This is a genomic window from Pseudomonas bijieensis (genome assembly GCF_013347965.1).
GTDB classification, from domain to species: domain Bacteria; phylum Pseudomonadota; class Gammaproteobacteria; order Pseudomonadales; family Pseudomonadaceae; genus Aquipseudomonas; species Aquipseudomonas bijieensis.
On record NZ_CP048810.1, the window covers coordinates 1,326,446 to 1,557,131 of the forward strand.

Here is a 230,686-nt window from a genome sequence, read left to right on the forward strand (position 1 = left end):
GTGAATGTAAAACCGCTATCGCGAGCAGGCTCGCTCCCACAGTTTGATCGGCGTCGACCCGCAAATTTATGTACGCGTTGCCCCCCGGGCGCTGGCCGCGAATTGATCCGCCGGCAGCACATGCTTGCGCTCCAGCAACCGATACACCACGCCGGTCAACACCAGGCCAAAGACCATCACACCCGACAGGAAATACAGCCCCGAAGCCAGGTTGCCGGTGTACTCCTTCAACGCGCCGATCACGAACGGCCCGATGTAACCACCCAGGTTGCCCACCGAGTTGATCAGCGCGATACCCGCCGCCGCACTGGCGCCGGCAAAGAATCGCCCGGGCAAGGTCCAGAACACCGCCGTGCAGGAAAACAGCGCGAACGCCACCAGGCACAGCGCCGCCAATTGCAACACCGGCACCGACAACCAGGCGCTGAGGAACAGGCCGATGGCGCCCAGCACGTACAACACGGCCAGGTGACCGTAGCGATCGTTCAGGCGGTCGGAACTGCGGGGAATGATCAGCAGGCCGACGATGCCGAAGATGTACGGCACCGACGACACGAAGCCGGTCACCAAATCACTGCCGCCGAACTGTTTGATCAGCGTTGGCAGCCACAAGCCCAGGCCGTAAATGCTCAAGGTCACCGGCAGATAGAACAGTGCCAGCAGCAAGACACGCTTGTCTTTCAAGGCGTGCAGCGGGTTGCCATGGCGAGTCTGACCATATTCCTGTAAGTCTTTTTTCAGCTCACCGGTCAGCCAGTCCTTCTCGGCCTGGTCCATCCATTTCACTTGTTGCGGGCCATCCGGCAGGTAACGCAGCACCGGCCAGGTCAACAGCACCGCTGGCAGGCCGATGACGATGAACAGCCACTGCCAGCCGTGCAGGCCAAGGATGCCGTCCATGCCCAGCAAGCCACCGGACACCGGGCCGGTGATCATCATCGCGATGGGTTGGGAAAGAATGAACAGGCCCAGGATCTTGCCGCGATGGCGCACCGGAAACCATTGGGTGATGTAGTACAGCACGCCCGGGAAGAACCCGGCTTCGGCCGCGCCCAGCAAAAAGCGCATCACATAGAAGCTATGCGGGCCTTGGACGAACGCCATGCCGATGGTGATGGCGCCCCAGGTGATCATGATCCGGGCGAACCAGCGCCGGGCTCCGAAGCGTTCGAGCATCAGGTTGCTGGGGATCTCCAGCAGGAAATACCCGATGAAAAACAGCCCTGCGCCCAGGCCGTAGGCGGCATCGCCAATACCGATGTCAGCGCCCATGTGCAGCTTGGCAAAGCCCACGGCGGAGCGGTCTACATAGGCGATCAGGTACAGCAGGATCAGGAAGGGAATCAGTTTCAGCGTGATGCGACGAATAAGCCGCAATTCCTGGCTCATGGGACCGGTCTCCGATTGTTGTTGTTATGGAACCTCGGGGGATTTCTCTCGCGAATGACCGCCAGGACAATCCCTCCGTTGAATCGGACTATATAGTAATACTATTTACCCAACAACACTTCCAAACCGCGTAAATTGCGCTTATGTTACGCTTCAGCTCGAACTATATAGTCATACAATAAGAGAATCGATCATGTCTGATAAGAAACCCTCCCTGCGCTCGGCCCAATGGTTTGGCACCGCCGACAAAAACGGCTTCATGTACCGCAGCTGGATGAAAAATCAGGGCATCGCCGACCATCAGTTCCATGGCAAGCCAATCATCGGCATCTGTAACACCTGGTCGGAGCTGACGCCGTGCAACGCGCACTTCCGGCAGATCGCCGAGCACGTCAAGCGCGGCGTGATCGAGGCCGGGGGCTTCCCGGTGGAATTTCCGGTGTTCTCCAACGGCGAATCGAACCTGCGCCCCACTGCCATGCTGACCCGCAACCTGGCGAGCATGGACGTGGAAGAGGCGATTCGCGGCAACCCGATTGACGGCGTGGTGTTGCTCACCGGTTGCGACAAGACCACTCCAGCCCTGCTGATGGGCGCCGCCAGTTGCGACGTACCGGCTATCGTCGTCACCGGCGGGCCAATGCTCAATGGCAAGCACAAGGGCCAGGACATCGGTTCGGGCACGGTGGTCTGGCAACTGAGCGAGCAGGTCAAGGCCGGCACCATCACCATCGACGATTTCCTCGCGGCCGAGGGCGGCATGTCTCGCTCGGCCGGCACCTGTAACACCATGGGTACCGCCTCGACCATGGCCTGCATGGCCGAAGCCCTCGGTACGTCCCTGCCCCACAACGCGGCCATTCCAGCCGTGGACGCGCGCCGTTACGTGCTGGCGCACATGTCCGGCATGCGCGCTGTAGAAATGGTCCGTGAAGACTTGAAGCTGTCGAAGATCCTGACCAAGGAAGCCTTCGAGAATGCCATCCGCGTCAACGCCGCCATCGGTGGCTCGACCAACGCGGTGATCCACCTCAAAGCCATTGCCGGGCGCATCGGCGTGCAACTGGACCTGGACGACTGGACCCGCATCGGTCGTGGCATGCCGACCATCGTCGACCTGCAGCCGTCCGGACGCTTCCTGATGGAAGAGTTCTACTATGCCGGCGGTCTGCCCGCCGTGCTGCGCCGTCTCGGTGAAGCAAACCTGATCCCCCATCCGAACGCCCTGACCGTCAACGGCAAGAGCCTCGGCGAGAACACCAAGGACGCACCGATCTACGGCCAGGACGAAGTCATCCGCACCCTGGACAACCCGATCCGCGCCGACGGCGGCATCTGCGTGCTGCGCGGCAACCTGGCGCCGCTGGGTGCGGTGCTCAAGCCGTCCGCCGCGACGCCGGAGCTGATGCAACATCGCGGTCGCGCAGTGGTGTTCGAGAACTTCGACGAGTACAAGGCCCGCATCAACGACCCGGAACTGGACGTGGACGCCAACTCGATCCTGGTGATGAAAAACTGTGGGCCGAAGGGTTATCCGGGCATGGCCGAAGTCGGCAACATGGGCCTGCCGGCCAAGCTGCTGGCCCAGGGCGTGACCGACATGGTACGGATTTCCGACGCACGCATGAGCGGCACTGCCTACGGCACCGTGGTGCTGCACGTGGCACCGGAAGCCGCTGCTGGCGGACCTCTGGCCGCGGTGAAGGAAGGTGACTGGATCGAGCTCGATTGCGCCAGCGGCCGCCTGCACCTGGACATCCCGGACGCCGAACTTGCCGCGCGCCTGGCCGACCTGCCGCCACCGCAGAACCTGTTGGTGGGCGGCTACCGCCAGCTGTACATCGACCATGTGCTGCAAGCGGACCAGGGTTGTGACTTCGACTTCCTGGTGGGCTGCCGTGGCGCCGAGGTGCCTCGCCACTCCCACTGACTCCATCCATCCCCTTGTGGCATCCCCCTGTGGGATGCAAGCTTTTGTGGGAGCTGAGCTTGCTCGCGATTGCGGTGTGCCAGACAACAGAGATATTGACTGGAAGGGCCTCATCGCGAGCAAGCTCAGCCCCCACATAAGCTCCCACAATGGGGTCTGCATCCACCTCAAAAAATCGCACTAGCGACCCGCCCTCACCGCGCCTGCTATCATGCGCAGCACCCCCTTCGCACAGGATCGCGCCATCCCCCATGGATTACCGTAAACCCTCCGACCGCAAAAGCATGCACGCGCGCATCGTCCAGGAACTGGGTATGCAGATCGTCTCCGGGCGTTTCAAACCGGATGACAAACTGCCCGCCGAAGCCTTGTTGTGCGAAGAGTATGCGGTCAGCCGCCCGGTGCTGCGCGAAGCCACACGGGTGCTCGTCGCCAAGGGCCTGGTGTATTCGCGCCCGCGCGTGGGCACGGTGGTCAAGGCCCGCCGGGAATGGCACATGCTCGACCCTGACGTGCTGCACTGGCTGATGCAGAGCAGCCCGCAAAACGAATTCTTCGGTTTGCTGACCAGCGTGCGCAGTATCATCGAGCCGGCCGCTGCCGCCCTCGCTGCGCAATTCGCGACCGACAGCGACATCGCCGCCATCCGCGAAGCCTACCAGCGCATGGAAGCGGCACCGACCCCCGAGGCCGTGCTGCAACCGGACCTGGACTTCCACAGCCGCATCGCCGACGCCACCCACAACGATCTACTCGCCAACCTGTGCAACATGTTGTCGGTGGCCATCGCCGAAGCGCTCAAGCACTCCAACCAGCGGCCCAACCTGCACGAGTTGGCGATGCCGCGGCACAAGGCGATCCTCACCGCCATCGAAAACCGCGATGCCCTCGGCGCCCGCCATGCCACCCTAGTGCAGTTGGACGACGCCCGTAGCGCGCTGAATGTGGTGCTGGGCGCCGATCCTTCCTGATACCCCCCTGGCAACCACCCGACGTGGCACACCTCAGATTGGCTGGAATGATCAGTCTGTGGGTCACTAGAAAACCTGTGGGAGCGAGCTTGCTCGCGATGGCGGACGGACATTCAACACCTTCATTGACTGTCACACCGCTATCGCGAGCACGCTCGCTCCCACATGGGTTCGCCACTAGGGCTGTACTGGACAGGTTCGCCCTCGATCAATGTGCAAACAACGAATTACCCTTCTGCCCCGCCAGCTTCTCCGGCTTGATCAGGAACCGTGCCAGCGCCGGCAGCAGCCACAGCGCACCGAACATGTTCCACAGCAACATGAACGTCAGCATCAAGCCCATGTCGGCCTGGAACTTGATGGCCGAGAAGATCCAGGTGCACACGCCGATGGCCAGGCACAGGCCGGTGAACAATACGGCTTTACCGGTGGACTTCAGGGTCTGGTAGTAGGCCTCCTGCAACGGCAATCCGGCGCGCAGGAAGCTCTCCAGGCGGCTGTAGATGTAGATCCCGTAGTCCACGCCAATCCCCACGCCGAGGGCGACCACCGGCAAGGTCGCGACCTTCACGCCAATGCCCATGAAGGCCATCAGGGCGTTGCCCAGTACAGAGGTCAGTACCAGCGGCAGCACGATGCACAGCGTCGCCGCCCAGGAGCGGAAGGTGATCATGCACATGGTCGCCACGCAGATGTACACCAGGATCAGGATGGTCAGTTCCGATTCCTTGATCACTTCGTTGGTGGCCGCTTCGATGCCGGCGTTACCGGCGGCGAGGATGAACTCCAACCCGTCACGGTTGTTTTCCTTGGCGAAGTCCTGCACGGCCTTCACCGCGCGATCCAGGGTCTCGGCCTTGTGGTCGTTGAGGAACACCAGCACCGGCGCCAACGAACAGCTGTTGTTGTACAGGCCATCGGCCCGGGCGATGGAGTTGTTCAGCACGTCAGGGTTGCGCGACAGGGTTTCCCATTTCAGGTTGCCCTCGTTCATGCCCTTGATCATCTGCTTGGACACGGTCACCAGGGAAATCGCCGACTGCACGCCCTCGGTGTTCTGCATCTTCCACATCAGCTCGTCGATGGGCGCCATGGCTTCATAACGCGAGCAGCCTTCGGCCTTGGTCTTGACCATCACCACCAGTACATCGGAACTGGTGGAATAGTTGCTGATGATGAAGTTGTTGTCCTGGTTGTAGCGCGAGTCTGGACGCAGTTCCGGCGCGCCCTGGTCGAGGTCGCCGATCTTCAGGTTCTGGCTGTACCAGAGGCCACCGCCAAAGGCGATCACCGCCAGGGCAATGGACACTGGCGCGACCTTGGCGCTGGCGAAGTTCGACAGCATGCGCCAGAACGGATGTTCGCGGGTCGCGTCTTTCTTGCTGCGCTCGACCGCGCGCTTGCTGATGCCAGCGTAGGAGATCGCCACCGGCAGCAGGATCAGGTTGGTGAACACAATCACCGCCACACCGATGGAGGCGCCAATGGCCAGTTCGCGGATCACACCGATGTCGATGATCAGCAAGGTGATGAAGCCCACGGCGTCCGCCAGGATCGCAATCATCCCCGGCAGGAACAACTGCCGGAAAGTGCGCCGCGCCGCGGTCAGGGCGTTGTCCGCCTCGCTGGACTGCAAGGCGATACCGTTGATTTTCTGCACGCCGTGGGAAATGCCGATGGCAAAGATGAGGAACGGCACCAGCATCGAGTACGGATCCAGGCCGAAACCGGCGGCGTGCATCAGCCCCAATTGCCAGACCACCGCCACCAGGGTAGTGGTCAATACCGCAATGGTGCTGCGCATGCAGTTGGTGAACCAGTACAGCAGGATCAGGGTGATGACGAACGCCACGCCGAAGAACAGCACCACCATGACCAGGCCGTCGATCAGGTCGCCGACTTTCTTGGCGAAGCCGACGATATGGATCTGCACATTCGGGTTCTGGGCCTCGAACTTGTTGCGGATCTTGTCTTCAAGCTCGTGGGAAAATTTCCGGTAGTCGAGGGCGAGCAATTTGCCCTGGTCCTGCGGATCCGGATAGGACTCCAGCAGCGGGATGTCGATAATGCTCGACTTGAAATCGTTGGCCACCAGGCGCCCGACCTGGCCGGACTTGAGCACGTTGTTGCGCAGCAGATCGAGGCTGTCGGCCGAGCCGTTATAGCTCTGGGGGATCACCTCGCCACCGGCGAAGCCCTCCTCCGTCACTTCGGTCCAGCGCACGCTCGGGCTCCACAATGACTTGAGCCCGGAACGGTCGACGCCGGAGATGTAGAAGACCTCGTCGTGGATCTGGCGCAGGGTCTCCATGTATTCCTTGGAGAAAATGTCGCCATTGGTGGCTTCCACGGAGATGCGCACCGTATTGCCCAGGTTCGCCAGGTCGTTGCGGTGTTCGAGCATCTTCTGGATGAAGGGGTGCTCGAGGGGGATCATTTTTTCGAAGCTGGTCGATGGCCGGATCAGCGTGGCCTGCCAGAACAGGAAAATGCTGACCAACAGGCAAATGACGATCACTGCCGGGCGGTTGTTGAAAATCAGGCGCTCGAGGAACGTCGCCTTGTCTTGGTGATGACTGCTCATGGGTTCCGCCTTCTTGTTTTTATGCCCTTCTTGCAGGCCTGACTCATTTGCTCAGTTCGGCGCCGGTGGACGTGGTGGCACGCACGCCGCCTTGCCCCGCCAGGATCAGGTTGCCGTTGCCTGCCGCCGTAACGGCTGCCACGGAAATCCGGTCCGGACGGTTGAACACGCTGAAGGTCACGCCGTCGTCGGTGCTGCGCACCACGCTGCCGCCGTTGCCGACAATCACGATGGAACCGTCCGCCAACAGCGTGGCGCCTGACAGACCAAACTCCAGGGCGCCCCGAGCGGCCTTGAGCTCGACCTGTTCCCAGGTACCGCCAAAGTCCGTGGAGCGATAAAGGTTGCCGCGCAAGCCGTAGGCCAGCAGCGTCGAGGGTTGGGCGGTGCCGATGACCCCGAACAGCGAGCCTTCGTAAGGGCCTTCGACCTTTTCCCAGGTCTGCCCCCAGTCGGCGGAGCGGAACATGCTGCCGGCCTCGCCGACAATGAACAGTCCGGCATCTTTCACAGCGGCGATGGCATTGAGGTGGAACTGGTCTTCGTTATCGAGGCGGTCGCTGACACTTTCCCAGTGCTGGCCGCCGTCGGTGGTTTCCAGCAGCGCACCGTAGGCACCCACGGCGAAACCGTTACTGGCATCCTTGAACCAGACATCCAGTAGCGGCGCTTCACGGGTCAGGTCTTCGAATTGCTTGGTCCAGGTGCTGCCACCGTCATCGCTGGCGAGGATCTGCGCGTCGTGCCCCACGGCCCAGCCGTGTTTGTCATCGACGAAAAATACCGCGGTAAGCAATTGGCGAGTCGGCACCTTGGCCTGGGTCCAGGACTTGCCCTGGTCGTCCGAATAGACAATGTGGCCCCGATCACCGACCGCCACCAGGCGCTGGCCGGCGTGGACCACATCGAGCATCAGGGTTTTGCTGGCCTTGGCCGATTCGACGGAATAGATGACATCGGATGTCGACGCCGCAACAGCCATCACCGGTGCCGATAACACGGCAGAGCCCAGCAGCGAGAGCGCCGAAGCCAGCAACGCGACCCTGCGCAGCATCGGCGGCCGGCTGCGGCCCACAGCCATGACAGGCTCATTCATAGACCTTTCCCCCATTATTATTGTTATGGCTTGGTACGTTGCCAGTCTTGGAGCATAGTCCTGAAACCTGCAATCTAGAGCCACTTCGGAAGCTGACCTATCCTATCGGGCTTTCGAAAGGTCTGACAATCGACGCCACGTTATCTTTTGTTAACCAGGAGGATATCGCCAAGGGTGAATCGGAAGACATTCGTGAGACTGATGAATGTGGCGAGGGAGCTTGCTCCCGCTGGAGGCCGAAGGACTCCCTGATCTTGGTCCACCCGCTATTTGCAGCGAAAGTGAATCAGGATCAGGCCTGCTTCGCAGGCCAGCGGGAGCAAGCTCCCTCGCCACACAGGTAACGCAGTGCCTGTTTATGCCAGGCTCTTGCTCACCACCTCGAACACATCGGCGGAGAGCGCGCCGGACGCCAGGATACGTTCCAGCTCGGCTTTCATCAGCGCCTGGCGGGCACTGTCGTATTTGCGCCAGCGGGTCAGCGGCGCCAGTTGCCGCGAGGCGATCTGCGGGTTGAAACCGTTGAGCTGGATCACCAGGTCCGCCAGGAAGCGATAGCCCGAACCGTCGGCGGCGTGGAAGTTGATCAGGTTCTGTCCGGCGAATGCACCAATCAGCGCCCGCACCTTGTTCGGGTTCTTGATGTTGAACGCCGAGTGCTCCATCAATGCCTTGACCCGCGCCAGGCCACCCGGCAGCGGGCTGCCGGCCTGGACGCTGAACCATTGGTCCATGACCAGCGGGTTGCCCTTGAAGTTTTCCGCGAACACTTCCAGAGCCTTGGCCTTCTCGGCTTCGAACGGCGAATTGACCAGCACTGCCAGCGCGGTCAGACGCTCGGTCATGTTATCGGCGGTATCGAACTGCTCCAGGGTCGCGCTCAGCACCTCGGGCTTGTCGGTAAGCATCAGGTACGACAATGCGATGTTCTGCAATGCGCGACGGGCGAAATGCTCGGCCTCGGCCACGTATGGCGTGCGTTTCGACAGGTCGCGGTTGGCTTCATAGCGCAGCCACAGGGCTTCGAACAGGTTATCGGCCAATTGCTGGCGGGCGAACTCGCGAGCGGCATGGATCGCCTCGACGTCGGCCACTTCGCTGATTTCCGTCAGATAGGCTTCACTCGGCAGCGAGAGCATTTCCGCGACCATGGCCTGATCCAGGGATTCGTCCGACAGCACCGTGCGCAAGGCGCTGACCAGACGCGGATCCAACGACAGGCTGGTGCCCTGCTGATGCTGGGCGATCAGTTCCTGCAACACCTGCACCGACAATTGCTGGCCGGCATCCCAGCGGTTGAAACCGTCGCTGTCGTGCTGCATCAGGAACATCAGTTGGTCGCGGTTGTACGGGAAGCTCAGTTTCACCGGTGCCGAGAAACCACGCAGCAACGATGGCAAAGGTTGTTCGGCGATGTCGACAAAGGTGAAGGTCTGCTCGGCTTCGGTCACCGAGATCACCCGGGACGTGCCGCTCGCCGCGGCTTCACCGGCCAGGCGCAACGGGATTTCGGCGCCCTTGCTGTCGAGCAGGCCCAGTTCGACGGGAATCACGAACGGCAGCTTTTCCTGCTTGTCCGGGGTCGGCGGGCAGCTCTGGCTGAAGGTCAGGCTGTAAGTCTTGGCCGTAGCGTCGTAGGACTCGCTCACCGCCAGCCGTGGCGTACCGGCCTGGCTGTACCAGCGCTTGAACTGAGTCAAGTCGACGCCATTGGCATCTTCCATGGCCTTGATGAAATCATCGCAGGTCACGGCCTGGCCATCATGGCGTTCGAAATACAGATCACTGCCCTTGCGGAAACCCTCAGGCCCTAGCAGGGTGTGGATCATGCCGACCACTTCCGAGCCCTTTTCGTACACGGTCAGGGTGTAGAAGTTGGAGATCTCGATGAAGCTGTCTGGACGCACCGGGTGGGCCATGGGGCCGGCGTCCTCGGCGAACTGGTGGGTGCGCAGGTAGGCCACGTCCTGGATACGCTTGACGGTGGCGGAGTTCATGTCGGCCGAGAACCCGGCATCGCGGAACACCGTGAAACCTTCCTTGAGCGACAGCTGGAACCAGTCGCGGCAGGTCACACGGTTGCCCGACCAGTTGTGGAAGTATTCGTGGGCGACGATCGCCTCGACCCGCTGGTGCGCGGCATCGGTGGCGGTTTCGGCGCGGGCCAGCACAGCGCTGGAGTTGAAGATATTGAGGCCCTTGTTCTCCATGGCGCCCATGTTGAAATCGTTGACCGCAACGATCATGAAGATGTCCAGGTCGTATTCACGCCCGTACACTTCCTCGTCCCAGCGTATCGACTTCTTCAGGCTGGTCATGGCGTGCTGGCATTTGTCGATGTTTTCCGGCTCGACATAAATGCGCAGGGCCACGGTGCGCTCGCTCATGGTGGTGAAGGTGTCTTCGACGCACCACAAGTCACCGGCCACCAGGGCAAACAGGTAGGCAGGCTTCTTGAACGGGTCTTCCCAGGTCGCCCAATGGCGGCCGTCTTCGCCAGGACCGCTGGCAATCGGGTTGCCGTTGGACAGCAGCACCGGATAACTGTGCTGCTCGGCCACCACGGTGGTGGTGAACTTGCTCATCACGTCCGGGCGGTCGAGGTAATAGGTGATCTTGCGGAAACCTTCGGCCTCGCACTGGGTGCAGAACATGCTGCCGGATTTGTACAGGCCTTCCAGGGCGGTGTTGGTTTCCGGGTGGATCCTGACGGTAGTATCGACCGTGAAGGCCTGGGCCTTGGGCTGCAGGGTCAGGTGACTGTCGTCCAACTGGTAGTCGCCCTGCCCCAGGTCGGCGTCATCGAGCTTGAGCGAAACCAGTTCCAGGTGCTGGCCATCGAGCACCAGCGGTGGCAGCCCGGCCCCGCGCTCGGGGTTGCGGCGCATCACCAGTTGCGCATGGACCAGGCTGTGGTCCTCGAACAACTCGAAGGTCAGGTGCGTCTCGTCGATCAGGTATTCGGGGGCCTGATAGTCCTTCAGGTAGATCATCTTCGGTTGTTCGGTGCGCATGGGTCGAGTCCTTCTACTGATGCACGGCGAGCTGGTAGGCCGTGTATTTACGAATATTGATCACGCCGGTGTCGAAAATCAGGTACTGGCCCTTGATCCCCAGCAGCGTGCCTTCAGCAATCGGGTTCTTGTCCAGGTTGAAACTGACGATCTTGGCCGGGTATTGCTCCACCGGATAACGGATCTCGATAGGCTCGACGTCCGCTATGGTCTGGATCGCCTGTAAGCCAAAACGTTCCTGCAAACCCTGCAATCCCTGGGCGCAGCTTTCGAACAGCGAGTCACGGATCGCCGGCAGGTCCACCGCCACGGCGTCGCCCTTGAGCAATGCGCGCCAGTTGGTCTTGTCCGCCACCTGGCTGCGGAACAGGTCTTCGACAAACCCCGATTGCTGACGCGTGGCGACCCGCAGGATCGGCAGCGCCTGGCTGGCGCCCTGGTCCAGCCAGCGGGTCGGCAATTGCGTGGCACGGGTAATGCCGACCTTCACGCCCGAGGAGTTCGCCAGGTAGACCACATGATCGGTCATGCAGAACTGCTCGCCCCAGGCCGGCTCACGGCAGGTGCCCGCCTCGAAATGGCAGCGTTCGGGGCTCATGATGCACAGGTCGCACTGGGCCAGCTTGGTCATGCAAGGGTAGCAATAACCCTGGCTGAAGCTGGTCTTGGTCCGGCGCCCGCAATGGGTGCAGTGGATCGCACCGAGAAACTCCAGGCGCACCGTGCTGCCAATCAACGGGTTGACCGGCACCTCGGCATCGCCCAGGCGAAAGGCGTATTGAACAGTCGGCCCGTCAAGGCGCGCCGACATCTTGCTGATTGCACCGCGGCCAATCTCGATCAATGGATGGCGTCCGACTTGAACAGGATATTCGGGACGGTGGTCGACTTCGACTGGCACTCCTGCGGGCCCATGTAGCCGGTGCGCTCGTCTTCGGGCAGGTTCTGGATCTCCCAGGCGATCATCGCTTGCAGCGACAACTCGCGCTGCTCGGCGGTGAGCTTGTTGCCATCGGCCCATTTACCGATTTCCACCGCCAGTTTCAGGCTTTGGTAGATGTCAGGGGTGATGTTCTCGATCATTTCTGCAAAAGACGACATGTTAAGCAATCTCCAATAATGTCGCGGGTTCCAAGGCAAAGCACGACTGACCGCCGTGTGGGCACTCGCTGTTTAGAATTCCCTGGACAGCTTGACCTGGGCCAGCTCTTTTTCCAGGGAGTGCCTGAATATCTGTGGCGCGGCAAAGGTGTACGCGGCAAACCCCAGCCATAGCCAATCAATCACCTGGGCCACCTGCGGGTAGCCCTGGGCCGTCAGGGTGATGACCACCACCCGATAGACCACGAACATGAGCAACAACACCACGATGGCGCGACTGGCGCTGCGCTCGCTCATCCAACTGTTGAATCGCCACCATGTTCCCAGAAACAGACTGCTGCGAGCCTTGACGGCAGTCAGCAAGTGCAGCGCGGCCCGGTCATTGGCGTTTTCCTGCAAGGCCCAGATCGCGTGCTCGCGCGCGCCCTCGACGTCACCTTCGCGCAATAGCAAGTGCCCGAGTACCACCACGGCCCCGGTATGCCCTGGCTCGACCTGCAAGGCCTGGCGGGCGAACTGATGCGCTTGCCCCCACTGGCCGCTGGCACGATAAAACTGGGCCATGGCCACCAGGTTGGACGCATCGTCGGGGGCCAGTTCCAGGGCTTTTTCCAATGGTTCGCGGCTTTGTTCCAGGCGGCCGGTCAACTGGTAAAGGTCGGCCAGCGTGCGGTAGTTGACCGGATTGAGCGGTTCCATATCCAGCAACTGGGTCAAGTGTTCCTGGGCCAGCTTGAACTTGCGCAAGGCAATGGCAACCTGGGCGGCAGCGTAATGGGCGAGCGGCAACTGTGCATCGGCCAGCAGCGCCAACTGCACCTCGCGCCTGGCGGCATGCACGCGGCGCAGATTGATCAGGCACACCGCCAGCAACGCATGGGCTTCGGCCGAGTCCGGATCGCTCGCCAGCAATTGGCGCAGCGCGTCGATGGCACCGTCGTAATGGTCGGCCTGCAAGCGTTGATACGCCAGTTGCAGCAGATAATCGGTATTCATCAGCTCACCACCAGATACCAGAGAGTGGCAGGCACCCACTTGATGACCATGCCCTTGAGCACGAACGCGCCAATCAACACCACTGGCAAACCGAAGCGGTTCAGCACGCCACCGTAGTATTGGTAGATCTCGATGGTCGCGTTCTGCTGCATGAACAGCAGATAGCCGATGGCAAGCTTCCACACCACCAAGGTCAACAAGGCGTACTGAATCTGCGCCTGGCTCTGGATGTACCCCGCCTCTACCAATTGCAGCAATCCCAAACCGATGAGCAGGCTGCCCACCAGGCAAAGGCCGGCCAGCAACCATTCACGCACCCGGGTCGGGCTGCCCACCGCGATGGCGTTGAAGACAAACCACGGCAAGCCGAGCCAGGCGCCCCCCAACATCAGCCCCAGCAGCGGCCAGAAAGGCGAGACGGCCCACTTGGCCAGGGCGCCCGGACGTGGCTCGTCCTCAATGCGATAACCACCGTACTGCGCCATCAGCGACCCTTCCCGTGTTTGTCGAGGAAGGCCAGCACTTCGTCGTACTGGTTGCCTTCATTGGCATAGCGCGCGTAGTTGCGCGCCGTGGTCAGCCATTCCAGGGTGGTTGCCCGCACTTCCTTGAGCGCCTGCTTGAAATGCCGGTCGCAGATCGGTTGCTCGCTCGCGCCGCTGATGGACTCTTCGATCGCTTCGTCAGCGGCGGTTTCCACCAACTCACCCAGGTCCGCACCGGAAAAGCCCGAGGTGTTTTTCGCCAGGAAGGCAAAGTCGATGTCCTCGGCCGTCGGACGACCTTCCATCATCAGCTTGAGCATGGCTTCCCTGGCTGGCCGGTCGGGTGGCGGCACGAACAACACCCGGTCAAAACGCCCCGGGCGCCTGAAGGCCGAGTCCACCGACCAAGGCACGTTGGTCGCGGCGAGGATCAGTACGCCGTGGTTGTCCTTGGTAAAACCGTCCATCTCGGACAGGAACTGGCTGACCAGCTTCGAAGAGGTCGAGTCCCGGGTGTTGGAACGCTTGCCACCCAAGGCCTCGACTTCATCGAAAAACATTACCGCCGGAGCCTGGGCACGGGCCTGTTCGAACAGCGCGTGCAACTTGCGCTCGGATTCGCCGATGTACATGTCCAGGACATCGGAAATGGCCACGTTGAAGAACGTCGCCTTGCACTCCCCGGCGGTGGCCCGCGCCAGCATGGTCTTGCCACATCCCGGAGGCCCATAGAGCAACACGCCCCCGCCGACCCGCTTGCGAAAGCGCTGGAACAGGCCGGGCTTCTGGTAAGGCAGGATGATTTTCTTGTGAATGGTTTTCTTCAGCTCGTCCAGGCCACCGATATCATCGAAGGACAGGGCTTCCTTTTCCGGCACCAACAGGCGCCGGACCTCGGTCTGGTCGGTGTTGTCATTGGAGATCACGCGCAAGCGCGGACGCCCTTGCGCAGCGGAAAAGTCGGTCACGGATACGTTCAAGCGACGCCATAGCGCCATGTCTTCCAGGGCCGGGTTGGCGTCTACCGCGGCACGGTATTCCACCTGGGCTTCCTTCATCTGCTCAAGGGCTGCGAAGGCGCGCGCCCTGAGCATCCGCGCGGCAGGCTCGTTGCCTTCAATCAGGCCGAGGGCCCGTTGCGCCTGGCTCGCGGCGATACATAACCTGGCCGCGGCCATTTTCAAGGCCTGGGCATCGCTCCATTGCTCAAGATCGGCAGGCAACAACCCAAGCCCGCGCTCGTACTCGCTGCGCTCGACACTGGCGTCGAGCAACAGTGTCAGCAGCGCGACGTTACCGGGGGCAGCCAGGAGCGCGGCCTCCAGTTGGTCGAACGTCGAATCATCCATGGCACTTCCTCAAAAAATGCGTTCGCGTGACAGACAGTCTCACTGCACCACCTCCGGCCGCTCGACATCGACCCAGACAAACTTGTGCGGGTCCAGACGGGTTTCCTGGTCCAGGCGATAAGCAACCAGTTTGCCGTAGAGCACCGCACTGTAATCCAGGCAGGCCAGGTTCGGGCGAATCGGCGCGGGTTTACCGCTGCGCCAATAGTGGCCGACGAACAGCAAGGGTTCATGGGCGCCATAGCGCAACAGGTTGTTTTTTTCATCCGGCGACAGCGGCGTACGGGCCACCGGCTCCGGCAAGGCGTCGGGCTGGAACACGATGTCGCCGTAGGTCTGCGGGTTGTCTTCCCAGAACTTGGTGCGGAAAAACGAACGGGTCAGGCCATCGCCACCGGTCAGCGTCAGGCCATGGGGCAGGCGCATATCGGTGCCGCGCAGCAAACGATCGAACACCGTGCAGGCAAAACTGCCCGGTTGCGCCGAGGCCTGGAGGAAATGCTCGTCGACACAACCGTCCGGGAACAGCCCACGCAACGGTTCGATCAGGCCCGCATCCCAACAGGCATGCACCACCCGGAACCGACCGGCATCGACAAACAGCGGCAGGTCATAGAACCATTCGAGGAAGTCGTGCCAATCACCGGGATGCTGCTCGAACTGGGTCAGGGTCTCGTGGAGCAAGCGGGCGTGACGCGGTGTGTGTTCACGCACGTAGCGCTGGCCGCTGCCGGGCAAGGCCGGTGTGCTCCAGCCCAGGGCATTGAACTCGTGGTTACCCATGATGCACAGCGCCTGACCGGCCACGACCATGTCATGGACGATATGCAGCGCCTCACGAATCCGCGGGCCACGGTCGATGATGTCCCCCAGGAACACGGCCATGCGCGACGGATGCCGCCAGACCCCGCCCTGCTTGTGGTAACCGAGTCGGTCCAGCAGGTGTTCCAGGGTCAGGGCGCATCCGTGCACGTCACCGATCAAATCGTAACTGCGCGCAGGATCGAGCATCAGTCGCCTCCACCCCCCAACCGACTGCCCCAGCCGAGCTTGGTCCGGCAGACTTCGTAGTAATTGTGATCCAGCGGATGGATCAGGCGCAGCTTCTGCGCTTTCTTGCTGACGGTGATGGTGTCACCCGGCGCGCAGGTGAAATGGTTCTGACCGTCACAGGACACTTGCGGGTAGATCTGCATATCCTTGGACACAACGATTTTCAGCTCACTGTTGCCATCGACCACAATCGGTCGCCCAGACAAGGTATGGGGGTACATGGGCACGATCACAATAGCGTCGAGCTTGGGGTGCATGATCGGCCCGCCGGCTGAAAGCGCGTAAGCCGTGGAACCGGTCGGGGTCGCGACGATCAGGCCGTCGGCCTTCTGGCTGCAGACGAACTGACCGTCGATGTACAGTTCGAATTCGATCATGCGCGTGGATTTGCCGGGGTGCAGCACCACGTCATTGAGGGCATCGCCCTGGCCGATGGCCTCGGCGTGACGGCGGACCTCGGCTTGCAGCAGGAAGCGGTTTTCCACCAGGTAATGGCCGTCCAGCACCTCGGCGACCTTGGTCTCCAGCTCGTCAGGGCGGATATCGGTGAGGAACCCCAGGCTGCCGCGGTTGATCCCCAGCACCGGGATATTGTGCCGCGCCAGGGCCCGGGCGGCCCCCAGCAGGCTGCCGTCGCCGCCAACCACGATCACCATGTCGCAGACTTCGCCGAGCATCTTGCGCGACGAGGTCTGCAGGCCATGGCCCGGCAACACTTCGGCGATGGTATCTTCGAGGATCACATGCAGGTGCCGCTCCAGGAGGAAACGTTTGAGACGGCGAACGGTGTCCAACACCTGCGAACTGCCCAGGCGACCGATGATGCCGATATTGCGAAATTGCTCCATGAGGCTCCTGCGAGGGTCTGCGGCGGGCGAAAACCACGATTATGGGCGAAAGCGCTCCATAGACAAAATTCTTTAAGCCTTGCCACAGGCTATGCTCGCAAAATGATCCTGTTCCCTGAATTGCTGGACTTGCCCCGCCGCCTACGCCATCCCGAAGTGCGCGACCTCGCGTGGGCGATCATCGCCCCGCCGATGCTCATCGACACGCCCTGGCCCCAGCGCCATCCCCTGGCCGGCAGTGACTGGGTGCAGGATCCCCATCGACTGGAACACTGGCTGCGGCAATTGGACCGCGACAGCTACCCATTGCTGCACTGCCTGTCCCAAGGGCGGACACGACGCCTGGGCCTGTATTACGAAAGGCTCTGGCAGTTTGCCGTGCAGCATGCCCCGGGCATCGAATTGATCGCCGCGAATCTGCCGATCCGGCGCGAAGGCCATACGCTGGGCGAACTGGACCTGCTGCTGCGCGATCGCGACGGCATCCACCACCTGGAGCTGGCCATCAAGTTGTACCTCGGGCCGCAGGACGGCAATGGCCGGGACGCCGCGCAGTGGCTCGGGCCGGGCTGTCACGACCGGCTCGACCGTAAACTGGCGCATCTGCGCGAACACCAATTGCCGATCTCGGCCCGCCCGGAAAGCCGTGAGGCCTTGGCGACCTTGGGCATTGAACCGGCCGGCCTCGAGTCGTTTCGCTCCGAGCTCTGGCTCGGCGGCTACCTGCTTTATCCCTGGCCGGGCCGGGCCGACCCGCCAACCGGTGCGCACCCTCGGCATTTACGGGGCAGTTGGCTGCATCAGCGTGATTGGCCAGCATTCGTCGACCAACGTCCACCAGGGCGCTGGCAACCCCTGCCCCGCGCCGCCTGGCTGGCCCCGGCCCACTATCCGGCGGAGCAGACCTGGGACACCTCGCAACTGGAGGCCTGGCGAATGGCCCTAGAGCCCATGGCGCCGGCGCAGTTGATGGTGCGCCTGACTGAAAATGCCGAGGGCGAGTGGGAGGAAGCCGAGCGGGTATTCCTGGTGGCCGATCTTTGGCCGGATGTGCCGGGTACCGGATGAGTTTTGTGGCGCCTTTCAGGGCTTCATCGCGAGCAGGCTCGCTCCTACAGGGTTATGTGCAGATCATCGAAGCTGTAAACAACACAATCCACTGTGGGAGCGAGCCTGCTCGCGATGCAGCCAACTCGGTTCAGATGGACAACCGCAAAGCCAACGCCGCCAACGTCACCAGCAACACCGGCACCGTAAGCACGATCCCGACCTTGAAGTAATACCCCCAGCCGATCCGGATATTCTTGCGCTCCAGCACATGCAGCCACAGCAACGTCGCCAGGCTGCCAATCGGTGTGATTTTCGGGCCCAGGTCGCTGCCGATGACGTTGGCGTAGATCATCGCCTCCTTCACCACCCCGGTGGCCTGGCTGGCATCGATGGACAAGGCACCGATCAGCACCGTCGGCAAATTGTTCATCACCGACGAGAGCAACGCCGTCAGCACGCCGGTGCCCATCGCCGCACCCCACACGCCATATTCGGCGAAACCGTCGAGCCAGTGGGCCAGGTAGCCGGTCAGCCCGGCGTTGCGCAGGCCATAGACCACCAGGTACATACCGAGGGAGAAAATCACGATCTGCCAGGGCGCTTCCTTCATCGCCTTGCGGGTGGAAATCTTGTGACCGCGGGCCGCGACTGCCAGCAGCAACGCCGCACAGACCGCGGAGATCGCACTGATGGGAATCCCCAGCGGCTCCAGGGCAAAGCAGCCCAACAACAGGATCACCAACACCACCCAACCGGCATAAAACGTCGCCTTGTCGTGGATCGCCGTCGCCGGATCGTCCAGTTGATGCGGATCGTAGTCACGCGGGATGTCGCGACGAAACAGCCACAGCAGTATCGCCAGGCTCGCCGCCACACTGACCAGGTTCACCGGCACCATGACCGCCGCGTAGCGGTTGAAACCGATGCCGAAGAAATCCGCCGAGACAATGTTCACCAGGTTCGACACCACCAAGGGCAGGCTCGCGGTGTCGGCAATGAAACCAGCCCCCATCACGAACGCCAGGGTCGCCGCCGGGGAAAAACGCAACGCCAGCAACATCGAAATCACGATGGGTGTCAGAATCAGCGCCGCTCCGTCATTGGCAAACAGCGCCGACACCAGCGCCCCCAGCAGCACCATGAACGCAAACAGCTTGCGCCCACTGCCCTTCCCCCAACGGGCCACATGCAAGGCCGCCCAGGCGAAGAAGCCGGCCTCGTCCAGCAGCAGGCTGATGATGATCAGCGCGACAAAGGTCCCGGTGGCGTTCCAGATAATCTGCCAGACCAGCGCAATGTCACCGACCTGCACCACCCCGCTCAACAGGGCCAGCAACGCGCCGAGCGTCGCGCTCCAGCCAACGCCAAGCCCCCTGGGCTGCCAGATCACCAGCGTAATGGTCAGCAGGAAAATCAACGACGCGATGAGCATGCGCAACAGCCTTGAAAGAAGGTTTGAAAAGAGGAAATCAGCAGCAACGCGCCACCGGACGATCAACCATGGCAACCAAACGCTCGACATCGGCCATCAGCCATGCCGTGTTGGCGGCCAACGCCTGCTCCAGCAAGGTGCTGACCCAGGACGGCAACTGCGGATGCAGACGGTAGTAGACCCATTGCCCTTGGCGCCGATCGCTGAGCAGGCCAGCGCTGCGCAGCTGCGCCAGGTGCCGGGAGATCTTCGGCTGGCTCAGGCCCAGCGCGGCGGTGAGCTCGCAGACACATAACTCGCCTTCGCGGGCCAACAGCAGCGCAATGCGTGTACGAGTGTCATCGGCCAGGGCCTTGAAGACATCGACGGGGTTGTGGGAATCGGACATGGCGACGGAAAGCCTGGATGAGCGAAGGGCGAATATATGGAGATTCGAATATTCAGTAAAGCGCGGATTGAAGGGGGGCGCACTTGTGGCGAGGGAGCTTGCTCCCGCTGGACTGCGAAGCAGGCCCTGGAGCGGTTGCTGCGCAACCGAGCGGGAGCAAGCTCCCTCGCCACAAGCCAGCTCCCTCGCCACAGGGTTTACCTGAAATCTCGGGGCATCAAACCTTCTTGTGTTGCTCGACCCACTTGCCATAGGCATTGATGAACGTTTGCAGGAAAGGCCGTACCGACTCCGACAGCTTGCCCGCCTCGTCAAACGCCGTCCCGGCACCGCTCAGGTAGGCTTCCGGCTGCTGCATGCAGGGAACGTCGAGGAATACCAGCGACTGGCGCAAATGATGGTTGGCACCGAAACCGCCGATGGCACCCGGCGAAGCACTGATCACCGCACCCGGCTTGCCACTCAGGCAACTCTGGCCGTAGGGACGCGAACCGACGTCGATGGCATTTTTCAACGGTGCCGGCACCGAGCGGTTGTACTCAGGCGTAACGAACAACAAAGCATCAGCCGCGCCCACCTGTTGACGGAATGTGGTGTAGGCTGCCGGCGGCGTTACGTCAATGTCTTCGTTATAAAGCGGCAACTCGCCGATTTCAACGATGTTCAGTTTCAGATTGGCCGGTGCCAGCTCCGCCAGCGCCAGTGCTACCTTGCGGTTGATCGATGCCTTGCGCAGGCTGCCCACTAAAACGGCCACTGTGTAGACATTACTCATGAGAGGCTTCTCGACTGTCGGCTCAAAGGAGCCTGTAGTTATAGATGATCGGCATCACAATTGGACCAGTGGAGAGACGAAAACCCGCCGGCTGGACTATTTTTTTCATGTAGGAAAACTTACCGCGCTTGACCGGGGTCTACAGAACCGCAAATCGAGTGATCTATTTCCAGAGGTTCTAAGCAATGGCAGCAGTACTTGTCGGACAATTTCATGCGCGGGACGCCGAAGGTCGCGTCTATTCGGTGCATGAGTTCCAGGAATCGACCCCGTCGCCCGACGGAAATGGCAAGGAGCCTGTCACTACCTATAAGTTGGCGATCGGTGATCGCGTCAACAAACTCGACGACGGAAAATTCGTGCTGGTGCAGTCGCAAATCGAACTGACGCGCGAGCCGGAAACGCCGCTGCAAGCTCAAACGCCCACTGAAACGCAAATCGCCTTATAAACGGTTGTTATGAGCAGAAGTCATGCCCGGACTTGGGTTAGGATTCAGCCATTCAATGGCTCACCCGCCGAACATGGACTTCTTGCATGCGTTTACGCCACATCGAAGTGATCCAGGCGCTGCTGCAGACCGGTCACCTCGGCACGGCGGCCGAATGGCTGCAACTGCCGGTGACGGAGGTCGAGGCGATCCTGCGCGACGCCGAGGCCCAACTGGGCTTCATGCTGTTTGCCAGCGTGCGCGGGCGCTTGCAGGCCACCCGGGAAACCCTTGAGCTGCGTGACAGCATCACGCGGGTGTACGACACCCTCGAGCCGGTGCTGCGGCTGGCCAGCAGCCTGAAGCACTATCAGGCACCCCCTCTGCGTATCATCTGCACCCCGCCGCTGGCCCAACAATTATTACCCCAGAGCATCGCCGCCCTGCGTCGACGTCATCCGGATGCGCCTTGCACCCTGCTCAGCCAACCGACCCGCGACATCGTCCACAGCTTGCTATTGCGTGAAGCCGACCTTGGACTGAGCCTGCACGACCCTGAACACCCCGACATCCATTGCCAGATGATCGCCCAGGGCAAACTGCAATTGCTGGCGCCCCACGGCTGGCTGCAACCGCGGCAGAAATACGTTTCGCTACAGGATCTGGCAGGCCAGTCGTTGGTGGGGCTCGATGGCCATGACCCGCTAAGCCCGGCGTTCGAGCATAAACTGGCGGCGCTACGCCCGGCACCGGTGATCCAGATCCGCGTACAGACCCATCAGATGATGCGCGCCATGGTCGAGGCCGGCGAAGGCCTGGCCATCGTCGACCCTTTCACCGCCTCGGGCGCCAAGGACGGCGGCCTGGACGTCTGCCCGGTGTCGCCCGCTATCCCGATTGGTCTCTATGCCCTGAGCCTGAACGGCACGACGCCCTCGCCCGCCGTTCAATCGCTGCTGGAACGGGTTACGGAACAAGCCGAGGCGTTGCTGGGCCACTGATCGACATGCCCAACGGATCGTCGAACAGCCGATACCAGAACAACGCCACTTCAGCGGTATGTCGGTCAATGCCGCGATAGCGCAAGTGATCGATGCCGCCGAGCACATAACCGCAGCGCTCATAGAGCCGGCAGGCCCCCAGGTTGTTGTTCTGGGTTTCCAGCATGATCCCCGGCAGTTTTTTCTTGCGGCTCCAGAAGTGCGCGACATCGAGCAGCGCCTTGGCCACCCCGTGGCGACGGGCCGGAGCATGCACCGCCAGTTCGTCGATGTGGGCGAAACCGTTCCAGTTGGTACTGACCACCAGATGCCCCACCGGTTGATCGTCGAGATAGGCCATGAAGATCTCGCTGTCCGGGGCATCGCGAAAGCTGCTGAACTCTTCGGGATCGATGCCGTAGCACTTGCGATAGGGAACGATGGGCGTCACCGGCCACTGGCTCACGGGCCGACCTATCTGCGCCGTACCGTAGTCGCTGACTTCGAAACTGAAATCACTGCCCCATATATAGGCGGCGAAGCCATCATCGACAACGCGCACCGACAACCCCGGGTGCTTGGGATTCATGACCGGTTGCATACTGGGGAAGGTCCTCATTCCTTGAGGCAACCAACGGCGTATTGCCATCCATTGCCCTTGCCTTTCAAGTCTTCACACATCAAGCGGGATCCATAGCCTGCCCGTTACCTCAGGTTAGAAGGTCGTGGCGATTGTGGCGAGAAATGAACAATTGGTTGGTGGCATCCTTTAGTAGGAGCGGGCTTGCTCACGAAAGCGGTGGGTCAGCTTGCATGTGTGCTGAGCGTACCGACACCTTCGCGAGCAAGCCCGCTCCCACAGGGGTTCATCAGTTCGCCGCGGCCTGCGCCTCGGCCAACTGCGTCCACAATGCCGGAGCACCTGCGGACTTGGCGATGGCTTCCAGACGCGCGGCATGTTCGGCCAGGTCGCTTTCGCTGGCACGGATGATCCGCGCTGGCTGACGGTCAGCGGGCAAACGGCGGATTTCCGTGGCCTGGTTGCCGGAGCCTTCGCCGGTACCATTGCCGTCCGAGGCGTTGCCGGCCAGGGACAGGCTGGTCTGGCCACCGGTCATGGTCAGGTAGACGTCGGCCAGGATCTCGGAGTCGAGCAAGGCGCCGTGCAGTTCACGGCCGGAGTTGTCGACACCGTAGCGCTTGCACAAGGCATCGAGGCTGTTGCGCTGCCCCGGGTGACGCTCCCGGGCCATCATCAGGGTATCGAGGATGGTGCAGTGCTGGGTAATGTCAGCCCGGTCGTGCTGGCCCATCAGGGCAAATTCGTTGTTGATGAACCCAACGTCGAACGCCGCGTTGTGGATGATCAACTGCGCGCCCTGGATGAATTCGAAGAACTCATCGGCCACTTCGGCGAAACGCGGCTTGCCCACCAGGAATTCGTTGGTAATGCCGTGCACGCCAATGGCGCCCTCGTCACTTTCACGATCCGGTTGCAGGTAAACGTGGAAATGGCGACCGGTCAGGCGCCGACCGATCAGCTCGACACAACCGATTTCAATAATCCGGTGACCATCGGTCACCGGCATGCCGGTGGTTTCGGTATCCAGTACTACAGATCTGTTGGCCATCAGTGTTCAGCTCTCAACGGGCAGTCTTGCAAAAGCGCGGATCTTAACACGCTCTTGTCGCAAGGGGATTTACCTGGGAGCCAGGCTCCTGGAAGCAAGTGATGAACGAGAGCAAACACTGTGGGAGCAAAGCTTGCTCGCGATAAAGATCATGCGGTCTTTCAGGAAAACCAGGGCGCCTGTGTCGCGAGCAAGCTTTGCTCCCACACAAGTGCCCGGGCCACAGGGGCGCAACCGAGAATCAAGCCTGCTTGTAACCCCGCACCTCATCCACCCCACGATTGGCCAACTGATCAGCCCGTTCATTGCCGTGGTGGCCGATGTGGCCGCGCACCCATTTCCAGGTGACGTTGTGGCGATTGACCTGCTCATCCAGCAATTTCCACAGGTCGGCGTTTTTCACCGGCTCCTTCGCCGCCGTCTTCCAGCCGCGTTTCTTCCAGTTGGCCATCCACTCGTTGATGCCTTTCATGACGTACTGCGAGTCGGTCACCAGCAGCACATCGCAAGGCCGCTTGAGTTCTTCCAGGCCACGGATCGCGCCCATCAGTTCCATGCGATTGTTGGTGGTATTGGCTTCGCCGCCCCAGAGCTCCTTCTCCACGCCCTTGCACACCAGCAACGCGCCCCAGCCACCCGGACCGGGGTTGCCCTTGCAGGCGCCATCAGTGAAGAGTTCTACGCTATCGCTCATGCCAATCTATCCAGAAAAAAATGCGAAGACCCGCCGATCGGGCCCGACAACACCCGCAGCCCAATGCCGGCAAGAACCATCGAAAAGGTTACGGCTCGATGTGGCGACGATTGACCTTGGCCATCGGCAAGGGAATCAGCTTGCCCATCGGCTCGCGTCGCGCCTGGCGTACCGGGCGCAGCCCGACCGCAATCTTGCGCGCCACCAATAGATAGAAACCGCCGCCGGACAGTTGCCAGTCACCAGCCTTGCGCTCCCACCCAGCCAGGCGCGCCTGCCACTTGGGCGAGGCAAGCGGCGGACGATAGCACCCGAAGCGGCGTTTCTCCAGCGCGAAGCCCAGCAGGTTGAGCCAATCGCCGACCCTTGAGGCCGAGATGCAGCGGGCCTGGCGCAAGGCGTCGTGGGCGAACACGTGACGCAACCCCCAACTGCTCCAGGGATTGATACCGACGATCAACAGATGGCCACCAGGACGCACGCTGCTGGCGGCTTCACGCAGCAAGCCATGGGGCGACAGGCAGAAGTCCAGGCCGTGCTGCAAGACCACGACGTCGGCGGCATGTTCGCTCAAGGGCCAGGCCTGCTCCTCGCAGACGATCTCCACCCCGGGCAACGGCGCGCCCAGGCGCACGTTACGCTGGACCTGCGGTGCCGACGGCGGGGTCTGGGCCGAAGGCCCGTAATGCACCAGGTAGCCGCCGAAGAACCGACCCAACTCGTCTTCGAGCATGCGCCGTTCTTCTTCCAGCAAAAATTGCCCGACAGGGCCGGACAGCCATTCACGGGCGGCGCTGATCAACGCCAGCCAGTCAGGATCAGCCTGAGCGAACGCTTCATCGGTCATTGCATTCTCCAACGCGTCAGGAAGTTCTAAGATGCGCCTTTGTTTTCCGCTTGGCGAATTCCACGATGATACAGATCAGTGCCCTGCCCGCATTCACCGATAACTACATCTGGTTGTTACAGGATCATGCCACCCAGCGCTGCGCCGTGGTCGACCCGGGTGACGCCGCGCCAGTGCAGGCCTGGCTCGAAGCCCATCCGGGCTGGGTCCTGAGCGACATCCTGGTCACCCACCATCACCATGACCATGTCGGCGGCGTCCAGACGCTGAAAAATGCGACGAACGCCACCGTCCATGGCCCGGCCAGCGAAAACATCCCGGCGCGGGACCAGGCCCTCAATGACAACGACACGGTCAGCGTGCTCGGCTGGGACTTCGATGTCTACGCCGTGCCCGGCCATACGCTGGGGCACATCGCCTACTACCACCATGGCCTGCTGTTCTGTGGCGACACCCTGTTCGCCGCCGGTTGCGGCCGACTCTTCGAAGGTACGCCGACGCAAATGCACCACTCGCTCAGTCGCCTCGCCGCCCTGCCTGAAGATACGCTGGTCTACTGCACCCATGAATATACCCTCGGCAACCTGAAATTCGCCGCCGCGGTGGAGCCAGGCAACCCGGACATCGCCGCCCGCCTGGAAAAAGTCAGCCGGCAACGCAGCGAAGGCATCATGACGCTGCCCTCGACCCTGGCCTTGGAAAAGCTCACCAATCCGTTCCTGCGCACGACTGAAACATCCGTTAAACAAAAAGCAGACGAACGGAGCGGCCAGCGAAACCAGACGCCGAGTGAGGTTTTTGCGGCCTTGAGGGCTTGGAAAGATACGTTCTAAGGCAGCTATCGATTGATACAAAAATTCTGAAAGGTTGACCTGTTGGGGTGCGCTTCCTAGAATCGGCCGACATTTTTGCCCGGAACTTACTTCCAGCCAATGTCGTCATCTATACGCAGGTCCGTCCAGTCAGACACATTGACCCGCTTGGCTCAAGCCATCGCGGTGGCTGTGTCCGCCACCTTGGCGGGCTGCCAGAGCACGAGCCAGCTGCCGCAGACCGACGCGGCCCACACGCCGAATATCGCCGCCCGCGCCAAACAGAAGCCGGTATGGCTCACTGAAAAACCCAGCCCCCAAGTACCCCAGGACATCTGGGAGCGCATGCGCCAGGGCTTCCAGTTGCAGGAAACCGCCGGGGTCAATCCACGTATCGAGCAACAGCGCCTGTGGTTCGCCAGCAACCCCTCCTTCCTGGAAAACGCCGGTGAGCGCGGCAGCCTGTACATCCATTACATCGTCGAACGCCTCGAAGAGCGCAACATGCCGCTGGAGCTGGCGCTGCTGCCGGTGATCGAGAGTGCCTACAACCCCATGGCCTATTCCCGGGCCAACGCAGTGGGCCTATGGCAATTCATCCCATCCACGGGGCGTTACTTCAACCTGCGCCAGACCCGCTTCTATGACGGGCGTCGCGATATCACCGCTTCTACCACGGCCGCCATGGACTACCTGACGCGCCTGCATGACATGTTCAACGGCGACTGGTTGCTGGCGCTGGCGGCCTACAACGCCGGCGAAGGCACGGTCAGCCGCGCCATCGAGCGCAACGAGAAGCTCGGCCTGCCCACCGACTACTGGAACCTGCCGCTACCCAGCGAGACCCAGGCCTATGTGCCGAAGCTGTTGGCGCTGTCCCAGGTGGTGCTGTCGCCCGATGCCTATGGCGTGAACCTCAACCCGATCGCCAACGAACCGTATTTCCAGGTCGTCGAGATCAACCAGCGCATGGACCTTTCCAAGGTCGCGGCAGTGGCCAATATCGACGAAGACGAGCTGTTCCAGCTCAACCCGGCCTTCAAGCAGCGCACCACCATCGACGGCCCGCAGCACCTGCTGGTGCCAACATCCAAGGCTCAGTTGCTGACCGCCAGCCTCTCGACCATGCGCCCGGAAGAGCTGATCAGCCAGCGCTCGCTCAAACCAGTCTTTGAAAATGTCGACGACAGCGAAGTGGAAGGCGCAAGACGTACCTACCGCGTCAAGCGCGGCGAGAACCTGGCCCAGATTGCCAAGGCCAACAACGTCCAGACCAAAGACCTGCAACGCTGGAACAAACTCAGCGGCAACAAGCTCAAGGTCGGCCAGACCCTGGTGATGCAGGACGCCAAGCCGACCAAGGCCACCGGCAAGCGCATCAGCACCGTGGTAGCCGCCAATACCAAGGACCAGAAGAAGCAGACCCAGTACAAGGTCAAGCAAGGCGACTCGCTGTATGTGGTAGCCAAGCGCTTCAACGTGGAAATGCAGCACCTCAAGCGCTGGAACCCGCGGATGGGCAAGGCACTCAAGCCTGGGCAGATGTTGACGGTCTACTCCCCGCACTAAGGTGACCGGGGAGCTTTGTGTGGTGAGGGGTTCATCTGTGGGAGCAAGGCTTGCCCGCGATGGCCACACTGCGGTTTAACAGTTGAACCGCGATATCGTTCATCGCGGGCAAGCCTTGCTCCCACAGGTCAAAGCTCCCACAAAGAGGATAAATCCCCTCACCAAAGGTTCTGCGCTCGGCCGGTATCCGCTTAGCCGACTGGCACCCCCCTCTAAACCCCGCCTTTTTCCTGCCGATACAAGCTGTTACTGTACAGGTCATAAAAGCCCAAGCCGCCTGGTTCGGATCTCAGATTTGACACGTCCCCTCCTCCTGCTCCTGCTCCTGCTCCTGATCAGCCTGGCCTTGAGCTTCCCCGCCAGCGCAACCATCAGCGAAAGCCATGGCTATGCGCAGTTCGGCACGCTCAAGTATCCGGCCAGGTTCACCCACTTCGACTGGGTCAACCCGCAAGCGCCCAAGGGCGGAGTCTTGCGGGTCATGGCATTCGGCACCTTCGATACGCTCAACCCCTATACATTCAAGGGCAGCAGCCCGGTTTCCACGCCCAATTTCCTGCAATACGGCATCAATGAGCTGAACGAACCGTTGATGGTCGGCACCGGCCAATACGCCCCGTCCGGCGATGAGCCGACGTCCAGCTATGGCCTGATCGCCCAATCGGTGGAATACAGCGAAGACCGCAGTTGGGTGGTGTTCAACCTGCGACCCGAAGCACGGTTTCACGATGGCGTGCCGATCACCGCCTATGACGTGGCGTTCTCCTACAGGACGCTGCTCAAGGAAGGCCATCCGCAATACCGCACCAACCTGCAGGAAGTGCTGCGGGTCGACATTCTCAACCCGCTGAAAATCCGCTTTGTCTTCAAGCGTGCGGGCAATCCGTTGCTGATCCTGCGCCTGGGCGAACTGCCGGTGTTGCCCCAGCACTACTGGAAAGACCGCGACTTCAAGGCGACGACCTTCGACCCGCCCCTGGGCAGCGGACCTTATCGCATCACCAAAGTACAGCCAGGCCGCCAACTGGTGTTCGAACGGGTCAAGGATTACTGGGGGAAGGACCTGCCAGTCAATCGCGGCAAATACAACGTCGACCGCATGGACGTGGAGTTCTATCGCGACAGCGAAGTGGCCTTCGAAGCCTTCAAGGCTGGCGAGTTCGATATCTACATCGAACACCAGGCCAAAAACTGGGCCAACGGCTATGACTTCCCGGCGATCAAGCGTGGCGACGTGATCAAGGCGCAGATTCCCCACCAGATCCCGACCCAGACCCAGGGCCTGTTCATGAACACTCGGCGCGCTACGTTTGCCGAGGTCAAGGTGCGTGAAGCCCTGGGGCTGATGTTCGATTTCGAGTGGACCAACCGCACCCTGTTCAGCGGCGCCTACAAGCGCACCCTCAGTTACTACCCCAACAGCGAATTCTCCGCTACCGGCCTACCGGTGGGCCATGAATGGCTGTTGCTCAAGCCCTACCGGGAACAACTGCCGGCCAAACTGCTCACCGAACCCTTCAGCTTGCCCAGGACCGATGGGCGCGGCATTCCCCGGGAAACCCTGCGCAAAGCCTTGGGGTTATTGAAGGAAGCCGGCTGGACCCTCAACGGCCAACGCCTGCTGAACGCCGACAGCCAGCCCCTGAGCTTCGAAATCCTGCTGGTGAACCCGAACCTGGAGCGCATCCTGCAACCCTACGTCGAGAACCTCGCCAGTATCGGCATCCAGGCCCGGCTGCGCACGGTGGACCGCGCCCAGTACAAGCAGCGCCTGGACCAGTTCGACTTCGACATGATCCTGCTGACCTTGAACCAGACCCTCAGCCCGGGCCTTGAGCAATGGCAGTACTTCCACTCCAGCCAGGTCGGGGTCAAGGGCAGCAAGAATTACGCCGGGATCGCCAACCCGGTGGTCGACCATCTGCTGGAAAAGCTGCTCGCCGCCCAGACCCGCGACGAACAGGTCGCCGCCGGCAAGGCCCTGGATCGCGTGCTGCTGTGGCAGCATTACTGCATCCCCAACTGGTATCTCAATTATCATCGCCTGGCGTACCGCAACCGGTTCGCCTTCGTCACCACGCCGCCCTACACCCTGGGCCTGAGCGCATGGTGGCTGAAATCTTCGGAGAAAGATCAATGAAGCCTTTGCGCGCCCTGCTCCTGCAGGCCAGCAGCCTGTTATTCGCCGGGCTGGCCTGTGCCGCGCCACAGCATGCCGTGACCTTGTACAACGAGCCACCGAAATACCCGGCCGACTTCAAGCATTTCGACTACGTCAACCCGGACGCACCCAAGGGCGGCGTGTTTCGCCAGGGCGGCTTCGGTGGCTTCGACAGCCTCAACCCGTTCATCAGCAAAGGCGTGCCCGCCGATGACATTGGCCTGATCTACGACACCCTGGCCAAGCAGGGCCTGGACGAACCGTTCACCGAATATGGCCTGATCGCCGAAAAAATCGAGAAAGCCCCGGACAATGGCTGGGTGCGCTTCTACCTGCGCCCCGAAGCTCGCTTCAACGACGGCCATCCGGTGCGCGCCGAAGACGTGGTCTTCAGCTTCCAGACCCTGACCAAGGACGGCGCACCGATGTTTCGCGGCTATTACAACGACGTCGCCGAAGTCATCGCCGAAGAACCGCTCAAGGTGCTGTTCAAATTCAAGCACACCAATAACCGCGAACTGCCGCTGATCCTCGGCCAACTGCCGGTATTGCCGAAACACTGGTGGGCCGAGCGCGACTTCAGCAAGGGCAACCTGGAGATCCCCCTGGGCAGCGGTCCCTACAAGGTCACCGAAGTGAAGGCCGGTCGCTCGATCCGCTATGAACGGGTGAAGGACTATTGGGGCAAGGACTTGCCGGTCAATCGCGGCTTCTACAATTTCGACGTGCTGGTCACCGACTACTATCGTGACAACACCGTCGCGGTCGAGGCCTTGAAAGCCGGGCAATTCGATTTCTGGCTGGAAATGACCGCCAAGAACTGGGCCAATGCCTACAACATCCCGGCCGTGACCGAAGGCCGGTTGATCAAGGAACAGATTCCCAACGGCAACCCCACTGGCATGCAGGGCTTCGTCTACAACCTGCGCCGTCCGATCTTCCAGGATGTGCGGGTGCGCAAGGCCTTGAGCCTGTTGCTGGATTTCGAGTGGACCAACAAGCAACTGTTCAACGGCGCCTATGCCCGTACCCGCAGCTACTTCGAGAATTCGGAAATGGCCGCCACCGGCCTGCCCGGCGAAGACGAGTTGAAAATTCTCGACCCCCTGCGCGGCAAGATTCCCGAGCAGGTCTTCACCGAAGCCTTCCAGCCTTCGGTGTGCGACGGCAGCGGCATGCTCCGCGACCAGCAGCGCAAGGCTTACCAATTGCTGCAAGAAGCCGGCTGGCGCATCGTTAACGACAAAATGGTCGATGCCCAAGGCAAACCGGTGGTGCTGGAATTCCTGCTGGCCCAGACCGAGTTCGAGCGGGTGCTGCTGCCGTTCAAGCGCAACCTGAGCGACCTGGGCATCGAACTGGTCATCCGTCGGGTAGACGTGTCCCAGTACATCAACCGCGTACGCTCCAGGGATTTCGACCTGGTGGTGGGCAGCTTCCCGCAATCCAGCTCGCCGGGGAATGAACAACGCGAATTCTGGATGTCCGCCGCCGCGGACAAACCCGGCAGTCGCAACACCATGGGCCTGAAGGACCCGGCCGTGGACCAACTGGTGGAACAACTGATCAACGCCGATTCGCGCAAGAGCCTGGTGGCCCACGCCCGGGCACTGGACCGGGTTCTGCAATGGGGCTACTACGTGATCCCCAACTGGCACATCAAGACCTGGCGCGTGGCCTACTGGAATCACATCGGTCACCCGAAAATCACGCCGACCTATGACATCGGCACCACGACCTGGTGGGTCAAGCCGGACACCAAGCCTGCCATCGAAGTAGAGAAACAAGTCATGGAACAACAGATCAACGCTGCCCCCGCGAGCGTGGAGTAACCCGATGCTGGCTTATATCTTCCGGCGACTGCTGCTGATCATCCCGACGCTGTTCGGCATCCTGTTGATCAACTTCGTCATCATCCAGGCCGCGCCCGGCGGGCCGGTGGAACAGATGATCGCCAAGCTCGAAGGCTTCGAAGGCGCCACCAGCCGCATTGCCGGCGGCGGCGCCGAAGTTTCGGTGGCGGGTTCCTCCTATCGCGGCGCCCAAGGCCTGGACCCGGGACTGGTCAAGGAAATCGAGCGCATGTACGGCTTTGACAAGTCGGCGCCCGAACGCCTGTGGATCATGATCAAGAACTACGCCCACCTGGACTTCGGCGACAGTTTCTTCCGCGATGCCAAGGTCATCGACCTGATCAAGGAAAAGATGCCAGTGTCCATCTCCCTCGGGTTGTGGAGCACGCTAATCATGTACCTGGTGTCGATCCCGCTGGGGATCGCCAAGGCTACGCGACACGGTAGCCATTTCGACGTGTGGACCAGTTCGGCGATCATCGTCGGTTACGCGATCCCTTCGTTCCTGTTCGCCATCCTGCTGATCGTGGTGTTTGCCGGCGGCAGTTATTTCGACTGGTTCCCGTTGCGCGGGCTGACCTCCAACAACTTCGACGAATTGAGCATGGGCGGCAAGATCCTCGACTACTTCTGGCACCTGGCCCTGCCCGTGACCGCCCTGGTGATCGGTAACTTCGCCACCATGACCCTGCTGACCAAGAACAGCTTCCTCGACGAAATCAACAAGCAATATGTAATCACCGCCAAGGCCAAGGGCCTGACTCGCCATCGGGTGCTCTACGGCCACGTCTTCCGCAACGCCATGCTGCTGGTGATTGCCGGCTTTCCTTCGGCGTTCATCGGGATCTTCTTTACCGGTTCGCTGCTGGTGGAAGTGATCTTCTCCCTCGACGGCCTGGGCCTGATGAGTTTCGAAGCGGCGATCAACCGCGACTACCCGGTGGTATTCGGCACCCTGTTCATCTTCACCCTGCTGGGGCTGGTGGTGAAACTGATCGGCGACTTGACCTACACCTTTGTCGATCCGCGCATCGACTTCGAAAGCCGGGAGCATTGAGATGAACCTGTCTCCTCTCAATCGCCGCCGTTTCGAACTGTTCAAGGCCAACAAGCGAGGCTGGTGGTCGCTGTGGCTGTTTTTGATCCTGTTCGGGCTGAGCCTGGGCGCCGAGTTGATCGCCAACGACAAGCCACTGGTGGTGCATTACGACGACGGCTGGTACTTCCCGGCCCTCAAGCGTTACCCGGAAACCACGTTCGGCGGCGAATTCCCCCTGGAAGCCAACTACAAGAGCCCGTATATCCGTGAACTGCTGGCCGCCAAGGACGCCTGGGTAGTGTGGGCGCCGATTCCGTTCAGCTACCAGAGCATCAACTACGACCTGAAGGTCCCGGCCCCGGCACCACCCTCCTCCGTAAACTGGCTGGGCACCGACGACCAGGGGCGCGATGTCCTGGCCCGGGTCATCTATGGCTTCCGCATCTCGGTGCTGTTCGCCCTGACCCTGACACTGCTCAGCTCGATCATCGGCGTGATCGCCGGTGCCTTGCAGGGCTTCTATGGCGGCTGGGTCGACTTGGCCGGCCAGCGCTTCCTGGAGATCTGGTCCGGGCTGCCGGTGCTGTACCTGCTGATCATCCTGGCCAGTTTCGTCCAGCCGAATTTCTGGTGGCTGCTGGGCATCATGCTGCTGTTCTCGTGGATGAGCCTGGTGGACGTGGTCCGCGCCGAGTTCCTGCGCGGGCGCAACCTGGAGTACGTGCGCGCCGCGCGGGCGTTGGGCATGCAGAACGGCGCCATCATGTTCCGTCACATCCTGCCCAATGCCATGGTCTCGACCATGACCTTCATGCCGTTCATCCTCACCGGTGCCATTGGCACCCTCACCGCCCTGGATTTCCTCGGTTTCGGCCTGCCGCCGGGCGCGCCGTCCCTGGGCGAGCTGGTGGCCCAGGGCAAATCCAACCTCCAGGCGCCGTGGCTGGGCATCAGCGCGTTCGCCGTGCTGGCCCTGATGCTGAGCCTGCTGGTGTTCATCGGCGAGTCCGCTCGCGATGCCTTCGATCCGAGGAAGTGATATGAACCAGGACAATCTGATCGAAGTGCGCGACCTGGCGGTGGAGTTCATTGTCGGCGAACGCCGCCAGCGAGTGGTCGAGGCGGTCAGCTTCGATATCAAGCGCGGCGAAACCCTGGCCCTGGTGGGCGAAAGCGGCTCGGGCAAATCGGTCACCGCCCACTCGATCCTGCGTTTGCTGCCCTACCCGCTGGCCCATCACCCGACCGGGACCATCCAGTACGCCGGCCAGGATTTGCTGGGCCTGAAAGAAAAGACCATTCGCCACATCCGTGGCAACCGGATTGCGATGATCTTCCAGGAGCCGATGACCTCCCTCAATCCGCTGCACTCCATTGAAAAGCAGATCAATGAAGTGCTCGGCATCCACAAGGGTTTGAGCGGCAAGGTCGCGACCCGCCGAACCCTTGAGTTGCTGGAGCTGGTTGGCATTCCCGAACCGCACAAGCGCCTGAAGGCCCTGCCCCATGAATTGTCCGGTGGCCAGCGCCAGCGGGTGATGATCGCCATGGCCCTGGCCAACGAGCCGGAATTGCTGATCGCCGACGAGCCGACTACCGCCCTGGACGTCACCGTCCAGCTGAAAATCCTCCAATTGCTCAAGGAACTGCAGGCACGACTAGGCATGTCGCTGCTACTGATCAGCCACGATTTGAACCTGGTGCGCAGAATTGCCCATCGCGTATGTGTCATGCAGCGCGGTTGCATCGTCGAACAGGCGTCGTGCGAAGAGTTGTTCCGCGCGCCGCAGCATCCGTACACTCGGGAACTGCTAGGCGCCGAACCCAGCGGCACCCCGGCAACCAATGTGGTCGGCCAGCCGCTGTTGCAGGTCGAGGACTTGAAAGTCTGGTTCCCGATCAAGAAAGGTCTGTTCAAACGCACGGTAGACTACATCAAGGCCGTGGACGGGATCCGTTTCAGCCTGCCCCAGGGCCAGACCCTGGGCATCGTCGGCGAAAGCGGCTCCGGCAAGTCCACCCTGGGCCTGGCGATCTTGCGGTTGATCGGCAGCCAGGGCGGGATCCGCTTTGAAGGCAAACAGCTCGATAGCCTGACGCAGCAACAGGTCCGGCCGCTGCGGCGGGAGATGCAAGTGGTGTTTCAGGACCCGTTCGGTAGCCTGAGCCCACGGATGTGTGTAAGCCAGATCGTCGGCGAAGGCCTGCGGATCCACAAGATCGGCACCGCAGCCGAACAGGAACAAGCGATAATCGCGGCATTGAAGGAGGTAGGCCTGGACCCGGAGACCCGGAACCGCTACCCCCATGAATTTTCCGGAGGGCAGCGCCAGCGTATCGCCATTGCCCGGGCCCTGGTGCTCAAGCCGGCGTTGATTTTGCTGGATGAGCCGACGTCGGCCCTGGACCGTACCGTGCAACGCCAGGTGGTGGAGCTGTTACGGTCGCTGCAAACCAAGTACAACCTGACGTACCTGTTTATCAGCCATGACCTGGCTGTCGTCAAAGCGCTGAGCCACCAACTGATGGTGGTCAAGCATGGCCAAGTGGTCGAACAAGGTGATGCCCGCAGCATATTCGCCGCGCCGCAACACCCCTATACACAGCAGTTGCTGGAGGCCGCCTTCCTGGCCCCAACGACTGCCGAATAACCTGAAAGAGGAGCAACACATGGGTTTTCTCGCCGGTAAGCGCGTACTGATCGTCGGTGTCGCCAGCAAGCTGTCCATCGCATCCGGCATCGCCGCCGCCATGCATCGCGAGGGCGCTGAGCTTGCCTTCACTTATCAGAACGACAAACTGAAAGGTCGTGTCGAAGAGTTCGCGCAAGGCTGGGGTTCAAGCCCTGAGCTGTGCTTCCCGTGCGACGTGGCCAGCGATGAAGAAATCGCCAAGGTCTTCGAAGAACTGAGCAAGAAGTGGGACGGCCTGGACTGCATCGTGCACTCCGTGGGCTTCGCCCCGGGCGACCAACTGGACGGCGACTTCACCGAAGCCACCACCCGCGAAGGTTTCCGCATTGCCCACGACATCAGCGCCTACAGCTTCGTCGCCCTGGCCAAGGCCGGTCGCGAAATGATGAAGGGCCGCAACGGCAGCCTGCTGACCCTGTCGTACCTGGGCGCCGAGCGCACCATGCCGAACTACAACGTCATGGGCATGGCCAAGGCTTCCCTGGAAGCCGGCGTGCGTTACCTGGCCGGTTCCCTGGGCCCGGAAGGCACCCGCGTCAACGCCGTATCGGCCGGCCCGATCCGCACCCTCGCCGCTTCCGGCATCAAGAACTTCCGCAAGATGCTGGCCGCCAACGAAGCGCAAACCCCGCTGCGTCGCAACGTCACCATCGAAGAAGTCGGCAACGCCGGCGCCTTCCTGTGCTCGGACCTGGCATCGGGCATCAGCGGTGAAATCATGTACGTGGACGGCGGCTTCAACACCACCGCCATGGGCAACATCGAAGAGTAATCTTCACGGGGCGTCCCGGCAGCAATGCAAGCCCGGTTTTGACAAAAAGAAGCGCCGCCTACCTGGTAAAAGGCAAGCGGCGTTTTTATTTCGACCTTTCGGGAGCGCCTAACAGCACCAAAGCAAAGGAAAGCGAAAACAACAGCGCCGCGACTACCCCAGAGACGGTGTCATAAGTGTAAATCACCGAGATTAACGCACCCATGAGTGACGTTAAAGAAAGAGGAGTATTCGTAAGTACATACAACCCCATGCGCAAACTGAAAGGTTGATGGTTCAGAAACACCTGGATAACACTGCCCAATCCTGTTAGCGCCACTGACGTAGCCGTCAGTATGATTAATATGACAAGGTACATCGCAACAGATGAAATACCTTGGGTATCGTTGAGATCTTCAGGATTCTCCACTGCACCGTCTGTGGCAAAGAAGAATAACATTGCACACGCCACTAATACGCAAACAACAGCGACTCCCAATCCTTGCGCACTGCGTTTCATACCCTGATCACCTTGAAAAATTAATGGGTAGCTCACCCGTAATTCGAATTTCATAATCCTGCGCTCTGGCAACTCTTCCTACTTCACGCAGGGCAGTCGTCGCTCCCTCGTCAAACGCTGCACGATGGCTGCTGGCATTCGCGTCATATCGATCTGAGTAGGCCTTGACGGTACCGGCGAATTTGAGATTACCAGAGGTATACCGAATGACTTCACCCTTAATCTGAAGCGTAATGTTTCCAAGGTAAATTCTTGCGACGTTCGAATCCTGGGCCGTCGAGTAAGGGACCTTCAGATTGATGGTAGTTACCCCCACTCCCGCAGTATTGATAATCGCCATCAAATCGGGAATTTTGTTCGGTGTTGGGCTGATACCTACTCTGTCGAGCCGAACGCTGGCAGGCTTGCCCTTGCCAAGTAACCAATGGCCAAAAGCCCTGAACGGAGTAAAGACGCCGCCGGAGAACTCCTGCTCAATTGCCATGTCTTGTGTGTTGGTGATTTTGGCTCCCTCCTTTATCCCGAGCCTCCAAGCATCCGCAGTGTTGAGGTTTGGATTCTTCAGCATTAATAGATCAGCACCATGTGCAACCTTTAAATCGCCAATAATAAAGCCGTCAAGTCCGTACCGAACAGGTCGATTGTTACGCATTTCTTGTAAATGACGTTGTAGCATTTGAGGCCAGTGACCCCGCTCGTAAGCCACGTTCCGCTCTTGGATCATTTGTCCAACCATTGCCATTGAGAAAGGAGCTGGCGCACCTCCTCTTCCACGCGAAGTGCCATATTCATCGGGATAAACAAATGTCGGGGGCAGTTCAATATTCATATGAGTACCAGTCAAGTCTAGTCATTCATAACGCTGTAGTTATGAGCCTGCATCAAATGATGCAAAGTCTCATTCTGCGTACATTCCGCCCCCTCGTGCGGTACATATATATAGCGTTACGCTGGTCCACCTATGTCATTGTTTACGAAACCTGTACCTATACCTCCAAGAATAGAAAAAGCCATGCTTGAGTACCAAGCAGTCCTACTCCCGTAGCGCCTGCTTGTGCACATACATCGCCGCATCGGCGTCAGCCAGCAGGTTGTCGATTGACCGATGGCGCTGGGCGTCGTACTCGATCTGGCCGACGCTGAACCGAATGTCGTATCCACGCTGCAACATCGCATTGCGCTCATCGAGGATTTCCTTGAGCCGCGCCATGATTGCCGCGGTCTCGACATGGGAAGAACCGGTGAGCAACGCCACGAACTCATCACCGCCCAGGCGACCGATCACATCACTCTCGCGAAACGCGATACGCAGCACATCGGCGAAGGTTTTCAGCGCGCTGTCACCCTCCGCATGCCCATAACGGTCATTGATCGGCTTGAAGTCGTTGAGGTCGAAGTACAGCAGCGTCGCCGGGCGCAACAAGCGATCACACACATTCAACGCATGCTGGGCCAACGTCCTGAAGCCGCGCCGATTGGACAGCAGCGTCAGTTCGTCCATGCTCGCCATCTGCACCGCGACCATTTCCTGCTCGGCCATGCGCGCCAGGTCGCGCAATAGTTCGCGTTCCTCATCATTGAGCTTGCGCGGCCGGGTGTCGAGCAGGCACAACGTGCCGAGCTTGCTGCCATCCTCCAGCTCGAGCGGATGCCCGGCGTAGAAACGAATGCCAGGCGCGTCCGTGACCAGTGGGTTGTCGTGGAAGCGCTCGTCCTGCTCCGCATCGCAGATCTCCAGGATCCGATCCTGCAGAATCGCATGCCCACAGAAGGAAATCTCCCGTGGGGTCTCGCTGATGTCCAAGCCGGCGCTGGATTTGAACCACTGCCGGTTGGCGTCTATCAGTGACACCAGCGCGATAGGCACGTCAAACAGACGGCGGGCAAGGCGGGTCAGGCGGTCAAACCGTTCTTCGGGTGCGGTATCAAGCAGTTTGAGCGAGTGCAGATTCTTGAGGCGAGCGGCTTCGTCGTCCGGTTTGCGTGGCGCAAGCATCGGGAACTCCATTGGCGGGACTTCATGAAGTCTAGTCCAGGACCCCTGCCGTTCAAATCGAACGGCTAAATCCAACGGGCATTTGTCGGCCAGGGCTAATACACTGCCACCCAGGTTCAAGACGAGGACGCCGACCGATGAAGCACGCCCCCCACGACGCCGCCCCTCGCTTCTGGCGCGACGCGGCCCTGCCCTTCATCGAAGCCCGGGCCATCGACGACGGGCGCAAGGTCTGCTATTCGCGCCATTCCCATGACCATTTTTCCATCGGCGCGATCACCGCCGGGCGCAGCACATACATTCACGAACAGTCGAATTTCCAGGTGGAGAGCGGCACGGTGGTGCTGATGAACCCCGGCGACGTCCATGCGTGCAATCCGATCGACGATCAGCCATGGTCCTACCTGATGCTGTACGTCGACACCCAGTGGCTTCGGGACCTGCAGCGTCGTATCGGCTTTGACGAAAACCTGGATTTCCAGGGCTTCGCCACCACCCACAGTCGCGATGTGGAGCTGTTTGCCGCCTTGGGACGGCTGTATGAGCAATTGGTGGACGAGCAGCTCGACGCGACCAGCAAGCACGCCGCCGCCGAGGCGTTTTTCATTGACCTGCAACTACGGCTCAACCCTGCCGGCCGCCCAGACCGGGGCAGCCATCCCGGCCTGATGCGTGCGGCACAGTTTATCCACGACCACTGCAGCGAAGCCTTGAAACTCGAGGACATCTGCATTGCCGCGCAACTGTCGCCGTCTTACCTGAGCCGAGCCTTCAAGCGCCATTACGGGATGACGCCCCACGCCTTCCTGGTCAACCGCCGGATCCAGTTCGCCCGACGCCAGTTGCGTGAAGGCAAGCTGATCGCTGACGTGGCGCTGGACAGCGGGTTTGCCGACCAGGCGCATTTCCAGCGCGCCTTCAAGCAACACCTGGCGGCTACGCCCGGCCAGTATCGCGGCTGAATCACACTTGCGTTCGGCCCCACTCAAGGCAACAACAGATACACCGCACTGGCCACCAACAACACCGCCATCGCCCGGTTGAACAGACGCATGGTCGCCGGGTTACCCAGCCAGGTGCGCAGAAAACTCCCGGCGTAGGCCCAGCAGCCCACCGAGACGTAGCAGATCACCAGGTAGATCGCCGCAAACTGCCACACCAGCCGCGCCTCGCCATCGGCCACGAATGCCCCCATCCCCGCCACGCAGGCCAGCCACGCCTTGGGGTTGAGCCATTGCATCAGCGCGCCATAGAACATCGAAGGCGCCCGCCCATCCTCTTCGTCGCCCAGGTGCCCGTTATCCATCGCCAGTTTCCAGGCCATGAACAATAGAAACCCCACGCCGCCCAGTTGCACCACCCGCGTGAGCCCAGGCCAGCGTTGCAGCACTTCATGCAACCCCAGCCCCATCAGTACCAGCAGCAAGACAAAGCCCAGGGTCGCACCGCCCACATGGCGCAAGGTGGCGCGAAACCCGTACCGCGCCCCGGAGCTGAGGGCCACGATGTTGACCGGTCCCGGCGTGATGGAGGCGACCAGGGCAAACGCCGCCATGGAAAATATCAGACTCATCGCATACCTTCTTTCATGTCTGTGAGGTGGCGATCAGGGTAAGTGGCCCGTTACGGCGGGTATTGAAGAAAACTGCCTAATGAGGAAAAAGCAAAACCCTCGCCCACAAAAAAGCCGCGACACCTCGATCAGGCATCGCGGCTTGTTCAGGCGATCAGCGATCGTTCTTGGTCGAAGAGCTGGTCGCGTTGGTCAGGCCCTTGGTGTTATGGGTCCCCGGCGTCGCGGTGGAAATCGCCGAAGCCTTGGTCAGGCCGCGCGTATCACGGTCCTTGGCGATGCTCGAAGTCAGCGAAGCCTTGCTGGTACGGTCAGTGCGGGTGGTGCCTGTGTGTTTGCCGCTCAGGCCATGATCGCGGGTGCGAGTGCCGGCGTGGTCGCTGGCCAATCCTTTGCCAAGGCCGCTGGAGTCGCCGGACTTGTCGTGGCCCTGGCCACCACCGATACCGCCGCCAATGCCACCGCCGTGGCCACCGCCATTGCCGCCACCGTTTCCTCCACCATTACCGCCACCATTACCGCCACCACCACCGTTACCACCGCCTGCGGCGTAGCTCGAACCGATAGGCGACAGGTCGGCAGGCAGCAAGGCCGAGGCACCCAGCGCCAAGGCACAGACAGCAACGGCAATGAGGGATTTCTTATGTTTGGACATGATGTCTCCGAAAGACAAAAACAACGGTTGAACCCTTAAGACTCAGAGGTTCAATTTTTGTTCGTGAGCATCCGACCAAGTGCGCGGGGAATTCACTGTCGATTTTTCGGTGGAGTCATGGCGGGCACGGTTCTATGCTCGGCCCATGAACCTACAAGACTCGCTGCTCCCGCCCCATGCCGAGATGGTCCGCGCCATGCTCGAACGCGACACCGCCTACGAGGGGGTGTTCTTCACCGCGGTCAAGACCACCGGCATTTTCTGTCGCCCCAGTTGCACGGCGCGCAAGCCGAAACCGGAGAACGTCGAGTTCTTCGCCCATGCCGATGAAGCCCTGTCGGCCGGCTACCGGGCCTGCCTGCGTTGCAAGCCACTGGACGCCGCGGCCATCGCGCCGGACTGGATCCAGGCCCTGCTCAAGGCTGTAGACGCCGAGCCAGACCTGCGCTGGACCGACGCCCTGCTGCTGGAGCAAGGCATTGAACCGCTGAAATTGCGCCGCTGGTTCAAGCAACATTTCGGCATGACCTTCCACGCCTACCTGCGCACCCGCCGCCTGGGCATTGCCCTGGGCGGCATCAAGGAAGGCACCTCCATCGACAATGCCGCGTTCGATTCCGGTTATGAGTCATTGAGCGGTTTTCGTGACGCCTTCGTGAAATCCTTTCATATCACACCGGGTCGCGCGGCCCTCAGCGAACCCTTGCTGTTCACCCGCCTGACCACACCGTTAGGCCCCATGCTGGCCATGGCCGAACGACGGGGCCTGGTGCTGCTGGAATTCCTCGACCGCCCGGCCCTGACCAAGGAGTTGGAAGAGCTGCAACAACGCTACGGCTACACCGTTGCGCCGGGCCACAACGCGCATTTGCAACAGATCGAAACCGAACTGGCCGAGTATTTCGCCGGCAAGCTCACGGTATTCAAGGTCCCGTTGCACATGCCCGGCAGCGCCTTCGCCGTACGGGTCTGGGCTGAACTGCAAAAGATTCCCTACGGCGAAACCCGCAGCTATGGCGCTATCGCCACAGCCCTGGGCAGCCCTGGCGCCAGCCGCGCCGTGGGTCTGGCCAACGGGCAGAATCGCCTGGCCATCGTCATCCCCTGCCATCGGGTGATCGGGGCGGATGGCTCGTTGACCGGCTACGGTGGCGGACAACCGCGCAAGGCGTTTCTGCTGCGGCTGGAAAAAGCCGCCGTGCAGGTTTCGCTGCCCCTGGCATTTTGAGCGCTCCGGAGTAAGAACACCTGATGCCTGTGCCCTACCACGACGCCAGTATCTTCCTGGCAGGCCTCGACGAAGACTGGTGCCGTCATGTCGAGGCGATCGGCCCTTGTCTGCTGCTGCCCAAGCCAGCCCGCGAACCCTATGAAGCCCTGGTGCGGGCGATTGCCTACCAGCAGTTGCACGCCAAGGCCGGCGATGCGATTCTGCGGCGGTTGCTGGCGTTGTTCCCGGCGCAGACCTTCCCCAGGCCCGGGCAGATCCTGGCGACAGACGTTATGCAGTTGCGCAGCTGTGGTTTTTCCGCCAGCAAGATCGCGACCATCCAGGGCATCGCCCAAGCGGCCCTGGACGGGGTGGTGCCGGATTACGCCACCGCACGGGCGATGGAAGACGAAGCGTTGATCGAGCGCCTGGTCAGCTTGCGCGGCGTCGGGCGCTGGACCGTGGAAATGCTACTGATCTACAGCCTGGAACGACCCGACATCCTGCCGGCCGATGACTTCGGCGTACGCGAAGGTTATCGCCGACTAAAAGGGTTGGAGCAACAGCCCAGCCGCAAGCAAATGATTGAGATCGGGCGGGCATGGAGCCCTTATCGGACGGCAGCGGCGTGGTATTTGTGGCGGGTGCCCAGGTAATGTTGGCTGTACCGACGCCTTCGCGAGCAAGCCCGCTCCCACACTGACCGAGAGCGGGCAGAACATTTGCGACCGACACAAACTCCCTGTGGGAGCGGGCTTGCTCGCGAAGGCGGTCGCAGGGTCACTCTCAATTCAACGATCAAGACACCGACCGTCTAGGCTGTCCTGAGTCATTCCAATCCCCAATTGGAGGTTCCCATGCAGCTAGAAGGTTCCTGTCACTGCGGCGCGGTGTCGTTCACCCTCGACAGCGCTCATCCCTACCCCTACCAGCGCTGCTACTGCTCGATCTGTCGCAAGACCCAGGGTGGCGGCGGTTTTGCGATCAATCTGGGGGGCGATGCCCGAAGCCTGAAGGTGCGCGGGCGCAAGCACATCTCGATCTATCATGCGCGGCTCAAGGACGACGGCGATAAACGCGCCCACCGCAGCAGTGCCGAACGGCATTTCTGTGCCCTGTGCGGTTCGGGGCTCTGGCTATTCAGCCCTGAATGGCCGGAACTGGTTCACCCCTTTGCCTCAGCCATCGACACGCCATTGCCGGTGCCGCCGGAGCACACCCACCTGATGCTCGGCTCCAAGGCGCCATGGGTGGAAGTCGAGGCGCATCCTGGCGATCAGCGGTTCGAGGTCTACCCCAAGGAGTCGATTGCCCACTGGCATGAGCGCCTGGGACTGACCGGTTAAGAGGCAGAGCTGCAAACGGCCCTATCGCGAGCAGGCTCGCTCCCACATTTGATCTTCAGTGCTCACAAATAGCGTGTACACAGAAAATCCCTTGTGGGAGCGAGCCTGCTCGCGATGGCGTCAGCCCAGGTAACCCGGCACTACAAAGTCGGCACACCACTGTGGAACCGAAACTCCACATCCGGTGACTCGATCAACTCCCGCTCGGCGTCGCGGACCTTGTCGATCACTTGGGCAATGTCCTTGGCGTCGCCATACTGGTAAGCCAGTTTCAGATAACCCTGGAAATGCCGGGCTTCACTTTTCAGCAAGCCGAAATAGAACTTGCCCAGTTCCTCGTCCAGGTGCGGCACCAAGGCCTCGAAACGCTCGCAGCTACGGGCCTCGATGAAGGCGCCAACCACCAGGGTGTCCACCAGCTTGACCGGTTCGTGGCTGCGTACCACCTTGCGCAGCCCCGAGGCGTAACGCCCGGCGGAGAGCTGGCGCAAGCCAATCTTGCGCTTTTTCATCAGGCGCATGACCTGCTCGTGGTGCACCAGCTCTTCCCGGGCCAGGCGCGACATCAGGTTGATCAGGTCGACATGGGAGTGGTACTTGGCGATCAGGCTCAGGGCGGTACTGGCGGCCTTGAACTCGCAGTTCTTGTGGTCGATCAGCAACGTTTCCTGGTCGGCCAGCGCGGCCTGGACCCAGGCATCGGGGGTGCGGCAGCCGAGGAATTCGTGAATTTCGGGAAGATTCATGGGGCTCACGGGAAAAGGTAGTCGAGCGAAGGGCGCCGATTATACCGGCCTGCCCCCAGACCACCAGCCACCGCCGTTGATATGCGTCAAGTCGACGACTCACCCAGAGCAACTAGACTGTTCAACAATAACTACAGTTGAGCAACGCCAGCCTTTTCATTGCAGGAGAACGCCGATCATGCAAGCCATTCGCAGCATCCTGGTGGTCATTGAGCCCGAACATTCGGAAAGCCTGGCGCTCAAGCGCGCCAAACTGATCGCCGGAGTGACCCAGGCCCACCTGCACCTGCTGGTGTGTGACAAAAAGCATGACCATGCCGGCATGCTTAGCGTGCTGAAGGCCGCGCTATTGGCGGACGGCTACAGTGTCACCACCGAACAGGCCTGGAACGAAAGTCTCTACGAGACCATCATCGACGTGCAGCAGGCCGAAGGTTGCGGGCTGGTGATCAAGCAGCACTTCCCCGACAGCCCGCTGAAAAAAGCCCTGCTGACCCCGGCAGACTGGAAGCTGCTGCGCCACTGCCCGACCCCGGTGCTACTGGTGAAAACCGCCGGTTCCTGGAAAGACAAGGTGATCCTGGCGGCCGTCGATGTCGGCAATGCCGATGGCGAGCACCGCCATTTGCATAACACCATCATCGATCACGGCTATGACATTGCCCTGCTGGCCAAGGCGCACCTGCATGTGATCAGTGCCCACCCGACGCCGATGCTTTCGTCCGCCGACCCGACGTTCCAACTCAAGGAAACCATCGAGGCCAAGTACCGCGAACAATGCCGCGCGTTCCAGGCTGAGTTCGACATCGACGACCAGCATTTGCACATCGAAGAAGGCCCGGCGGACGTCTTGATTCCCTACATGGCGCGCAAGCTGCAGGCGGCGGTGACGGTGATAGGCACCGTGGCCCGCTCGGGGTTGTCCGGGGTCCTGATTGGCAACACCGCCGAAGCCGTGCTCGATACGCTGGAAAGCGATGTGCTGGTGCTCAAGCCCCAGGAAGTCGAGGATCATCTGGTGGAGTTGGCGACCAAGGATTGAGGTTTTGTATCCTCAAGATCGCCATCGCGAGCAAGCTCGCTCCCACACTGGCCCCAGGAAACCCACAAATCCCCTGTGGGAGCGAGCTTGCTCGCGATGCCTTTAAAGCTCAGCCGCCGATCGCATCCTTCAGGAACCCCGGTGCGATATAACGCTGGTAATGGGCTTCGGACAGGAGGAAGAATTCCCGATCAATGGCATCGCGCAGGTCCGGCAGTTCCCAGTCGCGGAACTCCGGCATCAGCACCATGCCATAGGCCTCCAGGTTGTTGATCACCCGCGCGCCCCGGGCGATCAACTGATAGGCCCAGCAATACTCCGACTGATGCGGCACGAAGCGGATCTTGCGCGATTCCAGTTGCTGGCGCAGCAATCCTGGGTCGAAAACCTCCAACTTGGCCACCATCACCTGCACCAGCAGTTGCTCCAGGCGCATCCACACCGCGCGTTTCTCCTCCTCGTTGTAGCCGTTCCAGTGAATCACTTCATGGTGGAACCGCTTGCAGCCACGGCACACCAGGTCACCGTAGACAGTGGAGCAAAGGCCGACGCAGGGGGTCTTGATGAGCTGGTTGGGCATAAGGAAAAGCACACGCAAAAGCAGGACAGGCCGGCATGTTAGCCCTTTGTCTAAGATTGATCACCCCTCAAACTTCCAGGCCCAACTTACCTTTAATTTTTTTTTCCCGTAGAATCAGCCAGCCTTTTAAGGCGCCAATGTCCGTTAGAAGCTGTTTTCAAAGCGTCACGAGCACAGTCGTTCCTTCAGAGCGGTGTTGGCGAAGGGTCTTTCCAGCGGGGAAAGCCCAACGCCAACCCTCATCAGCTCCCCGTTCTGCAGGCGTAAAACTTTGAAAGCAGCTTCTGTGAGGAACTTACGGAAACTCTGGCGTGGTGGCTCAAAAAGCCTCCGACGCGCATGAGTACCGTGGGTTTCTGGATGAGCGTCCCGGACACCCATTTGGGACCACTGATGAGGGTAATAACTGTGCTTGAAGCCTACCGCAAACATATCGAAGAGCGTGCAGCCCTGGGTATCGTTCCCCAGCCGCTCAACGCCGAACAAACCGCAGGCCTGATCGAGCTGCTGAAAAATCCTCCGGCTGGCGAAGAAGCTTTCCTCGTTGACCTGATCACCAATCGCGTTCCGCCTGGAGTCGACGAGGCTGCCTACGTCAAGGCCGGCTTCCTGTCCGCCCTGGCCAAGGGCCAGGCCCAATCCCCTCTGCTGGACAAGAAACGTGCCGTTGAACTGCTCGGCACCATGCAGGGCGGCTACAACATCGTGACCCTGGTGGAGCTGCTGGACGACGCCGAGCTGGCGCCGGTAGCCGCCGAAGAACTCAAGCACACCCTGCTGATGTTCGATGCCTTCCACGACGTGGCTGAAAAAGCCAAGAACGGCAACGTTCACGCCAAGGCCGTGCTGCAATCCTGGGCCGAAGGCGAGTGGTTCAAGAAGCGCCCGGTGCTGGCCGACAAGATCAGCCTGCGCGTATTCAAGGTGACCGGCGAAACCAACACCGACGACCTGTCCCCTGCTCCAGACGCCTGGTCGCGTCCTGACATCCCGCTGCACGCCCTGGCCATGCTGAAAATGGCCCGTGACGGCATCGTTCCGGACGAGCAAGGCAAGACCGGCCCGATGAAGCAAATCGAAGAAATGCGCGGCCAAGGCTTCCCGATCGCCTACGTCGGCGACGTGGTTGGTACCGGCTCCTCGCGTAAATCGGCGACCAACTCGGTGCTGTGGTTCTTCGGCGACGACATTCCTTATGTGCCGAACAAGCGCGCTGGCGGTTTCTGCTTCGGCAGCAAAATCGCTCCGATCTTCTACAACACCATGGAAGATGCCGGCGCACTGCCTATCGAGTTCGACGTTTCGAACATGAACATGGGCGACGTGATCGACCTGTACCCGCATGCCGGCAAAGTCTGCAAGCACGGTACCGACGAAGTCATCACCACCTTCGAAATGAAGACTCCAGTGCTGCTGGACGAAGTCCGTGCCGGCGGTCGTATTCCGCTGATCATTGGCCGTGGCCTGACCGAGAAGGCTCGCGCCGAGCTGGGCCTGCCACCTTTCGATCTGTTCAAGAAGCCTGAAGCTCCCGCTCAAAGCACCAAGGGTTTCACCCTGGCGCAGAAGATGGTCGGCAAGGCTTGCGGTCTGGCAGAAGGCAAAGGCGTACGTCCTGGCACCTACTGCGAACCGAAAATGACCACCGTGGGGTCCCAGGACACCACCGGTCCAATGACCCGCGACGAACTGAAAGACCTGGCGTGCCTGGGCTTCTCGGCTGACCTGGTGATGCAGTCCTTCTGCCACACCGCGGCTTATCCAAAGCCGATCGACGTGACCACCCACCACACCCTGCCTGACTTCATCATGACCCGCGGCGGTGTTTCCCTGCGTCCGGGCGACGGCATCATCCACTCGTGGCTGAACCGCATGCTGCTGCCAGACACCGTGGGTACCGGTGGTGACTCGCACACCCGTTTCCCGATGGGCATCTCGTTCCCGGCCGGCTCCGGCCTGGTCGCGTTCGCCGCTGCCACCGGCGTCATGCCGCTGGACATGCCGGAATCGATCCTGGTGCGCTTCAAAGGCAAAATGAAACCTGGCATCACCCTGCGTGACCTGGTTCATGCCATTCCGTACTTCGCCATCCAGAAGGGCCTGTTGACCGTCGAGAAGAAAGGCAAGAAAAACGCCTTCTCCGGCCGCATCCTGGAGATCGAAGGCCTGGAAGGCTTGACCCTGGAACAGGCTTTCGAATTGTCCGACGCCTCGGCCGAACGTTCGGCTGCCGGTTGCACCATCAAGCTGTCGAAAGAGTCGATCACCGAGTACCTGCAATCGAACATCACCCTGCTGCGCTGGATGATCGGCGAAGGCTACGGTGACGCACGTACCCTGGAGCGTCGCGCCCAAGCGATGGAAGCCTGGATCGCCAACCCGCAACTGATGGAAGCCGATGCCGACGCCGAATACGCCGAAGTCATCGAAATCGATCTGGCCGACATCAGCGAGCCTGTGCTCTGTGCGCCGAACGACCCGGACGACGCCCGCCTGCTGTCCAGCGTTGCTGGCGAGAAGATCGACGAAGTGTTCATCGGTTCGTGCATGACCAACATCGGTCACTTCCGCGCTGCCGGTAAGCTGCTGGATCAGGTCAAGGGTCAGCTGCCAACCCGTCTGTGGCTGTCGCCGCCGACCAAGATGGACGCTCACCAACTGACCGAAGAAGGCTACTACGGCATCTACGGCAAGGCCGGCGCACGGATGGAAATGCCAGGCTGCTCGCTGTGCATGGGTAACCAGGCACGCGTCGAGCCGAACTCCACCGTGGTGTCGACTTCGACCCGTAACTTCCCGAACCGTCTGGGTGACGGCGCGAACGTCTACCTGGCTTCGGCCGAACTGGCGTCCGTTGCGTCCATCCTGGGTCGCCTGCCGACCGTCGAGGAGTACATGGAATACGCCGGCAAGATCGACAGCATGGCAGCGGACGTATACCGCTACCTGAGCTTCGACCAGATCGCCGAGTTCCGTGAAGCCGCTGCAAACGCCAACATCCCGGTCGTTCAAGCCTAACGCTTCAACGCCCGACTAAAAACGCCGCCCTTCTTGCGAGGGGCGGCGTTTTTTTATGCTTGGGATTCCGATGCTAGCCGGCTACCGCTATCGCGAGCAGGCTCGCTCCCACAGGGGATATGTGGTGAATATATGAACACCCGCAACCCCATGTGGGAGCGAGCCTGCTCGCGATGACGGCAGCACATCCAACATCAATGCAAGCCGCCCCACCACTTTCGCGAGCAAGCCCGCTCCCACAAGGGTCCGGTCAGGCCAAGAGGGAGTAGACCAGCGCAGTAATCGCCACCAGGCCCACCAGCACCACGAAGACATTCGACGCCTGGCCACGATAGCGGGCCATGGCCGGAACTTTACGGATGGCATACATCGGCATCAGGAACAGGATGGCCGCGATGACCGGGCCGCCCAGGGTTTCGATCATGCCCAGGATGCTCGGGTTGAGCGTGGCGACGATCCAGCACACCACCAGCATGAACGCAGCGGTAAGGCGGTCCAGGGTCTTGGGCGCCGGGCGACGACCGCTTTTGACGATCAGGCCCTTGAGGCCTTCGCTGGCGCCGATGTAGTGCCCCAGGAACGATTTGGAAATGGCGACAAACGCAATCAACGGCGCGGCAAAAGCGATGGTCGGGTTGCTGAAATGGTTGGCCAGGTACGACAGGATCGACAGATTCTGCGCCTTGGCCTCAGCCAGTTGTGCCGGGGACAAGGTCAACACGCAACTGAACACGAAAAACAGCACCATCACCACCATCAGCACATGGGCGCGCGACAGGATCTGCGAGCTGCGCTCCTCAGCGTTGGCACCATAGCGACGCTTCTGGTCCACCGCAAACGCCGAGATGATGGGTGAGTGGTTGAACGAGAACACCATCACCGGGATCGCCAGCCACAAGGTATGCAGCAACGCCGAAGCTTCAGGCGGCGTGGACGCCGTGGTCAGGATGCCGCCGCTCCAGTGGGGAATCAGGAACACCGCCAGGAACAACAGCGCAACGATGAACGGGTAGACCATCAGGCTCATGGCCTTGACGATCGCCTGCTCGCCGCAGCGCACCACCGCCAGCAGGCCCAGGATCAGCACCAACGACAGCACAGCCCGAGGGGGCGCCTGGATATGCAACTGATGCTCCAGGAAACTGCCCACCGTGTTGGTCAACGCCACGCTGTAGATCAGCAGGATCGGGAAAATGGCAAAGAAGTACAAAAGCGTGATCAACGCACCGGCCTTGAGGCCGAAATGTTCTTCCACCACATCGGTGATGTCCGCACCGTCGCGACCGGACAACACAAATCGGGTCAGGCCCCGGTGGGCATAGAACGTCATGGGGAACGCCAGCAACGCCAGGATCAGCAGCGGCCAAAAGCCGCCCAGGCCCGCATTGATCGGTAAAAAAAGCGTACCTGCACCAATCGCGGTGCCAAACAGACCCAGCATCCACGTGGTGTCCTGACGACTCCATTGGCTGAGGGTGGCTGGGACAGTCGTTTCAAAGCGCTCTTCGACGCTATTGGCCTGATCATTCATCCGGGCGGATCTCCGTATTCCGGTCACATGCACCCGGTCGGGACGAGTCAGAAAAACCCGACAGGCAGCGCCCCGACCGAAACAGGGGCGCGATTGTCCGGGATTAGCGAGCAGAAGCAAAGACTTAGCTGAGGAGCGGTTATGCGGATCAGATTACTGTCATAAAAGATGCCCCCGCATTCCCTGTGAGAGCGAGCGTACTCGCGAAAGCGAAGGATCAATCGACATTCATGTTGGATGTACCGTCGCGCTCCCACAGTTGGATTGCAGTACGACCGCCAGAGCCAGGTCGGCTGTCAGGCCGCCACAGCGAGCAATCCCTCGCAAGAACGACACCAAAACCGAAATGCACATAAAAAGCCGCAACCCCCTGCCCTCTGCTCCTACAATCAGGTTGAATACTTGCAATCACCCCAGCACCCACAGGAGCCCAGCATGACTGCAACCGTTCTGGTACTGGTTGAAACCGTCAATGAGTACCTGCCGATTCTTGAGCGGCAGGGGTATCACCTGGAATTGGCGCCCACGCCTGCCGAACGCAAGACAGCGATTTTCGAACACGGTGAACGCTTCAGCGCGGTGCTGACCCGCGGCCCCCTGGGTTTGACGGCGGAAGAAATCACCGCCCTGCCCATTTTGCAGATCATTTGCGTGATCGGCGCCGGTTACGAACAAGTGGACCTGCAGGCCGCGCGCAATCGGGGCATCGTGGTAACCAACGGCGCCGGGGTCAACGCCTCGTCGGTGGCCGACCATGCCATGGCGCTGCTGCTGGCGCTGGTACGCGACATTCCCCGGGCCGACGCATGCGTGCGCCGTGGCGAATGGCCCAAGGTCATGCGCCCTTCCCTGGCCGGCAAGCGCCTGGGCGTGCTGGGCCTGGGCGCGGTGGGCATGGCGATCGCCAAGCGGGCCGCCCTCGGGTTCGACATGAGCGTCAGCTACCACAATCGCCAGATGCGCAACGACGTACCCTACACCTACTGCGCCACGCCCACGGAACTGGCCCGCGTCTCGGATTTCCTGATCGTCGCCACGCCCGGCGGCCTGGACACCCGGCAGTTGATCAACAAACAGGCCCTCGATGCCTTGGGACCCAATGGTTTCCTGGTGAACATCGCCCGTGCCAGCGTAGTCGCCACCGCCGACCTGATCAGCGCCCTGGAGCAACGGCGAATCGCTGGCGCGGCCCTGGATGTGTTCGATCACGAGCCCGAAGTGCCCGACGCGCTGAAACATCTGCCCAACGTCGTGCTGACGCCCCATGTGGCCGGCCTGTCGCCGGAAGCAACGCGTGGCACGGTGGAGCTGGTGGGCCAGAACCTGAACGCGTTTTTTTCCGGCAAGCCGGTGTTGACGCCAGTACCGTTACCCGACGCGCAGCCTTAAAGCACCCCCAGCAATGTCCATAACCGCCGGGATTCGGCATCGGCACTGATCAGTTCCCCCAGCAACTCGCTCAACGGCTTGTTGCCCCACTCCACGCCGCGCCGGATCAGATAGGGCACCGGGCTGTGGGGTTCTGTACGGGCCAGGTAACCGGCGATGACCAGTAGCTGTCGATAGGCCTCCTCACGATTGGCCGGCTCCTGGAAAACCTGGGCAGGTGCCACGTTCGCCTGCGCCCGGTCAGGTTCAAGCGTAACCGTGGGTGAAGTTTGCACCGGCAAGACAGTGGGTTGCTGTGGATTCATCGCGATGAACTCCTCTACCAGGGCCAGCAAGGCCTGAATCACATCCCGCAGGGATTTGTAGCCTGGGGCCAGGTTGCCCAAGTAAGCGTCGCTCCAGGCTTCGAGCCGTTGCAGGTGTTGCAGGCTCAACATCAGGCTGCCCTGGCGATGCAACCAGAATGACAAGGGTGTGCTGCGAATCAGTTCACTGAGTTTCTTCTGATCATTGCGCGCCGCTTCCGCCGACGCCTTGGCGTTCTTGCTGTCGTTGCCCAACACTTGCTGGCGCTGCAAGCGTTGCCAGTCGTCCAGACAGAAACCGGAGAACTCCTGGTCCCGGCCATCGAGCAATGGCACGCGCGTCAGCAACACCTCACTGTAGCGACGGGCCAGCCATTCCAGCGGGATCACCCGCCACGACTGGTCGCCTTCATCGGCCTGGGGGTGCAACTGCTCCGGGTAGCGCTCACACAGCCCCGCCACCAGCGCCAGGCTACCCGGCAACCCCTCCAGCCCGGCCATATGCAACCAGGCCTCCCCCAGCCAGGCGCTGATCATCAGGTCCTTGCTGCGCTCCAGCAGCAACATGGTTGCCAGTCGTTCCAGGTCTGGCCATAGGGCGCGCTTGATCGAAGACTGCCACACGCCCGTGGGCAGGCTGGTGTCGTCCTCCCGGCGCAATTCGCGCAACTGATCATATTCCGGTTCGTAGCGCAGGTCCTGGCCACAAGGCGATTCAGCGCTGATCGGCTCGAGCAATTGGCTGACCAGTTCAGGTAAAGGCGATATCGGCAAGCTCACAAGCCTTCCTCACGAGTGGCGATGGCGGGACTCGATGAGGTCGCCATGAAAGGTGAACGGGGCGCCCGCGTCGGCAGCGGTGGGATCGACAAGGGCAGCTTGGAGCCCTGGCTCATCAACGACAGGCGCACGAACATCAACGTTTGCTGCGCCGTGCGGGCCTGGGTCTGGGCGGTCACCGGCAATTGCAGGGCCAGGGGAAAATCGGTGTAGTCGACATTCGGCTGGCGCTGGCTCGTCACCAACGAGCGCATCAGGCGCAGTAATGACCATGGCCCCTGGTATTCCCAACCGGCCTCCAGGTCGCGCACCACCAGGTTCGGTTGCAACGGGTCGTTGGCCGGACGCTGGTAACCGTTGCGGGCCCAACGCAAAGTCAGGCGCACGGGCTGGCCGACCATCCAGCGCAGGTTCTGCTGGCCGCCGCCGGGGTAGCTGATCTGCTGGTTGCCGGCGTCCAGGCTCCAGGCGATCACCTGGTCGGCGCCGCGCTCTTCATCGCGATCGGTACGCCAGCGCACGTCCATTTCCACACCCAGGATGCCACTCTTGTCGCGCACGAACAGCGGCCCGAGCCAGGCCCCGGCCTGTTTCAAACGGTTGAGAAAATCCTCGGCCGCCAATCGCTCCGGCACCTGGCTCAACGTCAGCCCGGCCTGGGCCAGGGGCAGGCGTGTATCGATCAGCTCGAGCAAATGCTGGACCCGCGCCGGGTCGGCATCGCTGGCCCGCACATCCTGGGAAAACGGAAAGCGTCCGGCCAGGTATTGATTGAAATAGTTGGCCAGGTCATTCCAGGCAGTCGCGGCCTGGTTCTGTTGCAGGTACAGGCAACGTTGCAGGGCGCCCTGCTGCAACGCGACGGTGCGCAGGGCCAGGTCACCGCGCCCGCCGGGCAAACTGGAGGTCTGCAGGATCTGCGCGCAGGAGGTGGTGTCCATGGCGATAAAGTCCCGGCTCACCAATTGTTCCAGTTGGGCCGCCGAGCTGGCCGGGTTCTGGTTCTTGTACTTGAGCAATTCATCGTTGAGGGCCATGAAGCGAGCCACCTGGTCGTGCTCCAGGGCCGACAGATTGTCCTGCTGGACGATCAGCCATTCCAGCGCGGGCATTCGCTGCTCGGCGATCTGCAGCATCGCGCCGAATTGCTGGTTCAGGTTCAGCTTCAGGTCTTGTGGATCGCTGGCTCCGTAGAGCAGCAGGCCGAAGTTTTTCGAGCCGTCCCAACGCTGGATATCGGCCCGTTGACTGAACAGCGGCTGGGCATCGATCTCGTCCAGGCCACTCTTGATCTGTGCCAATGCCCGGCGATTGAGCAGACGCTGGAAACGTATCGCCAGGTCGCCACGGTGCACGTCCATGAAAGCTTTTTGCAGCGTAACCGCCTGGGCCGTTTGCACATTGAAGCCCATACCGGGCAACGACTCGTCGCTTTCGTCCAGGCTCAACCACATAGCCCGGGCCGCGGCGCCTTCAGCGGCCTGCATCAGCGCGTCACGGTAATCCGGCGGGATGCGCGGCAGCTCCTCGTTGGCGTAACTCTTGTAGCTGGCGAAGTAGTTCAGGGCAACACTGAAATCATCGCTGCCGTCGCCCTGGCCCATCGAATCGGCATTACTGCCCGAGGGATCCTTCTGCAACGCCAACGCCACGAAATCACGCTTGAACAAGGCTTGTACCGCACCGTCCAGCGCCGTGACATGGTCTTGCAGCACCAGCAGGCCACTGCCCTGTTGCACCAGCAGATTGTCCCGGGAACCGGTCTGGACGATCCACTGGTCACGAAAGCTCTGCTGCAACTTCGCCGCCTGGCTCTCCAGGTCCTGTTCGATATCCGGGCCAAGCAAGGTGCTGTGGCTGACCTTGTCCATCATCTGGGTGTAACCGGGCACCAAATCCTGGCCCTTGCCCCGGCCCCAGGCCGAATTGGTCAGGCTGACCAGCGTCTGCAAGTCATCGATCAACGCCATCAGGTCTTCGAGCTCATTCAAGGAGTTACCACTCCCCGCCTCCAACCGTTGCAGATGCAGCTTGAGGTAGCCGGCCTGGCGCACGAAGTTATCCGCCAGGAAATAATGATCGAGCCAGCGCTGCATCAGGCCGGTGAAATTATCGGAAATCGCCGGACGCACGGCGTTCAGGTCCAGCCCTTTCAAGTCGGTGTTTTGCGCATCGAACAGCACCCGGTTGTAGAACCGCGCCCGGCTCAAGGTTCCCGTGTTGAGGTTCAATGACAGGGCGTTGTTGCTCAGTTGCACCAGCTCATCCAGCGGCGCCTTGGGGTTGTTTATCGCCTGGCTGAACAGCTGATTGTGTTGCTCCAGGCGCACAGCCCGCTCCACCAGATCCTTGGCCTTCACGTAGCTTTGCCATTGCGCCGGGTCTTCACTTTCCACGTTGCCCCGGCGCTCGGTGTTGCGGATGGACTTGAGTTGTTCCAGGTCCCAGTTCAGCAGGTCACGCAACGGCAATACCCAATGGTGCCGGGCGGTCAGGCGCAAGCCCTGCTCCAATTGCGTGTCCACCGAGGAGAACCACGAAGTGGGAAAGACCACCGAGACGAAGCGCCAGCGCGGGGCTTTTTCCAAGACGTTCCAGTAGTTCTGTACGTTGTGCCGGGTCGGTTCCAGTTGTGGCTCGTCCGAGTCGACCACCAGATGGTTCTTATGGGCACTGAGGATCAACCGCGAGAGCTCCTCGGCCTCCTCCACCGAATCGTGCCAGACCCACAACATGCCCCCCAGCCAGACCAGGCCGACCACCAACGCGACCGCGCCGGCCAGTCGATGCCAGCGCTGGCGCAAACGCAGCAGACGCGGTACGGGTTGGGCCAGGCCACGCTCGGCCACCAAGCGACGTGACCACAGTTGCCGAGCGAAAACCGTCTGCCGCAGAACGTTGTCAGTGGCCGCAAACCCATCTCCTGTAACCGCCGGCGCTTGGCTGGCGGTGAAATAGACACCCCGAAAACGCGGTGCTTCGCCCTGGGTGTTACCTTGGAAAACCGGCTCCAGCAGAATCTGCAGGGTCCGCCGCAAACCTTCGAAACGCTCGGGCAACCCGTAAAGATCGGCGCTCAGTTGTCCCGACAACGCACCGATCTCAATGATCGATTGCGACAGCGCAGCGTTGACCTGATCCAACGCCTGGTCACTCCACTGCGATTGCCAGGCCGCATCCGGCAAGTAGGGCGAAGACCAGCCCAACGTCGATTCCCGGGCCTCGGCAGGCAACGCGCTGACCAGTTCCTGGAATCCGGGCAACTGCTCCATCCCAGTCACCACCACGTACACCGGCAGGCTGAGACCGAAGCGTTGCAGAAGGTCGATAAAACCGCGCCGGGCCTTGAGGCTCAACTCAGTGGCATGTTCGATGTCATCGAGCTTGCCGAACGGGACCGTCCAGATCACCGCGTCCAGAGGCCGTCTGCTGCGCAGTCGCAGAATCAATCCCAGCAAGCGCCACCAATTGCCCCGTTGCCGGTTCATGCCTTCATCGGGCAAGAACAACGCCTGGGGCACCACCAGCACCGCGCCTTCGGTATCCGACCACCAGCGCCCGAACCATGCGACCTTGTCGGTGGGTTGCAAACGCCACTGGGCACACAGCTGCGCGCCGTCCGCTTCGTTGCCCAGCATCATCAGCCAGGGCATCTGATAACGATCCCGGGTGCCCTGCTCCTGCTCCATGTGGCGCACCGCCCCATAGAAACTGCGGATCGCCGCTCCACCCTGGGTACGCAGCCACCAGATCCCGGCCACGACCAACAGCACCAGGACGATGGCGAGCAAGACCAGGGCGAAGACGCTCAGGGGACTCATGAATCCTGCTCCTGGACCGCCGACTCGTTCAGTTGCAGGACCGGTTCGAGGGCCGAACCAATATCGCGCCAGAACACCTGTCCCAGCCCGGTCAGCAGCAGCACCATTGCCAGGATCGCCAGCCCCAGGCGAACCCCGTCCGGCAGTGACTGTTGCCCCGGCATACGCATCGGCGCTGCCGCCGAAGGCAGCGCCAGGCGCTGGCTGACATCGACATAATCGGGGTCGTGCTGCCAGGCAAAGGTGAACAACGCCAGGCGCCATTTTTCATGCTGGACCTGACCGGGCTCACCGCGCAGCCGCCCCTGAAAGCCGAGGATCAGGCATTGCAGATAGACATTCGCCAGGTCCCGGGTACCGGGCATCTGCTCGTCGAGCAGTTTCTTGATCGCCGCAGGCAAGCGCTCGCCAGCCTGGCGACTGGCATACATACGCGATTCGAGCGGGTGCTGCTGCCAAGCCAGTTGTCCCGGCCAGGGGGTGAACAGCAAGGTTTCGTCCACCAGCGCCACGAACGCATAGACCAGCGCCTTGACCTGCTCGGTGGCGGCATCGCCGACGGTGGCGAAGGCCACCCGCCACAGACGCTGGGCGCTGCGTCCGGAAAACTCCACCACCCGATTGACCAATACCGCAGGGTCGCTGTCCTTGGGCAAGTCCTGCCACTCCTGGGACCACTTCAGCCAAGCCTGACGAAAAGCGCTGCTCAGCGGCGCCTCATGCAGACTCCGAACCGCCCCGCCACTTCCGTCAGGCATACGACTCCCCTTTTGCGATCAGGCACCTTCACCGGCTTGCGCCACGAACAACACCACTTGCCACGGGCTGCTGGCCTGGGCCGACGCCGGCGCCACGATGTGCAACGGCAACTGCCCGTCGAACCATTGCCCGCTGGCGGCCACCACGAACAACCGGGTGTCATCGCCCACGCTGTAGGCCACCTGTTCGTTGCGACTCATGGCCTGATGGGGCAAGCCACTCATGCGCTGGCGGCTCAACAACGGCACGTGCGGCGCGGACGCGATGATCGCCCCACGCAGCCACTCGGCTGCGGCCTGCTCACTGGCCCCGTTGGGCATGCGCAAACCGATCACCAGGCGTTGGTTCGGCTGATCGTCGGGCAACTGGATCGAGAACACCTGCTCATTGCGCTCGAAGGCCAGGCTGCGATAGCCGGCGCGAACCAGCTCCAGGGTATCTTCCAACCAGTCGAGCAGCGGCTCGTAGCCGCGCTGCAACTCCAGAAAATCCAGGGGTGCGAAGGCCGGCACGCCCGCCAGTGGATCGAGGGCCGACCAAGCACCGGCCAACCCCAGCAGCAAGCCATAGAGCGATTGCGGGGTCGCCACCCGGGTGTTCAGTGCGCCTTCGATTTCCGGCAACCGCGCCCACAACGCGGTCAATTGCCGGCGGATTTCCATGGCATCGTCCTGGTTCCCGGCGGCCTGGGCCTGACGCAGCCGACCGGCGAGAAACAGGCACTTTTCCCGGGCCCGGGCACACAGCCCGGCGACGCGCCGACCGAGTTCCGACTCTGGCAGCAGCACGGGCGTGGGCGGCGTATAGGGCACCCGCAAAAAGCCACCACCCTCCTTGCGAATACGCAACAGCGGCAGGCAGATCGAATCGGCTTTGCTCAGTTGCGTGCACAGCCGTGGGTTCGGACGCCAGACAGTGATCGATTCAGGAAATTCGCCACTGGTGAGATCCGGCAACGCCTCGCCGACCACCGATTGCAACCGGCCCTTGAGCGGCAGCAATTGCCCGGCACGCCAGAGCGGGCTGATGGCCAGGTAGACGGTCACGGTGGCGTCGTCGGTCTTGTTGACCGCCTCGCCGATGTCCAGCTCCAGGGTCGGCCCGACGCCGGCCTGCAGGTTGACCGGCAAGCCATCCGGCAAGGTGCCTTGCAGTTGCAACAGTCGTACCTGGCCGGCGCTGAGAGCCGAAGGGTCGACTTCCAATTGGCTGACACCCCAGAACCAGGGATTGCAGGCTCCGGCGAAATGCGCGGCCAAGGCCTCGGCACGCAGCCCTTGTAATTGAAAATGCTGGGGCAGTAACTGCATGCCCTCATGCCAACACACCGCGTCAGGTAACAGACTCATACGACTCCCTTCGACATCCCAATGTCGCCGCCCGTGGCGGCCCGCGGTTTACTCAAGGCTGACTGTCACCCTGCTGGCCGTCATTCACGAGGGTCATCTCGCGACTGTCGAACTTCAGCCAGGCCTTGTGCTGATCGTCCAGCCGAAGCCGGTGGGCTCCGGGAGTGTTATAGCTGGCGAAGACCAAAAGTCCAGCGGCGCGCCGGCCCTCCAGCGGGAAGGGTTGGCGATCGATGAATTGCCCTGGAACCAGCTCCAGCCCCCATACCGACATGAGTTGACGATAGTCGCGCTGGAACTGTTCGCGCTCGGCGAACCACTGGCTGGCGGTGATACCCGATAGCTGCTTGAGCAGGTCCGGGTCGTTCACGGCGATGAAATCCACCGCGATCGGCGTGTCGTCATTGGCACGGGGCGCGACGTCCAGGGTCAGGCTGTCCAGGTCGACACTGGGGGCAAAAAGCGAGCACCCGGTGAGCGCCAGGCTCAAAAAAAATCCGCAAAAAAAACCACGCAAAATGAATCTTCCTTTTCTCGGCGGTCAAAAATTGTTTTTGCTTGCTTTTTTATAGACCTGTTCTAGCGTCTTGGATAGTTCGACCCACAGGGTTGAATGGACCAGGTTCGTCAAGGGAATGACAGGTTTTCTGCCGCCCATTTGCAACCTGCGGATCAGCAAGGGAATGCGATGAGCGGGCCTCCCGATGCATTGCTCCCCCACATGCATCGGAGTCGGCCGCCATGGCAGAAAGTACCCAGCACAAGCTCGACAGAGTCCGTCCTCCCCGCGTCCAGATCACCTATGACGTGGAAATCGGCAACGCCATTGAGAAAAAAGAATTGCCACTGGTGGTCGGCATTCTGGCCGACCTTTCGGGCAAGCCACTGGAGCCGCTGCCCAAGCTCAACGAGCGGCGCTTCACGGAAATCGATCGGGATAATTTCAACGAGGTACTCGCTTCCATCTCCCCCCGCGCCACGCTCCAGGTGAACAACACCCTCAGCGGCGACGACAGCAAGCTCAACATCGAACTCAACTTCCGTCACATCGATGACTTCGACCCGGTCAAGGTCGTGGAGCAGGTCACGCCGCTGCGCCGGCTGTTCGAAGCTCGTCAACGCCTGCGGGACCTGTTGACCAAGCTCGATGGCAACGACGACCTCGACAAGCTGCTGCGCGACGTGATCGCCAACACCGAAGGCCTGCAAGAGATCAAGTCGGCGCGGCCCCAGGATGCAGCGCAAGAGCTGCCGACGGTGGCCGCCAACGATGACCCGGCCCCGACCGAACCACAGGCCTGATCGTGCTCATCATTCAAGGGAGATAAAGCCATGCCTGCTTCATCCAGCGCTCAAACCAGCGAGAGCACGACCCAGACCCTGTCCCTGCTCGACAAGATCATCGCCGAAGGCCGCATGGCCCACGACGACAGCCAGCAGGACTACGCCCGCGACATGCTCGCTGAATTTGCTACCCAGGTCCTCGACGAAGGCATGGCCATCGACAAGGACACCGTGGCGATGATCAACGACCGCATCAGCCAGATCGATCAGTTGATCAGCGCCCAGCTCAACGAAGTGCTGCACCACCCCGACCTGCAAAAACTCGAGGCCTCCTGGCGCGGCCTGCACCTGCTGGTGCAGAACACCGAAACCAGCACCCGGCTCAAATTGCGCCTGCTCAACGTCACCCAGAAAGAACTGCAGAACGACCTGGAAAAAGCCGTCGAATTCGACCAGAGCGCGCTGTTCAAGAAAATCTACGAGGAAGAATACGGCACCTTCGGCGGACATCCGTTCAGCCTGCTGGTGGGCGACTACACCTTTGGCCGCCACCCCCAGGACATCGGCCTGCTGGAAAAACTGTCGAACGTCGCCGCGGCGGCGCACGCACCGTTCATTGCCGCCGCCAGCCCGCGCTTGTTCGACATGACCAGCTTCACCGAACTGGCGATACCCAGAGACCTGTCGAAGATTTTCGAGAGTCAGGAACTGATCAAATGGCGCGCCTTCCGTGAAAGCGAAGACTCGCGCTACGTATCCCTGGTGCTGCCACATTTCCTGCTGCGCCTGCCCTATGGTCCGGACACCTTGCCGGTGGAGGGCATCAACTACGTCGAAGACGTCAACGGTACCGACCACAGCAAATACCTGTGGGGCAACGCCGCTTGGGCGCTATCGCAACGCATCACCGAAGCCTTCGCCAAATATGGCTGGTGCGCGGCGATTCGCGGGGCCGAGGGCGGCGGCGCGGTCGAAGGCCTGCCCGCCCATACCTTCCGTACCAGTTCCGGGGACCTGTCGCTCAAGTGCCCGACCGAAGTGGCGATCACCGACCGCCGCGAAAAAGAACTCAACGACCTGGGCTTCATCGCCCTGTGCCACAAGAAAAACAGCGATGTGGCGGTGTTCTTCGGCGGCCAGACCACCAACAAGGCCAAGCTCTACAACACCAACGAGGCCAACGCCAACGCGCGGATCTCGGCAATGTTGCCGTATGTCCTCGCGGCCTCGCGTTTCGCCCATTACCTGAAGGTGATCATGCGCGACAAGGTCGGCAGCTTCATGACCCGCGATAACGTGCAGACCTACCTCAACAACTGGATCGCCGACTACGTGCTGATCAACGACAACGCGCCGCAAGAGATCAAGGCGCAATACCCGTTGCGCGAAGCGCGAGTGGACGTGACGGAAGTGGCAGGCAAACCGGGGGCCTACAAGGCCACGGTATTCCTGCGGCCGCACTTCCAGCTTGAGGAACTGACCGCCTCGATCCGCCTGGTGGCGACCCTGCCGCCACCAGTGGCTGCCTGATCACGGTGTGGCTGTGTGGCTGGAGCTTTTTGTGGCGAGGGAGCTTGCTCCCGCTGGACTGCCCGGCAGTCCCAAAAAACAGGGCCGCTTCGCGCCCCAGCGGGAGCAAGCTCCCTCGCCACAAAAGCTCCTTCGCCACAAAAAGCTCTAGCCACAGCAGTTCCCTGGCCACAGGTTAATTCATCGGTATCGGGCACTACCTCATTCGTCTTCTTCAGGAGTTCCACACAATGGATGCAATCATTCTCGACCTCGGCGGCGACATCAAGGGCGACAGCCTGCTGGAGGGTTTCACGGACAAGATCGAGGTCATGTCCTACAGCCACAACGTGGCGATGCAGGTCACCAATGACGTCAGCAACTCGGAGCGCACCTCCGGCCGGCCCCACATCGGCGAGTTCACCCTGACCAAATTCATCGACAGCTCCACCCCTTCCCTCAACGAGTATTGCTGCGCCGGCAAGCCGATCCCACAAGCTGTCATCACCATTGGCCGCAACGCCGCCGAGGGCAGCGGCAAACTCATGCCGTTCATCATCTACACCCTGACCAACGTGGTGCTGTCCAACGTCAGCGTCAGCGGCGGCACCGGCGGTAAACCGGTGGAAACCCTGTCGCTGAACTTCACCAAGATCAAATGGGAGCTCACCGCGCAGAAAGACGACGGCACCAAGGAAGGCACGGCGGGCACGACCTGGGACCTGGCCGCCAACAAAATGACCAAGTAAGGAAGCGCCGCCCATGGCTGGCTTCGGGCTACGCCCGCCCCTGTTCGAACGCCTGGCCAGCCAGGCGGATGATACCCCTCGGGCGTTCGACCGACAGGCGTTGCAAGACTCGGTTCATGCCGAATTGTCGCGCCTGTTCAACACCCGGCGCGGCCCGCGGGCGCTGACCGAACCACCGAGCATCCTCGACTACGGCATCGCCGACTGGACTGCGCTGCAACAGCAGCGCAGCGATGACAGGCGTCAACTGACCCGGGAAATCCGCCAGGCCATCAGCCATTTCGAACCTCGCCTGCGCCTGGGCGAGGTCGAGGTCTGCCCGGTGCCGGGCCATCCGCAGCAATTGTGCATACGGCTATCGGGCGAGCTGCGCGGCGACCTGCACGCCTGGCCCGTGGCATTTGTCATCGAGCACGCCGGCGACGGCCTTGAGGTACGACATGAGCGACTCGATTGACCCGCAACTGCTGGACTATTACCAGCGCGAACTGACCTGGTTGCGGCATGCCGGGAGCCTGTTCGCCGAGCGTTACCCAAAAGTCGCCCGGCGCCTGGAACTGTCTCCTGGCGAATGCCCCGACCCGCACGTGGAGCGCCTGCTGGAAGGTTTTGCGCTACTGGCCGCGCGCTTGCAACGCCGGCTCGATGACGACTACGCCGAATTCAGCGACGCCCTGCTCGAACAACTGTACCCATTGGCCATGCGCCCCTTGCCGTCGTGCGCCATCGTGCAGTTCGAACCCGACCCGAGCAAAGGCAATTTGAACGAGGGCTACCCGCTGCCCCGCGACACACCGTTGTTCGTCACCACGGACAAGGGCCAGAGCATTCATTTTCGCACCACCGCCGCCGTGCATTTGTGGCCGGTGGAAGTCAGCGAGGCGTTGTTGCTGGGCAGCGACGAGGCCCAGGCGCTGACTGGGGTGGTCCAGGCCCGCTCGGCCTTGCGCCTGGAGCTGCGGTGCCTGGGCGAAAGCCAGTGGTCGACGCTGGGAATCGACTCGCTGCGGGTGCACCTGGCGGCATCACCGATCATCAACGCCGTCCTGTACGACCTGCTTGGCGCCCATGCCATCAAAGTCCTGGCCGGCGCTCCGGGTAGCGTGCCGGAACCACTGGCCGGCTTGCCGCAGATCGTCGGCTTCGCCAGCGACCAGGTCTTGCTGCCGGACGAGGATGGCGTACATCCAGGCATGCGCCTGTTGGCCGAGTATTTTGCCTTCCCGGATAAATTCGGTTTCTTCGACCTGCCACTGGCCGGCGCCATCAGCGACAGCCCGTCCCTGTACCTGTACATCGTTTTCGACCGACCTCCCCCCAGCCGCTTGCCAATCCAGGCCAGCGACATCGCCCTGGGCTGCACGCCGGTGATCAATCTGTTTCCCCGGACTTCCGAGCCACTGCGCCCGGATGGCACCCGCAGCGAGTACCGGCTGGTGGCCGACAGTCATCGGGAAAACAGCGTCGAGATCCACAGCATCCGTAGCATGCGCGCCATGTCCAGCCAGGGCGTGCGCAAGGTACCGGCCTACTATGGTAGCCAGCATGGCAGCGACCAGTCCCTTTACTGGCATGCGCGCCGGGTCAGCGGCATGAGCCCGAACCGACTGGGCAGCGACTTGATGGTGAGCCTGGTGGACACCCAGTTCGACCCGCAAGCCGACACACGCGACTACAGCCTCACCGCCGAACTGCTGTGCACCAACCGTCACCTGGCCCAAAGCCTTCCGGCTGGCACGCCGCTGGGTTTCGAGCGACCGGGGCCGGTGGCCTGGGCCCGCTTGCGCAACCCACCCAGCCCACAGAGCCTGCCACGCCTGGACGGTGAGTCGCGCTGGCGGCTGGTGTCGCAATTGACCCTCAACCATTTGTCACTGGTCGAAGGCCCTCAAGCACTGGATGCACTGCGCGAGATTCTGCAATTGCACAACCTGCGGGATGAAGCCAGCGCCCATCGTCAGATCGAAGGGGTATTGGGTTTGGGCTGCGACCGGGTCATCGCCCATGTCGGCGAAGACGCCTGGCGCGGCTGGCGCAATGGGCTGGAGGTGCGCCTGCAGTTGGATCCGCAACACTTTGTCGGCAGCAGCGCCGTACTGTTCTCCGGGGTACTGGCGCAGTTCTTTTCCCTTTACGCCACCGCCAATCGCTTTGTGCGCACCGTGCTGGTCCAGTCCGACAAGGAGGTGAAGACATGGCAACCCCAAGCCGGCAAGCCCCTGGTGCTCTGAACCTGAGCCAGCGCCTGCGGCGTGACCCGCAACGCTTCGAATGGCTCCAGGCCTTGCTGTTGCTCGAACGTGAACATCCCCAGGCCGAACCCCTGGGCAGCGGCACCGCGCCCCATGCCGAGGCGTTGCGTCTGCGCGGGCCATTGACGCCGTTGTTCGCCGCCAGTGAAGTACAAAGCCTGGGCCAGGAACAGGGCCTGCCGCCAACCCTGACCACGCCGATCTTCGGCCTCGGTGGCCCGGACGGCCCGCTGCCCTACGCCTACCAGGAATGGCTGCAACAACGGGCACGGGCGAAAGATCATGCCCCGGCGGAATTCCTCGACCTGTTCCAGCATCGACTGCTCAGCCTGCTTTACAAGGTGATGCGCAAGCATCGCATCGCCCTGGGTTTCACGGCCCCCGGCGCATCCGCCGTACACGCGCAACTACGGGCGTTGACCGGCCTGCTGCCCAAGGCCTTGCAGGAGCGCCAGGCCGCACCCGACTCGGCGGTACTGGCCTGCACCGCGCTGTATGCCGATGGCCGGCGCTCACTGGCCGGGTTCGCGGCGATTGTCCGTGAGCAGTTCGCGCTACCGGTGGAACTGAGCGCCTACGAAGGTGGCTGGCGTGAAATCCCCCCGGCCAGTCGCAGCCGCTTGCAGCCAGGCGGTCGCAACCTGTGTCTGGGCCGCAACGCGGTGGCCGGCACCCGCGTCTGGGACGAGCATGCCGGCGTGCGTCTGACCCTTGGCCCGCTGAGCACGACCCAGGCCAGCGGATTGCTGCCCAACGGCGAGACTCATCCGCTACTCGCCAGCCTTTACGCCCTGTATTTCGGCCCCGACCTGGATTGCACCCTGGTGCTGCTGATCCGTGGCGCCGGCCCCCTGCAACTGGAGCGCCAGGCAGCGCCACGGCTGAACTGGAACGGTGGCCTGCAGCGCCAACCGAGCCTGGCCGTGCAACGGATCGAAACCCGCCTTCGTCAGCCGGAGATCGCCTGAAATGGAACTGGCCAGCCTGATCGGACGGCTCAACCCGGACAACCGTCGCGCCCTGGAACGGGCCGCGCAACGTTGCATGCAACGCAGCCATCATTACGTGGAAATCGAACACCTGCTGCTGGAGTTACTCGACATCGAGGGTGGCGACTTCGCCTGTCTGCTGCCGCGCTTCGGCCTGGAGCGTGATGCGGTGGCGGCGGAAACCAACAAGGCCCTGGACCTGTTCAAATCCGGCAGCACCCGTACACCCGCCCTGTCGGCACAAACCATTGGCCTGCTGGAAGACGCCGTGGTCGAGGCCAGCGTACTGGGCCTGGACAGCATCCGCTCCGGGCTGTTGCTGCTGGCGCTGCTGGACCGCGATGAGCGTCGCAGCCTGCTGCTCAACAGCGCCTCGTCGCTACTGCGTATTCCTCGGGACGCCCTGCGCGCCCATCTATTGGAATGGACCGAAAGCTCCCGCGAGCACGTCGGTGGCGTGCGCCCGGCCAAACCCGGCGAGGCACCACAGAAACAGGACCCGGTCCTCGACCAGTACACCCAGGACCTGACCGCCGACGCCCGGGCCGGACGCATCGACCCCATCGTCGGCCGCGACGGCGAGATCCGCCAGTGCATCGATATACTGCTGCGCCGTCGGCAAAACAACCCGATCCTGGTGGGCGCGCCGGGCGTGGGCAAGACCGCCGTGGTGGAAGGCCTGGCCCTGCGCATCGCCGCCGGGGATGTGCCGCCGTCGTTGCAGGAGGTCACCCTGCGCGTACTGGACCTGGGCCTGTTGCAGGCCGGCGCGGGTGTCAAAGGCGAGTTCGAACAACGCCTCAAAGGCGTGATCGACGCAGTCCGCAGCGCCGAAAAACCCATCATCCTGTTCATCGACGAAGCCCACACCCTGATCGGTGCCGGTGGTGCGGAAGGCGGCAGCGACGCGGCCAACCTGCTCAAACCGGCCCTGGCCCGGGGCGAACTGCGCACCCTGGCCGCCACTACGTGGCTGGAGTACAAAAAATACTTCGAGAAAGACCCGGCCCTCGCGCGCCGCTTCCAACTGGTGCAAGTCGAGGAACCGGACGAGCTCACCGCAGTGGAAATGCTCCGTGGCGTGGCGAGCAAACTGGAACAGCACCACGGCGTGCAGGTGCTGGACGCGGCCATCCACGAGGCGGTGAAACTGTCCCACCGCTACATCTCCGGGCGCCAGTTGCCGGACAAAGCCATCAGCGTGCTCGACACCGCCTGCGCCCGGGTCGCCCTCGGCCAGCACGACGTGCCGCCGCCCCTGGAAAGCCTGCGCCACCGGCAGAACAGCCTCAAGGATGAAGTCGAACGCCTGCGCCGGGAACAGGCCACCGGGCTGGATCATCGCGAACGCATCACGCTGCTCGAAGGTGAATCGACCAGCAATGTGCAAGCCATCCGCGAGCTGGAAACCCGTTGGGGCGAAGAGCGTGAAGCGGTGCGCGAACTGCTCGACACTCGGCGCGAATTGCTCGCCCTGAGCGAACGCGCCGACAGCGAAAACCCCGACACCGAGATCGATAATCGCATCGATCACCTGGCCGCCGAGCTGCTGCGCCTGGAAGCCGGCCTCGATGCCATTCGCCAGGACGATCCGTTGGTGCCGGAACAGGTGGACAGCAAGACAGTCGCCGCCGTGATCGCCGGTTGGACCGGCATTCCGGTGGGCAAGATGCTCGCCGACGAAGCCCACGCCGTGCGCACCCTCGGCCAGCGCATGGGCCAGCGGGTCATGGGCCAGGGCACCGCGCTGAACACCATCGCCCAACGCCTGCAAGCCTACCGCGCTGGCCTCACCGACCCGCAGAAACCGGTCGGCGTGTTCCTGCTGGTGGGCCCCACTGGCGTGGGCAAGACCGAAACCGCCTATGCCCTGGCCGACGCTTTGTATGGCGGCGAACGCAACCTGATCAGCATCAACCTCTCGGAATATCAGGAAGCCCACACCGTCAGCCAACTCAAGGGCGCCCCGCCCGGCTACGTCGGCTATGGCAGCGGTGGCGTACTCACCGAAGCGGTGCGGCGCAAACCCTATTCGGTGGTGCTGCTGGATGAAATCGAAAAGGCCCACCCGGACGTGCTCGAAGCGTTCTACAACGTCTTCGACAAAGGCCTGATGGAAGACGGCACTGGCCTGGTGGTGGACTTCAAGAACACCGTGATGCTCGCCACCAGCAACGTCGGCGCCGAACTGCTGCTGGACACACCGGCCGCGCAACTGGGCACCGACGCCTTCAATGAAGCCTTGCACAAGGTCCTGCTGCAAGCGTTTCGCCCAGCGTTCCTGGCGCGCATGACGGTGGTGGCGTATCGACCGCTGGATGAAGCGACGCTGGAGGGGATTGTCCTGGCGAAGCTGGAAAAACTGCGTGGGCGCTACAAGGCTGCGACCGGTAAGCAATTCGAGTTCGATGCCGGAATCGTCAAGGCGGTACTGGCCAAGTGCAGCGCGGCGGGCGCCAGGGATGTCGAGAATGTGCTGATGACGCAGGTAACGGGAAAGTTGGCGGAGTGGGTGTTGGAATGATGCTGCATGCCAAAAATTAACAGAGGCGACGGGAGCAGAGCGTGGGTAAATTCCTTTTTGGTGGTTCATCGGGTCGGACAAAAAAGCTGGAGCCGCGCTGGACAGACAATACCGTTCATAATGAAGTAAAAAAACTGGTTACCAACGGAGAATTTGTCGAGACGGAAGATCTCAGCACGTTTGCTTCCGACGATGGCTGGAGGACAACGGTCATGATTGATCTGGTTTCGCGACTCAATCCAATATCAGGTGGAAAATACTATCCGGGACATGCGGGCTTGATACTTTGGCATACCTCAGGGCCTATTCCACAGTTTTACTCAGTCGGAATTTTGATGGAGGGCGAACTGGATCCTGAGGGCGTATTGACGACAGAGCTAAGCACATCGAAAACGCTGGACTTGTGGTTCTTCACAAAAAAAGTCAGCAAAACAAATATCGATAAAATGATCAACAGGATCACGACTCTTTCTTCAAAGAAACTGAAATATAAAGAGTTTGATGGAAATCGCTATAACAACTCTTACAACTGCCACACCATAGTCGACGACATCTTGAATGCGGGAGGCCTGTCAGGCTGGACCGGACGACCTTGGAGCTGGCTTACGCCTTGGGCGTACAGCTTATCCTTCGGCGTCACCGGTTGGCATTCGAGTGTCATGTTCAACACAAAAAACCTTTGAATCATCAGCCCCCGCGGCTGGGGGTGCGCTTGGCCTCGGATCTCTGAAAGGGCTGTTCGAAAGGAGATTTTCATGACGGAAGTGCATAAAGTGGGTCGTTACTCTGGCGGCAATATTGCAATGACTGGGGCAAACCCTTTATATGCCTCATGGCTGGCGGCCAATCAGGCTACTAACGGCGGCACCATTCCCGACTTGGCCAGTATCTGTCACGAATCCTCCTCCAATCGCCGGGCCCTGGCTGGTTCGGGAGCATCCCATGGAACCTGCTTCGCGCTAATCGAACATTTCGATGCCGCTCGAGGTCTGCTGATGTACAAGTTCGGCGATAGCGCGTTGAAACTGGACTTGCTTGGAAACTACACCACGACAACCAAAAAAGTAGTCACGACACTGCGCGGGCACGCGGAAATCAGCGCGTTGGTCCAGGCGATAAATAGCGTCACGCTTCCCGACGGTGATTACAGTAATTTCGTTACCCGCATTTATATCGAACTGAGTCCCTGTCAGCTCTGTGGTCCGCAATTGGCGCCCTATATCGGAAATTCGGTGTTGATGTACAGCTACACCTATGGAAACGATAGCGAGATGGGCGGATGGGTCAGTGATAACCAGGCAGCGATCCATTCAAAAGGTGGAACATTCAAATGGTAAGCGTGACCTCAACTTTTATCTGAGGATATTCGATGCCCCGCTCTACCGACAGCAACACCACTCTCTCCCTCACCGCCACATCCCTGTCGGCGTTGTACCCGGATTCACTGTCCGGCGAAGAACGCCTCAACGCCCTGGGTTCGCACATCCTCAACGGCATCAACGACGGCACCTCGCTGGACCTCACCACGGCCGTCGCCAGCCACGTGACCACCACGCTGCACAAGGACGCCTTGCTGCGTCCGCTGGATTGGCTGGTGGCTGAAATCCGCCAGCTCCCCGCCGACGCCACCGCCGAACGCTACCAACTAATGCTCCGTCCGTGGCTCTGGTGGCTGAGCCTTGCCAGCAACAACCGCGTGTTCCAGAACCTCGCCACCTCGGACATCGTCACCACGATTTTCAAGGCCCATGGTTTCACCGACTTCCAGCTCAAACTCACCGGTAGCTACACCCCACGCGAATATTGCGTGCAATACGGCGAAACTGATCTGGCCTTCGTCTCGCGCCTGATGGAAGAGGACGGGATCTTCTGGTTCTTCACCCATGAAGACGGCACACACACGCTGGTGCTGGCCGACAGCAACGACGCTTTCGCGCCCATTCCCAATGGACCGACGGTGAATTATCTCGGGCAGAAACTGGGTGAGCGGGAACTGCATGGCATCCGCAGCGGGCAAGTGTGCCTGCAAGCGGTGAGCGGGGTTTACCAGGCCACCGATTACGAATTCACTACGCCGACGACATCGCTATACAGCCAGGCCGAAGCCGTGGCCGGACCAAGCTCGATGTACGAACATCCGGGCGGCTATACCGCCAAGGCCCAGGGCGATGCCCTGACCAAGTTGCGGGTGGACGGCCTGCGCAGCCAGGAGAAGCGTTTTGTCGGCGAAAGCGACTGCCGCTGGCTGGTGCCGGGATATTGGTTCACCCTCGCCGGCCACGAAGACACGACGCTGAATATCGATTGGGTGGTGACCTCGGTCAGCCACGAAGCCAGCCACGACAGCTATCGCAATCGCTTCGAAGCGATCCCCAAGGCCACGGTTTATCGACCGGCCCGCATCACGCCAAAACCACGCATGCACACCCAGACGGCACTGGTGGTGGGCAAGGCCGGCGAAGAGATCTGGACCGATGAATACGGCCGGATCAAGTTGCAGTTCCCCTGGGACCGCACCGGCAAGAACGACGAAACCTCATCCTGCTGGGTACGGGTGGTGTTGCCCTGGAGCGGCAAGGGCTTCGGCATGCAGTTCGTACCGCGGATCGGCCAGGAGGTCATCGTCACGTTCATCGACGGCGATCCCGACCGTCCGCTGGTGACCGGTTGCGTCTACAACGGCGACAACGCCCTGCCCTATGCGTTGCCGGCGAACCAGACCCAGTCCGGGATCAAGACCAATTCGTCCAAGGGCGGCGGTGGTTTCAACGAGTTGCGTTTCGAAGACAAGAAGGACGCCGAGGAGGTGTTTCTCCAGGCCCAGAAAGACTTCAACATCAACGTGCTCAACGACACCACCGCCACGGTCGGCCATGACGAAACCCTCACGGTGCAGAACGCCCGCACCCGCACGGTCAAGGACGGCGACGAAACCGTTACCCTGGAAAAAGGCAAACGTAGCGTGACCATCCAGACCGGCAGCGACAGCCTCGACGTGAAAGACACCCGCACCGTCACCGTCGGCTCGGACCAGAACCACAGCACCGGCGGCAACTACACGCACAAGGTCACCGGCAACTACGACCTGACGGTGGACGGCAACCTGACCATCAAGGTCAGCGGCACCCTGACCCTGCAAAGCGGCGGCAGTTTCGCGATCAAGAGCGGCGCCGACCTGGCGGCCCAGGCCAGCACCTCCATCAGCCAGAAGGCTGGCACGGCCCTGAGCAACCAGGCCGGCACGTCGTTGGAAAACAAGGCCGGCACCACCCTGACCAACGACGCTGGTATCAGCCTGGTGAACAAGGCCGCCGCCGAACAGACCGTGGATGGCGGCGGCATGCTGACGATCAAGGGTGGCTTGGTGAAGGTCAACTGACAGGAGCGCTCCAATGGCCTCGAAAAAACTCGACGTGGAGCGTGGCGACAGCCAACTGAGCGGGCAGTTGGTCGACGGCCGGCTCGACGGCTCGCTGCAGATTGAAGAGGCTCAGCGCCCCCAGGCAAAACTTAACTACAGCCAGGGTGAACTGCACGGTACCAGTACCCTGTATCACCCGAATGGAAGGGTCTCGGCGGTATTGCCGTTCGTGAAAGGTAAATTGCAGGGTGTAGCGAGCTTTTACGCCGCCGAAGGCGGGTTGCAGCGCCAGGCCACGTATCGCAATGGGTTACTGCACGGCGAGGCCAACAACTACTTCCCCGACGGGCAACTGGCCGAGGCCGAATTCTATCGCGACGGCGTACGCGACGGCCGCTATCGGCGCCTGCATCCCAACGGCAACCCGGCGGTCGAGGCCCGCTACCTCAACGGCCAACTGCTGGAACCGGCCCACGCCTACGCCGAAGACGGCCGACCGCTGGATGCCGAGGGCAAACCGATCTCCCGGGTGCGCTGGTGGTTCAGGCGTTGGAATGACCCGGCGCAGGCATAACTATTGTCTTCCCCTTTCCCCCTGTGGGAGCGAGCCTGCTCGCGATGACGGCTTCACAGTCAATATCACCACCAACTGACCCACCGCAATCGCGAGCAGGCTCGCTCCCACAGGGGGATCGTCCATACCTTTTGGGGGTCGCACCCATCAGGGAATAAGCATCTGCACCTGCCCCGGCACGACGATCTTGATCACCCCGGCCCAGGTGCACATCAGGGTACTGTTGGCGTCGATGGCCGGCATGTTACCCAACAACAAGGTCGGTGCGCCGCCGGGGATCCATGGGGTCGCCGTGGCGGGAATGCACGGCATGGGGGTCAGCACACCCAATGCCGCAGCGGTCGCGGCAGCCACGGTCGGGTTGGCCAGGCTCTGGCACATGCCGAACGTGGTGATGTTCACCAGCGGGATGTGATCCATGATGTTCGCCGCCGGCATCCCGCCGGTCAGCAGGCGATTGACCGGCAGTACATTGAGCACCGCCGGGGCGACGCCGAAGCTGCATTGCAAGGTTGCGGTGCCACACACTTGCGGGCATCCCATCGCGATTGCTCCCTGAAAGCGACAGACCCCGTAAACCATAGCTCGCCCATCGCCCGCGTGCATCAGGCCCGCTGATTATCCTGCAACACGCTAACCTATAAGACCCTGGCGTGCTTGTGACGCCTCCCACGCGCCATTAGATTAGCCAATGATCGATGGCCTCCAAAATAAGCAGAAGGGATAAGCATGGCGTTTACTGATCAGTCCACCCGCGTGCGCGACGGTGAAGAACTCGATGCCAACCTGATCGACCCGTACCTCAAGGCCCACATTCCAGGCCTTACCGGCATGCCGCGGATCAGCCAGTTTCCCGGTGGCGCGTCGAACCTGACCTACCTGCTGGAATACCCCGGACAGGAATTCGTCCTGCGCCGGCCACCGTTCGGCCACAAGGCCAAGTCCGCCCACGACATGGGCCGTGAGTTTCGCATCCTCAATCAATTGCGCGAAGGCTTCCCGTACTGCCCCAAAGCCTACGTGCACTGCACCGACGAGTCGGTGATAGGCGCCGAGTTCTATGTAATGGAACGGGTCAAGGGCATCATCCTGCGCTCCGACCTGCCGCCGGAACTGGGTTTCGACGCCGCCCGCACCGAAGCGCTGTGCAAGAGCTTCATCGACCGACTCGTCGAACTGCACCGGGTCGACTACAACGCCTGCGGCCTGGCTGACCTGGGCAAGCCCGAAGGTTATGTGGCCCGGCAGATCCGTGGCTGGAGCGACCGCTACGAAAAAGCCCTGACCCCCGATGCGCCAAAGTGGGAAGCGGTCAAGACCTGGCTCAACGACAAGATGCCCGCCGACCATCCGACGTCGAGCATCGTCCACAACGACTATCGCTTCGACAACGTCATCCTCGACCCGGAAAACCCGATGCAGATCATTGGCGTGCTGGACTGGGAACTGACCACCATTGGCGATCCGTTGATGGACTTGGGCAACAGCCTCGCCTACTGGATCGAAGCCGACGACCCGGCGCCGGTGCAGTTGATGCGTCGCCAGCCCAGCCACGCCCCGGGCATGCTGACCCGCCGCGAGTTCGTCGATTACTACGCCGAGCGCGCCGGGATTCGCATCGACAACTTCGACTTCTACTACACCTACGGCCTGTTCCGCCTGGCCGGGATCGTCCAGCAGATCTACTACCGCTTCTTCCACGGCCAGACCCAGGACAAACGTTTCGCGCAGTTCGTTCAGATGAACAAGCTGCTGGAGCAGATGAGCCTGCAGGTCATCGGCAAATCCACGCTTTGAGCGCACCTTAACAAGGAAACAGCATGTCCAAGACTCAGTTGTTCGACCTCGACGGTAAAATCGCTTTCGTTTCCGGCGCCAGCCGTGGCATCGGCGAAGCCATCGCCAAACTGCTGGCCCAGCAAGGCGCCCACGTGATCGTGTCCAGCCGCAAGCTCGACGGTTGCCAGCATGTCGCCGACGCGATCATCGCCGCCGGCGGCAAGGCCACCGCCATCGCCTGCCACATCGGGGAAATGGAGCAAATCAGCCAGGTGTTCGCTGGCATCCGCGAGCAGTTCGGGCGTCTGGACATCCTGGTCAACAACGCCGCCACCAACCCGCAATTCTGCAATGTGCTGGACACCGATCTGGGGGCGTTCCAGAAAACCGTCGACGTGAACATTCGCGGCTATTTCTTCATGTCGGTGGAAGCCGGCAAGCTGATGCGCGAGAACGGTGGCGGCAGCATCATCAACGTGGCCTCGATCAACGGCATCTCGCCAGGGATTTTCCAGGGCATCTATTCAGTGACCAAGGCCGCCGTGATCAACATGACCAAGGTCTTCGCCAAGGAATGCGCGCAGTTCGGCATCCGCTGCAACGCCCTGCTGCCAGGCCTGACCGACACCAAGTTCGCCTCGGCGCTGGTGAAGAACGATGCGATCCTGAAAACCGCCCTGGCTCAAATCCCCCCTCAAGCGCGTGGCCGACCCGAGCGAAATGGCCGGCGCAGTGTTGTACCTGGCCAGTGATGCGTCGAGCTACACCACGGGTGTGGCGTTGAATGTGGATGGGGGTTTCCTCTCCTGATATCGACATTCATCCTGTGGGAGCGGGCTTGCTCGCGAATGCGCCGGATCAGTTAATACAGTTATGACTGACTCATCGCATTCGCGAGCAAGCCCGCTCCCACAGAGGATCTTCAGTGATTGCAGAAATGAATATTTATTCCAATATTTGCAATTAGCGAATATTTATTCCATAAATAGCCCTCCTGAAAACAACAATTCAAAGGGCTCTTTCTCATGCGTGAACTCGGCATCGGTCTGATTGGCACCGGCTTCATGGGCCGTGCCCATGCCTTGGCTTTCCACAATGCCAAGGCGGTCTTTAACCTCCCCCTGAACCTGACACTGGCGGCCCTGGCCGACGCCGACCCGCAGCGCGCCCGGCAATGCGCCCAAAGCTGGGGGGTTTGCGACGGCCCACAGTGACTGGCAGCAACTGATCGACGACCCGAAGGTCAACCTGATCGCCATCACCACACCCAACCACCTGCACTTCCCCATGGCCATGGCGGCGCTGGCAGCGGGCAAGCCGGTCTATTGTGAGAAGCCCCTGGCAGTGTCCCTGGAGCAGGCCGAGCAGATGCAGCAGGCGGCCAAGGCCGCCGGCGTAGTGACGCGGGTCGGCTACAACTATCAGCACAACCCGATCATCCAACTGGCGCGAGACATGATCCAGCGCGGGGAACTGGGGCAGATCATCAGTTTCCAGGGCGAATTCAGCGAAGACTTCATGGCCGACCCGACCTCGCCATGGTCATGGCGCTGCGAAGCCGCCCACGCCGGTGGCGCACTGGCCGACCTGGGCAGTCACTTGCTGGCCATGGCCCGGTACCTGTTGGGCGATGTCGAAGCGGTGTGCGCCGACAGCCAGACCGTGCACAACCAGCGCCCGGCCAGCGCCAGCAATGCCGAACAACGCGCCATCGCGGTGGACGACCAAGTCCACGCCCTGCTGCGTTTCACCAACGGCGCCCGAGGCACGGTGAGCAGCAGTTGGCTCAAGCATGGCTACAAGAACCACCTGAGCTTCGAGATCAGCGGCACCCTCGGCACGCTGGCGTTCGATCAGGAACGGCTCAATGAACTGCGCCTGTGCCACGTCGGTCAGGCAGGTTTCCAGCGGCTGCTGGCTGGTCCGGATTTACCGGGGTATGCCGTGTTCAGTCCGGCGGCCGGGCATCAGTTGGGGTACAACGAATTGAAGACGCTGGAGGTGCAGGAACTGGTCATGGCCCTCGCAGACCAGGGTGGCAGCGGGACCGACTTTGCAGAAGCCTGGGAAGTGGAGCGGCTGGCGGCGGCGATTCGTGTGGCGGCGCGGGAGCAGCGGTGGGTGAAAATCAGCGAGCTGTGACCGCTCTTTTGCCGCACCTTGTAACCCTCGCCACAGGAGAGCTGTTCAGTTTCGATGTTGGGTTTGCAATTCAGCCAAGCGCGCGGCCAGCGCCTTGGCCTGGCTCGCCACGTCGGTCACCGCGGTGCTTTCCCACCACATCCCGCGCAACGGCGGCCCCATGGCGAACAGGCGCTCGGCGGGCTCGCCTTGGGCGTCCAGCACCGTCCCGTCAGGCCGGGCGGCGATACCCAGGGCCAATGGGCCCGGCTGGATCAGGCCCCGGGCCAACAACTGCTGCGGCAACGGTCGCGCCACCCGGCGCCAGTCATATTCGATACCACTGGAATTGATCAGCGCCGCGCCCTGCACCACCGTCAGCCCAACCTCACCCCGCCGACGGATGTGAATAGCCAGCGCCCCCTCGGCAGTGGAAGCCAAGCCCTTGAACGACGCCGCGTGGATCCGCAACCGCCCTTCTTCGTGCAGACGGGCCACCAGCTCCGCGCTCAACGGTGGCGAACGATGGTGATGGCTCTCCCACCAGGGCCGTACATGCCGGACGAACTGCCGGCGCTGCACATCGCTGGCCTGGTTCCACAATCGCCCGATGTGCGCGCGCACCGTATCCAGCGGCGCCTGCCAATCGATGCCTTGGGCCCGGGCTTGACGGCATTGCTCGCGCAGTGCCCGCATCAGTTGGCGTGGCGAACGCAGGCTGTGATCCTCGGCGAGGAAATCCACCCAGGCCGGCGGTTGGCGGCGTACATGGGGCAGCAGGCCGTGGCGGGAAAACACTTCGATCGGGCCACGATGGCCGGCCTGTTCCAGCGACACGACGGCATCGACCATGGTCAGCCCCGAGCCGATGATCAGCACTGTGGACTGCGGATCAAGCTGACGCATCGCCGTCACATCCCAAGGGTCCAGGGCCGCGGCGTTCAAGCCGCTGGATTGGGTTTGCGGGGTCCGCGCCGCGGGGAACATGCCGGTGGCCAGCACGGCGAAACGGCCACGCAGGACCTGGCCGTCACCCAGCGTCAGCACCACGGCATCGTCGACAAGCCGCAGGTCAACAGCCTCCCCGCGCACATGTTCAGCCGTCGAACCATTTTGCGCACCCAACGCACGGGCCTCGGCCAGACGTTGCTGCACGTAGAGGCCAAACATCCCCCGGGGTGGGAACAAGTCGCTGATCGGCACGTGCTGCTGATCCGACTCGAGCCAGCCGCCGGCCTCGATGAATGCGGTGAGCCATTGGGTCAGGTCATCGGCGTTGTCCGGATCGACGCTCATCCGCGCCGCGTTGCCGTTCAGGGTGTGGCCAAGTTCCACCGCGCTGTAGGCCTCGCCCCGGCCCAGTTCGCTGCGCGGTTCGACAATCAGCACCTCGCGCCGGCCCGGCAGGCGCAGCAACTGCGCGGCCAGCATGGCGCCGCTCAAGCCGCCGCCGATGATCAGGATATCGGCTTCGCGGATGAGCCCGCTGCCCTGTCGCTCCAGCGCTGTGTCCATACCGCCCTCCCCAGGCATCAAATCACCACGTTGCGTACGAATCTCGCCGCCACCGGGCCATCGTTGCGATAGGCATGGGGCTGGTTGCTGGCGAACATGAAAAACTCACCGGCGCCAATCCGGCGCTCGTCGCTGCCCAGCAGCAAGGTCAGGCAGCCCTCGAAGACATAGAGCTGTTCGCTCCAGCCGTCGGCGTCGGGTTCGGAAGAGTAATGCTCGCCGGGCTCCAGGCGCCATTCCCAGAGTTCGACCTCACGGCTGGCGGTGGCCTTGGCGAGCAATACGGCTTTGCTGCCAGCGATGGTACCGGCCCAGGCCAATTCGTTGATGCGACTCGGGTCGCGCGCATCGGGGGCCTGGATCAAGTCGCTGAAGGCCACGTCGAGGGCTTCGGCGACACGGTCAAGGGTGGTCAGGCTGACATTCTTTTCGCCGGCCTCAATAGCCACCAGCATGCGCCGGCTGACCCCGGACAATTCCGCCAGCGCGGTCTGGCTGAGCTGTGCGGCGTGCCGCAGGCGGCGGACGTTCTGGCTGACGTGTTGCAGGACGGATGCCCGCTGAGCGTTTTCTTTGTGCACTATATTGCTCATCTGCTGGGGTTGCGCATTATACTGCCCACCTTCTTCGGGCGCATTGTGCGTCCGCCTCAAGTGGCGCGCAAGGTCATGGCATCGGTGAACTCTCCTCAAGCTTCCTCCCGTTTCTCAAGGTTCAGCAAGGCCGAATGCGTGCTGGTGCTGATCACCATGATCTGGGGCGGGACGTTCCTGTTGGTGCAGCATGCCATGACCGTCAGCGGACCGATGTTTTTCGTCGGCCTGCGCTTTGCCGCCGCAGCCGCATTCGTTGCGCTGTTCTCCTGGCGCCACCTGCGCGACTTGACCCTGTTCGAACTCAAGGCCGGCTGTTTCATCGGCGTGGCGATCATGCTCGGCTACGGTTTGCAGACCGTCGGCCTACAGACCATTCCCAGCAGCCAATCGGCCTTCATCACCGCGCTGTACGTGCCATTCGTGCCTTTGTTGCAATGGCTGGTGCTGGGCCGTCGCCCTGGCCTGATGCCCAGCATCGGCATCATGCTGGCGTTCACCGGGCTGATGCTGGTGTCAGGTCCGGCGGGCGCGTCGCTGAATTTCAGCGCTGGCGAAATCGCCACGCTGATCAGCGCCATCGCGATTGCCGCCGAGATCATCCTGATCAGCGCCTATGCCGGCCAGGTCGATGTGCGCCGGGTGACCGTGGTGCAACTGGCAAGCACGGCGGTGCTGGCATTCCTGATGGTGGTGCCGACCCAGGAAACCATCCCGGATTTCTCCTGGCTGCTGTTGGTCAGTGCCGTGGGCCTGGGGGCCGCCAGCGCAGCGATCCAGGTGGCGATGAACTGGGCGCAGAAAAGTGTCTCGCCCACCCGCGCCACGCTGATCTATGCCGGCGAGCCGGTGTGGGCCGGCATTGCCGGGCGCCTGGCCGGTGAGCGGCTGCCAGCGATCGCGTTGTTCGGCGCGGCGCTGATCGTGGCGGCGGTGATTGTCAGTGAGTTAAAGACTCGGAGCAAAGATGTCGTCGAGGTGGATGAAGCACTCGAACGCGAGCAGTGAGGCCGGTCACCTGCAATGGTGATTGACCCTGTGGCGAGGGAGCTTGCTCCCGCTGGAGCGCGCAGCGGTCCTAAATCAGTTGACTCGATCTTCCTGGCACACCGAGTCGGCTGGTTTGGGGGGCTGCTGCGCAGCCCAGCGGGAGCAAGCTCCCTCGCCACGGGTGATGCGCATGGCGCGCTATTGCGTTACCTCCAACCATCGGCCCAGCGGCCCCAGTACCGTGGTGGATTCTGACGCTGCCTCCCTTCCCCAAACAACGCAAAGTCCGAAAACTCAACCAACCTTGTAGGATTCTGCGACACCCTCGCGGTTGGTGATCCGCAATACGCCACGTATGATCCCTCACAACCTCCCGCCGAATAGAAGCCTATGTCACTGATAGTTCTATTGCTTTTGCCCTTCATCGGCAGCTGTGTCGCGGCACTGCTGCCGCATAACGCCCGTAACGCCGAATCACTGCTGGCCGGCCTCGTGGCCCTGGCCGGCACTGTCCAGGTGGCCTTGCTGTACCCGCAGATCGCCGACGGCGGCGTGATCCGTGAGCAATATTCCTGGTTGCCCAGCCTCGGCCTGGATTTCGTGCTGCGCCTGGACGGTTTTGCCTGGCTGTTTTCCTTGTTGGTGCTGGGCATCGGCACGCTGGTGTCGCTGTACGCCCGCTACTACATGTCGCCGGACGATCCGGTGCCGCGCTTCTTCGCCTTTTTCCTGGCGTTCATGGGTGCCATGCTCGGGTTGGTGATCTCCGGCAACCTGATCCAAATAGTGTTTTTCTGGGAACTGACCAGCCTGTTCTCGTTCCTGCTGATCGGCTACTGGCACCACCGCACCGACGCCAGGCGCGGCGCCTACATGGCATTGATGGTGACCGGGGCCGGCGGTCTGTGCCTGTTGGCCGGGGTGATATTGCTCGGCCATGTGGTGGGCAGCTATGACCTGGACAAGGTCCTGGCCGCCGGCGACTTGATCCGTGCCCATGCCCTCTACCCCATCCTGCTGCCGCTGATCCTGATCGGCGCCCTGAGCAAAAGCGCGCAATTCCCTTTCCATTTCTGGCTGCCCCATGCCATGGCCGCCCCTACGCCGGTGTCGGCGTATCTGCACTCGGCGACCATGGTCAAGGCCGGGGTGTTCCTGCTGGCGCGGTTATGGCCGTCGCTGTCGGGCAGTGAAGAATGGTTCTACATCGTCGGCGGCGCGGGAGCCTGTACGTTACTGCTGGGCGCCTACTGCGCGATGTTCCAGAACGACCTCAAGGGTCTGCTGGCCTACTCCACCATCAGCCACCTCGGGCTGATCACCTTGCTGCTGGGCCTGAACAGCCCGCTCGCGGCAGTGGCGGCAGTGTTCCACATCCTCAACCACGCAACCTTCAAGGCCTCGCTGTTCATGGCCGCAGGGATCATCGACCACGAAAGCGGCACCCGTGACATTCGCAAGCTCAGCGGCCTGGTGCGGCTGATTCCGTTCACCGCGACCCTGGCCATGGTCGCCAGCGCAGCGATGGCCGGGGTGCCGTTGCTCAATGGTTTCCTGTCCAAGGAAATGTTCTTCGCCGAGACGGTGTTTATCTCCGCCACGGCCTGGGTCGAGCTGGCGCTGCCGATCATCGCCACCATCGCCGGGACCTTCAGCGTCGCCTACTCCCTGCGCTTTACCGTGGATGTGTTCTTCGGCCCCACCGCCACCGACCTGCCCCATACCCCCCACGAACCACCGCGCTGGATGCGCGCCCCGGTGGAGTTGCTGGTGTTCACCTGCCTGTTGGTGGGGATCTTCCCGGCCCAGGTGGTCGGCTCGTTGCTCGCTGCCGCCGCGTTGCCGGTGGTGGGCGGCACGCTGCCTGAATACAGCCTGGCAATCTGGCACGGCCTCAACGCGCCGATGATCATGAGCCTGGTGGCGATGTCCGGCGGCATCGTCCTGTACCTGCTGTTGCGTAATCAATTCAGGCAAGGGCACATCAAGCACCCGCCATTCATTGGCCGACTCAACGGCAAGCGGCTGTTCGAACGCTGCCTGGTGCTGATGATGCGCCACAGCCGGCGCCTGGAACGACGGATCAGCACCCGTCGCCTGCAGGCCCAGTTGTTCTGGCTGGTATTGGCCGCGGTGTTCGCCGGGCTGATCCCGATGCTGCACAGCACGCTGGTCTGGGGCGACCGGCCGAAAATCCCCGGCTCCATCGTGTTCGTCACCCTGTGGCTGCTGGCGATCGCCTGTGCCCTGGGGGCGGCCTGGCAGGCCAAGTATCACCGACTCGCGGCCCTGACCATGGTCAGCGTCTGCGGCCTGATGACCTGTGTGACCTTCGTCTGGTTCTCAGCGCCGGACCTGGCCTTGACGCAACTGGTGGTGGAAGTGGTGACCACAGTGCTGATCCTGTTGGGCCTGCGTTGGTTGCCTCGACGGATCGAGGATGCTTCGCCCCTGCCCAACAGCGAGCGGCGCGCACGCATCCGCCGCCTGCGGGACTTGCTGTTGTCCATCGCCGTGGGTGGCGGCATGGCGCTGCTGTCCTACGCGATGCTGACACGGCAGACGCCCAACGACATTTCGTCGTTCTACTTGAGCCGCGCCCTGCCCGAGGGCGGCGGCAGCAATGTGGTGAACGTGATGCTGGTGGATTTCCGTGGCTTCGACACCCTGGGGGAAATCACCGTGCTGGTGGCGGTGGCCCTGGCGGTGTTCGCCCTGCTGCGACGCTTCCGCCCGCCGAAGGAAAGCATGCAGCTACCGGCGCAACAGCGCCTGCTGGCACCGGATGTGGTCACCGACCTGGTCAACCCGCGCCATGCCAGCGACACCGCCCTGGGTTTCATGATGGTGCCGTCGGTGCTGGTGCGCCTGCTGCTGCCTATCGCCCTGGTGGTGTCGTTCTACCTGTTCATGCGCGGGCACAACCAACCCGGCGGCGGCTTCGTCGCCGGGCTGGTGATGTCGGTGGCGTTCATCCTGCAATACATGGTCGCCGGCACGCAGTGGGTCGAGGCGCAAATGAGCCTGCGGCCGCTGCGCTGGATGGGCACCGGGCTGTTGTTCGCCACGGTCACGGGCCTGGGGGCGATGGCCGTGGGGTATCCGTTCCTGACCACCCACACCTGGCATTTCGACTTACCACTGCTGGGTGATATCCATGTGGCCAGCGCGCTGTTCTTCGACATCGGCGTGTACGCCGTGGTGGTCGGCTCCACCCTGTTGATCCTTACCGCCCTGGCTCACCAGTCGGTACGAGCCCATAAACCGGGCCTGCAAGCCAAACCCATCGCCCCCGTCAAAGGAGCCACCGCCTGATGGAAGAAGTCATCGCAATCGCAATCGGCGTACTGGCCGCCTCCGGTGTCTGGCTGGTGCTGCGGCCACGGACCTTCCAGGTGGTCATGGGCCTGTGCCTGTTGTCCTATGGCGTCAACCTGTTCATCTTCAGCATGGGCAGTTTGTTCATCGGCAAGGAACCGATCATCAAGGACGGCGTGCCCCAGGATCTGCTGCACTACACCGACCCACTGCCCCAGGCCCTGGTGCTGACCGCCATCGTGATCAGCTTCGCCATGACCGCGCTGTTCCTGGTGGTGCTGCTCGCCTCCCGGGGCCTGACCGGGACTGACCATGTGGACGGTCGGGAGCCCAAGGAATGATGTTGACGCCCCACTTGATCGCCGCGCCCATTCTGCTGCCGCTGCTGACCGCCGCGTTGATGCTGATGCTGGGCGAGAAGCACCGTCCGCTCAAGGCCCGGATCAATCTGTTTTCCAGCCTGCTGGGCCTGGGCATCGCCGCACTGTTGCTGTACTGGACCCAGGACCAGGCGCTGCCCGCGTCCATTGGCGTGTACTTGCCCGGCAATTGGCAGGCGCCGTTCGGCATCGTCCTGGTGGTCGATCGCCTGTCGGCGTTGATGCTGGTGCTGACCGGCATCATCGGCGTCAGCGCCCTGCTGTTCGCCACCGCCCGTTGGGACCGTGCCGGCGCCAGTTTCCATGCGCTGTTCCAGATCCAGTTGATGGGCCTCTACGGTGCCTTCCTGACGGCGGACCTGTTCAACCTATTCGTGTTCTTCGAGGTGCTGCTGGCGGCCTCCTACGGCCTGATGTTGCATGGCTCGGGCCGGGCGCGGGTGTCGTCGGGCCTGCATTACATATCCATCAACCTGCTGGCTTCGTCACTGTTCCTGATCGGCGCCGCGCTGATCTATGGCGTCACCGGCACGTTGAACATGGCCGACCTGGCCCTGAAGATCCCGCTGGTGCCGGAAGCCGACCGCGGCCTACTGCACGCCGGGGCAGGTATCCTCGCGGTGGCGTTCCTGGCCAAGGCCGGCATGTGGCCGCTGAACTTCTGGCTGGTGCCGGCCTATAGCGCCGCCAGCGCACCGGTGGCGGCGCTGTTTGCGATCATGACCAAGGTCGGCGTCTACACGATCCTGCGCCTGTGGACGCTGCTGTTCTCCGGCCAGGCCGGCGCCTCGGCTTATTTCGGTGCCGACTGGCTGGTCTACGGCGGCATGGCGACCATCGTCTGCGCCGCCATCGCCATTCTGGCGGCGCAACGCCTGGAGCGCATGGCGAGCTTGAGCATCCTGGTCTCGGCCGGGATCCTGTTGTCGGCCATCGGCTTCGCCCAACCCAACCTGGTGGGTGCGGCGCTGTTTTACCTGGTGAGTTCGACCTTGGCGCTCTGCGCGCTGTTCTTGCTGGCGGAGTTGATCGAACGTTCGCGCTCGGCCAATGAATTGTCCCTGGACGACGACTTCGACACCTTGCCGCGACCGCTGGAATCCCTGCAACCGCCCAAGGGCATCAACCTCGATGACGAGCAGAAAGCCGTGGTCGGGCAAGTGATTCCCTGGACCATGGCCTTCCTTGGCTTGAGCTTTATTTTCTGTGCACTGTTGATCATCGGCATGCCGCCGCTGTCGGGGTTCATCGGCAAGCTGAGCCTGCTGAGCGCCTTGCTCAATCCTCAAGGGCTCGGAGCCAGCGCCGAGGCGTCGGTCTCGAATCAGGCGTGGGGCTTGTTGGCGTTGCTGATCCTCTCGGGGCTGGCCTCGCTGATTGCATTTTCACGCCTGGGCATCCAACGTTTCTGGACGCCCCAGGAACGCCCGTCACCGTTGCTGCGGCCGTTCGAATGCCTGCCGATCATCGTGCTGCTGGGCCTGGGCATCGCCCTGACCTTCAAGGCCGAACCGTTGCTGCGCTATACCCAAACCGCTGCCGATGCGCTGAACAACCCGGAACATTACGTGATGTCGGTACTCGCCACCCGCCCCGTGCCCAACCCCGAAGCCCGTGCGGCGTTGCGGGAGGTGCAGCCATGAAGCGCCTGTTCCCCGCTCCGTGGTTGTCCCTGGCGCTGTGCGTGCTGTGGCTGGTGTTGAACGTGTCCCTCAGCGCCGGCCATCTGCTGCTGGGCGCCACGCTAGGGTTTCTGGCCCCGCTGATGATGCGCCCGCTGCGACCGCGGCCCATCCGTATCCGTCGGCCGTGGGTGGTGTTGCGCTTGTTCCTGCTGGTGGGCCGCGACGTGCTGGTGTCCAACCTGGCGGTGGCCTGGGGTGTGCTGAACGCCGGGCGCCGCCCACCTCGCTCGCGCTTCATCAAAGTGCCGCTGGACCTGCGCGATGCCAACGGCCTGGCCGCACTGTCGATGATCACCACGGTGATTCCCGGGACCGTCTGGTCGGAACTGGCCCTGGACCGCAGCATCTTGCTGATGCACGTGTTCGATCTGGCAGACGAGGCGTCATTCATCGCCCATTTCAAGGCCACCTATGAACGCCCGCTGATGGAGATCTTCGAATGAGCCCATTGCTGTCCAATGCGATCCTGTTGAGCCTGTTCCTGTTCTCCCTGGCGATGGTGTTGACCCTGTGGCGGCTGTTCAAAGGCCCGTCGGCCCAGGATCGGGTACTGGCCCTGGACTACCTGTACATCGTGGCGATGCTGATGATGCTGGTGCTGGGCATCCGTTATGCCAGCGACACCTATTTCGAGGCGGCCCTGCTGATCGCCCTGTTCGGCTTTGTCGGCTCGTTTGCCCTGGCCAAGTTCCTGTTGCGTGGCGAGGTGATCGAATGACCGGCGAACTGTCGATGTGGGTGGAAATCCCGGTGGCGATCCTGCTGGTGCTCAGCAGCCTGTTCGCCCTGGTCGGGGCCATCGGCCTGGTGCGGCTCAAGGATTATTTCCAGCGTATGCACCCACCGGCCCTGGCGTCTACCCTGGGGGCCTGGTGCGTGGCGCTGGCCTCGATCGTGTATTTTTCGGCGCTCAAGTCCGGGCCAGTACTGCATGCCTGGCTGATACCGATCCTGCTGTCCATCACTGTCCCGGTGACCACCCTGCTGCTGGCCCGGGCGGCGTTGTTCCGCAAGCGCATGGCCGGGGATGATGTGCCGGCGGAAGTGAGCAGCCGCCGAAACGACTGACAATCTCGAGCCGAACACTATTGTGGCGAGGGGATTTATCCCCGTTGGGCTGCGCAGCAGCCCCAAAAGGCAGAGCACAACAAGTCAGACACACTGAGGTGAAGCTCTTAGGGCTGCTGCGCAGCCCAACGGGGATAAATCCCCTCGCCACAGTTGCATTCGCCGTTAGAGACTCAGGCCCAGGCCACCGCCAGCAACCCAGCCCCGAGCACCACGCACAAGGGCGAATAGACCCAGGTGTCGAGCTTGGCGAACGTCGAGCCCTTGACCTCCTTGAAGAAGCCCACCAGCTCCGACTCGCCAATGGCCCGGGCGAACATCAGCAAAGCGATCGCGCTGATCAGCCACTGCAATGCCCGATGGGTGACCGGCTGCGCCAGCAGGCCGACTCGTAGGCACACCAGCAGCGCAATCAGCAGCAGCGCCAGAGCCACCAACAAGGTCAGCCAGCCCGAGGGGTCGAACGCCGGTCGCAACGCCCCCCCTTGCTTCACCGGCACCTGAGGCACCACCGCCAGGGCCGCCCATCGCCCCCCCAGGGCCCAATACAAATGAATCAAGCTGATGGTCGCAAACACTGCGACCAGCGACCGAGCCAATAAAAGCGTCATTCGCCAGCCTCCTGAAAAAGGTTGAACAATCATCCTAGCTCGAATTTGGCATTTCGCTGGACGGGCGCAGGTTGCCAGTTTCCAGTGAATGACTCATTGCCCAGGATCAAGAGTTCAACCCGCTGGCACGCAAGCGGTCCTACAGGGCTGCGGACACCTTGTCTGCCACCTCCTTGGGCAGCCAGGCCTGCCAGACCTGTGGATGGGCCTTGAGGAACGCTTCGGCCGCTTCACGGGGTGGCGTGCGCTTCTCGCTCATGTCGGCCAGGGCCTTGTTCAACGGTTCGATGGGCAAGTCAACCTTGCTGAAGAACTCGGCAATGTCCGGGTATTGCTTCTGGAACGGCGCGGAAACGCCAATCGACAGTTTCGAGGCCAGTGAGCGGGTCGGCTTCGGGTTGGGGTTATCGGCGTCGGTCAGGGTTTTCCAGGCCTCGGCATCGAACGGCGGCTCTTGCAACTGCACCAGCTTGAAGCGCCCGAGCAGTGGCGTGGGCGACCAGTAATAAAACAGGATCGGCTTGCCCCGGCGGATCGTCGAGCTGATTTCCGCATCCAGCGCCGCCCCCGAACCGCTGCGAAAATTCACATAGCTGTCAGACAGGCCATAGGCCTTGAGCTTCTGTTTGTTGACCACCTCGGATGTCCAGCCGATGGGGCTGTTAAGGAAGCGGCCCTTGTCGGGGCTCTCCGGGTCCTTGAACACATGTTTATAGCGCACCAGGTCTTCGACGCTGCGCAAATCCGGCGCCAGGGGCTTGATGCCCTTGGCCGGGTCGCCCTTGATGACGTACTCGGGCACCCACCAGCCTTCCGTCGCGCCCTTGACCGTATCGCCCAGGGCGATCACCTTGCCTTCGGCCTCGGCCTTGACCCACACCGGACTACGCCCAGCCCACTCTTCACCGATCACCTGAATGTCGTTATTGGCCAGGGCGGTTTCCAGGGTAATGGTGGTGCCGGGCAGTGTATCGGTCTGCAATCCATAGCCCTTTTCGACGATGACTCGCAGGATATCGGTGATCAGACTGCCGCTTTCCCAGTTCAGATCGGCGAAGTGGATCGGCGCTGAAGCGGCCGACGCCGGAAGTGGCGAAACCAACACAGCGAAGGTGGCCCAGGCAGCCAGCCACTGTCGAACTCGTTTCATGCTTTGCACCTCATGCAGATACAGCAATAGCTGAACGGCCCTGCGTAACCAAACGCAAGCCCTGAATAGTTCAGTCAATTGACTGTAGCCGAGGTTCCAGCGAGATCTTGCGAAAACTGCCAGCGGTTTGGGCGCAAAGCCCTTGCCAGCCCGATGCCTACACGCTTTTCACCGGCCCTGAAATGGTCACTCGCTGGCCTTGAAAGTCACCAGTTCGCCCTTGCGCCACTTCGCCGCCTTGGCGGTGACCGCTTTCAGGGTCTTGGTCAAGCCTTCCTGCAACTGTTCGTTTGCCGCAAACACGGTCACCACGCTGTGGCCTTCCTTGAACAGGATGGCATGACCAGCGGGGGTCGTGACGAAGGCGTAATCGCCAAGGCCATAGACCGTCAGCTTGATTTCGCGAAAGCGGATTTCAAACTTGCCGCCTTCGCGGCTGGGCAATACCGCTGCGCGAAAATGATCACCGACCTTGAGCTCGAGCCTGGGCTTGTCATCGACCACCAACGCCGACTCGGTGTCGATTTCGGCGACATAAATACCTTCGGCGTTCTGCTCGGTGATGTAGACGAAACGTGACTGGAATTGTTTGACCAGTTTTGCCCGCAGGTCACCAAGTACGAATAACGCATGCATGTCGAGATTACTTACTGCCAAGGAAACATCCCCATTTTTGAAAAAGGCCCGCCCTGCACAAAGGACGGACCACGAGAACCCGTACCGACTGTATTGTCGTAATGGACCTGTAACTGAAATTCGAATTGAACGGCGCGCCCTGTCCCGGGCCGAGAGCAGACTAAAGGTTGCCGCTCTCGCCGTCTTTCCCGGGGGGTCGCCAGAGGCTGAAGGAAAAAGCCACTCTGAGCATCGGAAAAGATGGGACTACTAACTTTAGGGAAATTTCTCACTTAAAAAAGCATTTTTCTGACATCGAGCCCAAAAAAAATTGCTTTAGATAGGCGCAACCGTCCACACGACACTGCCGATTCTAGAGCAGCCGAAGGCGTGGAGACTACTCGAAGTACTCGACAATTCGTCGGTAAACCATAGAAAAGGAATTCGCATGGCCGCTTTCACACCCCTGCCCCACACCGTATCCCCTTGCATCGTGGACACAGATGACACCTTTGACGCGGCCGACGGCCCGTCCATTTCGTTGATTCAACCGCGTTATCGGGTCGTTCTGGCCGGCAAGTGCTTTTTTCACATAGAAGAAACATCGACTGGACTTGTAAGAGGATTCCGAACTGACCATAACGAGGCCTGCCACCTGGCCAGGCGTCTAGAAGGCAGCGCCTGAGCTCATAATGTGCCCGTCCATGACTTAACTCAGCCACCGACGGGCAACTGCTGCCATACTGCTCGCCCAGCGAAGAGCGTCGTTCATCGGCGATCGCGCATCCATGATATGAGCTTGAGGAGAAGGCGCGACGTGACGGAATTTGATATCGGCGAATTTTTTATCCGGGGCGAAGCCAGAGAAGTCGAAGGCGAGTTCCAGGCCGTCATCCTGATGCGCGCCAAGCCACCCTTGACCACCGTCAGTTGCCACCAGGTGGAGAAGGATCGCTGGTTCAAGACCGCGGAGATCGCTGCCGAGGCGGCCAGGGAAGCGGCCAAGGCGTTGAAGGCCGCAGTGGATGAAGGGGCCTTGAAAGCCTGAACGTGATCGAACTCCTGGCGAGCGCTTGCCTCAGATAAAGGGAAGCAGTCGGGGCGCCATGACGGCGCCCGCCCAAAGGAGCCCCCCATGGAACAACCATCCTACGAACTCAATACCCTATTCGCCCAACTCGGCCTGCCCTCGGACGACAAAGCCATCGACGACTTCATCATGGCGCACCCGCTGGCACCGGAGATCAAGCTGGTGGAAGCCGATTTCTGGTCGGACCAGCAGAAAGACCTGCTTCAGGAATGGCTGCTCGCCGACGGCGAAGAAGCTTTGTTGGTAGACGAACTGAATGTGCGCCTGCACGACGGTAAGTAGCGCCAAGAACCATGAGTCCCCTGTGGCTAGGGGATTGGTGGGAGCAAGGCTTGCGCGCGATACAGGCGCATCGATCCCTCATGTGACCGCGTCGCCTTCATCGCGGGCAAGCCTTGCTCCCACAGATATTTCCTCGCCACAAAGCGCCGTTGCCAATCAGTGGCGTTGAGGCCTAGCGCGGTTTCTCGGGTTTGTAGCCCAAGCGCAAGCCACCCCAATGCCGCCCCTTGAGCATGATCGGTACGGAAAGGTCGTGCATCAACTCACCCGTGTCGCGGGTATAGGTCTGGAGCAGCACCGGCTGTTGGTGGCTACCGCAGCGGATCCCGGTGCGATCGGAAAATTTGCGCTTGGTGCGGTTGTTCAGCGTGTCCACCTGCGGGTCGCCGGTCAGCGGCTGGCTGAAGACCTTGTTGTGAGTCGGCACATAACCCTGCTGGGTGCAGGCAATCGCAAACACCAGGCCTTCGTGGCGGGCAAGCAATGGCTCCTGGATCGCCGGCAGCACCTGGTCGGTGTAACGGTCGAAACGGGTCTGGAATTTGGCGGGTTGGGTATTGGGAATCGGCTGGTAGTTACGGTCGAACAGATCCTCCAGGCTGACACGGCCCTGATCGATATCGGCCTCGAACTGCGCGGCAATCTGACTCGCGCCTTCCCGTGCCAGGTCGTAGACCCGTTGGTGATAATCGTCGAGGCCCACCTCGGCCAAACGTTCACTGATGGTTTCGGCCTGACCTTCCATTTGCACCGCCGCATCGGCCAGGCGCTGGGTCTGCTGGTCGCTGACGGACAGGTCGCTGCGCATCTGCTCGATAGAGTGGAACAGGCTGTCGAGCTGTTCGCGATTGGTGTCGGTGCCTTGGGCAATGGCACTGACCTGGGTTTCGACGCCTTCTGCAAGCCGGGCGATGTTTTCCAGATGCTGGCCGGTGTGCTCGACCTGCTGCACGCCGCTGTCCAGGTCAGCGGCCAATTGCCGGATCTGCTCCACCACCTGGGCGGTGCGTTGCTGGATATCCGCCACCATCACCCCGACTTCACCGGTCGCCGCAGCCGTACGCCCGGCCAGACCACGGACCTCATCGGCCACGACCGCAAAACCACGGCCATGCTCACCGGCCCGTGCCGCCTCGATGGCCGCGTTCAGCGCCAGCAGGTTGGTCTGGCTGGCGATCGATTGGATCACCAGGCTGACCCGCTGGATTTCATCGCTGCGTACGCTCAAGGCTTCGATCAACTCACGGCTGTCGTTTGCCCGTTGGCTGAGCTGGTGCATGCGGCTGATGGATTCCACCAGCTCGCCGCGCCCGGCCACGCTACTGCGATGGGCTTCACTGGCGGCGCCCAGGGCTTGCTGGCTGAGTTGCGAGGTGGCTTGTTCGGTGGCGATCATCGATTCGGCGTTGCTGACGATCTGCGCCGCCGCGTCGAGTTGGGACTGAACCCTGCCGGCCAGTTGCTTGACCGAATAGGCGACACCGGCCGCTGATAGCGCGTTATGACTGGTGGTGTAGGACAGGTCGCGGGTCAATTCGGCCAGGCTGTCGGTCGTGGGAGCAGGCGCAGTGGCCAGGCGCGAACGCAGGCGCGGCAACCAGACGATGAGCATGACCAGCGGCAAGCCCAGGTACAGCGACCAGCCGCCCAGGGCCATGCCACACAGCAGCAATGCCAGGGCGAGACTCTGCAAGGTCGGCGTCAGCCAGCGCGCCGTGCTTTTTGTCTCAGGTACCGAGGCCGGCACCGCACCCGCCAGCGTTCCGTCTGTCGCCATGTTCGTCACCCACACTCTCGTTGTTATGACTGCATTAAACGCCACTACAGAGCCATTATCCATGGTCCATTAGTCGTGTTCTTGCAGCAGATCAACGGGAGTAGACGAACGAGCACGGGCGAAAGCAAAAGATCGCGGCCTTCGTCAAAAGGTCGCGATCTTTTTGCGCAAAACGCGAATCAGGCCTGACGCTGGTGCTTGTCGATCTGTTCGTGACGTTCCTGGGCTTCGATGCAGTACTTGGTGGTCGGGCTGATCAGCAGGCGCTTGAGGCCGATCGGCTCGCCGCTGTCGTCGCACCAGCCGAAGCTGTCGTCGTTGATGCGGTCCAGGGCCTGCTCCAGTTGAGGCAGCATGCGCTGGTCGCGATCGATGGCGTTGACCAGCCAGGTACGCTCTTCTTCTACGGAAGCAGCGTCCGCCGGGTCGGCCGGGGTGTCCAGGCTCTCAATGGCGATTCGGTTCTGTTCGATGCGCTCGTGGGTTTCGACCTTCATGTTCTGCAACAGCTTGGTGAAGAAAGCCAGCTGCTCGGCATTCATGTAGTCATCCGCCGGCATGGCCAGCAACTTTTCCTTTGTCATTGATTTCTCTATAAAAAAACGTGCATTAAGGCGAATTATGGAGCGTCCCGCAGCGCAGCTGCCACGCTCATCGGGAAGGCGCCGTCTATTCCAAGCGCCACCCGGCACTCAATTTACGAGGGGCGGCAGTCTAAGGCCGAGTCGAGGCCTCAGCAACTGAAAACATAGGGAAAATGTCCGACAACCCCTTCAAATGTTCTCTGACAGGCTTTTGGCAGTCATCGGAGTGCGTTTATAACAAGAAATTCGGTGCAATAGCTGTATTAAGAAGACAAATGGCAACGCCACGCGGGTCAGGCGTGGCGCTTTGTCGCAACCTTCGAGGAATCAGCGCTTGAGTTTGCGCTTGTTGCGGTACTGGTCGATGACCACCGCCACCACGATGATCAACCCCTTGATGATGTCCTGGATGTAGGCATCGACACCGACAAAGGTAAAGCCGCTGGCCATCACCCCGAGGATCAGCGCCCCAATCACGGTCCCGGTGATGCGCCCCACCCCGCCCGCCAGGCTGGTGCCGCCGATCACCGCCGCGGCAATCGCGTCCAGCTCATAGGACATGCCCATGCCCGCCTGGCCGGTCGCAGCCCGCGCCGAGGCCACCACGCCGGCCAACCCCGCCAACAACCCGGCAATGCTGTAGACGATCACCAGGTGGCGCTTGACGTTGATGCCCGAGGTCCGCGCCGCCTGCATGTTGCCGCCGATGGCGTAGGTGTACTTGCCATACTTGGTGTAGCGCAGGGCGATGTGGAAGATCACCGCCACCACCAGGAAGATGATCACCGGCATCGCCCCATGGCCGATGGCGGTATAGGAATCGGACAACATGCTCACCGGCTGGCCTTCGGTGTAGTAGCGCGCCAGGCCCCGGGCCGAGACCATCATGCCAAGGGTGGCAATGAACGGCGGGATACCGGTAATGGCGATGATGCTGCCGTTGATCGCCCCAGCCAGCAGCCCGACGCCGAGCCCCGCCACCACCGGTATCCACACCGGCAAGTCCGTCAACGAGGGAAACACCGCCCGGGAGAAGTCCGAGGTCTGGGCCAGGCTGGCGGCAATCATGGCCGACAGCGCCAGCACCGAGCCGGACGACAGGTCGATACCGGTGGTGATGATCACCTGGGTCACACCGATGGCCAGCAGGCCGATGATCGACACTTGCAGGATCATCAGCACCAGGCGCTGGGAGTTCATCAGGAAACTCTGGTCGCGCATGATCCAGCCGAACATCTCGAAGACCAGGCCGATGCCGATCAGCACCAGGAAGATACTCAGTTCCGTCGGCAGCCGCCGGCGCGTCCTGGCCGGTGCCGCAGCGGGTTTGTTTTCCAGTATCGCGTTCATAACCATTCACCTTTTTTATCTGGACTGACGGGCATCAGGACAAGCCCGATGCCAGTTGCATCACTCGTTCCTGGGTCGCTTCGCTGCGGTCGAGGGTGCCCATCAGGTCGCCTTCGTGCATCACCATGACCCGGTCGCTCATGCCCAATACTTCCGGCAGTTCCGAGGAAATCATGATCACCGCCATGCCCTCGCTGGCGAGGTAGGCAATCAGCCGGTAGATCTCGGCCTTGGCGCCAACATCGATGCCGCGGGTCGGTTCGTCGAGGATCAGGATGCGCGGATTGGTCATTAGCCAGCGGGCCAGCAGCGCCTTCTGCTGGTTACCGCCGGACAAGGTGTCGATGCACTGTTCCAGCGACGGGGTCTTGACCCGCAGCTTCTTGCACATGTCCTCACACAAGGCGCGCAAGGCTTTCTGCTGGATGAAGCCGTTGCCGACGTAATGGGGCAGCACGGCCATCTCCATGTTTTCCAGTACCGACAGGCACGGGAACAGGCCGCTGAGCTTGCGGTCCTCGGTCAACAGCGCGAAGCCCTTCTCGATGGCCATGTGCGGGTCGCTGATGCGCACCGGTTGGCCGTCCAGCAGGATTTCGCCGCCGGTGCTCGGGGTTACGCCGAAAATCGCCTCGGCCACGTTGGTCCGGCCCGAGCCCATCAACCCGGCGATACCGAGGATCTCCCCGGCATGCAGGTCGAAGGACACGCCTTTGAAGATGCCGTCCAGGCTCAGGTCGCGCACCGACAGCACCAGCTCGCCGATGGGTTTTTCCCGAACCGGGAACAACTGGCTCAATTCGCGCCCGACCATCATCGAAATCAGGCTGTCGCCGTCCATGCTGTCGGCCCGTTGCAGGCCGATGTAGGCACCATCGCGAAACACCGCCACTTCATCGGCGATGGCGAACACTTCGTTCATTTTGTGGGTGATGTAAATGATGCCCTTACCCTGGGCCTTGAGGTCACCGATGATCGAGAACAGGTGGGCGACTTCCGTCTCGGTGATGGCCGAGGTTGGTTCGTCCATGATCAGGATGTCGGAGTCGTAGGACACGGCCTTGGCAATCTCCACCATCTGCCGCTCGGCAATGCTCAGGTTGCCCACCTGCTCCTCGGGGTCGAGGTTGATGCGCAGGCGCTCCAGCAGCCGGGCGGTGCAGCGATGCATTTCACCGTGATCGACCATGTGCAGGCCGTTGAGCTGCTCGCGACCGATCCAGATGTTTTCGGCGATGCTCATGTGGGGCATCAGGTTCAGTTCCTGATGGATCATCGCGATCCCGGCCTGCAAGGCTGCCAGGGGTGTGTCGAATTTCACCGGCTTGCCGCGCAGGCGCAGTTCGCCGGCGTCCGGCTGGTAGATGCCGGCGACGATCTTCATCAAGGTGGATTTGCCCGCACCGTTTTCGCCCATCAGGGCCAGCACGGAACCGGGGCGTACCCGCAATTGAACATCGGACAGGGCCACCACGCCGGGAAAGCCCTTGCTGACATTGACGACTTCCAGCAGGTACGGCTCATCAAGTAATACGTCCGGCTGGAAAGTCATCGCCGGGGCGCTCGAAGCAGTCGCTGAAGCGAACATGATCAGGTACTCCCTCGGCAAGGTCGGCGTGGCAACCTTGCCTGCTTATTGTTGTGATGGGACCGGGTTGAACGTCACTTGAACTGATCGACGTTTTCCGGCGTGATCAGGCGGTACGGCACCCAGACGGCCTGCTCGACCGGCTGCTTCTTGACCATTTTCACCGCCGTGTCGATCGAACCATCGGCCTGGCCCTTGGCGTCCTGGAACACCGAGACCGCCATTTCGCCTTTCTTGATGGCATTCAAGCCGTCCGGCGTGCCGTCGACCCCGGCAATCAATACGCTGCCCTTCTTGGTGCCCGCTTGCTTGAGGGCCATGGCGGCACCGATGGCCATCTCGTCGTTGTTGGACACCACGGCCTGGAAGTCGCGGCCCTGGGTCAGCCAGTCGTTGACCAGAGTCATACCCTTGTCGCGAGACCAGGTGCCGGTCTGCTCCTGTTCGATCTTGATGTTCGGGTACTTGGCCAGTACTTCCTTGACCCCCTTGGTGCGGTTGGTGGTGGAGTTGTTGGCCAGGTCGCCCAGCAAAATCACGATGTCGCCCTTGCCGCCCATCTTGTCGGCCAGGTATTGCATCTGCATGCGCCCGGCTTCGAGGTCATCGGAGGCCACGGTGACCACCCCTTCCGGCAACTTCGGATCGTCCGGGCGGCGGTTGACGTAGACCAGGGGGATGCCGGCAGCCACGGCGGCCTTGGTGATGCGCTGGGTCGCGGCGGTGTCCACCGGGTTGACGATGAGCGCATCGACCTTCTGGCTGATGAAGCTTTCCACCTGGCTCAGTTGCTTGACCACATCACTGCGCGCGTCTTCGAACTGCAAGGTGACGCCATCCGGGAAGGACTTGGCTTTCTTGTCCATGGATTCGCGCAGGTAGGTCAGCCAGGTGTCATCGAACTGGGACATGCTGACGCCGATCTTCAGGTCCGCCAGGGCTGCGCCGCTGGTGAGCATCAACGACAGGGCCAGCGAGGCGATACGGGTCTTGGTCTTCATGAACGGTCTTTCTCCACTTTTTTGTTGGTCTTATGGATAAGGCGTAGCGGATCAGGAACGGGGCAAGGGCACGATGGGCGCGCCGGGCATGCAACACACCACGGCGCCCTTGCGCTGGATACACAGGGATTCGAACAGGGGAAGGACTGCGGACAGGCGCAGCAGATGTGGCAGGTGAAACGCAGAGCGGCTGAAGGTTTTCATCGACGGTACCTAGCTGTGTTTCTTGTTTTTGTTTCGTCCTTCATCCATTCAAGGCTGGGCCTGGCAGGAGGTGGACAGGATTGTCGGTAACCTGGAATCGACTTTATTGGAAAATATTTTCCATATCAACTCATTTTAGAATTTTATTCGTTTTTTGTTCCATGACCGATAGGCGTGGACAAACACACCACTTCGCCCTGCTCGGCACTCTGCCTGGCCGCGTCCAGCACGCGCGTGGTCGCCAGTGCATCACGGGCCTCCACCGGCAGCGGGCCAGCGCCCTGCAACGCGGTTTGCAGGCGTTGATAGAACGCCAGCCAACAGCCGCGCTCCGAGGTCACCCGCTCGCGCTCGGTGCCGTGTTCGAACCAGCCCCAACGCCGATGCTCTTCAGCGCCCCAGCGTTCGCCCTCGGTCGCCGGGCTCAATCCCGCCAGCGCCTGGGCTTCTTGGCCATCCAGGCCTTCGACGGTATAGCAGCCCTGGGTGCCATTGACCCGAAAGCGCGGACGCGGGGCGTTTTGCACGCAATTGCCACTCAAGTGGGAAATCACACCGCTGGCATGGGTCAAGGAGATAAAGAAGCCGTTGTCGAACACCTGGCCTGGTTGTCGGTAGTCCAACTCGGCGTAAACCCGCGTCACCGGCCCGAACAGTTGCAACGCCTGGTCTACCAGATGGCTGCCCAGGTCGCGCAGGAATCCGCCGCCACTGCCCTTGCCCACCGAGGTCGGCGAATAGCGTTCGACGCTGGATTCAAAACGAATGACCTGCCCCAGGGCACCGGAGGCCAGCAGCTTGCGCAGGGTGAGGAAATCCGAATCCCAGCGACGGTTCTGGTACACGCTCAAGGGCACGTTGCGTCGTTCGGCGGCCAGCACCATCGCCTCGGCCTGGGCGGCATCAGGGGCAAATGGCTTGTCGCTGACCACCGCCACACCGAGTTCGATGGCTTGCATCACAATGGCCGGACGACCGTCCAAAGGCGTGGACACCACCACCGCATCGACGCCGGCCGCCACCAGTTGTTCAAGGGTGTCGAAGGCCTGGGCATCCGGGTGATCGCTGGCCAGTTGCTGGCGGCGCTCGGCGGACCGGGTCACTACACCGACGAACGTAGCCCCGGGCAGACTGCTGATCAGCGGCGCATGAAAAAAAGCGCCCACCCTTGCCGTAGCCGACTAGTCCGATTCGCATGAAAGCTCCTTATTGATCACTGAATGAATGCAACCCCTGTGGGGAGCGAGCCTGCTCGCGATGGCGGTGGGTCCTCCAGCATTAATGTCGACTGACCCAACGCTATCGCGAGCAGGCTCGCTCCCACAGTTGGATCGCATACCTGCGAGAGTACGCGGTCGACTCTGGGATGTATTTAGCCGTAGAAACGCGGCCGCTCAGGCAGTTCGACCCTGACGATCTGCCCACTCTGCTGCGCTTGGACACAGGCATCCGCCGCCACCGCCGCAGCGAAGCCATCCCAGGCCGACGGCCCGCCCACCTGCCCGGCACGCACGCCGTCGATGAAGGCCTGCAATTCGACGTCGTAGGCCGCGATGAAGCGGTCCTTCCAGTCCATCAGAATCGCGTTGGACAGCTTGGCGCCACTGCGCAGTTGCACCTGGGACGGTTCCGGGAGTTTGGCGATGCCGGTCTCCCCCACCACTTCGCACTGGATGTCGTAGCCATACTGGCAGTTGACGAACACTTCCACGTCGATGCGCGTGCCTCGGGCGGTTTCCAGCAGGACGATCTGCGGGTCTTTCAAATGGGCGTGGGCCTTGCTGGTCTTGCGCGGAAACACCACCTGCACCGAAACATAGTCATCGGCCAGCAACCAACGCAGCACATCCAGTTCATGGATCAAGGTGTCGGTGATGGCCATGTCGGTCTTGTAGTTTTCGCCGACACTCGGGTTGCGGTGGGCGCAGTGCAGCATCAGTGGTTCACCGATCTGGCCGCTGTCGATCACCGCCTTGAGCGCCCGATAACCTTCATCGTACGGGCGCATGAAACCGACCTGCACCAGGCGCTTGCCGTGGGCAACTTCGGCCTCGACGATCTTGCGGCAGCCTTCGGCCGTGACGGCCAGGGGCTTTTCACAGAACACCGGTTTGCCCGCCGCAATCGCCGCCAGCACGAATTCTTCGTGGCTCGGGCCCCAGGAGGTGACGAGGATCGCCTCCACATCCGGCGCCTTGATCAACGCATGACCGTCGGGGTAGACCTCGGCGGTCAACTTGAGATCGGCAACGACCTTGGCCGCTTGTTGCAGGTTGATGTCGGTGACCGCCACCACCTGGCTGTTGAGCAAGGTCTGGCTGCAACGACGGATATGGTCCTGGCCGATGGCCCCGGTGCCGATGACGCCCAGCTTCAAAGACATGGAAAAACTCCTTTCGTAGGGTTGGGGCAATTAGTACTGACGGGCCTGGGCCAGTCGTTCATTGAGGGTTTTGGCCACCGCATCGGTGCGGGCACTGGTAGAGACTTGCGCCACGCCGACCCGCCACCACGACAGGTATTTGTGGATCATGGTCTTGGGCAGCACCTTGATGTCGATCAGCGTCGAGACGGTCTGCAACCGCGCATCGGCCAGGGCCGCGCGCAACTCGTCGAGGGTCTTGACCTTGTAGGTCTTGCAGCCATAGGCCGCGGCACTCATGGCGAAGTCCACGGGCACAAACCCACCGTCGAGCTTGCCAGTGTCCGGGTTACGGAAGCGGAACTCGGTACCGAAGCTGTCCATGCCGTGTTCCATTTGCAGGTTGTTGATACAACCGAAGGTCATGTTGTCCAGCAGCACCACATTGATCTTGCGGCGCTCCTGGATCGAGGTCGCCAACTCCGAGTGCAGCATCATGTAGGAGCCATCGCCCACCAACGCGTAGACCTCCTTGTCGGGCTCGGCGAGTTTCACCCCGAGCGCCGCATTCACCTCGTAACCCATGCACGAATAACCGTACTCGAGGTGATAGGTGTTCACGCCCTTGCTGCGCCAACTGCGCTGCAAGTCGCCGGGCAAGCTGCCAGCGGCGGCGACGATGATGGCGTCATCCGCCAGGGTTTCATTGAGCGTACCCAACACGCGGCTCTGGGTCAGGCAGGAACCGGTGAGCTCGATGAATTCCCGAAACACCGCCGGGTCCATATGGTCGTTGATTTCCGGGACGAAATCCTCGGCCTGGAAGTCGGCCTGATAGATCCGATCCACTTCGGCGTCCAGCTGGGCCTTGGCATCGGCGACCTGCCCGCCCCATTCGGCGCGATAGTCGCCCATCGCCGCCGAGAGTGCCTCCAGGCCCGAACGCGCGTCGGCCAGCAGTTGCACGCCGTCGAGTTTCAGGGCATCGCACGGACTGATGTTGAGATTGAGAAATTGCACGTCCGGATGCTGGAACAGCCATTTCGACGCCGTGGTGAAATCGCTGTAGCGAGTGCCGATACCGATGATCAGGTCGGCCTTCTTGGCCAACAGATTCGCCGCCAGGCAACCGGTTTCACCGACGCCACCGACGTTCAGCGGATGGCTGGACACCACCGCGCTCTTGCCGGCCTGGCTCTCGGCGAAAGGAATATCGAAGCGTTCGGCGAAGGCCTGCAACGCGGCATTCGCTCCGGAATACCGCACGCCGCCTCCGCAGATAATCAACGGCTGGCGCTTGCCCTTGAGCAGCGCCAGGGCATCGCCGAGCATCGCCTCGGTGGCCGGGCGACGGTCGATGCGATGGACACGCTTTTGCAGGAAATAGTCCGGGTAATCGTAGGCTTCGGCCTGTACGTCCTGGGGCAGCGCCAGGGTCACCGCACCGGTTTCGGCCGGGTCGGTCAACACGCGCATTGCATGGATCGCGGCGGTCATCAATTGCTCGGGGCGGTTGATGCGGTCCCAGTATTTGCTCACGGCCTTGAAGGCATCGTTGGTGCTGATGCTCAGGTCGTGGAACTGCTCGATCTGTTGCAGCACCGGGTCCGGTTGACGGCTGGCGTAGACATCACCGGGCAACAGCAGCAATGGAATGCGATTGGCCGTCGCCGTGGCGGCGGCGGTCAGCATGTTCGCCGCCCCCGGGCCGACCGACGAGCTGCAGGCGTAGATCTTGCGCCGCAGATGCTGCTTGGCAAAGCCGATGGCGGCATGGGCCATGCCCTGTTCGTTGCGGCCCTGATGGACCACCAGGTCGCCGCTGTCCTGCTCCAGCGCCTGGCCCAGGCCCAGCACGTTGCCGTGGCCGAAAATGGTAAAGACCCCGGCGACGAACTTGCTCTGGACGCCATCGACCTCGATGTACTGGTTATCGAGGAATTTCACCAGGGCCTGGGCCATGGTCAGTCGTGTTGTGGTCATGCTTGCACCTTGTCTGGAATGCAAAATTTGCAGCTGACTTAGCCCTTGTGGGAGCGAGCCTGCTCGCGATAGCGGTGTGTCAGGCGCCTATGTGTTGAATGTGCTACCGCTATCGCGAGCAGGCTCGCTCCCACAGGGGGACTTCATCATTCTGATGACTGTGTCAGGCCTGTTGGTTCTGCAGGTGATTCATGCTCGCCCCCAACGCCTGGCGGATGTCGGCCAGTTCATGGACGCTCTCGGCAAACGGCTCAAAGGACAGGTAGCCCTCGTAACCACCGGCCCGCAACGCCTCGATCTGCGCGGCATTGCCGAGGATGTCGGCCTCGCCCACCAGCACCCGATGACCATCACGGATCGTCGCCAACGGCGCCTGGGCATCCTCGACCCCGGAGATGTGCACCAGCCCGGTCAGTTCGGGGAAGAATTCCTGCTCGCCCGCCAGATGATGGTGGAAGGTGTCATGCACCAGGCGAAACACATCGAGCCCACCGATGCTCTTGATCGCTTCCACCGCCGTGCGCTTGCGCCGCAGCGAGCACTCCTCGAAACCCAGGGGTTCGATGAAACCGTAGATACCGAAGGCGCGCAGGATCGGCGCCAGTTCACTAAGAGCCGTGCGCAGCCCCGCCGCGCGTTCAGCTTCGCTGCGTGGGTCGGCGCGGTCGTTGAGTGGGCACATCACCAGCCCCTCGGCGCCGCATTCACGGGCGTAATCGGCCAACCGCACGGCCTGGGCGCGACGTTCTTCGCTCCACACATCGAAGGGGTACAGAGCGTTGATCGACAGCACCTTGATGCCGCGCTCCTCGCACAACTCACGTACGCGAGCCGGCGGCATGCCATCTTCGATCTCGACCCCCTTGAGGTCGTTGCGGATCTCGATGGCGTCGGTTTTCAACGCCAGGGCCAAGTCGATGAAAGCGGGCAGTGACAGGCGTGGGGCAACCATTCGATTCAGGGCAAAACGCAGGGGCTTGTTCATTGTTGTTCTCCCTCCGGCAGTCATTCAAAAAAATGAGTTATTGGGCAGTTGGCATGCTGAATTCAGGACCCTTGGCGATGCTGTCGGGCCAGCGTTGCATCACGCTTTTGTAGCGGCTGTAGAAGCGCAGGCCTTCCTCGCCATAGGCATGGTGGTCGCCGAACAGCGAACGCTTCCAGCCGCCAAAGGAATGCCAGGCCATGGGCACCGGAATCGGTACGTTGATGCCAACCATGCCGACCTTGATGCTGCGGGCGAACGCCCGGGCGATGCCGCCGTCACGGGTGAAGCAGGACACGCCGTTGCCGAATTCATGGGCGTTGATCAGCGCCACCGCCGTGGCGAAATCCGGCACGCGAACGATCCCCAGCACCGGGCCGAAAATCTCTTGCTGGTAGATGCTCATTTCGGTGGTGACCTGGTCGAACAGCGTCGCCCCGACAAAGAACCCCTGCTCGGCCCCGGGCACCTTGAAACCACGGCCATCGACGATCAGGCGAGCGCCCTCGGCCACGCCGGCGTCGATGAAACCTTCCACCTTGGCCTTGTGCTCGGCAGTGACCAGCGGCCCCATGTCGGTGCCGGGCTGCTGGCCGTTGCCGATCTTCAACTGATCGATGCGTGGCAGCAGTCTGGCGATCAGTTCATCGCCCACATCCCCCACCGCCACGGCAATGGAAATCGCCATGCAGCGTTCGCCGGCCGAGCCGTAGGCCGCACCGATCAATGCATCAGCCGCCTGGTCGAGGTCGGCGTCGGGCATGACGATCATGTGATTCTTGGCGCCACCCAGGGCCTGCACGCGCTTGCCGTTCGCCGTGCCCTGCTGGTGGATGTATTCGGCAATCGGTGTGGAGCCGACAAAGGAAATCGCTTCGATGTCCGGGTGCTGCAACAGCGCATCCACTGCCACTTTGTCGCCCTGGACCACATTGAACACCCCGTCAGGCAAGCCGGCTTCCGTCAGAAGGCGGGCCATCAGCAAACTGGCGGACGGATCGCGCTCCGAAGGCTTGAGGATGAAGCAGTTGCCAGTGACCAGCGCCAGGGGAATCATCCACAGCGGCACCATCACCGGGAAATTGAACGGCGTGATACCCGCGCACACGCCCAGGGGCTGGCGCAGGTTCCAGTTGTCGATGCCGCCACCGATGTTGTCGCTGAAATCGGTCTTGAGCAGGTTCGGCGCACCACAGGCGTACTCGACGATCTCGATGCCCCGGGTGACTTCGCCGTGGGCATCGGACAGCACCTTGCCGTGCTCGCGACTGATGATCTGCGCCAGTTCGTCGTGATGCCGATCGAGCAGTTCCTTGAACTTGAACATCACCCGCGAACGGCGCAGGGACGATTGCTCGGACCAGGCTGGAAATGCCGCCAGCGCCGAGGCCACTGCCGCATCGACGGTGCCCGGCTCGGCCAGGTCCACCCGGGCCTGCACCGCGCCGGTGGCCGGGTTGAAGACCTGGCTGAACCGCGCGCCGTCGCTGTGTTGCACGTGGCCGTTGATGTAATGGCCTACTACCGGGGCGTCACTCATTGTTCTTGTTCTCCGTGCAAAGGGTGGAATTCAGAGGTCGAGCAGCCAACTGTGCTGCGGGTCGTTATGGAACTGCCAGACCCGCTTCGGGCCGGCCATGACGTTCAGGTAATACGACTCGTACCCATAGGGCACGCTGACCGGGTGGTAGCCTTTGGGAACCACCACCAGGTCGCTGTTCTCCACGGCCATGGCCTGGTCGATGCTGCGATCGTCGGTGTAGACGCGCTGGAACACGAAGCCCTGGGACGGATTGACCTGGTGGTAATAGGTTTCTTCGAGAAAGCTCTGGTGTGGCAGGTCGTCGGTGTCGTGCTTGTGCGGCGGATAGCTCGACGAATGCCCCGACGGCGTGCGCACCTCCACCACCAGCAGCGAATGGGCCGGTTCGCTGTCCGGCAGGATGTCGCAGACATAGCGGGTGTTGGCGCCCTTGCCGCGCACACTGCGCTTCATGCTGTCCGGGCGGATCAGCCGTGGGCCGTAACCGTTTTGCGCAGAACCCGGCGCGGCACACACAGCTATCTGTACATCGCTCAGGGCGGTGACCTGGGCCTGGCTGCCGGGCGGCAAGTAAGCTGCGTAAGGCGACTTGTCCTCGAACACCGACTGGCGATCACCGAGGTTGTCCCAATCGAAGGCGCCCTGCCCCGGCGCTTCGCCCTTGAGGCCAATGCGACCACTGAGCAGCACCAGGCACAATTCCTTGTCGCCGGCAGCGACCGGCAGGGTTTCGCCGAGGCTCAGGCGATAGGCGGCGAACCCGACGTATTCCAACTCACCCGCTGGCAATTGGACCATGGTCCGGCCGCTGGACTGACTTTTGATCAACAGGCTCATGACGGACTCCTTTCTTGCAGCAAGGCGCGCAGGGTGTCGTAGCCCTTCTTGGCGTAGACATAACTCGGCGCTACGGCGGGGTCCTGCTCGGCTTCCACCACCAGCCAGCCTTGGTAATCAGCGGCCAGCAACACATCGAGCAACGCGGCGAAGTCGATGTCACCGTCCCCCGGCACGGTGAAGGTGCCGTTGATGATGCAGTCGGGGAAACTCCAGAGGTTGTTGCGCGCCAGTTGCACCACCGGTTTGCGCACGTCCTTGAAGTGCACGTGGCAAACGCGCTCGATGTGTTTGCGCAGCACCTGCAACGGTTCGCCACCGCCCATGTAGCAGTGACCCGAGTCGAACAGCAGACCCACTTCACTGCCGGTCAGGGCCATCAGCTTGTCGATGTCCGCGGGCGATTCGACGTAAGCGCCCATGTGGTGGTGATAGGCCAGGCGCACACCTTGGGACAAGGTGAAGCGCGCCAGTTCGGTGAGTTTGTCGGCGTAGGCCTGCCAGGCTTCATCGGTGTAAAAGCGCGGCCGTTCGACCAGCGAGATCCGCTGGCCCTGGATCGAATCGGCAACTTCGCCATACACCAGCACCGTCGCGCCGTTCTGCGCTAACAGTTCCACGTGGCTGGCGATGGCGTCGATTTCCTCGGCCGCCGAGCGCCGGGCCAGGCGACTGGAATACCAGCCGGAGACCAGCGCCAGGTCATAAGGCCGCAGCACATCGCCAACGCCCTTGGCGTCCTTGGGGAACTTGCCGTTGAGTTCGAAGCCTTCGTAGCCGATGGCCTTGCCTTCGCTCAGCGCAGTGCTCAACGGCGTCTCGCCGCCCAGGGACGGCAAGTCATCGTTGCTCCAGGAAATCGGGTTGATGCCAATTCGAATAGCGGGCATGGCTGCACCTTTTATTGTTGTCTCTAATGTTCAACCGATCACCTGTGGCGAGGGGAGCTTGCTCCCGCTCGGCTGCGAAGCAGTCGCAAACCTATGGATGCGGTTTGCCTGTCGAATCGGGGTGGCTGACGTTGGGACTGCTTCGCAGTCCAGCGGGAGCAAGCTCCCTCGCCACAAAAGCCCTGTCCATCAAGCACGGGCACTGCGCCACGCCTCGATCAATTCCACAAACGTCCCCTGCACCTGCCGGATCAGCGTTTCATCATCGATTTCCCCCGGCCAGCCAGGCCCGGCTCGGTTCCTGGAAGATCGTGCGACCCACGGCAAATCCGCGGCAGGTGCTGCTCTGGCTGGCCTGGCGGAAACCTTCGGCCAGTGCGGCGGCCGGGGCGTTGAGACCCAGCAGCACCACGCCCCGGCAATACGGATCGCGCTGTTGGATCAGCTCATCGAGTTGTTTCCACTCATCCGCGCTCTGGGCTTCGATCTTCCACCATGCCGGGAAAATACCCAGGTTGTAGAGGCGCTTGAGGGCACGATAGAGCACGTCCGGGTGCGGCGATGGATGATCCTTGGGCGGAATGACCTCCAGCAGCAATTCATGACCGCTGACCTGGGAGGCCTTGTACAGCCCCATCAATTGCGCTTCCTGCTCCAGCCGCAGCAGCGGTTCGTCATCGGGGTGAAATTGCACCAGGCACTTGATGATCTGTTCCCGGGGCCAGGCGATCAGGTTGCTGCCAATGGAGCGCCCGTGTTCGAACGCCAGCGGCCGCGAGTTCTGCACCTCCACCGGCCGCGCCACCCACCAGCCACGCCCGGTCGCGGCGTTCAGCGAGTCCTGGCCGAAACGCTGATCGGCGAGCAGGCCGACGTCAGCCTCGACGCCCTGACGCCGCAAGTCGGTTTCGACCCGCTCCACCGCCTGGATGAACAGTTGCTTGAGTTGACCAATGCAACTGAGGTCACGACCGCCCTTCTGGGCCAGTTCCACCAGTTGCCAGCGATGGTCGAAAGCAAAGATGAACAGCTGTTTCCAGGCCTTGCGGGGGACGCTGACCTGATGCAGTCGTTGCAGCACGGCGTCCTGGTCCGGCCGGGTAATCGGCACCGGGCTCTTGAATAGATAGTCGAGTTCGGCCCGGGTCGGCATCGCTGGAGCACAGGCATGGCGCGACACCACCAGGCCACCGCAGGCATTGGCCAATTGGCAGCAGCGTTCATCGCTGGCGTCCTCCAGCCAACCCGCGAGAAAGCCCGACATGAACGCATCACCGGCGCCCAATACATTCAGCACCTCGACCCGCACACCCGGGTAAATCGCGCCGTCTTCAAGTCGAGTCGGGATAGCGCCGTGGATCACCGTGCAACCCTGCGGGCCGAGCTTGACCACCAGGGTCGCCGCCGTCAGCGAGCGCACAGTACGCAACGCACTCAGCAGGTCTTCGCTGCCGCCGGCGATCAGGAATTCTTCTTCGGTGCCAACGATCAGGTCGAAACGCGGCAGGATGCTTTGCACGTGCTGGCTGACCTTCTGGTCGGCGACAAAGCGGGTTTCCCCGTCAGCCTTGCCCGCCAGGCCCCAGAGCACAGGACGATAGTCGATGTCCAAGACGCGCTTGACGTTGTGTCTCTGGGCGTAATCCAGCGCCTGGGTGCTGGCCTTGTAGACGCTTTCGGTAGAGAAGTGAGTACCGGTGATCAGCAGCGCCTTGCTGGAGGCAATGAAGGTTTCGTCGATGTCTTCGGCGCGCAGCGCCATGTCGGCGCAATTTTCCCGGTAGAACACCAGGGGAAAGGTTTCCCGGTCCTTGATACCCAGCAGGACCAAGGCCGTCAGGCGTTCGGGGTCGACCTTGATGCCACTGACATCGCAGCCTTCGCGCGCCAGGGACTCCACCAGGAAGCGACCCATGTGGTCGTCGCCTACCCGGCTCAGCATCGCTGACTTGAGCCCCAATCGCGCCGTGCCGAAGGCGATGTTGGCCGACGAACCACCCAGATACTTGGCGAAGCTCGAAACATCTTCCAGACGCGCGCCGACTTGCTGCGCGTAAAGGTCGACACCCAGGCGTCCCAGGCAGATCACATCCAATTGACGCCCACTGGCAAAACGAGTCTGGCCCATGCTGGCTCCTGTTATTTTTATCAGCCTGCGCTTGTCGCCCGAACCGGCGACAACGCTGTTGGTGAATGCAGACTAAAACGAGCAGCAGGCAATAATCAATAATTATTCTATAAATTTTTTACGTGGAATATTTTTTCCAATACGCTATGAGCGAAGCCACCCAGGCGCAGTGCATCGTTTCAGCACCTGCTGCAACATTTGTCCGCCCATGATTTTCCCTGCGCCTACGCTGTAGACTGCGACCAGCCAACCTATTGTCGAGGGCCGGCCTGTTTTCGGGCCGCCCTATAAGAACAAGCCAGAAGGATTTTCTATGACCCGCCCCGATGATCTGCCGGCGCCGTCCGAGAGCGCGTCCGAACCCGCCCTCTCCAGCCCACCGATCAATGCCGAGCGCCTGCTGCAACTGATCACCGATGAATACGAAAGCCTGCCGCGCCAACTCAAACGCATCGCCAGCTACATGAGCCAGCAGAGCGACCGGATCATGGTCGACCGCATCAGCGACATCGCCCGCGAATGCGAAGTGCACCCCTCGGCCATCGTCAGGTTTTCCCAGCGCTTCGGCTTCAGCGGGTTCAGCGAAATGCAGGCGTTGTTCCGCGAGGCCTACACCCACAAGACCACGCCGGTGCAGAACTACCAGCAGCGCATCCGCAGCATGATCGCCAACAAGTCGCAGAAAGCCAGCGGCGGCGACCTGGCTCGCGAGTGCATCAATGCCACCCTGTCAGGCATCGAGCGCCTGGGGTTGGAGCTGGACGACCAGGCGTTCGAAAAAGCCGTGGACCTGGTAGTCAATGCCGACAATATTTATGTGGTGGGCGTGCGCCGTTCGTTCGCGGTGGCCGATTACCTGGTCTACAACCTGCAACACACCAATAAACGCATTCACCTGGTATCCGGCCTGGGTGGCAGCTACCGCGAGCAGATGCGTAGCGTGCGGGCCAACGACCTGGTGATCGCCATCAGCTTCACGCCGTACGGCAAGGAAACCCAGCACTGCCTGCGCATCGCCCAGCACCACCAGGCCAAGACCCTGATCATCACCGACAGCAACCTCTCGCCCCTGGCTAAACGAGCCAACGCGGTGTTGCTGGTCAACGAAGGCAGTTCGTTCGCCTTCCGCTCGTTGAGTGCCACATTGTGCCTGTGCCAGGCGTTGTTCATCGCCGTGGCTTACCGACTGGAACTCAAGGTCGATGAAATCCATGAACAGGTCGGGTTCGAGGATTAACGCCCCGGCCCATGAATCGCTGAAGGAGAAGCCATGAAACTGATCGGTATGCTGGACTCACCCTACGTACGCCGCGTCGCCATTTCCGCCAAATGCCTGGGCATTGCCCTGGAGCACGAGTCGGTTTCGGTGTTCAGGCATTTCGAACAATTCCAACGCATCAACCCGACGGTCAAAGCCCCTTCCCTGGTGCTGGACGACGGCACCGTGCTGATGGACTCCACGTTGATCATTGACTACCTGGAGGCCTTGGCCGCGCCTGGGAAAAGCTTGATGCCGGCCGACATTGGGCAACGAGTGCACTCACTGCGCCTGCTCGGCCTGGCCTTGGCGGCGTGCGAGAAATCGGTGCAGATTTACTATGAGCGCAACCTGCGGCCGGCGGAAATTCAGCACGCACCTTGGGTTGAACGCGTGGAAGGCCAACTGGCGGCGGCCTATGGAATGCTGGAGCAGGAACTGGAGAAACAGCCGTTGAGCACCGATGGCTCGATTGATCAGGCTGGCATCACGGTGGCAGTGGCGTGGAGTTTCACCAACCTCGTGGTGCCGGATCAGGTGCAGGGCAAGGCTTTCCCGTTGATCAGCGCGTTTACGGCCTATGCCGAAGGGCTGGAGGCGTTTGTCAGCACGCCGATGGAATAGCGGACGAGCGCGACTTGTGTGGGAGCGGGCTTGCTCGCGAAGGCGGTAGCACATTCAACATCACCGTCTCAGATGGACCGCTTTCGCGAGCAAGCCCGCTCCCACAGGAGATTTGGGGTGAAAGCCAGATTTGTGAACATCCAGAACAGTGTGGGAGCTGAGCTTGCTCGCGATAGCGGTGGGTCAGCTTGCATGGATGCTGAATGTGCCGCCGTCATCGCGAGCAAGCTCGGCTCCCACAGGGTTCACTACAAATCTCTGTAGGTAGAGAAGGCTTATTCTCAGGCCAGTTCCACTTCCTTTGTTTCAACGGCCTTCGGCGCCACTTCGAAGCGATCCTCCAGGAACGGCGTGATGTCCAGCGGCAACGGCTCGTTGTTCACCAGCTTGTCCAGCAGTACCCCGGTGATGGCCGAGGTGAGGATGCCGGTGCGGAAATGCCCGCAGGCATTGAGATAGCCCTCCACGCCGCGCATCGGCCCCAGGATCGGCAATTCATCAGGCGAACCCGGGCGCAGGCCGGCCCAGGTTCGTTTCAGGTTGATGTCGGCCAACTGCGGGATGCACCGTACCGCGCCTTGCACCAGCCCTTCGATCTCCGGATAGGTCGTGGTCACGTCGAAGCCTTTGTCTTCGGTGGTGCTGCCAATGAGGATTTCACCGTTGTCTTTCTGCGCCACATAGCAGTCGCTGGTGGTCAGGCAGCCGTTGAGGATTTTCGGCATGCGCTCGGTCAGCAGGATCTGCCCCTTGACCGGCTTGACCGGAATCCGTACGCCAGTGGCCTGTTCGCTCAGGTCCGCCGCCCAGGCACCGGCCGCGTTGATCAGGGTCCGGCAGATGAAGGTCCCGGCCTCGGCGGTTTTCACCCCGGTGACCCGCGAACCACTGCGCAGGACTTCAGTCACGCTGGTGTTGAAGAACATATCGACGCCATTCTGCCGGGCGCCTTCGGTGTAGGCGTCGGCCAGACGGAAAGGGCTGACCTGGTGATCGCAGAGAAACTCCAGCGCCCCCAGGGCTTCATGGCTGACATTCGGCTCCGCCTCTCGCAAGGCCGCCTGGTCAAGCCAGCGCACCTGGTCGGCCAGGTGCGGAATGCAGGCGACGATGTGCTCGGCGTACAAACGGTCTTCGTCGTCGTAGATCACGAACTTGAGCCCGGTCTCCTCGAACTTGAAATCCATGCCATGGTTGTCGATCAACTCGCGGTGCAACTGCGGATACATCGCATTGGACTGCAAGGCGAAATCGAAGAACGACTGGGGCAGGATATGCGGCGTGCTGGCATCCACCGCCACAGCGGCGCCCTGGGTCTGGCGCTTGCGGTTGGCCGACATCATGCGAAAGAAGATCACTCCGCACCCCAGGCCCACCGACTCACCGATGGCCCACAGCCCACCCGCCGACGCGCGGGTCGCATTGCCGGGGCGCTTGCTGTCGATCAGGGCGATCTTCAAGTGTTTGCGCTTGGACAATTGATAGGCACAAGAGGCGCCGATCACACCGCCACCGGCGATGACCACGTCATAGTCCTTAATCATGGGAAACGGCCTCCGTGCCGACGTTCTGGAACGCTGAAAAGGGAATCGGATCGATGGGGAAACGCGGCCGCAGCCAGCCCACATCGGCCCGCCCGGTGGCTTCGCGCAGGCGATCGCTGCAATAGCCGACGCACATCCGCCCCTGGCAATCGCCCATGCTCACGCGGGTGCGCATCTTCAGGCTGGCCATGTCTTGGACGCCTTGTTCCAGCGCCCGGTCGATGTCGGCGCGGGTGGCGTGCTCGCAGCGGCAGATCACCGTATCGGCCGCCGGCAATGTGGTTTGCCCGGCGCCACGCTGGGTATAGCGATCCACGGCGGCGCGAAAGCGGATGATCCGCTCCAGTTGCCCCTGGTAGCGTTCGCGCTGTGCCAGGGCCGTGGACGGGTCCAGCACATTGCGCTGCATCAGGATCGACAGCGCCGCGATGCGTCCGCTCAGCATCGCGGCTTCACCACCGCGAATCCCGCCCATGTCGCCGGCCAGGTGAATGTGCGCTTCGCTGCTTTGTTGCCAGGCATCGGACACCGCCCGCAAATAGCCGTCCTCGCTGAAACCGTGCTCCAGGCCCATCTGCTGGCTCAATTGAGTGCGCGGGATGAACCCGTAGCCGACCGCCAGCGTCTGGGCCGGTATCTGTTCGGAGCGTTTCAGGTCCGGCTCCCAGGTACTGGAATACGGCGCGACGGTGACATGGCTCAACTCACCCTCGCCGTCCGCCTGGACCACGCCCCAGCCGTAGCGCACGGGAATGCGATTGAGCTTGAGATAGGCGAGCATGCTCAGGCCATCGAGAAACAGCTGTGGCTTGTTCAGCAGGGCCAGGCTTTCCTTGGCGATCCGACCGAACGCACAGGCTTCATAGACACCCGCCACCGCCACGCCCGAAGCGTGCAGCTGGCAGGCCACCAGCGGCAGCAACGGCCCCGTGCCGGCGATCACCACTGGGCTCGGCGGCCTGACCACGCCGCTCTTGATCTGCAATTGCAGGCCACCGAGCATCATCACCCCCGGCAGGGTCCAGCCAGGAAATGGCACGCTGCGTTCGTGACAGCCGGCCGCCAGGATCAGGTGCGAATAGGCCACCTCGCGCAAGCGTTCGTCAGCGTCCAGCATCATCAGCGCCCGGAAGCCTTCGGCGCCAATGACCCGGCTGCTCAATCGCACGTCGATCAGCCCGGCGTGTTGCTGGAATTCACCATGGAGTTTCTCCAGGGCTTCGCTGTAGCGCGGGCCGAGGTAATCCAGGCGCACGCCATCGCGCAACGGTCCGCGATACACCACGCCACCCAGGCGCGGCGCTTCTTCGAGCAAGGTGCAGCGCACCCCGTGCGAGGCCAATTCGATGGCCGCCGCCATACCTGCCGGCCCACCGCCGACAATCACCGGATCGAGGCTCATGGTGCCTCCGTTTCGGTGATGCGATTGGCCCGGGTTTCGATCTGCATGCCAGGGCGTACCAGGGTCTGGCAGGCGCGGCGCTTGTGGCGACCGTCGATCTTGACCAGGCAGCACTGGCACACGCCCATGCCGCAGTAGGCACCGCTGACCTGGTCGTGATCGTTGCGGGCCACCTGACGTTGGCCCAGGGATTGAATGATAGTGAGGACGGTTTCACCCTGGGCGGCACTGACAGCCTGCCCGTCCAGGCGCACGGTCATGTCGGCCCGGGCCAACGGCTGGATATCGAATTTTCGGCGTAGAGAGTCTTGAGGTTGCATCATACTGCTCTTCCTTGAAGGTTCTTTGAGGTCTAGGCTCCTGGCGGCACACCCTCACCGTTTACATCGATACCCTATAGCAACGGTGCGCCAAAGCGGGGCATGAAGATGCAACAGGATAGTGCGCGCGAAATTTATGTTAGGGATTATTTGTGACCAAGTGTTGATCCAGGCCAGCGAATCGGCTCGCCGGCTCATGAACTTTTTTTCAGAAAGCCGACAGGTATTCTTTGGCAAAATGCTGCGCAATCGCTCCAATTTCCCCACACGGTACCGCCCATGAACCGCATCCTGACCATCGAAGACGACGCCGTGACCGCCCGTGAAATCGTTGCCGAGCTGACCCGCAACGGCCTGGACGTCGACTGGGTCGACAACGGCCGCGAAGGCCTGGAACGAGCGGTCAGCGGCGACTACGACCTGATCACCCTCGACCGCATGCTGCCCGAGCTCGACGGCCTGGTGATCGTCACCACCCTGCGTACCATGGGCGTGGCCACGCCGATCCTGATGATCAGCGCCCTCTCGGACGTGGATGAGCGGGTTCGCGGCCTGCGAGCCGGCGGCGACGATTACCTGACCAAGCCGTTCGCCACCGACGAAATGGCTGCCCGGGTCGAAGTGCTGCTGCGGCGCAACAACGGCGCCCGCGAGCCGGAGACCGTGCTGCGGGTGGCCGACCTGGAGCTGAACCTGATCAGCCGCGAAGCCAGCCGCAACGGCCAATTGCTCAGCCTGCTGCCCACCGAATACAAGCTGCTGGAATTCCTGATGCGCAATAGCGGGCAGATCCTCTCGCGCATGATGATTTTCGAAGAAGTCTGGGGCTATCACTTCGACCCCGGCACCAACCTGATCGACGTCCACATCGGCCGCCTGCGCAAGAAAATCGACCCGCCGGGCCTGGAACCGCTGATTCGCACGGTACGGGGTTCCGGCTATGTCATTGCTGAACCCCGCTAAGGGCTGGCGCTCCTCCAGCAGCCGCCTGCTGGCGCTGTACAGTTCGCTGTTCGTGATCTGGAGCGCGATCCTGATGGGGGTGATGTACTACGAAGTATTCGGCTACCTCGACAGCCTGGCCAAGCACTCCCTGATGCAGCGCCAGCATCTGTTCGCCCGGATCCATGGCGATCAACTGGAAGACGCGCTCATGGCCAGCCTGACGCTGGACGAGCGCGGCGTCGATGCCTACGGCCTGTTCGATCCGCAACTGCGGCATTTGGGCGGGCCGATCCAACGAATCCCCACCGACCTGCCGCTGGATGGCAAGATCCACATGCTCGGCGGCTGCGTCGATTCCGACGACCCGAGCGTACCTTCCGACAGTTGTGACGCGGTGGCGACCCGCACCCAGGACGGCCGCTGGCTGGTCCTGGCCCGGGACAACGGCTCACTGTTCGCTGTGACCCGCATCATCTTGCATGCGCTGTTCTGGGGGGTATCGCTGACGATCCTGCCGGGCATCGCTGGCTGGCATCTGTTGCGCCGCCGACCGCTGCGGCGGATTCGCAAACTGCAGGCCAGCGCCGAAGCCATCGTCGCCGGCGACCTGACCCATCGCCTGCCGCTGTCGAGCCGGCGTGATGAACTGGACATGCTGGCGGCGATCGTCAATGCCATGCTCGACCGCATCGAACGCTTGATGAACGAGGTCAAGGGCGTGTGCGACAACATCGCCCATGACCTGCGCACCCCGCTGACCCGCTTGCGCGCCCAGTTGTATCGCATCCAGCAAGAGGCCCCGGACGGCTCGCCCGAGGCCTTGCAGATGGACCAGGTGATCGCCGAGACAGACACCCTGATGGCTCGGTTTCGAGGGCTGTTGCGGATTTCCGAACTGGAAGACCAGCAGCGCCGCTCGGGGTTCGTGCGCCTCGATCCGTTGCAGTTATTGCAGGAACTGCACGACTTTTACCTGCCGCTGGCCGAAGAAGGCGAACTGACGTTCACCCTGGAAGTGCCCGACGCCCTGCCCCTGCTCAACGGCGACCGGGCGTTGCTGTTCGAGGCAGTGTCGAACCTGCTGAGCAATTCCATCAAGTTCACCCCGCCGGGGGGCAAGGTGACCCTGCGTGGGGTCGATCAGGGCGACAGCACCCGCATCGAAGTGCTCGACTCCGGCCCCGGCATCCCCGAAGCGGAGCGCAAGGCCGTGTTTCGCCGCTTCTACCGCGCCGAGGGCAGCAGCCAGCAAAGTGGGTTTGGCCTGGGTCTGTCGATCGTCGCGGCGATCGTCAATCTGCATGGGTTCACGTTGGAGGTGGGTAGCAGCGAACACGGCGGCGCGCGGCTGGTGCTCGATTGCCGGGGGACGTTGTTGTAGTCATAGGGCTGGAGCAGCATCTGTGGCGAGGGAGCTTGCTCCCGCTCGGCTGCGAAGCAGTCGCAAAACCGGTGGACATGGTTTGGTTGGCATGCGCGTCCGGCAGGTTTTGGGGTCGCTACGCGACCCAGCGGGAGCAAGCTCCCTCGCCACGGTGTGGTGTGCTTGATCTTTATCTATCAGGCGTCACTGCGATGCAGCGGGGTGTTATGCAGCTCATAGCGCAGCTCATCGATCAACTTGGCGATGCTTTCTTCCGAGCGGACGCTGTCGACGCTCATACCGCTCACCACCAGGTCCACCTCTCCACTTTCGCGGTGATACAGGCGCACGGTGAGGGTGCCGTCACCATTGAGGCTGCATTCGCAGGCCAACGGCGTAAAACTTTCTTCGAGGCGGGCGCGCAAGGGGGCCAGATGGGTCATGTGATGCACCTCAGCCCCGGGGGCGCAAATGAACGGTGGACAGCTCCGACCTCCTGGTCCGCGTAGACGTCCTGTCGCTCTGATACTGGGTTCGTTCGCTGTACATTGTGGCGTATTCCTTACGTGTTTCGTGGGGACGCGACATCATGGACGATGTCGCACCCTGACAGCCTAAGGAACCGCCCCTTCCTGCAAAACCCGAATTTGCACCAGCACGCCAGGTGCATTTGCACTGGCTATCATGGTGCCTTCATCCGCCATTCGTTAGCGAACAACCCCCGCTCCCGGGCCCAGACAATTGCCTCGCTACGGCTATGGACGTCCAGTTTCGAATACAGGGTCGCCACGTGATTGCGCACGGTGTTGGGCGCGAGCTTGAGGCGCGCGGCGATTTCCTTGTCGGCCAGGCCTTCGCAAATCAGCCCCAGCACATCTCGCTCCCGGGCTGTCAGCTCGGTGAATGACACGCTGGGCACCTGGGCGTTGATACTCTTCACGTTAGCCAGTTTTTCAATCAGGGTCCGACTGAACCAGGAAGCGTCTTTCATCACCTCCTCGATAGCCGCCACCAACTCCAGCTCCGAGCGTTTGCGCTCGGTGATGTTCATCAGCACCAGCAGATAGCAAGGCTTGTCCTGGATGAGCACGGTATCGGCGGCGACCTCACAGTCGATGAGTTCACCGCCCTTCTTGTGCACCTTGACGTCGATACGTGAGACCGCGGCGGCCTTTTCCAGCCGGGCGAACAGCGCGGCACTGGCGTCCTTGTCGAGAAAGCCGATCTCTTCCACGGTTTTACCCAGCAACTCTTCGCTGGCGTAACCGGTGGTCTGGAGGAACGCTTCGTTGATTTCCAACAACTGTTGCTCGGCGCTGCACACCAGGGTGGGCACGGGTGACAGGCGGAACGACTTGGCAAAGCGCTCCTCGCTCTGGCGCAGCGCCGTTTCGGCCTTGCGGCGCGGCTCCATGTCCATGAAGGAAAACAGCATGCAGTCTTCGTCGTGCAGATCCAGCGGCTGGCCGGCGACGATCACCTGCTTGCTGGTGCCGTCGGGCAACTTCAACTCGGCCTGCATTTGTGGAATGGTCGCGCCCTGCCCCAGGCGCTCGATGGCCAGGTCGCGTTTCTCGGCGGCTTCGAGCACATCCAGTTCATACACCGAACGCCCGATCACCTGCTCACGACTGTAGCCGGTCATTTCCAGGAACCCCGGATTGACCTTGATATAACGCAGGTCACTGAGGCGGCAGATCACCGCCGGCGCCGGGTTGGCACCGAAGGTTTTCTCGAAGCGCTGCTCGGCGCTGGCCCATTCGGTAGCATCGCTGAGGATCAACACGAGCAGTTCCGGCTCGCCGTTGCGGTCAGCCAGCACCATGCTGCGGATCCGATGCACCCAGGTGCGATCGGGATCGGCCTGAGGCGTGACTTCCACCAGCACATCGCTGAACTCATCGCCACGGGCAACCCGGGCGATGGGGTAGTTGTCTTCGGTCAGTGGATGATTGTTGCGGTAACGCAGATTGAAGCGCCGGGCATATTGCCGGGCCGTGGTGCCCAGCTCACTGAGGTCCTTGACCCCGTGCATCGTCAAGGCCGCTGCGTTGGCCCAGGCGATGGTCTGGTCGACCTCGATCAACATCACCCCGTCGGACAGTCCGGCAATGATCTGCAGCAATTGGCGACGGTTGGTATCGGTGGTCGGGACTTGCTGATTCATTGGGTCTCCATGTGGTCAGTAGGGTTCAAGCATGGATGCGTTGAAAGTTACGACCACATGGGTTTGCAATAGTGCATCGGCCCTTCACGCCGCCATGCGCCCCTCGGCAATCGCCTGTGAAGCGGCCAGCATCGCCCGCAGCAGCACCGCACAGCCGGCGGCGAGGTCGTCTGGGGCGGCGTTTTCGATTTCGTTGTGGCTGATGCCGCCTTCGCAGGGCACGAAGATCATCCCGGCCGGGCCCAGTTCGGCGAGGAAGATCGCGTCATGACCGGCACCGCTGACGATGTCCAGGTGGGACAGGCCCAACCCTTGGGCGGCACCGCGGACGGCGTCGACGCAGCCCTGGTCGAAATACAGCGGCGGGAAATCGGCGGTGGGTTTCAAGTCGAAGGTCAGGCCGTGCTGGCGGCAGGTGTCTTCGATCACTTGCTTGACCTCGGCGATCATCGAATCCAGGCGTGCCGGTTCCAGGTGACGGAAATCCAGGGTCATGCGCACTTCACCGGGGATGACATTGCGCGAGCCCGGATAGGCTTGCAGGCAACCGACCGTGCCGCAGGCATGGGGTTGATGGCCGAGGGCGGCGCGGTTGACGGCGCCGACAATGATCGAGGCGCCCACCAGGGCGTCCTTGCGCAGGTGCATCGGGGTCGGGCCGGCGTGAGCTTCCACACCGCGCAGTGTCAAGTCGAACCATTTCTGCCCCAGGGCGCCCATGACCACGCCGATGGTCTTGCCCTTGTCTTCCAGGATCGGTCCCTGTTCGATGTGCGCCTCGAAATATGCGCCCACCGGGTGCCCGCTGACCTGGCGCGTGCCGGCATAGCCGATGGCATTCAACGCCTGGCCGACGGTGATGCCTTCGGCGTCGACCTTGGCCAGGGTTTCTTCGAGGGTGAATTTTTCCGCGAACACCCCGGAGCCCATCATGCACGGGGCGAAGCGCGAGCCTTCTTCGTTGGTCCACACCACTACTTCCAGGGGGGCCTCGGTTTCGATGTTCAGATCATTGAGGGTACGTAGCACTTCCAGCCCGGACAGTACGCCAAAGCAGCCATCGAACTTGCCGCCGGTGGGCTGGGTATCGATGTGGCTGCCAGTCATCACCGGTGGCAGGTTCGGATTGCGCCCCGGGCGCCGGGCGAAAATATTGCCCACCGCATCGATGCTGACGGTGCAGCCCGCCGCCTGGGTCCATTGCACGAACAGGTCGCGAGCCTGGCGGTCCAGATCCGTCAAGGCCAGCCGACACACACCGCCCTTGACCGTGGCACCGAGCTGGGCCAGGTCCATGAGCGATTGCCACAGGCGGTCGCGGTTGATGTGCTGGTGGGTGGATTGCAGGACGTCGATGGCGGCGTTCATGGGGATCTCCATTTTTTCAGGCATTTTGTTGGTGTCTTGAGGCTGCTATCGCGAGCGGGCTCGCTCCCACACTGGATTGGGGTGGATGCAAAATCTGTGTGCACAGCAAATCCCCCTGTGGGAGCGAGCCTGCTCGCGATGAGGCCCGCCTTCACACCGCAGTTTTAGCGACGGACGGGCTCGCTCGCATACCGCACAACCCGTAATAAATCACCCCGCCCAACGCCGAGCCGGTGAACCAGCCATAGCTGTAGAACCAACTGAACGCATCGCTGCCCAGGGACAGCAATGTCAGCACCACCGGCACGCCAAAGGCGATGAAACCGTTCCAGTTCCACGCCGGGTAAACGTCGTCGCGATACAGGCCGGCGAGGTCCAGTTGCTGTTTCTTGATCAGGAAATAATCCACCACCATGATCCCGGCAATCGGCCCCAGCAGACTCGAATAGCCCAGCAGCCAGTTGGAATAGACCGATTCCAGACTGACCTCGGAAACGATCAGGCCAAGCTTTTTCAGCAGTTCATGGGCCATCAGCGCCAACCCCACCAGGCCGGTGAGCATCACGGCCTTGGTCCGGCCGATCAGTTTCGGCGCCAGGTTCTGGAAGTCGTTGGTGGGCGAGACGATGTTGGCGGCGGTGTTGGTCGAGAGCGTGGCGACGATGATCAGCACCATGGCCAGCGCCACCCACACCGGGCTCTGGATGTGCCCGATCAAGGTCACCGGGTCGGAGACGGTCACCCCCACCAGTTTTTCCGAAGCGGCGGTCATGACCACGCCGAGGGAGGCGAACAGGAACATGGTCAGCGGCAGGCCGATGATCTGCCCTACGACCTGGTCTTTCTGACTCTTGGCGTAGCGGCTGAAATCTGGAATGTTCAACGACAGCGTGGCCCAGAAACCGACCATGGCGGTCAGCCCGGCAAGAAAGTAACCGATCACGCTGGCACCCTCTGGGCGTTTGGCCGGGACCGCCATCAATTCAGTCAACGAGACATTCGGCAACGCCCACACCAACAGGCCGGCACCTACCAGCACCAGCAGCGGCGCGGACAGGGTTTCCAACCATTTGATCGACTCGGCACCGCGCAACACCACCCACAGGTTCATGACCCAGAACACCATGAAGCCGATCACCTCGCCGGTTCCGCCGAGGCTCTTCCAGCCGTCGAACACCGAGCCGAGAAACAGGTGGATCGCCAGGCCGCCGAACATCGTCTGGATGCCGAACCAGCCGCACGCCACCAGTGCGCGGATCAGGCACGGGACGTTGGAGCCGATGACGCCAAAGGACGAGCGCAACAGCACCGGAAACGGAATGCCGTACTTGGTTCCGGCGAAGGCGTTCAGGGTCAAGGGAATCAGCACAATGATGTTGGCAAACAGGATCGCCAGCAACGCCTCGCCCACCGTCAGGCCAAAGTAGGCGGTGAGCACGCCACCGAGGGTGTAGGTCGGCACGCAGATCGCCATGCCGACCCACAGGGCGGTGATGTGCCATTTGTTCCAGGTTCGCTCGTGCACCTTGGTCGGCGCGATGTCGTGGTTGTAACGGGGGCTGTCGAGGACGTCGCTGCCGGCTTCAAGCTCGAACAATCCGTCGCGCTCAGTCACTGTTGATCTGGTCATGTCCGCTCCACTGTTTTCATTATTTTTGCTCATCGACTGGCGATGGCCGGAGTACTTGCACGCGTGCTACCGACCACCCCGCCAGACCCACGACGGCACTCAATAACCGTGCCGGATAATGCGTCGAGCTGACCGGATGATCGATATAACCCTTTCAACCTTTTGATGTTTAACGTTTTAAAGCCACGTGATTGCCTTGTTTCAATCCCTGCTTGTCGCCCTTGAGGCTAGATGACCTTCACGCCCTGTCGAGTGAGAGATTCAAAGTGGTGCACCCCGGATCAACGCGAGGCGTCTAGACCGCACTTCCAGCACTTTCAAGCCGCTGATTTACCATGACAAATCTCGCTCAAATAACGATCCTGTCAAGTGCGTCAAAATGGTGAGCAGGCTCACCATTTTGGTGATTTAATAATTTATTTCTTTAATTTCAATAAGTTAATTAACGAATAAGCTTATAAAAAATAATCTTGCTCATTTCAATAACTCCAGCTAGCTTCTAATCCTGACAGTAGTGACAAGAATATAAACCGGCACGACTTTACCTACCGTGATCGATAAAACATAAAGAACCGGCAACAGTCGGTCATGCCTGCGAGGAACTCGGAATGTCTCTGTTGATCCGTGGCGCCACCGTTATTACCCATGATGAAAGTTATCGCGCCGATGTGTTTTGCGCCGACGGCGTGATCAAGGCCATTGGTGACAACCTGGATGTTCCCGCCGACGTCGAAGTGCTCGATGGCAGTGGTCAATACCTGATGCCCGGCGGCATCGACCCCCATACGCACATGCAGTTGCCGTTCATGGGCACGGTCGCCAGTGAAGACTTCTTCAGCGGCACGGCAGCGGGCTTGGCCGGGGGCACTACATCGATCATCGACTTCGTGATTCCCAACCCCCAGCAGTCGCTGATGGAAGCCTTTCATCAATGGCGCGGCTGGGCCGAGAAAAGCGCCAGCGACTACGGTTTCCACGTGGCGATCACCTGGTGGAGCGAACAGGTCCGCGAAGAAATGGCCGAGCTGGTCAGCCACCACGGGGTGAACAGCTTCAAGCATTTCATGGCCTACAAGAATGCGATCATGGCCGCCGACGACACCTTGGTCGCGAGCTTCGAGCGCTGCCTGGAATTGGGCGCGGTGCCCACCGTGCACGCCGAGAACGGCGAGCTGGTCTACCACCTGCAACGCAAGCTGCTGGCCCAGGGCATCACTGGGCCGGAAGCCCATCCGCTGTCGCGGCCCTCGCAAGTGGAAGGCGAAGCCGCGAGCCGGGCCATTCGCATTGCCGAGACCCTGGGCACGCCGTTGTACCTGGTGCACGTGTCCACCAAGGAAGCCCTGGACGAAATCACCTACGCCCGCAGCAAGGGCCAACCGGTCTACGGTGAAGTGCTGGCCGGGCATCTGCTGCTGGACGACAGCGTCTATCGCCACCCGGACTGGCAGACTGCCGCCGGCTACGTGATGAGTCCGCCCTTCCGCCCACGCGGGCATCAGGAAGCACTCTGGCACGGCTTGCAGTCGGGCAACCTGCACACCACCGCCACCGACCACTGCTGCTTCTGCGCCGAGCAAAAAGCCGCCGGCCGCGACGACTTCAGCAAGATCCCCAACGGCACCGCCGGGATCGAAGACCGCATGGCCGTGCTCTGGGACGAAGGGGTCAACAGCGGCAAATTGTCGATGCAGGACTTCGTCGCCCTCACCTCCACCAACACCGCGAAGATCTTCAACCTCTACCCACGCAAGGGCGCGATCCGCGTCGGCGCCGATGCCGACCTGGTGCTCTGGGACCCGCAGGGCAGCCGCACGATTTCCGCCAAGACCCACCATCAGCAGGTGGACTTCAACATCTTCGAAGGCAAGACCGTACGCGGCGTACCCAGCCACACCATCAGCCAGGGTCGGCTGGTCTGGGCCGATGGCGACCTGCGTGCCGAACGCGGTGCCGGGCGCTACATCGAACGGCCGGCGTACCCGGCGGTGTTCGATTTGCTGAGTAAGCGGGCGGAGTTGCACAGGCCGGTTGCCGTGGAACGCTGAGAGCGGCCTCCGGCCTATCGCGAGCAGGCTCGCTCCCACAGGGTCTGCTGTGCACACAGATTTCGCGCTCACCCGAAATCCAGTGTGGGAGCGAGCCTGCTCGCGATGAGGCCAGTCCAGACACCGAAAAAAACCACTGCCCACCAGAGGCAGCACCTCAAACACCGTGAGGCCCATTCCATGATCCAGCCCTTGAGTCACCTCCCCCATTCCCAGGAAGACCCGGCCACCCTCGCCGCCCGCTTCAGCGACCTGGCGCCGCCACTCAATGCGCGCCAGGCCCACCTGGAAGCGTCCCGTTGCCTGTATTGCTACGACGCGCCCTGCGTGAACGCCTGTCCGAGCGAGATCGACATTCCTTCGTTCATTCGCAACATCCACCAGGACAACGTCCAAGGCGCGGCGCAGAAAATCCTCTCGGCCAACATCCTCGGCGGCAGTTGCGCGCGCGTCTGCCCCACCGAGGTCCTGTGCCAGCAGGCCTGCGTGCGTAACAACGCCCATGAATGCGCACCGGTGTTGATCGGCTCATTGCAGCGCTACGCGGTGGACAACGCCCACTTCAGCGGCCACCCGTTCCAACGGGCCGCCGCCACCGGCAAGCGCATCGCCGTGGTCGGCGCCGGGCCGGCGGGGTTGTCGTGTGCGCACCGCAGCGCGATGCATGGCCATGACGTGGTGATTTTCGAAGCCCGTGACAAGGCCGGTGGCCTCAACGAATACGGCATCGCCAAGTACAAACTGGTGGACGATTACGCCCAGCGCGAACTGGACTTTCTGCTGGACATCGGCGGCATCGAAATCCGCCATGGCCAGAAACTTGGCGAGAACCTGAGCCTGAGCGACCTGCATCAGCAGTTCGACGCGGTGTTCCTCGGCCTCGGCCTGGCCGCCAGCAAACAACTGGGCCTGAGTGACGAACAGGCACCGGGGCTGCTACCCGCCACCGAGTACATCCGCGAACTGCGCCAGGCCGACGACCTCAGCCAGTTGCCGCTGGCCGACCGTTGCATCGTCCTCGGCGCCGGCAACACCGCCATCGACATGGCCGTGCAGATGGCCCGCCTCGGCGCCCGGGACGTCAACCTGGTCTACCGTCGCGGCCTCGAGGACATGGGCGCGACCTTGCACGAGCAAGACATCGCCAAGGCCAATCAGGTGCGCTTGCTGACCTGGGCTCAACCGCAGCAGGTGTTGCTCGATGACGCCGGCCGTGTGCGCGGCATGCGCTTTTCCCGTACCCATCTGGAAAACGGGCGGCTGGTCACCAGCGCCGAAACCTTCGATCTGCCTGCCGACGCCATCTTCAAAGCCATCGGCCAAGCCTTCGACGACAACGCGCTGGTGGACCCTCTGGCCCGGGAACTCAAGCGCCAGGACGGGCGGATCCTGGTGGACGAACACCTGCGCACCAGCGTTCCCGGCGTCTACGCCGGCGGCGATTGCACCAGCCTGGACCAGGACCTCACCGTGCAGGCCGTGCAGCACGGCAAACTCGCCGCCGAGGCGATCAACGCCCAACTGATGCTCAACGTGGAGGCTGCGTAAATGGCCGATCTGTCGATTGTCTTCGCTGGCATCAAAGCCCCTAATCCGTTCTGGCTGGCCTCCGCCCCACCCACCGACAAGGCCTACAACGTGGTCCGCGCCTTCGAGGCCGGCTGGGGTGGCGTGGTCTGGAAAACCCTCGGGGAAGACCCGGCGGCGGTGAACGTGTCGTCGCGCTACTCGGCCCACTACGGCGCCAATCGCGAGGTGCTGGGCATCAATAACATCGAGCTGATCACCGACCGTTCCCTGGAGATCAACCTGCGGGAAATCACCCAGGTGAAAAAGGACTGGCCGGACCGGGCGTTGATCGTGTCGTTGATGGTGCCCTGCGTCGAAGAATCGTGGAAACGCATCCTGCCCCTGGTGGAAGCCACCGGCGCCGACGGTATCGAATTGAACTTCGGCTGCCCCCACGGCATGCCGGAACGGGGCATGGGCGCGGCGGTCGGCCAGGTGCCGGAGTATGTCGAGCAAGTGACCCGCTGGTGCAAGACCTATTGCTCGCTGCCGGTGATCGTCAAGCTCACACCGAACATCACCGACATCCGCGTCGCCGCCCGCGCGGCCCATCGCGGTGGAGCGGACGCGGTGTCGTTGATCAACACCATCAACTCCATCACCAGCGTCGACCTGGACCGCATGGTCGCCCTGCCCAGCGTCGGCAGCCAGAGCACCCACGGCGGCTACTGCGGTTCGGCAGTCAAACCCATCGCCCTGAACATGGTCGCCGAAATCGCCCGCGATCCGCAGACCCAGGGCTTGCCGATCTGCGGCATCGGCGGCATCGGCAGCTGGCGCGACGCCGCCGAATTCATCGCCCTGGGCAGCGGCGCGGTGCAAGTGTGTACCGCAGCGATGCTGCATGGTTTTCGCATCGTCGAAGACATGAAGGACGGCCTGTCACGCTGGATGGACGATCACGGCCACGCCAACCTCCAGGCCTTCTCCGGGCGCGCGGTGAGCAACACCACCGATTGGAAGTACCTGGACATCAACTACCAGGTCATCGCCAAGATCGACCAGGACGCCTGCATCGGATGCGGCCGCTGCCACATCGCCTGCGAAGACACCTCGCACCAGGCCATCGCCAGCCTCAAGCAGGCGGACGGCACGCGTAAATATGAAGTGATCGATGAAGAATGCGTGGGCTGCAACCTGTGCCAGATCACCTGCCCGGTGCAGGACTGCATCGAGATGGTGACGGTGGACACCGGCAAGCCGTTTCTGGATTGGAACCATGATCCGCGTAATCCCTACCACGTAACGGTCTGAAATTTGCGGTGTCCGGGCTGCCGTCATCGCGAGCAGGCTCGCTCCCACATTGGATTTGTGGTGAACACAGATCATCTGTTCACAACCGGTCCTCTGTGGGAGCGAGCCTGCTCGCGATAGGGCCATCAGTTGCGTCAAATTTTCAAGGCTCCAACCCAATCCCCCGCAATATCACACTGGTCACGGTCTGCACCGCCTTTTCGAACTGCATGTCCGACAGCGGCTGATGATCATTGAGAATGTTGATCTGATGGTCGAAGTCGGCGTAGTGCTGGGTCGAGGCCCAGATCATGTAGAGCAGGCTTGACGGCTCCACCGGCAGAATGCGTTTGTCATCCACCCACTGGCGGATTTTCGCTTCCTTCATCTTGGCCCAGTCATACAGGCTGGCATCCAGCGCCTGGCCCAGCGTCGGGGCGCCGTGGATGATTTCGTTGGCCCAGACCTTCGAGCCGTAGGGCCGGCTGCGGGAGTGGTTCATCTTGGCGCGGATGTAACTGCTGAGCACCACCCTTGGGTCGTCGAACATTTCGAAGCACAAGGCGTCCTGTTTCCAGACTTCCAGCAGGTCGAACAGCACGGCGCTGTACAGTTCGCTCTTGGTGCTGAAGTAGTAATGCAGGTTGGAACGCGGCAATTGCACTTCGGCGGCGATGTCAGCCATGGCGGTGCTGCCGAAGCCTTTCTCGGCAAAGACCTTCTCGGCGGCCAGCAGGATTTTCTCGACGTTACTGCGACGAATCTCGATCTTGTGATTGCCCATGAGGGCTCCCTGGCAACAGCGTTGATCAAGACTAGCATTCACCCACTTCTGAAAACACTGGGGATCCCTGTGGGAGCGAGCAAGCTCGCTTGTATGTTTAGACTTGAAGGGGTGGGCGGGACTAAAAGCTCGATTCCGACTCTAGCCAGTACGGACCGTGGGAGACTTCTCGTTCCGCCCTTTCTACCTAAAGCGCCGATAAGGAATTCATCGGTAAAACCGACGATAGAGGCAAGCCAGCGCAAAGGTAGACCCCGACAAGCACCTAAACCCTAGCTCCGAGGATTCGTCATGACAATCCTTAACTCACCAACGGTTATTGGTATCGATGTAGCGAAGGCCGAAATCGTCGTTTACCGCGAAGACCTGAAAATCACTCAAGCCATCGCCAACCACCGCGAAGCTCTTGGCCGGTGGCTCAAAACGCTACCAGCCCAAAGCTCGATTGCGCTGGAAGCCACCAGCTTTTATCACCTGGACACAGCTGAGCTGGCCCATGGAATGGGGTTTCATGTTTACGTTGTGGATCCTTATCGGGTGGCCCATTACCGTGAAAGTATTGGGCTGCGGGCTAAAACTGATCCTTGTGATGCGCGTTTGCTGGCTCGGTATCTAACGAACGAGCAAGCAAGGCTGCGTATCTGGAGCCCACCTCCAGAAGCCTACAAAGTGTTAAAAAACCTGCTTAGAAAACGTGCGGCACTCATCAAGGCCCGCGTCAGTATCGTGCTGAGTTTTTCGAACGAACCGTGTCTGAAGGACATCTTGGCCCGGCAGTTGGAGGTCTTCAAAGAGTCCGATCAGGCCATTCAGAAACTAATGCGTGAGGCCAGCCAAGCGGCAGGGATCACTGAAAACATCAACCGCTGCAAAGCCATCGAAGGGATTGGTGAACTGACGGCCATTGGCTTGGCGACCGCATTCATGCGCGGTCACTTTGTCAGTGGCGATGCATTCATTGCTTTCTTGGGGATGGATTTGCGTCCAAAAGATTCAGGGGAAGAAGCACAGTCCTCGTCACTTGAGCAAAAAAGGGGACGGGGAGCTACGACGCCTGGCGCACAACGCCGCGATGGCGGCCTGTCGGTCTCCTGCCTGGAAACCTTACTATGAGGCCTTCTTGGCACGAGGCCTGGCCAGAACTCAGGCCTTGGTTATCCTCGCCCGCAAGTTGTGTCGGGTAGCATTCGCCCTGATGAAAAATCAGAGCGAATACCAACCAAATTCACGGTTGCAGGGTTCCCCTGCAACATAGAATCTCCCACAATGTGACGGTGGTTCTGTTCAGATAAATGTGTACGCAGGGGACTCTCGTGGCGAGGGAGCTTGCTCCCGCTCGGCTGCGCAGCAGTCGTAAAACTGGCTGATGCGATCTGCCTGAAAGACCGCGTCAGCCCATTTGGGGCTGCTGCGCAGCCCAGCGGGAGCAAGCTCCCTCGCCACAGGTGTTGCCCCCCTGCGTTATCTCGGCTGGCGTGCTTCGACGTTATCCAGCGCGCGGTTCGCCAGCAGTCCGCTCAGTTCGATCAGTTGCAGGATGCCCAAGGCAATGTGGCGCCTGGGACCTTCCAGGTCGAAGGCCAGGTCATTGACCATGGCATTGGCCGAGGCCAGGTTTTCGCTGAGGTTGGCGAGCAGGGTTTCGGTGTCGACGCCATGGGCGACGGTGAAGAGTTGGCCGGGATCGGCCTCGGGCTTGCTGGGTTTGGGCTTGAGGTAGTGGTCGAGGATGCGGTCGGCGGCTTTGTCGAAGGCTTTTGAGTTGGCTGGATCGGTGTCCGGCGGGTTGGGTGTGGGTTTGAACATAGATGAATCTCCAAATCGAAAAAAGGAGACCATCACCCTCGCTACCAAACGAAGGGTGGCGGCCATACGCGGGTTGGTAGACCGGTGACTTGGAGAACCGGCGCGTCCGAAGACGCCCTGCGCATGACCGCCATAAAAAACAGATACCAAAGGCCTCTGCTACAAGGGCTATGCGACAAGTCAAAAGCCGGGCTACCAAACCCGATCGCTGATTCGTCAGCGACCCGGAAACGATAGAGCCCCGGCCCCCAGGCGCACAAGCCGGCGGATTCTGGCGCAGTTGTAGGGAATGGCGCAAGACAACGTAGCCCGAACCCGAACGATCCTACATCTGGATAAACACAGTCCCCTGGTTGGACTGGGGACCTGGGTTAACAACATCTCTGTGGCGAGGGAGCTTGCTCCCGCTGGGTGGCGAAGCCGCCCCAAGAAATTCTGCGTTGAAACAAAAAACGGGGGCCTGCTTCGCAGTCCAGCGGGAGCAAGCTCCCTCGCCACAAGAGCCCCGCTTAAGCCTTCCGATCGCCGACATGCGACTAATGTCTTAGACCAGTCATCGCACAACCAGACACCCCACCGCTATTCTCAAACCTCGCATCTGCCCGGCGCCACGGCCTGCGGTCTTGACCTCGGCCAGCGACAGCCATTGAAACGCCTCACTTTGAGGCACACCCGAGTTGGATAATTCCAATAATGGCCAGTTGACAATGAGCGGTCGCTTCCAAATAATCCCCCCTCCATGTTGTACGACGACGTATAACAAATAAAAACAACAATAAAAGTAGGGAGCGTCATAGTGAGCACACGTGTCCGTTTTTCGCCCGTCCACCGTCCAAACCGCCGTACTCTTCTCAACGCCAGCCCCACGCTGCTTCTGCTCGGTTGCAGCAGCCTCGCCACCTTTCTACCAACGACCGCCAGCGCCGAAGGTTTCGTCGATGATGCCAAGGCCACGCTGACCCTGCGTAACGCCTACTTCAACCGCAACTTCACCAACCCGAACAATGCCCAGGGCAAAGCCGAGGAGTGGACCCAGAACTTCATCCTCGACGCCAAGTCCGGTTTCACCCAGGGCGTGGTCGGTTTTGGTGTGGATGTGCTGGGCACGTACTCGCTCAAGCTCGACGGCGGCCGTGGCACGGCGGGCACCCAGTTGCTGCCGGTGCACGATGACGGCCGTCCTGCCGACGACTTCGGTCGCCTGGGCGTGGCTCTCAAGGCCAAGGTGTCGAAGACCGAACTGAAGGTCGGCGAATGGATGCCAGTGCTGCCAATCCTGCGCTCCGACGATGGTCGCTCCCTGCCGCAAACCTTCCGTGGCGGCCAGGTGACCTCTACCGAGATCAGCGGTTTGACCCTCTACGGCGGCCAGTTCCGCGCCAACAGCCCGCGCAACGACGCGAGCATGGAAGACATGTCCATGAACGGTCGCGGCGCCTTCACCTCCGACCGTTTCAACTTCGGTGGCGGTGAATACGCCTTCAACGAAAAACGCACCCAGGTCGGCGTCTGGTACGCGGAACTGTCTGACATCTACCAGCAGCAATATTTCAACCTGACCCACAGCCAGCCCATCGGCGACTGGACCCTGGGTGCCAACCTTGGCTACTTCACCGGCAAGGAAAACGGCAGCGCGCTGGCCGGCGACCTGGACAACAAGACCGCGTTCGCCATGCTCTCGGCCAAATACGGTGGCAACACGTTCTACGTCGGCCTGCAGAAAGTCGGCGGCGATGACGCCTGGATGCGCGTCAACGGCACCAGCGGCGGCACCCTGGCCAACGACAGCTACAACTCCAGTTACGACAACGCCAAGGAAAAATCCTGGCAGTTGCGCCACGACTTCAACTTCGCCGCCGTCGGCGTGCCGGGCCTGACCCTGATGAACCGCTACATCAGCGGCGACAACGTGCACACCGCTACGGTCGATGACGGTAAGGAATGGGGCCGTGAAACCGAACTGGCCTACACCGTGCAGAGCGGCGCGCTCAAGAGCCTCAACGTGAAATGGCGTAACGCCTCGATTCGTCGCGACTACAGCACCAACGAGTTCGACGAGAACCGTATTTTCATCAGCTATCCGATCTCGCTTCTGTAACAACAGGACCCATAGCCATGAGCGCATCCCATGGCAACCTGCGGCAAGGACGCCGATCCAGAGCGGTTCGTCGATCAAACGTTGACAAGGTAGCGGAAGGATAAGGATATTCCCTCTCGGTCGTACGACAACTTATAACAACTACACATCTCATTGTTTGCTCAGGTAATGCCATGACCACGACACAGATTCGCCACCCCTTCAATCGCCTGCTATTGACCGGCGCTGCCGGCGGCCTTGGCAAGGTCTTGCGCGAACGCCTCAAGCCTTACGCCCGCCACATTCGCCTGTCGGACATCGCCAACATGGCCCCGGCCATCGACGAAAGCGAAGAAGTGGTGCCCTGCGACCTGTCGGACAAACAGGCCGTGCACCAGTTGGTGGGAGGCGTCGACGCCATCCTGCATTTCGGTGGTGTCTCGGTGGAGCGCCCGTTCGAAGAGATCCTCGGCGCCAACATCAGTGGCGTGTTCCACATCTATGAAGCCGCGCGTAAACACGGCGTCAAGCGGGTGATCTTCGCCAGTTCCAACCACGTCATCGGCTTCTACAAGCAGGACGAGGCCCTCGACGCCCTCTCCCCTCGCCGCCCGGATGGCTACTACGGCCTGTCCAAGTCCTACGGCGAAGACGTCGCCAGTTTCTACTTCGATCGCTACGGCATCGAGACCGTGAGCATCCGCATCGGCTCGTCGTTCCCCGAACCGCAGAACCGCCGAATGATGAGCACCTGGCTGAGCTACGACGACCTCACGCAATTGATCGAGTGCTCGCTCTACACCCCGAACGTGGGACACACCGTGGTCTACGGCATGTCCGCCAACCGCGACGTCTGGTGGGACAACAGCCAGGCCGCGCACCTGGGCTACCAGCCCAAGGACACTTCCGAGATTTTCCGCGCCAAGGTCGAAGCGCAGCCAATGCCGGCCGCCGATGACCCGGCCAGGATCTACCAGGGCGGGGCCTTTGTAGCGGCCGGCCCGTTCGACGACTGATTCGCCTGTTTTTCATGGGATACGAACGCACAAGGGAATCACCATGCAAGCCGAATTGATTGTCGATGCACGCAACGCCGTCGGGGAAAGCCCAGTGTGGGTGCCCGAGGAAAACGCCCTGTACTGGGTGAATATTCCCAGTGGCGGCCTGCAGTGCTGGAACGCCGGGACCGGCCAACTCAAGGGCTGGGAAGCCCCGGAAATGCTCGCCTGCCTGGCCCGTCACCAGGACGGTGGCTGGATCGCCGGCATGGAGAGCGGCTTCTTTCGCCTGTACCCCCATGACGACGGCAGCCTGGACAGTGAACTCTGTGCCAGCGTCGAACACAGCCGCACCGACATGCGCCTCAACGATGGCCGTTGCGACCGCCAGGGCCGCTTCTGGGCCGGCAGCATGGTGCTGAACATGGGGGCCAACGCCGACGAAGGCCGGATGTACCGTTATGAGGCCGGGCAACGCAGCCCGGTCGAGGCGCAACTGAGCGGCTTCATCGTGCCCAATGGCCTGGGCTTCAGCCCGGACGGCCGGACGATGTACCTCTCCGACTCACACCCGCTGGTGCAACAGATCTGGGCCTTCGACTACGACATCGACAGCGGCACGCCGTCCAACCGGCGGCTGTTCGTCGACATGCTGCCGTTGGCCGGTCGCCCGGACGGCGCGGCAGTGGACGCCGAGGGTTGCTACTGGATCTGCGCCAACGATGCCGGCCTCATCCATCGTTTCACTCCGGATGGCCGGCTGGATCGCTCCCTGTCGGTGCCGGTTAAAAAACCGACGATGTGCGCCTTTGGCGGCAGTCGCCTGGACACCCTGTTCGTCACTTCGATCCGCCCCGGTGACGACACCGACCCGCAATCCCTGGCCGGCGGCGTGTTCGCCCTAAACCCCGGCGTCAAGGGCCTGGCTGAACCCGCGTTTGGAGGACTGAAACACTCCGCGAACTGATCTGCACTGCCGCTTCACTGGATGAGCACATAAAAAAAACAACAAGACTGGAGATTGACCATGAACTTCAAACGCACGCTTCTGATCGCAGCCCTGCCCCTGGCCTTCCTGGCCCAGGCAGCGCACGCCCTTGAACTCAAGTTCGCCGACATCCACCCCGCCGGCTACCCCACCGTGGTTGCCGAGGAAAACATGGGCAAGACCCTGACCCAGGAGACCAATGGCGAGCTGAAGTTCAAATACTTCCCGGGCGGTGTCCTGGGTTCTGAAAAGGAAGTCATCGAGCAGATGCAGGTCGGCGCGGTACAGCTCTCGCGCGTAAGCCTGGGTATCGTCGGGCCCGTGGTACCGGACGTGAACGTCTTCAACATGCCGTTCATCTTCCGTGACCATCAGCACATGCGCAACGTCATCGACGGTCCGGTGGGCGATGAGATCCTCGACAAAATCACCAATTCCGAATTCGGCCTGGTGGCCCTGGCCTGGATGGACGGCGGCACGCGCAACATCTACACCAAGAAGCCGGTACGCAAGCTCGAAGACCTCAAGGGCATGAAAATCCGCGTCCAGGGCAACCCGATGTTCATCGACATGATGAACGCCATGGGCGGTAACGGCATCGCGATGGACACCGGCGAAATCTTCAGCGCCCTGCAGACCGGCGTGATCGACGGCGCTGAGAACAACCCGCCGACCCTGCTCGAACACAACCACTTCCAGAACGCCAAGTTCTACAGCCTGACCGGTCACCTGATCCTGCCAGAGCCGATCGTGATGTCGAAAATCACCTGGGAAAAACTGACCCCGGACCAACAGACGCTGGTCAAGAAAGCCGCGAAGGCCGCCCAGGCCGAAGAGCGTGTGTTGTGGGACAAGAAGTCCGCTGCCAGCGAAGAAAAACTCAAGGCCGCCGGCGTCGAGTTCATCACGGTCGACAAGAAACCCTTCTACGACGCCACCGCACCGGTGCGCGAAAAGTACGGCGCGAAATATGCCGACCTGATCAAGAAAATCGAAGCCGTTCAGTAATCCTCCCGCTCTGTACCCATGAAAAGGCCCGGCGCGCCTGATGTTCGAGGCGCGCCCGGTTACGGTGGAACCCGATGAAGAATTTGCTGCTGCGTATCAACGATAAGATCTACATGACGTGCATCTGGGTCGCCGGCCTTTCCGTCCTGGCGATTTCCCTGATGATTCCCTGGGGCGTATTCGCCCGCTACGTGCTGGGCACCGGTTCGAGCTGGCCCGAGCCCACCGCGATCCTGCTGATGATGGTGTTCACCTTCATCGGTGCCGCCGCCAGTTACCGCGCCGGTGCGCACATGGCCGTGGCCATGCTCACCGACCGCATGCCGCCGCACCTGAGATCCGCGGCGTCGATTTTTTCCCAGTTGCTCATGGGCCTGATCTGCATCTTCATGACCATTTGGGGCTTCAAGCTGTGCATGTCCACCTGGAACCAGTTCATGGCCGCCCTGCCCGATCTGCGGGTTGGCGTGACCTATCTGCCCATTCCCGTGGGCGGCTTGCTGACGCTGATTTTTGTCCTGGAAAAACTCTTGCTCGGTGACCAGAGCAAACGTCGGGTCGTGCAGTTCGACCTGGTCGAAGAAAGTGAAGGTGCCGCTTAATGGACGCTCTGATACTGCTGGGCAGTTTTATCGCATTGATCCTGATCGGCATGCCGGTCGCCTACGCGTTGGGCGCCGCCGCCCTGATCGGTGCGTGGTGGATCGACATCCCGTTCCAGGCCGTGATGATCCAAGTGGCATCCGGGGTGAACAAGTTCTCCTTGCTGGCCATCCCGTTCTTCGTCCTGGCTGGCGCGATCATGGCCGAGGGCGGCATGTCCCGCCGGCTCGTGGCGTGCGCCGGGGTGCTGGTGGGTTTTGTGCGCGGTGGCCTGTCGCTGGTCAACATCGTCGCCTCGACCTTCTTCGGCGCGATCTCCGGTTCGTCGGTGGCCGACACCGCCTCGGTGGGTTCGGTGCTGATTCCGGAAATGGAACGCAAGGGCTATCCACGGGACTTCTCCACCGCCGTGACCGTCAGCGGTTCGGTGCAAGCCCTGCTGACCCCGCCTAGCCATAACTCGGTGCTCTACTCCCTGGCCGCTGGCGGCACGGTTTCGATTGCCTCGCTGTTCATGGCGGGCATCGTGCCGGGCTTGCTGATGAGCGCGTGCCTGATGGTGCTGTGCCTGATCTTCGCGAAAAAGCGCAACTACCCCAAGGGCGAAGTGATCCCGATGCGCCAGGCGCTGAAAATCGTCGGCGAAGCCCTCTGGGGCCTGATGGCGATGGTGATCATCCTCGGCGGCATCCTGTCGGGCATCTTCACCGCCACCGAATCGGCGGCCATCGCCGTGCTGTGGTCGTTCTTCGTGACCATGTTCATCTACCGCGACTACAAGTGGCGTGAACTGCCGAAGCTGATGCACCGCACGGTGCGCACCATCTCCATCGTGATGATCCTGATCGGCTTCGCCGCCAGCTTCGGCTACATCATGACGCTGATGCAGATCCCGGCGAAGATCACCACGATGTTCCTGACCCTGTCGGACAACCGCTACGTGATCCTGATGTGCATCAACGTGATGTTGCTGCTGTTGGGCACGGTGATGGACATGGCGCCGCTGATCCTGATCCTGACGCCGATCCTGATGCCGGTGATCCTGGGCATCGGTGTAGACCCGGTGCAGTTCGGCATGATCATGCTGGTGAACCTGGGCATCGGGCTGATAACGCCGCCTGTGGGCGCGGTGCTGTTCGTCGGTTCGGCGGTGGGCAAGGTCAGTATCGAAAGCACCGTCAAGGCTTTGCTGCCGTTCTATGCCGTGCTGTTCCTGGTGCTGATGCTGGTGACTTATGTGCCGGCTCTGTCGCTGTGGTTGCCGCACCTGGTGTTGTAACCCCAAGGACGAGCAAGCCCCTTGTGGCGAGGGAGCTTGCTCCCGCTGGACTGCGCAGCAGGCCCATCCGGTTTGGACTCGGGCGTCTGCTGCGCAGCCGAGCGGGAGCAAGCTCCCTCGCCACAAAAGCGATCTACCCCCCTCCCGAACAGAAGCGACTACCATGACGCAGCCTCTCCTGTACCTCGAAGACGAACTGACCCGCCTCACCCCTGGCCCCGCACCTGGGCGCCAGTCTCGTAGAATGGACCTTGCGCAGCACCGGTGCTCCCCTGCTACGCCCTCCCGCGCCGCAAGCGCTGGAAAATGGCTTGCCGGGTAAACTTGGCTGCTTCCCGTTGATCCCATGGTCAAACCGGATCGCCCAAGGCGGTTTCGACTGCCCCGGCGGCTGGCTGGCACTGGACGCCAACAGCCCCAACGACCCGTTCCCGATCCATGGCAGTGCCTGGCAACAACCGTGGAAAGTGACCGAGCAGAGTGCCCAGGAAGCCTTGCTGCAACTCGACAGCCAATACCCGTTCGCCTACTGCGCCAGCCTGCGGATCCGCTTGAGTGGCGGCCAGCTGCAGATCGCAATGCTCGTCACCCACACGGCCAGACAACCCGCATGGCATGGGCTGGGCTTGCATCCGTATTTTCCACGTACCGCCCGCACGCGCCTGCAAACCCGCGCGACCGACGTCTGGAAATGCGATGCCAGTAAACTGCCGACAGAGCTGAGCGCCCTTCCTGCCGAATGGGATTTCCAGCAAGCGCGGGCGCTGCCCGACACGCTGGTGGACAATGGCTTCGGTGGCTGGGACGGCGATTGCCTGATCCAGCAACCGGACCTGGGGTATGAACTGCAATGCCGCGCCAGCGGTAGCAAATACTTCCTGCTGTACTGCCCCGTGGGCCTGGATTTCTTCTGCATCGAACCGGTCAGCCATCCGGTCAATGCCCATCACCTGCCTGGACGGCCAGGATTGCGCCTGCTGGAGCAAGGGCAATCGGTGGCGCTGGGGTTTTCGATGCAGTGTCGGGAACTGTAAGCGGCACGCTATACCGTGGCGAGGGGAGCTTGCTCCCGCTGGCCTGCGCAGCAGGCCCATACGGTCTTGGCCCAGGGCGTCTGCTGCGCAGCCGAGCGGGAGCAAGCTCCCTCGCCACAAAGGCAAGTGTAATCCTGATTCGTCGTAGCTACGCCCGCAGCAGCATGAACACCGCCACCCCCAGGCACACCCCGGCGAACCCCACTTGCAATGCCCGGGGCCGGGACCTTGGCCGACACTCGCCGCCCGAGCACCATCCCGATGATGCTCGCCGCAATGAACGCCGCCCCAACCCGGTCGATGCTCACCCCGGCATGAAACGCGCCCAACACGCCAATCAACGAAATCAGGCTGATGACCATCAAGGATGTCGCGACGATCCCGCGCATCTGCACGTCGGTCAGTTGCTTGAACGCCGGCACGATCAGGAAGCCGCCACCCACCCCAAGCAAGCCCGAGACCATACCCGTCACCGCACCCAATGCCGACAGCGTGGCAGTGCAGCGAGCGGTCCAGGCCAGGCGCCCGGTCTCGCGGTCGAGCATGCAATTCTTCTGGCCCCAACTGGCGGCGCCGTGATCGCTGGGCCCCGCTTGCGGCGTTTCCCGGCGCAACATGCGCGCCGCCACCAGCACCATCAACAGGCTGAACAGCATCATCAGGATTTTTTCCGAAAGCTGATGGGCGAAGTAGATGCCCAGCGGCGAAAACACCGCGCCCAGCAGCGCAATCAGCAGTGCCGCGCGGTAGCGCACCAGGCCATGGCGCAGCCCATCGATGGCACCCACCGCCGCCGCGCTGCCCACCGCGAACAACGCCACCGGCGCGGCCTGAGTCATGCTCCAGCCCAGGCCCAACACCAACGCCGGCACCGCCAGGATGCCACCGCCCGCCCCCGTCAGGCCAAGAACCAGGCCCATGACCACGCCAAACAAACTTGCCAGTAACATTCAGGATCTCTCAAGCCGCGCACACCTGTTGGCAGGTGCGATCGCATTTGCAGGACGCCTTGGCCCTCACTAAGCTGCGGACCATATGTTGTAAACCTCGAGCGTTGCAACCGCTTCTTCCCGTATAGGTTCGCTGTCATGCCCGCGCAGATCCAGAGCTTTCTCGACCCCGCCTCAAAGACTTACACCTACGTTGTTTTTGAACACGATGGCGGGCAATGCGCGGTGGTCGACCCGGTGCTCGACTACGACCCGGCCTCGGGACGCAGCGCCACCACCCAGGCTGACCGGGTGATCGCCTTCGTACGCGAACACCAGTTGACGGTGCAATGGCTGCTGGAAACCCACGCCCACGCCGATCACCTGTCCGCCGCGCCGTACCTGCGCCGGGAACTGGGCGGCAAGATCGCCATCGGCCAAGCCATCGGGCAGGTCCAGAGCGTCTTCAAGACCCTGTTCAACCTCGAAGCGCCATTTGCCGTGGATGGCTCGCAGTTCGATCACCTGTTCGCCGCCGACGAGTCCTTTCTGATCGGCAACCTCAAGGCCACGGCGCTGCACGTGCCCGGCCACACCCCGGCAGACATGGCGTACCTGATTGACGGCGACGTGATCCTGGTGGGCGATACGCTGTTCATGCCCGACGTGGGCACCGCCCGCTGCGACTTCCCCGGCGGCAACGCCCATCAGCTCTACGCCTCGATCCGCAAGCTGCTGGCCTTCCCCGCCGGGGTGCGGCTCTACGTGTGCCACGACTATCCACCGGATGCACGCGAGCCCCAATGCATGAGCACCGTGGGCGAGCAGCGCCAGCACAATATCCATGTCCACGACGGCATCGATGAAGCCACGTTCGTCGCCATGCGTACCCAGCGCGACAAGACACTGGGCATGCCGACGCTGCTGTTGCCGGCGATCCAGGTGAATGTGCGGGCGGGCCACCTGCCGCCGGCGGAGGACAATGGCGTGACGTATCTGAAGATTCCGATCAACCAGCTCTAGATGCTTGGGGGCTGCTGCGCAGCCCAGCGGGAGCAAGCTCCCTCGCCACAGCGGAGGGTCTGCTTGCAGCGATATTGAATGTGCCGCCGCCATCGCGGGCAAGCCTTGCTCCCACAAGAATCGGCGGCGGTCGCAGTACCCGGCAACACCACAAATCCCTGTGGGAGCTGAGCTTGCTCGCGATGGCGGTGGGTCTGCTTGCATCATTGTTGAATGACAGCTAGCTCCCTCAGGGACTGGTCTTTTGATCAGGTACCCAAGGTCAGCCCATTGGCCGGCAACGGCAACGCTGTCTTGTAGCGCACCTGCTTGAGCGCAAAGCTGGAACGGATATTCGCCACACCCGGGACCTTGGTCAAAAAGTCCATCATGAACCGCTCCAGCGACTGGATGGTTGGCACCAGCACGCGGATCAGGTAATCCGGATCGCCGGCCATCAGGTAGCACTCCATCACTTCCGGTCGATCGGAAATCGCCTCTTCGAAGTGCTGCAACGCCTCTTCCACCTGCTTCTCCAGGCTGACATGGATGAACACGTTGACGTGCAACCCCAGCAGGTCGGCGTCCAGCAGCGTGACCTGCTCGCGGATCACCCCCAGTTCCTCCATGGCCCGGACGCGGTTGAAGCACGGGGTCGGAGAAAGGTTGACCGAACGGGCAAGCTCGGCGTTGGTGATGCGGGCATTTTCCTGAAGGCTGTTCAGAATCCCGATGTCGGTGCGATCCAATTTACGCATGAGACAAATAATCCTGTTTTTTATCGTTGTGCAGATTTTTTATCTGCAAATGATCTGAACAGCAAGCCAACAGAGAAAAATATTCTTCTGCGTCGAGCCTATGATTGTTGTAGGACAATTTCCCGTACCCGGGGAAATTCGTCAGCTAGCGCGCCCACTACAAGAAATTCACAAGATCGAGCGTAGAAAGCCATGAACCCAGCGTACGAACCGCTACGCCTGCACGTCCCCGAACCCTCGGGCCGTCCCGGCTGCAAGACCGACTTCTCCTACCTGCATCTGTCCGATGCCGGCACAGTGCGTAAACCTTCCATCGACGTCGAACCGTCCGACACCGCCGACCTGGCCCGCAGTCTGATCCGCGTGCTCGATGACCAGGGCAATGCCCACGGCCCATGGGCCGAAGACGTGCCACTCGAAATCCTGCGCAAAGGCATGCGTGCCATGCTCAAGACGCGCATCTACGACAACCGCATGGTGGTCGCCCAGCGCCAGAAAAAAATGTCGTTCTACATGCAGAGCCTCGGCGAGGAAGCCATCGGCAGCGGCCAGGCCCTGGCGCTGAACATCGATGACATGTGCTTCCCCACCTATCGCCAGCAAAGCATCCTGATGGCCCGCGAGGTGCCGTTGGTGGGCATGATCTGCCAGCTGCTGTCCAACGAGCGCGATCCGCTCAAGGGCCGGCAGTTGCCGATCATGTACTCGGTCAAGGACGCCGGTTTCTTCACCATCTCCGGTAACCTCGCCACGCAATTCATCCAGGGCGTGGGCTGGGGCATGGCCTCGGCGATCAAGGGCGATACCAAGATCGCCTCGGCCTGGATCGGTGACGGCGCCACCGCCGAATCGGATTTCCACACCGCCCTGACCTTCGCCCACGTCTACCGCGCGCCGGTGATCCTCAACGTGGTCAACAACCAGTGGGCGATCTCGACGTTCCAGGCCATCGCCGGCGGTGAAGCCACGACCTTCGCCGGACGCGGCGTCGGTTGCGGCATCGCCTCCCTGCGTGTGGATGGCAACGATTTCATGGCGGTCTACGCCGCCTCGCGCTGGGCCGCCGAACGCGCCCGCCGCAACCTCGGCCCGGCGCTGATCGAATGGGTCACTTATCGCGCTGGCCCACACTCCACGTCCGACGATCCCTCGAAGTACCGTCCCGCCGACGACTGGAGCCACTTCCCGCTGGGCGATCCGATTGCGCGCCTCAAGCAGCACATGGTGAAGATCGGCCAGTGGTCCGAAGAGGAACATGCCGCCGTCACTGCCGAACTCGAAGCCGAGGTAATCGCCGCGCAAAAAGAAGCCGAGCAGTACGGCACCCTCGCCGGCGGACAGATTCCAAGCGCCGCGACCATGTTCGAAGACGTCTACAAAGAGATGCCGGAGCACTTGAAGCGCCAGCGTCAGCAGTTGGGGATCTGACATGAACGATCACAACAACAATATTGCGCTGGACACCGCCATGACCACTACCACCATGACCATGATCCAGGCCCTGCGCTCGGCCATGGACGTCATGCTCGAGCGAGACGACAACGTCGTGGTGTTCGGCCAGGACGTGGGTTACTTCGGCGGCGTGTTCCGCTGCACCGAAGGCCTGCAGAACAAGTACGGCACCTCGCGGGTATTCGATGCACCGATCTCTGAGAGCGGCATCGTCGGTGTGGCCGTGGGCATGGGCGCCTACGGACTGCGGCCGGTGGCCGAGATCCAGTTCGCCGACTACGTCTACCCGGCCTCGGACCAGATCATTTCCGAAGCCGCGCGCCTGCGCTATCGCTCGGCCGGCGAGTTCACCGCGCCGATGACCCTGCGCATGCCCTGCGGCGGCGGTATCTACGGCGGCCAGACCCACAGCCAGAGCATCGAGGCGATGTTCACCCAGGTCTGTGGCTTGCGCACCGTCATGCCTTCGAACCCTTACGATGCCAAGGGCCTGCTGATCGCCTCCATCGAAAACGATGACCCGGTGATCTTCCTCGAACCCAAGCGCCTGTATAACGGCCCGTTCGACGGCCACCACGATCGTCCCGTGACACCGTGGTCGAAACACCCCTCGGCACAGGTGCCAGACGGTTACTACACCGTGCCGCTGGACGTGGCCGCCATCACCCGCCCGGGCAAGGACGTGACGGTTCTCACCTACGGCACCACGGTCTACGTCTCCCAAGTGGCGGCCGAAGAAACCGGCATAGACGCCGAAGTCATCGACCTGCGCAGCCTCTGGCCGCTGGACCTTGAGACCATCGTCAAATCCGTAAAAAAAACCGGCCGTTGCGTGGTCGTCCACGAAGCCACCCGCACCTGCGGCTTCGGCGCCGAGCTGGTGTCGTTGGTACAAGAACATTGCTTCCACCACCTGGAAGCGCCCATCGAGCGTGTCACCGGTTGGGACACCCCCTACCCGCATGCGCAGGAGTGGGCGTATTTCCCAGGGCCGTCCCGTGTGGGCGCGGCGTTGAAACGGGTCATGGAGGTCTGAATGGGCACGCACGTTATCAAGATGCCGGACATTGGCGAAGGCATCGCCGAAGTTGAACTGTCGGTGTGGCACGTCAAGGTCGGCGACATGGTGGTCGAGGACCAGGTACTGGCTGATGTCATGACTGACAAGGCCATGGTCGACATTCCCTCGCCGGTGCATGGCCGGGTCATCGCCCTGGGTGGCGAGCCGGGCGAAGTCATGGCGGTGGGCAGTGAACTGATCCGCATCGAAGTCGAAGGTGCGGGTAACCTGAAAGAATCGGCACAACCGGCGCCAGCTGCGGCGACGCAGGCGGCTCCACAGACGCCAAAGCCGACGCCGGTGGCAACACCTGAACCCGTGGTGGAAAAGACCACTGCGCCACGCTGCGCCCCGCAAGCGCCGGTGGCCCGCGATCCCGAAGAACGCCCACTGGCCTCGCCGGCCGTGCGCAAGCACGCGCTGGACCTGGGCATTCAATTGCGCCTGGTCCAGGGCAGCGGTCCCGCCGGGCGTATCCTGCATGAAGACCTCGAGGCTTATCTGGCTCAGGGTCCATCGACCCAGGCCAAGGGCGGTTCGGGCTATGCCGAACGCCACGACGAGCAGCAGATCCCAGTGATCGGCATGCGTCGCAAGATCGCCCAGCGCATGCAGGAAGCAACCCAACGCGCCGCTCATTTCAGCTACGTCGAGGAAATCGACGTCACGGCCCTGGAAGAACTGCGGGTACACCTGAATGAAAAACACGGCGCCAGTCGCGGCAAGCTGACCTTGTTGCCGTTCCTGGTCCGCGCGTTAGTCGTGGCCCTGCGGGATTTCCCGCAGATGAACGCCCGCTACGACGACGAAGCCCAGGTCATCCATCGTTCGGGCGCCGTGCATGTTGGCGTCGCGACCCAGAGCGATGTGGGCCTGATGGTGCCGGTGGTGCGTCACGCCGAGGCCCGCAGCCTGTGGGACAGCGCGGCGGAGATCTCGCGCCTGGCCACCGCAGCGCGCAATGGCAAGGCCAGTCGTGATGAGCTATCCGGCTCGACCATCACCTTGACCAGCCTCGGTGCGTTGGGCGGCATCGTCAGCACCCCGGTGCTGAACCTGCCGGAAGTGGCGATTGTCGGCGTGAACAAAATCGTCGAACGGCCCATGGTGATCAAGGGCCAGATCGTGATCCGCAAGATGATGAACCTCTCCAGTTCCTTCGATCACCGAGTGGTCGACGGCATGGACGCGGCGCAATTCATCCAGGCCTTGCGTGGCCTGCTCGAACAACCCGCCACCCTGTTTGTGGAGTAAGCGATGCAGACTTTGAACACCACACTGCTGATCATCGGCGGCGGCCCCGGCGGCTATGTGGCGGCGATCCGCGCCGGCCAGTTGGGCATCCCGACCATTCTGGTGGAAGGCCAGGCGTTGGGCGGGACCTGCCTGAACATCGGCTGCATTCCGTCCAAGGCCTTGATTCACGTGGCCGAGCAGTTCCACCAGACGCAACACCACAGCCAAGGCTCGGCCTTGGGCATCACGGTGTCGGCGCCAAGCCTGGACATCGGCAAGAGCGTGGAATGGAAGGACGGCATCGTCGATCGCCTGACCACCGGCGTCGCGGCGCTGTTGAAAAAGCACAAGGTCCAGGTCATTCACGGCTGGACCAAGATGGTCGATGGCAAGACCGTTGACGTCGGCGACACCCGCATCCAGTGCGAACACCTGCTGCTGGCCACCGGTTCGAAAAGCGTCGACCTGCCGATGCTGCCGATTGGCGGGCCGATCATTTCCTCCACCGAAGCCCTCGCCCCGACCTCGGTGCCCAAGCACCTGGTGGTGGTCGGCGGTGGCTACATCGGCCTGGAACTGGGCATCGCCTACCGCAAGCTCGGCGCCGAAGTCAGCGTGGTCGAGGCCCAGGAACGGATCCTGCCAGCCTACGACGGCGAACTGACCCAACCGGTGCACGAAGCGCTCAAGCAATTGGGCGTGAAGCTGTACCTCAAGCACAGCGTCGAAGGCTTCGATGCCCAGGCCAGCACCTTGCAAGTGCGTGATCCCAATGGCGAGACGCTGAACCTGGACACCGACCGGGTGCTGGTGGCCGTTGGTCGCAAACCCAACACCCAGGGCTGGAATCTCGAAGCGTTGGACTTGGCGATGAACGGTTCGGCCGTGAAAATCGACAACCGTTGCCAGACCAGCATGCGCAATGTCTGGGCCATCGGCGACCTGAGCGGCGAACCGATGCTCGCCCACCGGGCCATGGCCCAGGGCGAAATGGTCGCCGAGCTGATCGCCGGCCAGCACCGGGAATTCAACCCGACCGCCATCGCGGCGGTGTGCTTCACCGACCCGGAACTGGTGGTGGTCGGCAAGACGCCGGACGACGCCAAGGCCGCCGGACTGGATTGCATCGTGTCGAGCTTCCCGTTCGCCGCCAATGGCCGGGCCATGACCCTGGAATCGAAAAGCGGTTTCGTACGGGTCGTGGCGCGCCGGGACAATCACTTGATCGTCGGTTGGCAAGCCGTCGGCGTCGGCGTCTCGGAGCTGTCCACCGCGTTCGGCCAGTCCCTGGGAAATGGGCGCACGCCTGGAGGACATCGCCGGCACCATCCACGCCCACCCGACGCTGGGCGAGGCAGTGCAGGAAGCGGCGTTGCGGGCGTTGGGGCATGCGTTGCATCTATAGACGTGCAGCGCATCTGTAGGCGTGAGTTTCACTGTGGCGAGGGAGCTTGCTCCCGCTGGGCTACGAAGCGGCCCCAATCCGGGCACCAGGATCGTTCAGCCACACCGCGTTGAGCGGGTTACGACTGCTTCGCAGCCGAGCGGGAGCAAGCTCCCTCGCCACGGGGAAGTCGGCAGAAAATCTGCCTGTCACCTATCGAGCGGGCTGCGAAACACCCCCGGAATGAAGTATTGTTGTCCCCATCCAAAAAACGTCAGAAGCCTTGAACCGTTTCGACGGTTGTTAAGAAATAGAGGGTGTCATGGGTAACGAGAGCATCAATTGGGACAAACTGGGCTTTGACTACATCAAGACCGACAAGCGCTACCTGTCGCACTGGCGCGATGGCGCGTGGGACGCCGGCACCCCTGACCGACGACAACGTGCTGCACATCAGCGAGGGCTCCACTGCGCTGCACTACGGTCAGCAGTGCTTCGAAGGCCTGAAGGCCTATCGCTGCAAGGACGGTTCGATCAACCTGTTCCGCCCGGACCAGAACGCCGCCCGCATGCAACGCAGCTGCGCGCGCCTGCTGATGCCGCACGTCGAAACCGAGCAGTTCGTCGAAGCCTGCAAGCAAGTGGTCCGCGCCAACGAGCGCTTCATCCCGCCTTATGGCACCGGCGGCGCGCTGTACCTGCGTCCGTTCGTGATCGGCGTGGGTGACAACATCGGCGTGCGCACCGCACCCGAGTTCATCTTCTCGATCTTCTGCATCCCGGTCGGCGCCTACTTCAAGGGTGGCCTGACCCCGCACAACTTCCTGATCTCCAGCTACGACCGTGCCGCCCCACAAGGCACTGGCGCGGCCAAGGTCGGTGGCAACTACGCCGCCAGCCTGATGCCCGGCTCCCAGGCCAAGAAGGCCAGTTTCGCCGACTGCATCTACCTGGACCCGATGACCCATTCGAAAATCGAGGAAGTCGGCTCGGCCAACTTCTTCGGCATCACCCACGACAACAAATTCGTCACCCCCAACTCCCCTTCGGTCCTGCCGGGCATCACCCGCCTGTCACTGATCGAACTGGCCAAATCGCGCCTGGGCCTGGAAGTGATCGAAGGCGACGTGTTCATCGACAAGCTGTCGGATTTCAAGGAAGCCGGCGCCTGCGGTACCGCCGCGGTCATCACCCCGATCGGCGGCATCAGCTACAAGGACAAGCTGCACGTGTTCCACAGCGAAACCGAAGTCGGCCCGATCACCCAGAAGCTCTACAAAGAGCTGACTGGCGTGCAGACCGGCGACATCGAAGCGCCAGCGGGTTGGATCGTCAAGGTTTGAGCCAGGCCCATCCGTAGCACTTAGGCGCTTCTTTGTAGCGAGGGGGTAATCCCCTCGCTACAAAGTGCTTCAGGATTCAAAAAAGGAGAGCGCCTCTGCCGTCACCTGTCGGCTCTGGGCCGATCCGCCCTGCGCTCGAAAATCGCCCCCTCGATACCCAGCACTTCACGCGTGTCGGCATAGATCCCGACGCCCTTTTCCCAGACATGCTTGATCGACTGATCGGCACAACGAATCCGGTAATTGAGTTCGAACGGTTCCTGCCGCGACAAGGCATATTGCACCTCGCGCCAGACGTAATCGGCATCCTGCGCCAGGATCAGGCTGTTGTAGGTGAACTCATGGTTGTCCACCAGCCGCTCCGGTGGATATCCGGTCAGTTGCAGGCAACCGGCACTGACGAATTCCATGGTCCAGTCACGGTTGTTGCGACCGCGATAGATCAGCCCCGGCATGCTGTCGAGCAGGCTCATGCTGCTGCGCTGGCTCGCCTGTAAGGCAATCTCGCGCCGCTTGTGCGCAGTGACGTCGCCGGCCACCAGATAGAAACCCTCGGGCCCGCGCTTCAGGCTGACCTCGAACCAGCGTAGCTCTCCCGAAGGGTGAACAAAACGCAGCCGCTGGTTGAAGGAGGTTTCGGGGCGTCGACGCAGTTCATGCAGGGCCTGACGCCACAACGACCGGTCTTCGTGGTGCACATAGTCGATGAGGTTGCGTTCCGTGCCTGGCAGGTCCATCAGCTCGACCCAGGCCAGGTTGAAGTGGGCAATCTGACCGCTGTCGCCCAGTTCAAGCAACGCCGCCGGAAAGCGATCCATCAGGTGCACGGGCAGTGTCTGCACAAATGCCTCTGGTCGTTCCATCATCTAATGACGCTCCTCGTGTCTCACTGACGCGCCGTTGTGCACCCATGCCGCCAGTTCCAGGCGAGAGTGCAGGCTGAACTTCTGCAACAGATTCCTCACATAGATCTTGACCGTACCATCGCTGATCCCCAGTTCCCGGCCGATCTGTTTATTGCTCATGCCGGCGCCGATCAGGGCCAGGGTCTGCCCCTCGCGCTCAGTCAGGTTGCCTGTGTCTGGCAGGTCCAGATCGTGAGTGGTCCGGCTCACCGACCCGCCCTGATCGGCCAGCAGGGCCACCAGAGTTGAATCCAGGACGATCGCGCCCTTGTGGCAATTGCGCATGTAGCTCAACAACGCATCGGGTTCGGTTTCCTTGAGCACGTAGCCACTGGCCCCCAGGCGCAAGGCCGTCAACAGCTCGGCGCGATCCATCGAGGCGGTGAGCACCACCACCTGGCAGTCGAGGCGCAACTGACGCAGTTCGTCGAGTACCTGCAAACCGCTCAAACCGGGCATGTGCAGATCGAGCAAGACCTGCTGCGGCGCCAGGCTCACGGCCAGGTTGATGCCTTCGCGACCGCTGGCCGCCTGCCCCACCACTTCGAAGTCGTCACTGGCGTCGAACAGCTGCGCCAGGCCTTTGCGAAACAATGGGTGATCATCGATCAGTAATAAGGTCGTGCAGTCCATCGAAACTCCCCTCTGGCAGGTCTTGGTGGCGGCGAAGGCCAAGGTGTACGCGGACCCCATGCGGGCGGATCGCTTCAATTGTCAGCCGGGCGCCAATGCTCGCGGCGCGCTCGCGGATAATCGCCAGGCCAAAGTGGTTTTCCTCCCCTGACGCCGGGCTCAGGCCGATGCCGTCATCCTCCACCGAAATAGAGGCATCACCGTCCTGGTTTTGCCGCAACTCGATGCGTACATGCCGCGCATGGGAATGGCGCACCGCGTTGGCCAGTGCTTCGCGAATGATCTGCAAAACCTGTAGCTCGGTGCCGGGGCTCAAGGCATCGTCAGCCAGGCGATTGTCCAGTTCGAAAACAATGATGCAGCGTCGCGAAAACTCCGCGATGGAGTCGGCCAGGGCCTGGCGCAGCGAGCGCCCGTCCATGGTCAGGCGAGCGTTAGTGATCAGCTCGCGCACCTGGCGCTGCAACTGGCTCAAGCCGACGCACAGTTCCTGCAACCCGGCGCTGGCCTGCACCGGCTCGCCCAACTGCGATTGCAGTAAACGCGCCTGGAACGACAGGTAACCCAACTGCTGAGCCACCGAATCGTGCAGCTCACGGGCCAACGCGCCGTGCCGGGACGTGGCCTGTTTGCGCTGTTGCTCGCGGGTGTAGCAGCGCAAGCGCACGGTGACGCCGACCGCCTGCGCCGCCTCCTCCAGCAACAGGCGCCAACTGGCGTGGACCGGTTGTGGGGTATCGAGCAACAACAGCCCTTTGCCCGAGTCGTCACTTGGCGGCAAGGCACACAGCAGGCGATGTACACCCCGTTGCCGGCAAGCGCCACAGACCTGCGCCGCCTCAGTCAGCGTCGAGTCACGCCAAGGGCAACGCGCTACGCCCTGACAGCTTTCGAGCAATCCGCGCCGCGCCGGCCCCAGGTCTTCGCCGCCCAGGATCAGATTGAGTTTGCAACTGGGTAGCAGTGCTTCGAAACGGTCCAGGAAACCCGACAAAGCACCGTCAGCGTGCGCCTGACACAAGGGCAATCCTGTCAGTAGTTTTCGCACGCTGCGCGCTTGGTCGGGGCGGATACGCCCCAACCAGAGCGGCCACCACTGCGGTCGTAGTCGCACTATGGATAACTCCCCGTCCGGTTGCTCAGCCCTGGGCAAAGACCAGCAACTTCCATGCCCCGATCAGGCGGGCGCACAAGGCTTATCTCCAAAGGCATAGCCCTTTTTCCGGATTGAGAAGATTTTCCCCATAGGAAAGTATCTTCCCCAACAGGAAACATTTTTCCAGTCAAACACGCCCTTTCCCGCCCTTCGACAGGCGCGGATCAGCCAGGAAAGCCCACATGACGGATAGACACTGCGCCGCCCCGGACCGACTTCACAGCCTCCCGTGCTATCGCCAGCCGCTGCCGCGTGAAAGCGCCACCCGGCACATCGTGGTCATGCAATCGGCGGCCGCCTGTTCCCCCATTGTCGGCACACTGGAACAGCCCCTGGTACTGAACGGCGAGAACGCCGACTTTGCCCGGCGCTTGCACCAGGTGCTGGTCAACGCCACCGTCGGCAGCCATCTCTACATCATGGGCGACGAGGCCTTTATCTGGCGCATCCACGGCGAGGCCCGCAGCGCCGGACTGGAAAATGCCGAGATCGACATCACCCGCACGCTGGCCGGCTCGCGCCGGGTGTATTGCGTGCATTGTGGCCTGACCCAGACTGCCGGGCCGGAATCGCTGCTGAGCTGCATCGGTTGCGATGTCGGGCTGGAAGTGCGCGAACACTTTTCCCAACGCCTGGGGGCGTACCTCGGCGTCTGCAGCAACCCCGACCAGCCTTGCAGCGGAGTAAGGCCATGAGCGTCGCGCTTGAGGTGCGGGTCAGCGCGGCAAGAATGCTCACCCCGGTGGTGCGAGAATTCACCCTTCAATCCTGCACCGGGCCATTGCCAGGATTCTCCCCCGGCAGCCACGTGCAGGTTCACCTGCCGCTGACCGAAGGCAAGGTGCGCAATGCCTATTCGCTGACCAGCGACCCTGCGGACAATCGGCATTACCGCATCGCCGTACGCCTGCAGGAAGCCTCTCGCGGCGGCTCGCACTACCTGCATCGGCACGTCCAGATCGGCGATACGCTGCAGATTTCGCCGCCGGCCAATCTGTTCGCGCCGCACTCGACCGCCGGCCTGCACATCCTGATCGCCGGAGGCATCGGCATCACGCCGTTCATGGCCTACATCGCGGCCCTGGAACAAAGCCAAGCCCCCTTCGAATTGCACTACGTCTATCGCCCGGGCCTGAGCGATGCCTATGTCGAGGAGTTGCAACAGCGGCTGGGATCGCGACTGCACACCTACACCTGCCGTCCGGAGCTGAAGCACGTCCTGAGGGATCGGCCGCTGGGCAGCCACGTTTACACCTGTGGTCCGCAACCGTTGCTCGATGCGGTTCGGCAACAGGCCAGTGTCCTTGGCTGGCCGCCCGGCCGGGTGCACTGGGAAGCCTTCAGTGCCGCAAAGCCAGGCCAGCCCTTTGACCTGGAACTGCTGCGCAGTGGCCGACGCCTGCGGGTCGGCGGCGAACAAAGCCTGCTCGAAGCCCTGGAATCCGCTGGACTGCAAATCCCCAACCTGTGCCGCGGCGGCGTCTGTGGCCAATGCATGACCCGCCACGTGGGCGGAAAAATCGAACACCGCGACAGCTTTCTGAGCCCCGCCGAGCAGGCTGAATTTCTCATGCCCTGTGTTTCCCGCGGCTGCGGCCCTTGCGTTTCGCTGGACCTTTAGGAGTCGACCATGACCATTCAATCAAGCCCCGTGCAGAGTTACCGAGACGACTTCAGTTTTCGCAACAGCCCCGCGGCCATCCGCCGTTTTCCCTTTCCCTTCACTGAGGACAGCTACCTGTACTCGGTGAACATCGAACCGGCGACTTCCCGGGATCCGGGCTCGGTTTACCAGCACGGCTTCGATATCGATGAACACTACCGTTCGGAAATGGCCGAACGCGCCCTGGTGCTGGACAAGGATCCGCGCCGCTATCTGGTGATGCCGCACATGCAAGTGGCCGCCTGGGATGCGCTGCAGATGCTCATGGAACACCTCGCCGCCGACTATCCGCAGTGGTTCCAGCTGGCGCGTGACGGTGATCACTGGCATTGGCACAACACGCTGCTCAATATCGATCAGCACTTTGTCTTCGGTGACGCCACCAGCTTGCCCTGCGAGCCGCTGGAATTCATCGGCCGCCAGGTGCAGGGCGATTTTGCCCTGCTCGATCAGCGCGACGGCGATCTGTACATGGACGCCGGCCTGGTCACCAGCCCGGCCGACTGGTCCCTGGCCTTCGACGCCGGCATGAGCTTCAAGCAGTGGCATTCACCGGTGCCCATGGCCCATCAGATGGGCGTGTTCGACCGTGCGCTGAAGTACCTGCTCAACCTGCAAGTGGGCCAACCGGTGCGGCGCCTGAACTGGACGCTGACGATCAACCCGCGCCTGGACTCCTCGCCCGAAACTTTCCATGAATGGGGCGCCGATCGCGGCCGCATCAGCGCTGAAAACGTCGGGCAACAGGTGCATCTGCGCGTCGAACTGCAAGTGATGGCCCGTCTGCCGCGCAGTCACGCGGTGATGTTCAGCATTCGCACCTACCTGATCAGCATGGACGAACTGGTCACTCAACCCGGCTGGGGTTGTCGCCTGCACCGCGTGCTGCGCGATCTGCCCGAGCCGATTGCCGACTACAAAGGCATGAGCCGCTACCGACAGACCCTGGTCCAGTGGCTGAGCCGCTTCGACCAGGCCTGAACCCTGACCCACTTTCACCGACAAGGATCCTCACATGGCTCATTCATGGCGTATTTCTGCACTGGCCGAACGGCACCGCGCACTCGGCTCGAACCTGGAAGACTGGAACGGCATGGGCACTGCCTGGACCTATGCCAGCGACCTGGCCGATCACCATCAAGCGATCCGCACCCGCGCCGGGCTGATGGACGTTTCCGGGCTGAAGAAAGTCCACTACGTCGGCCCCCATGCCGAAAGCCTGCTGCAATGGGCCACGACCCGCGACATCGCCAAGCTCTACCCCGGCAAATCGGTGTATGCCTCGATGCTCGACGCGGAAGGCAAGTTCGTCGATGACTGCATCGTCTACCGCACCGGGCCTAACGCGTTCATGGTGGTCCACGGCGCCGGTAGCGGTCACGAAATGCTGGTGCGTTCATCCCAGGGCCGGCAAGTGGCGGTGCTGTTCGACGACGACCTGCACGACCTGTCGCTGCAAGGGCCGTTGGCGGTGGACTTTCTCGCCGAGCACGTCCCCGGGATTCGCCAGTTGCCCTATTTCCATCACCTGCAAACCCGCCTGTTCGATCGCCCGGTGATGATCTCTCGCACCGGCTACACCGGCGAACGCGGCTACGAGATCTTCTGCAAGGCAGCCGATGCTCCGGCGCTGTGGGACAAGATCCTCGAACAGGGCGCGGGCCTGGGCATCATCCCCTGCGCCTTTACCGCCCTGGACTGGTTGCGGGTGGAAAGCTCGCTGATGTTTTTCCCCTACGACAACTCGCAGATGTACCCCTTCGCCGACCAGAAGGCCGGCGACACCCTGTGGGAAATGGGCCTGGATTTCACCGTTTCTCCAGACAAACGCGAATTCCGTGGCGCCGAGGAGCACTTCCGGTTGCGCGGCCAGGAGCGCTTCAAGATCACCGGCGTGTTGCTCGACGGTGTGCGCGCCGCCGAGGCTGGCGACACCCTGTGGCAGGGCAACCAGCAAGTCGGGGTGATCACCTGCGGCATGTATTCGCGCCTGAGCAAACGCTCCATGGCCATCGCCCGCATGAACGTCACCTGCTCGGTTCCCGGGATTGCCTTGCAGGTGCGTGGCAGCCAGGAAAGCGCCGCGGTGACCCACGCCCTTCCCTTCGACGACCCGGAAAAAACCAAGCGCACGGCCAAGGGCTGAGCCTCTACCACCTTGCACAGGGAGCCCTCGATGGACACCTCCAGCGAACACTACATTCTCAAGATCAACTGCCCGGCGGCGTCCGGCATCGTCGCCGCGATCAGTACCTGCCTGGCCCGGCAACAGTGCTACATCAGTGAGCTCGCGCAATTCGACGATGAGTTCACCGGGCAGTTTTTCATGCGCGCGGTCTTTCGTTTCAACACCGGTGTGACCGGCGATATCGGCGCCCTGCGTGAAGACCTGGGCGACCTGGCCGGCGGCTTCGACATGCAGTGGCAACTGTTCTGCTCAAGCCAGCCAACCCGGGTGCTGCTGATGGTCAGCAAGTTCGATCATTGCCTGACCGACCTGCTGTACCGCCACCGCAAGGGCGAGATGGACATGCACATCACTGCCGTGGTCTCCAATCACCTGGACCTGCGGGCCATGGCCGAACGTGAAGGCATTCGCTTCATCTACCTGCCGGTCACCAAGGACAGCAAGGCCAGCCAGGAAGTCGAGCTGATGCGCATTGTCGAGGACACCCAGACCGACCTGGTGGTGCTCGCCCGCTACATGCAGATTCTCTCCGACGGCCTGTGCCAGCAACTGTCCGGTCGGGCCATCAACATCCATCACTCGTTCCTGCCCGGTTTCAAGGGCGCCAAACCCTATCACCAGGCGTATGACCGGGGCGTGAAGCTGATCGGCGCGACCGCCCATTACGTCACCAGCGACCTCGACGAGGGGCCGATCATCGAGCAGGAAATCCAGCGCGTCGACCACACGCACCTGCCCGATTCGCTGGTTGCCATCGGCCGTGACACCGAAACCGTCGCCCTTTCCAAAGCCCTGAAATACCACCTGGAACACCGGGTGTTCATCAATCAGGACAAGACAGTGATCTTTCGCTGAAACCCTTCAGGAGGCACGCTCATGACACTACGCGTAGCAATCATCGGCGCCGGCCCGTGCGGCCTGGCTCAACTTCGCGCCTTCCAGTCAGCCCGCGACCAGGGCACCGCCATTCCCGAACTGGTGTGCTTTGAAAAACAGCAGGATTGGGGCGGCATGTGGAACTACACCTGGCGCACCGGTCTGGACGAGAACGGCGAACCGGTGCATGGCAGCATGTACCGCTACCTGTGGTCGAACGGCCCGAAGGAATGCCTGGAGTTCGCCGACTACACCTTCGAAGAGCATTTTGGCCGCCCCATCGGCTCTTACCCGCCGCGGGAAGTGCTCTGGGATTACATCAAGGGCCGGGTCGAAAAAGCCGGGGTACGGGATTTCATCCGGTTCAACAACGTGGTGCGCCAGGTCACCTTTGACCAAGCGACTCGCCGCTTCACGGTGGTTGCCCACGACCACGGCAGCGATACCCAGACCTCGGAGCAGTTCGATTACGTGATCAACGCCTGCGGGCACTTTTCGACGCCGAAGATGCCGTACTTCCCCGGATTCGAGCAGTTCGGCGGGCGCATCCTCCACGCCCATGATTTCCGCGATGCACTGGAGTTCAAGGGCAAGGATCTGCTCATCGTCGGCAGCAGCTATTCTGCCGAAGACATCGGTTCCCAGTGCTACAAATACGGCGCCCGCAGCATCACCAGTTGCTACCGCACCGCGCCGATGGGCTATGACTGGCCCGCCAACTGGGAAGAAAAACCGTTGTTGCAGCGCCTGGAAAAAAACCGCGCGTACTTTATCGACGGCACCCACAAGCACGTCGATGCGGTGATCCTCTGCACCGGCTACAAACATCACTTCCCCTTCCTGCCGGACGAACTGTGCCTCAAGACCGATAACCGGCTATGGCCGATGAATCTGTACAAAGGCATTTTCTGGGAGCCCAACCCGCAACTGATCTACCTCGGCATGCAGGATCAGTGGTACTCGTTCAACATGTTCGACGCCCAAGCCTGGTACGCCCGCGATGTCATCCTGGGGCGCATTCAACTGCCCGGCCAGGCCGAAATGATCGCCGACAGCCGGCAATGGCACGAACAGGAACAGACACTGGAAACCAACCAGCAAATGTTCGAATACCAGGGCGCCTACATCCAGCACCTGGTGGACGCCACCGACTACCCGAACTTCGACATCGCCGCCGTCAATGAAACCTTCCTGCACTGGAAGCACGACAAAGCGGAGAACATCATGGGTTATCGCGACAAGTCCTATCGCTCGTTGATGACCGGAACCCAGTCACCGCCGCACCACACCCCTTGGTTGCATGCGCTGGACGACTCGATGGCGGCGTACCTCGCTGAGCCGCCGATGTCCGTCAAGTCGATCGGTTGACCCGGGAGCCCCACCATGAACGCACCTCGTGTTTCCCATCCGCGCGAGCCCGGACTCTTTGCCCGGGCCCCGGCCCTGGAGCGCTATCGGGTGGCGGCCGGCGGCCTGACGCTGGTGGCCTTGCAGCCCGGCGACAGCCTGCAAGTGATCGACCTTGAAGGTCAGCAATCCTGTGAACTGCTGGCCGTGGACACCCACGGTCACAGCGCGCTGGCGGCCTGGGCGTTGAGCGGTTCGGCGGCCTGCGAATTCATCGGCGCACGGCTCGCCGAACCGACCTTGCAAGCTCGACGTATCCACCAGGCGTTGCGCCGACGCGGCGTTGATCCCTACCACCTGCCCAATGCCGCTTCACTCTGGGACGAGGACAGCCCTGCCGACTTCAGCCGCCAGTTTGTCGCCAGCGATGAACTGTTGGTGATTGTCGCCGCGCCCGCCGGTCCCACGTCCGTCGATCGGCAATACCGGCCCAGCGAGCTGCGGTTGTGGGTGACTCGGGCCAATCCCTCGTCGCTGCTGCTCCCGGCATTACCCGAACCGTTGGGCGAGTTGCTCGACGAATTCACTCTTCACGCCGGCACCGCCCACAGCTACACGGTCGGCAAAGGGCAATACGTGCAGGTGCTCGACGTCGCCGGCCGCCAATGCTCGGACTTCGTCGCCCTCGATCGGCGGGCGTTGGATCGCGGCCAGGAACTGGACCTGGACCAGACCGTTACCCGCACCTTGAACGGCAGCGCCTACCCGGCACCGGGACTGTTCTCGAAGTTTTTTGACCGGCAGATGCAACCGATGCTGGAAGTGGTGCGTGACACCGTCGGCCGCCACGACTCCTTCGCCCTGGCCTGTGCCGCGCGTTACTACGAGAGCCATGGCTACTTCGGGCACGACAACTGCAGCGACAACCTGAGCCGGGCCTTGGCGCCTCACGGGGTCGAGGCTCGCAGCGGTTGGCCGGCGATCAATTTGTTCTTCAACACCGGGATCGACGCCCACCAGCAGATGACATTGGACGAGCCGTGGTCGCGTCCCGGCGATTACGTGCTGCTGCGAGCCATGACCGATCTGCTGTGTGGCAGCACCTCATGCCCGGATGACATCGACCCGGCCAACGGCTGGAACCCGACCGATATCCATGTCCGCCTCTACAGCGAAAAGGAGCGTTTTTCCATCGCCATGAGCACTCGTACCACGGCCGATGCCGACCCGATCCTCACCCGTGAGTCCGCGTTCCACTCACGCACCAGCGCCTTGACTGGCAGCTTTACCGACTACCGAAACTGGTGGCTGCCGCTGCGCTACGACGGCTATGGCGCCATCGAGGAATACCTCGGTTGCCGCGAACGCGTCGCGGTGATGGACCTGACCGCCCTGCGCAAATTCGAAATCCTCGGCCCCGACGCCGAAGCCTTGTTGCAGTACTGCCTGACTCGGGATGTGCGGCGCCTGGCGGTGGGTCAAGTGGTGTACTCGGCGATGTGCCACGAGCATGGCGGCATGCTCGACGATGGCACCCTGCTGCGCCTGGGCCCGGATAATTTCCGCTGGATCTGCGGTGAGGATTACGCCGGAGTTTGGCTGCGCGAACAGGCGCAAAGGCTCGGCATGAAGGTCTGGGTCAAATCCGCCAGCGAGCAGATTCACAACCTGGCCGTCCAGGGCCCGATGAGTCGTGAACTGCTAAAGCAGATGGTCTGGACCCCAGCGACCCAACCGAGCCTGGAAACCCTCGGCTGGTTCCGCTTCCTGGTGGGCCGCCTGGATGGTTACGACGGCTGCCCGCTGATGATCTCGCGCACCGGTTACACCGGCGAACTGGGCTACGAAGTCTGGTGCCAGCCCGAAGATGCCGAGCGGGTCTGGGACCGGATCTGGCAACTGGGCCAACCGCTGGGCCTGGTACCGCTGGGCCTGGAAGCACTGGACATGCTGCGCATCGAAGCCGGACTGATTTTCGCCGGCTACGAGTTCAGCGACCAGACCGATCCTTTCGAGGCAGGTATCGGTTTTTCTGTGCCTATGAACAGCAAAACCGACGACTTCATCGGCCGCGATGCGCTGTTGCGGCGCAGTGCCCATCCCGCCCAGAAGCTGGTGGGCCTGCAACTGAGTGGCAACGAAGCCGCCCACCACGGTGACCCGGTGTATCGCGGCCGGGCCCAGGTCGGGGTCATCACCAGTGCCTGCCGCTCGCCGCTGCTGGCCAGCAACATCGCGCTGTGCCGGGTCGACGTGGCCTGCGCCGACGTCGGCACGACGCTTGAGATCGGCAAAGTCGATGGCCTGCAGAAGCGCATCAGCGCCGAGGTCACCGCAGCGATTTTCTACGACCCGCAAAAGAGCCGGGTGCGCAGTTGATCGACCAGACGGACCTGGGCGCCACCCTGACTTTGACTGCCCCCACTACTCCGCTACTCAGACATGGGAATACGAAGATGGAAGCGACTACGTTCGAGACCGTACCGCAGGCCGCCAGCACCGTTGGCAGCCTGCACCGCAAGATCGATTGGCGCGGGGCTTTCTGGGTTGCCAGTGGCGTGCCCGCGCTGGTGCTGTTTTCAATCGGCGCGATTGCCGCCACAGTGGGCAAACCGGCCTGGATCGTCTGGATCGTGTCGATCCTGTTCGGGTTTATCCAAGCCTTCACCTATGCCGAAATCGCCGGACTGTTCCCGCACAAATCCGGCGGCGCCTCGGTCTATGGCGCGGTCGCCTGGGTACGCTACAGCAAGCTGATCGCACCGGTTTCGGTGTGGTGCAACTGGCTGGCCTGGTCGCCGGTGCTGTCGATCGGTTCAGGGCTGGCAGCCGGCTACATACTCACCGCACTGTTTCCCGCCGATGCGCTGATCAATACCTGGCAATTGACCCTGCTCGATCTGGGTTGGATCAAGAGCGGCCTGTCACTGCGGATCAATGCGACATTCGCCATCGGTCTGTTGATCCTGCTGACGGTGTTCGCCGTGCAGCATGGCGGTATTCTGCGCTCGGCGCGCCTGACCCTGGTGCTCGGCGTGACGTCGCTGATCCCCTTGCTGCTGGTGGGCGTGGTGCCGTTGCTCACCGGCGATGCGGCCCAGGCCAATTTCCTGCCGTTGTACCCCCTGGCCCATGATGCCGCCGGGCAAGTGATCGATGGGCCCTGGGATCTGTCCGGCTGGACACTGATGGCCGGCGGTCTGTTCATGGCCGCGTGGTCCACCTACGGCTTCGAAACGGCGGTGTGCTACACACGGGAATTCAAAGACCCCAAGCGCGACACGTTCAAGGCGATTTTCTATGCGGGTCTGCTGTGCATTCTGGTGTTCACCCTGGTGCCGCTGGCGTTTCAAGGCAGCCTGGGACTCGGCCAACTGGTGACACCGGCCGTGCTGGACGCCAGCGGTGCAGTGGTTTCGCCGGCAGTCTACAGCGGCCTGCTGTCGCCCGCGATCTACAGCGGCATGGGCGTCGGCCAGGTGATGGCGGACAGTATCGGCGGCGGTAAACTGGTCGCCAACATCATGCTGATCATGCTGGTCCTGGCCACCCTGCTGGCGATCATGACGTCGATGTCCGGCTCATCGCGCACCTTGTACCAGGCGTCGGTGGATGGCTGGCTGCCGAAGTACCTGGGCCGCACCAATGAACACGGCGCGCCCACCGCCGCGATGTGGACCGACCTGTGTTTCAACCTGCTGCTGTTGCTGATGTCCGACTATGTCTTCGTGCTCGCGGCGTCCAACGTCAGCTACATCATCTTCAACTTCCTCAATCTCAACGCAGGCTGGATCCATCGTCTGGATCGTCCCGACTGGATACGCCCGTACAAAGCCCCTACCGTGCTCCTGGCGGCCGGTGGTGTGCTGAGCTTCGTCAACCTGGCCTGCATGGGGCTGGGCGCCGATATCTGGGGCGCGGGAACCCTGACGACCGGCCTGCTGCTGGCGCTGTTGATCCTGCCGGTGTTCTGCTACCGCCACTATGTGCAGGACAACGGGCACTTCCCCGAAGCCATGCTTAACGATCTCTACGTCCAGGCTGATACGGGTCAAAAACGCGCGGGCTGGTTGCCTTACCTCACGCTGGTCGCAGGTGTTCTAGTGGTGTACGGCAGCCATCAATTGGTAGTCTGAACACCCTTTGCTTGCAGATCCCTGATGAATCATCGAGGCGCAACGACGCCTCGGTGATTATTTCGCCCCTCTATCATCCAAGACAACGGTGACTCTTTTGATCGGCACCACCCCCGCACTTGCTCGCGATATCGACGGCAAGGCCATCTCCGCCCTGGTTCTCGACGAGGTTCGAGAAGAGGTTCTGGCCCTCGCGCACCGGCACATCTACCCCGCCCTGGCTGTATTGTTGGTGGGCGAAGATCCGGCCAGCGAGGTTTACGTGCGCAACAAATTGCTGCGGGCCAAGGAAGTCGGCATTCGCTCCCTGGAGTACCGTCTGCCAGCCAATGCCAGCCAGCACCAGGTACTGGAACTGATTGCCCAACTGAACGCCGATGTCACGGTGAACGGCATTCTGGTGCAGTTGCCGTTGCCGGGACATATCGACGAAGCGGCAGTCATCCAGGCCATCGACCCGGTCAAGGACGTGGACGGTTTTCATCGCGAGAACGTCGGCGGCCTGGTGCAAGGCATGGAAGTGCTGACACCCTGCACGCCCAGCGGCTGCATGCGTCTACTGCACGAAACCTGCGGCGATGTGAGCGGCTTGCACGCCGTGGTCGTCGGGCGCTCGAACATCGTCGGCAAGCCCATGGCGACCTTGTTGTTGCAGGCTCACTGTTCGGTCAGCGTGGTGCACTCACGCAGCGTCGATGCCCCGGCGTTGTGTCGACTGGCCGATATCGTCGTCGCGGCGGTAGGCCGTCCCGGGCTGATCGATGCCAGTTGGCTCAAGCCTGGCGCCGTGGTGATCGATGTCGGGATCAATCGTATTACGGACGAATCCGGCAGCCATCTGGTGGGTGATGTCGACTACGCCAGCGCGCGCACCGTCGCCAGCGCAATCACGCCAGTACCCGGTGGCGTCGGGCCGATGACCATTGCCTATCTGCTGAAGAACACCCTGATCGCCAGCCAGTTGCAGCATGCGGCCCAGGCCCGCGGGCAGACATCTGCCAGCCATCTGGTGGTGAGTTGAGCACAATGCGTACGACCCGTTCGAGGGTGTAATGCTGTTTACTTGATCGTTCCCGGAGATTCTGATCTTCCGTTCCTAGCGTGTTTTTTGGGTGGGATTGGTGTGTATATCCGTTACCGCAAAAACGGATATGCACACCAAACCATATAAATATCGGGCCTTCTCAAATAAAGCCAAAAACAACCGTAACTATCAGTGGTTGTAAGCACGCTCGTTGTGTTCAGCCAGGTCCAGCCCCATCTCCTCCACCGACTCATCGGCGCGCAAACCGATCACCGCGTTGATCACCTTGAGAATGACCCAACTGATGACAAAACAGTAAACCGTCGTCAGCAGTACGCCTTTGATTTGCGCCACGACCTGAGCCCCCATGGTCACGCCTTCGACCAATCCCCCCACCGACGGCACACAGAACACCCCGGTCAACACCGCGCCGATCATCCCGCCAATGCCGTGCAAGCCGAACACGTCGAGGCTGTCGTCATAACCGAAGCGCCGCTTGAGCACGGTGACACTCAGGTAGCAGAACACTCCACACAACAAACCGATGGCCAACGCACCGCCGACGCCGACATACGCGCACGCCGGCGTGATGCCCACCAGACCCGCCAAGGCACCACTGGCCAAGCCCAAAGCACTCGGTTTGCCAACCTTGAACCACTCGGTGAACATCCAGCCGAGAATACCGGCGCACGCCCCCAATTGGGTGTTGAGCATGACGATGCCAGAAGTGCCGTTGAGGCCACCGCCGGAACCGATGTTGAAACCGAACCAGCCCACCCAGAGCATCGCCGCACCGGCCATGGTCAGGCTCAGGTTGTGGGCGGGCATCGGCGTGTTCTGGTAGCCCTTGCGCTTGCCGAGAATCAGGCACGCGGCCAAAGCGGCGACACCGGCATTGATGTGCACGGCGGTGCCACCGGCGAAATCGAGTACGCCCCAGTTGTGCATCAAAGCGCCCGCGCCTCCCCAGACCATATGCGCCACCGGGGCGTACACCAGGGTGAACCACAACGCCATGAACCACAGCGCCGCCGAAAACTTCATGCGTTCGGCGAATGCACCGGCAATCAGCGCCGGGGTGATGATCGCGAAGGTCATCTGGAAGGTCACGAATACACCTTCCGGAATATCCCCAACCAGGCTCTCCGGGGTCATGCCCGCCAGAAAGGCCCGGCTCAAACCACCGACGAAACTGTTGAACGTCACCTGCCCCTCGATCATGCCGGTGCTGTCGACCACCATGCTGTAGCCATAGATTACCCACAGCACGCCGACCAGGCCGGCGATGCCGAAGCATTGGGTGAACAGCGAAAGCATGTTCTTTGCCCGGACCAAGCCACCGTAAAACAATGCCAGTCCCGGTAGACACATGAACAGCACCAGCACCGCGGCAGTGACCATCCAGGCGGTGCTGCCGGTGTTCAAGGCGGGTGCATCGGCGGCCTGGGCCAAGGGCGCAAATGCACCGGCCGCCAATAAACCGAGAAGGGATTTGCCGAGAAGACGATTGACCATGTTCAAAGCTCCTGCAAAGAAAGGTGAGTGTCGGGCAGCGAGCAATAAAGAATGAGAGACGGGCCTTTTCGGCCTCTCGAATATAAATGCCATGAACAGGACTTGTGGGAGCGGGCTTGCTCGCGAAAGCGGTGGGTCAGCTTGCAGCAGTTTTGACTGTGCCACCGTCATCGCGAGCAAGCTCGTTCCCACAGGTTTTTCCGGGGCGTTCACAGGCATCGCGCACGCCACAGATCCCTTGTGGGAGCGAGCCTGCTCGCGATAGCGGTGGGTCAGCTTGCAGCAGTTTTGACGGTGCCACCGTCATCGCGAGCAAGCTCGCTCCCACAGGTTTTTCCGGGGCGTTCACAGGCATCGCGCACGCCACAGATCCCTTGTGGGAGCGAGCCTGCTCGCGATAGCGGCGGGTCAGCTTGCAGCAGTTTTGACGGTGCCGCCGTCATCGCGAGCAGGCTCGCTCCCCCAGGTTTTTGTCAATAACCGGTACCAGAGCCTGGAACCCAGTTGGTCCCCGCCAACGGCACCCGGGCCATGGCCGCCGACTCCACCGTCAACGCCACCAGATCCTCGGGGTCGAGGTTGTGCAGGTGCGACTTGCCGCAAGCCCGGGCCATGGTCTGGGCTTCCAGCACCAGGACGCGCAGGTAGTTGGCCAAGCGGCGGCCCCCCTCCACCGGATCCAGTCGCTTGGACAGCTCCGGGTCCTGCGTGGTGATCCCGGCCGGGTCGCGACCGTTCTGCCAGTCATCATAAAAGCCGGCCGCCGAGCCGATCTTCTTCAGCTCTTCATCCAGGCGCGGGTGGTTGTCGCCCAGCGCGATCAGTGCTGCGGTGCCGATGGCCACCGCATCCGCGCCCAGTGCCATGGCCTTGGCCACATCGGCACCGTTGCGAATTCCGCCAGAAACGATCAGCTGGACCTTGCGATGCATGCCCATCTCCTGCAAAGCCTGTACCGCTTGCGGGATGGCCGACAAAATCGGAATTCCCACGTGCTCGATAAAGACCTCCTGGGTCGCCGCTGTCCCGCCTTGCATGCCATCGAGCACGATCACATCCGCTCCGGCCTTCACGGCCAGCTTGACGTCGTAGTACGGCCGGCTGGCACCGATTTTCACGTAGATCGGTTTTTCCCAATCAGTGATTTCGCGGATCTCGGCAATCTTGATCGCCAGGTCATCCGGGCCGGTCCAATCGGGGTGACGACAGGCACTGCGCTGATCGACACCAATCGGCAAGGTGCGCATGCCGGCGACGCGCTCGGTGACTTTCATCCCCAGCAACATACCGCCGCCACCGGGTTTGGCGCCTTGCCCCAGGACGATTTCGATCGCGTCAGCCTTGCGCAGATCGTCCGGGTTCATGCCGTAGCGCGACGGCAAGTACTGATAGACCAAATGCTGCGACTGGCCGCGCTCCTCCGGGGTCATGCCGCCGTCACCGGTGGTGGTGCTGGTGCCCGCGATGGTCGCGCCACGGCCCAGGGCTTCCTTGGCATTGGCCGACAACGCACCAAAACTCATGCCGGCGATGGTCACCGGAATCTTCAAGTGGATCGGCTTCTTGGCAAAGCGGTTGCCGAGGATCACATCGGTGCCGCATTTCTCCCGATAGCCTTCCAACGGGTAACGCGAAACACTGGCGCCAAGCAGCAGCAAGTCATCGAAGTGCGGCAGCTTGCGCTTGGTGCCGCCGCCGCGAATATCGTAGATGCCGGTCTCGGCGGCACGCTGGATTTCCTGGATGGTCAGACGATCGAAGGTGGCTGACTCGCGCAGTACGGGTGCCGCTTTTTGGCTGGTGAGGTCGCTCATATCTGTTCTCCTCGCGCGGATCAGTACGCGGACGCGTTATCGACTTTGAAGTTGTACAGCTGACGGGCCGAACCGTAGCGCTTGAAGTCAGCCGCCTTGTGCGCGAAACCGGCACGGTTCAACAGGTCCTGGAGTTCTTGGAGGTGTTCGGCACGCATCTCTTTCTCGATGCAATCGGAGCCCAGGGACTCCACATTGCCCTTCACGTAGATGTGGGTCTCGTACAAGGAATCACCCAGCGCATCGCCGGCATCACCGCAGACCACCAATCGCCCGGCCTGGCCCATGAAGCAGCTCATGTGGCCGATGCTGCCGCCTACGACAATGTCGATGCCCTTCATGGAAATTCCGCAACGCGCGCCGGCATCCCCTTCAATCACCAGCAGCCCGCCATGGGCCGTGGCACCGGCCGCCTGGGAGGCGCTGCCTTTGACGCGGACGTAGCCGGACATCATGTTCTCGGCGCAACCGACACCGACGTTGCCGTGGACGGTGATCGAGGCTTTCTGATTCATACCCGCGCAGTAGTAGCCGGCGTGACCCTGGATATCGATGGACAGCACTTCGTTCACCCCGACCGCGAGGTTGTGCTTGCCGTCCGAATGCGTCACCACCCATTCGCGGTCTTCAACGTTGCTGACCTGGTCGTGCAACGCCTGATTGAGTTCACGCACAGTGGCAGTGGAAAGATCGATGGTTTTCATGTGTGCGCCCCTTAAGCTGACTCGCGTTCCCAGATGTACATAGTGGCCGGTACCGGCTCCCAGACCTTGGCATGCTCGATACCCGGCAGGCTCGACAGGGCCTGATACTCGGAGGCCATGGCGACGTAATCGTCGGTCTCGGCGAGGATCGCCGGCTTGCAGGCAATCGGGTCGCGGATTACGGCAAAACCGTTGCGGGTGCCGATGGCGAAGGTGAAGAAACCGTCCAGATCCTCCAGCGAATGATCCAGCGCTTCTTTCAATGAGTCGCCCTGCTGCAGGCGCCAGGTCAGGTAGCCGGCGGCCACTTCGGTGTCGTTGTCGGTCTCGAAGTGAATGCCTTCGCGCTTGAGTTCCTGACGCAGGCGGAAGTGATTGGACAGCGAGCCGTTGTGCACCAGGCACAGGTCAGCGCCAGTAGAGAACGGGTGACTGCCTTCCATGGTCACCGCGCTTTCAGTGGCCATGCGGGTGTGGCCGATGATGTGGCTGCCCTTCATGCCGGCCAGGCCGAAGCGTTGGGAAATTTCCTGGGGCAAGCCCATTCCCTTGAGGATTTCGATGCTCTGGCCAGCGCTCATGATGCGCACGTTTGGCGCCAGTTCGGCGAGGGCCAGACGTACCGCCGTCTCTTCGGCATTGACCTTGAGCACGGCAGCGCTGGCGTTCTGGAACCAGTCCAGCGAGCAGCCAAGGCGCCCTTCCAGCTCACCCATCAGGGTTTTCCAGTCGAAACCGTCGGTGGTCGCCTGCAGGGTCAGCTTGATCCAGCCGTCGGCCACCTCATCGCCATAAATGGCGAAGCCGGCACTGTCCGGACCACGATCGGTCATGGCCTGCAACATTGGTTCGAAGAGCTTGCCGAGCTGGGACTCCAGCTGCGGATTTTTCAGGTAAAGACCTACGATCCCACACATATCAAGTCTCCTTCGGAGGCAGTGAACACTCGACGCCGTGCCGGGTGCCCGAATGGTTGTCAAAACACTGGGTCAGAAAAATTCGGTGTAGCGCTGGATCTCCCAGTCGGAGACATGGCGGCTGTATTCCACCCATTCCATGCGCTTGAGCTTGATGAACTCACCTACGATCTGCGGGCCCAGCACCTCAGCGAACAGCAGGTCGGCTTCCAGGGCGTCACAGGCTTCCTTGAGCGATTGCGGCAGGGTCTTGATGCCTCGCGCGGCGATCTGTTCCAGGCTCAGGCTGTAGAGGTTCTCATTGCAGACATGGTCGATTTCCAACTGGCGATCGATGCCATCCAGGCCGGCGGCGATGATCGCGGCGCTGACCAGGTAGGGATTGCAGCCGGCGTCCGGCAGGCGGAACTCCAGGCGGCCGTAAGGCACCCGTACCATGGCCGAACGGTTGTTGGCGCCGAAGGCGATAAAGGCCGGCGCCCAGGTCGCGCCGGACAACGAATTACCGACCACCAGACGCTTGTAGGAGTTGACCGTCGGCGCGGCGAAGGCACACAGCGCCGGGCCATGGGCCAGCAGGCCGGCGGCAAAGTGATAAGCCATTTTCGACAGGCCCATGCCGCTGGGGTCGCTGGCATCATGGAACAGGTTCTTGTTCTCGGCGCTGCTGATCGACAGGTGAAAATGCATGCCATTGCCGGCGCGTTTCGGGTCGGGCTTGGGCATGAACGAGCAGATCATGCCCAGGTCATTGGCGATTTCGCCGGCAGCCATGCGAAAAAACGTGAAGCGATCCGCCGAGGTCATGGCGTCGCTGTAGGTGTAGTTGATCTCGAACTGGCCGTTGGCGTCTTCGTGGTCAATTTGATAGACCTCGAAATCCACTGCCTGCAAGGCTTCGGTCAGCCGCTCCAGGAAAACACGGGAGCGCGACAGGCCTTTGTAGTCATAACAAGGCTTGTCCAGGTTGTCGCTGGGGTCCACCAGTTGCAGTTTGCCCTGTGCGTCGCGGCGCATCAGGTTGAACTCGGGCTCCAGGCCGGTGTTGAGCGTCCAACCCTTTTCTGCCAGGCGCTGCACTTGTTGCTGCAACACATAACGGCTGTCATACGGATGCGGCTTACCGTCGACATGACCGATGCACACCACTCGCCCGTAACCCGGCTGCCAGGGCACCGGGGTCAGGGTGGACAAATCACCGCGGGCCATGAAGTCCGGCCCGTGGGGCTCCATGCCCATGCCGCTGATCGCGAATCCGGCAAAACCCGCCCCCTCTTCAGCCACGGCCTTGAGCCCACAGATAGGCACCGACTTGGTTTTGGCCGCCCCGTGGATATCCACAAATTGCGCAAGCACGTACTTGATTGCGTGCTTGTCGATGATGCGCTGGGTTTCTGCTGGCAACATTGCTCGTCACTCCTCGCGAAAGGCAAAACAGTGTGGATGGCCTTGACTGACTTTTTATTCCTAAAAAGAAAGTTAGTTTCCCAATAGGAATGCAAGGCCCTTGCCAGATTCGCGAGTGAAGCGCCGTCGCTCCCAGAAAAGCGTTTTTGTGCTGTATATATGGGAAAATTCTTTTCCCAGTGGGAATATCGCTCGACAGACGCGAGCCGAACGCCGCCATTTGCACTTTCTCAGTGCGAAACTAATATTACTGAACGGAAAGTGTGCAGGATTTGATGACTATGCCGACCGAAACCGCCCCGCGCCTCAAGCTTGAGCAATACCTGGGCTTGCAGATCAAGCGCCAGCGCCAGGCCCAGGATCTGAAATTGTCTGACGTGGCCAAGATTGCCGATATCAGCCAAGGCATGTTGAGCAAGATCGAAAACGCCCAGGTGTCCACCAGCCTCGACACCCTGAGCCGTCTGTGCGACGTGCTCGGCCTGCCTCTGTCCAAGTTGTTCAGCGAATACGACCAGCAAGATGGCAGTGCGCTTCTGGTCAAGGCTGACCAGGGCATGGAAGTGGTGCGCCGTGGCACCGAGAAAGGCCATACGTACCATCTGCTCAACCATACCCGCGGGCCGAAGAAAAGCTTCGAGGCCTATATGGTCAGCATGGATGACGCGAGTGAGGAGTTTCCGACCTTCTCTCACCCCGGCACCGAATTCCTTCACTTGCTCGAAGGCGAACTGATCTATCGTCACGGCAATCAGCTTTACCGCATGGAAGCCGGCGACAGCCTGACGTTCGAAGGCGAAATCCCCCACGGCCCCGAGCAACTGGTGCAGGTGCCTATCCGCCTTTTGTCGATCATGAACTACGGCAACGACAAAGAGTAACGCCTCCCTCCCGATGCATGAAGATCAACCTGTGGGAGCGGGCTTGCTCGCGAATGCGATGTGTCAGTTGTCATCTATATCAACTGACAGAGCGCATTCGCGAGCAGCCCGCTCCCACATTTTTGACCGCGTTCGACCGACGGAAACGAGTCGCCTTCCCTCGCAAAAAAATTCCCCTCAGTTAAAAAACTTTCCCAAACCTCTAGACGTCCAGCCTCCACTCCCCTATAAAGCCATTTCAGGAATATTTTATTCCCAACAAGAAAATAAGCTCATGAATGAGCCTGCCGCCCGTTGATGATTTTTTTCGCTATGCGATGAGCTGCCGCCATCATCCCGAGGACGTGTCATGCAACACGAAAAAAACCATTTCATCATCAAGATCACCTGTCCTGCGGTGTCCGGCATCGTCGCTGCCGTCACCACCTATCTGGCGGACAACCGTTGCTACATCGGGGAGATGGCGCAATTCGACGACGACTTCAGCGGTCGTTTTTTCATGCGTGCGGTGTTTCGCTTCAACGACGGCCACTCAGGCGACCTGCAACAGATCAAGGACGGTTTCGCCCAGGTCGCCCAAGCCTTCGACATGACCTGGGAATTGCATGACACCCGCGAGCCGATGCGCGTGTTGCTGATGGTCAGCAAGTTCGACCACTGCCTGACCGACCTGCTCTACCGCTACCACAAGGGCGAGATGGACATGACCATCACTGCCATCGTCTCCAACCACCTCGACCTGCGCCCGATGGCCGAACGCGAAGGCATTCGCTTCATTTACCTGCCAGTGACCAAGGAGACCAAGGCCCGGCAGGAAGCCGAACTGATGAAGATCGTCGACGACACCGGCACCGAGCTCGTGGTGTTGGCGCGCTACATGCAAATCCTCTCCGATGACCTGTGCAAGCAACTCTCGGGCCGGGCGATCAACATTCACCATTCGTTCCTCCCCGGCTTCAAAGGCGCCAAGCCCTATCACCAGGCCTACCAGCGTGGGGTGAAACTGATTGGCGCCACCGCCCATTACGTCACCAGCGACCTCGATGAGGGACCGATCATTGAGCAGGAAGTGCAGCGCGTCGACCACGTCTACCTGCCTGACGACCTGGTGGCCACCGGCCGTGACACCGAAACCGTGGCCCTGTCCAAGGCAGTCAAATACCACCTGGAGCACCGGGTTTTCCTCAATCAGGACAGAACGGTGATCTTCCGGTGAACACGCACAAACTGATCGACGGCAAAGCCACCGCCGCCCGCGTGCTGGTACAGGTCCGCAAGGACGTGGAGCGCCTGCGCGAGCAAGACATTCAACCGGCACTGGCGGTGATTCTGGTGGGCAGCGACCCAGCCAGCCAGGTCTATGTGCGCAACAAGATCCTGCGCGCCGAAGAGGTGGGTATCCGCTCGCTGGAACATCGGCTGCCCATGGATACCAGCACTGAACAGTTACTCATTCTGATCGCCCGATTGAATGCCGATCACTCGATCCACGGCATTCTTCTGCAACTGCCACTGCCCGCTCATATCGATGAATTACGGGCACTGGAGGCAATCGCACCGGACAAGGACGTCGACGGATTCCACAGTCAGAACGTCGGCGGCCTCAGCCAGGGTCGTACGGTACTCGCACCTTGCACCCCCAGTGGTTGTTTGTATTTGCTGGAGCAAACCTGTGGTGATCTGCGCGGTAAGCACGCAGTAGTGATCGGCCGCTCGAACATCGTCGGCAAACCCATGGCCGCGCTGTTGCTGCAGGCCGATTGCTCGGTGACCGTCCTGCATTCGCGCAGCCCGGATCCGCAAGCGCTGTGCCGGCAGGCGGACATCGTCATCGCCGCCGTGGGTCGCCCACGGTTGATCGACGCCAGTTGGCTCAAGCCTGGCGCCGTGGTGATCGACGTCGGCATTAACCGCATCGAAGACGATGGCCGCAGCCGTCTGGTGGGCGACGTCGACTTCGACAGCGCCCTGGCCCATGTCGCGGCGATCACCCCGGTGCCCGGTGGTGTCGGCCCGATGACCATTGCCTTCCTGATGAAAAACACTGTCACCGCGGCCCTTGCACAACACCAGGCCCAACGCAGCCAATCGGAGGCCTTATGCCATTCAATCTATTGAAATACGGGCTGAGTTCGGAGTACCCGGTGGAAGTGGATTTGCCGCCACCCCGCGAACTCAAGTCGAGCTATGACGTGGTGATCATTGGTGCCGGTGGCCACGGCCTGGCCATCGCGTACTACCTGGCCAAGTACCACGGCATCACCAACGTCGCGGTGTTGGAGAAGTCCTACCTGGGCGGCGGCAATACCGCGCGCAACACGGCGGTGATCCGCTCCAACTACCTGACCAGCGAAGGCGTGCGCTTTTATGCCGAGTCAGTGCGGATGTTCCAATCGCTGTCCAACGAATTCGATTTCAACATCATGTACTCCGAGCGCGGCCAACTGACCCTGGCCCACACCGACGCCACGGTGCGGTCGTTCCGCCAGCGCGCCGAAGTCAACAAGCACTTCGGCGGCCGCAGCGAGATGATCGACCGCCAGCAGATCCGTGAACTGGTGCCCAGTCTCAACCTCGATCCCGGCCACTTGCCGGTACTCGCCGGCCTGTGGCACATCGACGGCGCCACCGCCCGCCACGACGCTGTGGCCTGGGGTTACGCCAAACAAGCCGCCAAGCGTGGCGTGGAAATCCATCAGCTCACCGAAGTCCAGGACCTGATCATCGAAAACGGCACCCTCACCGCGGTCAAGACCAACCGCGGCACCATCAAGTGTGGTTGCGCGGTGCAGGCGATTGCCGGGCACAGCTCGTTGCTGATGGCCAAGGCCGGGATTCGTTCGCCGATCCAGACCTTCCCGCTGCAAGCGATGGTCACGCAGCCGTTCAAGCCGTTTCTCGATCCACTGGTGAGTTCCTCTGCCTTGCACTGCTATGTGCAGCAAACGAGTCGTGGCGAGGTGGTGTTCGGCGGCGGCTCCGACCCCTATCCGCTGTTCAATACCCGTTCCACGCTCGATTTGAAGGAAAGCCTGCTGGCCCATGCCATCGAGATGTTCCCGTTCCTGGCCAACGCCAAGCTGATGCGCCAATGGGCCGGGATCACCGACATGACCCCGGACTACAGCCCGATCATGGGCCTGTCACCGGTGAACAATTACTACCTCGACGCGGGCTGGGGCACCTGGGGCTTCAAGGCCACGCCGATCTGCGGCAAGACCATGGCCGAGTTGGTCGCCAGCGGCGGCAAGGTGCCAGAGCTGATCAAACCGTTCGGCCTCGAACGTTTCTCGACCTTCCAGCAAGTCAACGAAATGGGCGCCACGGCGGCCAGTCACTGACGCAGAGCAGACTATGAAAATCATGAATTGCCCGCTCAACGGGCCGCGCAATATCAGCGAGTTCACCTATGGCGGCGAATTCAAACCCATGCCCGACCCCGTCACGTGCAGCGACGGCGAATGGGCGGACTACGTGTTCAACACCGACAACCTCGCCGGCGTGGTGCGTGAATGGTGGATGCACACCCCCTCCAGCTACTGGTTTCTCGCCGAGCGGCATACCGTCACCGACGAAATCCTGCGGACCTTCGATCCCAAGGAACTCTTCAGCACCCGTGTCGAATTCAACGCCGCTGCCAAGGAGATCGCAGGATGAATCGCCTACCCGCCCCCATGGGCTTGTTGATCGACCGTAATCAGCCGCTGGATTTCAGTTTCGACGGGCAGCGCTACCAAGGCTTGCAAGGCGACAGCATCGCCAGTGCCCTGTTGTCCAACGGGCGTTTCCTGATCTCCCGCTCGTTCAAATACCATCGCCCACGCGGCCCGCTGACCATGGCCGGCCAGGACGCCAACAGCCTGGTACAACTGCCCCAGGAACCCAATGTGCTGGCCGATGCTCACGCGCTGTCCGCGGGTTTGCAGGTGACGGCGCAGAACGTCAGCGGCTCGCTGGATAACGACCGCGACGCCTACCTGGGCAAGTTCTCCAAATTCATGCCGGTGGGTTTCTACTACCGCTCGTTCTACAAGCCCAAGGGCATGTGGAAAGTCTGGGAACCGATCATTCGCAAGAAGGCCGGCCTCGGTGTACTCGACCTGAAGTTCCAGCCGGATTACTACGACAAGGCCTACCTGTTTACCGACGTCGCCGTCATCGGTGCAGGTCCCGCCGGGCTGCACGCCGCCCTGACCGCCGCCAACGCCGGAGCCAAGGTGTTGCTCATCGAGCAACAGCCGGTTCTCGGCGGGTCGCTGACCTATGCCCGCTTCGACATCGACGGCAACAAGGCTGAAAACCTGCGCCGCGAACTGCTCGCGGCGGTCGAGCAGCACGCCAATATCCAGATCCTCACCGAAGCCACGTGCAACGCCTGGTTCACCGATAACTACCTGCCGGTGATCCAGGGCAAACGCCTGTACAAGGTCCGCGCTCGCCAGTGCCTGGTGTGCAGCGGCGCGTTCGATCAACCGGTGATCTTTCGCAACAACGACCTGCCGGGTGTGATGCTGACCAGCGCTGCACAACGGCTGATGAAGCTGTACGCGGTCAAGCCGGGTAACCGCGCCGTGGTGCTGACGGGCAACGACGATGGCTACCTCGCTGCACTTGATCTGCATGACCAGGGCGTGGAGGTCGTCGCTGTAGTGGACCTGCGCCAAGGGCCTTCGGACGAAGCCCTGCTGCGCGCACTGGCGCAACGCAAGATCAACCATCAGGGCAACAGCACCGTCTATGAAGCCCAGCACGAGAAAGGCATGCGCCATATCAACGGTGTCGACGTGCGCCAGATCACCGCACAAGGCCAGGTCGCCGAGAGTGGGCAACATCTGGCGTGCGATTTACTGTGCATGTCCGCCGGCTATATGCCGGTCTATCAACTGCTGTGCCAGGCCGGTGGCAAACTGGCCTACGACGATCAACGGGCCGAGTTCACGCTCAGCGGCCTGCCAAGGAATCTGAATGTCGCCGGCTCGGTCAACGGCCGGCACCATCTGGATAACGTGATTGCCGATGGTGTGAATGCCGGTGCCGAAGCCGCCTCCGCGCTAGGCCTGACCGTCAGCACGCAACGCGTGCCATTGACTGGTGAGGCTCGGGTCAATTTCAATTGGCCCATCTTCCCGCACCCCAAAGGCAAGGACTTCGTCGACTTCGACGAGGATCTGCAAGTGGCCGACATCGTCAACGCCACCCGCATCGGCTATCGCGATGTGCAACTGGTCAAGCGCTACTCCACCGTCGGCATGGGACCGTCTCAGGGGCGTCACTCGGCGCTGCCGACCGCCCGGCTGGTGGCGTGGGCCACGCAACGCAACATCAGCGAAACCGGTGTGACCACGGCGCGACCGCCGTTTGTGGCCGAGAAGCTGGCGCATGTCGCCGGTCGCGCATTCGATCCCTACCGACAAACACCGATGCATGCCCGTCACCTGCAAGCCGGGGCGAAAATGATGCCCGCCGGCATCTGGCAACGTCCGGCCTACTACGGTGATGCCAAGGCGCGTGAGGCCTGCATGCAGGCCGAAGCCCTGCATGTGCGCAACAAGGTCGGCCTCATCGACGTCTCGACATTGGGCGGCCTCGATGTACGTGGCCCGGACGCCGCCGAGCTGCTCAACCGCATGTACACCTTTGCCTTCCTCAAACAGCCGGTCGGCCGCTCCCGCTATGCGCTGATGACCAACGAGCACGGCGTGGTGATCGATGACGGTGTCTGCGCGCGGTTTGCCGAGAACCATTTCTACGTCACCGCCACCACCAGTGGCGTCGACCGGATCTATCAGCAAATGCTCAAGTGGAACGCGCAATGGCGCCTCGACGTGGATGTCGCCAACGTCACCGCGGCCATCTGCGCGGTCAACGTCGCCGGACCCGATTCGCGCAAGGTACTGGAACAGGTCTGCACCGACCTGGACCTGAGCGCCGAAGCGTTTCCTTATCTGGGCGTGCGCCAGGGCACCGTGGCCGGCATCAAGGCCCGTTTGCTGCGAGTGGGTTTTGTCGGCGAGCTGGGCTATGAAATCCATGTACCGGCGCGCCACGGGCTCATGCTCTGGGACGCGCTGATGGAGGCTGGCAAGGCCCATGACATCCGCCCCTTCGGCGTCGAAACCCAGCGCCTGCTGCGCCTGGAAAAAGGCCACGTGATCATCAGCCAGGACACCGACGGCATGACCCATCCGGCGGAAATCGACATGGGCTGGGCGGTCAGCCGCAGCAAGCCGTTCTTCGTCGGCCGGCGCTCGGTGGACATCCTCGAAGCCCAGCCGCTGAAACGCAAACTGGTGGGCTTCAGCCTACCGAAGAACAGCCCGCAACCACTTGAAGGACATCTGGTGCTCAACGGGCCGGACATCAGTGGGAATGTCACGTCCTGCGAATATTCCGCCACCCTCGGCAAGATCATTGGCCTGGCCTACGCCGGCATCGACCAAAGCATCCCGGGGCAACGCATCCCGATCCGGGTCGAAGGCGGCATCGTCGTCCAGGCCGAGGTGGTGCAGTTGCCCTTCTTTGATCCCGACAACCAACGCCAGGAGCTTTGAGCCATGACCAGTCTGAAAGAACAACACACCGGCGGGCAACAGGCTCTCGTGCCGTTGCCCACGTGCACGCTGGCGGACTTAACTGACCTGCCTCGGGTGGGTTTTCGTGGTGCTCACAGTGCCGCGTACTTGCAAGGTCGCCATTTCATTCTGCCGCACGCCCCTAATCGCGCCGAGGTCCAGACCGATGGTAGCCAAGTGGCGCGCCTGTCGCAGACCGAATATCTGTTGCTGGGCAGCCTCGAAGACCAAGGCCAGCGCATTGCCGACGAAGAAGCCCGTTGGGAACTCGATCACCAAGCCAACTATCTGCTGCCTCGTCAGGACAGTCATGCCTGTTTCCAACTGACCGGAGAGCACCTGAGCGAAGTGATGGCCAAGCTCTGTGGGGTCGATCTGAGCCCGCAGGCGTTCGATCCGGGGGCGGTGGCACAGACTTCGGCGGCCCGCATCAATGTGATCGTGATCAACTCCAGTACCGCGCAGCAGGCGAGTTTGCACATTCTGTGTGATCGGGCGTCGAAAGCGTATTTCCGGGAGGCTTTGCTGGACGCGATGGAGGAGTTTTCCGGGCAGGCAACGGATGGAACGACAGTCTGACGCCAGGCAGAAACAAGACGAACTGGAAGCTTACTGCCCCCTCCAGGACAGAGGGGTTTCCAGAATGACGCGACAAAAGGACCGCGGCCCTCTCACCCAACCACCTAAATCACCGCCCGCAATTCCCGTGGCGACAGGCCGTAGTGTGAGCGAAAGCGCACTGCAAAACGCGAGGCCGAAGCGTAGCCGCTGGCGCCGGCAATTTCACCGATGGAACGAGACGTGGTTTGCAACCATTGCAACGCCATTGCCAGTCGAACGCTTTCCAGAATATTCCTGAAACTGTCCCCCTCATTAGCCAGTTGGCGGCGCAACGTCGACTCCCCCAGGTTCAGGTGTTGGGCGACGCCAGCCACCGTCCAGTCGCTCTCCGGGCTGCTCATTACCAACTGCTGCACGCGCTCGCACAGTGGATCGTTGCGATCCATCAGCAGAGGTCCGGCCAAACCGCCGAGACCCAGGCTCAGAAGAACCGCCTCCCCGTAGTGTGTGCGCAATGCATCCGGGGCGCCCGCATTGATGGCGGCCAATAACTGATCCCATGCCTGTGTGGTGTGCCTGTCCAGCGGGACACACAGATCTGTGTTCAGCGTTCTGTGGCGGCTGACGATCTGCTGTCGATAGCGGAGGTTGAAATTACGCAGTATCGAACTGGGAAAGGTCACTGCATCGGCGATGTAGTCACCTTGAGGACCAGGAAAATTTGAGATACCCAGTTCGTGTCCGGCCGGCATCAGTATCAGATGTCGCGGCCCGACACGCATCTCCCGGTCATCCCATTGCAGCAGTTTTTCCCCTTGGCGTACCCGACACAAGGTGGTCGCGAATATCGACACCCGCTGCAATGTATGGGGCTGTCGCGCCCGTATGACACACGCATCGACGACGCTCTCCCGGTGCTGCGTGCCAATACTTGGGTGCATCGTTTAACGTCCGTAAGTTGAAGTGATGGTCGCTTTGGCCAAGGCGTTGGCATTGAGCATGTAGCCCACCAATGCACCACTGGCCTGGTTATCGAGGGGCAGCTTATCGACTTTCAACGCCCATACGGTGAATTGATAGCGATGTGGCTTATCCCCTACAGGTGGGCAAGCCCCACCAAATCCCGGTTGACCATAATCGGTTCGCCCTTGTACCGCACCGGCAGGCAGGTTCGAACCGACCCCTCTTGGCAAACTCTTGGTTGAAGCCGGCAGGTTGACCACCGTCCAATGCCACCAGCCACTGCCGGTCGGAGCATCGGGATCGTAGACGGTGACAGCATAACTTTTAGTACCCGCCGGGGCATTGCTCCAGGAAAGCTCGGGCGAAGTATTCCCCCCTTCACAACCGAACCCCTGGAACACCTCGCGACTGGTCAACGGGCGGTTTTCAGCAATGTCTTGGCTCGTCAGCGAGAAGTCGGCAGCGTGTCCAGCGAGGACAACGCCCATGGACAATACGGATAGAATTATTCTGGTGTTCATCGTGACCTCATTGAATCGGTGTGAAGCACGAGTCTAGAGAGCGCGCAGAATGATTACTGTGCCGAAATGCTCGATCATTGTGCCGAAACGCTCGCACCGCTATAGAGCAGCAACGAATGGCCGGCACAGGTAGGCTTTTGCGCGCTCGTTGGGCTAACCTTGGCGCATTACGACCCATCGCCCCCAGCGCTGGCGAAACCACCCGTAGCCACTGACCAAGGCGATACCGCCCAGCACCAGCGTCGCACCCACGATGAAGTTCGGCTCCAGCGGTTCGTCCAGCAGCCAGACGCCAAAGCCAATGCCGAACAACGGCGTCATGAACGACAGCACCCCCAGTTGCGAAGCGAGGTAGCGGCGCAGCAGGGAGAACCAGATCAGGAAGCTGGCGAAGGACACCAGCAACACCTGGAATGCCATGCTGGCGATGAGTTGCGGCGTAGGGTTGATCGTCGTTTGCCCCAGAGCTGCCGACATGCCGATCAGCAGCAGCCCGGCGCCGATCAATTGATACAGCAGCGTCTGACTGGCGGGCAGATTCGTCAACCGCGAACAACGCACCGTCACCGTGGTTGCGCCCCACAGCGCGCCAGCCAACAAGCCCATGCCGTCACCGAGCAATGAGCTGCTGCTCGCCGCACCCGCCCCTCCACTGAAGGCAACCACGATCCCCGCGAATGCAACGGCAATGCCGAGCCATTGCGCCGGCTTGAGGCGTTCGCTCGGCAGTTTCCAGTGCAAGCCGAGGGCGGCGAACATCGGTGCGGTGTACAGGAAAATCACCATGTGTGAAGCCGTCGTATGACGCAGGCCTTCGCCTACCATCACGAACTCCAGGGCGAACAACAACCCAACCAGCATGCCTGGGCGCCAACTGCCATCGGTCAGAGACAGGCGCTCACCCCGGGCCAACACCAAGAGCCAGACCAGTACCGCCGCGATGGCCGAGCGCACACCCAGTTGCAGCATCGGCGCCATGTCGGCGGCGCCGGCCTTGATTGCGACTTGCTGGAAACCCCAGATGGCACAGAGGCCAGTCATCAGGGCGCAGACCTGGCCATCCAGGGCGCGGCGGGTGGTCATGGGAAGATCCTTGGGCAGAAATAGATGAAAGGATTGTCTGCCTGACACCTTTGCTGGATATAGTGATTACCCGACAAGCCATCCCGGTAATCCGCCATTGCGGTCGATATGCAGCCTCCAGCCCAACATCTGAAGATTCCTCCGTTCGACGCAGCCCTGCCCTCGCCGATTTTCTTTCGCAGCGCCTGCATGCCGGCCCATGCGACTTACCCCCGGCACAGGCATGCCTGGGGTGAGTTCGTCTACTCCTACAGCGGGGTGATGGAAATCGAGATCGCCCAGCATCATTACCTGGCGCCACCGCAGTACGGCATCTGGCTGCCACCGGACATGGAACACGTGGGGTTCAATCGGCATGAGGCCTGCCATTGTTCGTTGTACCTGGCCGCCGAACTGTGCGACGCACTGCCTGCCGTGCCCTGTGCGCTGACCTTGAGCCCGCTGATTCGCGCGTTGCTGGAAGAACTGCGCAGCGACCCGCCAAGCCAGCCACAGACGCCCGAACAGCAGCGTTTGTTGCAGGTGCTGGTGGACAAGCTGGCGCGGGCGCCCCATGCCGGCAGCTACCTGCCGTCCTCGGATGATCCACTGCTGGGCCCCGTGCTGCGGGCCTTGGAGGCGAACCCCAGCGATCCGCGTTCCTTGCCGCAACTGGCCCGCGCCGCCAACACCACCGAACGCACGTTGATGCGCCGGGCGCAACGGGACCTGGGCATGTCACTGGTGGAATGGCGCCAGCGCCTGAGAGTCATCGAAGCCCTGGCCCTGCTCGAACGTGGTCAGAGCGTGGAAACCATCGGCCTGGACCTGGGCTACAGCAGCGCCTCGGCATTCATCAGCATGTTTCGCAAGATGATGGGCACCACACCGGATGAGTATCGGCGCAGGCACATGCCTGGATGACGAGGGTGGTGCTGGGATTGCTATCGCGAGCAGGCTCGCTCCCACAGGGGGTCTTGGGTGTCCATGAGTTTTGCGCTCACCGCAGGCTCGCTCCCACAGGGATTCTGGGATGTTCATGGATATTGAATTCACCGCAGATCCACTGTGGGAGCGAGCCTGCTCGCGATGGCGCCAGTGGGTTTGACCTCGATTTCGGCACTGATCCCAAACCGCCCCGCCATCTCCCTGCGGCCACTGGCCGTCAACCCCAGCGCCCGGCTGTCCAGGTCCTGGATCACCCATTTGCGCTTGATCGCCACTTGCAGCAACGCTGCGCCCAAGGCTCCGCCCAGGTGCGGGCGGCGCATGCTCCAGTCCAGGCAGGGACAGGCGAATCGGCGGCGTTGCGTGGCGAGGTGCTGGACATCGACGCCCAATCCCTCGAATAGCGCCTCGCCGGATTCACTCAATCGATAGCCCTCGCCCTCCAACGCCACCAGCCACCCGGCCTCGATCATCCGGTCATGCAGGCGCACCGCCAAGGTGCCGGCCATGTGGTCGTAGCAGGTGCGGGCGAATTGCAGGCGATCCGGTGTACGCGGCGTGAAGGTCGGCGTGGCGCCCTGGCCGATCACCATCAACGCCTCCAGTGCCTGGGCGACGCGCGGGTCCGCGAGGCTGTAGTAACGATGACGGCCCTGGACGTGCAGGCGCACCAAGACCATTTGCTTGAGTTTCGCCAGATGGGCACTGGCAGTCGAGGCGCTGACCTCGGCGATGCTCGCCAACTCGGTACTGGTGCGGGCATGGCCGTCCATCAGTGCACACAGCATTCGGGTGCGGGCCGGCTCGGCAATGGCCGCGGCCACCTGGGACACGCCCAGATCATGCTGCTCTGCGTTCATATTTCGCTCCTCGACGAATCAAGCCATGCATCGACTGGAGATAGTAGCAACAGAGCCTTTCAATCGTCTCGGGTCAGGACTTCCAGCAACTCGATTTCAAAGATGAGGTTGGCATTGGGCTTGATGTGAGCGCCCATGGATCGTTCACCGTAGGCCAGGTGCGCCGGTACCAGCAGCTTGCGCTTGCCACCGACTTTCATACCCATCAGGCCCAGGTCCCAGCCCTTGATGACGCGACCGGTGCCGATCACACACTGGAAAGGTTTGCCGCGGCTGTAGGACGAGTCGAATTCGGTGCCGTCTTCAAGGGTGCCGCGATATTGGGTGGTAATCAGCGCACCTTTGACTACGCTTTTTCCGTCGCCCTGTTCCAGGTCAATAATTTGCAGTTCTTCGTTCATGGCGTATCGCTCTTGTGATCCAGGCGCGGGTTTTTCGCAGAAATCAGGACGCATGGCAAACGTTGTCTGCCATGCAGCAGGGAACCGCGAAGGACTCTTCGGTTCACATGGGTATCGACCCTGCATTTCAGATAAGGATTTTCTGATGATCGACTCTCGCCCGCTCCACGGTTTCATTCCTCCCTACATTCTCAATCGCATCATCGCCCACGGCTCCGAACAGCAACGCTCCAGCGCCCTCGGCACCTTGACCCACGTGCGCAGCCTGCGGCACAACCCCGGTCCGCCCAGCACCCCGCCCGTCGCCGCGGCGCTGCCCAAGCCCGGCAAGGCCGGACACCCACAGCGCAGCGTGCATGACGCTCAAAACACCATGGAGCTGCCCGGCCAGCCGGTACGCCTGGAAGGCCAACAGGCCAGTGGTGACCCGGCCGTGGACGAAGCCTACGATGCCCTCGGTGCCACCTATGATTTTTTCTGGAAAATCCTGGGGCGCGACTCCATCGACAACAAGGGCTTTGCCCTGGTGGGCAGCGTGCATTATGGCCAAGGCTATGAAAACGCCTTCTGGAACGGCGCGCAGATGGTATTCGGCGACGGCGATGGCGAAATTTTCCAGCGTTTCACCCGCTCCCTGGACGTGGTCGCCCACGAGTTGGCCCATGGCGTCACCGAAAGCGAGGCCGGGTTGATCTACGCCAACCAGTCCGGGGCGCTAAACGAATCCATCTCCGATGTGTTCGGTGTGCTGGTCAAGCAGTTCGTGCTCGAACAGACCGCCGACCAGGCCGACTGGCTGATCGGCGCCGACCTGCTCACCGACAAGATCAACGGCGACGGCCTGCGCAGCATGTCCAACCCCGGTAGCGCCTACGACGATCCGTTGCTGGGCAAAGACCCGCAACCGTCACACATGCGCGAATTCGTCATTACCCGTGAAGACAACGGCGGCGTGCACATCAACTCCGGCATCCCCAACCGGGCCTTTTATCTGGTGGCGACCACGCTGGGCGGATTTGCCTGGGAAAAGGCCGGCCGGATCTGGTATGAAACCTTGTGCGACAGAAGACTGCCCAACGACGCGTCCTTCAGTACCTTCGCCCGCTTGACCGTCGAGCATGCCCGCCAGCGCTTCGGCACGCGGGAAGTACAAGCGGTGCAGAACGGCTGGGCCCAGGTTGGCGTCGACCTGACACAGGAGAGCTGATGAAAACCCTTCCAGACCTCGACGACAAGGCCGTGGTACGGCTGTCCCGCCAGGGCGGCGTGGCCGCCATCCACGCGCTGACCCGACCACGGGAAATCGAGTTCGCCCAGTGCGACCTCGACCAGCGCATACGTATCTGCTCGGTGCTGGAGGGCTGCCTGCCGCTGACCTCCTCCACGCCTGGGCGCGGCGACCAGCGGTTTTTCCAGATCGAGGTGCGCTATCGCGCCAACGACCAGGACGACGAAATGGTGCTGCAGGTGCCCGAGGACCAGGCACCCGGCGAACTCGTTCACCTTTGGGACAAAGGCGAAGTGCTCTGAGATTTAACGTGTGGCCGGAACGATCTTGACGATGGCGCCGGACACGGTTTCGATCAGCAGGTACTTGTCGTCGATCTGCACCCATTGCTGCTCTTTTGTCGGCTGCTCGAGTTTTTTCTGTTTCCAGTCTTTCATGGCTCTGTCCGCGCGCTGGTAGTCCGCCGGTACCCGGTCATTCTCCACCAGCCGACGGCCATTGCTCGGCGAATGCTCCAGGGCGTCTCCGGTTTTCTCGACCGCCTGCGCAACAGGCCCAAGGGCTCCGAGGCCGGCGATCAGGACCAGACTGGCGATCAGGGTGGGTTTGCGCATAGAAAAAACTCCAGTTATTCAAGGGACTGAAGCTGGGACTTCGCGGGCGGCGAATCATTCCCTTTACTGCAACGACTGAAGCTGGGAGCCCGCCATCCCCCGTGGCGAGGAGCTTGCTCCCGCTGGGCTGCGCAGCAGCCCCAATCCAGGCGACGCGGTCATCCAGTGATATGGCTCTCACCGGGTTTACGACTGCTGCGCAGCCGAGCGGGAGCAAGCTCCCTCGCCACGGGTCGCGCATGGCATAGTGACGAGCCTGGAACTACAACACTCGCCGGACGCCCTCTCTATGAGCACCACCACCTCCTCCCCTGCCCTCAAGGAAATCTTCAACAGCGCCCGCCTGGAGCACATCGCCGGCGAAATGCGAGCGGTGTATCCGGCATTCGACGCCAAGGCGTTCTTGCACATGGCCAACGACGGGCTGGCCCAATTGTCGGTGATGCAGCGCATGGCCCGAGTCAGTGAATGCCTGCATGCGGTGCTGCCCCTCGATTATGAAGCGTCGCTGGAGGTGTTGCGCGCCGTGGCCCCGCGCCTGAACAGCATGTTCGTCAGTATGTTCCTGCCTCACTACGTAGCGTCTTACGGCCGGCATCGCTTCGACGTGTCGTTGGACGCACTCAAGTATTTCACCCGGTTCGGCTCCTCGGAGTTCGCCGTGCGGCACTTCCTGCGCGACGACTTGGAACGCACCCTCAAGGTCATGCACGGCTGGGCGCTGGACGCCAACGAGCACGTACGTCGCCTGGCCAGCGAAGGCAGCCGGCCACGCTTGCCATGGTCGTTTCACCTGGAGCCGATCCAGGCCAACCCTGACCTCACCGCCACGATCCTCGACACGCTCAAGGCCGACGACAGCCTTTATGTACGCAAATCGGTGGCCAACCACCTCAACGACGTCACCAAGCAGCATCCGGACTGGGTGCTGGACCGGATCGAAGGCTGGCCTCTGCAAGACCGCCATACGGCGTGGATCGCCCGACATGCCCTGCGTAGCCTGATCAAACAAGGCAACCTCAGGGCACTGGGCATCATCGGGGTGGGCGGCAAGGCGCAGGTCCAGGTACTGGATTTGCAGGTGACGCCTGCGGTGATTCGCTTGGGGGAACAGGTCACGCTGTCCTTCAAGGTGCAATCAACCCTTGAACAGAGCCAGCGCCTGGTGATCGACTACGCCGTCGACTACGTGAAAGCCTCGGGCGGCACCTCGGCCAAAGTCTTCAAGCTCAAGACCTTCGACCTGCCCGCCCGGGGCTGCGTCAACCTCAGTCGCTCCCAACACATTCGCGAGCTGACCACCCGCAAGCATTACGCGGGCCGGCATGCCGTGCACCTGCTGGTCAACGGCGAGCGAATGGGTAGCACGGCGTTCGATATCGTCCCCTGAGGGTGCCTCAGACCACCGCTACGCGTTTGGCCTGGCGTATCTCCTTCAGGAAACGCTCGGCCGGCAGCGGATGACCGAGCAGATAGCCCTGTAGCGAATCGCAGCCCAACTGGGTCAGGAAGTCTTGCTGCACATTGGTCTCCACCCCTTCGGCGACGATCCGCAAGCCCAGGGCCTGGCCGAGGGCGACGATGGCCGAGACGATGGCTGCATCATCGCTGTCATGTTCCAGGTCACGCACAAAACCGCGATCGATCTTCAACTCGTTGGCCGGCAGGCGCTTGAGGTACATCAGGCTCGAATAGCCGGTACCGAAATCGTCGATGGACAGGTCCACCCCCATGTCCGAGAGCTGTTGCAGCACCGTCATGCTCGCGTCCGCATCGCTCATGGCGGTGGTTTCGGTGATTTCCAGGGTCAGGCTGTTGGCCGGCAGCTGATGCGTCTCCAGCGCCTTGGCCACGCTCTGCACCAGGCCGGTGTGGCAGAACTGCAAGGCCGACAGGTTCACCGCAATGCGCCAGTCGGTATAACCGAGCACATACCATTCGCGCATCTGCCGGCAGGCTTCGTTCAGTACCCACTCGCCGATCGGGATGATCAAGCCGGTCTTTTCCGCCAGGTCGATGAACGTGTCGGGCATCAACAGGCCCTGGGTCGGGTGGGTCCAGCGCAACAGGGCTTCGGCCCCCACCGGACGGCCGTTGGCCGCGTCGAACTTGGGCTGGTAATGCAGGCTGAACTGCCGCTGTTCGACGGCCGTGCGCAGGTCTTGCAACAGTTGCAATTGCTTGCGGGCATTGCTGTTCATCGAGGCGTCGAAAAAGCTGTAGCCGTTTTTGCCGGCGCCCTTGGCGTGATACATCGCCGCGTCGGCATTCATCAGCAGTTCCTCGGCGCTCCGGCCGTTGCCCGGGTAAAGGGCGATGCCGACGCTGGCGGATATCTGCAAGTCATGGTCAGCCACCCGGAACGTGCGTCCGATCAAGCCGACCTGACGTGCCGCCAACCGCAGGGCATCGTCGGGTTCGACCAGTTGCACCAGCAGCACGAACTCATCACCGCCGATCCGCGCCAGGGTGTCCTGGCTGCGCAGGTCTTCGCGCAGGCGCAGGGCTACGTCCCGCAGCAATAAATCGCCCATGTGATGGCCGAAAGCATCGTTGACCGGCTTGAAACCATCGAGGTCGATGAACATCAGGGCGAAGCAACCGCCCTGCTCTTGCACAAGGTGCATGGCCTGGTCGATACGATCGGCCAGCAATACACGGTTGGGCAGTCCGGTGAGAGGGTCGTGCAGGGCCAACTGGGTCAGTTCCCGGTTGGCCTGGGTCAGGGACTGGGCCAGCTCGGCGGTCCGGGCTTCCAGGCGCGCGTCGAGAATCGAGGTCAGCAAGGCAATGGCCAGCACCGCCAGGGTGGTGATCAACACCAGATTATCCAGGCCCTTGCCGCTCAAGCCGTCCAAAGAGCCACAAAAGCTGCCCTCGCTGAACCGTGCCCCGGCCATGCCGGTGTAGTGCATGCCGACGATGGCAATGCCCATGACCACCGCGGCCCCCGCGCGAGCCAACCGCACGTGGGGAGTGTTCTGGCGCAGGCGAAAGGCAATCCACAGCGCCGCCGCAGAAGCACCGACGGCAATCACCAGCGAAGCCCCGAACAGCGTCGGGTCATAATCGATGCCTGGCTGCATCCGCAGTGCAGCCATGCCGGTGTAATGCATGGCGCTGATCCCGGCGCCCATGATCAGCGCGCCAAAAGCCAGTTGCCACGCCGGCAATCGCGGCTGGCTGACCAGCCACAGGGCAAAACCGCTGGAGAGAATGGCGGTCAGCAGCGACAACGCGGTGATCGATACGTCGTAGCCAAGCTCGATCGGCAAAGTGAACGCCAGCATGCCGATGAAATGCATGGACCAGATGCCCACCCCCATCGCCAATGCGCCCCCCACCATCCACAAATGCGCCGCGCGCCCTTGGGCGGTCGCGATACGCCCGGCCAGGTCCAGCGCGGTGTAGGAAGCCAGCACGGCAACAAACAAGGAAATTGAAACCAGGGCGGGGGAATAACTGCCGATGAGCATGGTTTTTTCTCGTAATTGGAGAACCGGACTGCTTCCATGCCCGGTTGGAGGCCGGCGATTGTACTTAATCGTGACAGGGACGCACGAGCCAAATGTCAAAAAGCCATCAACTCGAGAGTATTTTCGACGAAAGACACTACTCCCAACAGGGTGAAAAATTTTGAAGCCATCAATCATTCGTTCACCGCAAATCCTGTGCCCGCCCAGATATCCCTGTGAGAGCGAGCCTGCTCGCGATAGCGGTGGGTCAGCTTGCATCAGTGTTGAATGTTTCGCCGCCATCGCGAGCAGGCTCGCTCCCACAATGGATCTTCAGTGAACACAAATCCTGTGCCCGGCCCAAATCCCCCTGTTGGAGCTTGCTCGCGATGGCGGTGGGTCAGTCTGTACGCGGGGCCCGGGCCGTTCAGCTACTCTCGAAGAACCACTTCAAGGAGGATCCAATCATGAACGTTTCAGCCAACCGGGCCTTGACCACCGCACTCGTGGTGATCGATGTACAGAACGACTTCATCCCCGGCGGCCAACTGGCTGTGCCAGGGGGTGATGAGATCGTGCCGTTGATCAACCGGCTCGGCCAATCCTTCAGGCACGTTGTTCTCGCGCAGGACTGGCACCCGGCCGGGCATGCTTCGTTTGCCTCTAGCCACCCGGGCAAGCAACCTTTCGGCACTGTCCAATTGCCCTACGGCGAGCAGACACTCTGGCCCGACCACTGCCTGCAGGGTAGCCACGGTGCCGCGTTGCACCCGGCGCTCAAGCTTGACCATGCCAAGCTGATCATCCGCAAAGGCTGCACCCCGGACATCGACAGCTACTCAGCCTTCATGGAAGCGGACCATCAGACCCCGACCGGTTTGACCGGATACCTCAAGGAGCGTGGCATCGACACCGTGTACCTGGTGGGGCTGGCCCTGGATTTTTGCGTGATGTTCTCGGCGCTGGATGCCCGGCTGGCCGGGTTCAACGCATTTGTGGTGCTGGATGCCTGCCGGGGCATTGATCGGGAGGGCTCGATGGCGGCGGCGATCCGGCGGATGCAGGAAGCGGGCGTGCAATTGATCGAGTCCAGCGCGATAGACGGTCGGCCCTTCGCTTGATGGCTCATACTAGGCATCTCCTTTCCGGACAGTGAGTCTCCATGCCCTTCCTCGCCCGTACCCACCCACGTCTTTCCAGCGCCACGGTCCTTGGCCTGGCGGTGGGTATCCTGGTGCCCGTGGATTCGGTCATCAGCAAAATCCTGATCGGCTGGAATGTCGGTGTCTGGACCTACCTGGTGCTGATGTTCTGGCTGACCGTGCGGGCCAAGGCGCCCGATGTGAAGCGCATCGCCGAAATCGAAGATGAAAATGCCGGGCTGGTGCTATTGATGGTCTGCGTCGCGGCATTGGCCAGCCTGGCGACCATCACCTTCGAGCTGGCAGGCAGCCGCGACCTGCAAGCCGCCGGCAAGCTGTTGCATTACGGGTTCACGGCAATCACCGTAATCGGCTCTTGGTTGCTGATCGGGGTGATCTTCAGCGTTCACTACGCGCGGTTGTATTACACCTGGGAGGGCAAGGAGCCGGCGCTGCGGTTTGCCGAGGGGCTGACCACGCCCAATTATTGGGACTTCCTGTATTTCTCGTTCACCATCGGGGTCGCGGTGCAGACCTCCGACGTGGGGGTCGCCACGCGGCAGTTGCGCAAGATCGTGCTGGCGCAATCGTTGATCGGGTTTGTGTTCAATACGGCGATCCTGGGGTTTTCGATCAATATTGCGGCGGGTTTGTTTGGGTGAAGAGCATTGGGGCCGCTTCGCGGCCCAGCGGGAGCAAGCTCCCTCGCCACAGGGTCAGCGTCGAGCAATAGAGAGTAGGCAACCTCAGGACGGTGTGGGCAGCCACAACCGGAAGCGCGCGCCGCCCAGTGGCGAGGCCTCGACGGTCAGTGTGCCGCCCTGGGCTTCCAGGGCCCGGCGGCTGATGGCCAGGCCGAGGCCGAAACCGCCCGTGGCGCGGTCGCGGCTGCGGTCCAAGCGGTAGAACGGTTCGAACACGCGCTCGCGTTCGCTGTCGGGAATACCGATGCCGTCGTCGTCGACCCAGATCTCGCAGCCTTGCTCACCCACCCGCACGCCGACCTGGATGCGCTTTTCGCAATAACGCATGGCATTGCGCAGCAGGTTCTGCAACGCCCGTGCGGTCAGGCGTGGGTCCAGCACGAAACGCTCCAGGGCCCCATGCAACAGCACGTCGATCACCACGTCCGGTGCCGCCAGGTCCTCGTCGATGCTGCCCAGGATGCTGTCGATGAACTCGTCCAGCGCCACTTCGACCCGTTCGGGCAAGCGTTGCGGGTTTTGCAAGCGGCTATAGGACAGCAGTTCCAACACCAACTCATCCAGCTCGCGAATGTGCGCCACCAGCCCTTGCAGACGCTCGCGACTGGGCGCCGGCAGGTCATCGGACAGCGCCAGGGCCAGGCCGAAGTCGAGCCGCGTCAGGGGCGTGCGCAGTTCGTGGGACACGGCATTGAGCAAATCCCGCTGTTGGTTGAGCAGGTTCTCGATGTCCCCCGCCATCGTGTCGAACACGTGGGCCAGGCTGCCGATGTTCGAACTGGAGGCGATGTGCGTACGCTCCCCCAGATGACCTTTGCCGAAACGCTCGGCGGTGCGCCGCAGGCGTTCCAGGTCGCGCCAGTGGGGCCGCAACCAGAGCAACAGGCAGGCCAGCATCGTCGCGCCGATCAACACGTTGATGCTCCAGTACAACCAGCTGACATCGGCCGGGTCCGGCGGCACGACCATCTTCACCGCCGTGCGCTCATCCAGCGGCGCCGCCGCCAGGGTTCGCCAGGCCCAGTCGCCAAGGCGCACCACATTCTCGCCGCGCTTGAGCCGCGCCTGTTCATCGGCGCTGAAGCCCTGGTCATCGACAGCGGCCAATTGGATGCGCAGCGGCTCGAATTCCTTGTCCATCTGCGCCGCCAGCGCCGGCCACTGCTCGCTGGGCACGGCGCGGAACTGCTTGACCATCAAGGTTTGCAGGCCACGGGAGTAATCGAGGTTGTAGGTCAGGAAACGCTCGTGGAACAGGCGGATCACCAATTCCGGCATCAGGTAGATCGCCGCGCTGTAGGACACGATGGTGACCAGGTAAAGGCGAATCAGCAGCTTCCACATCGGCTCAGCATTCCCACTCGGAACGACTGAACAGATAGCCCTTGCCCCACACGGTCTTGATCTTGCGGGCTTCGTCGGCGTTGTCGTCGAACTTGCGTCGCAACTTGGAAATCGCCACGTCCACCGAACGGTCGGTGCCGTTGAATTCGATACCCCGCAGGCGTTGCAGGATCTGGTCGCGGCTCAGCACTTCGCCGGAATGCCGGGCCAGCACCACCAACAGATTGTATTCGCCACTGGACAATTCCACCGGCTGTCCGCGCCAGGTCACGGTGCGCTCGGACAGGTCGATGCACAGGTTGCCCATGAGGATGCGATCGTTCGCCGTCTGCGGCTCGGTGAGGCTGCTGCGGCGCAACAAGGTGCGCACCCGCGCCAGCAACACCCGGGGCTCGCAAGGCTTGGTGACATAGTCGTCGGCCCCCATCTCCAGGCCCAGGACCTGGTCGTGGCTGTCGTCCCGGGCGGTGAGCATGAGGATCGGCAAGGTCGCCGAGTCGGCCCGCAGCAAGCGGCAGACCTGCAAGCCGTCCAGCCCTGGCAACATCAGGTCGAGGATCACCAGGTCCGGCGGATCGACCCGCGCCCGTTCACGCACATGATCGCCACGGCTGAGCACGCTGACCTGATAGCCGTTGCGTTCCAGGTAGCTGGCGATCAGTTCGGAGAGCGCGGTGTCGTCTTCGACCAGGAGGATGTTGGGCATGGGTGTTTCCAGAAATGTGCTGTGGCGCCTGGCAGGGCCTCATCGCGAGCAAGCTCGCTCCCACAGTGGTTTTGTGTCGTACCGAACATCTCTGTGGGAGCGAAGCTTGCTCGCGATAAGGCCTGTCAGGCGCAGAGGATCTCAAAGCTGCCAAGGATATACGCCCTCATCCACCTACGAGCAAACCCCTTACACAATTTCACACACTGCCTACAAAGCTTTACCGGCCTAGGCTGAGATCGATAGCCCGCAGGGAACACCGCCCGCGCATGGGTATATCGGTTACGTGGATCAACGTTGCCCACTGTCCGGTTGTGAGTCTGGAATACTTGCCAGCACCTGGCCCGAGTTATAGGGGATTCGACAGTAGGCACCTAAATAATCCTGAATCGCCGCCGTACTGATCTCCCCCGTGTAGGGGTTCGCCCAAAGTGGCCACAGGGGATTGCCGTTCTCGAATGCGCCGGTCCAGTGTCTGTAGTTAAACCCGATGGGAACAACGTAATAAGTTCGAATGGCTTGCATGGTGCCGCCGTCCGGACGCGGGGGTTCGGCAAATGAGTTCGCTGCCCCTTGGGAGTTTGCCCAGGCGGGCGCTTCTCCCCCTGTAATGCTGGGGATCATGGCCAGATGCCAGGCGTTCGAGCGGATCACCGCATAGGACGCTGTTTGCCCGGAGACATCGACGACCGTGATCGTCGCCTGTCCGTTGGCCCACCCTTCAACCGTACCGTAGACATTCACGCGGGCGACATTGCCGTTTGACGTGTAGTAGGTGTACCCAGGATTTCCCGTTATGGGCGTGCGAGTCACTGTTGTGCCCGCCGGCATTGGAGTACCGTTTCGTGGCTGTCCGATGTATAGGAAAAATCCGTTGAGGTATACGGGGCTGGTATCGATCACCAGCGGCTTCGCGACATTGATGCCCCAACGTTCAGACTCTGGATAATTGCTGTACAGCGCCTTGGCGTGGAAGATGTGGGGCCCCTCGGCGAGCCCGCTCAACGGCAGGCTCCAGTGACCATTGCCATCGACATCGACATCGACGATGCCCTTCGAGTCGGCACCGTCGAAGATCTGTACTTGCATGCCCAAGGAAGCGCTGCCGCCCAGGGTGACGCTGGTGGCGAGGGTATAACCGCCGTTGCTGATGTCGACCTGGTTGGGGTCCTTGACCCAGACGATCCTCGGCTGCTCGACGGCAACCACATTGATTCCCCAAGGCCCCGACACTGGATTATCACCGTAGAGCGCCTTGGCGGTGAAGATATGAGGATCCACACTCAAGCCACTGACCGTCAGGCTCCATTCATCGTCCTCGCTGACATTGGCGGTGCCCTTCAAGTTGGCGCCATCGTAAATTTCCACCCTCTGGCCCTTCGCGGCCTTGCCGCTCAGGGTGACGCTGGTCTCGACGGTGTACCCGCCGTTGGCGATTTGGACCTGGTGCGGATCCTTGACCGAGTCGATGGTTGGATCAACCAGTTGAGCCGAACCCACCCTCAGGTGCCGAACGATAGAGTTGCCCAACAAAGTAGTCCCACGGGTAACAGAGTAGCTGACATCCACGGTCCCGTTCAGGTTGCCACTCACGTAAGTGAACGGCACGGTAAAGGGCACCGGATGGCCCGCGGTGTTCGCAGTCAAGGTTCTTGGCTGGTCCGGGGCATTGCTCGACGAGCCGCGCCAGCGCAACACGACCACATCCTCGGGCAGGGTTTCGGTATAGGGCACGATGACGTTGGCCCCAATGGCCGGGTTCACGCCATCCGGGTCCAGCACATCGTCTGGAGCTTCAACGACGGTCGGGATGGGCAGCGAAGGCACCGCGACGCCCACGGTCAGCTCCAGGACATCCGAATCGGGTTGACCGTTCACGCTGTAATAAACCTTGAGCGAACCACCATCCAGGCGCTTGACCTGCGCTTTTGGCAAGTTACCCAGTACAGGGGCGCCAACCGCCTCCCCGGCTACGATGACAGGCACATCGTGGTAAGTCGGATGACCGGCGGCAGTGAGGCCTTCGCACACGATGATGATCTGATCGCCGGGGTTGCGCCCGGCATAGTAAGGAACGGACAGGGTGTAAAAATTCAGGTCCGGGTCCAACGTATTGCCGATCGCCTCCACGACACTGGGCGGGCCATAGCGCCGGTTATCGCCGACCACGGTCACGGCCGAGCTCTTCGAGGGACGATCGGCTTCACCGCTTCTGATCCGCACATAGGCGACCGAAGCCCGGCCCCGGGCGATGGCGGCCACGTCGTCATAGGGGATGGTGAAGTCGTAGTAATAGGGGATGGTCTCGACCGTTTTTTCCAGAGGGCCGACGTCCACTGGAAAACCGTCGGCGGACGTGCCGCGCCAGGTCAGGCGCAAAATATCGCCAACGGCATGTTCGTAGCGGTTGGCGGTTACCCGCACAGTGACCGGCTCTGCGGCCAATTCCTCGAGGTCGATTTCCTCGGTGGGAAAACCGTTGACCAGCACCAACGGCGGATCGAGCCGGTTGTTGTTCAAATCCACCAGGATAGGGGTCGTCGCCGACCAGCGCCAGTACCCGCCGGGATAGTTGCCGCACTCATCCACCACCTGATAGGCAACAGCAATACCATCGCTGTCGCCGGCCCGCTCGATGACTTCCAGGGGCACGGTAATCGTGATCTCTTGATCCACCTCACCATCGGCCACCGTGTGATAGACGTTCTCTGAGCCCCAGGCCACGTTGATCCGGTCATTGCGACGCATGAACCGGTAAGGCTTGATGGTGACCGGTACACCGCCCGTGTCACCCGGCCCGACACCGTTGTCGACGATGTCCTGGGGAATCGAATAGCGCAGGCCCGAATGGCCCGGGGTGCCCTGCTCCTCATCGAAACCACCAGGCGGGTCGAGTTTGACCAGCAGCTTCCACTGCGGATCGGACTCTTCAGGGCGCGTCCCACCGACGCGCAGCACACTGTAGAACACCGGAAAAGCATCGCCCCGGACGATATGGCCCTCATCGATGCGGAACACCAGTTGCTGATTTTCTTGCGCCAGGTCGATCTCAGTGTTCCAGACGGGGGTGCTCGTGTCATTCCAGTAGAACTTGAAGGTGTCGCCCACTTCCATCTGTGTCCAGGGATCGACGACACAGAGCAAACCACCCTCCGCCAGCCGCGCCGGAATGCCGCCATCGTAGTTCTCGACAGGCTGGGTCCAGCCGGGAATCCATGGCGGATCAAGGCCTTCCAGCGGACGGTTTTCAGGCGAGTAGCGCGGTGGAAATCGCTTTTTCATGGGACACCTGAGCTCAGCGGTCGAGGGGGCGTGCCAATACGACGGGTAGGCGCGAGGGAGAGGGAATTAACGCGTGCTGAAGGGAGGCCGTCTACTGTCAGAACTTACAGGTAGGGGCAGATTGCTGATGAATGGTCGGACAGCCCAAGCTTTTGTGGCGAGGGAGCTTGCTCCCCGCTGGGTCGCGAAGCGGCCCCAAGCATTTTGTGCCAAACCAAAACTTGGGCCTGCTGCGCAGTCCAGCGGGAGCAAGCTCCCTCGCCACAAAGGCTGGGCGCGTTGGCCCAGTTCAATCAACGGGCCACGTGGCTCCTGGAACCTTATGGTTGGCGTATACGAATGTTATCCAGGTCGACCATGCCGCCTTGGCTATAGCCCGAACTAAACAACACGTAGGCGGGTAATTGACTGAAGGTGAAGTCTTTTGAATAGGGCGCCCAATCACTGGAAAGATTGAAATAGAGCACCGTCTCGCCCGCTGAGTAACTCGATGCAAAAACCAAAGGGTTGGCACCGGAGGGCGAACGGCCAACGAAGCTGATCTCATAGCGCACATCCGGCTGCAATGGCAGTTGCAGGCGGGCAACCCCGGTGGCCCCGCTTCCCCCCGGCCCCGCTCCCAGACGCCCAAAGTAGTTGCCGGCTTCCTGCACGACCTCAAACAGTTGTCCCTCGGACCAGCCATGCTTGTTTCCGCCGTCAAAAGAGGTGTAGTGATCCTGCAGCCGCTGTCCACGAACCGTGTACGATCGAGACGGGAACGTCACCGCCTCGGCTTCGACGATGCTCTGGTCAAAGGTGGCTTTAAACTCCACCGTCAGCGTGCTGCCGTCGCGCAATTCCCGTAGTTCGTTAATCAATGCGGTGTTGGTTGCAAAACCGGCTGAGACCCATTGATCGGAAACCCGGCTCCCATTGGCTTGCCCCCAGAGCGTGCGTTCATAGGCCGAACCATCGGTTTTCGTGCCCGCCAGGTGCAGCCACACGTACTGGCCCGCCGCGATGTGGGGCCAGCTGTCGATACGCACGGTGGCGTTGCCGGTCAGCGTGTTGATGTCCAGCTCCTGCCCCTCACCCTCATTGGCCGCTTGCAATATCCTCGGCTTGGCCACCAGCAGGTCATCCTGGGCAATGGGCTGCACCGCCAGGGTGAGCTCGGGCGAGGGAATGGGGTCCTCGTTGCCCCGGATGATCTCATAGGACACCTTCACCGATTTGCCCAGATTAAAGGCCACCACACGACTAGGGATCGGGATTTGCAACCCGGCGCTGACCAACGATTCACCCGAGGTGTATGAACCCCCGGCAGGGGTTCCCGGCGCACCGCTCCAGGTGACCTTCAGTTTGTCATCGGGAAGCAGGGCGATGTCGGCGGGCACCACGACGGTCAATGAGTCCGTGGCATTGATCGGGTTCAAGGTCGTGCCATTGGCCTCTTTCACCGAGGGGGCGAGCGGTACGACCTGCCCGTTGACGGTGTAGGTGCGCAGCGGGAAAGGAAAAGCCAGGTTTTCGTCGGTGCTCGAGGTGAACGCCACCTTGAACTCCACCGTGAGCGTACTGCCGTCGCGCAGTAGCTGCAGGTAACTGTACGGGATGTCGGTATACAGATAGCCGCGATCATATTCCGACTGCGTGACCCGCGACGGGGCGACCCACACTGGGTAGTCATGCTGCGAGCCGTCAGCCTGTTCCCCCTTCAGGCGCAACCATACGTACTGACCTATCGCCATGTGCGGCCAGCCGTCGATGTTCAGCCTGGCGCCGCCTGTTACCTGATTCAGGTCCAGCTCAGGTCCTTCGCCATTGTTGGCGGCTTTCAGAATCTTCGGCTTGGGCAGCACCATATCCTCTGGATCGAAGGTGAAAACCTGGCCGTCCCTTGCCGCAAGATCCACCCGCATGATCGGCAGGTAGCGCCCGGTGTGTTGGAAGTAATCGCGCTGAAAGAACACAGCGTTGGGCCTGGCCTCTTCTGCGACGTAGAAAAAGGCCTCGAGGGGCAGTTGTTCGCCAATGTTTTGCGGCCAGTGGGCGATGATGAGTTCATTGTGTTGCCCTCGTTGCACCGCGGCATCCAGTAAAGCCCTGGCCTTGAGGCTGACGGCAAAGGGTATTGTTTCGCCCGTGAAGCTGCACGACGTAAATTTACTGGCCAACCCATTAAAATACGGCAGCCATTCGTGTTCGGTCGTAATGTCCTGTTCGGCGCAAGGCCTGCTGACTTGCGGCGCTCCGGAATGCTCGTTGCAACTGTTCGAACGATAAAACGTGGCGCCGTCATAGGGGTAGGCGCAGCGTACCGTGAGCGGATACGCGGTGGGGGCCGCCAGCTCTTTCATGATCAGCCCCTGGTTCTTGGCCCAGGCGAGCCTGGGCACATAGACGTCCGCCCGCATGTAGGAAAATGAAACGCCATCTCGGCTGATGGAACCGTCACTGGGATTCCATGCACGAAACGCCGATGAAGCATCGGTGGTTCGAATCAGCACGCCATTGCAGTTGTAGGCCGGGGTGTCACCGGGACAGGCCATGGCGGTATCGGCATACCGAGCATTGAGCCTCGACGCGACCTGATAACCGATGTAGAGCTGGTCCTGCTGATTGAAGCCAAACACCGCATCCGGCGCCTGGGTCAGGTCCATCCGCAGGATCGGCAACCAATCACCCGTGGCGTTGAAGTAGTCGCGCTGATCCTTTTGTGCGCCCAGCAAGGCGCCCGTTTGGGTCGCGTCATAGAACAAGCCATGCACAGGCATCTGCTTGGGGGCCTGGGCATCCCAGTTCCTGACCAGCAGCAGATTCGGCTTGGCCGACCACGTGTCATCGATCAGTTGATGGGCCTCCAGGCTGGCCTTGAACTGTGCCGGATCGCTGCTGCTCAGCGAGCATTGCCGCTCGGGCTGCTGATTCTGTTGCTGGAAATGCGCGAGCCAACCAGAAACATCGGCGATCCCTAGCGCGGCGCATGAGCTGACGTCTTGCGTGGCGACGGTTGCCGCTGACAAGCCACAACCATGGTCGGGGCGGTTGCCTGTAAGGGTCAGCTCGAAGGGATAGGCACACAACACGTCGAGGGTTTTGCCCTGGCCGATGGCGGTGAACGAGTCGGTGAAGATCACGCCGTTTGCCTGCGGCAGTTCACGGGTGTCGAGGTCAGCCCGCAGGTAGGCGAAGCCCTCGGCGCCTGACTGAGTGGACACAGCGCCGTGTTTCCAGAACTCGTCCACGCCTTGGCTTGCGCGCACCAGCACACCGCTGCAGAAATACGCCGGGTTGTCCCCCACGCATTGCGTCGCGGTGTTCTGATAATGCCTATTGAGCAACTGCGCGACTTCCGGGCCGGTGACGGCAAGCGCCGGTTCCCCCACGAACAGCAGGACAAGCACCAGGGTGCGGATTAACGACATGAGCTGGCTACTCCAGGGTTCCTGGGCCATACGATGGGGTCGCAGCGACTTCAGCCTGGGCGCGGCCGGATACCTTTTCATTCAGCCATCACCACCCTTCAGGGTTCGGGTTGGGTGTAATACCTTCGGTCAGCGTTCGCATCGATGTGCCTTGGACCGTTTGATCCTGCGCGTCGAAGGCAAATGGATGGACCTGAGGGGCGGCGAGGTTCAAGCGCACAATGGGCAGGAACAGCGCGGCCTGCTCCAGATAGTCGCGCTGGATGAACCTGGCATTGGCCAATCCCGTTGCGTTTCCCGACGTGTAGAAAAACGCTTCGATGGGCAGTTCCCGGGGAATGTCATCGGGCCAGACCGCAACGATGATTTCGTTCCAGGCGCCTATGTAAGACGAATGAGCGATGGACTGGCGCACGTCGATGCTGAGCTGAAATGCCTCGGGCGTCGTTTCAAACGCGCAGCTGGTGGGTGGGTTACTGGCATATCTTGTGCGCCAGGTGTCGACGGTTATCACACCCTGCGACCTGCAACTGGCGCGGCAACTGTCGGGAATCGCATTGGTCCCGGCATTGGCGGGATAAGCACAGCGCAGGGTCACCGGATGACCTGTCGGTGCAAAGGTTTCCTTGAGTGTGTAACCCTGCGTACCCGCTAAACGTACCGTACCGACATCGGCTCTGATGTAGGAAAATGAAATACCATTGCGCCCGATCGAATTCTGGCTTGGGTTCCAGGCATGAAAATTGGGCGATGCGTCCGCCGCCCGAATCAGGACCCCGTTGCACTTGAACGCCGGCTGTTCATCCCGGCAGGTTGCGGCGGTAGCGCTAAAACGCGCATTCATCGTCGCGGCAACCTGATGGCCGACGTACAACTGATCCTGAAGATTGAAACCGAACACCGCCTCCGGCGCCTGGCTCAAATCCATGCGCAGGATCGGCAACCAGTCTCCCGTGGCATTGAAGTAATCACGTTGGTCCTTCAATGCACCGAGCAAGGCGTCAGCCTGGGTGACGTCGTAGAACAGGCCGAGCATCGGTATCTGCTTCGGCGCGCTGGCGTCCCAGTTCCTGACCTGGACTTGCATAGGCTGAACCGACCAGGTGCTGTCGAGGCCTTCATGGGCCACCAGGCTCGCCTTGAACGGTTCAGGTTCAAGGGTGCTCAAGGAGCATTGGGCCGTCGGTTGCTGGTTTTGCTGGCGGAAGTGTTCGAGCCAGCCCTGGGCATCGCTAACGCCTTGGGCCGCACACGAGGAGGCGTCCGCCGTGGCATTGGCCATGCCCCAACCACAACCGAAGTCGGGACGATCGCCTTGCAAGGTGAATGAAAAAGGATAGGCACACAGCACGTCCAGCGTCTTACCCTGGCTGATGGCCGTGAACCCGTCGCTGATCAGCACCCCATTGGGCTGCCCCAGGGAGCGAGTGCCCAGGTCGGCGCGCAGGTAGGTAAAGCTTTGCGCACCCAATTGCGACGACACCGGGTCGGGTTGCCAGAACGGCCCCGATGACGGACTGCCCCGCGCCAACACACCGCTGCAAGCATGGGCCGGTTTCTGCGCGGCGCATTCACCAGGGGTGAGCTGGAAATTACGGTTGAGCAGTTGCGCCACTTCCGGCCCCGTGGCCGCCTCGACTGGCACAGCCATCAGCATGGCAATCGATACCGACAGCGCATGCATCAGGCGACTCACACAGGTGTTCATGGCCGGGAAATGCCTACCGCCTGGTGGTGTGTGACGAGGTCCGAGCTGCTGGCGTTTTCGTTGACGTCGTTGCCATTGAGATCGTAGTGCCAGGCCGTTCCGGCCCCGACCAGGGTGCCGGTCCATACGGGGTAGTTCAACCAGCCCAGGTAGGTCCCAACACCCTCCTGTAACCCGGCGCTGTACAGCGTCCAGAATTGCTTGATCTGCGCCAGCGTCACGGGTTCGAGACCGGCCGCCGTACAGACGTTTTGCATGCCTTCCCAGTGAGCGTCAGGGCTCAGGAAATGCAGCTCCCGAATGCCCCTGACGGTCAGCGAAAAGCGTTGGGTCTGCGCCGGCGTGCCGCTGTCGGTGGCGCTGATGGTGCATTGGCCGTTGCGCCGGGCGGTGACCTCGCCGCTGCGCTCATCGACACTGGCGATTTGCGGGTCGCTGCTGCTGAACGTATAGGGAGCACTACCCCACTCTGCCGTGCGCGTCAGGCGTGCGAAATCGGGGACTTGCAGGGGTGGTTTTTCAACGGCGGCGATGTAGTTTTTGTCGCTCAGGTCAAGGGTAGCGTCGGCTTCGAAGCCGGCGCTCAAGGTCAATGTCAGTACCGCTGATTTCTCCGGCGTGCCGACGCCTTTGAACTGCACTTCATAGCGCACCAGCACGACATTGTCCCGGGCGTGATCGAGGAACGTTTGTGCCCTGACGGGAAACTCCACGTCCTTGTCGACATCATTGGCGCCGATGGGAACGAAGTCGATGAGCTGGTCATAAAAATGCAACGTGACGTTGTCACGGAACTCCATGGGGTCATAGGCCTTGATCCGGACAGTCGCGCCCCCGGGCGGAATATTTGCCGGGTCCAGCACGTCCCCTGGCGCTTCGTCCACGGAGGGTTCTTGCAAATCAAAAGTGTTTGACATGACGGTGTTCCCTGAAGGGATGGACATCCGGCAGCCCGCCGGATGTCCAAGTGTCGGCGGGGGTTAGCGGACCAGGCCGGCCAACCGATTGGCTTGGAGTGCCCGCCCCCTTGAGGCCGCGCTGGCCTTGTAGGAAACCTTGCCCTCCAGCCGGTCTTGCACCGCGCTGCTGTCGCCCCCGCCAGCGGCATGTCCCCAGGTCACCACCCGACCGTCGGCGGTCAGCGCCACGAAACCGTGGGTATTGCTGTAGAGCGCTTGCACTTGCGTCAGTTGCCCGACCACCGCCGAGGTATCGCCGCCAACCGTTTCATTGCCCCACGCCACCACGGTGCCGTTTTTTCGCAGGGCGGCGAAGGCCATCGATGAACCGGTTACCTGAACGATGTCATCCAGGGCTGCGATATCCGCGGGTACCTCGCCCCCCTCCGCCGGGGTGCCCCAGGCCACCACATGGCCATTGCGTCGCCGTGCCGCGAAGGCACGCCAGGTGGAGCAGACCTCGACAATGTCCGTCAGCCCTCCAATCAACGGATCGATCGTGCCGCCATAGGCCGCGGTTCCCCAGGCGACGACCTGGCCCGTAGCGCGCCGGGCGGTAATGGCCCGGGCATTGGCACAACTCAGTTCGATGATGTCGGTCATGGCCGCGATGTCTGCTGGTACGCTGCCACCATAGTCGGCATGACCCCAGGCGACGATTCGACCGTTACCTCGATAGGCGGCAAAAGCGCCATAGCTGCCGAGCACGACTTTGATGTCCGTGAGGCCTGCGATGTCTGTCGGCACCGTTCCGCCGTTGGCGGCCAGCCCCCAGGCGACGACATGTCCAGTGGTGCGCAGGGCTGCGAAGGCTTGCCCAGCGGCGACCACCTCTTCAATGTCGACCAGGTCGCCGATCGCCGCGGGAACGGTAGCGCCGTTGGCTGCCGTGCCCCAGGCGACCACGCGACCCGTGGTTTTCAAACCGGTGAACGCCGTGGCATTGCCCACGACCTGGGTAAAGTTCAACGGATCGACCCCGGTCATGAGCCCGCCTTCGGTGCTGGTTCCCCAAGTCACCACGGCGCTGTTGGCCCGGCGGGCCGCATAGGCGCTACGGGTACAGCTCACTTCAACGATGTCATCCATGGTGATGATGGTGGGAGGAATGGCGCCGCCATAGGCGGCATTGCCCCAACCGAGCACGTCGCCGACATCGCGATGGGCCACGAAGGCCGCCTGGCCGGTCACGGTTGTGTCTATCCCGTTGCCGATGATATTGGCCGGATTGAGGGTGAGTTGATCGTCGGCCGTACGCACCTGCAACGGTTGATGCGGGGCGATATCGCGCCAGGTGGCGGCCGTCTCCCACTGGCTGTCGGTGGCGTACTTCCACTGCGCCTGGACAGGCTGGCCGGTGGTGGCATTGAATGCGCTCAAGACACGGCTGGCGCCGGAGGCCCGGTAGGTGCTGCGGGTGTAGCGCGCGCCCATGACCTTCAAGGTTCCAGCGCCGATCACCTTGCGCACGTCGTACTCGGTGGGGGTGGACGGCCCATCCGTGCCCCCGGCCTTGCGCACGACCGTATAGCTCAAGGAAATGCTGTGGCCGTCATTGGCGTTGATCACCGCGTGGGGCACCTTGATCGAACTCAGCTCCTTGTCGGCTTCCGAAGGCAGGACCGTGTGCGGGTAATGGGTCGTGCTCTGTCCTACTACCGTCACGGTAATCTCATCATCGGTCTTCAGGAGAGCCGAGGCCTTGATGACCACAGTGGCGCCGCCAGGAAAAACATCGTCAGGGTTGAGTTGGTCTTCCTGCTCCCCCGTCGCTTCCTTGAACGTGGCTTCAGGCAACCGGAACGCCTGCGCCTGTACCAACAGTTCGTAATCCTTTCCAGGCTGTTCGTCCCCTTCGAGCAGTACGACCCAATAACTGATCGTGACCGTCTGGTCCACGCTGGCCAGCACCACGCTGCGGAGCACCGGGAACTCGACCAATTGGCCTTGTTGGGCGCCCGTGATCCGCTTGTCATCTGCAAATCGAAGCTCGCCATCCTCGGTGGTCCATGTCACGTAAAAGCGATCCCCAGCGTTTTCCGGATCGTTGGGCTCGATGTCGATGTGGGCACCGTTGAGGGCATTGGCCGGATCCAGCACGTCATCGACGGCCTCGCGGACCGAGGCGGGATCAAGCAACGGTTGGCGCGCTTCGCCGATGACGAAGACCAAGGGATTTGCATAGCTGTACTTGCCCGTCGCGAACCGCAGGATGTCGTATTTGACCGTCAGTTCCTCATTGCGATGGGCTTCGAAGTATTGCTGCACAAAGGCCGCGTTGAGCGGGAACTCCACTTTCTTGCCGGCGCTCAGCGCATTGAGCTCCTTGGAGTCCTCATACAGTTTTTCACCCTGGGCATCGAACAATTGCCAGCTCACCACGTCCTTGGCGACGGTCGGCGTCGCCACGGGAAGGGGACAGGTGACCTTGCTGATGCCGCTGGGCAAGTCGCCCGGCTCCAACGCACCGTCCTGTTCGCCATCGACGATGGCCTTGACCAGCTCGAACTGTGGCTCGCCCACGTTCAAGAGCGCCGCATGGCGCGAACCGCGACGGACGATTTCGCCGTTTTCGTCGCTGAGCAGGTTGTACGAGAGGTCCAGGGTACCACCCTCGAGGGTCTTCAGGTGACGACCCTCGACGGGGATGAAAAAGTCCTCCTTGTCCCTGATTTCCTGCCAGGTGGGGAAATACCACTCCAGCTCCGGCTCGTAGCTGCTCTGGTCGGGGCGGGTCCCGAACCATTTGAGTTCGATGGCCATGCCCTCCTCGATGCGCTCGTCGAATGGAATGCGGATGCGGGTGCTGGTCAGGTCGGGATCGAGCGCACCGCTCTGGGCATCCTCGGCAATGGGCGCCGCCAGTTGAGTGGGCTCGCCGATGATATTGACGAAACGGCCCTTGGACTGCTGGATGACGATGCCATTGCGTTCCAACTTGTAGGAGAACACAGCCTGAGTCTTGGCCAAGGCGCGGGCGGTGCTGTTGGACAACAGGACAACCTCCACGACGGGCGGGTTTTTCTCGATCGGATGGCGAACCGTCTCCTCCACCGGGTCACCGTCAAGGGTGGTGCCCTTGACGCGCAGGATGATTACATCGTCCTTCTCGAACAAGTCGACATCGTCGGCCCAGACCTGCAGGCGAAGGGCCTCATCGCCGAGTGTGTCAAGGTTGAGCACGTTGCCGTTGGCCTGTTCGAGGATCGGCGCGTCCAGCCGCGAACTGCCGGTGTCGACCACCAGGCGCGTCTCCGCGCACCAGTCCTCGGAGACGTTGTCCACCAGGTCGTGGACCTTGAAGGTCACGGCCAGGCCCTCAGGGCCTGTGTCCCCTATGACATCGATAATAATCTCTTTGGGGACGTGGACAATGATGGGGTTACTGACCGGGTCGTCGATCTGCGCCTGGATGACCGGAGCGGACTTTACCGGCTGGCCGCCCCAGCTCAAATGGATCACGTCGCCTTCGGCAATGTTCGGATAGGGTAACGGGCTCGGGCTGCCCGGCTTGGCCTCGATAATGATGTCGACACCCTTTTCAGCAGTCTCCTGGTCCACGTGACCGTCGAGCTCAGGATCGATGTACATGTACAGCTCGGAATGCGAACCGGGGTTCGGGTCGGTGTCCTGGCCCCCAGGCAGTTCCAGCTTGACGTAAAGCCTGACCGGTGGGGTGTAGGTTTCATCTGCCTGACTGGGCCGCTTGACCACATACGTCAGCTCGTGGGGCCCGGTCAACAGGCGCCCCGGCGGCACCCACAAAGTCACGCGCTCACCCAACTCGGTGTCGTCGACGATCGTGTGCTGATCGACCTCTCCGCCGTCCAACAGCAACTTGACGTTGTCGCCTTTGCCCATGGTCGTCGTCCAGGCCGGGATGTAAACCTTCAGCCCCTTGTTCGGGAAATTGCCTTGGACCGCGGCGAAGTTGAGACCCCACTCGCCCGAAGGCAGGTCCTGCTCGGTACGCCCGGGGATGTCTGGAGGGAGCAGTGCCAGGATTGAGACGTCTTTTTTCGGTTGAGTCAGCATGACGGGCACTCCGGTCGCGGAAGGGACGATGGAGTGATTTATGACGTGGGTCGTGTTCGCTGACTACTGTCAGAGCTGACAGGTTTGAGCGGGTTGCAGACGAATGGTCGGGGTTTGCTGGCCCCCCCTGTCTGGGCAAGGACATGAACGCCCCCCCGTGGCGAGGGAGCTTGCTCCCGCTCGGCTGCGCAGCAGTCGTAAAACCGGCTGGCGCGGTCTCACCTTGGCGACCGCAGCGCCTGGTTTGGGGCTGCTGCGCAGCCCAACGGGGATAAATCCCCTCGCCACAGGTTGTGGTTTTATACGGTTTAAGACCTGGCCATCGTCTATGTCTTCAGAACATAGCAGATCGTCCAGCGACGCCCTTGGCCTGCACTGTTGGCCGACCAATGAGTGGGGCGTCCGAGGTACGAACCACCACGCCAGCCAACGGTCCCGCCCGGATCGTTGACGAGCCAGATGGGTTGATCTTGTCCAGTGTCTTCCGGCCAGTATGGATAATAGGCGTGAAGATTGCCCCACTCGTTCCAAAGCCATCCGATTTTCCGAGTAGAGGTGTCAGAACTCCAGTCCTCGAACAGTGCTGGCCGATACCCCTTCCCTGCATTGGCCTGTACGAACGCGTAGTGCTCAGGTACATCCCGTTTTGCCAGCGTGGTCAAGTCGAAATACTTGGCAGGCGCGTTGAGCGTGTAAATAATTGTTCGCATAGCCCCATCGCGGGCAGTAACAGTGGTTGGCACGGTCCCACGCAGGGCGAAGGAGACCACCCCGGTCGCTGAGTCGACTTTGACAAGGTCTGAGTCGGAGGAGCTGTAGGTGACCGTCCCGACCGCGCGACGGACGGTTCGCTGGAAGGATGCACCGTAGAAAGCCGTAGTGGGCTGGAAATTAGGCGTGTTCCAACCATTGACCACGAAATTGTTCCATTCCAGTCCCAGCACTTTCAGCGGATAGCGCAGGGATTGCTCGGTGATTGGCTGGCCATTGCGAAAAACCTGATAGAACACATTCACGGTGCGATCGCTGTTGGGCAGCAGGGTCGCCTGGGTAATTGCGTAGTCGATCGGCTCGATGCGCTCGACCCGTTTGGTCTGTGTGGCACTGCCATCAGCGGTGCCTTCGAAGGTCATGGTGATGTCTTGGCCGATGACCATGCCTTCGAATGGCTGGACCCGAACAATGATCCCGCCGGGCAACACACTGGGGTCGACCGCATGATTGGCATCGGCTTCGACAACGTCCGGCGGCGGCAATACGTCGGGCAGTGCGTTAACGACATAGGTTCGGATTGGGAAAATCTGCGCCTCGGCCTCGTTGGTGGTTTTGCTGAAGTCCACTTTGAACTCTACCGTCAGTTCACTACCGTGCTTGAGCTCTTTCAAATAGCTGTAAGAGGCGGTCGCCGGGGCAAGTTTTACCCCGTTGTCCACCCACTCTTCATCGACCCTCGGCCCTCTGGGTGGTGGTGCCCAGATATCCCAATTGTAATTGGCGGTACCGTCGGCTTTCGTCCCCTTCAGACGCAGCCAGACATCTTGACCCACTGCGATAAGCGGCCAGATCCCCAGCCCGCAAATGACATCGGAATGGATGGCACTCAGATCCAGCTCAAGCCCTTCGCCATTGCCAGCGGCTTGCAGAATCTTCGGCTTAGCCATCAACAGATCGTCCTGCTTGAGGGGCTGCACCGCCAAGTCAAAATCAGGGGAAGGGATGGGATCCTCGCTACCCCGGATAATCACATAGGAAACCGTCACAGACTTGTCCAGGTTGAAGGCCACCACACTGTTGGGGATTTCGATAGCCAACCCATCGCTGACCAACGACTCCCCCGACGTATATGAACCCTCGGCAGGCGTTTCCGGCGCACCGGTCCAGGTGACCTTCAGTTTGTCGGTGGGCAGCAGGTCATCGTTGACCGGCACTTCGATGGTCAGCGTGTCTTTGGCATTGACCGGGTTCAGCGTCGCGCCGTCGGCCTCTTTCACCGATGGCGCGTGCAGGTCCAGCGCCGTCCCGATCACAAACTCCAAGGGGTTTGAATAACTGTACCTGCCGGTCTCGAACCGCAGGATGTTGTAGTCGGCGGTCAGTTCTTCACCGCGATGGGCTTCGAAATATTGCTGCACGAAGGCAGCGTTGAGGGGGAACTCCACATCCCTGCCGGCGTTCAGCGCATTGAGGATCTTGGAGTCCTCGAACAGTTGCACGCCTTGGGCATCGAGCAGTTGCCAGGTCACCTCGTCCTTGGGTTTGGTCGGGTTGTTGACCGGATCGGGGCAGATGACCTTGCTGGTGCCGTTGGGCAGGTCGCCAGGTTCCAGCGCGCCGTCCTGTTCGCCGACGACGATGGGCTTGACCAATTCGAGCCGTGGCTCACCCACGTTCAACGGCGCCGCATGACGCGAGCAGCGGCTGACGATCTCGCCATTTTCGTCGCTGAGCAGGTTGTACGAGAGGTCCAGGGTACCGCCCTCGAGGGTCTTGAGATGGCGGCCCTCGACGGGAATGAAGAAATCCTCCTTGGCATCGACTTCGTCCTTGCTGGGGAAGTACCAGTCCAGCTCCGGTTCGTAGCTGCTCAGGTCGGCACGGGTCCCGAACCATTTGAGCTCGATGGCCATGCCCTCTTCGATGCGCTCATCGAACGGAATGCGGATGCGGGTGCTGGTCAGGTCTGGATCGAGCGCACCGCTCTGGGCATCCTCGGCAATGGGTGCCGCCAGCTGAGTGGGCTCGCCGATGATGTTGACGAAACGGCCCTTGGACTGCTGGATGACCGTGCCGCCGCGCTCCAACTTGTAGGAGAACACTGCCTGGGTCTTGGCGAGGACGCGGGCATTGCTGTTGTCCAGCAGGACATTGACCACGGTGGGCGGGTTTTCCTCGATCGCTTGGCGAGCAGTGTCCTCGACCGGGTCGCCGTAGAGGGTAGTGCCCTTGATGCGCATGATGATCACGTCTTCCTTGGCGAATAATGCCGTGTCGTCGGCCCATACCTGAAGTTGCAGGGCTTCATCGCCGAGCGTGTCCAGATCGAGCACGTTGCCGTCGGCCTGTTCGAGGATCGGCGCCATCAGCCGCGAACTGCCGGTGTCGACCACCAGGCGTGTCTCCGGGCACCAGTCCTCGGATACGTTGTTCACCAGGTCGTGGATCTTGAAGGTCACGACCAGGCCTTCGGGACCTGAGTCCCCTATGACATCGCGAATAACCTCTTTGGGGACGTGGACAATGATGGGGTTGCTGGCCGGATGGTCGATCTGCGCCTGGGTGACCGGAGCGGACGTTACCGGCTCGCCGCCCCAGCTCAAGTGGATCAGGTCGCCTTCGGCAATGTTCGGGTAAGGCAACGGGCTCGAGTTGCCCGGCTTGGCCCGGACGGTGATGTCGACACCGTTCTCGGCAGCATCCTGGTCGACGCCATCCTCGACGAGCGCGGGGTCGATGTACATGTACAGCTCGGAATGGGAACCGGGGTCCGGGTCGGTGTCCTGGCCACCGGGCAGCTCCAGCTTGACGTAAAGCCTGACCGGTGGGGTGTAGGTTTCATCCTGCTGGCTGGGCCGCTTGACCACATACGTCAGCTCGTGGGAGCCGGTCAGCAAGCGCCCCGCAGGGACCCATAAAGTCACGCGCTCACCCACTTCGGTGTTGTCGGTGATCGTATGCTGATCGACTGCACCACCGTCCAACAGCAACTTGACGTTGTCGCCGATCCCCATGCCCGTCCAGTCGAGGATATAAACCTTCAGCCCCTTGTCGGGGAAATTGCCCTGGACCGCGGCGAAGTTGAGGCCCCACTCCCCCGAAGGCAGGTCCTGCTCGGTGCGCCCGGGGATATCCGGGGCACGCAGGGCCAGCGGTGCAGGTGTTTTTTTGGGTTGAATCAGCATGGCAGGCACTCCGCTCACGGAAGGGGCAACAGAGTGATTTATGCCGTGGGACGTGTTCGCTGACTACTGTCAGAGCTGACAGGTTTGAGCGGGTTGTAGACGAATGGTCGGGGCTGGCCGAACACCGCCACCCGTGGCGAGGGAGCTTGCTCCCGCTGGGCTGCGCAGCGGCCCCAAACCAGACATTGCGGTCTTTCAGGCAGACCGCCTCAGCCGGTTTTACGACTGCTGCGCAGCCGAGCGGGAGCAAGCTCCCTCGCCACAGGTGAGTGCCACGGGCCTTTCGCCGAGTGAGTCCGGGACGAACTATTTCAAGCCGACACCGAAGGCATTTCCATAGTATTGGACATGGGCTTCCGTGCCGTTGACCAGATTCTTCATGTAGTACCGGGTCACCGGCCACGTGGCGGCTACGTCTTTGCACCAGTAATAGCCGTTACCCAGCGGCCAGCGATTGCCATAGGTATTGTAGATTTCGCGAAGCTCACCCATGGACGGCATCCGTGCGCCGCGCGCGGCGGTATTGCTGTTGATCTGGGGCCATGTTCCTCCCCCTACTCCCTCGCACAGAATGACCCCGGTGACCGAGACGCTGTAGCTTTTTTCCTGGCCTGCGGCATCGCGCGCGGTAATGGTGGTTTGCCCCCTCGACCGAACTGTCACCCAGCCATTGCCATCGACCACGGCGACGGCCGCATTGCTGGACCTGTAGCTGTAGCCGGGCCGGCCACCGCTGGCTTGATGGAGCACCGAGGTGCCCGCGCCAAAAGTCGGCAGGACATGCGACCCGTAGATGATATAAATCCTGCCGCTCAGCGTAACCGGCGAAGTGTTGAACACCAGCGGCGGCAACGCCTGCGCCACGTGGAAGGTTCTCACCGCTGAATCCGGCACTCCGCTGCCATACAAGGCCCGGACTGTCATGGGGTGAGCGCCCACCGCCAAGCCTGCCAACACCTTGCTCCAATCGCCCGCAGCGTTTGCCTGGGCATCCCCCTTGTCGCCACCATTGTCCAGGATCTTTACGTGCTGAAGACTGCTCGCGTTGCCCACCACGGTGACCTGGGTATCGGTGGTGGAGCCGTTAGGGGGAATATCGACGTTGGCGGCGTTCCTGATAAAAGTGATGGTGGGCGACCTGACGGCGGTGACGGTAAAGCCCTTCTCCGCCGATTCCTGTCCGTTGCCATAAAGTGCCTTGGCCTTGAGCCCATACGCCTTGGCCGACAGCCCCGTGAGGGTGGCCTCCCAGTTCGTCCCGACGGCGGAAATGTCGATCGGGTTGCCGATGTTGGCATTTCCATCCCGTAGCTGGATCCTTTGCCCGGAACTGCCGGTGCCGGTGACCCTGACGCTGGTTTCCACGGTGATGCCGCCGACCACGCTGCCTTTGCTGTCACGGATGTCGGTAAGCGTGGGGCTGATGTTGGCGGTCACGAAGAAGGCCTTCGCCGCTGACTCCTGGCCGCTGCCATAGAGCGCCTTGGCCTTGATGTCGTAACCCTTGACACTTAGCCCTGTAAGAATGGCTGTCCAGGTGGTGGTGTTGGCCGGAATGTCGATCGGGCTGCCGATATTGGCGTTTCCATCCCGTAGCTGGATACTCTGGCCGCTGCTGCCTGTGCCGCTAACCGTGACGCGGGTCTCGATGGTGGTCTTGCCGACTACCGAGCCTCGGCTGTCGGTGATATCGGTGATTGTCGGGGTGACACCGGCCGTCACGGAAAAGGCCAGCGGCCCCGACTCCTGGCCGCTGCCATAAAGCGCCTTGGCCTTGATGCTGTAGCCCTTGGGAGTCAGCCCCGTGAGGTTGGCGGTCCAAGTGGTGGCATTGGCCGGAATATCGATCGGGCTGCCGATATTGGCATTGGCATCCCGTAGCTGGATTCCCTGACCACTGCTCCCCGTGCCGGTGACGGTGACGCGGGTCTCGATGGTGGTCTTGCCGACCACCGAGCCCTGGCTGTCGGTGATATCGGTGAGTGTCGGGGTCACGCTGGCCGTCACGGAAAAGGCCAGCGGCCCCGATTCCTGGCCATTGTCATAGAGCGCCTTGGCCTTGATGGTGTAGCCCTTGACCGTCAGCCCCGTGAGATCAGCCGTCCAGGTGGTGGCACTGTCCGGGATGTCGATCGGGCTGCCAATATTGGCCTCTGCGTCCCGTAGCTGGATACGTTGACCACTGCTCCCCGTGCCGGTGACGGTGACGCGGGTCTCGACGGTGGCCTTGCCGACCACCGAACCTCGGCTGTCGGTGATGTCGGTGAGCGTCGGGGTGAGGACGGCGGTGACTTTGAAGGTCCGCGCCTCGGAACTGGCGCCATCGCCATAGATCGCCTTGGCGGTGAAACTATGGTTGGTCATGCTCAACCCGCTGACGACCATATCCCAGTCGCCGTTATCGTCAGCCCTTTTACGGCCATGGGAAACCGTGAGGTTGTCGAAAATCTCCACCTCTTGCCGGACACTGGCCTTGCCGGCCAAGGTCACACGGGTATCCAACGTGGTACCGCCGTTCCTGACTTCGCCCTTGGAGTCCCGCACCGACGCGATAGTCGGTCTGTCCAGGGCGGTGACGGTAAAGGTCCGCGCGGTAGACGTTGCGCCACTGCCATAAAGCGCCTTGGCCGTCAGGCTGTGGTCGGTCTCGCTCAATCCACTGATGACCAGGTCCCAGTTGCCGTTGTTGTCGGTTTTTTTGCGGCCATGGGACACCGTGAGGTTGTCGAAGACTTCCACTTCCTGCTTGATGCTGGCCTTGCCGGTCAGGGTGACGCGGGTATCGACGGTGGTGTCGCCATTGTCGAGCTCGCCTTTGGAGTCCCGTACGGAGGTAATTGACGGAACGGCCAGGGCGGTGACGGTAAAGGTCCGCGCGGTAGACGTTTGACCGCTGCCATAGAGGGCCTTGGCCGTCAGGCTGTGGCCGGTCACACTCAACCCGCTGATGTCCAGGGTCCAGTTACCGCTGCTGTCGGTTTTTTTGCGGCCATGGGACACCGTGAGGTTGTCGAATATCTCCACTTCCTGCTCGATGCTGGCCTTGCCGGTCAGGGTGACGCGGGTGTCGACGGTGGTGTCTCCATCGTTGAGCTCGCCCCTGGAATCCCGCACCAAGGTGATCGTGGGAACGGTCAGCGCGGTAACGGTAAAAGTCCGCGCCGCAGACGCTTGGCCACTGCCATAAAGCGCCTTGGCCGTCAGGCTGTGGCCGGTCACGCTCAAGCCGCTGATGACCAGGTCCCAGTTGCCGTTGCTGTCGGTTTTCTTGCGGCCCTGGGATACCGTGAGGTTGTCGAAGATTTCCACTTCCTGCTCGATACTGGCCTTGCCGGTCAGGGTGACGCGGGTGTCGACGGTGGTGTCGCCATTGTTGAGCTCGCCCTTGGAGTCCTGTACGGAGTTAATCGAGGGTGCCATAAGGGCGGTGACGGTGAACGTCCGGGCACCGGAAACGACACCGGCGCCGTAGAGGGCCTTGGCGGTCAGGCTGTGGCGGGTGACACTCAATGCACTGAGGTCCCGGGTCCAGTCGCCAGCGGCGTTGGCGGTCGCGTCGCCCAGTGAAGCAGTGGCGTCGTCGAAGATTTCCACCCGTTGCATGGCGCTGGCCTTGCCGGCCACGGTGACGCGGGTGTCGACGGTGGTATCGCCATTGGCGAGCTCGCCTCGGGAGTCGGTCACCGAGTCGAGGGTGGGCGGCACCAGGCGTACGGCCGTGAAGGTCCGACGGTTCGAGACATTGCCGCTGCCGTCCCGGGCCTGGGCCGTCAGGCGATAATCCTTGGCCTGCAATCCACTCAGGGGAAACGTCCAGTCGCTCTCCAATGCCACGGAAGCCGTCCCCACCCCGGCGGAGTCATCGAAGAATTCCAGCGTCGACTCCGGCGTGGCGACACCACTCAGGGTCACGCGGGTATCGACGGTATAGTCACCCTCGCTGATATCGCCCCAGGTGTCGTAGACCCTCTGGATATCGGGCACGACCCAGTCATGCCGGACCTTGAAGGTGTATTGCGTGATGGGGCATTCGATGGCAGCGGCCTCATCCGCCTCACCGGAAAAGCTCACCCGGCAAACAACCTTCAGCGGCGTATTGTGGCCGAGCTTCTCCAGTTCGTTGCGCAGTACCGACTCGCGCAGCCCATTGCTGGCCTGCCCTGCGGAAATGGTCGCGCCCGCCAACAGCACAATATCGTAGGACGTGGCGTTATCGGTCTGCCCTTCCAGACGCAACCAGACCTTTTGCCCGGCGGCACTGAACGACCATTTGCCCACCGTGGCCTCAGCGTTGCCGCTGAAGGTCGCCAGGTTCAGCTCCTGGCGATCCGCATTCGCCTGGGTAACCCGCGGATGCGGCAATTGGGTTTCCGGGTCGGCAAAGGCGCTGATGGTCAGGGGCAGGCTTTCAGAAGGCGTGAAAAAACCGTAGCGCTGGACCTCATAACCCACGCTGACCACTCGGCCGATATTGGGCCCGACGAACGACGCGTCCAGATGAAACCGTACCTTGCCGCTTTGATCCCCCGGTTGTTCCTGATCCTCGGAAGAACCGGGACCGGGGGTGCCCAGCCACTTCAAGATGACCGTATCCAGCGCCGGATCCATGCTTTCATAGCCGATCTCGATATCGACACCCGCGAGCGCGTTCATGGGATCAAGGAGCGTGTCGGGTGCCTGGATCACCTTGGGTGGGGGTAACTCGCCGACCAGGAAACCGATCAACAGGTCCAGCGTTTCCGAATAGCTGTACGCTCCGCTGGCGTGTTTGAGGGTGTAGCGGACCTTGACGGTCTGGCCGATATTACCCGTCACGAAATCGGCATCCACGCGAAATGTCACAGGCTCGCCAGCAGACACTGCCGTGATCGGTATCCAACTGCTGGTGCTGGCGAGCGGGTTGGCACCGGTCCAGTAGTAGGTCAGGATGTCGCCCTTGACCGTGCCCCGATAGTCGACCAATACCTTGACCTTATCGAAGATCTTTGACGGATCGAGGACCCCGTCCGGGGCTTCCGGAACCTTGGGGGGCGGTAGCGTCGCCCCAGGCGCCTGGACCTTGACCAATAGATGTTCGGACTCGCTCACCCCATAAATCGCCGCCTGATCATTGGAGACCTGGTACCACAGGTCAAGGCGGCCGTTGGCAAGCACGCTGATGTGTTCGGCACCGACGTACAGCGTGACCGACTTGTCGTCGGCTTCATTCCGGCTGACGGTGTGGGTTTGCGGATACGCATACGGTGTGCCGTCAGCTCGCGTGCCTTCCCAGATCAGCTCGATGAAATCCCCATTGGCGATACCCGGGTACGAGATGAGCACGTTGGCCATCTGGGTGTCCGGATCGAGGCTATCGCCCACCTGCTCGCGAAGGACCGGAGCGGGATGCGCATAAACATCGCCCACCACACTGGCGAACGCGCGCTTGGACGAAAGGGGTGGATCACCGTTCTTCTTGGTCAGCACATATGAAGCCTCGGCCGAGCCCATGGCAATGGCGCGGACCTCTGCGTAAGGCACCTTCAAGGGCAGGATGCTGGGTATATTGGTGATCTCGTGTGCCTGGGTATGGATCAGCGGCTTGCCGACGTGTGGCGTGCCGATCCAAGTCATGGTCACCGTATCGCCGACCTCGAACTCCTGTGTCGCGAGAAGGATCTGCACGGTGACGTCCTGCTGGTTCAATGCCTTGAGATCGATGATGCCGTCGACCGCTTCCTCGATGATCGGCGCGGCCAGGCGCCAGGCCCCGGCATCGACTTTCACGGTGGTGGTCATCGACCATTTTTCCGAGTAATTCCACACCTCGTCATGCACTTCGTACTGCACCAGCAGCGCATTGCTGTCGCCGCCGGCCAGGATCTTGGCCTGGTCGGCGATGACTTCGATGGGCTGTGTGCCCTCGACCTGCTCTTGGGTCAGTTCCAGGGCGTCGAGGAAGACACTGCCCCATTTCACCTGGATAACGTCGCGCACGGCAATGTTGGGGTAAGGCTCGATCGCCATGGGCACGCCTCTGGCGGCCCATTGGGCATCGACACCTTGAGCGATCACCTCGGCCGGCAACTGCACCATCTTGAGTTCCGAGTGCCCTGGCAGGTGCGGGTTCTTGTCGCGGCCACCGGGTCGGTCCAGCTTGACCAGCAAGCGCAACGTCGAGGACGGATCATCAGGGATCGTCTCACCCTTGCGCAGCACCACGTAATAGCAGCGTTCGATCCAGCCGGGCACAAACCATTCCCTGCCCACGAAGAAGAACAGACGCTCGTTTTCCTGGCCAACCAGCAGTTCGTGATGCCAGACGACGTTCGCATCCAGATAGACATCGACGATATCGCCCGCCTGCATGGGCGCGCTCCACGGATCGATGATGCAAAAAGGCCCCTCTTCGTGGTCCTCGACCACGCCCAGGCCGATACCGCCGTCACCGTCCACGATGGGGCTGGCCATGCCCGCGATGATGAGCGCCCAGTTTGACAATTGACCGTCGGTGGAAGACTTGGGAGGCGGTAAATAAAGGCGAAAAGAGGTCATGGCCAGTTCCTTTATCCAGCACGATACGGTGGCTTTCAGATCGCAACGCGATAGGTTGGATTTGGCACCACATCAGCCGGATCGGCTACTGTCGGAACTAACAGGTCGGCGGGGAGTTTCGACGAACGGTAGGGACATCCGTGGTCTGAGTTCAGGATGGCTACGCCCGCTCGCAAGGCTTGGTGACGTAGTCGTCGGCACCCATCTCCAGGCCCAGGACCTGGTCGTGGCTGTCGTCCCAGGCGGTGAGCATCAGGATCAGCGGATCGACCCGCGTCCGCTCACGTGCATGATCGCTACGGCTGGGCACACTGACCTATTAGCCGCTGCGTTCCGGTAACTGGCGATCAGTTCGGAGCGCGCGGTGTCGTCTTCGACCAGGAGGATGTTGGGCATGGGTGCTTCCAGAAAAGTGCTGTGGCGCTGGTGGGGCCGCTATCGCGAGCACGCTCGATACAGCCGATCATCCTGCGCTCCATAAGTGAGCGTCGCTGTAAACTGTAATATCTGACAGTTTACAGCGCACAGGAATCGCGCTCAGATGGCACGACCCATGGTCAGATAACTCTCTGCACTGTCGGTACAGCCTTGCGATATCCAAATGGAGATCATGACAATGAGCGCAGCACGAAAACTGTCAGTCGATACAGCACGAAAATCCATCCTCGCCAATGAGTTCGAAGCCTCCATCGATCAAAATCCCCCCGCATCGTTCAGAGCAACCTTTTCCCGCGTGAGCTACCCCACCCATGGTGATTACCTGACCATCACCGCGACGCTTCGCGACCCAACCAGCTTCCACATCAAGAGTATCAGGGTCGTTTTCCTGGAAGATCCTGTCGATAACACCCCACGAACGACCTCGGGTGTGAAGGTTTTTTATGCGGATACAGCGGAGGATCCGCCTGCGGAATATTCGACACTCGATACCGCAACGGCGCTGACGTTTGACCCGCAAACCCTTTCCATCAGCGGAACGATAGACGCCCACGTCGAGAATGGCTTGGAGGATGCAAAATTCCATGACCTGACGATGAGTTTCAGTTTGGTTGCGGACTCGGGGGTTCGCTAAAGTTGAGCCCAGCAAGCACCCCAAAAAAGCTCCGGATTTTTCAATCCGGAGCTTTTTTATTGAATGATCAAATGTTTATCGACAGCCCATCAGAAGTTGAAACTGAGGCCCGCGCTGACATTGTAATCCTGCTTGACTGTCTTGCTCTGGGCTGAGCCAGCCTCGGCGAAAACCTGAAGCCCGTGAGGCAGCGCCCAATTGATGCCCCCCGCCAATTCCAAACTGGTGGCAGAACTATCGTTGTTGAACGAACTGTCGTTGACCCCAACTTCGTTGCGCTTGATGAGTTCCTGGCCGATGGCGACATGCACCCGCGGCTGGAGCTTGTGGCCGTTACCCAGGTCGATCTCGCTGCCGATATAAGCGCCGCCCTTGACCACCAACGACCGGGTCAGTTCGCTATCGACCTCCAGGCCATTGTCCAGTCTGTAATGTTCACCAGACACCACTGCCGCGGCGACCTGAGCAAAAGGCCCCCAGAAAAAACCACCCCCCAATTGGTCTTGAAAGCCCACTTCCAGCGAGCCGCTCACACCGTAGGCGTCATAAGACCCCTTGGTTTTCACGCCATCGCTCATGCTCACGTCCAGGCGGTTGTCGAAGCGGTTGATCTTGGTCACCGCATCGACATAGAAACCCGTTTGAGGATCGAACTTCGTCAAATAGCCGCCGATGGAATAGCTGTCCACCGAGCCCGAACTGCCGTACTTGAGGTCCAACTGCGTGCGGCTGTAACCAACCATTCCGCCAACCAGCCAGTCGCTGTCACCCAGCGCTGCGTCGGCCCCGATGACCAGGCCCTGCTGCGTCTGGCTATAGCCGCCCGCGTAGGCATTCTGGACGCTGTACCGATTATTGTAGGCCCGGGTCCAGAGCCCAGGCTTGGCTCCCGTCAATCGGCGGTCGCCCATGCGCGAGTTCAACAGGGTGCTTTCGGCATAGATAATGGTGGGGGCCGTGTTGGCGATCGCCAGCACCGAACGGGCACTGGTGCTGGGCCCTTCGTCGGGGCGCAGATACCAGCCGGTACCTTCCTGAACCAACTTGTAGGTCAAGGCCCCGACGTCCACAGAACCGTTGTTCAGCGCCAGCTGTGCATTGCCCTCGGCCAGGTCCGCAATCTGGATCAAGCCATTGGCCCGGGCTCTTTCACCGGTGGCGCTCACCGACACGACGTGATCGCCCGACGCTGTTTCTGCGTTGAGGAAATCCGTTTCACCGGTATTGAAATCGGTGTGCATGTTGAAAAAACCGCTGCCGGAGAGCTCCCGGACGTTGAGGGTGTAGAACGTTGCCCCCGGCGCGAAATCCACCGTGCCGCCATTGAGCGACAGATTATTCACGCTATTGCTGCCGGTCAGGGTCCAGGTGGACTGCCCGTTGATGTCCAGGTCAGTGGTACCTTCGATGCCGCCGGTGAAGTGTGAATGATTGTCGAGCACCACGTTGGTGGTGTGCCCGGCATCGCCCTTGATGGTGCCGGTAAACGTACTCTGGTTATCGAGTTTGAGTTGGCCAACGTTTTGTACATCCCCGGTCAGCGAGGCCCGGTTGTTGAGTGAGGTGTTCACGTTGCTGCCGGCCTCGACCACCACGTTGCCCTGCAGCACGCTGTTATTGACGTTGAAATTGACGTTCGTGCCGTTTGTCACTTCCAGGATCGTGCCATTACCGCCGATCAGCGTCGAGCCGTCCGAGACCTCAATCTCCAGCGAGCCCAACGGGTTGGCCCCCACATTGGCGACGATAGCCGAACCGCTTTTACCCTCTACGCTGGAGTTGTTCAGGATCAGTTTGCTGATCTGCTCGTCGGTCCGATCCAGACCAAACGTCACGCCATTGAGGCCGCCAATGATTTGGGATTCGTTACTGAGGGTCGCTTGCCCTCCGGCGAGCTGTAAACCAAAGCTGGAACTGCCGGTGCCTTCAAGGGTGCTGTTATTCAAGTCCAGGGTGCTGTAGGAAGTAACGAACGCGCCCCCCAAATCGCCACGAACGGTGCTGCCCGACAATGTGGCGCTGGAACCGGTCGTCGTGGAAGTATTACGCACCGCCTGAAGCCCATAATCGAGTCCCGATATCGTGCTGCCGCTGATGTTGGCGTTACTGTTGACCAATGAGACGGTGACGAACCCGCTTGCCCCGGTCACTGTTGCGTCGGTCAGGTTCACGGTCGAGCCCGCGGTTGCGGCAATCTGCTGGGTCGTCCCGGTGTTGACGTTCAACGTGCCGCGCTGGGCAGTGATGCCCAGCGTGTCGGCGCCGTTGACGTTAAGCGTCGCACCGGGTGTTATGCGCCAACTTTCTACTATCGGCGAAGGCACGATGGTTTCCGTTTCGCCGGGGATCAGGTCCCGCCCCTCTGTGTAAGGGATGAAGAACGCAAGCGCCAGGGCTGATGGATATCGCCAATGACGGCCATGACCTTTCAGTAGAGAAAATTGTGCTGCGCGCATATGAAGTACCCCAGAAATGCAATTTGAAATTGGCCGGCTTGCTGATCGCCTTGATCAACATCGAGAAGACGCGCAAGACTACTGATGAAGCCAAAAATCAAATGTAGGAATATTCTGAAAACGACTCAGATAATTCTGATATGCAAGCAGGACAAATCCAGCCCCTTCACGGCCCCCCAACAGAACGCTGCCGTGAAGGGAAACATCAAGCCAGATTTCACCTCAAGCATCTTCGCAATATTCACCATTTGCATTCACTAGTCTGACCGTCGCGTCATACTCCGCCGAGGGATGATCCGTTGCATTGATCTTCACCGTGTACCAGACCTTCCAGTAGCCAATGTAGTCCCCAGGTTCCACCGGATCAGGAGGCGGTTCAGGAATATTGCGGATAACGGGATCATAAGGTGAAACGGTCATGGTGAACCCACTCTCCGGCTCACCGTCGACAATCGTGTGAGGCGTAGGAGAGCTGAAATCGGTATCCGGGGCTTCCTCGGTGTGAGCGGCATCCCTATATCCTTGCGCATGCAGGGTAACTTCCCGGCCCACTAGAAGGTGCTCAGTATTTCCAGGAATCGTGAACACCGCGTTAAATGTGTTCCGCTGCAGGTCCCCACAACGCACCAGGTTCGGATATCGCGTGGTTATATCTGGAGGGTCCATGTTAACAACAAGCGCGTTATTGGTAACCGTTTGGATAGGTGACGGATTTTCATTGGTTCCGCCAATATCCGACAGGAAATACTGAAGGCTTTTATCGCCCAGCCCGGCGCCATTAATGACCGTCCAAGGCAATTCAATCGTTACAGAGGTGTCACCCGCATTCAAAAACGCGACATCAGGAAGTCTTACGCCCTCGTACGCAGCAATAATTTGCTGTCCGTCTTTTACGGGTTTATCGGGATCGGTCCACAAAACGATAGTGATTATCTGATCGACGCCATAATCTTCAATCTCAATAACGTTGTCCACGTCCGTACTTGTAACATTGGGCTCGTTGAGTCCATCATTGGGCCCTGGATCAACCGGAGTCGGTCCAGGGACGTAGATATTTGAAAAAATATCCACGAATGATTCGCTCAGTGGCGTTGCCCCTTGCAGCAAAGTAGCCTTCACAGTAACCGGAACATCCTCTTGGGTATCGTCCCCATCCTTGTAATAGTCATCAGAAATAATGTCAAACGACACTGGAAAAACCAACTTGGTAGCCGTGCCGAAAGCCTTTGTATCGACAACAGTGTTATTCCAATTAATTTGAATTTCATCCGTATCTTCCACATTGTCAACCCTGTCCACCTCCACTGTAACGCCGCCGGGCACCGCGCAGTCTTTCAAATCGATAAGACGATCAGTGCCGGAGCTTGCCAAGGGAACACGGGGCGCCTCAAGTACTGGCGACGGCGAAAACATAATCTTCAGGCCTTTAGGAACCGACAACCTACTTTCATTCCCGACGGCATCTACGAGCCGATAATAAACATAAACCGCTCCCGCAGGAAGACCGCGCAAAGTCCCCGAATCGACCTCAAACTTACCCGTTAAAGGCAACGTATAGGGTGGAGGATTAATGGGCTCATCGGTATTAAGCTCCGTATAATTTCGGCTGATATAAAAATAACATTTATCACCTGATGCCAACCCCTGGGTACCAACGACCAATTCCCAGGTACCGTTGGGTAGACTGCTGAGGTAAGCGTTGTCGATGATATTGTCCGGGGGATAGGTCGGAGTGGCGGTGGTCAACGGTGGCTGGTTCTTGGGTCCGCCAGGGTTCGGTTGGTAGTGGGCTCGTCTATCGATTACAATCGTTTCCGGATCTGATTCCCACTCATTCCCCAGAGGAGGCATCGCTTCGTATTTAACCAACCAAACAGAAGGCGTTCCGGCGGGATTATAGTCAGTCAACTTTTCCGTCGGAATACCCGCCACAAATACCGAAGGGCGGTCAGCGATAGGACCAGCAGGAAAAGTGTCCACTTCTTCCCAAACTGGATCATCCGTTGGAACGGCCGGTTCTCGGGCGATATAAACCCAGACCTCATCAGTGTCATCTTCGTTTGGCCATCGCCGCAGTGTAACCGGTAATTTTGCACCTGGCCGAAGGTACTCGATATACACGCGCCTGTCGGCGTCGCTGACAATAACACCTGGAAACTCAGGAGGATTTCCCGCTAAAGGCTCTGCCGCTGCACGCTCGCGGCGTACCCGTTCCCGGTCGATATTGGCTATTTGCTGTTTTGCATTCATTTCACGCTCTCCACAATAATATCCAGACCGCACGTTCATCCGTGCTCACTGCGTCGCCGTACACAAACACCCTGATAGCAACTACCAGACCACCGGCCAATAGTTAATTACCAGCGTTGTTAAACCTCACAAAGGACCGCACGGTTCCGTCGCCCCGGAAACAAACCGATCGACCTTCACCGTGCCTAACCTTGATTCACCAATGAACACGCCGCCCCTACTTATCTTGTAAGTCACCCCTCCTGAACCATAAAATAGAGGTTTAACATGAGGTTCATAGGGAATGGGCGGCATCTCGAACCCCTCTGGATTTTCGGCATCCGCCTGGGTGAGTTGATACGTGAATACCCCTTCCGTGCCGTCGATATACCCTTCCGAGGCGTTCAAACTGGTGTAGGCACGCCAAGTCAGCACGCATGAATCATCTTTTTCGAAGCCTTGGTAGGGGATCTTGATATGTACCCCTTCCCAAATGGGAGGGACCGTATCGCAAAGCAGATAACCTGCCGCATTGGCATTCGGAAATCGGGGTAACTTCAATACAGGTAGTGGAATAACACTGTGATCGATAAACAGCTCTCTTTCACGCGATTCAAACGCATTTCCAGGCGGCGTTATGGGTTCAACCTCGTAATAGAGATAGGCCACTCCATCTCCGGCCCATAATGGGACGGGTAACGGAATCAGGAACTCCGTTTGCGTGATCGGTCCATCGTGAGGCTCATCGTAAACGGTGGTGGTCACACCGTCTCGGCGCCAATAGACACGCAACTGATCCGTTTCGCCGATCTGGTCGGCATAGATAGGCCAGCGCGGAATGCGAGTTTGCCCGCCGTTCAACAAAATCGAGGCCGGAACCTGTCCACTGGGGGGCACATCATCTACCAGCGGTGGGTCAGCAGGACGTGGAATGTTCGTGCCGTTATTACCGTCACCGGATGTCGACATAACCTCCCCCTACTGAATTGGATGTGGAGACCACCTATCGCGTTGATTCAGAGTTAATACTTGTCCGTCGACCTTGCCTACTGTCAGGATTGACAGGTCGGTTGACCGTTTATCGGTTTTCTGGATTGGAATGAAACAAAGAAAAGAGCTGAGGCCGAGTGTCATCAGCCTCTATCTGCAACAATGTGGACGCTGAACCGTTGTCAGGAATTTCGGCTACGCAGTACCTGTGCGGCAAACAAGGCGATCCGCTGGCACGCATCCGTCAGTTTCAGTTGATCAACCACCAACCCAATCCGAATATGCCCCGCCGCACTCGGCCCGAACGCCTCGCCGGCCAGCACCGACACGCCGTAGTCGTCCAGCAGCCGCTCGGCAAAAGCCTGGGCACCCAGGCCGGTCTGGCGCACGTCGACCATCACGAACATGCCGCCATCGGGCCGCACCGGCTTGAGGCCCGGGCAGTCATCGAGCATGGCGCAGACCAGGTCCCGGCGCTGGCGATACTCCTCGTGCATCTGCGCCACTTCCGGAAAATCCTGTTCCAAGGCCACCTGGGCTGCCCGCTGGACGAAGTCCGGCAGGCCGAACAGCATGCACAACGACAGGTTCGCCAGATGGTCAGTGAGGGATTCGGGGCCGACGACCCAGCCAATGCGCCAACCGGTCATGGCGTGGGATTTGGACAGACTGTTGATCGTCGCGGTGCGCTCGGCCATGCCCGGCAGGCTGGCCGGGCTGATGTGTTCGCCTTCATAGATCAGGTCGCTGTAGACCTCGTCACTGATCAGCCACAGGTCATGTTCGATGCACAACCGCGCCAATGCTTGCCAGGTGGACATAGGCAGGCTGGCGCCGGACGGGTTGTTCGGGCTGTTGAGCAGCATCGCCCGGGTACGCGGGGTCACAAGACGGGCAACGTCCGCCGGGTCGACCCGAAAACCGTTCTCCGAGCGGACCGCCACCGGCACCACTTTCGCCCCGCAGGCACCGAACACCGCTTCATAGGTGACATACATCGGCTCGGCGACGATGACTTCATCGCCGGGGTTGAGCAGGCATTGCGCGACCGCATACACCGCGCACTGCGCCCCTGGCAGCACAATGACCTGTTCGGCTCCCACCGGCTGGCCGCAGCGCAGGCGATGACGCCGGGCGATGCTGGCCCGCAAGGTGTGCAGGCCGCGGATGTCCGAGTAGTGGGTCTCCCCGGCCCGCAGGCTGGCGACGGCGGCGTCGACAATGGCACGCGGCGTGTCAAAGTCCGGATCGCCCACTGACAGCAACAGCACATCCTCGCCCTGCTCGCGCAGGGCCAGCGCCCGGTCGTGAATCTGCCAGGCGGCGGCGCCATCGCCGGTGATGCGTTGGGTCAAAGCTGAAAAGCGCATGTACGTCTCCTGATTGCGCGATGTCCAGCCTCAACCCTATCTCAAATCACAAACCGCGCCACCATCGCATTCAACCCCACCGCCAGGCGCGACAGTTCGTGGGTCGCGTCGCTGGTCTGTTTCGCGCCACTGGCCGACTGGGTGGCCAGGTCGCGGATGTTGACCAGGTTGCGGTCCACTTCACGGGAAACCTGGGCCTGTTCTTCCGAGGCGCTGGCGATGACCAGGTTGCGTTCGTTGATCTGGTTGATCGACTGAGTGATCTGCTCCAGCGCCACACCAGCGGCCCGGGCCATTTCCAGGGTGCTTTGGGTGCGCTGGTTGCTTTGCTGCATCGACTGTACGGCCTGGCCGGTGCCGTTCTGGATGCCGGCGACCATTTTTTCGATTTCCTGGGTCGATTGCGCGGTGCGATGGGCCAGGGCCCGGACTTCGTCGGCCACCACCGCGAAGCCTCTCCCCGCCTCCCCGGCGCGGGCAGCTTCGATGGCGGCGTTGAGGGCCAGCAGGTTGGTCTGCTCGGCGATGGCGCGGATCACGTCCAGCACCTTGCCGATGTCACGACCCTGCACCGCCAGGCCTTCGATCATCGAAGCGGTGGCTTGCACGTCGTGGGTCATGGTCTGGATCGCGTCGACGGTTTCCACCACCCGCGAGCGGCCTTCCTGGGCGGCTTGGGTCGATTGGTTCGAGGCTTCGGAGGTAGACACCGCGTTACGGGCAACCTCCTCGACAGCGGCGGTCATTTCGTTGACGGCGGTGGCGGCCTGCTCGATTTCGTTGTGCTGCTGTTGCAGGCCACGGGAGGATTCCTGGGTGACCGCGCTCAGCTCTTCGGCCGCGGCCCCCAGTTGGCTGGCGGAGCCGGCAATCTGCTCGATGGTCTGGCGCAGGCTGCCTTGCATGGCGGCCAGGGCCTGGAGCAAGCGGGCGGGCTCATCCTTGCCGTCGTCGGCGATGACTTGGACCAGGTTTCCGCCGGCGATGGTTCGGGCAGCCTCCAGTGCCCGATTGAGCGGCGTGACGATGCTACGGGTCAGCAGCCAGGCCAACAGGACAGTGGTCAGCGCGGCAATGATCGAAACGACGATCATGCCGGTGATCGCGCTGCTGTAGTTTTCGCCCGCCTTGATCGACGCCTCGTGACCACCCGCGATGTTGATCGCGATGAGCTTGTTGAGCTGTTCGCCCATCAGGTCGGTGCCTTCCTTGATGCGCGTATTGATGTGGGTGCGCAACGGGTCGACCTTGTCCTGTCGCGACAGCTCCAGCATCTCCTGCTGGGCTTGCAGGTACTTCTCAAGGGTGGCCGAAAAGGCCTTGTACAGCTCGGTCTCTTCTGGCGTGGCCGGCAGGGCGGCGTAATTGGCATTGGCCTTCTGCAGTTTCTCCACCAGCACGTTGATACGTGTCTCGGCCTCTTTCAGGCTGGCCGGATCCCGGTTGACCAGGATGCGAAACGAGAGGATGCGCATGCGCAGTACGTTTTCCATCACATTGCCCAAGTACCCGACACTCGGCAGTTGGATCTGCTCCATGTCCAGCGAGGCCTGGCGGATGATTGACATGCGACTGCCGGCAAACACGCCAAGAACGACGACGAGCAGGGCAATGACGGCGAAGCCGAGAAAGGCTCGGGGGGCGATATTCAGGCTACGTAGGGACATGGGAAGACCTCGCGACGTTGGAGTCGAGCATCCATGCCATCAGCGCACTGGTTGAAATAATTATGGATGCGCCTGACTCGTTATCGGCCGGGCTTTAGGCTTTTAACAGGGGGGGGACTGCAAAAATATTTCGCGAGGCTTTTGTGACGAGGGCGCCTGCTCCCTCGCCACTGGATCGTGTTACCGGGCGGCCACCCGCCACAGCCGGGCGATGTCCCGGGCGCGCTCGCTCAGCAGGCGCGGGGCATCGACGCAGGCTTGTTGCAAGGTCATCGGCCCGTTGGCCAGGGCAAAGGCGGCATCGATGCCATGGTCGTACAGTGCCTGGTAGCCCTCCCCCAGTGTGCCGGCGATGACCAGCACCGGTACGCCCTGCCGGCGGGCGATGCGGGCCACGCCGAAGGGGGTCTTGCCGCGCAGGGTCTGGGCGTCGAAACGGCCTTCGCCGGTGATCACCAGGTCGGCGCCACTGATCGCATCGGCCAGCCCGGTCAGTTGGGCGACGACTTCCACGCCGGTACGAAACTGCGCCCCCAGGAACGCCTTGGCCGCGAACCCCAGGCCACCGGCCGCGCCGCTGCCCGGTTCGTCGCGTACATCCCGCCCCAACACCTGGGCGCAACGGTCGGCGAAATGTCCCAGGGCCCGATCCAGTTCCTGCACCTGCTCGGCGCGGGCGCCCTTCTGCGGACCGAAGATCGCGGAAGCGCCATGGGGCCCGCACAGTGGGTTATCGACGTCGGCGGCGATCTCGAAACTGACCTGGGCCAGGCGCGGGTCGAGATCGCCCAGGTCGATGCGCGACAAGTTCGCCAGGGCCGAGCCACCGGGTCCCAGGGGTTGGCCGTGCTCATCGAGCAACGCCACGCCCAAGGCCTGCATCGCGCCGGCGCCGCCATCGTTGGTGGCACTGCCGCCGATTGCCAGGATCACCCGCCCGGCCCCTTCGTCCAGTGCGGCACGGATCAGCTCGCCGGTGCCGTAGGTGCTGCTGGAACAGGCATCGCGCTGCCCCGGCGGCACGAGTTGCAGGCCACTGGCCTCGGCCATCTCGATGATCGCGGTGCAGCTGTCGGCCAACCAGCCCCAACGCGCTTCGACGGGAGCGCCCAAGGGGCCGTGGACTCGGGTGCGGCGCCACTGACCGTCGCAGGCCGCCAGCACCGACTCCACCGTCCCCTCGCCGCCGTCGGCCATCGGGCACTTGATCAACTGTGCATCCGGCCAGACCTCGGCCAGCCCCTGGGCGATGGCATCGGCGACGCCCTGGGCGCTGAGGCTGTCCTTGAACGAGTCGGGGGCGATGATTATTTTCATATTATTCTCCGGTTCCGATGCACAGCATGCTGCCAGTTGACCGCAGCCATGACGCCGGTCCGCCGCACAAAAGACACCGGGCATTATTGTTCAATTTCACAAAGATCGGTTGGCCAAGGGGGATTGTGGTCGAAAGTAAGGGCCTCATCGCGAGCAAGCTCGCTCCCACCGTTACGCTGCTCACTCAAGAAAAACGCTGCACCCCGTGGCGAGGGAGCTTGCTCCCGCTGGGCTGCGAAGCGGCCCTTTCTGTGAGCGCTTCGCACTCAAGCGGGAGCAAGCTCCCTCGCCACAGGTTTGTCGACAACCTTAAGTGAGCGGCATTTCCCACAGTAGGGGGTCACGTGGGTTTATCGGCGGTCTGGGGTAGCAGCTGCACCCCCCAGGTACAACGCCAGCATCCCATCCAACCGCAACGGATCCACGCCGCTCAGTTCGGCGATGCGCTCCATGCGGTAGCGCAAGCTGTTGCGGTGGATACCCAAGGCTTCGGCACAGGCCTGGCTCTGGCCGTCGTGTTCGCACCAACTGCGCAGGGTGGCGAGCAACTGGCCGTTGCTGTCCTTGGCGATGACCTTGCGCAACGGGGTCAGCAACTCGTCGAGGGCATCGTCACTGCGATGGCGCCAGAGCAGCACCGGCAGGCGGTAGCGGCTGAGGCTCAGCAAGCGCGATTGCGGCAACACATCGCGCCCGTAGGCCAGCAAGTCCGCCACCCGTCGATAGCAACGCCGCAGGCCCGCCAACCCTTCCGCCTGGCCGCCCACTGCGATGCGCAGGATGTTCCAGCCCAGCCCATCGAGCTTGCCCAGTAGCCGCTCGTTCTCCACCGAGGCGGTGACCGGGCGACACCAGAGCAAGGAAGATTTGGACGAGGTCAGGCACCAACTGTCCGGGTAGCGCGACATCAACCACGCGCTCAACGTCTCGACGGTCTGGCCGGGCCCATGTTCCAGGCCCAGCTCGAACAGATATGGCACCCGCGACAATTGCGGCTTGAGGCCCATTTGCCGGGCTTCGTCCAACAATCGCGGGGAATCCCCGGCGTCCCCCAGCAGCAACGCCAGCAAGTCATCGCAGCGCTGGCGACGCCATTGCTGCTCGGCCTGCTGGTTACGCTGGCCCAGCAGCATTTCGGCGGTCATGCGCACCAGTTCGGCGTAGGTACGCAGTTGCTCAGGCTCGCCGGTGATGCCCAGGACGCCGATCAGCCGTTGATCGAGCATCAACGGCAGGTTGATTCCCGGCTGCACGCCCTTGAGGTGCATCGCGGTGTGCTCGTCGATTTCCACCACCCGACCGTTGGCCAGGACCAGTTGCGCACCCTCGTGCCGAGTATTGACCCGCTCGCGCTCCCCGCTGCCGAGGATCAGGCCCTGGTTGTCCATGACATTGACGTTATACGGTAGGATCGCCATCGCCCGGTCGACGATGTCCTGCGCCAGGTCGTGATCGAGTTCGAACATGGGCGGTGTTCCTTGCAAGCGGCGTGGATTGTTGTTTTAGGCGTGGGTTTGGTCAGGCGCACAGGGTTTGAATGCAGACCCTGTGCTCAGGCACAAAGACACGGGGCCTTGGGCTGGCCGAGACTCAAGGGGCGGTCAACGTTACCCCTTGGCTCGCGAAAATCATAATAAAGAGAGACCCGCCATGTCCCAGAGCGCAATAGCCCTCCTGGCTACCCCCGACGAAAAAAATACCGTCTACAAGCGCATCACCCTGCGCTTGATCCCCTTCATTTTCATCTGCTATCTGTTCAACTACCTCGACCGGGTCAACGTTGGCTTCGCCAAGTTGCAGATGCTCGATGCCCTGAAATTCAGCGAAACCGTGTACGGCCTCGGTGCCGGGATTTTTTTCATCGGCTACGTACTGTGCGGCGTGCCGAGCAACCTGGCCCTGACCCGATTCGGCCCACGGCGCTGGATCGCGCTGATGATGATCACCTGGGGCACCCTGTCGACTTGCCTGCTGTTTGTCACCACCCCCACCGAGTTCTATACCTTGCGCTTGTTCACCGGCGCCGCTGAAGCCGGATTCTTTCCAGGTGTGGTGCTTTATCTCTCGCAGTGGTTCCCGACGTTCCGACGTGGCCGGATCATGGCCTTGTTCATGTCGGCCATTCCGGTGTCCGGCCTGCTGGGCAGCCCGTTTTCCGGATGGATCCTCAACCACTTCGCAGCGGGCCAGGGCGGCCTGGCGGGTTGGCAGTGGATGTTCCTGCTGCAAGGCATTCCGACGGTGATCCTCGGCGCGCTGGCGTTCTTCCTGCTCAGCGACACCTTCGCCAACGCCAAATGGCTGACCGACCAGGAACGCGCCGTGCTCACCGCCGACCACGCCGAAGACCTGGCCAACAAGCCAAAGACTGCCACCGACTCGCTGTTGGCGGTGTTCAAGAACCCGTCGATCTGGGCCTTCGGCCTGGTGTACTTCTGCATCCAGAGCGGCGTGTACGCGATCAACTTCTGGCTGCCGTCGATCATCAAGAACCTGGGCTTCAGCGATAACCTGGTGATCGGCTGGCTGAGTGCGATCCCTTATCTGCTGGCGGCGGTGTTCATGTTGCTGGTGGGTCGCTCGGCGGACTTGCACAAGGAACGCCGCTGGCACCTGGTTGTGCCAATGCTGATGGGTGCCGCCGGGCTGCTGATCGCCGTCAACTTCGCGACCACCCCGGCCATCGCCATCATCGGCCTGTCCATCGCCACCATGGGAGCCCTCACTGGCTTGCCGATGTTCTGGCCGGTGCCCACCGCCCTGCTCAGCGCCGGTGCCGCCGCCGGTGGGCTGGCCTTGATCAACTCCATGGGTCAGATGGCCGGGTTCCTGAGCCCGTACCTGGTGGGCTGGGTCAAGGACGCCACCGGCTCGACCGACGCGGCGTTGTACCTGCTGGCCGGGGTGATTGTCTGCGGCAGCCTGTTGGCGTTGCGCATGACCCGTACCCTGCGGGCCTGACACCCCTGTGCCCCCTGTGGGAGCGAGCCTGCTCGCGATGGCGGTGTATCAGTCGATATAAATGTTGGCTGACCTGACGCTATCGCGAGCAGGCTCGCTCCCACAGTGGATTTTGGTGGGGTTGAGAAAACGGTTGGATCCACGCGACGGTTCTGGTATTTGATTGAGCCTTTCCCCATGGATAAAAGGATCTTGTCATGAGCTACCGCACGCTAGGCCATTCCGGGTTGCAAGTCTCGACGTTGACCCTGGGCACCATGATGTTCGGCGAACAGACCAGCACCGAGGATTCGCTGCGGATCATCGACAAGGCCTGGGACCAGGGCATCAATTTCATCGACACCGCGGACGTCTACACCAACGGCCGCTCCGAAGAGATCGTCGGCGAAGCGATCGCCAGTCGCCGCCAGGAATGGGTGCTGGCCACCAAGGTCGGCTTCGGTCCGGCGGACGGCGTGCCCAACCGCAGTGGCCTGAGTCGCAAGCACATTTTCAATGGCATCGAGGCCAGCCTGACGCGCCTGGGCACCGATTACCTGGACATCTATTACCTGCATCGCGAAGACCACAACACGCCGCTGCATGTCACGGTGTCGGCCATCGGCGACTTGATTCACCAGGGCAAGATCCGCTACTGGGGCCTGTCGAACTACCGTGGCTGGCGCATCGCCGAGGTGATCCGGATCGCCGACAGCCTGGGCATCGACCGGCCGGTGATCAGCCAACCGCTGTACAACATCGTCAACCGCCAGGCGGAAACCGAACAGATCACTGCCGCGCAGAACTACGGCCTCGGCGTGGTGCCGTTCAGCCCCCTCGCCCGCGGCGTGCTCAGCGGCAAGTACGCCCCGGACGTGGCACCGGACGCCAACAGCCGCGCCGGACGCCAGGACAAACGCATCCTGGAAACCGAATGGCGGATCGAGTCCCTGCGCATCGCCCAGCAGATCCTGCAATACACCCAGGGCCGGGGCGTGGGAATCGTCGAGTTCGCCATTGCCTGGGTGCTGAACAACAGCGCCGTGACCTCGGCCATCGTCGGGCCGCGTACTGAGGAGCAGTGGGATTCGTACACCAAGGCGCAGTCGGTGAAGATCAGCGCGGAAGACGAAGCCTTCATCGATTCGCTGGTGACACCGGGGCATGCTTCGACACCGGGGTTCAATGATGTGAGTCATTTCGTGCCGGGGCGCGTGCCTGTGGGAGCAGGGCTTGCCCGCGATGAACGATAACGCGGTTCACCTGTTGAACCGCGGCGTGGCTATCGCGGGCAAGCCTTGCTCCCACAGGTTTTGCTACCGCAGGCCTTGCTCCCACATGACTCGCTCCCACAATCAACACCCTGCCACAGGTAGGGTGTTGGTTGATCGCCCCCAAGAGAATCACTGTGTCCAAAGGCATCGCTCTATCGGTCTCGGCCTCCGCGCTGTTCGCCGTCATGTACTACTACACCTCGCTGCTCTCACCCCTTACCGGCGTGGAAATCTTCGGCTGGCGCATGCTGCTGACAATGCCGTGCATGACCGCCTTCCTGCTGGTAACGCGGGACTGGAACCTGGTCATGGCGCTGATTCAACGCCTGGTCGCCACGCCACGACTGTTGATCGCAGCGATAGCCTCTTCGGCCCTGATGGGTGCGCAACTGTGGCTGTTCATGTGGGCGCCACTCAATGGCTACAGCCTGGACGTGTCGCTGGGGTATTTCCTGTTGCCGCTGTCGATGGTTCTGACCGGGCGCATCGTCTATGGCGAACGCCTGTCCTACTTGCAGAAAGTCGCCGTATTCTTCGCCACCCTTGGCGTGTTCAACGAGTTGTACCAGGTGGGTGGGTTTTCCTGGGCGACCTTGCTGGTGGTGATCGGCTACCCGATCTATTTCATCCTGCGCAAACGCATCAAGACCGACAACCTGGGCGGGCTCTGGCTAGACATGACCCTGATGCTGCCCGTGGCACTGTGGTTCGTGCAAAGCGGCGAACAGGGTCTCGGCGTTTTCGATCAGTCCCCATGGCTGTCCCTGCTGATCCCGTTGCTCGGAGTGATCAGCGCCAGCGCGCTGGTGTCCTACATCGTCGCCAGCCGGCTGCTGCCGTTCAGCCTGTTCGGGTTGTTGAGTTATGTCGAACCGGTGTTGCTGCTGGGCGTTGCGCTGTTATTGGGCGAAAGCATCAAGGCCGGTGAATGGCTGACCTACATCCCCATCTGGATGGCGGTGGCAGTGCTGGTGTTCGAAGGGTTCAAGCACCTGGTGCGGCAGCAGCGCCGGAATTAAGGTCACCACTTAACCCTGTGGGAGCGAGCCTGCTCGCGATGGCGGTGGCACATGCCCCACTGATGTACCAACCAGATCGCAATCGCGAGCAGGCTCGCTCCCACATTTTGATCTGCGTCTGGCAACAAAAAGCCCGCCTGGCAATGACCTCAGGCGGGCTTTTTGGTCTCAGGCTTTACTCGGTAGCAAGCACGCCACGACGCACCTGGTCACGCTCGATGGACTCGAACAACGCCTTGAAGTTGCCTTCGCCGAAACCATCATCACCCTTGCGCTGGATGAATTCGAAGAACACCGGCCCCATCAGGGTTTCCGAGAAGATCTGCAGCAGCAGGCGCTTGTCGCCTTGCTCGGAAGCACCATCCAGCAGAATGCCCCTCGATTGCAGTTCCGCCACGGGCTCACCGTGGTTCGGCAGGCGGCCTTCGAGCATTTCGTAGTAGGTGTCCGGCGGCGCGGTCATGAAGCGCATGCCGATGCTTTTCAGCTTGTCCCAGGTATTGATCAGGTCATCGGTGAGGAAAGCCACGTGCTGGATGCCTTCGCCGTTGAACTGCATCAGGAACTCTTCGATCTGCCCGGCGCCCTTGGACGATTCTTCGTTCAACGGAATGCGGATCATGCCGTCCGGGGCGGTCATGGCCTTGGAGGTCAGGCCGGTGTATTCGCCCTTGATGTCGAAGTAGCGGATCTCGCGGAAGTTGAACAGTTTCTCGTAGAAACCGGCCCAATAGGCCATGCGCCCACGATAGACGTTGTGGGTCAGGTGGTCGATGATTTTCAGGCCCGCGCCCACCGGGTTGCGGTCAACGCCCTCGAGGAAGACGAAGTCGATGTCATAGATGGAGCTGCCTTCGCCAAAACGGTCGATCAGGTACAGGGGCGCGCCGCCAATGCCCTTGATCGCCGGCAGGTTCAGCTCCATCGGGCCGGTCTCGATGTGGATCGGCTGGGCGCCGAGTTCCAGGGCGCGCTTGTAAGCCTGTTGCGAATCCTTGACCCGGAACGCCATGCCGCACACCGACGGACCGTGCTCGGCCGCGAAGTACGAGGCCACGCTGTGGGGCTCGTTGTTGAGGATCAGGTTGATCGCGCCCTGGCGATACAGGTGCACGTCCTTGGAGCGGTGCGTGGCCACTTTGGTGAAGCCCATGATCTCGAAGATCGGCTCCAGGGTGTTGGGTGTGGGCGATGCGAATTCAATGAATTCGAAGCCCATCAGGCCCATGGGGTTTTCGTATAGATCTGCCATGTCGGCGCCTCATCATTCTGGTCAATTAACAAAAAAAGTTAGTTGCAAGCGATGCAGGGGACACGGGGCGGCGCGCAGGAAATGCCACGAACGCTGCGGGCGAGGAAATCGCCATAGATCAGTTGAAACCCAAGTATCTTCATTGTCGACCCAAGGCTCTTGCGGGCGAGGCTTCTGCTGCCAGAAGACGTTATTCTTATATGCGTAAATCGATTCTACACAGCGTAACCAGGTTTGTCCGCCTTCTGTATCAAATCGCCTTTTCCTTCGACCGCGCAAGGGGTTTGTTGCACAGGAAAATGCCCACCAGGATCACGCCCCCGCCGACACACATCAAGGCCGTGAGCCGTTCGTCGAGCAGCAGCGCCCCCAGCAGCACCGCCGTCAGCGGATTGAGTGCGATGAACACCCCGGAACGGGTCGCACCGATCCGGCGAATGCCGTCGTACCAGGCGATATAAGCCAGGGCCGAGCCCAGCACGCCGAGGTACAACAGGCTCAGCCATTGCTCCATGTCCAGTGCGCACAAGGCTTCGAGGCGGATCTCCCCCGCCGTTGCGCAGGCCAGCCACAACATCAACGTGCCCAGCAGAATCGACCAGGTCACGGTCTGCAAGGGGCCGAGGCTTTCATTCAGGTTCCTGGAAAACAGCGAATAGATGCCCCAGCCCAGCACGCAGCCAAAAATCAGCAGGTCACCGGCCCAGCCCTGTACTGCGTCTTGCAACAAGGCCGGATCACGACTGACGATCACCAGTCCCGCTCCGCCGATGCACAGCGCGATGCCCACCACTTTCAAGCGGCTCAGCCGCTCCTTGAACAACCACCAGGACGCCAGTCCGATCACCGCCGGGTTCAAGGCCACGATCAACGACGCCCGCGACGCATTGATGTACTGCAAGCCATAGAAGAAGCACAGGTTATAGAAAAAGATTCCGAAGAACCCCAGGGCGGCCAATTGCAACCCCTGCTTCACACTGGGCCTGACCAGCGGGATCCCGGCCAGGGCGAGAAACGACAGCAGCGCGATACTGGCCAGCAGAAAACGCAGGCTGGCGGCAAACATCGGAGCCAAGGCATCGGAAAGGATCCGGCCGGCCACGAAGGTCCCGCCCCAGATCATGGTGACCATGGCGAGCTTCAGATAGACCGGCAGGTCCGATGGGATTGGGACGGTTTGTTCGAGGGCTTTCATGGTTTCACCGCGGCACGCTAATGAGAACGACACAACCTGTGGTGAAGGGATTGATTGTGGGAGCAAAGCTTGCTCGCGATGGAGGCGGCGCGATTCAGCAGGCAAACCGAGTCATCGTTCATCGCGAGCAAGCTTTGCTCCCACAGCCCCCACACCAGGGCGATGCTGCTTCCTGATTCAGGTCAGATACGTCAGTATTGGGGTCATGCTTGATCATCGTAAAATGAGCAATCCCTCATGACTCTCACCCAACTCGAAATCTTCTCCCTGGTCGCCGAGCTCCGTGGTTTCACGGCGGCGGCAATGCGCCTGGGCATCGGCCAGTCGGCGGTCTCCCACGCCATCAAATCCCTGGAACAGGAGTTGGGGGTGGAATTGCTCCGGCGTCATCAGTCGGCGGTGGAGCTCAGCGACATTGGCCAGCAGTTGCTGCTGCGGGCCCGGGCCATGCTCGGGTTGGCCAACACTTTGCGCCAGGAAGCCGCCGATGCCCGGGGCATGCGCCGAGGTACCTTGCGCATCGGCTCGTTCGGGCCAACTTCATCGATGAAACTGTTGCCCGGTATCCTGCGGCGCTATCGAGACTTGCATCCAGGAATCGAAGTACACATCGATGAAGGGCCTGACAGGCAGGTCATCCAGTGGTTGGACGAACGGCGGATCGACGTCGGCTTCGTGGTGCTGCCCGAGGACCGTTTCGATACGTTCATGCTGCTGGAAGATCAGATGGTCGCCCTGCTGCCCACTTCACACCCCCTCGCCACCCAGGCCAGCCTGAGCCTCAAGGATCTGTGCAACGACCCCTTCGTGCTCACCGAGGCAGGATCGTCGGAGCTGGTCACTCGCCTGTTCAATGCCGCCCGGCTGACGCCGAACGTGCGTTTCCGTTGCTCGCAACTGCTCAGCACCCTGGATGTCGTCAGGCGTGGCGAAGCGGTGAGCGTGGTTTCCGAAGGTTCGTTGCCGGACGTCGAGAGCCCGGGCTTCGTCGCGCGGCCATTGTCACCGCGAGTGCCGCGCCAGATTGGCCTGGCGGTATTGGACAGCCGCCAGGCCTCGCCCGCCACCCTGGCGTTCATCGAACTGGCCCGACAGCCATGAGCCCAGCACTGAACCTGTGGGAGCCTGGCATTGAACCTGTGGGAGCAAAGCTTGCTCGCGATGAAGGCACCTCGGTTCTCCAAGTGGACCGCATGATCGTTCATCGCGGGCAAGCCTTGCTCCCACAGACCTCGCTCCCACAGTCACACTGCTGTCAGCAAGTAACCGACAGGCCATCTATCATGGTCGGCATCCAACGTTTCCCCCTCATCCCCTTTTCCAGGTTGTGCCGATGCCCTTGACCGCTACCCGCTCGCACACCCGGCCCCGTCGCTATCTGGTCACCCTGCTTTGCGGCCTGGTGCCAATACTGTCAGGGCTGGCCATTTTGTACATGCAGGCCGAACGGACGCTGGCGCAACAAACCCGGCAGACTGCCGAGGAATCGGTCAGGCAGATCGAACTGATGCTCGACAATACCGCCTTGGCGGCTCGGGAACTATTGCCCCTGGCCGGCCAACCCTGCGAAGCGGTAAAGCTGGCATTACGCGAGCAAGTGACACGCCGGCCCTTTGTCCGCTCGACCAATCTTATCTGGGACAACAGCCTGTATTGCAGCTCGCTGTTCGGGGCCTTCGAGGAACGGGTCAACCCGGGCGACTACCATCAAGGCACGTTGTGGCTCATGGACGGCAACCCGGTCACGCCGGATACCGCGCTGCTGGTTTATCGGCTCAACGTGGGCCATCAAGGCGCCTTGGCCACGCTTGACGGGTATCACCTGGCCAACGTCTTGCGCTTGATCGGTCGCCAGACCCGCCTACGGTTGCAAGTCGGGCCGAACTGGCTGACGGCGGACGGCAAGGTCCGCCCAGCCCCGTTGCCCATGCTGCCGGTCGCCCGGCATGAGCTGGGGTCATCGCGCTACGCCTTCAATGTGGAAGCCGGATTCGATAAGGGTGAAACCTGGCGCTACATGGCCCGGGAATATCCACCGCTGTTCAGCCTGCTGATCTTTTTTGGCGTCGTTGCCGGGACGCTCGGGCACTGGCTGCAAAAACGCGCCTCGTCACCCAGCCGTGAACTGCAACGGGCACTGGAAGCCGGCGAGTTCGTTCCGTATCTGCAACCGGTCGTGCACAGCGATAGCAAACGCTGGGCCGGCGTCGAAGTACTGATGCGCTGGAACCACCCCAAGGAAGGCCTGGTTCGCCCGGACCTGTTCATTCCCTTCGCCGAACACAGCGGCCTGATCGTAGCGATGACCCGGGCGCTGATGCAGCAGACCATGCACCTGCTGGTGCCGCTGGCGCCTCGACTCGAAGCGCCGTTTCATGTCGGCATCAACATCACCGCCCGTCACTGCCA

The 230,686-nt window shown here is 61.5% G+C and carries 178 protein-coding genes and 12 pseudogenes (1 of these 190 only partly in view); 93 read left to right on the forward strand and 97 right to left on the reverse strand.

Translation table 11 applies throughout. The features are described 5' to 3' along the window. Positions 1-66: 66 nt before the first annotated feature. Positions 67-1,389 carry an MFS transporter gene (locus GN234_RS05495; protein ID WP_060741990.1) on the reverse strand — a complete coding sequence of 441 codons (1,323 nt, stop codon included), beginning with the start codon at positions 1,387-1,389 and terminating at the stop codon, positions 67-69. Between the two features lie 193 nt (positions 1,390-1,582). Here GN234_RS05495 and GN234_RS05500 point away from each other — a divergent pair, with 193 nt between their 5' ends. Further along, positions 1,583-3,319, forward strand: coding sequence for an IlvD/Edd family dehydratase (locus GN234_RS05500; protein ID WP_116832188.1), 1,737 nt, complete (start codon positions 1,583-1,585; stop codon positions 3,317-3,319). Positions 3,320-3,570: 251 nt separating this feature from the next. Next, on the forward strand, positions 3,571-4,290 hold the full coding sequence (locus tag GN234_RS05505) for a FadR/GntR family transcriptional regulator (RefSeq protein ID WP_109756056.1): 720 nt from the start codon (positions 3,571-3,573) through the stop codon (positions 4,288-4,290). A 208-nt stretch (positions 4,291-4,498) separates the two neighbouring features. On the opposite strand, the gene GN234_RS05510 is transcribed toward GN234_RS05505, so the two are convergent. From GN234_RS05510 to GN234_RS05555, 10 genes are all read right to left on the reverse strand, one after another. After that, positions 4,499-6,874 (reverse strand): efflux RND transporter permease subunit, encoded by a 2,376-nt coding sequence (locus GN234_RS05510; RefSeq protein WP_116832187.1) that lies wholly within the window; start codon positions 6,872-6,874, stop codon positions 4,499-4,501. Positions 6,875-6,917: 43 nt separating this feature from the next. After that, positions 6,918-7,970, reverse strand: coding sequence for a WD40/YVTN/BNR-like repeat-containing protein (locus GN234_RS05515; RefSeq protein WP_176688041.1), 1,053 nt, complete (start codon positions 7,968-7,970; stop codon positions 6,918-6,920). A gap of 356 nt (positions 7,971-8,326) precedes the next feature. Beyond that, positions 8,327-10,984, reverse strand: coding sequence for an aminopeptidase N (gene pepN / locus GN234_RS05520; RefSeq protein ID WP_176688042.1), 2,658 nt, complete (start codon positions 10,982-10,984; stop codon positions 8,327-8,329). 13 nt (positions 10,985-10,997) lie between these two features. After that, on the reverse strand, positions 10,998-11,828 hold the full coding sequence (locus GN234_RS05525; RefSeq protein ID WP_116832184.1) for a DUF2797 domain-containing protein: 831 nt from the start codon (positions 11,826-11,828) through the stop codon (positions 10,998-11,000). Beyond that, positions 11,825-12,085 carry a YeaC family protein gene (locus GN234_RS05530; protein ID WP_109756050.1) on the reverse strand — a complete coding sequence of 87 codons (261 nt, stop codon included), beginning with the start codon at positions 12,083-12,085 and terminating at the stop codon, positions 11,825-11,827. Before GN234_RS05530 ends, GN234_RS05525 begins: the two co-directional genes overlap by 4 nt. Before the next feature lie 72 nt (positions 12,086-12,157). Further along, complete coding sequence (locus GN234_RS05535; protein WP_176688043.1) at positions 12,158-13,081, reverse strand: tetratricopeptide repeat protein; 924 nt, start codon at positions 13,079-13,081, stop codon at positions 12,158-12,160. Beyond that, positions 13,081-13,566, reverse strand: coding sequence for a hypothetical protein (locus GN234_RS05540; protein ID WP_109756048.1), 486 nt, complete (start codon positions 13,564-13,566; stop codon positions 13,081-13,083). The genes GN234_RS05535 and GN234_RS05540 overlap by 1 nt, the downstream gene beginning before the upstream one ends. After that, a complete protein-coding gene (locus tag GN234_RS05545) occupies positions 13,566-14,915 on the reverse strand; it encodes an ATP-binding protein (RefSeq protein WP_109756047.1) in 1,350 nt (449 codons plus the stop codon). The genes GN234_RS05540 and GN234_RS05545 overlap by 1 nt, the downstream gene beginning before the upstream one ends. Before the next feature lie 39 nt (positions 14,916-14,954). Continuing rightward, entirely contained in the window at positions 14,955-15,929 is a 975-nt protein-coding gene (locus GN234_RS05550; RefSeq protein WP_176689558.1) for a metallophosphoesterase, read from the reverse strand. Next, the gene (locus tag GN234_RS05555; protein ID WP_003202709.1) at positions 15,926-16,816 is read right to left on the reverse strand and encodes an NAD(+) kinase; all 891 of its coding nucleotides are present in this window, start codon (positions 16,814-16,816) and stop codon (positions 15,926-15,928) included. Before GN234_RS05555 ends, GN234_RS05550 begins: the two co-directional genes overlap by 4 nt. Between GN234_RS05555 and GN234_RS05560 the strand changes: the two genes are divergently transcribed. After that, complete coding sequence (locus GN234_RS05560) at positions 16,808-17,884, forward strand: DUF1853 family protein (protein ID WP_411828783.1); 1,077 nt, start codon at positions 16,808-16,810, stop codon at positions 17,882-17,884. The two genes, GN234_RS05555 and GN234_RS05560, sit on opposite strands and share 9 nt — an antisense overlap. 130 nt (positions 17,885-18,014) lie before the next feature. On the opposite strand, the gene GN234_RS05565 is transcribed toward GN234_RS05560, so the two are convergent. The 3 genes from GN234_RS05565 to GN234_RS05575 form a co-directional block, all read right to left on the reverse strand. After that, positions 18,015-19,298 carry an arsenic transporter gene (locus GN234_RS05565; protein WP_109756044.1) on the reverse strand — a complete coding sequence of 428 codons (1,284 nt, stop codon included), beginning with the start codon at positions 19,296-19,298 and terminating at the stop codon, positions 18,015-18,017. A 37-nt stretch (positions 19,299-19,335) separates the two neighbouring features. Further along, positions 19,336-19,686, reverse strand: a complete 351-nt coding sequence (locus GN234_RS05570; RefSeq protein WP_109756043.1) for a metalloregulator ArsR/SmtB family transcription factor — start codon at positions 19,684-19,686, stop codon at positions 19,336-19,338. A gap of 217 nt (positions 19,687-19,903) precedes the next feature. Beyond that, positions 19,904-20,461, reverse strand: a complete 558-nt coding sequence (locus GN234_RS05575) for an NADPH-dependent FMN reductase (RefSeq protein WP_109756042.1) — start codon at positions 20,459-20,461, stop codon at positions 19,904-19,906. Between the two features lie 185 nt (positions 20,462-20,646). On the opposite strand from GN234_RS05575, the gene GN234_RS05580 reads away from it, so the two are divergent. Together GN234_RS05580 and GN234_RS05585 are read left to right on the forward strand one after the other, a co-directional pair. Beyond that, positions 20,647-20,910: a hypothetical protein gene (locus GN234_RS05580; RefSeq protein WP_109756041.1), complete on the forward strand. Its 264-nt coding sequence runs from the start codon at positions 20,647-20,649 to the stop codon at positions 20,908-20,910. 86 nt (positions 20,911-20,996) lie between these two features. Further along, the gene (locus tag GN234_RS05585; RefSeq protein ID WP_176688044.1) at positions 20,997-21,890 is read left to right on the forward strand and encodes a LysR family transcriptional regulator; all 894 of its coding nucleotides are present in this window, start codon (positions 20,997-20,999) and stop codon (positions 21,888-21,890) included. Here the strand turns inward: GN234_RS05585 and GN234_RS05590 are convergent. From GN234_RS05590 to GN234_RS05605, 4 genes are all read right to left on the reverse strand, one after another. Beyond that, positions 21,856-22,470, reverse strand: coding sequence for a GNAT family N-acetyltransferase (locus GN234_RS05590; RefSeq protein WP_163853996.1), 615 nt, complete (start codon positions 22,468-22,470; stop codon positions 21,856-21,858). The two genes, GN234_RS05585 and GN234_RS05590, sit on opposite strands and share 35 nt — an antisense overlap. Before the next feature lie 268 nt (positions 22,471-22,738). Continuing rightward, on the reverse strand, positions 22,739-23,500 hold the full coding sequence (dnaQ, locus tag GN234_RS05595; RefSeq protein ID WP_109756038.1) for a DNA polymerase III subunit epsilon: 762 nt from the start codon (positions 23,498-23,500) through the stop codon (positions 22,739-22,741). Between the two features lie 241 nt (positions 23,501-23,741). Continuing rightward, positions 23,742-24,194, reverse strand: a complete 453-nt coding sequence (gene rnhA, locus GN234_RS05600) for a ribonuclease HI (RefSeq protein WP_030142629.1) — start codon at positions 24,192-24,194, stop codon at positions 23,742-23,744. Positions 24,195-24,282: 88 nt separating this feature from the next. Then, on the reverse strand, positions 24,283-25,041 hold the full coding sequence (locus GN234_RS05605; RefSeq protein ID WP_109756037.1) for a methyltransferase domain-containing protein: 759 nt from the start codon (positions 25,039-25,041) through the stop codon (positions 24,283-24,285). A gap of 65 nt (positions 25,042-25,106) precedes the next feature. Between GN234_RS05605 and gloB the strand changes: the two genes are divergently transcribed. From gloB to fabI, 8 genes are all read left to right on the forward strand, one after another. Beyond that, entirely contained in the window at positions 25,107-25,874 is a 768-nt protein-coding gene (gene gloB, locus GN234_RS05610; RefSeq protein WP_176688045.1) for a hydroxyacylglutathione hydrolase, read from the forward strand. Positions 25,875-25,973: 99 nt separating this feature from the next. Next, on the forward strand, positions 25,974-27,422 hold the full coding sequence (locus GN234_RS05615) for a transglycosylase SLT domain-containing protein (RefSeq protein WP_116832178.1): 1,449 nt from the start codon (positions 25,974-25,976) through the stop codon (positions 27,420-27,422). A 313-nt stretch (positions 27,423-27,735) separates the two neighbouring features. Next, positions 27,736-29,562: an extracellular solute-binding protein gene (locus GN234_RS05620; RefSeq protein WP_176689559.1), complete on the forward strand. Its 1,827-nt coding sequence runs from the start codon at positions 27,736-27,738 to the stop codon at positions 29,560-29,562. After that, on the forward strand, positions 29,559-31,415 hold the full coding sequence (locus GN234_RS05625; protein ID WP_176688046.1) for an extracellular solute-binding protein: 1,857 nt from the start codon (positions 29,559-29,561) through the stop codon (positions 31,413-31,415). Before GN234_RS05620 ends, GN234_RS05625 begins: the two co-directional genes overlap by 4 nt. Before the next feature lie 4 nt (positions 31,416-31,419). After that, positions 31,420-32,493, forward strand: coding sequence for a microcin C ABC transporter permease YejB (locus GN234_RS05630; RefSeq protein WP_176688047.1), 1,074 nt, complete (start codon positions 31,420-31,422; stop codon positions 32,491-32,493). A gap of 1 nt (position 32,494) precedes the next feature. Further along, positions 32,495-33,514 carry an ABC transporter permease gene (locus GN234_RS05635; RefSeq protein ID WP_176688048.1) on the forward strand — a complete coding sequence of 340 codons (1,020 nt, stop codon included), beginning with the start codon at positions 32,495-32,497 and terminating at the stop codon, positions 33,512-33,514. Position 33,515: 1 nt separating this feature from the next. Then, positions 33,516-35,126 (forward strand): ABC transporter ATP-binding protein, encoded by a 1,611-nt coding sequence (locus GN234_RS05640; protein ID WP_116832174.1) that lies wholly within the window; start codon positions 33,516-33,518, stop codon positions 35,124-35,126. Positions 35,127-35,145: 19 nt separating this feature from the next. Beyond that, positions 35,146-35,940, forward strand: coding sequence for an enoyl-ACP reductase FabI (gene fabI / locus GN234_RS05645; RefSeq protein WP_053153864.1), 795 nt, complete (start codon positions 35,146-35,148; stop codon positions 35,938-35,940). Positions 35,941-36,025: 85 nt separating this feature from the next. Here the strand turns inward: fabI and GN234_RS05650 are convergent, their stop codons facing one another. The 3 genes from GN234_RS05650 to GN234_RS05660 all read right to left on the reverse strand — a co-directional run bounded on the left by GN234_RS05650 (position 36,026) and on the right by GN234_RS05660 (position 38,435). Beyond that, positions 36,026-36,439, reverse strand: a complete 414-nt coding sequence (locus tag GN234_RS05650; protein ID WP_176688049.1) for a hypothetical protein — start codon at positions 36,437-36,439, stop codon at positions 36,026-36,028. 7 nt (positions 36,440-36,446) lie between these two features. Further along, on the reverse strand, positions 36,447-37,268 hold the full coding sequence (locus GN234_RS05655; RefSeq protein WP_109756028.1) for a lipid II-degrading bacteriocin: 822 nt from the start codon (positions 37,266-37,268) through the stop codon (positions 36,447-36,449). A 204-nt stretch (positions 37,269-37,472) separates the two neighbouring features. Continuing rightward, a complete protein-coding gene (locus GN234_RS05660) occupies positions 37,473-38,435 on the reverse strand; it encodes a GGDEF domain-containing protein (protein ID WP_176688050.1) in 963 nt (320 codons plus the stop codon). A 137-nt stretch (positions 38,436-38,572) separates the two neighbouring features. On the opposite strand from GN234_RS05660, the gene GN234_RS05665 reads away from it, so the two are divergent. Further along, on the forward strand, positions 38,573-39,397 hold the full coding sequence (locus GN234_RS05665) for a helix-turn-helix transcriptional regulator (RefSeq protein ID WP_163854002.1): 825 nt from the start codon (positions 38,573-38,575) through the stop codon (positions 39,395-39,397). 23 nt (positions 39,398-39,420) lie between these two features. Here GN234_RS05665 and GN234_RS05670 read toward each other — a convergent pair whose 3' ends face one another. Then, positions 39,421-40,008, reverse strand: a complete 588-nt coding sequence (locus GN234_RS05670; RefSeq protein WP_109756025.1) for a LysE family translocator — start codon at positions 40,006-40,008, stop codon at positions 39,421-39,423. Positions 40,009-40,162: 154 nt separating this feature from the next. Further along, positions 40,163-40,663, reverse strand: a complete 501-nt coding sequence (locus GN234_RS05675; RefSeq protein ID WP_176688051.1) for a hypothetical protein — start codon at positions 40,661-40,663, stop codon at positions 40,163-40,165. A 145-nt stretch (positions 40,664-40,808) separates the two neighbouring features. Between GN234_RS05675 and GN234_RS05680 the strand changes: the two genes are divergently transcribed. The 3 genes from GN234_RS05680 (at position 40,809) to GN234_RS05690 (ending at position 43,219) form a co-directional block, all read left to right on the forward strand. Further along, on the forward strand, positions 40,809-41,891 hold the full coding sequence (locus GN234_RS05680) for a bifunctional transcriptional activator/DNA repair enzyme AdaA (RefSeq protein WP_176688052.1): 1,083 nt from the start codon (positions 40,809-40,811) through the stop codon (positions 41,889-41,891). A 23-nt stretch (positions 41,892-41,914) separates the two neighbouring features. After that, complete coding sequence (locus GN234_RS05685) at positions 41,915-42,529, forward strand: DNA-3-methyladenine glycosylase family protein (RefSeq protein WP_176688053.1); 615 nt, start codon at positions 41,915-41,917, stop codon at positions 42,527-42,529. A gap of 201 nt (positions 42,530-42,730) precedes the next feature. Further along, a complete protein-coding gene (locus tag GN234_RS05690; protein ID WP_176688054.1) occupies positions 42,731-43,219 on the forward strand; it encodes a GFA family protein in 489 nt (162 codons plus the stop codon). Between the two features lie 140 nt (positions 43,220-43,359). Here GN234_RS05690 and GN234_RS05695 read toward each other — a convergent pair whose 3' ends face one another. Next, positions 43,360-43,965 (reverse strand): MiaE family protein, encoded by a 606-nt coding sequence (locus tag GN234_RS05695; protein ID WP_109756020.1) that lies wholly within the window; start codon positions 43,963-43,965, stop codon positions 43,360-43,362. 178 nt (positions 43,966-44,143) lie between these two features. Here GN234_RS05695 and GN234_RS05700 point away from each other — a divergent pair, with 178 nt between their 5' ends. After that, positions 44,144-45,007 (forward strand): universal stress protein, encoded by an 864-nt coding sequence (locus GN234_RS05700; protein ID WP_109756019.1) that lies wholly within the window; start codon positions 44,144-44,146, stop codon positions 45,005-45,007. Between the two features lie 109 nt (positions 45,008-45,116). Here GN234_RS05700 and GN234_RS05705 read toward each other — a convergent pair whose 3' ends face one another. Beyond that, positions 45,117-45,587 carry a DUF1289 domain-containing protein gene (locus GN234_RS05705; RefSeq protein WP_109756018.1) on the reverse strand — a complete coding sequence of 157 codons (471 nt, stop codon included), beginning with the start codon at positions 45,585-45,587 and terminating at the stop codon, positions 45,117-45,119. A gap of 408 nt (positions 45,588-45,995) precedes the next feature. Between GN234_RS05705 and acnB the strand changes: the two genes are divergently transcribed. Continuing rightward, a complete protein-coding gene (acnB, locus tag GN234_RS05710) occupies positions 45,996-48,605 on the forward strand; it encodes a bifunctional aconitate hydratase 2/2-methylisocitrate dehydratase (RefSeq protein ID WP_109756017.1) in 2,610 nt (869 codons plus the stop codon). 250 nt (positions 48,606-48,855) lie between these two features. On the opposite strand, the gene GN234_RS05715 is transcribed toward acnB, so the two are convergent. Continuing rightward, the gene (locus GN234_RS05715) at positions 48,856-50,136 is read right to left on the reverse strand and encodes a serine/threonine transporter (protein ID WP_109756016.1); all 1,281 of its coding nucleotides are present in this window, start codon (positions 50,134-50,136) and stop codon (positions 48,856-48,858) included. A gap of 435 nt (positions 50,137-50,571) precedes the next feature. Here GN234_RS05715 and GN234_RS05720 point away from each other — a divergent pair, with 435 nt between their 5' ends. Next, positions 50,572-51,525: a 2-hydroxyacid dehydrogenase gene (locus GN234_RS05720; RefSeq protein WP_176688055.1), complete on the forward strand. Its 954-nt coding sequence runs from the start codon at positions 50,572-50,574 to the stop codon at positions 51,523-51,525. Here the strand turns inward: GN234_RS05720 and tssA are convergent. From tssA to GN234_RS05745, 5 genes are read right to left on the reverse strand one after another with little or no spacing between them, the layout of a single operon-like run. Continuing rightward, positions 51,522-52,610 (reverse strand): type VI secretion system protein TssA, encoded by a 1,089-nt coding sequence (gene tssA / locus GN234_RS05725; RefSeq protein WP_109756014.1) that lies wholly within the window; start codon positions 52,608-52,610, stop codon positions 51,522-51,524. The two genes, GN234_RS05720 and tssA, sit on opposite strands and share 4 nt — an antisense overlap. After that, positions 52,607-56,431 (reverse strand): type VI secretion system protein, encoded by a 3,825-nt coding sequence (locus GN234_RS05730; protein WP_176688056.1) that lies wholly within the window; start codon positions 56,429-56,431, stop codon positions 52,607-52,609. The genes tssA and GN234_RS05730 overlap by 4 nt, the downstream gene beginning before the upstream one ends. Continuing rightward, entirely contained in the window at positions 56,428-57,189 is a 762-nt protein-coding gene (locus GN234_RS05735; RefSeq protein ID WP_176688057.1) for a DotU family type IV/VI secretion system protein, read from the reverse strand. Before GN234_RS05735 ends, GN234_RS05730 begins: the two co-directional genes overlap by 4 nt. Before the next feature lie 18 nt (positions 57,190-57,207). Then, positions 57,208-58,539 (reverse strand): type VI secretion system baseplate subunit TssK, encoded by a 1,332-nt coding sequence (gene tssK, locus GN234_RS05740; RefSeq protein ID WP_116832166.1) that lies wholly within the window; start codon positions 58,537-58,539, stop codon positions 57,208-57,210. A gap of 52 nt (positions 58,540-58,591) precedes the next feature. Beyond that, positions 58,592-59,056, reverse strand: coding sequence for a type VI secretion protein (locus GN234_RS05745; protein WP_109756010.1), 465 nt, complete (start codon positions 59,054-59,056; stop codon positions 58,592-58,594). Positions 59,057-59,280: 224 nt separating this feature from the next. Between GN234_RS05745 and tssB the strand changes: the two genes are divergently transcribed. From tssB to GN234_RS05800, 11 genes are all read left to right on the forward strand, one after another. Further along, positions 59,281-59,841 carry a type VI secretion system contractile sheath small subunit gene (tssB, locus tag GN234_RS05750; RefSeq protein ID WP_109756008.1) on the forward strand — a complete coding sequence of 187 codons (561 nt, stop codon included), beginning with the start codon at positions 59,281-59,283 and terminating at the stop codon, positions 59,839-59,841. 30 nt (positions 59,842-59,871) lie between these two features. Further along, a complete protein-coding gene (tssC, locus tag GN234_RS05755) occupies positions 59,872-61,353 on the forward strand; it encodes a type VI secretion system contractile sheath large subunit (protein WP_109756007.1) in 1,482 nt (493 codons plus the stop codon). Between the two features lie 230 nt (positions 61,354-61,583). Continuing rightward, positions 61,584-62,081 carry an Hcp family type VI secretion system effector gene (locus GN234_RS05760; RefSeq protein WP_109756006.1) on the forward strand — a complete coding sequence of 166 codons (498 nt, stop codon included), beginning with the start codon at positions 61,584-61,586 and terminating at the stop codon, positions 62,079-62,081. Positions 62,082-62,094: 13 nt separating this feature from the next. Beyond that, entirely contained in the window at positions 62,095-62,538 is a 444-nt protein-coding gene (tssE, locus tag GN234_RS05765) for a type VI secretion system baseplate subunit TssE (RefSeq protein WP_176688058.1), read from the forward strand. Beyond that, positions 62,522-64,312 carry a type VI secretion system baseplate subunit TssF gene (tssF, locus tag GN234_RS05770; protein WP_176688059.1) on the forward strand — a complete coding sequence of 597 codons (1,791 nt, stop codon included), beginning with the start codon at positions 62,522-62,524 and terminating at the stop codon, positions 64,310-64,312. The genes tssE and tssF overlap by 17 nt, the downstream gene beginning before the upstream one ends. Continuing rightward, positions 64,276-65,301, forward strand: coding sequence for a type VI secretion system baseplate subunit TssG (gene tssG / locus GN234_RS05775; protein WP_163854027.1), 1,026 nt, complete (start codon positions 64,276-64,278; stop codon positions 65,299-65,301). Before tssF ends, tssG begins: the two co-directional genes overlap by 37 nt. A 1-nt stretch (position 65,302) precedes the next feature. Further along, entirely contained in the window at positions 65,303-67,846 is a 2,544-nt protein-coding gene (tssH, locus tag GN234_RS05780; RefSeq protein ID WP_176688060.1) for a type VI secretion system ATPase TssH, read from the forward strand. Between the two features lie 41 nt (positions 67,847-67,887). Next, positions 67,888-68,529: a hypothetical protein gene (locus GN234_RS05785; protein WP_176688061.1), complete on the forward strand. Its 642-nt coding sequence runs from the start codon at positions 67,888-67,890 to the stop codon at positions 68,527-68,529. A gap of 72 nt (positions 68,530-68,601) precedes the next feature. After that, positions 68,602-69,183, forward strand: a complete 582-nt coding sequence (locus GN234_RS05790) for a hypothetical protein (protein ID WP_116832160.1) — start codon at positions 68,602-68,604, stop codon at positions 69,181-69,183. Positions 69,184-69,215: 32 nt separating this feature from the next. Then, positions 69,216-71,225, forward strand: a complete 2,010-nt coding sequence (locus GN234_RS05795) for a type VI secretion system Vgr family protein (protein ID WP_116832159.1) — start codon at positions 69,216-69,218, stop codon at positions 71,223-71,225. A 13-nt stretch (positions 71,226-71,238) separates the two neighbouring features. Next, positions 71,239-71,781 (forward strand): toxin-antitoxin system YwqK family antitoxin, encoded by a 543-nt coding sequence (locus GN234_RS05800; protein ID WP_109755998.1) that lies wholly within the window; start codon positions 71,239-71,241, stop codon positions 71,779-71,781. 147 nt (positions 71,782-71,928) lie between these two features. Here GN234_RS05800 and GN234_RS05805 read toward each other — a convergent pair whose 3' ends face one another. Beyond that, the gene (locus GN234_RS05805) at positions 71,929-72,324 is read right to left on the reverse strand and encodes a DUF4280 domain-containing protein (RefSeq protein WP_109755997.1); all 396 of its coding nucleotides are present in this window, start codon (positions 72,322-72,324) and stop codon (positions 71,929-71,931) included. 186 nt (positions 72,325-72,510) lie between these two features. Here GN234_RS05805 and GN234_RS05810 point away from each other — a divergent pair, with 186 nt between their 5' ends. The 3 genes and pseudogenes from GN234_RS05810 to GN234_RS05820 all read left to right on the forward strand — a co-directional run bounded on the left by GN234_RS05810 (position 72,511) and on the right by GN234_RS05820 (position 75,702). Next, a complete protein-coding gene (locus tag GN234_RS05810; RefSeq protein ID WP_176688062.1) occupies positions 72,511-73,578 on the forward strand; it encodes a phosphotransferase family protein in 1,068 nt (355 codons plus the stop codon). A gap of 23 nt (positions 73,579-73,601) precedes the next feature. Further along, positions 73,602-74,370: pseudogene (locus GN234_RS05815) on the forward strand (SDR family oxidoreductase). A 215-nt stretch (positions 74,371-74,585) separates the two neighbouring features. Further along, a pseudogene (locus GN234_RS05820) lies at positions 74,586-75,702 on the forward strand (Gfo/Idh/MocA family protein). Between the two features lie 45 nt (positions 75,703-75,747). Here the strand turns inward: GN234_RS05820 and GN234_RS05825 are convergent. Both GN234_RS05825 and GN234_RS05830 read right to left on the reverse strand, forming a co-directional pair. Beyond that, a complete protein-coding gene (locus GN234_RS05825) occupies positions 75,748-77,196 on the reverse strand; it encodes an FAD/NAD(P)-binding protein (protein WP_176688063.1) in 1,449 nt (482 codons plus the stop codon). A gap of 17 nt (positions 77,197-77,213) precedes the next feature. Then, positions 77,214-77,777: a helix-turn-helix domain-containing protein gene (locus tag GN234_RS05830; protein WP_176688064.1), complete on the reverse strand. Its 564-nt coding sequence runs from the start codon at positions 77,775-77,777 to the stop codon at positions 77,214-77,216. Here GN234_RS05830 and GN234_RS05835 point away from each other — a divergent pair. The 7 genes from GN234_RS05835 (at position 77,772) to GN234_RS05865 (ending at position 85,230) form a co-directional block, all read left to right on the forward strand. Continuing rightward, complete coding sequence (locus GN234_RS05835) at positions 77,772-78,797, forward strand: DMT family transporter (protein ID WP_109755992.1); 1,026 nt, start codon at positions 77,772-77,774, stop codon at positions 78,795-78,797. The genes GN234_RS05830 and GN234_RS05835 overlap by 6 nt on opposite strands. Positions 78,798-79,169: 372 nt before the next feature. Continuing rightward, complete coding sequence (locus GN234_RS05840) at positions 79,170-82,094, forward strand: monovalent cation/H+ antiporter subunit A (protein ID WP_176688065.1); 2,925 nt, start codon at positions 79,170-79,172, stop codon at positions 82,092-82,094. Beyond that, positions 82,094-82,438 (forward strand): Na+/H+ antiporter subunit C, encoded by a 345-nt coding sequence (locus GN234_RS05845; RefSeq protein WP_003202835.1) that lies wholly within the window; start codon positions 82,094-82,096, stop codon positions 82,436-82,438. Before GN234_RS05840 ends, GN234_RS05845 begins: the two co-directional genes overlap by 1 nt. Further along, on the forward strand, positions 82,435-84,120 hold the full coding sequence (locus GN234_RS05850; protein ID WP_109755990.1) for a monovalent cation/H+ antiporter subunit D: 1,686 nt from the start codon (positions 82,435-82,437) through the stop codon (positions 84,118-84,120). The genes GN234_RS05845 and GN234_RS05850 overlap by 4 nt, the downstream gene beginning before the upstream one ends. Further along, on the forward strand, positions 84,117-84,605 hold the full coding sequence (locus GN234_RS05855) for a Na+/H+ antiporter subunit E (protein ID WP_109755989.1): 489 nt from the start codon (positions 84,117-84,119) through the stop codon (positions 84,603-84,605). The genes GN234_RS05850 and GN234_RS05855 overlap by 4 nt, the downstream gene beginning before the upstream one ends. Then, a complete protein-coding gene (locus GN234_RS05860) occupies positions 84,602-84,880 on the forward strand; it encodes a K+/H+ antiporter subunit F (protein ID WP_003202841.1) in 279 nt (92 codons plus the stop codon). The genes GN234_RS05855 and GN234_RS05860 overlap by 4 nt, the downstream gene beginning before the upstream one ends. Continuing rightward, on the forward strand, positions 84,877-85,230 hold the full coding sequence (locus tag GN234_RS05865) for a Na+/H+ antiporter subunit G (RefSeq protein WP_176688066.1): 354 nt from the start codon (positions 84,877-84,879) through the stop codon (positions 85,228-85,230). The genes GN234_RS05860 and GN234_RS05865 overlap by 4 nt, the downstream gene beginning before the upstream one ends. Before the next feature lie 173 nt (positions 85,231-85,403). Here GN234_RS05865 and GN234_RS05870 read toward each other — a convergent pair whose 3' ends face one another. The 3 genes from GN234_RS05870 to GN234_RS05880 form a co-directional block, all read right to left on the reverse strand. Continuing rightward, positions 85,404-85,841, reverse strand: a complete 438-nt coding sequence (locus GN234_RS05870; RefSeq protein ID WP_109755987.1) for a DUF3995 domain-containing protein — start codon at positions 85,839-85,841, stop codon at positions 85,404-85,406. Positions 85,842-85,980: 139 nt separating this feature from the next. Beyond that, a complete protein-coding gene (locus tag GN234_RS05875; protein ID WP_116832152.1) occupies positions 85,981-86,991 on the reverse strand; it encodes an ABC transporter substrate-binding protein in 1,011 nt (336 codons plus the stop codon). 186 nt (positions 86,992-87,177) lie between these two features. Then, positions 87,178-87,627 carry a hypothetical protein gene (locus tag GN234_RS05880; protein ID WP_109755985.1) on the reverse strand — a complete coding sequence of 150 codons (450 nt, stop codon included), beginning with the start codon at positions 87,625-87,627 and terminating at the stop codon, positions 87,178-87,180. A gap of 796 nt (positions 87,628-88,423) precedes the next feature. On the opposite strand from GN234_RS05880, the gene GN234_RS05885 reads away from it, so the two are divergent. Then, a complete protein-coding gene (locus tag GN234_RS05885) occupies positions 88,424-88,654 on the forward strand; it encodes a hypothetical protein (RefSeq protein WP_109755983.1) in 231 nt (76 codons plus the stop codon). Positions 88,655-88,741: 87 nt separating this feature from the next. Further along, entirely contained in the window at positions 88,742-88,978 is a 237-nt protein-coding gene (locus tag GN234_RS05890; RefSeq protein ID WP_109755982.1) for a DUF2789 family protein, read from the forward strand. Between the two features lie 172 nt (positions 88,979-89,150). Here the strand turns inward: GN234_RS05890 and GN234_RS05895 are convergent, their stop codons facing one another. The 14 genes and pseudogenes from GN234_RS05895 to GN234_RS05960 form a co-directional block, all read right to left on the reverse strand. Next, on the reverse strand, positions 89,151-90,755 hold the full coding sequence (locus GN234_RS05895; RefSeq protein ID WP_176688067.1) for a methyl-accepting chemotaxis protein: 1,605 nt from the start codon (positions 90,753-90,755) through the stop codon (positions 89,151-89,153). 179 nt (positions 90,756-90,934) lie between these two features. Further along, positions 90,935-91,339 carry a TraR/DksA family transcriptional regulator gene (locus GN234_RS05900; RefSeq protein ID WP_003202859.1) on the reverse strand — a complete coding sequence of 135 codons (405 nt, stop codon included), beginning with the start codon at positions 91,337-91,339 and terminating at the stop codon, positions 90,935-90,937. Between the two features lie 327 nt (positions 91,340-91,666). Next, on the reverse strand, positions 91,667-92,689 hold the full coding sequence (locus GN234_RS05905; RefSeq protein ID WP_116832150.1) for an ABC transporter permease: 1,023 nt from the start codon (positions 92,687-92,689) through the stop codon (positions 91,667-91,669). Positions 92,690-92,723: 34 nt separating this feature from the next. Beyond that, a complete protein-coding gene (locus GN234_RS05910; RefSeq protein WP_109755979.1) occupies positions 92,724-94,277 on the reverse strand; it encodes a sugar ABC transporter ATP-binding protein in 1,554 nt (517 codons plus the stop codon). Between the two features lie 74 nt (positions 94,278-94,351). Further along, positions 94,352-95,278 (reverse strand): sugar ABC transporter substrate-binding protein, encoded by a 927-nt coding sequence (locus GN234_RS05915; protein WP_109755978.1) that lies wholly within the window; start codon positions 95,276-95,278, stop codon positions 94,352-94,354. Positions 95,279-95,329: 51 nt separating this feature from the next. Continuing rightward, positions 95,330-95,482 (reverse strand): hypothetical protein, encoded by a 153-nt coding sequence (locus tag GN234_RS05920; RefSeq protein ID WP_162893821.1) that lies wholly within the window; start codon positions 95,480-95,482, stop codon positions 95,330-95,332. Positions 95,483-95,625: 143 nt separating this feature from the next. Further along, positions 95,626-96,679: pseudogene (locus GN234_RS05925) on the reverse strand (Gfo/Idh/MocA family protein). Positions 96,680-96,854: 175 nt separating this feature from the next. Beyond that, complete coding sequence (locus GN234_RS05930) at positions 96,855-97,865, reverse strand: Gfo/Idh/MocA family protein (protein WP_116832147.1); 1,011 nt, start codon at positions 97,863-97,865, stop codon at positions 96,855-96,857. A gap of 30 nt (positions 97,866-97,895) precedes the next feature. Beyond that, positions 97,896-99,827 carry a 3D-(3,5/4)-trihydroxycyclohexane-1,2-dione acylhydrolase (decyclizing) gene (iolD, locus tag GN234_RS05935; protein ID WP_176688068.1) on the reverse strand — a complete coding sequence of 644 codons (1,932 nt, stop codon included), beginning with the start codon at positions 99,825-99,827 and terminating at the stop codon, positions 97,896-97,898. A 163-nt stretch (positions 99,828-99,990) separates the two neighbouring features. After that, positions 99,991-100,812: a TIM barrel protein gene (locus tag GN234_RS05940; protein WP_109755974.1), complete on the reverse strand. Its 822-nt coding sequence runs from the start codon at positions 100,810-100,812 to the stop codon at positions 99,991-99,993. A gap of 37 nt (positions 100,813-100,849) precedes the next feature. After that, positions 100,850-102,352 (reverse strand): CoA-acylating methylmalonate-semialdehyde dehydrogenase, encoded by a 1,503-nt coding sequence (locus GN234_RS05945; protein WP_109755973.1) that lies wholly within the window; start codon positions 102,350-102,352, stop codon positions 100,850-100,852. Positions 102,353-102,382: 30 nt separating this feature from the next. Then, the gene (iolB, locus tag GN234_RS05950; RefSeq protein ID WP_109755972.1) at positions 102,383-103,192 is read right to left on the reverse strand and encodes a 5-deoxy-glucuronate isomerase; all 810 of its coding nucleotides are present in this window, start codon (positions 103,190-103,192) and stop codon (positions 102,383-102,385) included. Next, positions 103,189-104,082 carry a myo-inosose-2 dehydratase gene (iolE, locus tag GN234_RS05955; protein WP_176688069.1) on the reverse strand — a complete coding sequence of 298 codons (894 nt, stop codon included), beginning with the start codon at positions 104,080-104,082 and terminating at the stop codon, positions 103,189-103,191. Before iolE ends, iolB begins: the two co-directional genes overlap by 4 nt. A gap of 189 nt (positions 104,083-104,271) precedes the next feature. Beyond that, positions 104,272-106,210 (reverse strand): annotated as a pseudogene (locus GN234_RS05960) (bifunctional 5-dehydro-2-deoxygluconokinase/5-dehydro-2-deoxyphosphogluconate aldolase). Between the two features lie 313 nt (positions 106,211-106,523). Between GN234_RS05960 and GN234_RS05965 the strand changes: the two are divergent. Both GN234_RS05965 and GN234_RS05970 read left to right on the forward strand, forming a co-directional pair. Continuing rightward, positions 106,524-107,447, forward strand: coding sequence for a MurR/RpiR family transcriptional regulator (locus GN234_RS05965; RefSeq protein ID WP_109755969.1), 924 nt, complete (start codon positions 106,524-106,526; stop codon positions 107,445-107,447). A gap of 33 nt (positions 107,448-107,480) precedes the next feature. After that, positions 107,481-108,092 (forward strand): glutathione S-transferase family protein, encoded by a 612-nt coding sequence (locus GN234_RS05970; protein ID WP_176688070.1) that lies wholly within the window; start codon positions 107,481-107,483, stop codon positions 108,090-108,092. 281 nt (positions 108,093-108,373) lie between these two features. Here GN234_RS05970 and hcnC read toward each other — a convergent pair whose 3' ends face one another. Genes hcnC through hcnA form a run of 3 tightly spaced genes read right to left on the reverse strand, consistent with a single transcriptional unit; the run spans position 108,374 to position 111,358 of the window. Further along, positions 108,374-109,636 (reverse strand): cyanide-forming glycine dehydrogenase subunit HcnC, encoded by a 1,263-nt coding sequence (gene hcnC, locus GN234_RS05975; protein WP_163854051.1) that lies wholly within the window; start codon positions 109,634-109,636, stop codon positions 108,374-108,376. After that, entirely contained in the window at positions 109,629-111,038 is a 1,410-nt protein-coding gene (gene hcnB / locus GN234_RS05980) for a cyanide-forming glycine dehydrogenase subunit HcnB (RefSeq protein ID WP_176688071.1), read from the reverse strand. The genes hcnC and hcnB overlap by 8 nt, the downstream gene beginning before the upstream one ends. Continuing rightward, a complete protein-coding gene (hcnA, locus tag GN234_RS05985; protein ID WP_176689560.1) occupies positions 111,035-111,358 on the reverse strand; it encodes a cyanide-forming glycine dehydrogenase subunit HcnA in 324 nt (107 codons plus the stop codon). The genes hcnB and hcnA overlap by 4 nt, the downstream gene beginning before the upstream one ends. A gap of 279 nt (positions 111,359-111,637) precedes the next feature. Between hcnA and GN234_RS05990 the strand changes: the two genes are divergently transcribed. Together GN234_RS05990 and GN234_RS05995 are read left to right on the forward strand one after the other, a co-directional pair. Next, positions 111,638-112,321, forward strand: coding sequence for a response regulator transcription factor (locus tag GN234_RS05990; protein WP_039592999.1), 684 nt, complete (start codon positions 111,638-111,640; stop codon positions 112,319-112,321). Further along, complete coding sequence (locus GN234_RS05995; RefSeq protein ID WP_109755963.1) at positions 112,299-113,684, forward strand: sensor histidine kinase; 1,386 nt, start codon at positions 112,299-112,301, stop codon at positions 113,682-113,684. Before GN234_RS05990 ends, GN234_RS05995 begins: the two co-directional genes overlap by 23 nt. A 179-nt stretch (positions 113,685-113,863) precedes the next feature. On the opposite strand, the gene GN234_RS06000 is transcribed toward GN234_RS05995, so the two are convergent. The 4 genes from GN234_RS06000 to GN234_RS06015 all read right to left on the reverse strand — a co-directional run bounded on the left by GN234_RS06000 (position 113,864) and on the right by GN234_RS06015 (position 118,831). Then, entirely contained in the window at positions 113,864-114,109 is a 246-nt protein-coding gene (locus GN234_RS06000; protein WP_109755962.1) for a DUF1652 domain-containing protein, read from the reverse strand. 239 nt (positions 114,110-114,348) lie between these two features. After that, on the reverse strand, positions 114,349-115,833 hold the full coding sequence (locus GN234_RS06005) for a PAS domain S-box protein (RefSeq protein WP_176688072.1): 1,485 nt from the start codon (positions 115,831-115,833) through the stop codon (positions 114,349-114,351). An 84-nt stretch (positions 115,834-115,917) separates the two neighbouring features. Then, positions 115,918-117,201: a Zn-dependent hydrolase gene (locus tag GN234_RS06010; protein WP_176688073.1), complete on the reverse strand. Its 1,284-nt coding sequence runs from the start codon at positions 117,199-117,201 to the stop codon at positions 115,918-115,920. A gap of 151 nt (positions 117,202-117,352) precedes the next feature. Further along, positions 117,353-118,831 carry an NCS1 family nucleobase:cation symporter-1 gene (locus tag GN234_RS06015; protein WP_109755959.1) on the reverse strand — a complete coding sequence of 493 codons (1,479 nt, stop codon included), beginning with the start codon at positions 118,829-118,831 and terminating at the stop codon, positions 117,353-117,355. 608 nt (positions 118,832-119,439) lie between these two features. Here GN234_RS06015 and hydA point away from each other — a divergent pair. The 3 genes from hydA to preA all read left to right on the forward strand — a co-directional run bounded on the left by hydA (position 119,440) and on the right by preA (position 123,702). After that, positions 119,440-120,879, forward strand: a complete 1,440-nt coding sequence (gene hydA / locus GN234_RS06020; RefSeq protein ID WP_176688074.1) for a dihydropyrimidinase — start codon at positions 119,440-119,442, stop codon at positions 120,877-120,879. A 180-nt stretch (positions 120,880-121,059) separates the two neighbouring features. Beyond that, a complete protein-coding gene (locus tag GN234_RS06025) occupies positions 121,060-122,427 on the forward strand; it encodes an NAD(P)-dependent oxidoreductase (RefSeq protein ID WP_176688075.1) in 1,368 nt (455 codons plus the stop codon). Further along, positions 122,428-123,702, forward strand: a complete 1,275-nt coding sequence (gene preA / locus GN234_RS06030; protein ID WP_176688076.1) for an NAD-dependent dihydropyrimidine dehydrogenase subunit PreA — start codon at positions 122,428-122,430, stop codon at positions 123,700-123,702. It begins immediately after the preceding gene. A gap of 142 nt (positions 123,703-123,844) precedes the next feature. On the opposite strand, the gene GN234_RS06035 is transcribed toward preA, so the two are convergent. Further along, positions 123,845-124,465 (reverse strand): TetR/AcrR family transcriptional regulator, encoded by a 621-nt coding sequence (locus GN234_RS06035; RefSeq protein ID WP_116832136.1) that lies wholly within the window; start codon positions 124,463-124,465, stop codon positions 123,845-123,847. A 291-nt stretch (positions 124,466-124,756) separates the two neighbouring features. Here GN234_RS06035 and GN234_RS06040 point away from each other — a divergent pair. After that, a pseudogene (locus GN234_RS06040) lies at positions 124,757-125,720 on the forward strand (IS110 family RNA-guided transposase). Between the two features lie 206 nt (positions 125,721-125,926). Here GN234_RS06040 and GN234_RS06045 read toward each other — a convergent pair. Beyond that, on the reverse strand, positions 125,927-126,271 hold the full coding sequence (locus tag GN234_RS06045; protein ID WP_176688077.1) for a DUF6124 family protein: 345 nt from the start codon (positions 126,269-126,271) through the stop codon (positions 125,927-125,929). A 796-nt stretch (positions 126,272-127,067) separates the two neighbouring features. Between GN234_RS06045 and GN234_RS06050 the strand changes: the two genes are divergently transcribed. From GN234_RS06050 to GN234_RS06080, 7 genes and pseudogenes are all read left to right on the forward strand, one after another. Beyond that, positions 127,068-128,369 carry an OprD family porin gene (locus GN234_RS06050; RefSeq protein WP_163854060.1) on the forward strand — a complete coding sequence of 434 codons (1,302 nt, stop codon included), beginning with the start codon at positions 127,068-127,070 and terminating at the stop codon, positions 128,367-128,369. A 173-nt stretch (positions 128,370-128,542) separates the two neighbouring features. Continuing rightward, on the forward strand, positions 128,543-129,364 hold the full coding sequence (locus GN234_RS06055) for an NAD-dependent epimerase/dehydratase family protein (RefSeq protein ID WP_176688078.1): 822 nt from the start codon (positions 128,543-128,545) through the stop codon (positions 129,362-129,364). A gap of 43 nt (positions 129,365-129,407) precedes the next feature. After that, positions 129,408-130,313 (forward strand): SMP-30/gluconolactonase/LRE family protein, encoded by a 906-nt coding sequence (locus tag GN234_RS06060; protein ID WP_176688079.1) that lies wholly within the window; start codon positions 129,408-129,410, stop codon positions 130,311-130,313. A 60-nt stretch (positions 130,314-130,373) separates the two neighbouring features. Beyond that, the gene (locus tag GN234_RS06065) at positions 130,374-131,342 is read left to right on the forward strand and encodes a TRAP transporter substrate-binding protein (protein WP_109755127.1); all 969 of its coding nucleotides are present in this window, start codon (positions 130,374-130,376) and stop codon (positions 131,340-131,342) included. A 74-nt stretch (positions 131,343-131,416) separates the two neighbouring features. Further along, positions 131,417-131,944, forward strand: coding sequence for a TRAP transporter small permease (locus tag GN234_RS06070; protein ID WP_109755128.1), 528 nt, complete (start codon positions 131,417-131,419; stop codon positions 131,942-131,944). Beyond that, positions 131,944-133,224: a TRAP transporter large permease gene (locus GN234_RS06075; protein WP_039763167.1), complete on the forward strand. Its 1,281-nt coding sequence runs from the start codon at positions 131,944-131,946 to the stop codon at positions 133,222-133,224. The genes GN234_RS06070 and GN234_RS06075 overlap by 1 nt, the downstream gene beginning before the upstream one ends. A gap of 163 nt (positions 133,225-133,387) precedes the next feature. Further along, positions 133,388-134,258 (forward strand): annotated as a pseudogene (locus GN234_RS06080) (aldose 1-epimerase). Between the two features lie 148 nt (positions 134,259-134,406). Here GN234_RS06080 and GN234_RS06085 read toward each other — a convergent pair. After that, a pseudogene (locus GN234_RS06085) lies at positions 134,407-135,208 on the reverse strand (sulfite exporter TauE/SafE family protein). A gap of 138 nt (positions 135,209-135,346) precedes the next feature. Between GN234_RS06085 and GN234_RS06090 the strand changes: the two are divergent. Then, positions 135,347-136,210, forward strand: a complete 864-nt coding sequence (locus tag GN234_RS06090; protein ID WP_109755131.1) for an MBL fold metallo-hydrolase — start codon at positions 135,347-135,349, stop codon at positions 136,208-136,210. A 248-nt stretch (positions 136,211-136,458) separates the two neighbouring features. Here GN234_RS06090 and bkdR read toward each other — a convergent pair whose 3' ends face one another. Continuing rightward, on the reverse strand, positions 136,459-136,947 hold the full coding sequence (bkdR, locus tag GN234_RS06095) for a Bkd operon transcriptional regulator BkdR (RefSeq protein WP_109755132.1): 489 nt from the start codon (positions 136,945-136,947) through the stop codon (positions 136,459-136,461). A 192-nt stretch (positions 136,948-137,139) separates the two neighbouring features. Here bkdR and GN234_RS06100 point away from each other — a divergent pair, with 192 nt between their 5' ends. From GN234_RS06100 to GN234_RS06120, 5 genes and pseudogenes are all read left to right on the forward strand, one after another. Next, positions 137,140-138,375: a 3-methyl-2-oxobutanoate dehydrogenase (2-methylpropanoyl-transferring) subunit alpha gene (locus tag GN234_RS06100; RefSeq protein WP_109755133.1), complete on the forward strand. Its 1,236-nt coding sequence runs from the start codon at positions 137,140-137,142 to the stop codon at positions 138,373-138,375. A 1-nt stretch (position 138,376) separates the two neighbouring features. Next, the gene (locus tag GN234_RS06105; protein ID WP_018605866.1) at positions 138,377-139,435 is read left to right on the forward strand and encodes an alpha-ketoacid dehydrogenase subunit beta; all 1,059 of its coding nucleotides are present in this window, start codon (positions 138,377-138,379) and stop codon (positions 139,433-139,435) included. Continuing rightward, a complete protein-coding gene (locus tag GN234_RS06110; RefSeq protein ID WP_109755134.1) occupies positions 139,436-140,713 on the forward strand; it encodes a dihydrolipoamide acetyltransferase family protein in 1,278 nt (425 codons plus the stop codon). 3 nt (positions 140,714-140,716) lie between these two features. Then, a pseudogene (gene lpdA, locus GN234_RS06115) lies at positions 140,717-142,100 on the forward strand (dihydrolipoyl dehydrogenase). Between the two features lie 301 nt (positions 142,101-142,401). Then, a pseudogene (locus GN234_RS06120) lies at positions 142,402-143,422 on the forward strand (branched-chain amino acid aminotransferase). Between the two features lie 101 nt (positions 143,423-143,523). Here GN234_RS06120 and GN234_RS06125 read toward each other — a convergent pair. From GN234_RS06125 to GN234_RS06135, 3 genes are read right to left on the reverse strand one after another with little or no spacing between them, the layout of a single operon-like run. After that, positions 143,524-144,288 (reverse strand): PAS domain-containing protein, encoded by a 765-nt coding sequence (locus GN234_RS06125; RefSeq protein WP_176688080.1) that lies wholly within the window; start codon positions 144,286-144,288, stop codon positions 143,524-143,526. Continuing rightward, a complete protein-coding gene (locus tag GN234_RS06130; RefSeq protein WP_176688081.1) occupies positions 144,289-144,960 on the reverse strand; it encodes a response regulator in 672 nt (223 codons plus the stop codon). Beyond that, on the reverse strand, positions 144,929-146,008 hold the full coding sequence (locus GN234_RS06135; protein WP_116832123.1) for an ATP-binding protein: 1,080 nt from the start codon (positions 146,006-146,008) through the stop codon (positions 144,929-144,931). The genes GN234_RS06130 and GN234_RS06135 overlap by 32 nt, the downstream gene beginning before the upstream one ends. 290 nt (positions 146,009-146,298) lie before the next feature. Between GN234_RS06135 and GN234_RS06140 the strand changes: the two genes are divergently transcribed. The 9 genes from GN234_RS06140 (at position 146,299) to GN234_RS06180 (ending at position 157,347) form a co-directional block, all read left to right on the forward strand. After that, the gene (locus tag GN234_RS06140) at positions 146,299-146,811 is read left to right on the forward strand and encodes a dimethylamine monooxygenase subunit DmmA family protein (protein WP_176688082.1); all 513 of its coding nucleotides are present in this window, start codon (positions 146,299-146,301) and stop codon (positions 146,809-146,811) included. Then, entirely contained in the window at positions 146,808-147,737 is a 930-nt protein-coding gene (locus tag GN234_RS06145) for a PDR/VanB family oxidoreductase (protein ID WP_176688083.1), read from the forward strand. The genes GN234_RS06140 and GN234_RS06145 overlap by 4 nt, the downstream gene beginning before the upstream one ends. A gap of 9 nt (positions 147,738-147,746) precedes the next feature. Next, a complete protein-coding gene (locus GN234_RS06150; protein WP_176688084.1) occupies positions 147,747-148,760 on the forward strand; it encodes a heme-dependent oxidative N-demethylase family protein in 1,014 nt (337 codons plus the stop codon). 34 nt (positions 148,761-148,794) lie between these two features. After that, the gene (locus GN234_RS06155; RefSeq protein ID WP_176688085.1) at positions 148,795-149,925 is read left to right on the forward strand and encodes an aminomethyltransferase family protein; all 1,131 of its coding nucleotides are present in this window, start codon (positions 148,795-148,797) and stop codon (positions 149,923-149,925) included. A 30-nt stretch (positions 149,926-149,955) separates the two neighbouring features. Continuing rightward, a complete protein-coding gene (gene purU, locus GN234_RS06160) occupies positions 149,956-150,822 on the forward strand; it encodes a formyltetrahydrofolate deformylase (protein ID WP_109755144.1) in 867 nt (288 codons plus the stop codon). A gap of 21 nt (positions 150,823-150,843) precedes the next feature. Next, the gene (locus GN234_RS06165; protein WP_163854084.1) at positions 150,844-152,211 is read left to right on the forward strand and encodes an NAD(P)-binding domain-containing protein; all 1,368 of its coding nucleotides are present in this window, start codon (positions 150,844-150,846) and stop codon (positions 152,209-152,211) included. A gap of 15 nt (positions 152,212-152,226) precedes the next feature. Then, positions 152,227-154,569 carry a DUF1989 domain-containing protein gene (locus GN234_RS06170; RefSeq protein ID WP_176688086.1) on the forward strand — a complete coding sequence of 781 codons (2,343 nt, stop codon included), beginning with the start codon at positions 152,227-152,229 and terminating at the stop codon, positions 154,567-154,569. A gap of 77 nt (positions 154,570-154,646) precedes the next feature. After that, positions 154,647-156,326: an APC family permease gene (locus GN234_RS06175; protein WP_176688087.1), complete on the forward strand. Its 1,680-nt coding sequence runs from the start codon at positions 154,647-154,649 to the stop codon at positions 156,324-156,326. Between the two features lie 97 nt (positions 156,327-156,423). After that, positions 156,424-157,347 carry a bifunctional 5,10-methylenetetrahydrofolate dehydrogenase/5,10-methenyltetrahydrofolate cyclohydrolase gene (locus GN234_RS06180; RefSeq protein WP_176689561.1) on the forward strand — a complete coding sequence of 308 codons (924 nt, stop codon included), beginning with the start codon at positions 156,424-156,426 and terminating at the stop codon, positions 157,345-157,347. A gap of 192 nt (positions 157,348-157,539) precedes the next feature. Here the strand turns inward: GN234_RS06180 and GN234_RS06185 are convergent, their stop codons facing one another. The 5 genes from GN234_RS06185 to glnT all read right to left on the reverse strand — a co-directional run bounded on the left by GN234_RS06185 (position 157,540) and on the right by glnT (position 163,707). Next, positions 157,540-158,865, reverse strand: coding sequence for an ammonium transporter (locus GN234_RS06185; protein WP_116832114.1), 1,326 nt, complete (start codon positions 158,863-158,865; stop codon positions 157,540-157,542). Between the two features lie 473 nt (positions 158,866-159,338). Continuing rightward, the gene (locus GN234_RS06190) at positions 159,339-160,679 is read right to left on the reverse strand and encodes an FMN-binding glutamate synthase family protein (protein ID WP_109755151.1); all 1,341 of its coding nucleotides are present in this window, start codon (positions 160,677-160,679) and stop codon (positions 159,339-159,341) included. A gap of 20 nt (positions 160,680-160,699) precedes the next feature. Beyond that, positions 160,700-161,383, reverse strand: a complete 684-nt coding sequence (locus tag GN234_RS06195; protein WP_109755152.1) for a GltB/FmdC/FwdC-like GXGXG domain-containing protein — start codon at positions 161,381-161,383, stop codon at positions 160,700-160,702. 11 nt (positions 161,384-161,394) lie between these two features. After that, positions 161,395-162,300, reverse strand: coding sequence for a class II glutamine amidotransferase (locus tag GN234_RS06200; protein WP_109755153.1), 906 nt, complete (start codon positions 162,298-162,300; stop codon positions 161,395-161,397). 72 nt (positions 162,301-162,372) lie between these two features. Beyond that, the gene (gene glnT, locus GN234_RS06205) at positions 162,373-163,707 is read right to left on the reverse strand and encodes a type III glutamate--ammonia ligase (protein WP_176688088.1); all 1,335 of its coding nucleotides are present in this window, start codon (positions 163,705-163,707) and stop codon (positions 162,373-162,375) included. Positions 163,708-163,982: 275 nt separating this feature from the next. Here glnT and GN234_RS06210 point away from each other — a divergent pair, with 275 nt between their 5' ends. The 7 genes from GN234_RS06210 to GN234_RS06240 all read left to right on the forward strand — a co-directional run bounded on the left by GN234_RS06210 (position 163,983) and on the right by GN234_RS06240 (position 171,739). After that, the gene (locus GN234_RS06210; protein WP_109755155.1) at positions 163,983-164,588 is read left to right on the forward strand and encodes a helix-turn-helix domain-containing protein; all 606 of its coding nucleotides are present in this window, start codon (positions 163,983-163,985) and stop codon (positions 164,586-164,588) included. A 349-nt stretch (positions 164,589-164,937) separates the two neighbouring features. Next, positions 164,938-165,804: a formyltetrahydrofolate deformylase gene (gene purU / locus GN234_RS06215; RefSeq protein ID WP_176688089.1), complete on the forward strand. Its 867-nt coding sequence runs from the start codon at positions 164,938-164,940 to the stop codon at positions 165,802-165,804. After that, on the forward strand, positions 165,801-166,706 hold the full coding sequence (gene folD, locus GN234_RS06220) for a bifunctional methylenetetrahydrofolate dehydrogenase/methenyltetrahydrofolate cyclohydrolase FolD (protein ID WP_176688090.1): 906 nt from the start codon (positions 165,801-165,803) through the stop codon (positions 166,704-166,706). The genes purU (GN234_RS06215) and folD overlap by 4 nt, the downstream gene beginning before the upstream one ends. After that, on the forward strand, positions 166,688-167,929 hold the full coding sequence (locus GN234_RS06225) for an FAD-dependent oxidoreductase (protein ID WP_109755158.1): 1,242 nt from the start codon (positions 166,688-166,690) through the stop codon (positions 167,927-167,929). Before folD ends, GN234_RS06225 begins: the two co-directional genes overlap by 19 nt. A gap of 13 nt (positions 167,930-167,942) precedes the next feature. After that, positions 167,943-168,245: a sarcosine oxidase subunit delta gene (locus GN234_RS06230; RefSeq protein WP_109755159.1), complete on the forward strand. Its 303-nt coding sequence runs from the start codon at positions 167,943-167,945 to the stop codon at positions 168,243-168,245. Then, the gene (locus GN234_RS06235; RefSeq protein WP_176688091.1) at positions 168,242-171,139 is read left to right on the forward strand and encodes a 2Fe-2S iron-sulfur cluster-binding protein; all 2,898 of its coding nucleotides are present in this window, start codon (positions 168,242-168,244) and stop codon (positions 171,137-171,139) included. The genes GN234_RS06230 and GN234_RS06235 overlap by 4 nt, the downstream gene beginning before the upstream one ends. A gap of 3 nt (positions 171,140-171,142) precedes the next feature. Next, positions 171,143-171,739: a sarcosine oxidase subunit gamma gene (locus GN234_RS06240; protein ID WP_109755161.1), complete on the forward strand. Its 597-nt coding sequence runs from the start codon at positions 171,143-171,145 to the stop codon at positions 171,737-171,739. Between the two features lie 104 nt (positions 171,740-171,843). Here GN234_RS06240 and GN234_RS06245 read toward each other — a convergent pair whose 3' ends face one another. The 3 genes from GN234_RS06245 to GN234_RS06255 form a co-directional block, all read right to left on the reverse strand. Further along, the gene (locus GN234_RS06245) at positions 171,844-172,662 is read right to left on the reverse strand and encodes a helix-turn-helix transcriptional regulator (protein WP_109755162.1); all 819 of its coding nucleotides are present in this window, start codon (positions 172,660-172,662) and stop codon (positions 171,844-171,846) included. 3 nt (positions 172,663-172,665) lie between these two features. After that, entirely contained in the window at positions 172,666-173,205 is a 540-nt protein-coding gene (locus GN234_RS06250) for a kinase inhibitor (protein ID WP_109755163.1), read from the reverse strand. Between the two features lie 153 nt (positions 173,206-173,358). Next, positions 173,359-174,288, reverse strand: coding sequence for a DMT family transporter (locus GN234_RS06255; protein ID WP_109755164.1), 930 nt, complete (start codon positions 174,286-174,288; stop codon positions 173,359-173,361). A 108-nt stretch (positions 174,289-174,396) separates the two neighbouring features. Between GN234_RS06255 and GN234_RS06260 the strand changes: the two genes are divergently transcribed. Beyond that, positions 174,397-175,191 carry an AraC family transcriptional regulator gene (locus GN234_RS06260; RefSeq protein ID WP_109755165.1) on the forward strand — a complete coding sequence of 265 codons (795 nt, stop codon included), beginning with the start codon at positions 174,397-174,399 and terminating at the stop codon, positions 175,189-175,191. Positions 175,192-175,319: 128 nt separating this feature from the next. Here the strand turns inward: GN234_RS06260 and GN234_RS06265 are convergent, their stop codons facing one another. Together GN234_RS06265 and GN234_RS06270 are read right to left on the reverse strand one after the other, a co-directional pair. Next, positions 175,320-176,075: an ArsR/SmtB family transcription factor gene (locus GN234_RS06265; protein ID WP_163854098.1), complete on the reverse strand. Its 756-nt coding sequence runs from the start codon at positions 176,073-176,075 to the stop codon at positions 175,320-175,322. 59 nt (positions 176,076-176,134) lie between these two features. Continuing rightward, a complete protein-coding gene (locus GN234_RS06270) occupies positions 176,135-176,476 on the reverse strand; it encodes an FKBP-type peptidyl-prolyl cis-trans isomerase (protein WP_003182897.1) in 342 nt (113 codons plus the stop codon). Between the two features lie 145 nt (positions 176,477-176,621). Here GN234_RS06270 and GN234_RS06275 point away from each other — a divergent pair, with 145 nt between their 5' ends. Both GN234_RS06275 and GN234_RS06280 read left to right on the forward strand, forming a co-directional pair. Beyond that, positions 176,622-177,683 (forward strand): M4 family metallopeptidase, encoded by a 1,062-nt coding sequence (locus GN234_RS06275; RefSeq protein ID WP_109755167.1) that lies wholly within the window; start codon positions 176,622-176,624, stop codon positions 177,681-177,683. After that, on the forward strand, positions 177,683-178,006 hold the full coding sequence (locus GN234_RS06280; RefSeq protein ID WP_109755168.1) for a protealysin inhibitor emfourin: 324 nt from the start codon (positions 177,683-177,685) through the stop codon (positions 178,004-178,006). The genes GN234_RS06275 and GN234_RS06280 overlap by 1 nt, the downstream gene beginning before the upstream one ends. 3 nt (positions 178,007-178,009) lie before the next feature. Here the strand turns inward: GN234_RS06280 and GN234_RS06285 are convergent, their stop codons facing one another. After that, the gene (locus GN234_RS06285) at positions 178,010-178,318 is read right to left on the reverse strand and encodes an RcnB family protein (RefSeq protein WP_109755169.1); all 309 of its coding nucleotides are present in this window, start codon (positions 178,316-178,318) and stop codon (positions 178,010-178,012) included. Positions 178,319-178,607: 289 nt separating this feature from the next. Between GN234_RS06285 and GN234_RS06290 the strand changes: the two genes are divergently transcribed. Beyond that, positions 178,608-179,708, forward strand: a complete 1,101-nt coding sequence (locus GN234_RS06290) for a DNA alkylation repair protein (protein WP_176688092.1) — start codon at positions 178,608-178,610, stop codon at positions 179,706-179,708. A gap of 7 nt (positions 179,709-179,715) precedes the next feature. On the opposite strand, the gene GN234_RS06295 is transcribed toward GN234_RS06290, so the two are convergent. After that, on the reverse strand, positions 179,716-181,794 hold the full coding sequence (locus tag GN234_RS06295) for a putative bifunctional diguanylate cyclase/phosphodiesterase (protein WP_109755172.1): 2,079 nt from the start codon (positions 181,792-181,794) through the stop codon (positions 179,716-179,718). Positions 181,795-182,240: 446 nt separating this feature from the next. Here GN234_RS06295 and pncA point away from each other — a divergent pair, with 446 nt between their 5' ends. Further along, the gene (gene pncA / locus GN234_RS06300; protein ID WP_176688093.1) at positions 182,241-182,894 is read left to right on the forward strand and encodes a bifunctional nicotinamidase/pyrazinamidase; all 654 of its coding nucleotides are present in this window, start codon (positions 182,241-182,243) and stop codon (positions 182,892-182,894) included. A 41-nt stretch (positions 182,895-182,935) separates the two neighbouring features. Continuing rightward, entirely contained in the window at positions 182,936-183,577 is a 642-nt protein-coding gene (locus GN234_RS06305; RefSeq protein WP_109755174.1) for a DUF1345 domain-containing protein, read from the forward strand. A gap of 84 nt (positions 183,578-183,661) precedes the next feature. Here GN234_RS06305 and GN234_RS06310 read toward each other — a convergent pair whose 3' ends face one another. The 10 genes and pseudogenes from GN234_RS06310 to GN234_RS30180 all read right to left on the reverse strand — a co-directional run. After that, the gene (locus tag GN234_RS06310) at positions 183,662-184,963 is read right to left on the reverse strand and encodes an ATP-binding protein (protein ID WP_176688094.1); all 1,302 of its coding nucleotides are present in this window, start codon (positions 184,961-184,963) and stop codon (positions 183,662-183,664) included. Between the two features lie 4 nt (positions 184,964-184,967). Then, positions 184,968-185,669, reverse strand: a complete 702-nt coding sequence (locus GN234_RS06315; protein ID WP_122566285.1) for a response regulator — start codon at positions 185,667-185,669, stop codon at positions 184,968-184,970. A gap of 291 nt (positions 185,670-185,960) precedes the next feature. Beyond that, a complete protein-coding gene (locus GN234_RS06320; RefSeq protein ID WP_176688095.1) occupies positions 185,961-188,951 on the reverse strand; it encodes an Ig-like domain-containing protein in 2,991 nt (996 codons plus the stop codon). Between the two features lie 320 nt (positions 188,952-189,271). After that, positions 189,272-192,181, reverse strand: a complete 2,910-nt coding sequence (locus GN234_RS06325) for a hypothetical protein (protein WP_176688096.1) — start codon at positions 192,179-192,181, stop codon at positions 189,272-189,274. Between the two features lie 268 nt (positions 192,182-192,449). Further along, positions 192,450-194,057: a hypothetical protein gene (locus GN234_RS06330; RefSeq protein ID WP_176688097.1), complete on the reverse strand. Its 1,608-nt coding sequence runs from the start codon at positions 194,055-194,057 to the stop codon at positions 192,450-192,452. Between the two features lie 8 nt (positions 194,058-194,065). Beyond that, positions 194,066-194,986 (reverse strand): Ig-like domain-containing protein, encoded by a 921-nt coding sequence (locus GN234_RS06335; RefSeq protein WP_176688098.1) that lies wholly within the window; start codon positions 194,984-194,986, stop codon positions 194,066-194,068. Between the two features lie 63 nt (positions 194,987-195,049). Beyond that, on the reverse strand, positions 195,050-199,063 hold the full coding sequence (locus GN234_RS06340) for an RCC1 domain-containing protein (protein ID WP_176688099.1): 4,014 nt from the start codon (positions 199,061-199,063) through the stop codon (positions 195,050-195,052). Positions 199,064-199,389: 326 nt separating this feature from the next. Continuing rightward, positions 199,390-202,962, reverse strand: a complete 3,573-nt coding sequence (locus tag GN234_RS06345) for an Ig-like domain-containing protein (protein WP_176688100.1) — start codon at positions 202,960-202,962, stop codon at positions 199,390-199,392. Between the two features lie 306 nt (positions 202,963-203,268). After that, positions 203,269-209,496 carry a hypothetical protein gene (locus GN234_RS06350; protein WP_176688101.1) on the reverse strand — a complete coding sequence of 2,076 codons (6,228 nt, stop codon included), beginning with the start codon at positions 209,494-209,496 and terminating at the stop codon, positions 203,269-203,271. A gap of 169 nt (positions 209,497-209,665) precedes the next feature. Continuing rightward, a pseudogene (locus tag GN234_RS30180) lies at positions 209,666-209,892 on the reverse strand (response regulator); the annotation flags it as partial. 220 nt (positions 209,893-210,112) lie between these two features. Between GN234_RS30180 and GN234_RS06360 the strand changes: the two are divergent. Next, complete coding sequence (locus GN234_RS06360) at positions 210,113-210,568, forward strand: hypothetical protein (RefSeq protein WP_163854120.1); 456 nt, start codon at positions 210,113-210,115, stop codon at positions 210,566-210,568. 89 nt (positions 210,569-210,657) lie between these two features. Here GN234_RS06360 and GN234_RS06365 read toward each other — a convergent pair whose 3' ends face one another. Continuing rightward, a complete protein-coding gene (locus GN234_RS06365; RefSeq protein WP_176688102.1) occupies positions 210,658-212,892 on the reverse strand; it encodes an autotransporter outer membrane beta-barrel domain-containing protein in 2,235 nt (744 codons plus the stop codon). 74 nt (positions 212,893-212,966) lie between these two features. Between GN234_RS06365 and GN234_RS06370 the strand changes: the two genes are divergently transcribed. Continuing rightward, positions 212,967-213,131 (forward strand): hypothetical protein, encoded by a 165-nt coding sequence (locus GN234_RS06370; protein ID WP_163854124.1) that lies wholly within the window; start codon positions 212,967-212,969, stop codon positions 213,129-213,131. A 115-nt stretch (positions 213,132-213,246) separates the two neighbouring features. Here GN234_RS06370 and GN234_RS06375 read toward each other — a convergent pair whose 3' ends face one another. From GN234_RS06375 to GN234_RS06400, 7 genes and pseudogenes are all read right to left on the reverse strand, one after another. Next, positions 213,247-215,274: a hypothetical protein gene (locus GN234_RS06375; RefSeq protein ID WP_176688103.1), complete on the reverse strand. Its 2,028-nt coding sequence runs from the start codon at positions 215,272-215,274 to the stop codon at positions 213,247-213,249. Between the two features lie 126 nt (positions 215,275-215,400). Beyond that, a complete protein-coding gene (locus GN234_RS06380) occupies positions 215,401-216,222 on the reverse strand; it encodes a hypothetical protein (protein WP_163854130.1) in 822 nt (273 codons plus the stop codon). A 203-nt stretch (positions 216,223-216,425) separates the two neighbouring features. Beyond that, the gene (locus tag GN234_RS06385; RefSeq protein WP_176688104.1) at positions 216,426-217,613 is read right to left on the reverse strand and encodes a pyridoxal phosphate-dependent aminotransferase; all 1,188 of its coding nucleotides are present in this window, start codon (positions 217,611-217,613) and stop codon (positions 216,426-216,428) included. A gap of 41 nt (positions 217,614-217,654) precedes the next feature. Beyond that, entirely contained in the window at positions 217,655-218,518 is an 864-nt protein-coding gene (locus tag GN234_RS30295) for a methyl-accepting chemotaxis protein (protein WP_371925618.1), read from the reverse strand. A 39-nt stretch (positions 218,519-218,557) separates the two neighbouring features. After that, a pseudogene (locus GN234_RS30300) lies at positions 218,558-219,280 on the reverse strand (MCP four helix bundle domain-containing protein); the annotation flags it as partial. Between the two features lie 180 nt (positions 219,281-219,460). Beyond that, positions 219,461-220,597, reverse strand: a complete 1,137-nt coding sequence (locus GN234_RS06395; protein ID WP_116832102.1) for a glycerate kinase — start codon at positions 220,595-220,597, stop codon at positions 219,461-219,463. Between the two features lie 340 nt (positions 220,598-220,937). Then, positions 220,938-222,063: pseudogene (locus GN234_RS06400) on the reverse strand (sugar diacid recognition domain-containing protein). Between the two features lie 184 nt (positions 222,064-222,247). Between GN234_RS06400 and GN234_RS06405 the strand changes: the two are divergent. The 3 genes from GN234_RS06405 to rarD all read left to right on the forward strand — a co-directional run bounded on the left by GN234_RS06405 (position 222,248) and on the right by rarD (position 225,830). Further along, positions 222,248-223,558: an MFS transporter gene (locus tag GN234_RS06405; protein ID WP_176688105.1), complete on the forward strand. Its 1,311-nt coding sequence runs from the start codon at positions 222,248-222,250 to the stop codon at positions 223,556-223,558. Between the two features lie 197 nt (positions 223,559-223,755). After that, positions 223,756-224,790: an aldo/keto reductase gene (locus GN234_RS06410; protein WP_176688106.1), complete on the forward strand. Its 1,035-nt coding sequence runs from the start codon at positions 223,756-223,758 to the stop codon at positions 224,788-224,790. A gap of 155 nt (positions 224,791-224,945) precedes the next feature. Beyond that, positions 224,946-225,830, forward strand: coding sequence for an EamA family transporter RarD (gene rarD, locus GN234_RS06415; protein ID WP_176688107.1), 885 nt, complete (start codon positions 224,946-224,948; stop codon positions 225,828-225,830). A 175-nt stretch (positions 225,831-226,005) separates the two neighbouring features. Here rarD and hppD read toward each other — a convergent pair whose 3' ends face one another. Then, positions 226,006-227,082 (reverse strand): 4-hydroxyphenylpyruvate dioxygenase, encoded by a 1,077-nt coding sequence (hppD, locus tag GN234_RS06420; RefSeq protein ID WP_176688108.1) that lies wholly within the window; start codon positions 227,080-227,082, stop codon positions 226,006-226,008. 250 nt (positions 227,083-227,332) lie between these two features. After that, on the reverse strand, positions 227,333-228,277 hold the full coding sequence (locus tag GN234_RS06425; protein ID WP_176688109.1) for a DMT family transporter: 945 nt from the start codon (positions 228,275-228,277) through the stop codon (positions 227,333-227,335). Positions 228,278-228,514: 237 nt separating this feature from the next. Here GN234_RS06425 and GN234_RS06430 point away from each other — a divergent pair, with 237 nt between their 5' ends. After that, a complete protein-coding gene (locus tag GN234_RS06430) occupies positions 228,515-229,378 on the forward strand; it encodes a LysR family transcriptional regulator (protein ID WP_109755187.1) in 864 nt (287 codons plus the stop codon). A 232-nt stretch (positions 229,379-229,610) separates the two neighbouring features. Next, positions 229,611-230,686, forward strand: partial view of an EAL domain-containing protein gene (locus GN234_RS06435; RefSeq protein ID WP_176688110.1) — the 5' portion only. 469 nt of this gene lie beyond the right edge of the window; only the first 1,076 of its 1,545 coding nucleotides appear in the window; it begins with the start codon at positions 229,611-229,613; the stop codon falls past the right edge of the window.

Excerpts from the sequence above, each read along its gene's own strand:
- GN234_RS05495 (WP_060741990.1), bottom strand. The coding sequence starts at position 1,389 with ATGAGCCAGGAATTGCGGCTTATTCGTCGCATCACGCTGAAACTGATT.
- GN234_RS05500 (WP_116832188.1), top strand. The coding sequence starts at position 1,583 with ATGTCTGATAAGAAACCCTCCCTGCGCTCGGCCCAATGGTTTGGCACC.
- GN234_RS05505 (WP_109756056.1), top strand. The coding sequence starts at position 3,571 with ATGGATTACCGTAAACCCTCCGACCGCAAAAGCATGCACGCGCGCATC.
- GN234_RS05510 (WP_116832187.1), bottom strand. The coding sequence starts at position 6,874 with ATGAGCAGTCATCACCAAGACAAGGCGACGTTCCTCGAGCGCCTGATT.
- GN234_RS05515 (WP_176688041.1), bottom strand. The coding sequence starts at position 7,970 with ATGAATGAGCCTGTCATGGCTGTGGGCCGCAGCCGGCCGCCGATGCTG.
- pepN (WP_176688042.1), bottom strand. The coding sequence starts at position 10,984 with ATGCGCACCGAACAACCGAAGATGATCTACCTGAAGGACTATCAGGCC.
- GN234_RS05530 (WP_109756050.1), bottom strand. The coding sequence starts at position 12,085 with ATGTCGTCTTTTGCAGAAATGATCGAGAACATCACCCCTGACATCTAC.
- GN234_RS05535 (WP_176688043.1), bottom strand. The coding sequence starts at position 13,081 with ATGAATACCGATTATCTGCTGCAACTGGCGTATCAACGCTTGCAGGCC.
- GN234_RS05540 (WP_109756048.1), bottom strand. The coding sequence starts at position 13,566 with ATGGCGCAGTACGGTGGTTATCGCATTGAGGACGAGCCACGTCCGGGC.
- GN234_RS05545 (WP_109756047.1), bottom strand. The coding sequence starts at position 14,915 with ATGGATGATTCGACGTTCGACCAACTGGAGGCCGCGCTCCTGGCTGCC.
- GN234_RS05555 (WP_003202709.1), bottom strand. The coding sequence starts at position 16,816 with ATGGAGCAATTTCGCAATATCGGCATCATCGGTCGCCTGGGCAGTTCG.
- GN234_RS05565 (WP_109756044.1), bottom strand. The coding sequence starts at position 19,298 with ATGCTCATCGCGTCGTTGATTTTCCTGCTGACCATTACGCTGGTGATC.
- GN234_RS05570 (WP_109756043.1), bottom strand. The coding sequence starts at position 19,686 with ATGTCCGATTCCCACAACCCCGTCGATGTCTTCAAGGCCCTGGCCGAT.
- GN234_RS05575 (WP_109756042.1), bottom strand. The coding sequence starts at position 20,461 with ATGAGTAATGTCTACACAGTGGCCGTTTTAGTGGGCAGCCTGCGCAAG.
- GN234_RS05580 (WP_109756041.1), top strand. The coding sequence starts at position 20,647 with ATGGCAGCAGTACTTGTCGGACAATTTCATGCGCGGGACGCCGAAGGT.
- GN234_RS05585 (WP_176688044.1), top strand. The coding sequence starts at position 20,997 with ATGCGTTTACGCCACATCGAAGTGATCCAGGCGCTGCTGCAGACCGGT.
- GN234_RS05590 (WP_163853996.1), bottom strand. The coding sequence starts at position 22,470 with ATGCAACCGGTCATGAATCCCAAGCACCCGGGGTTGTCGGTGCGCGTT.
- dnaQ (WP_109756038.1), bottom strand. The coding sequence starts at position 23,500 with ATGGCCAACAGATCTGTAGTACTGGATACCGAAACCACCGGCATGCCG.
- rnhA (WP_030142629.1), bottom strand. The coding sequence starts at position 24,194 with ATGAGCGATAGCGTAGAACTCTTCACTGATGGCGCCTGCAAGGGCAAC.
- GN234_RS05605 (WP_109756037.1), bottom strand. The coding sequence starts at position 25,041 with ATGACCGATGAAGCGTTCGCTCAGGCTGATCCTGACTGGCTGGCGTTG.
- gloB (WP_176688045.1), top strand. The coding sequence starts at position 25,107 with ATGATACAGATCAGTGCCCTGCCCGCATTCACCGATAACTACATCTGG.
- GN234_RS05615 (WP_116832178.1), top strand. The coding sequence starts at position 25,974 with ATGTCGTCATCTATACGCAGGTCCGTCCAGTCAGACACATTGACCCGC.
- GN234_RS05625 (WP_176688046.1), top strand. The coding sequence starts at position 29,559 with ATGAAGCCTTTGCGCGCCCTGCTCCTGCAGGCCAGCAGCCTGTTATTC.
- GN234_RS05630 (WP_176688047.1), top strand. The coding sequence starts at position 31,420 with ATGCTGGCTTATATCTTCCGGCGACTGCTGCTGATCATCCCGACGCTG.
- GN234_RS05635 (WP_176688048.1), top strand. The coding sequence starts at position 32,495 with ATGAACCTGTCTCCTCTCAATCGCCGCCGTTTCGAACTGTTCAAGGCC.
- GN234_RS05640 (WP_116832174.1), top strand. The coding sequence starts at position 33,516 with ATGAACCAGGACAATCTGATCGAAGTGCGCGACCTGGCGGTGGAGTTC.
- fabI (WP_053153864.1), top strand. The coding sequence starts at position 35,146 with ATGGGTTTTCTCGCCGGTAAGCGCGTACTGATCGTCGGTGTCGCCAGC.
- GN234_RS05650 (WP_176688049.1), bottom strand. The coding sequence starts at position 36,439 with ATGAAACGCAGTGCGCAAGGATTGGGAGTCGCTGTTGTTTGCGTATTA.
- GN234_RS05655 (WP_109756028.1), bottom strand. The coding sequence starts at position 37,268 with ATGAATATTGAACTGCCCCCGACATTTGTTTATCCCGATGAATATGGC.
- GN234_RS05660 (WP_176688050.1), bottom strand. The coding sequence starts at position 38,435 with ATGCTTGCGCCACGCAAACCGGACGACGAAGCCGCTCGCCTCAAGAAT.
- GN234_RS05665 (WP_163854002.1), top strand. The coding sequence starts at position 38,573 with ATGAAGCACGCCCCCCACGACGCCGCCCCTCGCTTCTGGCGCGACGCG.
- GN234_RS05670 (WP_109756025.1), bottom strand. The coding sequence starts at position 40,008 with ATGAGTCTGATATTTTCCATGGCGGCGTTTGCCCTGGTCGCCTCCATC.
- GN234_RS05675 (WP_176688051.1), bottom strand. The coding sequence starts at position 40,663 with ATGTCCAAACATAAGAAATCCCTCATTGCCGTTGCTGTCTGTGCCTTG.
- GN234_RS05680 (WP_176688052.1), top strand. The coding sequence starts at position 40,809 with ATGAACCTACAAGACTCGCTGCTCCCGCCCCATGCCGAGATGGTCCGC.
- GN234_RS05685 (WP_176688053.1), top strand. The coding sequence starts at position 41,915 with ATGCCTGTGCCCTACCACGACGCCAGTATCTTCCTGGCAGGCCTCGAC.
- GN234_RS05690 (WP_176688054.1), top strand. The coding sequence starts at position 42,731 with ATGCAGCTAGAAGGTTCCTGTCACTGCGGCGCGGTGTCGTTCACCCTC.
- GN234_RS05695 (WP_109756020.1), bottom strand. The coding sequence starts at position 43,965 with ATGAATCTTCCCGAAATTCACGAATTCCTCGGCTGCCGCACCCCCGAT.
- GN234_RS05700 (WP_109756019.1), top strand. The coding sequence starts at position 44,144 with ATGCAAGCCATTCGCAGCATCCTGGTGGTCATTGAGCCCGAACATTCG.
- GN234_RS05705 (WP_109756018.1), bottom strand. The coding sequence starts at position 45,587 with ATGCCCAACCAGCTCATCAAGACCCCCTGCGTCGGCCTTTGCTCCACT.
- GN234_RS05715 (WP_109756016.1), bottom strand. The coding sequence starts at position 50,136 with ATGAATGATCAGGCCAATAGCGTCGAAGAGCGCTTTGAAACGACTGTC.
- GN234_RS05720 (WP_176688055.1), top strand. The coding sequence starts at position 50,572 with ATGACTGCAACCGTTCTGGTACTGGTTGAAACCGTCAATGAGTACCTG.
- GN234_RS05730 (WP_176688056.1), bottom strand. The coding sequence starts at position 56,431 with ATGAGTCCCCTGAGCGTCTTCGCCCTGGTCTTGCTCGCCATCGTCCTG.
- GN234_RS05735 (WP_176688057.1), bottom strand. The coding sequence starts at position 57,189 with ATGCCTGACGGAAGTGGCGGGGCGGTTCGGAGTCTGCATGAGGCGCCG.
- tssK (WP_116832166.1), bottom strand. The coding sequence starts at position 58,539 with ATGAGTCTGTTACCTGACGCGGTGTGTTGGCATGAGGGCATGCAGTTA.
- tssB (WP_109756008.1), top strand. The coding sequence starts at position 59,281 with ATGGCAGAAAGTACCCAGCACAAGCTCGACAGAGTCCGTCCTCCCCGC.
- tssC (WP_109756007.1), top strand. The coding sequence starts at position 59,872 with ATGCCTGCTTCATCCAGCGCTCAAACCAGCGAGAGCACGACCCAGACC.
- GN234_RS05760 (WP_109756006.1), top strand. The coding sequence starts at position 61,584 with ATGGATGCAATCATTCTCGACCTCGGCGGCGACATCAAGGGCGACAGC.
- tssE (WP_176688058.1), top strand. The coding sequence starts at position 62,095 with ATGGCTGGCTTCGGGCTACGCCCGCCCCTGTTCGAACGCCTGGCCAGC.
- tssF (WP_176688059.1), top strand. The coding sequence starts at position 62,522 with ATGAGCGACTCGATTGACCCGCAACTGCTGGACTATTACCAGCGCGAA.
- tssG (WP_163854027.1), top strand. The coding sequence starts at position 64,276 with ATGGCAACCCCAAGCCGGCAAGCCCCTGGTGCTCTGAACCTGAGCCAG.
- tssH (WP_176688060.1), top strand. The coding sequence starts at position 65,303 with ATGGAACTGGCCAGCCTGATCGGACGGCTCAACCCGGACAACCGTCGC.
- GN234_RS05790 (WP_116832160.1), top strand. The coding sequence starts at position 68,602 with ATGACGGAAGTGCATAAAGTGGGTCGTTACTCTGGCGGCAATATTGCA.
- GN234_RS05795 (WP_116832159.1), top strand. The coding sequence starts at position 69,216 with ATGCCCCGCTCTACCGACAGCAACACCACTCTCTCCCTCACCGCCACA.
- GN234_RS05800 (WP_109755998.1), top strand. The coding sequence starts at position 71,239 with ATGGCCTCGAAAAAACTCGACGTGGAGCGTGGCGACAGCCAACTGAGC.
- GN234_RS05805 (WP_109755997.1), bottom strand. The coding sequence starts at position 72,324 with ATGGGATGCCCGCAAGTGTGTGGCACCGCAACCTTGCAATGCAGCTTC.
- GN234_RS05810 (WP_176688062.1), top strand. The coding sequence starts at position 72,511 with ATGGCGTTTACTGATCAGTCCACCCGCGTGCGCGACGGTGAAGAACTC.
- GN234_RS05825 (WP_176688063.1), bottom strand. The coding sequence starts at position 77,196 with ATGGACACAGCGCTGGAGCGACAGGGCAGCGGGCTCATCCGCGAAGCC.
- GN234_RS05840 (WP_176688065.1), top strand. The coding sequence starts at position 79,170 with ATGTCACTGATAGTTCTATTGCTTTTGCCCTTCATCGGCAGCTGTGTC.
- GN234_RS05845 (WP_003202835.1), top strand. The coding sequence starts at position 82,094 with ATGGAAGAAGTCATCGCAATCGCAATCGGCGTACTGGCCGCCTCCGGT.
- GN234_RS05850 (WP_109755990.1), top strand. The coding sequence starts at position 82,435 with ATGATGTTGACGCCCCACTTGATCGCCGCGCCCATTCTGCTGCCGCTG.
- GN234_RS05855 (WP_109755989.1), top strand. The coding sequence starts at position 84,117 with ATGAAGCGCCTGTTCCCCGCTCCGTGGTTGTCCCTGGCGCTGTGCGTG.
- GN234_RS05860 (WP_003202841.1), top strand. The coding sequence starts at position 84,602 with ATGAGCCCATTGCTGTCCAATGCGATCCTGTTGAGCCTGTTCCTGTTC.
- GN234_RS05865 (WP_176688066.1), top strand. The coding sequence starts at position 84,877 with ATGACCGGCGAACTGTCGATGTGGGTGGAAATCCCGGTGGCGATCCTG.
- GN234_RS05870 (WP_109755987.1), bottom strand. The coding sequence starts at position 85,841 with ATGACGCTTTTATTGGCTCGGTCGCTGGTCGCAGTGTTTGCGACCATC.
- GN234_RS05875 (WP_116832152.1), bottom strand. The coding sequence starts at position 86,991 with ATGAAACGAGTTCGACAGTGGCTGGCTGCCTGGGCCACCTTCGCTGTG.
- GN234_RS05880 (WP_109755985.1), bottom strand. The coding sequence starts at position 87,627 with ATGCATGCGTTATTCGTACTTGGTGACCTGCGGGCAAAACTGGTCAAA.
- GN234_RS05890 (WP_109755982.1), top strand. The coding sequence starts at position 88,742 with ATGGAACAACCATCCTACGAACTCAATACCCTATTCGCCCAACTCGGC.
- GN234_RS05895 (WP_176688067.1), bottom strand. The coding sequence starts at position 90,755 with ATGGCGACAGACGGAACGCTGGCGGGTGCGGTGCCGGCCTCGGTACCT.
- GN234_RS05900 (WP_003202859.1), bottom strand. The coding sequence starts at position 91,339 with ATGACAAAGGAAAAGTTGCTGGCCATGCCGGCGGATGACTACATGAAT.
- GN234_RS05905 (WP_116832150.1), bottom strand. The coding sequence starts at position 92,689 with ATGAACGCGATACTGGAAAACAAACCCGCTGCGGCACCGGCCAGGACG.
- GN234_RS05910 (WP_109755979.1), bottom strand. The coding sequence starts at position 94,277 with ATGTTCGCTTCAGCGACTGCTTCGAGCGCCCCGGCGATGACTTTCCAG.
- GN234_RS05915 (WP_109755978.1), bottom strand. The coding sequence starts at position 95,278 with ATGAAGACCAAGACCCGTATCGCCTCGCTGGCCCTGTCGTTGATGCTC.
- GN234_RS05920 (WP_162893821.1), bottom strand. The coding sequence starts at position 95,482 with ATGAAAACCTTCAGCCGCTCTGCGTTTCACCTGCCACATCTGCTGCGC.
- GN234_RS05930 (WP_116832147.1), bottom strand. The coding sequence starts at position 97,865 with ATGTCTTTGAAGCTGGGCGTCATCGGCACCGGGGCCATCGGCCAGGAC.
- iolD (WP_176688068.1), bottom strand. The coding sequence starts at position 99,827 with ATGACCACAACACGACTGACCATGGCCCAGGCCCTGGTGAAATTCCTC.
- GN234_RS05940 (WP_109755974.1), bottom strand. The coding sequence starts at position 100,812 with ATGAACAAGCCCCTGCGTTTTGCCCTGAATCGAATGGTTGCCCCACGC.
- GN234_RS05945 (WP_109755973.1), bottom strand. The coding sequence starts at position 102,352 with ATGAGTGACGCCCCGGTAGTAGGCCATTACATCAACGGCCACGTGCAA.
- iolB (WP_109755972.1), bottom strand. The coding sequence starts at position 103,192 with ATGAGCCTGTTGATCAAAAGTCAGTCCAGCGGCCGGACCATGGTCCAA.
- iolE (WP_176688069.1), bottom strand. The coding sequence starts at position 104,082 with ATGCCCGCTATTCGAATTGGCATCAACCCGATTTCCTGGAGCAACGAT.
- GN234_RS05965 (WP_109755969.1), top strand. The coding sequence starts at position 106,524 with ATGACCCGCCCCGATGATCTGCCGGCGCCGTCCGAGAGCGCGTCCGAA.
- GN234_RS05970 (WP_176688070.1), top strand. The coding sequence starts at position 107,481 with ATGAAACTGATCGGTATGCTGGACTCACCCTACGTACGCCGCGTCGCC.
- hcnC (WP_163854051.1), bottom strand. The coding sequence starts at position 109,636 with ATGATTAAGGACTATGACGTGGTCATCGCCGGTGGCGGTGTGATCGGC.
- hcnB (WP_176688071.1), bottom strand. The coding sequence starts at position 111,038 with ATGAGCCTCGATCCGGTGATTGTCGGCGGTGGGCCGGCAGGTATGGCG.
- hcnA (WP_176689560.1), bottom strand. The coding sequence starts at position 111,358 with ATGCAACCTCAAGACTCTCTACGCCGAAAATTCGATATCCAGCCGTTG.
- GN234_RS05990 (WP_039592999.1), top strand. The coding sequence starts at position 111,638 with ATGAACCGCATCCTGACCATCGAAGACGACGCCGTGACCGCCCGTGAA.
- GN234_RS05995 (WP_109755963.1), top strand. The coding sequence starts at position 112,299 with ATGTCATTGCTGAACCCCGCTAAGGGCTGGCGCTCCTCCAGCAGCCGC.
- GN234_RS06000 (WP_109755962.1), bottom strand. The coding sequence starts at position 114,109 with ATGACCCATCTGGCCCCCTTGCGCGCCCGCCTCGAAGAAAGTTTTACG.
- GN234_RS06005 (WP_176688072.1), bottom strand. The coding sequence starts at position 115,833 with ATGAATCAGCAAGTCCCGACCACCGATACCAACCGTCGCCAATTGCTG.
- GN234_RS06010 (WP_176688073.1), bottom strand. The coding sequence starts at position 117,201 with ATGAACGCCGCCATCGACGTCCTGCAATCCACCCACCAGCACATCAAC.
- GN234_RS06015 (WP_109755959.1), bottom strand. The coding sequence starts at position 118,831 with ATGACCAGATCAACAGTGACTGAGCGCGACGGATTGTTCGAGCTTGAA.
- hydA (WP_176688074.1), top strand. The coding sequence starts at position 119,440 with ATGTCTCTGTTGATCCGTGGCGCCACCGTTATTACCCATGATGAAAGT.
- GN234_RS06025 (WP_176688075.1), top strand. The coding sequence starts at position 121,060 with ATGATCCAGCCCTTGAGTCACCTCCCCCATTCCCAGGAAGACCCGGCC.
- preA (WP_176688076.1), top strand. The coding sequence starts at position 122,428 with ATGGCCGATCTGTCGATTGTCTTCGCTGGCATCAAAGCCCCTAATCCG.
- GN234_RS06035 (WP_116832136.1), bottom strand. The coding sequence starts at position 124,465 with ATGGGCAATCACAAGATCGAGATTCGTCGCAGTAACGTCGAGAAAATC.
- GN234_RS06045 (WP_176688077.1), bottom strand. The coding sequence starts at position 126,271 with ATGTTCAAACCCACACCCAACCCGCCGGACACCGATCCAGCCAACTCA.
- GN234_RS06055 (WP_176688078.1), top strand. The coding sequence starts at position 128,543 with ATGACCACGACACAGATTCGCCACCCCTTCAATCGCCTGCTATTGACC.
- GN234_RS06060 (WP_176688079.1), top strand. The coding sequence starts at position 129,408 with ATGCAAGCCGAATTGATTGTCGATGCACGCAACGCCGTCGGGGAAAGC.
- GN234_RS06065 (WP_109755127.1), top strand. The coding sequence starts at position 130,374 with ATGAACTTCAAACGCACGCTTCTGATCGCAGCCCTGCCCCTGGCCTTC.
- GN234_RS06070 (WP_109755128.1), top strand. The coding sequence starts at position 131,417 with ATGAAGAATTTGCTGCTGCGTATCAACGATAAGATCTACATGACGTGC.
- GN234_RS06075 (WP_039763167.1), top strand. The coding sequence starts at position 131,944 with ATGGACGCTCTGATACTGCTGGGCAGTTTTATCGCATTGATCCTGATC.
- GN234_RS06090 (WP_109755131.1), top strand. The coding sequence starts at position 135,347 with ATGCCCGCGCAGATCCAGAGCTTTCTCGACCCCGCCTCAAAGACTTAC.
- bkdR (WP_109755132.1), bottom strand. The coding sequence starts at position 136,947 with ATGCGTAAATTGGATCGCACCGACATCGGGATTCTGAACAGCCTTCAG.
- GN234_RS06100 (WP_109755133.1), top strand. The coding sequence starts at position 137,140 with ATGAACCCAGCGTACGAACCGCTACGCCTGCACGTCCCCGAACCCTCG.
- GN234_RS06105 (WP_018605866.1), top strand. The coding sequence starts at position 138,377 with ATGAACGATCACAACAACAATATTGCGCTGGACACCGCCATGACCACT.
- GN234_RS06110 (WP_109755134.1), top strand. The coding sequence starts at position 139,436 with ATGGGCACGCACGTTATCAAGATGCCGGACATTGGCGAAGGCATCGCC.
- GN234_RS06125 (WP_176688080.1), bottom strand. The coding sequence starts at position 144,288 with ATGATGGAACGACCAGAGGCATTTGTGCAGACACTGCCCGTGCACCTG.
- GN234_RS06130 (WP_176688081.1), bottom strand. The coding sequence starts at position 144,960 with ATGGACTGCACGACCTTATTACTGATCGATGATCACCCATTGTTTCGC.
- GN234_RS06140 (WP_176688082.1), top strand. The coding sequence starts at position 146,299 with ATGACGGATAGACACTGCGCCGCCCCGGACCGACTTCACAGCCTCCCG.
- GN234_RS06145 (WP_176688083.1), top strand. The coding sequence starts at position 146,808 with ATGAGCGTCGCGCTTGAGGTGCGGGTCAGCGCGGCAAGAATGCTCACC.
- GN234_RS06150 (WP_176688084.1), top strand. The coding sequence starts at position 147,747 with ATGACCATTCAATCAAGCCCCGTGCAGAGTTACCGAGACGACTTCAGT.
- GN234_RS06155 (WP_176688085.1), top strand. The coding sequence starts at position 148,795 with ATGGCTCATTCATGGCGTATTTCTGCACTGGCCGAACGGCACCGCGCA.
- purU (WP_109755144.1), top strand. The coding sequence starts at position 149,956 with ATGGACACCTCCAGCGAACACTACATTCTCAAGATCAACTGCCCGGCG.
- GN234_RS06165 (WP_163854084.1), top strand. The coding sequence starts at position 150,844 with ATGACACTACGCGTAGCAATCATCGGCGCCGGCCCGTGCGGCCTGGCT.
- GN234_RS06170 (WP_176688086.1), top strand. The coding sequence starts at position 152,227 with ATGAACGCACCTCGTGTTTCCCATCCGCGCGAGCCCGGACTCTTTGCC.
- GN234_RS06175 (WP_176688087.1), top strand. The coding sequence starts at position 154,647 with ATGGAAGCGACTACGTTCGAGACCGTACCGCAGGCCGCCAGCACCGTT.
- GN234_RS06185 (WP_116832114.1), bottom strand. The coding sequence starts at position 158,865 with ATGGTCAATCGTCTTCTCGGCAAATCCCTTCTCGGTTTATTGGCGGCC.
- GN234_RS06190 (WP_109755151.1), bottom strand. The coding sequence starts at position 160,679 with ATGAGCGACCTCACCAGCCAAAAAGCGGCACCCGTACTGCGCGAGTCA.
- GN234_RS06195 (WP_109755152.1), bottom strand. The coding sequence starts at position 161,383 with ATGAAAACCATCGATCTTTCCACTGCCACTGTGCGTGAACTCAATCAG.
- GN234_RS06200 (WP_109755153.1), bottom strand. The coding sequence starts at position 162,300 with ATGTGTGGGATCGTAGGTCTTTACCTGAAAAATCCGCAGCTGGAGTCC.
- glnT (WP_176688088.1), bottom strand. The coding sequence starts at position 163,707 with ATGTTGCCAGCAGAAACCCAGCGCATCATCGACAAGCACGCAATCAAG.
- GN234_RS06210 (WP_109755155.1), top strand. The coding sequence starts at position 163,983 with ATGACTATGCCGACCGAAACCGCCCCGCGCCTCAAGCTTGAGCAATAC.
- purU (WP_176688089.1), top strand. The coding sequence starts at position 164,938 with ATGCAACACGAAAAAAACCATTTCATCATCAAGATCACCTGTCCTGCG.
- GN234_RS06225 (WP_109755158.1), top strand. The coding sequence starts at position 166,688 with ATGCCATTCAATCTATTGAAATACGGGCTGAGTTCGGAGTACCCGGTG.
- GN234_RS06230 (WP_109755159.1), top strand. The coding sequence starts at position 167,943 with ATGAAAATCATGAATTGCCCGCTCAACGGGCCGCGCAATATCAGCGAG.
- GN234_RS06235 (WP_176688091.1), top strand. The coding sequence starts at position 168,242 with ATGAATCGCCTACCCGCCCCCATGGGCTTGTTGATCGACCGTAATCAG.
- GN234_RS06240 (WP_109755161.1), top strand. The coding sequence starts at position 171,143 with ATGACCAGTCTGAAAGAACAACACACCGGCGGGCAACAGGCTCTCGTG.
- GN234_RS06245 (WP_109755162.1), bottom strand. The coding sequence starts at position 172,662 with ATGCACCCAAGTATTGGCACGCAGCACCGGGAGAGCGTCGTCGATGCG.
- GN234_RS06250 (WP_109755163.1), bottom strand. The coding sequence starts at position 173,205 with ATGAACACCAGAATAATTCTATCCGTATTGTCCATGGGCGTTGTCCTC.
- GN234_RS06255 (WP_109755164.1), bottom strand. The coding sequence starts at position 174,288 with ATGACCACCCGCCGCGCCCTGGATGGCCAGGTCTGCGCCCTGATGACT.
- GN234_RS06260 (WP_109755165.1), top strand. The coding sequence starts at position 174,397 with ATGCAGCCTCCAGCCCAACATCTGAAGATTCCTCCGTTCGACGCAGCC.
- GN234_RS06265 (WP_163854098.1), bottom strand. The coding sequence starts at position 176,075 with ATGAACGCAGAGCAGCATGATCTGGGCGTGTCCCAGGTGGCCGCGGCC.
- GN234_RS06270 (WP_003182897.1), bottom strand. The coding sequence starts at position 176,476 with ATGAACGAAGAACTGCAAATTATTGACCTGGAACAGGGCGACGGAAAA.
- GN234_RS06275 (WP_109755167.1), top strand. The coding sequence starts at position 176,622 with ATGATCGACTCTCGCCCGCTCCACGGTTTCATTCCTCCCTACATTCTC.
- GN234_RS06280 (WP_109755168.1), top strand. The coding sequence starts at position 177,683 with ATGAAAACCCTTCCAGACCTCGACGACAAGGCCGTGGTACGGCTGTCC.
- GN234_RS06285 (WP_109755169.1), bottom strand. The coding sequence starts at position 178,318 with ATGCGCAAACCCACCCTGATCGCCAGTCTGGTCCTGATCGCCGGCCTC.
- GN234_RS06290 (WP_176688092.1), top strand. The coding sequence starts at position 178,608 with ATGAGCACCACCACCTCCTCCCCTGCCCTCAAGGAAATCTTCAACAGC.
- GN234_RS06295 (WP_109755172.1), bottom strand. The coding sequence starts at position 181,794 with ATGCTCATCGGCAGTTATTCCCCCGCCCTGGTTTCAATTTCCTTGTTT.
- pncA (WP_176688093.1), top strand. The coding sequence starts at position 182,241 with ATGAACGTTTCAGCCAACCGGGCCTTGACCACCGCACTCGTGGTGATC.
- GN234_RS06305 (WP_109755174.1), top strand. The coding sequence starts at position 182,936 with ATGCCCTTCCTCGCCCGTACCCACCCACGTCTTTCCAGCGCCACGGTC.
- GN234_RS06310 (WP_176688094.1), bottom strand. The coding sequence starts at position 184,963 with ATGTGGAAGCTGCTGATTCGCCTTTACCTGGTCACCATCGTGTCCTAC.
- GN234_RS06315 (WP_122566285.1), bottom strand. The coding sequence starts at position 185,669 with ATGCCCAACATCCTCCTGGTCGAAGACGACACCGCGCTCTCCGAACTG.
- GN234_RS06320 (WP_176688095.1), bottom strand. The coding sequence starts at position 188,951 with ATGAAAAAGCGATTTCCACCGCGCTACTCGCCTGAAAACCGTCCGCTG.
- GN234_RS06335 (WP_176688098.1), bottom strand. The coding sequence starts at position 194,986 with ATGTCAAACACTTTTGATTTGCAAGAACCCTCCGTGGACGAAGCGCCA.
- GN234_RS06340 (WP_176688099.1), bottom strand. The coding sequence starts at position 199,063 with ATGCTGACTCAACCGAAAAAAGACGTCTCAATCCTGGCACTGCTCCCT.
- GN234_RS06345 (WP_176688100.1), bottom strand. The coding sequence starts at position 202,962 with ATGCTGATTCAACCCAAAAAAACACCTGCACCGCTGGCCCTGCGTGCC.
- GN234_RS06350 (WP_176688101.1), bottom strand. The coding sequence starts at position 209,496 with ATGACCTCTTTTCGCCTTTATTTACCGCCTCCCAAGTCTTCCACCGAC.
- GN234_RS06360 (WP_163854120.1), top strand. The coding sequence starts at position 210,113 with ATGAGCGCAGCACGAAAACTGTCAGTCGATACAGCACGAAAATCCATC.
- GN234_RS06370 (WP_163854124.1), top strand. The coding sequence starts at position 212,967 with ATGGATATCGCCAATGACGGCCATGACCTTTCAGTAGAGAAAATTGTG.
- GN234_RS06375 (WP_176688103.1), bottom strand. The coding sequence starts at position 215,274 with ATGAATGCAAAACAGCAAATAGCCAATATCGACCGGGAACGGGTACGC.
- GN234_RS06380 (WP_163854130.1), bottom strand. The coding sequence starts at position 216,222 with ATGTCGACATCCGGTGACGGTAATAACGGCACGAACATTCCACGTCCT.
- GN234_RS06385 (WP_176688104.1), bottom strand. The coding sequence starts at position 217,613 with ATGCGCTTTTCAGCTTTGACCCAACGCATCACCGGCGATGGCGCCGCC.
- GN234_RS30295 (WP_371925618.1), bottom strand. The coding sequence starts at position 218,518 with ATGCAAGGCAGCCTGCGCCAGACCATCGAGCAGATTGCCGGCTCCGCC.
- GN234_RS06395 (WP_116832102.1), bottom strand. The coding sequence starts at position 220,597 with ATGAAAATAATCATCGCCCCCGACTCGTTCAAGGACAGCCTCAGCGCC.
- GN234_RS06405 (WP_176688105.1), top strand. The coding sequence starts at position 222,248 with ATGTCCCAGAGCGCAATAGCCCTCCTGGCTACCCCCGACGAAAAAAAT.
- GN234_RS06410 (WP_176688106.1), top strand. The coding sequence starts at position 223,756 with ATGAGCTACCGCACGCTAGGCCATTCCGGGTTGCAAGTCTCGACGTTG.
- hppD (WP_176688108.1), bottom strand. The coding sequence starts at position 227,082 with ATGGCAGATCTATACGAAAACCCCATGGGCCTGATGGGCTTCGAATTC.
- GN234_RS06425 (WP_176688109.1), bottom strand. The coding sequence starts at position 228,277 with ATGAAAGCCCTCGAACAAACCGTCCCAATCCCATCGGACCTGCCGGTC.
- GN234_RS06430 (WP_109755187.1), top strand. The coding sequence starts at position 228,515 with ATGACTCTCACCCAACTCGAAATCTTCTCCCTGGTCGCCGAGCTCCGT.